Source organism: Bradyrhizobium sp. 172 (genome assembly GCF_023101065.1).
Classification (GTDB): Bacteria; Pseudomonadota; Alphaproteobacteria; order Rhizobiales; family Xanthobacteraceae; genus Bradyrhizobium; species Bradyrhizobium canariense_D.
Genome location: NZ_CP064701.1, coordinates 1,870,589 through 2,097,625 on the forward strand (window position 1 = coordinate 1,870,589; position 227,037 = coordinate 2,097,625).

The 227,037-nt window shown below is 64.4% G+C and carries 203 protein-coding genes, 1 other RNA gene, 2 pseudogenes and 1 riboswitch (1 of these 207 running past the window's edge); of the genes and pseudogenes, 108 read left to right on the forward strand and 98 right to left on the reverse strand.

Features of this window, described 5'->3' with window-relative positions; translation table 11 throughout:
* On the reverse strand, positions 1-146 hold the 5' portion of the coding sequence (locus IVB07_RS08905) for a DUF3309 family protein (RefSeq protein ID WP_018454050.1). 19 nt of this gene lie to the left of the window's left edge; only the first 146 of its 165 coding nucleotides appear in the window; it begins with the start codon at positions 144-146; the stop codon falls past the left edge of the window.
* Between the two features lie 186 nt (positions 147-332).
* Here IVB07_RS08905 and IVB07_RS08910 point away from each other — a divergent pair, with 186 nt between their 5' ends.
* A complete protein-coding gene (locus IVB07_RS08910; protein ID WP_026232659.1) occupies positions 333-650 on the forward strand; it encodes a polyhydroxyalkanoic acid system family protein in 318 nt (105 codons plus the stop codon).
* A gap of 3 nt (positions 651-653) precedes the next feature.
* Here the strand turns inward: IVB07_RS08910 and treY are convergent, their stop codons facing one another.
* Genes treY through IVB07_RS08940 form a run of 6 tightly spaced genes read right to left on the reverse strand, consistent with a single transcriptional unit; the run spans position 654 to position 14,657 of the window.
* Positions 654-3,440, reverse strand: a complete 2,787-nt coding sequence (gene treY, locus IVB07_RS08915; protein ID WP_018454052.1) for a malto-oligosyltrehalose synthase — start codon at positions 3,438-3,440, stop codon at positions 654-656.
* Between the two features lies 1 nt (position 3,441).
* Positions 3,442-5,196, reverse strand: a complete 1,755-nt coding sequence (gene treZ, locus IVB07_RS08920) for a malto-oligosyltrehalose trehalohydrolase (RefSeq protein WP_247767616.1) — start codon at positions 5,194-5,196, stop codon at positions 3,442-3,444.
* Positions 5,193-7,271, reverse strand: a complete 2,079-nt coding sequence (gene glgX / locus IVB07_RS08925) for a glycogen debranching protein GlgX (RefSeq protein ID WP_247767617.1) — start codon at positions 7,269-7,271, stop codon at positions 5,193-5,195. The genes treZ and glgX overlap by 4 nt, the downstream gene beginning before the upstream one ends.
* A 3-nt stretch (positions 7,272-7,274) precedes the next feature.
* A complete protein-coding gene (gene glgB / locus IVB07_RS08930; protein WP_247767618.1) occupies positions 7,275-9,413 on the reverse strand; it encodes a 1,4-alpha-glucan branching protein GlgB in 2,139 nt (712 codons plus the stop codon).
* Entirely contained in the window at positions 9,406-12,699 is a 3,294-nt protein-coding gene (gene treS / locus IVB07_RS08935) for a maltose alpha-D-glucosyltransferase (RefSeq protein ID WP_018454056.1), read from the reverse strand. Before treS ends, glgB begins: the two co-directional genes overlap by 8 nt.
* 11 nt (positions 12,700-12,710) lie before the next feature.
* A complete protein-coding gene (locus IVB07_RS08940) occupies positions 12,711-14,657 on the reverse strand; it encodes a maltotransferase domain-containing protein (RefSeq protein WP_018454057.1) in 1,947 nt (648 codons plus the stop codon).
* Positions 14,658-14,861: 204 nt separating this feature from the next.
* Between IVB07_RS08940 and malQ the strand changes: the two genes are divergently transcribed.
* Both malQ and IVB07_RS08950 read left to right on the forward strand, forming a co-directional pair.
* Positions 14,862-16,823 (forward strand): 4-alpha-glucanotransferase, encoded by a 1,962-nt coding sequence (malQ, locus tag IVB07_RS08945; protein WP_018454058.1) that lies wholly within the window; start codon positions 14,862-14,864, stop codon positions 16,821-16,823.
* Positions 16,824-16,865: 42 nt separating this feature from the next.
* Positions 16,866-18,668 (forward strand): glycoside hydrolase family 15 protein, encoded by a 1,803-nt coding sequence (locus tag IVB07_RS08950; RefSeq protein ID WP_018454059.1) that lies wholly within the window; start codon positions 16,866-16,868, stop codon positions 18,666-18,668.
* Between the two features lies 1 nt (position 18,669).
* On the opposite strand, the gene IVB07_RS08955 is transcribed toward IVB07_RS08950, so the two are convergent.
* The 6 genes from IVB07_RS08955 to IVB07_RS08980 are packed head-to-tail and all read right to left on the reverse strand — an operon-like array spanning position 18,670 to position 26,184.
* Positions 18,670-19,482 (reverse strand): Cof-type HAD-IIB family hydrolase, encoded by an 813-nt coding sequence (locus tag IVB07_RS08955; RefSeq protein ID WP_018454060.1) that lies wholly within the window; start codon positions 19,480-19,482, stop codon positions 18,670-18,672.
* A 34-nt stretch (positions 19,483-19,516) separates the two neighbouring features.
* A complete protein-coding gene (locus IVB07_RS08960) occupies positions 19,517-20,047 on the reverse strand; it encodes a gluconokinase (protein ID WP_026232661.1) in 531 nt (176 codons plus the stop codon).
* Positions 20,034-20,786 (reverse strand): 6-phosphogluconolactonase, encoded by a 753-nt coding sequence (pgl, locus tag IVB07_RS08965; RefSeq protein WP_026232662.1) that lies wholly within the window; start codon positions 20,784-20,786, stop codon positions 20,034-20,036. The genes IVB07_RS08960 and pgl overlap by 14 nt, the downstream gene beginning before the upstream one ends.
* Positions 20,783-22,294 (reverse strand): glucose-6-phosphate dehydrogenase, encoded by a 1,512-nt coding sequence (zwf, locus tag IVB07_RS08970; RefSeq protein WP_018454061.1) that lies wholly within the window; start codon positions 22,292-22,294, stop codon positions 20,783-20,785. The genes pgl and zwf overlap by 4 nt, the downstream gene beginning before the upstream one ends.
* Positions 22,295-22,322: 28 nt before the next feature.
* Positions 22,323-23,321: a phosphogluconate dehydrogenase (NAD(+)-dependent, decarboxylating) gene (gene gnd, locus IVB07_RS08975; protein ID WP_018454062.1), complete on the reverse strand. Its 999-nt coding sequence runs from the start codon at positions 23,319-23,321 to the stop codon at positions 22,323-22,325.
* Positions 23,322-23,334: 13 nt separating this feature from the next.
* Complete coding sequence (locus IVB07_RS08980; RefSeq protein WP_018454063.1) at positions 23,335-26,184, reverse strand: bifunctional transaldolase/phosoglucose isomerase; 2,850 nt, start codon at positions 26,182-26,184, stop codon at positions 23,335-23,337.
* A gap of 308 nt (positions 26,185-26,492) precedes the next feature.
* On the opposite strand from IVB07_RS08980, the gene IVB07_RS08985 reads away from it, so the two are divergent.
* From IVB07_RS08985 to IVB07_RS09000, 4 genes are all read left to right on the forward strand, one after another.
* On the forward strand, positions 26,493-27,143 hold the full coding sequence (locus IVB07_RS08985; protein ID WP_018454064.1) for a hypothetical protein: 651 nt from the start codon (positions 26,493-26,495) through the stop codon (positions 27,141-27,143).
* 299 nt (positions 27,144-27,442) lie between these two features.
* Positions 27,443-29,386, forward strand: a complete 1,944-nt coding sequence (locus tag IVB07_RS08990; RefSeq protein WP_018454065.1) for a PrkA family serine protein kinase — start codon at positions 27,443-27,445, stop codon at positions 29,384-29,386.
* 19 nt (positions 29,387-29,405) lie between these two features.
* The gene (locus IVB07_RS08995) at positions 29,406-30,683 is read left to right on the forward strand and encodes a YeaH/YhbH family protein (RefSeq protein ID WP_026232663.1); all 1,278 of its coding nucleotides are present in this window, start codon (positions 29,406-29,408) and stop codon (positions 30,681-30,683) included.
* Positions 30,680-32,215, forward strand: coding sequence for a SpoVR family protein (locus IVB07_RS09000; RefSeq protein WP_007613791.1), 1,536 nt, complete (start codon positions 30,680-30,682; stop codon positions 32,213-32,215). Before IVB07_RS08995 ends, IVB07_RS09000 begins: the two co-directional genes overlap by 4 nt.
* A gap of 215 nt (positions 32,216-32,430) precedes the next feature.
* Here the strand turns inward: IVB07_RS09000 and IVB07_RS09005 are convergent, their stop codons facing one another.
* The 6 genes from IVB07_RS09005 to IVB07_RS09030 all read right to left on the reverse strand — a co-directional run bounded on the left by IVB07_RS09005 (position 32,431) and on the right by IVB07_RS09030 (position 35,073).
* The gene (locus tag IVB07_RS09005; protein WP_085352024.1) at positions 32,431-32,868 is read right to left on the reverse strand and encodes a DUF1801 domain-containing protein; all 438 of its coding nucleotides are present in this window, start codon (positions 32,866-32,868) and stop codon (positions 32,431-32,433) included.
* Between the two features lie 2 nt (positions 32,869-32,870).
* Positions 32,871-33,089 carry a hypothetical protein gene (locus IVB07_RS09010; protein ID WP_085385331.1) on the reverse strand — a complete coding sequence of 73 codons (219 nt, stop codon included), beginning with the start codon at positions 33,087-33,089 and terminating at the stop codon, positions 32,871-32,873.
* 44 nt (positions 33,090-33,133) lie between these two features.
* Entirely contained in the window at positions 33,134-33,565 is a 432-nt protein-coding gene (locus IVB07_RS09015) for an SRPBCC domain-containing protein (protein ID WP_018454070.1), read from the reverse strand.
* The gene (locus tag IVB07_RS09020; protein ID WP_018454071.1) at positions 33,562-33,888 is read right to left on the reverse strand and encodes a metalloregulator ArsR/SmtB family transcription factor; all 327 of its coding nucleotides are present in this window, start codon (positions 33,886-33,888) and stop codon (positions 33,562-33,564) included. The genes IVB07_RS09015 and IVB07_RS09020 overlap by 4 nt, the downstream gene beginning before the upstream one ends.
* An 82-nt stretch (positions 33,889-33,970) precedes the next feature.
* On the reverse strand, positions 33,971-34,420 hold the full coding sequence (locus IVB07_RS09025; RefSeq protein ID WP_018454072.1) for a DsrE family protein: 450 nt from the start codon (positions 34,418-34,420) through the stop codon (positions 33,971-33,973).
* Positions 34,421-34,452: 32 nt separating this feature from the next.
* Positions 34,453-35,073: a hypothetical protein gene (locus IVB07_RS09030; RefSeq protein ID WP_018454073.1), complete on the reverse strand. Its 621-nt coding sequence runs from the start codon at positions 35,071-35,073 to the stop codon at positions 34,453-34,455.
* Positions 35,074-35,376: 303 nt separating this feature from the next.
* On the opposite strand from IVB07_RS09030, the gene IVB07_RS09035 reads away from it, so the two are divergent.
* Together IVB07_RS09035 and IVB07_RS09040 are read left to right on the forward strand one after the other, a co-directional pair.
* The gene (locus IVB07_RS09035; protein WP_026232666.1) at positions 35,377-36,927 is read left to right on the forward strand and encodes an SUMF1/EgtB/PvdO family nonheme iron enzyme; all 1,551 of its coding nucleotides are present in this window, start codon (positions 35,377-35,379) and stop codon (positions 36,925-36,927) included.
* A gap of 17 nt (positions 36,928-36,944) precedes the next feature.
* The gene (locus IVB07_RS09040) at positions 36,945-37,388 is read left to right on the forward strand and encodes a DUF4399 domain-containing protein (RefSeq protein WP_018454075.1); all 444 of its coding nucleotides are present in this window, start codon (positions 36,945-36,947) and stop codon (positions 37,386-37,388) included.
* 4 nt (positions 37,389-37,392) lie between these two features.
* Here IVB07_RS09040 and IVB07_RS09045 read toward each other — a convergent pair whose 3' ends face one another.
* The 10 genes from IVB07_RS09045 to pqqA all read right to left on the reverse strand — a co-directional run bounded on the left by IVB07_RS09045 (position 37,393) and on the right by pqqA (position 47,394).
* Positions 37,393-38,448 (reverse strand): 2-oxoacid:ferredoxin oxidoreductase subunit beta, encoded by a 1,056-nt coding sequence (locus IVB07_RS09045; RefSeq protein ID WP_018454076.1) that lies wholly within the window; start codon positions 38,446-38,448, stop codon positions 37,393-37,395.
* Positions 38,445-40,292: a 2-oxoacid:acceptor oxidoreductase subunit alpha gene (locus IVB07_RS09050; protein WP_247767619.1), complete on the reverse strand. Its 1,848-nt coding sequence runs from the start codon at positions 40,290-40,292 to the stop codon at positions 38,445-38,447. Before IVB07_RS09050 ends, IVB07_RS09045 begins: the two co-directional genes overlap by 4 nt.
* On the reverse strand, positions 40,262-42,061 hold the full coding sequence (locus tag IVB07_RS09055; protein WP_018454078.1) for an FAD-dependent oxidoreductase: 1,800 nt from the start codon (positions 42,059-42,061) through the stop codon (positions 40,262-40,264). The genes IVB07_RS09050 and IVB07_RS09055 overlap by 31 nt, the downstream gene beginning before the upstream one ends.
* 232 nt (positions 42,062-42,293) lie before the next feature.
* Positions 42,294-42,971, reverse strand: coding sequence for a DUF4286 family protein (locus IVB07_RS09060; protein ID WP_247767620.1), 678 nt, complete (start codon positions 42,969-42,971; stop codon positions 42,294-42,296).
* Between the two features lie 12 nt (positions 42,972-42,983).
* Positions 42,984-43,970 carry a prolyl aminopeptidase gene (gene pip, locus IVB07_RS09065; RefSeq protein WP_018454080.1) on the reverse strand — a complete coding sequence of 329 codons (987 nt, stop codon included), beginning with the start codon at positions 43,968-43,970 and terminating at the stop codon, positions 42,984-42,986.
* Positions 43,960-45,159: a pyrroloquinoline quinone biosynthesis protein PqqE gene (gene pqqE / locus IVB07_RS09070; protein WP_018454081.1), complete on the reverse strand. Its 1,200-nt coding sequence runs from the start codon at positions 45,157-45,159 to the stop codon at positions 43,960-43,962. The genes pip and pqqE overlap by 11 nt, the downstream gene beginning before the upstream one ends.
* Entirely contained in the window at positions 45,156-45,467 is a 312-nt protein-coding gene (gene pqqD, locus IVB07_RS09075) for a pyrroloquinoline quinone biosynthesis peptide chaperone PqqD (protein ID WP_007613770.1), read from the reverse strand. Before pqqD ends, pqqE begins: the two co-directional genes overlap by 4 nt.
* Before the next feature lie 10 nt (positions 45,468-45,477).
* On the reverse strand, positions 45,478-46,269 hold the full coding sequence (gene pqqC / locus IVB07_RS09080; protein WP_026232667.1) for a pyrroloquinoline-quinone synthase PqqC: 792 nt from the start codon (positions 46,267-46,269) through the stop codon (positions 45,478-45,480).
* Positions 46,266-47,195 carry a pyrroloquinoline quinone biosynthesis protein PqqB gene (pqqB, locus tag IVB07_RS09085; protein ID WP_085361488.1) on the reverse strand — a complete coding sequence of 310 codons (930 nt, stop codon included), beginning with the start codon at positions 47,193-47,195 and terminating at the stop codon, positions 46,266-46,268. The genes pqqC and pqqB overlap by 4 nt, the downstream gene beginning before the upstream one ends.
* Before the next feature lie 118 nt (positions 47,196-47,313).
* Complete coding sequence (pqqA, locus tag IVB07_RS09090; protein WP_007595659.1) at positions 47,314-47,394, reverse strand: pyrroloquinoline quinone precursor peptide PqqA; 81 nt, start codon at positions 47,392-47,394, stop codon at positions 47,314-47,316.
* A gap of 250 nt (positions 47,395-47,644) precedes the next feature.
* Here pqqA and IVB07_RS09095 point away from each other — a divergent pair, with 250 nt between their 5' ends.
* From IVB07_RS09095 to tarD, 5 genes are all read left to right on the forward strand, one after another.
* Complete coding sequence (locus IVB07_RS09095) at positions 47,645-47,902, forward strand: hypothetical protein (protein WP_007613759.1); 258 nt, start codon at positions 47,645-47,647, stop codon at positions 47,900-47,902.
* A 104-nt stretch (positions 47,903-48,006) separates the two neighbouring features.
* Positions 48,007-49,407 (forward strand): amidase family protein, encoded by a 1,401-nt coding sequence (locus IVB07_RS09100; RefSeq protein WP_026232668.1) that lies wholly within the window; start codon positions 48,007-48,009, stop codon positions 49,405-49,407.
* A 2-nt stretch (positions 49,408-49,409) separates the two neighbouring features.
* Positions 49,410-49,886: a glutathione peroxidase gene (locus tag IVB07_RS09105; RefSeq protein ID WP_018454085.1), complete on the forward strand. Its 477-nt coding sequence runs from the start codon at positions 49,410-49,412 to the stop codon at positions 49,884-49,886.
* Complete coding sequence (locus tag IVB07_RS09110; protein WP_007613756.1) at positions 49,883-50,140, forward strand: DUF3297 family protein; 258 nt, start codon at positions 49,883-49,885, stop codon at positions 50,138-50,140. Before IVB07_RS09105 ends, IVB07_RS09110 begins: the two co-directional genes overlap by 4 nt.
* Before the next feature lie 144 nt (positions 50,141-50,284).
* Positions 50,285-51,454: a D(-)-tartrate dehydratase gene (gene tarD, locus IVB07_RS09115; RefSeq protein WP_018454086.1), complete on the forward strand. Its 1,170-nt coding sequence runs from the start codon at positions 50,285-50,287 to the stop codon at positions 51,452-51,454.
* A 189-nt stretch (positions 51,455-51,643) separates the two neighbouring features.
* Here tarD and IVB07_RS09120 read toward each other — a convergent pair whose 3' ends face one another.
* Positions 51,644-52,996 (reverse strand): malonyl-CoA decarboxylase, encoded by a 1,353-nt coding sequence (locus tag IVB07_RS09120; protein ID WP_085351884.1) that lies wholly within the window; start codon positions 52,994-52,996, stop codon positions 51,644-51,646.
* Positions 52,997-53,167: 171 nt separating this feature from the next.
* Positions 53,168-54,019 carry a helix-turn-helix transcriptional regulator gene (locus IVB07_RS09125; RefSeq protein WP_026232669.1) on the reverse strand — a complete coding sequence of 284 codons (852 nt, stop codon included), beginning with the start codon at positions 54,017-54,019 and terminating at the stop codon, positions 53,168-53,170.
* A gap of 59 nt (positions 54,020-54,078) precedes the next feature.
* On the opposite strand from IVB07_RS09125, the gene IVB07_RS09130 reads away from it, so the two are divergent.
* Positions 54,079-55,251, forward strand: coding sequence for an MFS transporter (locus IVB07_RS09130; RefSeq protein ID WP_018454089.1), 1,173 nt, complete (start codon positions 54,079-54,081; stop codon positions 55,249-55,251).
* A gap of 432 nt (positions 55,252-55,683) precedes the next feature.
* Positions 55,684-57,951, forward strand: a complete 2,268-nt coding sequence (locus IVB07_RS09135; protein ID WP_247295001.1) for a cation:proton antiporter — start codon at positions 55,684-55,686, stop codon at positions 57,949-57,951.
* Here IVB07_RS09135 and IVB07_RS09140 read toward each other — a convergent pair.
* The gene (locus IVB07_RS09140; protein ID WP_247294998.1) at positions 57,948-61,106 is read right to left on the reverse strand and encodes a multidrug efflux RND transporter permease subunit; all 3,159 of its coding nucleotides are present in this window, start codon (positions 61,104-61,106) and stop codon (positions 57,948-57,950) included. The genes IVB07_RS09135 and IVB07_RS09140 overlap by 4 nt on opposite strands.
* A 15-nt stretch (positions 61,107-61,121) precedes the next feature.
* Positions 61,122-62,315 carry an efflux RND transporter periplasmic adaptor subunit gene (locus IVB07_RS09145; RefSeq protein WP_247294996.1) on the reverse strand — a complete coding sequence of 398 codons (1,194 nt, stop codon included), beginning with the start codon at positions 62,313-62,315 and terminating at the stop codon, positions 61,122-61,124.
* A 255-nt stretch (positions 62,316-62,570) separates the two neighbouring features.
* Between IVB07_RS09145 and IVB07_RS09150 the strand changes: the two genes are divergently transcribed.
* Entirely contained in the window at positions 62,571-63,365 is a 795-nt protein-coding gene (locus IVB07_RS09150; protein ID WP_247294993.1) for an ABC transporter substrate-binding protein, read from the forward strand.
* Positions 63,366-63,401: 36 nt separating this feature from the next.
* Here IVB07_RS09150 and IVB07_RS09155 read toward each other — a convergent pair.
* The 5 genes and pseudogenes from IVB07_RS09155 to IVB07_RS09175 all read right to left on the reverse strand — a co-directional run.
* Positions 63,402-64,010, reverse strand: a pseudogene (locus tag IVB07_RS09155) (YncE family protein); the annotation flags it as partial.
* Between the two features lie 24 nt (positions 64,011-64,034).
* Entirely contained in the window at positions 64,035-64,532 is a 498-nt protein-coding gene (locus tag IVB07_RS09160) for a hypothetical protein (protein ID WP_231190411.1), read from the reverse strand.
* A 199-nt stretch (positions 64,533-64,731) separates the two neighbouring features.
* Positions 64,732-65,805: a hypothetical protein gene (locus tag IVB07_RS09165; RefSeq protein ID WP_018454095.1), complete on the reverse strand. Its 1,074-nt coding sequence runs from the start codon at positions 65,803-65,805 to the stop codon at positions 64,732-64,734.
* A gap of 102 nt (positions 65,806-65,907) precedes the next feature.
* Positions 65,908-67,398, reverse strand: coding sequence for an NAD(P)/FAD-dependent oxidoreductase (locus IVB07_RS09170; protein WP_085351881.1), 1,491 nt, complete (start codon positions 67,396-67,398; stop codon positions 65,908-65,910).
* Between the two features lie 106 nt (positions 67,399-67,504).
* Positions 67,505-67,954, reverse strand: coding sequence for a cupin domain-containing protein (locus tag IVB07_RS09175; RefSeq protein WP_018454097.1), 450 nt, complete (start codon positions 67,952-67,954; stop codon positions 67,505-67,507).
* A 187-nt stretch (positions 67,955-68,141) separates the two neighbouring features.
* Between IVB07_RS09175 and IVB07_RS09180 the strand changes: the two genes are divergently transcribed.
* Complete coding sequence (locus IVB07_RS09180) at positions 68,142-69,161, forward strand: AraC family transcriptional regulator (protein ID WP_247767621.1); 1,020 nt, start codon at positions 68,142-68,144, stop codon at positions 69,159-69,161.
* 176 nt (positions 69,162-69,337) lie between these two features.
* Here the strand turns inward: IVB07_RS09180 and IVB07_RS09185 are convergent, their stop codons facing one another.
* Both IVB07_RS09185 and IVB07_RS09190 read right to left on the reverse strand, forming a co-directional pair.
* Complete coding sequence (locus tag IVB07_RS09185; protein ID WP_247294990.1) at positions 69,338-71,197, reverse strand: ATP-binding protein; 1,860 nt, start codon at positions 71,195-71,197, stop codon at positions 69,338-69,340.
* A 142-nt stretch (positions 71,198-71,339) separates the two neighbouring features.
* Entirely contained in the window at positions 71,340-71,972 is a 633-nt protein-coding gene (locus tag IVB07_RS09190; RefSeq protein ID WP_018454100.1) for a cupin domain-containing protein, read from the reverse strand.
* A 215-nt stretch (positions 71,973-72,187) separates the two neighbouring features.
* Here IVB07_RS09190 and IVB07_RS09195 point away from each other — a divergent pair, with 215 nt between their 5' ends.
* From IVB07_RS09195 to IVB07_RS09225, 7 genes are all read left to right on the forward strand, one after another.
* Positions 72,188-73,879 carry a peptide ABC transporter substrate-binding protein gene (locus tag IVB07_RS09195; protein ID WP_085351879.1) on the forward strand — a complete coding sequence of 564 codons (1,692 nt, stop codon included), beginning with the start codon at positions 72,188-72,190 and terminating at the stop codon, positions 73,877-73,879.
* A 27-nt stretch (positions 73,880-73,906) separates the two neighbouring features.
* Positions 73,907-74,857 (forward strand): ABC transporter permease, encoded by a 951-nt coding sequence (locus tag IVB07_RS09200; RefSeq protein WP_204512119.1) that lies wholly within the window; start codon positions 73,907-73,909, stop codon positions 74,855-74,857.
* A gap of 2 nt (positions 74,858-74,859) precedes the next feature.
* On the forward strand, positions 74,860-75,735 hold the full coding sequence (locus IVB07_RS09205) for an ABC transporter permease (protein ID WP_085361475.1): 876 nt from the start codon (positions 74,860-74,862) through the stop codon (positions 75,733-75,735).
* Positions 75,736-75,793: 58 nt separating this feature from the next.
* The gene (locus IVB07_RS09210; protein ID WP_247294987.1) at positions 75,794-77,122 is read left to right on the forward strand and encodes an FAD-binding oxidoreductase; all 1,329 of its coding nucleotides are present in this window, start codon (positions 75,794-75,796) and stop codon (positions 77,120-77,122) included.
* A 13-nt stretch (positions 77,123-77,135) separates the two neighbouring features.
* On the forward strand, positions 77,136-78,062 hold the full coding sequence (locus IVB07_RS09215) for a glyoxylate/hydroxypyruvate reductase A (RefSeq protein ID WP_204512117.1): 927 nt from the start codon (positions 77,136-77,138) through the stop codon (positions 78,060-78,062).
* Between the two features lie 9 nt (positions 78,063-78,071).
* Positions 78,072-79,940, forward strand: coding sequence for an ABC transporter ATP-binding protein (locus tag IVB07_RS09220; RefSeq protein WP_204512116.1), 1,869 nt, complete (start codon positions 78,072-78,074; stop codon positions 79,938-79,940).
* Positions 79,941-80,210: 270 nt separating this feature from the next.
* Entirely contained in the window at positions 80,211-81,137 is a 927-nt protein-coding gene (locus tag IVB07_RS09225; RefSeq protein ID WP_085385352.1) for an AraC family transcriptional regulator, read from the forward strand.
* A gap of 2 nt (positions 81,138-81,139) precedes the next feature.
* Here IVB07_RS09225 and IVB07_RS09230 read toward each other — a convergent pair whose 3' ends face one another.
* Positions 81,140-82,066, reverse strand: coding sequence for a catalase family peroxidase (locus IVB07_RS09230; protein WP_085361470.1), 927 nt, complete (start codon positions 82,064-82,066; stop codon positions 81,140-81,142).
* Positions 82,067-82,636: 570 nt separating this feature from the next.
* On the opposite strand from IVB07_RS09230, the gene IVB07_RS09235 reads away from it, so the two are divergent.
* Together IVB07_RS09235 and IVB07_RS09240 are read left to right on the forward strand one after the other, a co-directional pair.
* Entirely contained in the window at positions 82,637-83,152 is a 516-nt protein-coding gene (locus IVB07_RS09235) for a hypothetical protein (protein ID WP_204512115.1), read from the forward strand.
* Between the two features lie 317 nt (positions 83,153-83,469).
* Positions 83,470-86,799 carry an adenylate/guanylate cyclase domain-containing protein gene (locus IVB07_RS09240; protein ID WP_247294985.1) on the forward strand — a complete coding sequence of 1,110 codons (3,330 nt, stop codon included), beginning with the start codon at positions 83,470-83,472 and terminating at the stop codon, positions 86,797-86,799.
* Between the two features lie 127 nt (positions 86,800-86,926).
* Here IVB07_RS09240 and phaZ read toward each other — a convergent pair whose 3' ends face one another.
* On the reverse strand, positions 86,927-88,150 hold the full coding sequence (gene phaZ, locus IVB07_RS09245; RefSeq protein ID WP_018454111.1) for a polyhydroxyalkanoate depolymerase: 1,224 nt from the start codon (positions 88,148-88,150) through the stop codon (positions 86,927-86,929).
* A gap of 169 nt (positions 88,151-88,319) precedes the next feature.
* Here phaZ and IVB07_RS09250 point away from each other — a divergent pair, with 169 nt between their 5' ends.
* Positions 88,320-88,976: a glutathione S-transferase family protein gene (locus IVB07_RS09250; RefSeq protein ID WP_085395676.1), complete on the forward strand. Its 657-nt coding sequence runs from the start codon at positions 88,320-88,322 to the stop codon at positions 88,974-88,976.
* Between the two features lie 279 nt (positions 88,977-89,255).
* Here IVB07_RS09250 and IVB07_RS09255 read toward each other — a convergent pair whose 3' ends face one another.
* Complete coding sequence (locus IVB07_RS09255) at positions 89,256-89,480, reverse strand: hypothetical protein (RefSeq protein ID WP_018454113.1); 225 nt, start codon at positions 89,478-89,480, stop codon at positions 89,256-89,258.
* A gap of 182 nt (positions 89,481-89,662) precedes the next feature.
* Here IVB07_RS09255 and IVB07_RS09260 point away from each other — a divergent pair, with 182 nt between their 5' ends.
* Positions 89,663-90,019, forward strand: coding sequence for a hypothetical protein (locus IVB07_RS09260; protein WP_085395675.1), 357 nt, complete (start codon positions 89,663-89,665; stop codon positions 90,017-90,019).
* Between the two features lie 9 nt (positions 90,020-90,028).
* On the opposite strand, the gene IVB07_RS09265 is transcribed toward IVB07_RS09260, so the two are convergent.
* Positions 90,029-91,132 carry a mandelate racemase/muconate lactonizing enzyme family protein gene (locus tag IVB07_RS09265; RefSeq protein WP_247767622.1) on the reverse strand — a complete coding sequence of 368 codons (1,104 nt, stop codon included), beginning with the start codon at positions 91,130-91,132 and terminating at the stop codon, positions 90,029-90,031.
* Positions 91,133-91,309: 177 nt separating this feature from the next.
* Between IVB07_RS09265 and IVB07_RS09270 the strand changes: the two genes are divergently transcribed.
* The 4 genes from IVB07_RS09270 (at position 91,310) to IVB07_RS09285 (ending at position 95,579) form a co-directional block, all read left to right on the forward strand.
* A complete protein-coding gene (locus IVB07_RS09270) occupies positions 91,310-92,143 on the forward strand; it encodes an AraC family transcriptional regulator (RefSeq protein WP_162496389.1) in 834 nt (277 codons plus the stop codon).
* Between the two features lie 135 nt (positions 92,144-92,278).
* Positions 92,279-93,205 carry an SMP-30/gluconolactonase/LRE family protein gene (locus tag IVB07_RS09275; protein ID WP_085395672.1) on the forward strand — a complete coding sequence of 309 codons (927 nt, stop codon included), beginning with the start codon at positions 92,279-92,281 and terminating at the stop codon, positions 93,203-93,205.
* Positions 93,206-93,322: 117 nt separating this feature from the next.
* Positions 93,323-93,916, forward strand: coding sequence for a GNAT family protein (locus tag IVB07_RS09280; protein ID WP_247361139.1), 594 nt, complete (start codon positions 93,323-93,325; stop codon positions 93,914-93,916).
* Between the two features lie 16 nt (positions 93,917-93,932).
* Positions 93,933-95,579: a GMC family oxidoreductase N-terminal domain-containing protein gene (locus IVB07_RS09285; RefSeq protein WP_018454119.1), complete on the forward strand. Its 1,647-nt coding sequence runs from the start codon at positions 93,933-93,935 to the stop codon at positions 95,577-95,579.
* Between the two features lie 408 nt (positions 95,580-95,987).
* On the opposite strand, the gene IVB07_RS09290 is transcribed toward IVB07_RS09285, so the two are convergent.
* Positions 95,988-96,830, reverse strand: a complete 843-nt coding sequence (locus tag IVB07_RS09290) for a MoxR family ATPase (protein ID WP_007600695.1) — start codon at positions 96,828-96,830, stop codon at positions 95,988-95,990.
* Between the two features lie 248 nt (positions 96,831-97,078).
* Here IVB07_RS09290 and IVB07_RS09295 point away from each other — a divergent pair, with 248 nt between their 5' ends.
* The 3 genes from IVB07_RS09295 to sseA all read left to right on the forward strand — a co-directional run bounded on the left by IVB07_RS09295 (position 97,079) and on the right by sseA (position 99,784).
* Entirely contained in the window at positions 97,079-98,254 is a 1,176-nt protein-coding gene (locus IVB07_RS09295) for a VWA domain-containing protein (protein ID WP_018454121.1), read from the forward strand.
* A gap of 42 nt (positions 98,255-98,296) precedes the next feature.
* Positions 98,297-98,710: a rhodanese-like domain-containing protein gene (locus tag IVB07_RS09300; RefSeq protein ID WP_018454122.1), complete on the forward strand. Its 414-nt coding sequence runs from the start codon at positions 98,297-98,299 to the stop codon at positions 98,708-98,710.
* A gap of 222 nt (positions 98,711-98,932) precedes the next feature.
* Positions 98,933-99,784 (forward strand): 3-mercaptopyruvate sulfurtransferase, encoded by an 852-nt coding sequence (gene sseA, locus IVB07_RS09305; RefSeq protein WP_018454123.1) that lies wholly within the window; start codon positions 98,933-98,935, stop codon positions 99,782-99,784.
* A 2-nt stretch (positions 99,785-99,786) separates the two neighbouring features.
* Here sseA and IVB07_RS09310 read toward each other — a convergent pair whose 3' ends face one another.
* Complete coding sequence (locus IVB07_RS09310) at positions 99,787-100,629, reverse strand: hypothetical protein (protein WP_018454124.1); 843 nt, start codon at positions 100,627-100,629, stop codon at positions 99,787-99,789.
* A gap of 321 nt (positions 100,630-100,950) precedes the next feature.
* On the opposite strand from IVB07_RS09310, the gene IVB07_RS09315 reads away from it, so the two are divergent.
* A complete protein-coding gene (locus IVB07_RS09315) occupies positions 100,951-102,141 on the forward strand; it encodes a L,D-transpeptidase family protein (protein WP_247294976.1) in 1,191 nt (396 codons plus the stop codon).
* Positions 102,142-102,297: 156 nt separating this feature from the next.
* Positions 102,298-103,266 carry an NAD-dependent epimerase/dehydratase family protein gene (locus IVB07_RS09320; protein WP_247361146.1) on the forward strand — a complete coding sequence of 323 codons (969 nt, stop codon included), beginning with the start codon at positions 102,298-102,300 and terminating at the stop codon, positions 103,264-103,266.
* Positions 103,267-103,270: 4 nt separating this feature from the next.
* Here the strand turns inward: IVB07_RS09320 and IVB07_RS09325 are convergent, their stop codons facing one another.
* Together IVB07_RS09325 and IVB07_RS09330 are read right to left on the reverse strand one after the other, a co-directional pair.
* On the reverse strand, positions 103,271-104,233 hold the full coding sequence (locus IVB07_RS09325; RefSeq protein WP_247294971.1) for a D-2-hydroxyacid dehydrogenase family protein: 963 nt from the start codon (positions 104,231-104,233) through the stop codon (positions 103,271-103,273).
* A 104-nt stretch (positions 104,234-104,337) separates the two neighbouring features.
* Complete coding sequence (locus IVB07_RS09330; RefSeq protein WP_018454129.1) at positions 104,338-104,553, reverse strand: hypothetical protein; 216 nt, start codon at positions 104,551-104,553, stop codon at positions 104,338-104,340.
* A gap of 232 nt (positions 104,554-104,785) precedes the next feature.
* On the opposite strand from IVB07_RS09330, the gene ettA reads away from it, so the two are divergent.
* Together ettA and IVB07_RS09340 are read left to right on the forward strand one after the other, a co-directional pair.
* Complete coding sequence (gene ettA / locus IVB07_RS09335; protein ID WP_018454130.1) at positions 104,786-106,435, forward strand: energy-dependent translational throttle protein EttA; 1,650 nt, start codon at positions 104,786-104,788, stop codon at positions 106,433-106,435.
* Positions 106,436-106,442: 7 nt separating this feature from the next.
* Positions 106,443-107,669: a lytic murein transglycosylase gene (locus IVB07_RS09340; RefSeq protein ID WP_085351863.1), complete on the forward strand. Its 1,227-nt coding sequence runs from the start codon at positions 106,443-106,445 to the stop codon at positions 107,667-107,669.
* 87 nt (positions 107,670-107,756) lie between these two features.
* On the opposite strand, the gene IVB07_RS09345 is transcribed toward IVB07_RS09340, so the two are convergent.
* Complete coding sequence (locus IVB07_RS09345) at positions 107,757-108,041, reverse strand: hypothetical protein (protein WP_007613695.1); 285 nt, start codon at positions 108,039-108,041, stop codon at positions 107,757-107,759.
* Between the two features lie 212 nt (positions 108,042-108,253).
* A complete protein-coding gene (locus IVB07_RS09350; protein WP_018454132.1) occupies positions 108,254-108,598 on the reverse strand; it encodes a hypothetical protein in 345 nt (114 codons plus the stop codon).
* A gap of 135 nt (positions 108,599-108,733) precedes the next feature.
* Here IVB07_RS09350 and IVB07_RS09355 point away from each other — a divergent pair, with 135 nt between their 5' ends.
* The 3 genes from IVB07_RS09355 to bfr all read left to right on the forward strand — a co-directional run bounded on the left by IVB07_RS09355 (position 108,734) and on the right by bfr (position 110,086).
* Entirely contained in the window at positions 108,734-109,030 is a 297-nt protein-coding gene (locus IVB07_RS09355) for a hypothetical protein (protein WP_143274228.1), read from the forward strand.
* A gap of 161 nt (positions 109,031-109,191) precedes the next feature.
* Entirely contained in the window at positions 109,192-109,464 is a 273-nt protein-coding gene (locus IVB07_RS09360; protein WP_026232673.1) for a (2Fe-2S)-binding protein, read from the forward strand.
* Between the two features lie 133 nt (positions 109,465-109,597).
* A complete protein-coding gene (gene bfr, locus IVB07_RS09365; RefSeq protein ID WP_018454135.1) occupies positions 109,598-110,086 on the forward strand; it encodes a bacterioferritin in 489 nt (162 codons plus the stop codon).
* 83 nt (positions 110,087-110,169) lie between these two features.
* Here bfr and IVB07_RS09370 read toward each other — a convergent pair whose 3' ends face one another.
* From IVB07_RS09370 to IVB07_RS09385, 4 genes and pseudogenes are all read right to left on the reverse strand, one after another.
* The gene (locus tag IVB07_RS09370) at positions 110,170-110,772 is read right to left on the reverse strand and encodes an MSMEG_1061 family FMN-dependent PPOX-type flavoprotein (RefSeq protein ID WP_026232674.1); all 603 of its coding nucleotides are present in this window, start codon (positions 110,770-110,772) and stop codon (positions 110,170-110,172) included.
* Positions 110,773-110,823: 51 nt separating this feature from the next.
* A pseudogene (locus IVB07_RS09375) lies at positions 110,824-111,016 on the reverse strand (hypothetical protein); the annotation flags it as partial.
* 67 nt (positions 111,017-111,083) lie between these two features.
* A complete protein-coding gene (locus IVB07_RS09380) occupies positions 111,084-111,428 on the reverse strand; it encodes a hypothetical protein (RefSeq protein ID WP_085351861.1) in 345 nt (114 codons plus the stop codon).
* A 145-nt stretch (positions 111,429-111,573) separates the two neighbouring features.
* Positions 111,574-112,665: an alpha/beta fold hydrolase gene (locus IVB07_RS09385; RefSeq protein WP_247361149.1), complete on the reverse strand. Its 1,092-nt coding sequence runs from the start codon at positions 112,663-112,665 to the stop codon at positions 111,574-111,576.
* Positions 112,666-112,790: 125 nt separating this feature from the next.
* Between IVB07_RS09385 and IVB07_RS09390 the strand changes: the two genes are divergently transcribed.
* Both IVB07_RS09390 and IVB07_RS09395 read left to right on the forward strand, forming a co-directional pair.
* Complete coding sequence (locus tag IVB07_RS09390) at positions 112,791-113,057, forward strand: DUF2277 domain-containing protein (RefSeq protein WP_018454139.1); 267 nt, start codon at positions 112,791-112,793, stop codon at positions 113,055-113,057.
* A 96-nt stretch (positions 113,058-113,153) separates the two neighbouring features.
* Positions 113,154-113,369: a hypothetical protein gene (locus IVB07_RS09395; protein WP_018454140.1), complete on the forward strand. Its 216-nt coding sequence runs from the start codon at positions 113,154-113,156 to the stop codon at positions 113,367-113,369.
* A gap of 9 nt (positions 113,370-113,378) precedes the next feature.
* Here the strand turns inward: IVB07_RS09395 and IVB07_RS09400 are convergent, their stop codons facing one another.
* The 3 genes from IVB07_RS09400 to IVB07_RS09410 all read right to left on the reverse strand — a co-directional run bounded on the left by IVB07_RS09400 (position 113,379) and on the right by IVB07_RS09410 (position 115,241).
* Positions 113,379-113,894: a collagen-like protein gene (locus IVB07_RS09400; protein WP_247294967.1), complete on the reverse strand. Its 516-nt coding sequence runs from the start codon at positions 113,892-113,894 to the stop codon at positions 113,379-113,381.
* Positions 113,895-114,007: 113 nt separating this feature from the next.
* Positions 114,008-114,256 (reverse strand): helix-turn-helix domain-containing protein, encoded by a 249-nt coding sequence (locus IVB07_RS09405; protein WP_018454141.1) that lies wholly within the window; start codon positions 114,254-114,256, stop codon positions 114,008-114,010.
* Between the two features lie 217 nt (positions 114,257-114,473).
* Positions 114,474-115,241 (reverse strand): SDR family oxidoreductase, encoded by a 768-nt coding sequence (locus IVB07_RS09410; RefSeq protein WP_247294965.1) that lies wholly within the window; start codon positions 115,239-115,241, stop codon positions 114,474-114,476.
* Between the two features lie 111 nt (positions 115,242-115,352).
* On the opposite strand from IVB07_RS09410, the gene IVB07_RS09415 reads away from it, so the two are divergent.
* Together IVB07_RS09415 and IVB07_RS09420 are read left to right on the forward strand one after the other, a co-directional pair.
* Entirely contained in the window at positions 115,353-115,838 is a 486-nt protein-coding gene (locus tag IVB07_RS09415) for a molecular chaperone DnaJ (protein ID WP_018454143.1), read from the forward strand.
* A gap of 61 nt (positions 115,839-115,899) precedes the next feature.
* Complete coding sequence (locus tag IVB07_RS09420; RefSeq protein ID WP_085351857.1) at positions 115,900-116,442, forward strand: transposase; 543 nt, start codon at positions 115,900-115,902, stop codon at positions 116,440-116,442.
* Positions 116,443-116,671: 229 nt separating this feature from the next.
* Here IVB07_RS09420 and IVB07_RS09425 read toward each other — a convergent pair whose 3' ends face one another.
* On the reverse strand, positions 116,672-116,932 hold the full coding sequence (locus IVB07_RS09425) for a hypothetical protein (protein ID WP_007613673.1): 261 nt from the start codon (positions 116,930-116,932) through the stop codon (positions 116,672-116,674).
* A gap of 151 nt (positions 116,933-117,083) precedes the next feature.
* Positions 117,084-117,470: a RidA family protein gene (locus IVB07_RS09430; protein ID WP_247294963.1), complete on the reverse strand. Its 387-nt coding sequence runs from the start codon at positions 117,468-117,470 to the stop codon at positions 117,084-117,086.
* A gap of 448 nt (positions 117,471-117,918) precedes the next feature.
* Between IVB07_RS09430 and IVB07_RS09435 the strand changes: the two genes are divergently transcribed.
* A complete protein-coding gene (locus IVB07_RS09435; protein ID WP_018454147.1) occupies positions 117,919-118,353 on the forward strand; it encodes a hypothetical protein in 435 nt (144 codons plus the stop codon).
* Positions 118,354-118,470: 117 nt separating this feature from the next.
* Entirely contained in the window at positions 118,471-119,199 is a 729-nt protein-coding gene (locus IVB07_RS09440) for an SDR family oxidoreductase (protein WP_085351856.1), read from the forward strand.
* On the opposite strand, the gene IVB07_RS09445 is transcribed toward IVB07_RS09440, so the two are convergent.
* The gene (locus IVB07_RS09445) at positions 119,196-119,849 is read right to left on the reverse strand and encodes a glutathione S-transferase family protein (RefSeq protein ID WP_247767623.1); all 654 of its coding nucleotides are present in this window, start codon (positions 119,847-119,849) and stop codon (positions 119,196-119,198) included. The two genes, IVB07_RS09440 and IVB07_RS09445, sit on opposite strands and share 4 nt — an antisense overlap.
* Before the next feature lie 266 nt (positions 119,850-120,115).
* Here IVB07_RS09445 and IVB07_RS09450 point away from each other — a divergent pair, with 266 nt between their 5' ends.
* The gene (locus tag IVB07_RS09450; protein ID WP_085349134.1) at positions 120,116-120,553 is read left to right on the forward strand and encodes a VOC family protein; all 438 of its coding nucleotides are present in this window, start codon (positions 120,116-120,118) and stop codon (positions 120,551-120,553) included.
* Between the two features lie 164 nt (positions 120,554-120,717).
* Here the strand turns inward: IVB07_RS09450 and IVB07_RS09455 are convergent, their stop codons facing one another.
* The 8 genes from IVB07_RS09455 to IVB07_RS09490 form a co-directional block, all read right to left on the reverse strand.
* Entirely contained in the window at positions 120,718-121,236 is a 519-nt protein-coding gene (locus IVB07_RS09455) for a mismatch-specific DNA-glycosylase (protein WP_247294960.1), read from the reverse strand.
* 296 nt (positions 121,237-121,532) lie between these two features.
* Positions 121,533-121,841 carry a hypothetical protein gene (locus tag IVB07_RS09460; RefSeq protein WP_247294958.1) on the reverse strand — a complete coding sequence of 103 codons (309 nt, stop codon included), beginning with the start codon at positions 121,839-121,841 and terminating at the stop codon, positions 121,533-121,535.
* A 123-nt stretch (positions 121,842-121,964) separates the two neighbouring features.
* The gene (gene thiC, locus IVB07_RS09465) at positions 121,965-123,863 is read right to left on the reverse strand and encodes a phosphomethylpyrimidine synthase ThiC (protein ID WP_247767624.1); all 1,899 of its coding nucleotides are present in this window, start codon (positions 123,861-123,863) and stop codon (positions 121,965-121,967) included.
* A gap of 202 nt (positions 123,864-124,065) precedes the next feature.
* Complete coding sequence (locus IVB07_RS09470) at positions 124,066-124,674, reverse strand: thiamine phosphate synthase (protein ID WP_085349131.1); 609 nt, start codon at positions 124,672-124,674, stop codon at positions 124,066-124,068.
* Positions 124,661-125,443: a thiazole synthase gene (locus tag IVB07_RS09475; protein WP_247361152.1), complete on the reverse strand. Its 783-nt coding sequence runs from the start codon at positions 125,441-125,443 to the stop codon at positions 124,661-124,663. Before IVB07_RS09475 ends, IVB07_RS09470 begins: the two co-directional genes overlap by 14 nt.
* Before the next feature lie 175 nt (positions 125,444-125,618).
* Positions 125,619-125,816 carry a sulfur carrier protein ThiS gene (gene thiS / locus IVB07_RS09480; RefSeq protein ID WP_085349129.1) on the reverse strand — a complete coding sequence of 66 codons (198 nt, stop codon included), beginning with the start codon at positions 125,814-125,816 and terminating at the stop codon, positions 125,619-125,621.
* On the reverse strand, positions 125,807-126,832 hold the full coding sequence (locus IVB07_RS09485; RefSeq protein WP_247294948.1) for an FAD-dependent oxidoreductase: 1,026 nt from the start codon (positions 126,830-126,832) through the stop codon (positions 125,807-125,809). Before IVB07_RS09485 ends, thiS begins: the two co-directional genes overlap by 10 nt.
* A riboswitch (TPP riboswitch) is annotated at positions 126,820-126,948 on the reverse strand. Its footprint overlaps the gene before it by 13 nt.
* A 53-nt stretch (positions 126,949-127,001) precedes the next feature.
* Positions 127,002-127,550, reverse strand: coding sequence for a lytic transglycosylase domain-containing protein (locus IVB07_RS09490; RefSeq protein WP_247294945.1), 549 nt, complete (start codon positions 127,548-127,550; stop codon positions 127,002-127,004).
* A gap of 235 nt (positions 127,551-127,785) precedes the next feature.
* On the opposite strand from IVB07_RS09490, the gene IVB07_RS09495 reads away from it, so the two are divergent.
* The gene (locus IVB07_RS09495) at positions 127,786-128,001 is read left to right on the forward strand and encodes a hypothetical protein (RefSeq protein ID WP_018454159.1); all 216 of its coding nucleotides are present in this window, start codon (positions 127,786-127,788) and stop codon (positions 127,999-128,001) included.
* 372 nt (positions 128,002-128,373) lie between these two features.
* Entirely contained in the window at positions 128,374-128,919 is a 546-nt protein-coding gene (locus IVB07_RS09500) for a PRC-barrel domain-containing protein (RefSeq protein ID WP_018454160.1), read from the forward strand.
* 101 nt (positions 128,920-129,020) lie between these two features.
* Here the strand turns inward: IVB07_RS09500 and IVB07_RS09505 are convergent, their stop codons facing one another.
* The 8 genes from IVB07_RS09505 to IVB07_RS09540 all read right to left on the reverse strand — a co-directional run bounded on the left by IVB07_RS09505 (position 129,021) and on the right by IVB07_RS09540 (position 138,520).
* Complete coding sequence (locus IVB07_RS09505) at positions 129,021-130,232, reverse strand: ABC transporter substrate-binding protein (protein ID WP_018454161.1); 1,212 nt, start codon at positions 130,230-130,232, stop codon at positions 129,021-129,023.
* A gap of 157 nt (positions 130,233-130,389) precedes the next feature.
* Entirely contained in the window at positions 130,390-131,220 is an 831-nt protein-coding gene (locus IVB07_RS09510; RefSeq protein ID WP_018454162.1) for an ABC transporter permease, read from the reverse strand.
* The gene (locus IVB07_RS09515; protein ID WP_247294943.1) at positions 131,217-132,479 is read right to left on the reverse strand and encodes an ABC transporter permease; all 1,263 of its coding nucleotides are present in this window, start codon (positions 132,477-132,479) and stop codon (positions 131,217-131,219) included. The genes IVB07_RS09510 and IVB07_RS09515 overlap by 4 nt, the downstream gene beginning before the upstream one ends.
* A 33-nt stretch (positions 132,480-132,512) precedes the next feature.
* A complete protein-coding gene (locus tag IVB07_RS09520; protein WP_085385377.1) occupies positions 132,513-133,562 on the reverse strand; it encodes an ABC transporter substrate-binding protein in 1,050 nt (349 codons plus the stop codon).
* Positions 133,563-133,649: 87 nt separating this feature from the next.
* The gene (locus tag IVB07_RS09525) at positions 133,650-134,789 is read right to left on the reverse strand and encodes an ABC transporter ATP-binding protein (protein WP_085385378.1); all 1,140 of its coding nucleotides are present in this window, start codon (positions 134,787-134,789) and stop codon (positions 133,650-133,652) included.
* Between the two features lie 135 nt (positions 134,790-134,924).
* Positions 134,925-136,493 (reverse strand): DUF4403 family protein, encoded by a 1,569-nt coding sequence (locus IVB07_RS09530; RefSeq protein WP_085349121.1) that lies wholly within the window; start codon positions 136,491-136,493, stop codon positions 134,925-134,927.
* A 137-nt stretch (positions 136,494-136,630) separates the two neighbouring features.
* Entirely contained in the window at positions 136,631-137,269 is a 639-nt protein-coding gene (locus IVB07_RS09535; RefSeq protein WP_085385379.1) for a PQQ-binding-like beta-propeller repeat protein, read from the reverse strand.
* 30 nt (positions 137,270-137,299) lie between these two features.
* Complete coding sequence (locus tag IVB07_RS09540; RefSeq protein WP_085385380.1) at positions 137,300-138,520, reverse strand: helix-turn-helix domain-containing protein; 1,221 nt, start codon at positions 138,518-138,520, stop codon at positions 137,300-137,302.
* Between the two features lie 147 nt (positions 138,521-138,667).
* Between IVB07_RS09540 and IVB07_RS09545 the strand changes: the two genes are divergently transcribed.
* On the forward strand, positions 138,668-139,462 hold the full coding sequence (locus IVB07_RS09545) for a DUF899 domain-containing protein (RefSeq protein ID WP_085385381.1): 795 nt from the start codon (positions 138,668-138,670) through the stop codon (positions 139,460-139,462).
* Complete coding sequence (locus IVB07_RS09550; RefSeq protein ID WP_039798961.1) at positions 139,455-139,748, forward strand: hypothetical protein; 294 nt, start codon at positions 139,455-139,457, stop codon at positions 139,746-139,748. The genes IVB07_RS09545 and IVB07_RS09550 overlap by 8 nt, the downstream gene beginning before the upstream one ends.
* Here the strand turns inward: IVB07_RS09550 and IVB07_RS09555 are convergent.
* Positions 139,724-140,134: a c-type cytochrome gene (locus IVB07_RS09555; RefSeq protein WP_039799008.1), complete on the reverse strand. Its 411-nt coding sequence runs from the start codon at positions 140,132-140,134 to the stop codon at positions 139,724-139,726. The genes IVB07_RS09550 and IVB07_RS09555 overlap by 25 nt on opposite strands.
* A 113-nt stretch (positions 140,135-140,247) precedes the next feature.
* A complete protein-coding gene (locus IVB07_RS09560) occupies positions 140,248-140,955 on the reverse strand; it encodes a L,D-transpeptidase (protein WP_085385382.1) in 708 nt (235 codons plus the stop codon).
* A 273-nt stretch (positions 140,956-141,228) separates the two neighbouring features.
* Here IVB07_RS09560 and IVB07_RS09565 point away from each other — a divergent pair, with 273 nt between their 5' ends.
* The 3 genes from IVB07_RS09565 (at position 141,229) to IVB07_RS09575 (ending at position 143,785) form a co-directional block, all read left to right on the forward strand.
* Complete coding sequence (locus IVB07_RS09565) at positions 141,229-142,281, forward strand: glycosyltransferase family 1 protein (protein WP_247294938.1); 1,053 nt, start codon at positions 141,229-141,231, stop codon at positions 142,279-142,281.
* 30 nt (positions 142,282-142,311) lie between these two features.
* Complete coding sequence (locus IVB07_RS09570) at positions 142,312-143,001, forward strand: methyltransferase domain-containing protein (RefSeq protein WP_085349115.1); 690 nt, start codon at positions 142,312-142,314, stop codon at positions 142,999-143,001.
* A 124-nt stretch (positions 143,002-143,125) separates the two neighbouring features.
* The gene (locus IVB07_RS09575; RefSeq protein WP_085349114.1) at positions 143,126-143,785 is read left to right on the forward strand and encodes a hypothetical protein; all 660 of its coding nucleotides are present in this window, start codon (positions 143,126-143,128) and stop codon (positions 143,783-143,785) included.
* 221 nt (positions 143,786-144,006) lie between these two features.
* On the opposite strand, the gene IVB07_RS09580 is transcribed toward IVB07_RS09575, so the two are convergent.
* The gene (locus IVB07_RS09580; RefSeq protein WP_026232679.1) at positions 144,007-145,671 is read right to left on the reverse strand and encodes an aminotransferase class III-fold pyridoxal phosphate-dependent enzyme; all 1,665 of its coding nucleotides are present in this window, start codon (positions 145,669-145,671) and stop codon (positions 144,007-144,009) included.
* A gap of 35 nt (positions 145,672-145,706) precedes the next feature.
* Here IVB07_RS09580 and asd point away from each other — a divergent pair, with 35 nt between their 5' ends.
* Both asd and IVB07_RS09590 read left to right on the forward strand, forming a co-directional pair.
* A complete protein-coding gene (gene asd / locus IVB07_RS09585) occupies positions 145,707-146,570 on the forward strand; it encodes an archaetidylserine decarboxylase (protein ID WP_247294936.1) in 864 nt (287 codons plus the stop codon).
* Positions 146,571-146,637: 67 nt separating this feature from the next.
* The gene (locus tag IVB07_RS09590) at positions 146,638-147,204 is read left to right on the forward strand and encodes an NUDIX hydrolase (protein ID WP_247294934.1); all 567 of its coding nucleotides are present in this window, start codon (positions 146,638-146,640) and stop codon (positions 147,202-147,204) included.
* A gap of 189 nt (positions 147,205-147,393) precedes the next feature.
* Here IVB07_RS09590 and IVB07_RS09595 read toward each other — a convergent pair whose 3' ends face one another.
* On the reverse strand, positions 147,394-148,779 hold the full coding sequence (locus tag IVB07_RS09595; RefSeq protein WP_094183504.1) for a FecR domain-containing protein: 1,386 nt from the start codon (positions 148,777-148,779) through the stop codon (positions 147,394-147,396).
* 285 nt (positions 148,780-149,064) lie between these two features.
* The gene (locus IVB07_RS09600; RefSeq protein WP_247294890.1) at positions 149,065-149,835 is read right to left on the reverse strand and encodes a DUF2147 domain-containing protein; all 771 of its coding nucleotides are present in this window, start codon (positions 149,833-149,835) and stop codon (positions 149,065-149,067) included.
* A 193-nt stretch (positions 149,836-150,028) separates the two neighbouring features.
* Here IVB07_RS09600 and IVB07_RS09605 point away from each other — a divergent pair, with 193 nt between their 5' ends.
* From IVB07_RS09605 to IVB07_RS09645, 9 genes are all read left to right on the forward strand, one after another.
* The gene (locus IVB07_RS09605) at positions 150,029-150,811 is read left to right on the forward strand and encodes a DUF2147 domain-containing protein (RefSeq protein ID WP_247361157.1); all 783 of its coding nucleotides are present in this window, start codon (positions 150,029-150,031) and stop codon (positions 150,809-150,811) included.
* Between the two features lie 371 nt (positions 150,812-151,182).
* On the forward strand, positions 151,183-152,388 hold the full coding sequence (locus tag IVB07_RS09610; RefSeq protein ID WP_247294886.1) for an extensin family protein: 1,206 nt from the start codon (positions 151,183-151,185) through the stop codon (positions 152,386-152,388).
* A gap of 320 nt (positions 152,389-152,708) precedes the next feature.
* Positions 152,709-154,007, forward strand: a complete 1,299-nt coding sequence (locus tag IVB07_RS09615) for a M20 family metallopeptidase (protein WP_085361423.1) — start codon at positions 152,709-152,711, stop codon at positions 154,005-154,007.
* Positions 154,004-154,843, forward strand: coding sequence for an ABC transporter permease subunit (locus IVB07_RS09620; RefSeq protein WP_085361422.1), 840 nt, complete (start codon positions 154,004-154,006; stop codon positions 154,841-154,843). Before IVB07_RS09615 ends, IVB07_RS09620 begins: the two co-directional genes overlap by 4 nt.
* A gap of 29 nt (positions 154,844-154,872) precedes the next feature.
* Positions 154,873-155,883 (forward strand): ABC transporter substrate-binding protein, encoded by a 1,011-nt coding sequence (locus IVB07_RS09625; RefSeq protein WP_247361159.1) that lies wholly within the window; start codon positions 154,873-154,875, stop codon positions 155,881-155,883.
* A gap of 62 nt (positions 155,884-155,945) precedes the next feature.
* Positions 155,946-157,340, forward strand: coding sequence for an amidase family protein (locus tag IVB07_RS09630; protein WP_247361161.1), 1,395 nt, complete (start codon positions 155,946-155,948; stop codon positions 157,338-157,340).
* 32 nt (positions 157,341-157,372) lie between these two features.
* Entirely contained in the window at positions 157,373-158,101 is a 729-nt protein-coding gene (locus IVB07_RS09635; protein WP_018454215.1) for a Crp/Fnr family transcriptional regulator, read from the forward strand.
* 285 nt (positions 158,102-158,386) lie between these two features.
* Positions 158,387-158,575 (forward strand): hypothetical protein, encoded by a 189-nt coding sequence (locus IVB07_RS09640; protein ID WP_085385390.1) that lies wholly within the window; start codon positions 158,387-158,389, stop codon positions 158,573-158,575.
* A gap of 227 nt (positions 158,576-158,802) precedes the next feature.
* Positions 158,803-159,588 carry a potassium channel family protein gene (locus tag IVB07_RS09645; RefSeq protein ID WP_085361420.1) on the forward strand — a complete coding sequence of 262 codons (786 nt, stop codon included), beginning with the start codon at positions 158,803-158,805 and terminating at the stop codon, positions 159,586-159,588.
* Positions 159,589-159,740: 152 nt separating this feature from the next.
* On the opposite strand, the gene IVB07_RS09650 is transcribed toward IVB07_RS09645, so the two are convergent.
* Together IVB07_RS09650 and IVB07_RS09655 are read right to left on the reverse strand one after the other, a co-directional pair.
* Positions 159,741-160,076: a DUF6665 family protein gene (locus IVB07_RS09650; protein WP_085361419.1), complete on the reverse strand. Its 336-nt coding sequence runs from the start codon at positions 160,074-160,076 to the stop codon at positions 159,741-159,743.
* Positions 160,077-160,129: 53 nt separating this feature from the next.
* The gene (locus IVB07_RS09655; RefSeq protein WP_085361418.1) at positions 160,130-160,765 is read right to left on the reverse strand and encodes a TetR/AcrR family transcriptional regulator; all 636 of its coding nucleotides are present in this window, start codon (positions 160,763-160,765) and stop codon (positions 160,130-160,132) included.
* Positions 160,766-160,958: 193 nt separating this feature from the next.
* Between IVB07_RS09655 and IVB07_RS09660 the strand changes: the two genes are divergently transcribed.
* The 5 genes from IVB07_RS09660 (at position 160,959) to IVB07_RS09680 (ending at position 168,915) form a co-directional block, all read left to right on the forward strand.
* A complete protein-coding gene (locus IVB07_RS09660; protein WP_085361417.1) occupies positions 160,959-162,275 on the forward strand; it encodes an HlyD family secretion protein in 1,317 nt (438 codons plus the stop codon).
* 25 nt (positions 162,276-162,300) lie between these two features.
* On the forward strand, positions 162,301-163,887 hold the full coding sequence (locus tag IVB07_RS09665) for a DHA2 family efflux MFS transporter permease subunit (RefSeq protein ID WP_085349098.1): 1,587 nt from the start codon (positions 162,301-162,303) through the stop codon (positions 163,885-163,887).
* A gap of 326 nt (positions 163,888-164,213) precedes the next feature.
* Positions 164,214-166,013: an ABC transporter ATP-binding protein gene (locus IVB07_RS09670; protein WP_247294880.1), complete on the forward strand. Its 1,800-nt coding sequence runs from the start codon at positions 164,214-164,216 to the stop codon at positions 166,011-166,013.
* Between the two features lie 64 nt (positions 166,014-166,077).
* Positions 166,078-167,484 (forward strand): MATE family efflux transporter, encoded by a 1,407-nt coding sequence (locus tag IVB07_RS09675; RefSeq protein ID WP_247294878.1) that lies wholly within the window; start codon positions 166,078-166,080, stop codon positions 167,482-167,484.
* Between the two features lie 69 nt (positions 167,485-167,553).
* Entirely contained in the window at positions 167,554-168,915 is a 1,362-nt protein-coding gene (locus tag IVB07_RS09680; RefSeq protein WP_247294877.1) for an O-antigen ligase family protein, read from the forward strand.
* Here the strand turns inward: IVB07_RS09680 and IVB07_RS09685 are convergent.
* Positions 168,819-169,562 (reverse strand): sulfite exporter TauE/SafE family protein, encoded by a 744-nt coding sequence (locus IVB07_RS09685; RefSeq protein ID WP_085349094.1) that lies wholly within the window; start codon positions 169,560-169,562, stop codon positions 168,819-168,821. The two genes, IVB07_RS09680 and IVB07_RS09685, sit on opposite strands and share 97 nt — an antisense overlap.
* Positions 169,563-169,792: 230 nt before the next feature.
* Here IVB07_RS09685 and IVB07_RS09690 point away from each other — a divergent pair, with 230 nt between their 5' ends.
* Positions 169,793-170,050, forward strand: coding sequence for a hypothetical protein (locus IVB07_RS09690; protein WP_018454225.1), 258 nt, complete (start codon positions 169,793-169,795; stop codon positions 170,048-170,050).
* A 7-nt stretch (positions 170,051-170,057) separates the two neighbouring features.
* Here IVB07_RS09690 and IVB07_RS09695 read toward each other — a convergent pair whose 3' ends face one another.
* Positions 170,058-171,428 carry a PLP-dependent aminotransferase family protein gene (locus IVB07_RS09695; protein ID WP_247294875.1) on the reverse strand — a complete coding sequence of 457 codons (1,371 nt, stop codon included), beginning with the start codon at positions 171,426-171,428 and terminating at the stop codon, positions 170,058-170,060.
* 79 nt (positions 171,429-171,507) lie between these two features.
* Here IVB07_RS09695 and IVB07_RS09700 point away from each other — a divergent pair, with 79 nt between their 5' ends.
* Both IVB07_RS09700 and IVB07_RS09705 read left to right on the forward strand, forming a co-directional pair.
* The gene (locus tag IVB07_RS09700; protein WP_231190417.1) at positions 171,508-171,942 is read left to right on the forward strand and encodes a DUF983 domain-containing protein; all 435 of its coding nucleotides are present in this window, start codon (positions 171,508-171,510) and stop codon (positions 171,940-171,942) included.
* Positions 171,943-172,014: 72 nt separating this feature from the next.
* Entirely contained in the window at positions 172,015-172,728 is a 714-nt protein-coding gene (locus IVB07_RS09705) for an alpha/beta hydrolase (RefSeq protein ID WP_247767625.1), read from the forward strand.
* A gap of 55 nt (positions 172,729-172,783) precedes the next feature.
* Here IVB07_RS09705 and rnpB read toward each other — a convergent pair.
* Positions 172,784-173,263, reverse strand: an RNA gene (gene rnpB / locus IVB07_RS09710) — RNase P RNA component class A.
* A gap of 149 nt (positions 173,264-173,412) precedes the next feature.
* Here rnpB and IVB07_RS09715 point away from each other — a divergent pair.
* Together IVB07_RS09715 and IVB07_RS09720 are read left to right on the forward strand one after the other, a co-directional pair.
* Positions 173,413-173,766 (forward strand): YciI family protein, encoded by a 354-nt coding sequence (locus IVB07_RS09715; protein ID WP_018454229.1) that lies wholly within the window; start codon positions 173,413-173,415, stop codon positions 173,764-173,766.
* 22 nt (positions 173,767-173,788) lie between these two features.
* Positions 173,789-175,021, forward strand: coding sequence for an RNA polymerase sigma factor (locus IVB07_RS09720; protein ID WP_247294871.1), 1,233 nt, complete (start codon positions 173,789-173,791; stop codon positions 175,019-175,021).
* A gap of 120 nt (positions 175,022-175,141) precedes the next feature.
* Here IVB07_RS09720 and IVB07_RS09725 read toward each other — a convergent pair whose 3' ends face one another.
* On the reverse strand, positions 175,142-175,921 hold the full coding sequence (locus IVB07_RS09725) for an N-acetylmuramoyl-L-alanine amidase (protein WP_247767626.1): 780 nt from the start codon (positions 175,919-175,921) through the stop codon (positions 175,142-175,144).
* 523 nt (positions 175,922-176,444) lie between these two features.
* Between IVB07_RS09725 and rsmH the strand changes: the two genes are divergently transcribed.
* The 19 genes from rsmH (at position 176,445) to ligA (ending at position 202,326) form a co-directional block, all read left to right on the forward strand.
* A complete protein-coding gene (gene rsmH, locus IVB07_RS09730; RefSeq protein WP_162496556.1) occupies positions 176,445-177,434 on the forward strand; it encodes a 16S rRNA (cytosine(1402)-N(4))-methyltransferase RsmH in 990 nt (329 codons plus the stop codon).
* A gap of 3 nt (positions 177,435-177,437) precedes the next feature.
* The gene (locus IVB07_RS09735; RefSeq protein ID WP_247294869.1) at positions 177,438-177,830 is read left to right on the forward strand and encodes a hypothetical protein; all 393 of its coding nucleotides are present in this window, start codon (positions 177,438-177,440) and stop codon (positions 177,828-177,830) included.
* Positions 177,827-179,581, forward strand: a complete 1,755-nt coding sequence (locus tag IVB07_RS09740; RefSeq protein WP_166517606.1) for a penicillin-binding protein 2 — start codon at positions 177,827-177,829, stop codon at positions 179,579-179,581. The genes IVB07_RS09735 and IVB07_RS09740 overlap by 4 nt, the downstream gene beginning before the upstream one ends.
* A gap of 84 nt (positions 179,582-179,665) precedes the next feature.
* Positions 179,666-181,138 (forward strand): UDP-N-acetylmuramoyl-L-alanyl-D-glutamate--2,6-diaminopimelate ligase, encoded by a 1,473-nt coding sequence (locus IVB07_RS09745; protein WP_247767627.1) that lies wholly within the window; start codon positions 179,666-179,668, stop codon positions 181,136-181,138.
* Positions 181,135-182,514, forward strand: coding sequence for a UDP-N-acetylmuramoyl-tripeptide--D-alanyl-D-alanine ligase (murF, locus tag IVB07_RS09750; RefSeq protein ID WP_204512073.1), 1,380 nt, complete (start codon positions 181,135-181,137; stop codon positions 182,512-182,514). The genes IVB07_RS09745 and murF overlap by 4 nt, the downstream gene beginning before the upstream one ends.
* Positions 182,515-182,677: 163 nt before the next feature.
* The gene (gene mraY, locus IVB07_RS09755) at positions 182,678-183,781 is read left to right on the forward strand and encodes a phospho-N-acetylmuramoyl-pentapeptide-transferase (RefSeq protein ID WP_007600847.1); all 1,104 of its coding nucleotides are present in this window, start codon (positions 182,678-182,680) and stop codon (positions 183,779-183,781) included.
* A gap of 7 nt (positions 183,782-183,788) precedes the next feature.
* On the forward strand, positions 183,789-185,189 hold the full coding sequence (gene murD, locus IVB07_RS09760; protein WP_018454237.1) for a UDP-N-acetylmuramoyl-L-alanine--D-glutamate ligase: 1,401 nt from the start codon (positions 183,789-183,791) through the stop codon (positions 185,187-185,189).
* A 238-nt stretch (positions 185,190-185,427) separates the two neighbouring features.
* Entirely contained in the window at positions 185,428-186,579 is a 1,152-nt protein-coding gene (gene ftsW, locus IVB07_RS09765) for a putative lipid II flippase FtsW (protein WP_247361173.1), read from the forward strand.
* A gap of 111 nt (positions 186,580-186,690) precedes the next feature.
* Positions 186,691-187,791: an undecaprenyldiphospho-muramoylpentapeptide beta-N-acetylglucosaminyltransferase gene (gene murG, locus IVB07_RS09770; RefSeq protein ID WP_085349085.1), complete on the forward strand. Its 1,101-nt coding sequence runs from the start codon at positions 186,691-186,693 to the stop codon at positions 187,789-187,791.
* Positions 187,792-187,929: 138 nt separating this feature from the next.
* Positions 187,930-189,333 carry a UDP-N-acetylmuramate--L-alanine ligase gene (murC, locus tag IVB07_RS09775; RefSeq protein WP_247767797.1) on the forward strand — a complete coding sequence of 468 codons (1,404 nt, stop codon included), beginning with the start codon at positions 187,930-187,932 and terminating at the stop codon, positions 189,331-189,333.
* A gap of 4 nt (positions 189,334-189,337) precedes the next feature.
* Entirely contained in the window at positions 189,338-190,258 is a 921-nt protein-coding gene (gene murB / locus IVB07_RS09780) for a UDP-N-acetylmuramate dehydrogenase (RefSeq protein WP_247294863.1), read from the forward strand.
* A 22-nt stretch (positions 190,259-190,280) separates the two neighbouring features.
* On the forward strand, positions 190,281-191,267 hold the full coding sequence (locus IVB07_RS09785) for a D-alanine--D-alanine ligase (RefSeq protein WP_085349138.1): 987 nt from the start codon (positions 190,281-190,283) through the stop codon (positions 191,265-191,267).
* Between the two features lie 350 nt (positions 191,268-191,617).
* The gene (locus IVB07_RS09790; RefSeq protein WP_026232695.1) at positions 191,618-192,646 is read left to right on the forward strand and encodes a cell division protein FtsQ/DivIB; all 1,029 of its coding nucleotides are present in this window, start codon (positions 191,618-191,620) and stop codon (positions 192,644-192,646) included.
* Entirely contained in the window at positions 192,643-193,965 is a 1,323-nt protein-coding gene (ftsA, locus tag IVB07_RS09795) for a cell division protein FtsA (protein ID WP_018454244.1), read from the forward strand. Before IVB07_RS09790 ends, ftsA begins: the two co-directional genes overlap by 4 nt.
* A gap of 87 nt (positions 193,966-194,052) precedes the next feature.
* Complete coding sequence (gene ftsZ / locus IVB07_RS09800; RefSeq protein WP_018454245.1) at positions 194,053-195,858, forward strand: cell division protein FtsZ; 1,806 nt, start codon at positions 194,053-194,055, stop codon at positions 195,856-195,858.
* A gap of 357 nt (positions 195,859-196,215) precedes the next feature.
* A complete protein-coding gene (gene lpxC, locus IVB07_RS09805; protein WP_247294861.1) occupies positions 196,216-197,178 on the forward strand; it encodes a UDP-3-O-acyl-N-acetylglucosamine deacetylase in 963 nt (320 codons plus the stop codon).
* A gap of 295 nt (positions 197,179-197,473) precedes the next feature.
* The gene (locus IVB07_RS09810) at positions 197,474-198,379 is read left to right on the forward strand and encodes an outer membrane protein assembly factor BamD (protein ID WP_026232697.1); all 906 of its coding nucleotides are present in this window, start codon (positions 197,474-197,476) and stop codon (positions 198,377-198,379) included.
* A gap of 13 nt (positions 198,380-198,392) precedes the next feature.
* A complete protein-coding gene (gene recN / locus IVB07_RS09815) occupies positions 198,393-200,066 on the forward strand; it encodes a DNA repair protein RecN (RefSeq protein WP_247294859.1) in 1,674 nt (557 codons plus the stop codon).
* Positions 200,067-200,172: 106 nt separating this feature from the next.
* Positions 200,173-202,326 (forward strand): NAD-dependent DNA ligase LigA, encoded by a 2,154-nt coding sequence (gene ligA, locus IVB07_RS09820; protein ID WP_247361177.1) that lies wholly within the window; start codon positions 200,173-200,175, stop codon positions 202,324-202,326.
* Positions 202,327-202,500: 174 nt separating this feature from the next.
* On the opposite strand, the gene IVB07_RS09825 is transcribed toward ligA, so the two are convergent.
* On the reverse strand, positions 202,501-203,775 hold the full coding sequence (locus IVB07_RS09825) for a multidrug effflux MFS transporter (RefSeq protein ID WP_247361203.1): 1,275 nt from the start codon (positions 203,773-203,775) through the stop codon (positions 202,501-202,503).
* Between the two features lie 382 nt (positions 203,776-204,157).
* Positions 204,158-205,987, reverse strand: a complete 1,830-nt coding sequence (locus IVB07_RS09830; RefSeq protein WP_247361205.1) for an aminopeptidase P family protein — start codon at positions 205,985-205,987, stop codon at positions 204,158-204,160.
* 188 nt (positions 205,988-206,175) lie between these two features.
* On the opposite strand from IVB07_RS09830, the gene IVB07_RS09835 reads away from it, so the two are divergent.
* Positions 206,176-206,355 carry a hypothetical protein gene (locus IVB07_RS09835; protein WP_018454252.1) on the forward strand — a complete coding sequence of 60 codons (180 nt, stop codon included), beginning with the start codon at positions 206,176-206,178 and terminating at the stop codon, positions 206,353-206,355.
* A gap of 24 nt (positions 206,356-206,379) precedes the next feature.
* Here IVB07_RS09835 and IVB07_RS09840 read toward each other — a convergent pair whose 3' ends face one another.
* Entirely contained in the window at positions 206,380-207,267 is an 888-nt protein-coding gene (locus IVB07_RS09840) for a 50S ribosomal protein L11 methyltransferase (RefSeq protein ID WP_018454253.1), read from the reverse strand.
* Between the two features lie 153 nt (positions 207,268-207,420).
* On the opposite strand from IVB07_RS09840, the gene IVB07_RS09845 reads away from it, so the two are divergent.
* A complete protein-coding gene (locus IVB07_RS09845) occupies positions 207,421-207,585 on the forward strand; it encodes a Flp family type IVb pilin (protein WP_018454254.1) in 165 nt (54 codons plus the stop codon).
* A gap of 275 nt (positions 207,586-207,860) precedes the next feature.
* Here the strand turns inward: IVB07_RS09845 and IVB07_RS09850 are convergent, their stop codons facing one another.
* Entirely contained in the window at positions 207,861-209,471 is a 1,611-nt protein-coding gene (locus IVB07_RS09850; protein ID WP_085385411.1) for an NAD(P)/FAD-dependent oxidoreductase, read from the reverse strand.
* Positions 209,472-209,639: 168 nt separating this feature from the next.
* Between IVB07_RS09850 and IVB07_RS09855 the strand changes: the two genes are divergently transcribed.
* Positions 209,640-211,919, forward strand: coding sequence for a fused MFS/spermidine synthase (locus IVB07_RS09855; RefSeq protein ID WP_018454256.1), 2,280 nt, complete (start codon positions 209,640-209,642; stop codon positions 211,917-211,919).
* Between the two features lie 9 nt (positions 211,920-211,928).
* On the opposite strand, the gene IVB07_RS09860 is transcribed toward IVB07_RS09855, so the two are convergent.
* Positions 211,929-212,876, reverse strand: coding sequence for a glycerophosphodiester phosphodiesterase (locus IVB07_RS09860; protein ID WP_247294849.1), 948 nt, complete (start codon positions 212,874-212,876; stop codon positions 211,929-211,931).
* A gap of 220 nt (positions 212,877-213,096) precedes the next feature.
* Here IVB07_RS09860 and IVB07_RS09865 point away from each other — a divergent pair, with 220 nt between their 5' ends.
* From IVB07_RS09865 to IVB07_RS09875, 3 genes are read left to right on the forward strand one after another with little or no spacing between them, the layout of a single operon-like run.
* Positions 213,097-214,056: a fatty acid desaturase gene (locus tag IVB07_RS09865; RefSeq protein WP_244561297.1), complete on the forward strand. Its 960-nt coding sequence runs from the start codon at positions 213,097-213,099 to the stop codon at positions 214,054-214,056.
* A 45-nt stretch (positions 214,057-214,101) separates the two neighbouring features.
* On the forward strand, positions 214,102-215,484 hold the full coding sequence (locus tag IVB07_RS09870) for an MBOAT family O-acyltransferase (RefSeq protein WP_247294845.1): 1,383 nt from the start codon (positions 214,102-214,104) through the stop codon (positions 215,482-215,484).
* A gap of 25 nt (positions 215,485-215,509) precedes the next feature.
* Entirely contained in the window at positions 215,510-216,472 is a 963-nt protein-coding gene (locus IVB07_RS09875) for a hypothetical protein (protein WP_018454260.1), read from the forward strand.
* A gap of 6 nt (positions 216,473-216,478) precedes the next feature.
* Here IVB07_RS09875 and IVB07_RS09880 read toward each other — a convergent pair whose 3' ends face one another.
* From IVB07_RS09880 to IVB07_RS09890, 3 genes are all read right to left on the reverse strand, one after another.
* On the reverse strand, positions 216,479-218,179 hold the full coding sequence (locus IVB07_RS09880; RefSeq protein ID WP_247337760.1) for a fatty acyl-AMP ligase: 1,701 nt from the start codon (positions 218,177-218,179) through the stop codon (positions 216,479-216,481).
* A 24-nt stretch (positions 218,180-218,203) separates the two neighbouring features.
* A complete protein-coding gene (locus IVB07_RS09885) occupies positions 218,204-218,431 on the reverse strand; it encodes an acyl carrier protein (protein ID WP_346659458.1) in 228 nt (75 codons plus the stop codon).
* Positions 218,432-218,682: 251 nt separating this feature from the next.
* Positions 218,683-219,489 (reverse strand): L,D-transpeptidase, encoded by an 807-nt coding sequence (locus IVB07_RS09890; RefSeq protein ID WP_085349071.1) that lies wholly within the window; start codon positions 219,487-219,489, stop codon positions 218,683-218,685.
* 305 nt (positions 219,490-219,794) lie between these two features.
* On the opposite strand from IVB07_RS09890, the gene IVB07_RS09895 reads away from it, so the two are divergent.
* Positions 219,795-220,118, forward strand: a complete 324-nt coding sequence (locus IVB07_RS09895) for a hypothetical protein (RefSeq protein WP_085349135.1) — start codon at positions 219,795-219,797, stop codon at positions 220,116-220,118.
* A 48-nt stretch (positions 220,119-220,166) separates the two neighbouring features.
* Here the strand turns inward: IVB07_RS09895 and IVB07_RS09900 are convergent, their stop codons facing one another.
* Positions 220,167-220,928, reverse strand: coding sequence for an ABC transporter permease (locus tag IVB07_RS09900; RefSeq protein ID WP_247767628.1), 762 nt, complete (start codon positions 220,926-220,928; stop codon positions 220,167-220,169).
* Complete coding sequence (locus IVB07_RS09905; RefSeq protein ID WP_018454267.1) at positions 220,925-221,848, reverse strand: ABC transporter ATP-binding protein; 924 nt, start codon at positions 221,846-221,848, stop codon at positions 220,925-220,927. Before IVB07_RS09905 ends, IVB07_RS09900 begins: the two co-directional genes overlap by 4 nt.
* 280 nt (positions 221,849-222,128) lie before the next feature.
* Between IVB07_RS09905 and IVB07_RS09910 the strand changes: the two genes are divergently transcribed.
* Positions 222,129-222,842 carry a hypothetical protein gene (locus IVB07_RS09910; RefSeq protein ID WP_247361207.1) on the forward strand — a complete coding sequence of 238 codons (714 nt, stop codon included), beginning with the start codon at positions 222,129-222,131 and terminating at the stop codon, positions 222,840-222,842.
* Positions 222,843-223,255: 413 nt separating this feature from the next.
* The gene (locus IVB07_RS09915) at positions 223,256-224,245 is read left to right on the forward strand and encodes a putative zinc-binding metallopeptidase (protein ID WP_204512061.1); all 990 of its coding nucleotides are present in this window, start codon (positions 223,256-223,258) and stop codon (positions 224,243-224,245) included.
* A gap of 22 nt (positions 224,246-224,267) precedes the next feature.
* On the opposite strand, the gene IVB07_RS09920 is transcribed toward IVB07_RS09915, so the two are convergent.
* On the reverse strand, positions 224,268-225,119 hold the full coding sequence (locus IVB07_RS09920) for an alpha/beta hydrolase (RefSeq protein WP_247294835.1): 852 nt from the start codon (positions 225,117-225,119) through the stop codon (positions 224,268-224,270).
* A gap of 124 nt (positions 225,120-225,243) precedes the next feature.
* Here IVB07_RS09920 and IVB07_RS09925 point away from each other — a divergent pair, with 124 nt between their 5' ends.
* Both IVB07_RS09925 and IVB07_RS09930 read left to right on the forward strand, forming a co-directional pair.
* Positions 225,244-225,861 (forward strand): ABATE domain-containing protein, encoded by a 618-nt coding sequence (locus tag IVB07_RS09925; protein ID WP_247295147.1) that lies wholly within the window; start codon positions 225,244-225,246, stop codon positions 225,859-225,861.
* A gap of 128 nt (positions 225,862-225,989) precedes the next feature.
* Positions 225,990-226,922 (forward strand): LysM peptidoglycan-binding domain-containing protein, encoded by a 933-nt coding sequence (locus IVB07_RS09930; RefSeq protein ID WP_247294832.1) that lies wholly within the window; start codon positions 225,990-225,992, stop codon positions 226,920-226,922.
* Positions 226,923-227,037 lie beyond the last annotated feature (115 nt).

The following is a 227,037-nucleotide window of genomic DNA, read 5'->3' on the forward strand; positions in this document are numbered from 1 at the left end:
AGCAGGATCAGCAGGATCACGATGAGGAGCCCGAGACCGCCGCCGCCGTAATAGCCGGTGCCGTAGAACGGGCCGCCGCCGATGCCGCTGAAGCCGCCGAGCAGCGCGATGACCAAAATGATCAGAATGATCGTACCGATAGACATGCGGAAATCTCCTCCAGCCCTTCGTTAGAAGGGTCGTTTGCAACCTGTCCCGTGGTGCGAGGGCAACTTGCCGCAGGTTCTAAAGTTCCGCCAATGAAACACCGGGTGCACGCGCAACTTGCATGGAACCTTTGTGGTACCGCCGGGCATGACTATGTGAGGTTCAATCACTAACCGGGCAGAGCCATGTCAGCACCGCTTGTCGTCTCCATTCCCCACCGCTTGGGCCGCGAGGAGGCGGTGCGCCGGCTCAAGACTGGGCTAGGCCGCGCTGCGGCGAGCATTCCCGTGATGCAGGTCGAGGAGGAGAGCTGGAGCGGCGACAGCATGAATTTCCGCATCCGCGCGCTCGGGCAGATCGCGACGGGGCAGGTCGACGTCGCCGACGACAATGTCAAGGTGCAGGTGGTGCTGCCTTGGCTGTTGCAGCGTTTTGCGGAGATGGCGCAGGCCACGATCCGCAAGCGCGGCCAGCTGCTGTTGGGCAAAGACACGAAAAGTTAGCGCTCAAGCGCGGGCGCGCTGCCGCACCGGCTTCGCCGCACCCGCGGGGCGCGCCGGGATCACCGAAGCTGGAAAACCGCGAAGCGCCTGCGCGAGCGGCAGATCGTTGCCGGCGAAGCCCGGCACGTTATAGCCCGTAACGTCGATGGTGGCGTCGGCCCCATCGAGCGCCGGCCATTCGCGTCCTGCTTGCGTGAAGGGTGCGAACTGGCGCCCGACCGCGACGATCGCCGCAGCCCGGCCGTGGCGGCGGGCAAACGCTACGACATGGTCGGCATGTGCGCCCCGCACCTGAAGCGGCTGGTAGTCACCTCGCGCGAAGACGTCGGGCAGCTCGTTGCGCAGCTTGAGTAGGTGCCGCGTCCAGGCCAGCTTGAGCTGACCGTCCGGCCAGCTCTTGATTAGGTGATTCCAATCCGGATTCTCCAGCCTGCCCAGCGCCGCATGTCGCGCGGAAAAATCCACCGGGCGGCGGTTGTCGGGATCGACCAGCGACAGGTCCCAGAATTCGGTGCCTTGGTAGAAGTCGGGTACGCCCGGCAATGTCGCCTTGAGCGTGAGCTGGCTCAGCGCGTTCAGCGCGCCGAGCAGCGCGACGCGGCGAGCCAGCGTGTTCAGCGCCTCCAGGAATTCGCCTGATTGCGCGGGATCGAGGATCTTCGCAATGAAGCTCTTGACGCCGTTCTCATAGGCCTCGTGCGGGTTGAGCCAGCTGGTCTCCTCCTTGCCCTCGCGCGCGGCCTTGAGCGCGTAGGCCTGGATACGCGCGACGAAACCGGCATCGGCCGGCTCCTGGAGGGAGCAGGCGCCGAGCAGCGTCTGGTAGAGCATGTATTCGAACGTTGCCGACGGAGCGCGCAGATTGCCGTCGAGCGCGAGGTGCGGCGCGTTCAGGACTTTCCAGCGTGCCACGGCGCTGGTCCATTCGCCGGGAATTTCACTTAAGGCAGCAATCCGCGCGCGGGCGTCCTCGCCACGTTTGGTGTCGTGCGTGGCGGTCGCCGTCATCCCTTGCGGCCATTCCCTGGCGCGGGCCTGCATGGTCTCGTGGAAAGCGGGAATGGTGAGGCCCTTGCTCGCGGGATCGCCGCCGACTTCGTTCAGGGCGAGCAGCCGGTGAAATTGATAGAAAGCAGTGTCCTCCAACGACTTCGCCATCATCGGCCCGGTGAATTGCTGCACCTTCAGCGCAAAGCGGCGCACCCGCGGGGCGCTGTGCGGGGGACGACCGGGCTTGAGCAGGTCCATGGTGAGGGCGTCGCGCAGGAAGTCGAAAATGCCTTCGTCCGCGGCGAACCATTCCCGGCGAGCGTGCTCGATGGTGTTGTCGATCAGCTTACGATCGTTCGCCGTTGGCGCGCTTGTCGTCAAATAGGTGCGGTACACCGGGAAATGCAGCACATAGAGCTCGAGCGCCTGCCGCAGGCTGTCAGCGGAAAAGTCGCGGGTCGAGTAGTGCCCGTTGGCGATGCGCGCAAGCAGGCGCGTCAGAACCGTGAATTCGCTGGTCAGCAGCGTCTCCAGCACGCGCCGTTTGGCGTCCTTGACGTAAGGCGCGAGCCGCGGCGGCCGGTTGCTGATCTGCCGCCAAGTCTCGTCCATGGCCTCCAGCCCCTTGGCGTCGACCAGAACGTGAGTGATGGCGTTCATCCACTCATAGCCGGTGGTGCCCTGGACGCCGGCGAAATGCGGCAGGCGCTCGTGCTCGCACAGGATTTTCTCGATCACCGTATAGAACGGCTTTGTGGTGCCCTGAGCGTCGCGCACCAGCCGGCGCAGCCGCTGGCAATATTGCGCGGGATCGCGCAGGCCGTCGATATGATCGAGCCGGATGCCTTGCAGTTTGCCGTCGGCAATGAGTTGCTTCACCAGCCGGTGCGTGGCGGCGAACGTGCCGGGATCCTCGACGCGCATGCCGGCGAGCCCGTTGACGTCGAAGAAACGTCGATAGTTGATGTCGCTGGAGGCAAGCCGCCAGTGCCCCAGCTTGTAGTGCTGGCGCTCCAGCAAATGATGCAGCGCCAGCGTCTGCGCGGGACGGTCCTTGGCCGCGCGATAGGCGCCGAGGCCGCGCCCGATGATATCGGCGCTGCCTGCGATCTCCCTGAGCTCCGCCTTGAAGCCGGGTGCTTCCTTGCGGTTGGGGCGGCGCAGTCCCGTGTAGCGCGCCGCGAGCGACAGCAGGCGCTTGCCCGTCTCGGTCTCGGCGGCGTCGGCGTCCTTCACGATCATCCGCAGCACCTCGCCATAGCGCTCCGGCGCGATCGGCAATCGATGTTCGAAATACCAGGCGGAAAAACTACCTTCGTTGGGATCGTAGCGCAGCTCGATATCGCCGCTCTCGAGCGCTTCGCCATAGGACGCTCCGAGGATCGGCAGCAGCACGCCGCCGCGGGCGCGGAAGGCCAGTTGATCCCAGTCGATATCGAAGGAGACGGCGTGCGGCGAGGCCTGGCCCCATTCCAGCACGTCTAGCCACCAAGGATTGTCGGCGAAGTGCACGCCGACATGGTTCGGTACGAAGTCGATGATGAGGCCGAGGTCGTGTCGCGTCAGCGCCTCGCTCAGCCGCGCGAAGCCGGCCTCGCCGCCGAGCTCCGGATTGAACTGGCTGTGGTCGACGGTGTCATAGCCGTGCGTCGAGCCCTTGCGGGCCTTCATCACCGGCGAGGTGTAGAGATGCGTGATTCCCAGCGCCTTCAGGTAGGGCACCACCGCGGCGGCCTTGTCGAAGTCGAAATCCGCGGTGAGCTGAAGCCGGTAGGTTGCGAGAGGAATGGCTGGAGCCATCTCAACCTCCGAGGCGCCAGACCACCGACCAGCGCGCAAGCCGGTCGCCGGCCGCGCCGCCCCAGATCAGGGTCCCCACACCGCCGTCGGAACACGCGATGTCCTTGTCGGAGAGATTGGCCACGAGGCGCAACGTCGCGCCATCTCCCATGTGCCAATGTGCGGTGAGCAGGCCGCTATCGGCCACGGCGGCATCACCGAAGCGCGCACCTTTCAGTCGTGGCGCGATCTCCTTGTGGCGGAGTGCGAGCAGCTCCCGCACCAGCGCGAGACGCGCATCCTGCTCCGGCGTGTGGTCGGTCCAGTCGAGCACGGCCGATTGCAGTGTTGCCGGATCGAGCGGGTCGGGGACCTCGTCGCCGTACTTTTCATAGGCCCAGGCGTATTCCTGCCTGCGCCCCTTGCGGACGGCATCAGCCAGTCCGCCCTGGAAGTCGCAGAAGAACGGGAAGGGCGCGATGGAGCCCCACTCCTCGCCCTGGAACAGCATCGGCACCATCGGTGCGAGCAGGGTCACCGCGAGTGCGGCTTCGATCTGCTCGGGCGATGCCAGGCTTTCGAGCCGGTCGCCAAGCGGCCGGTTGCCGATCTGGTCGTGGTTCTGCAGGAAGTTGACGAAGGTTGCCGGCGGCAGCTCGCCGCTGTTCTCGCCCCGCGGCTTCTTGCCCCAGAATTCCGAGATCTCGCCCTGATAGACGAAGCCGGAGGCGAGCGCGCGTGCGAGATCGAGCCGCGGCGTTTGATAGTCCGCATAATAGCCGGCGAGTTCGCCCGTCAGCATCACGTGCCAGACGTGGTGGTAGTCGTCGTTCCACTGGCCGCGATATTTGCCGTTCGGAGGCTCCTGCGCCGCGTCGAGCAGGCTCGCGCGGTTGTCGCCGTTCTCCAGCACGAGATGGATATGGCGCTCCGTCGCCTTGGCAAGCTCGCCCGCGGCGACGCTAAGGTCTTGCAGCATCGATTGCTCGCCGGGGATCGCCATGATGTGATTGGCGGCATCGAGCCTCAGGCCGTCGAAGCGATAGTCGCTGAGCCACGACAGCGCGTTCTCGACGGCAAAAGCGCGAACCTGCGGCACGCGATAATCGATCGCACTGCCCCATGGCGTGTGCGCGTCGGTGAAGAAGGCCGGCGCGTAGCGGCCGAGGTAATTTCCCTCGGGGCCGAAATGATTGTAGACGACGTCGAGGAACACCATCAGCCCGCGCAGATGGGCTTCGTCGATCAGCGTCTTCAATTCATCGGGATGACCATAGGCGCTGTCGGGCGCGTACCACAGCACGCCATCATAACCCCAGCCGCGGCGACCGGCGAAGTCAGCCAGCGGCATCAGTTCGATCGCGGTGATGCCGGTCGCGACGAGATGATCGAGCTTGTCGATCATCGCACGATAGGTGCCTTCCGCAGTGAAGGTGCCGACATGCGTCTCGATCAGCACCGTCTCTTCCCAGGGGCGGCCGCGCCAATCGGATGCGCGCCAGTCGAAGGCGTCATGATCGATCACCTCGCTCGGGCCGAACACGTCGTCGGGTTGGAATGCAGACGCCGGATCGGGCACGTCGATCTCGTCATCGATCCTGAATTTGTAGTTGCTGCCGACGGGCAGATTGGCAATCTCGGCGACATACCAGCCATCCTGCCGGCGCTGCATCGCGTGTCGTCTGTCGAGCAGGAGATCGACACGGCGCGCGGCAGGCGCCCACAGCCGGAACGATACGCCGTCCCTCGTCGGCCTCGCCCCGAAGGATGGCCTCATAGCGCCCCCGCGAAAGCGAGCACGGAGCGCGGCGGCGCCTTGCTGTCGCTCCCGGGCTGGAAGTCGATCGTATTCAGCTTGGCGTCGGTCGTGTTCAGGATCTGCTGCCAGCTCTTGTATTCAGTCATTTTTGGCAATTTGAATGCGATCTCTTCGGGGGCTGCGTTGAGTACGATAAAGATCGCGGCGCTGCCCGGTTCCATCGGCCCCATCACATAGGAGAGGAACCGCCCTTCCGGGAATTTCCAGTCGCTTTCCGTCATTTCGTCGCCGGCCGGCGTCAGCCACAGCGCGCCATAGGAGATGCCGTCCTTGGGGCGGCCGTCGAGCCAGCGATGGCTGCGAAGCTGCGAGAACCGGCGGCGGATATCGGCGAGTTCGGCGACAAAACCGACCATGTCGTCGCCGTCCTTGCCGAGATTGTCCCAGCCGACCCAGCCCACCTCGTTGTCCTGGCAATAGGCGTTGTTGTTGCCTGATTGCGAATTCCCGACCTCGTCGCCTGCGAGGATCAGCGGAATGCCCTGCGCCAGCATGAGGCAGGCCAGTACGTTCTTGCGAAGCTGCCGGCGCAAGCTGACGATTTGGGGATCGTCGGTCGGACCCTCGACACCGCAATTGTTGCTGTGGTTGTCGTTGGAGCCGTCGCGATTGTCCTCGCCATTGGCCTCGTTATGCTTCTCGTTGTAGCTGAAGAGATCGGCCAGGGTGAAGCCGTCATGCACGGTGATGTGGTTGATGCTGGCGCGCGGCCGCCGTCCGTCGTGGTTGAACAGGTCGGAGGACGCCGTCATGCGGCTGGAGATATCGCCGATCAGGCTGCCTTCGCCGCTCCAGTAGCGGCGCATGGCGCTGCGGTAACGGTCGTTCCACTCCGACCATTGCGAGGGAAATGCGCCCACCTGATAGCCGCCAAGGCCGAGATCCCAGGGTTCGGCGACGAGCTTGACGCTCGCCAGCACCGGGTCCTGGCGGATCGCGGTCAGGAACGAGCTGCCTCGATCATAACCGTTCGGTCCGCGGGCCAGCGTGGTGGCGAGGTCGAAACGGAAGCCGTCGACGTGGCAGACCTCGACCCAGTAGCGCAGTGAATCCATCACCATCTGCAGCACGCGCGGGTGGGTGAGGTTCACCGACGAGCCGCAGCCGGTAAAATCGTCGTAGTAGCGCGGGTTTTCGCGGTTCAGCCAGTAATAGGAGGCGTTGTCGATGCCGCGATAGCACAGCGTAGGACCGAGATGATTGCCCTCGGCGGTGTGATTGTAGACGACGTCGAGCATCACCTCGATGCCGGCATCGTGCAGACGTGCGATCGTGGTGCGGAAGGAATCGAGAGCGTTGTCCTGGGCGTAGCGCTGCTCGGGCGCGAAGAAGGACAGGGTGTTATAGCCCCAGTAGTTGACGAGCTTCTTCTCCACCAAGATGCGGTCGTCGACGAAGCTGTGCACCGGCAGAAGCTGTACCGTGGTGACGCCGAGCTTCTTCAGGTGCTCGATCATCGCGGGCGAGGACAGGCCGCCATAGGTGCCGCGCAAATTCGGCGGCACGTCGTCGCGCTTCTGTGTCAGTCCCTTGACGTGGGCCTCGTAGATGATGGTATCTTCCCAGGGAATGTTGGGCCGGATCTCGCGGCGGCCCCAGTTGAAGGTCTCGTCGACGACGACGGCCTTCGGCATGCCGCGCGCGTTGTCGCGCCGGTCGAACGACAGGTCTTCGCGCGGGCTTCCGGTGCGATAGGCGAAATGCGCGTCACTCCAGACCAGCCGCCCGGAAAGCCGCTTGGCATAGGGGTCTAGCACGAGCTTGTTGGCATTGAAGCGGTGGCCGTGCTCCGGCTCGTAGGGGCCATGCACGCGGTAGCCGTAGAGCTGGCCGGGCGAGACGTCGTTGAGATAGGCGTGCCAGACATCCTCGGTGCGCTCCGGCAGCTCGACGCGCTCGAGTTCGCGGCGGCCCTGCATGTCGAACAGGCACAGCTCGACCTTCTGCGCGTTGGCGGAGAACAGCGCGAAATTGGTGCCGCGTCCGTCCCAGCTTGCGCCGAGGCGTGCGGGCGATCCAGCAGTCAGGCGCATCGTTCAGCTTTCCGGAACGAGGAAGATCGCGGCGAGCGGCGGAATGGTGAGGCGGAGCTCGCCATTGACGGCGTGGACTTCGCCGATGTTGCCGACATTGCTGCCGCCGTAATGGGCGGAGTCCGAGTTGAACACTTCCTTCCACTTGCCACCGAACGGCGCGCGAACGCGGTAATTGCGATAGACATTGGGTGAGAAGTTGACGATCACCATGCACCGGGCGTGCTCGTCAAATCCCTTGCGCAGCCAGGCGAACACGTTGCGGTTGGCGTCGTCGGTGATCAGCCATTCGAAGCCGGCCTGCTCGCAGTCCATCTGGTGCAGGGCGGGCACCGCGCGATAGAGCCGGTTGAGATCGCGGATCAACGCCTGGATGCCTGAATGGGGCTTGTACTCGAGCAAGTGCCAGTCGAGCGATTGGTCGTGATTCCATTCTCGGCTTTGCGCGATCTCGGCGCCCATGAACAGCAGCTTCTTGCCGGGATGGCCGAACATGAAGCTGTAATAGGCGCGCAAATTCGCGAAGCGCTGCCATTCGTCGCCGGGCATGCGCCCGAGGATAGAGCGCTTGCCGTGCACGACTTCGTCGTGCGACAGCGGCAGGACGAAGTTCTCCGAGAAGGCGTAGTGCAGGCCGAACAGGATGTCGCCGTGATGATGCTTGCGGTGGATCGGGTCCTTGCTGATGTAGTTCAGCGTGTCGTGCATCCAGCCCATATTCCACTTGTAGCCGAAGCCGAGCCCTCCGAATTCGACCGGGCGCGAGACCTGCGGCCAGGCGGTGGACTCTTCGGCGGCCGTGGTCGCCTGCGGGAAACGCGCGAACAGCTCGGTGTTGAAGCGGCGCAGGAACGCGATCGCCTCGATGTTCTCCCGGCCGCCATGCTGGTTCGGAATCCACGCGCCGGGCGGACGGCTGTAGTCGAGGTAGAGCATGGACGCGACGGCATCGACGCGCAGTCCGTCGATCGCGTAGCGCTCGAGCCAGAACAGCGCGTTCGAGACCAGGAAGTTCGTCACTTCGGTGCGGCCGTAATTGTAGATCAGCGTGCCCCAATCGAGATGCCGGCCCTGGAGCGGATTGGCGTGCTCGTACAGCGCTGTGCCGTCGAAGCTGCCGAGCCCGTGCGGATCGTCCGGGAAGTGGCCGGGCACCCAGTCGAGCAGCACGCCGACGCCCTCGCGGTGGCAGGCATCGACCAGCGCGGCAAAATCCTCCGGCGTGCCGAAGCGGCTGGTCGGCGCATACAGCCCCGTCGGCTGATAGCCCCACGAGCCGTCGAAAGGATGCTCGCTGACGGGGAGGAATTCGAGATGGGTGAAGCCCATGTCGCGGGCGTAGGCCGGCAGCTGCTCGGCCAGCTCGCGATAGGTCAGCCATTCATTGCCGTTCTTGCGCCGCCATGAGCCGAGATGGACCTCGTAGATCGACATCGGCGCGGACAACGCGTTGATGCCGTCGGGCGCCGGTCGCGGCCGGGGCAGATGTGCTTCGTCGAACACGATAGAAGCGGTCTTCGGGCGCACCTCGCTTGCAAAAGCCATCGGATCGGACTTCAGCGGAAGCAGATGGCCATGCGGTCCGATAATTTCGAACTTGTAGTGGTCGCCGGCCTTGGCGTGCGGGATGAACAATTCCCAATAACCCGCGCCGCGCACCCGCATCGGATGGCGCCGTCCGTCCCAAAAATTGAAATCGCCGACCACGGAGACGCGCCGGGCGTTGGGCGCCAGCACCACGAAGCCGATGCCATCGATGCCTTCGAGCCGCATCGGATGCGCGCCGAGCTTGTCGTAAAGGCGCTGGTGGGTGCCTTCGCCAAGCAGATAGATGTCGAAATCGGTCAGGATCGGCGGAAAGCGATAGGTGTCCTCGAATTCGATGACGTTGTCGCCGAACTTCGCGCGGAGCTGGTAGTGCTTCGCGCCGTTCGGCAGAGCTCCGATGAACAGGCCGGCATCATGGACGCGATCGAGCTTCGCCACCTCGCCGTGCTCGCCCACCGCCTCGACGTTGGAAGCATCGGGAAGAAACGCGCGCACCACGCTCTTGTCGCCCTCGGGATGCAGCCCGAGATAGTGGAACGGATCGGAGTGACGACCCTCGATGATCGCATAGGCCTCGGCAGGGAGTTTAGGCATGGGCTTCGCTCTCGATACTGGACAGAATGCGAAGCAGTCCGGACAGCGGCGCATGGAGCCCCTCAGGCCGGTGGGACAGCTCGTACTCTACTTCCTCGAACGCTTGATCAAGCAGGAAAAACCTTAACAGGCCAGCCGCAGATTGCGGATCTTCCGGCCACAGCCGCCGATCGGTCATGGCTTCGCGGTAGGCGGTGAGGAACGTCGCGGTGGTGCGCTCGCGCCATTCGTCGAGCGCAGCCGTGAGACGGCCCTGTTCGTCGGAGGCGCCCGTGAGCGCGCGGTGAAGCGCCGCGTTAACCGAAAGATCAATCGAGCGGATCAGGCCGGCAACGTCACGCGCCGCAGGCAGCTTGCGCCGCTTGTCGGCCAGCGGCAAACGCGGATCTCCGTCGAAGTCGATGATGAAGATATCGTCCTTCACGATCAGAGTTTGCCCGAGGCGGAAATCGCCATGATGACGGATGTTCAACCCGCCGAGCTCGGAAGGTAAGAGCGCGTTGAGCCGGCCGGACAGGGTCGCGCGCTCCGCGGCGAGCTGATTGATCAGCGGTCGGTCCACCTCCCGCAGGCGGTCGGTGCTGGCGGCCAGCCGCTCGAAAACCCGCTCGGCCCGTGTCTCGAGCTCGGATGACCAGCGCTTGACGTGTGCGGAGCCAATGGGCTCCGGCGCGAGATCTCCGGGCTTTGCAGCGGCCAGAGCCACATGCAGCTCGGCGAGCCGTCGGCCGATCTGCGCAATGAAGTGCAGATAGGGCGCTTGCTCCTGGGTCTCGCGGGGCATCTCGCCCGGTGGCAGCACCCGTTGCTCGTCGATATAGCGGTCGAGATAGCCCGCGGTGACGCCCCAGCCGTCGCCCTGATTCTCGACATAGGCGTGCAGCACGCCGACTGCGCTGCGACGGTCGTCTTCGACCAGCTCGACGCTGCCGAGCAGTGCCGGCGTATTGGCAAAGCGGGCGATCTCGGTGAGGTAGGAGCCGATCTCGATCTCGGGATTGATGCCGGCTTCGAGCTGGCGATAGATCTTGGCGACATACTGGTTGTCGACCAGCGCGGTGCTGTTCGACTGCTCGATCGTGCGGATGCGTTCGGGCTCCTTGATGGTGTACTCGGCAAACCGGCTGGTCGCCTTGAACTCCAGCCGCAGATTGTTTTCTTCCACCACCAGATTCTGCGACAGATTGCGCAGGAACAGGCCGATGAAGATCTGCTCGGTTGCCACGTCCAGCAGCGTGCCTTCGCGGGCCCCCTGACGCACGGCGGCGAGCGCCCTGGGATTGAAACGTTCGCGGTCGAAGCGCACCCATTCGATCTGCATCGGCAGCACGTAGCGCGTGGTGACGTCGCCCTGCGCGGCCTCGAAGAATGCGATCCAGGGCCTGTTGTCGCCGATGTCGCAGAACGGTACTGCCGAGGTCAGCGTCGGCTTGATGTGCTTGGGATTGTGCTCCGGATACCAGCGCGTGCGCGACAGGAATCCCGGCAGCACCTCGTGCTCGAACACGCCGCGCTCGCGCGCCAGCGACACCCAGGTCGAGTTCACCGGCACCACCAGCGTCTCGAATTCGGGCACTGCGCGCGGCGTCACCGGCTCGGACTTGTCGCGCTCGGTGAGCTGGAACCAGTAGAAGCCATAGGGCCCCAGCGTGACCATGTAGGGCAGTTCGCCGATCGCCGGAAAACGCGTGCGGCCGAGCATCTCCTGCGGGATGCGGTCCTTCCAGGGCGACAGATCGAGCTCGGTCGCCTGGGCCGCGCGCGACAGATTGGCGACGCAGAGGATCACCTCGTCGCGGTACTGCCGGACATAGGCCAGCACGGCGCGGTTGGCCGGGCGGATGAAGGTCATGGTGCCGCGGCCGAAGGCGAGCGTCGATTTGCGCACCGAGATCAGACGCTTGGTCGCGCTGAGCAGCGAGGACAGGCTGCGCGACTGCGCCTCCACGTTCACCGATTCATAGCCGTAGACCGGATCCATGATCAGCGGCGCGTAGAGGCGGGCCGGGTCGCAGCGCGAGAAGCCGCCGTTGCGGTCCGGGCTCCACTGCATCGGCGTGCGCACGCCGTTGCGGTCGCCGAGATAGATGTTGTCGCCCATCCCGATCTCGTCGCCGTAGTAGATGATCGGCGTGCCGGGGAAGGACAGCAGCAGCGAGTTCATCAGCTCGATCTTGCGCCGGTCGTTGTCCATCAGCGGCGCGAGGCGCCGGCGGATGCCGACATTGATGCGGGCGCGCGGATCGTTGGCGTAGGTGGTCCACAGATAGTCGCGCTCGACGTCGGTCACCATCTCCAGCGTCAGCTCGTCATGGTTGCGCAGGAACAGCGCCCATTGGCAGCTCGCCGGAATATCCGGCGTCTGGCGCAGGATGTCGGTGATCGGGAAACGGTCCTCCTGGGCGATCGCCATGTAGATGCGCGGCATCAGCGGGAAGTGGTAGGCCATGTGGCACTCGTCGCCGCGGCCGAAATATTCCTGCACGTCCTCCGGCCATTGATTGGCCTCGGCCAGCAGCAGCTTGCCCTTGGAGTAGGAATCCAGCTCGTGGCGGAGCCGCTTGATGATGGCATGCGTCTCGGGGAGGTTCTCGTTCGAGGTGCCTTCGCGCTCGCAGAGATAGGGAATGGCGTCCAGACGGAAGCCGTCGACGCCGGCATCCAGCCAGCGCTTCATCACCTGGATCAGCGCGCTGACGACGCGCGGATTGTCGAAATTGAGGTCCGGCTGGTGCGAGAAGAAGCGGTGCCAATAAAACGCCCCGGCCTCGTGATCCCAGGTCCAGTTCGACTTCTCCGTGTCGGTGAAGATGATGCGGGTGCCCTGGTATTTCTGGTCGGTGTCGCTCCAGACATACCAGTTGCGGGCGCTCGAGCCTGCCGGGCTGCGGCGAGCACGCTTGAACCAATTGTGCTGGTCCGAGGTGTGGTTGACGACGAGCTCGGTGATGACGCGCAAGCCTCGCTTCTGCGCCTCCTGGATGAAGCGCTTGAAATCCTTCATCGTCCCGAAATCGGGATTGACGGAACCGTAGTCGGCGATGTCGTAGCCGTCGTCGCGGCCGGGCGAGGGATAGAACGGCAGCAGCCAGAGCGCGGTGACGCCGAGCTCCTGGAGATAGGGCAGCTTCTCGGTCAGCCCGGCGAAGTCGCCGATGCCGTCATTGTTGCTATCGGCAAACGCCTTGACGTGAAGCTGATAGATAATGGCGTCCTTGTACCAGAGCTCGTCCACGATCTCGGCAGCCTCGGCTTTCTTGGTGTCGACGGAAGACAATACGTTCATGGCGTGCGCCCTTACGCCAGGCAGCGGAACAGCAGCGCCGGATCGCGCTCGGGATCGATACGCAATTTGATCCCGCCCCATTCGATGCGGGCCTGTTCGCCGGTGAGGAGGTTTTCGAGTGCCGACACATGGTGTCGCTGCCCGCCGGCGTCAACCGTGACGTCGCCGAGCGGCAACCAGAATTCGCGCACGTGGCACGAGAGCGCAACCACGGCCACGACGATGTTGGCCGGGTCGGTCGCTTCCTTGACGAAGGCGATCGTCTCGCCCTCTTCGATGCCGAGGAAGCGCAGGTTCGCCGTCCGCTGAAGCGCAGCATTCTCGCTGCGGATGCGATTGAGCTCCGTGATGTAGGCCTTGATGTTGCCGGGCTTGTTCCAGTCGCGCTGCTTGATCTGGTATTTCTCGGAGTTGAGATATTCCTCGCGGCCGGGGATCGCGTCGTGCTCCAGCAGCTCGAACCCGCTGTAGACGCCGTAATTGCCGGACAGCGTCGCCGCCAGCGCGACGCGCGATTTGAACGCCCATGTCTCGCCGCCCTGGAGATGATAGGGCAAAAGATCGGGCGTATTCACGAACAGGTTCGGCCGATAGAAGTCACGTTCGGGATAGCGCGTCAGCTCGCCGAGATATTGCTCCAGCTCCCACTTCGCCGTGCGCCAGGGGAAATAGCTGAACGATTGCGCAAAGCCGAGCTTGGCGAGGCCCTTCATCAGCTTCGGGCGCGCGAACGTCTTGGAAAACAGGATCACCTCGGGATGCCGGCGGCGGATGTCACGGATCAGCCACTCCCAGAAGGCGAGCGGCGCGGTGTCGTGATTGTCGATCGCGAAGATGGTGACGCCGTGGTCGATCCAGAACAGCATGGCGTCGCGAAACGCGTTCCACAGTCCAGCCCGGTCGACGGACGCGAAATCGGGGATGACGATATCGGAATAGGGCCCGTCAGCCGTCCGCACCGACCGATCCGGGCGCCATTTGAACCATTCCGGATGCTGCGTCAGCCACGGGTGGTCCGGCGAGCATTGCACGGCGAAGTCGAGCGCGAGTTCGAGGCCGTATTCCAGGCAGGTCGCGACCAGCGCGCGAAAATCCTCGATCGTGCCGAGTTCGGGGTGCAGCGCGTCGTGCCCGCCCTCGATGGCGCCGATCGCATAAGGCGAGCCGGGATCGCCGTCGCCCGCCACCGGCATGTTGTTGCGGCCCTTGCGCCGGGTGCGGCCAATAGGATGGATCGGCGTGAAGTACAGCACGTCAAAGCCCATCGCGGCGATGTCGGGCACGCGCGCGATGCAGTCGCGGAGCGTGCCATGCTGTCCTGGCACCACGCTCTGGCTGCGCGGCATCATCTGATACCAGGCGCCGAAGCGTGCCTTGTCGCGGTCGACGAACAGTGGGAATAGCGCCGAGCGCGTGAGATCAGGCCGCAACTGGCTCTCGGCCATGGCTGCGCCGAGCTCGGTTGCCAGCAGCGGGGCAACGTCGCCGGTCTGAAGATAGTCCTCGCATCGCCTGACGATGACGGCGGCGGCGTCCTGCTGCGCGCCATGCGCCTTGGTCAAAAGGCCGGCGCCCTCGATCGCATCGAGCGTGACGTCGGCACCGGAGCGCTGCTTGCGCGCGACCGCGTGCGACCAGGTGGCGAATTCGTCGGTCCAGGCTTCGATCGCATAGACATATTTGCCGGGCTCGACGGGTGTGAACGCGCCGGACCAGCGGTCATTGCCGTGAGGGATCATCGGCTCGCTCTGCCATTCGCGGTCCTGCTCCTGTCGCCAGATCAGCGCTGCGCCGATCACGGCGTCGCCGTCCCGGTAGATGTCGGCCCAGACCTCGACCGGTTCGCGCGCGATCCGCTTCACGGGGAAGCGCCCGCCGTCGATCAGGGGATAGACGTCCTCGATGAGGAAAGTGCTGCCGGCTGCGGCACTCTCGACAGTTTGAATTGTCTTGTTCACGGTGATGCCATTGACAAGAAAGCAGGAGCCCGTTTCCCTTGCCGGGAACCTACGCTTGATACCACTATAGAAAGCCGCTTGTGTGTCATTGGTTCCCTGGGGAACGGCAGGCGCGGCTCGCGAGTTAACCCTGACTAACCTCTTCCGCGACCTCGTTAAAATCGATGCCCCCGGCCACAAAATGGCCTGCAAGCTGCGTGCCGAATGGATCTTTTAGCTCAAGCCCGGATCAAGGGCGTTCAATCCGAATTCGTCGATGCCCTCGGAAAGCTGCGGGTCACCGATCCCGTGGCCCTCAAATCCATCCTCGACGCCTTGCCGGAAAAGCGGGTTTACCGCTTCGTCAGCGGGCCTGTGGTGGTACGCGCCTTGGGCCATCCGCGCACCGAATTGGTGACGATCGGTGCGCCGCCGCTCAAATGGAAGATGACCGGCAACGGCAATTTGATCGCGCAAGGTGAGACGCGCGAGCCCGTGATTGCCTGGCCGGCCGGCCTGCCGCTCGGCTATCACCGGCTGACGCTGACGGATGCCGGAGGCGTGACGGAAGAGGTGCCGATGATCGTGGCGCCGGAGCGGGCCTTCGGCGGCGATTTCGACCGGGGCTGGCTGCTTGCCGTGCAGCTCTACAGCGTCCGCTCGGACCGCAATTGGGGCATCGGCGATTTCACCGACCTCGCCGGTCTGGTCCGGCTCGCGAAGCAGTTGGGCGCCGACGGCGTCGGGCTCAATCCCCTGCATGTGTTGTTCGATGACCATCCGGCCGATTGCAGCCCCTATTCGCCGAACAGCCGGCTGTTTCTCAATCCGCTCTATATCGACGTCGAGGCGATCCCGGAATTTTCCCCCGACCTCGTCCCCGATGCGGCCGCGACCGCCGCGCGGCTCCGCGACGGTGATCGTGTGCCCTATCCGGACATGGCGGCCTTGAAATGGTTGGCCTTGCGTGCCGCCTTCGACAGCTTCGTGAAAACCGCGAGCGGCGTCCGCCGCAACCAGTTCGACGCCTTCCGGGCGGCTCGCGCGCCGCTGTTGTCCCGTTTTGCCTGCTTCGAGGTGCTACGCCATCGCTTTGCGGCGCCGTGGTGGGAATGGCCGCAGGAATGGCAAAAGCCGGATGAGACGAAATGCGCCGAGCTGCGCAACGGCCCGGACAAGCACGAGGTCGAGTTCGTCGAATTCGTGCAATGGACCGCCGATAGCCAGTTGCATGCGGCCAAGGAGCTGGCCGGCCAGCTCGGCATGCGGGTCGGGCTCTATCTTGACGTTGCCGTCGGCGTGCAGTCGAACGGCTTCGATGCTTGGAACGAGCAGGAGGCGATTTCTCGTCATCTCGCCGTCGGCGCGCCGCCGGACGTGCTCAATACCATTGGCCAGGATTGGGGCTTGGCCGGCTTCAATGCCGGCGGCCTGGAGGCGCAATCCTTCGTGCCATTCGCCGATATGCTCGCGGCTTCGATGCGCCATTCCGGAGCCATCCGTCTCGATCACGTGCTCGGCTTGAAGCGGCTTTATCTGGTGCCGCGCGGCTTCAAGCCCGACAACGGCGCCTATGTGCAGATGCCGTTCGAGGCGCTGCTGGCGACCGTGGCGCGGGAGAGCGCGGCCCATAAGTGCATCGTCATCGGCGAGGACCTCGGCACGGTGCCGGAAGGTTTTCGCGAGACCATGCAGGATTTCGGCATCTGGTCCTACCTCGTCATGATGTTCGAGCGCGACGATGCCGGTCACTTCCGGCCCGTCGATCACTACCGGCCCAACGCGCTGGTGACGTTGAACACGCATGATCTGTCGACCTATGCCGGCTGGCGCTCTTTCAGCGATCTCAAGATGAAGCGCTCGCTCGGGCTCGATCCCGGCGAGAACGATCAGGCCCGCTGGGATGCGCTCGGCCTGCTCGACGAGATCCTGCGTGCCAACGGCATCCGTGCCAATGATGTCTATTCGGTGCTCGCCTTCCTGTCGCGCACGCCGTCGCGGCTGCTTGCGGTGTCGCTGGAGGATCTGCTCGGCGTGATCGACCAGCCCAACATTCCCGGTACGATTGACGAGCATCCGAACTGGCGCCAGCGCCTGCCTGTGACGCTCGACAAGATCGTTTCGAAGGTCGATGTCGCAGCCTTGAAGGCCGCGACACGGGAACGCTCGTTACCCGGCGGGCGTTGATCGCCGGGGTCTCCGGACGTCGTTTTCGAGGCTCGCACGACATTGTCTCAGAGGATTGAAGATTATGCGCTGATCGGCGACTGCGAGACCGCGGCGCTGGTCGGCCGCAACGGCTCGATCGACTGGCTGTGCTGGCCGGCCTTCGATTCCGATGCCTGCTTTGCCGCGCTCCTCGGCACGCACAAGAACGGCCGCTGGCTGATCGCGCCGAGCGAGGACGTCACCGCGACGTCGCGCCGCTATCTCGGCGACACCCTCATCCTCGAAACGCGCTTTGAGACTGACGGCGGCACCGTTGCGCTGATCGACTTCATGCCGCCGCGCGGCAAGGCCTCCGACATCGTGCGGCTGGTCCGCGGTGTCAGCGGCACGGTGAAGATGCGGATGGAGCTCGTCATCCGCTTCGGCTTCGGCGTCGACATCCCGTGGGTGCGGCGGATCGACCATTCCCTGCTGGCGGTCGCCGGGCAGGACATGACCGTGCTGCGGACACCGGCCAAGACCCGAGGCGAGGATCTGACCACGGTTTCCGATTTCGAGGTGAAGGCCGGCGAGACCGTGCCGTTCGTGCTGACCTACGGCCCCTCGCATCTCGAGCCGCCCGCGCCAATCGATCCGGAGGTCGCACTCAAGGAGACCGAGAAATTCTGGCAGGACTGGTGCAGCCACTGCAATCGCGATGGCGACTATCGCGACCTGATCGTGCGCTCGCTGATCACACTCAAGGCGCTGACCTTCGCTCCGACCGGCGGCATCGTCGCGGCGCCGACCACCTCGTTGCCGGAGAAGCTCGGCGGCGCCAGGAATTGGGACTACCGCTTCTGCTGGCTGCGCGATGCCACCTTCACGCTGCTGGCGCTGATGAACTCGGGTTACACCGAGGAAGCCTCGGCCTGGCACAATTGGCTGTTGCGTGCGGCGGCAGGCTCACCGGCGAACATGCAGATCATGTACGGCATCTGGGGCCAGCGGCGGCTGCTGGAATGGGAGGCCGGTTGGCTCGATGGCTACGAGGGCGCACAGCCGGTGCGCGTCGGCAATGCCGCGCATGCGCAGCTCCAGCTCGACGTCTACGGCGAACTGATCGACGCCTTCCACCAATCGCGGATGGCCAAGCTCAAGCTCGACGACGAGAGCTGGGCGCTGGAATGCGCCGTGCTCAAGCATCTCGCCGAAGTCTGGGACCAGCCCGATCACGGCATCTGGGAGCGGCGCGGACAGCCGAAGCACTATGTCTTCTCCAAGGTGATGACCTGGGTCGCCTTCGACCGCGGCATCAAGAGCGCCGAGACCTTCGGCTTCAAGGCGCCGCTGCTGCACTGGCGCACCTTGCGCGACGCCATTCATCGCGACGTCTGCAACCGGGGCTTCGACGCGGAGGAGAATGCCTTCGTGGAGTCCTACGGCTCGAAGCTGCTCGATGCCAGCGTGCTGCTGCTGCCGTCCGTTGGCTTCCTGGAAGCGTCGGATCCGCGCATTCGCGGCACCATCGCGGCGATGGAAAAGCACATGATGCCTGACGGCTTTGTGCTGCGGCACGATCCGCGCGAAGTGTCCGAGGAGAAGCAGCCGATCGAGGGCGCCTTCCTCGCCTGCAGCCTGTGGCTGGCAGATGCCCATGTACTGGCGGGCGATCTCGACAAGGCGCAAGCGTTGTTCGATCGCGTGGTCGGTGTCGCGAATGATGTGGGACTGCTGGCCGAGGAATATGATTCAGGCGCCAGGCGTCAGACCGGCAATTTCCCGCAGGCGCTGACTCATATCGCGCTGGTCAACACCGCGCATAACCTGTCGGCCGCAAGGCAGGGCAGCAAGAAGCCCGCGATGCAGCGGTCGAAGCAGTGACCTAGGTGACCTCGTTCCGCTTCAAAATCATCTCCATCGCTTCCGCAAAACCGTCCTGCTCGTTGGTCGCGGTGACGTGGGTCGCCTGGTCCTTGACGTTGTCGGCCGCATTGCCCATTGCGATCGAAACGCCGCTGACGCGAAACATCGCGAGGTCGTTCTGCATGTCGCCGATGGTGGCGACCGCGTCCGTTGAAATGCCGAGGCGCTTGGCCATGGCTTGCACGAATGTGCCCTTGTCGAAGCCGGGCGGGGTGATGTCGAGGTAATAGGTCTGCGAGCGCACCGCCATCGCCTCGCTGCCGAGCGCCTTCTGCATCGCCTTCTCGCAAGCTTCGAGGCCGGCTGCATCGGCGCTGGCCCCGACGATCTTGCAGGCGCTCGCGAGATACGGCGAGAAATCCGTCACGATGGTCGGGTCGGAGCGGATGGTGTGCTGCTCATGTGCCACGTATTGGCCATCAGGCTTGTCGATCAGCCATTTGTCGGTGGTGAACAGCCAGATGTCGGCGCCGAAGTCCCGCAGAATTTGCAAGCTTCGCTCGGCCGCCGCGGCGGGGATGAGATGCTGTTCGACCGGAGTCATCTCGGGGTCGACGATCGAGGAGCCGTTGAACGGGCCGACCGGCAGCCAGAGCGCCAGCGGTTCGATCAGGAAACGCATGCCGATCGCGGGGCGGCTCGACGTAATCGTGAAGCCGATACGGGCCTGGTGCAGACGCTGAACCGCGGACCTCGCGCGGTCGGTCAGCGTCTTGTCCTTGGTCAGCAGCGTACCGTCGACGTCGGAGACGACGAGCGAGATTTTTGTCATGACGGTCCCTTGGGTGTTTCTTGGGTGTTTGGCCTCAGCGTTTCGCGCCGCCCAGTTTCAACTGCCGCACCGCGCCATCTACGATCGCTTCCACGGATTCGTCGATCGAGACTGTGATCACGTGCTCGCCAGCCTCCGGCGGCTCCAGCGTGTTGAACTGGCTCGTCAGCAGGCCGGGCGGCATGAAGTGCCCCTTACGTTGCGCGAGGCGAGCGGCGATCAGCTCCTTCGTCCCCCTCAGGAAGATGAAGCGGACGTCGTCGCGTCCGCGCAGGAGCACGTCCCGATAAGTATGCTTCAGCGCCGAGCAGGCGATGATGACGTGCTCGCCCTTGTCACAGACCCTCGCGATCTCGTCGGCAATGGCGTTGAGCCAGGGCCAGCGGTCCTCGTCGGTGAGGGGATGGCCGGCCCGCATCTTCTCGACATTGCTGGCGGGATGAAAGCTGTCGCCGTCCTCGAAACGCCAGCCGAGGCGCTCGCCGAGCGCTTTTGCAACCGTGCTCTTGCCCGAGCCCGACACGCCCATCACGATCAATGCACAAGGTGCTTCAACGCCCGCCACGAATTCCCTCCGGAAGCGCGGCCTGGTCGACCAGCCAGACGGTCTCGCCATTCGAGCGCGCGCGTACAACCGGCAGAGTCTCGCCATTGAGCAGGCGCGTCAAGATCGGCTGCTTGTCGTGCCCCGCTATCTCGAACAGCATTTCGCGGCAGGACGCCAGCGCGGGCAGGGTGAGCGAGACCCGCGGCACGAAGGGGGCAACATTGGCCTTGGGGACGCCGACCACCCAGCCTCCCATCTCCTCGATCGCGGGGTAGCCCGGGAAGAGCGAAGCCGTGTGGCCGTCCGGCCCCGCGCCCATCAAGACCATGTCGAACAGCGGCCGTGCCGGATCCAGGCTTTCCGCGCCGTAGAAAGCCTGCAACTCGCGCGCATAGGCCTCGGCGCTCTGATCAGGGTCGTCAGCCGTCGTCGGGATCGGGTGAACATGGCCGGAGGGCGCGTTGCGATCGAGAAAGGTCGCGCGCGCGACCGCCATGTTGTTGAGGGGATCGCTTTCGGGCACGAAGCGCTCGTCACCGATGAACCAGTGCACGCGCTCCCACGGGATTTTTTCGCGCCAAGCCTCGCTGCCCAGCAGCTGGTAGAGCCTCTTTGGGCTGGAGCCGCCGGTCAGGCAGATCGCAATGCGCCCGGGATTGGCCGCGATTCGCGCCATCACCCGTCCGGCCGCGGTCCGCGCGAGAGCCTCGGCGTCGGCCTCGACGATCAGCTTCGGCTGTCCGGCCGTCGCCGTCACGAAAATTTACGCCAGCTTCGGCCGTCGCGGCGGAGCAATTCATCGGCGCAGGCGGGGCCGTCGCTGCCGGCTTGATAGGTCTCGATGCCGTTGCTGCCCGCGTTCTTCCAGGCGTCAAGGAACGGCTGCACCGCCTCCCATCCGGCTTCGATGCCGTCGGCACGCTGGAACAGGATGTTGTCGCCGATCATACAGTCGTAGATCAGCGTCTCGTAGCCGGTCGAGGGATCGGCCCGGAAATAGTCGCCATAGCGGAACTTCATCTCGACGCCGTCGATGGTGACGCTCGGCCCCGGGATCTTGGCGTTGAACTGGAGCTCGATGGTCTCGGTCGGTGCGATGCCGATCGTGAGGAAGTTCTGAGAGAGACGATCGACAGCCGTGCCTGAGAACATCGACAGCGGCGCCTGCTTGAACTTGATCGCGACTTCGGTGCGCTTGTGGCCGAGCGCCTTGCCGGTGCGCAAATAGAACGGCACGCCGGCCCAGCGCCAATTGTCGATCATCAGCTTCAGCGCGACATAGGTCTCGGTAGTGCTGCCGGGTTTGACGTCCTCGGTCTTGCGATAGTCCGGGATCTCATCGTCGCCGATGCGCCCTGCGAGATATTGGGCGCGCACCGAGCTCTTCAGCGCTTCCTCTTCGCTCGGGCGCTGAATCGAGGTCAGAATCTCGGCCTTCTCGGAGCGCACGGAATGGGCGTCGAAACGCGCCGGCGGCTCCATCGCGACCAGCGACATCAGCTGGAACAGGTGGTTCGGCACCATGTCGCGTAGCGCGCCGGTGGCGTCGTAGAAGCCGCCGCGATGGCCGACGCCGAGCTTTTCCTCCACCGTGATCTGGATGTGATCGATATGGTTGCGATTCCAGATCGGCTCGAACATGCCGTTGGCAAAGCGCAGCACCAGGATGTTCTGCACCGTCTCCTTGCCGAGATAGTGATCGATCCGGTAGATCTGGTGCTCGTCCATGATCTTCAGCAGCTCGCCATTCAGCGCGCGCGCCGAGGCGAGGTCGGTGCCGAACGGCTTTTCGATCACCAGGCGCCGCCACGCCCCGTTCTCCTTCATCATGCCGGTGCGGCCGAGCTCGCGCGCGGTCGGCGCGAACGCAGCCGGCGGGGTCGCGAGATAGAACAGCCGGTTGCCGCCGGTATCCTGCGCGCATTCCAGGGAATCCAGATGCTCACGCAGGCGATCAAAGGATGGCGGATCCTTTGCGTCGGCTTCGACGAAGGTCACGCATTCCAGCAGCTTCTTGGCAATGTCGTCGTCCACCGGCCGGGTCGCGAACTGGCGCAAGCCCTTCAACAGGCTGTCGCGCAGCTCGTTGTCCGACTGGCCCCGGCGGGCGACGCCGACCACGCAGAACTTTTCGGGTAACAGATGCTCGGCCGCCAGATTGTAGAGCGATGGCATCACCAGCCGATGGGTGAGGTCGCCGGTGACACCAAAGATGACGAAGGCGCAATTTTCCGGCTTGCGCTTGGCTTGCGGGTCTTTTGTCACGAACTACTGGCCTTCGCTCTGCTAATTGCTATTTCGGCTTCGAAGCGGCCGGCTGCTTCGGCTCCTTGTGGCCGCCGAAGCCGGCTCGCATCGCTGAGAGAATTTTCTCGGCGAAAGTGTGTTCCTTGCGGGAACGGAAACGTGCGAACAGCGCCGCGGTCAGGACTTCGGCCGGCACGGCCTCGTCGATCGCCGCGTTCACGGTCCAGCGTCCTTCGCCGGAATCCTCCACGAAACCCGAATACTCCGCCAGTGCAGGGCTATCCGCGAGCGCGGTCGAGGTAAGGTCGAGCAGCCACGACGGGATCACGCTGCCACGCCGCCACACCTCGGCGATATCGGCGAGATCGAAATCGTAACGATGATCCGCCGGCAAGGCCTCGATGTTGGCGTTCTTGAGGATGTCAAAACCTTCGGCGTAGGCCTGCATCAGGCCGTATTCGATACCGTTGTGGATCATCTTGACGAAATGACCGGCGCCGACGGGGCCGGCATGGATGTAGCCCTGCTCGATGCGGGGATCGCGCCCCTCACGTCCCTCCGTGCGCGGAATGTCGCCGGCGCCGGGCGCGAGCGCGGCGAAGATCGGATCGAGCCGATCGACCACCTGTTTCTCGCCGCCGATCATCATGCAATAGCCGCGGTCGAGGCCCCAGACGCCGCCGGAGGTGCCGACGTCGACATAGTGGATGCCGCGCTCCTTCAGCGCCTTGCCGCGGCGGACGTCGTCCTGCCAGAACGTGTTGCCGCCGTCGATGATGACGTCGCCTTCCTGCATCGCGCCCGCGATCGTGTCGATCGTGGTCTCGGTGATGTGGCCGGCCGGCAGCATCACCCAGGCCGTGCGCGGCCGCTCCAGTTTCGCAATGAACTCTTCGAGCGTCGCCGAGCCGACCGCGCCGTCTGCCGCAAGGCCGGCGACGGCCTTGGCGTCCTTGTCGTAGACCACGGTCGAATGTCCCTGGCGCATCAGTCGGCGAACGATATTGCCGCCCATCCGGCCGAGGCCGATCATGCCGAGTTGCATTTGAAGAATTCCCTTAGTTCAGTGCCTCGTTGAGCGCCGCATTGAGCGCCGCGAGGCCCTTCTTGAGCCCGCCCTTCAAGTGGACCCGCAGCGCGCGCCGGCCGCGCTCGGTAAGCACGTCGAAGTCGCCGCGCGCCTGCGCGGCCTTGATGACGCCGAAGCTGGCCTTCTGGCCCGGCACCGGCAGGTCCCTGGCATCGTCGGCGGTGATCTGGAGGAACACACCGCTGTCCGGCCCGCCTTTGTAGGCTTGCCCCGTCGAGTGCAGGAAGCGGGGGCCGAACTCGGCGCAGGTCGCAACGTGTCGTTTCTCGCGCACCTCGAGCCGCATGGCCTGGAGCGCGTCGATCGTCGCCTTGTCGCGGGCGATGTAGCCGAGCAGGGCGACATAGTCGCCATGATTGGAGCGCGACAGATGCGCCTTCAGCCAGGAGGTGAGGTCGCCGTTGGCGCCGGCAGCGCGCAGGGCTGCGGCATTGGTCTCGTCGGTGTAGAGATCGGCCTCGGTGGTGCTGACCACCGGCTGCTCGGCCGGCAGCGCGCCGGTCTTTTCGAACGAGGCGGTGAGCTCTCGGGTCTTGATCTTGGCCGCTTCCACGTCCGGCTGGTCGAACGGGTTGATGCCGAGGATGCTGCCCGCGACCGCCGTTGCCATCTCGAAGCGGAAAAACTCCTGGCCGAGATGGTCGATCGACTTCATCACGATGCGCACGACGGGATGGCCGGCCGCTTCGATCGCAGCAAGCTGCGAGTCATGGGCGGCGTCCGCTTCGCCCTCGATACGGATGTCGATGAAGAGCCGGTCATTGCCGTAGACCGCCGGCTCGCCCAGCGGCTCGCCGTCGATCGGGATCAGGCCCTTGCCGTCCTTGCCGGTCGATTCCGCGATGAGCTGCTCGGCCCAGGCGCCGAAATCGGCAATCTTCTTCGACGACAGGATCGTCACCTTGTCGCGGCCTTCGAGCGCTGCATGGCCCATGGCAAGGCCGAGCTGCACGCCGGGGTTCTCGGCCGGCGGCACGTCCGGTCCGCAGGAGCGGGCCATCGCAAGCGCGTGCTTGATGAAGGTCTTGATATCGACGCCCGCGGTTGCCGCCGGCACCAGGCCGAATGGCGAGAGCACCGAGTAGCGTCCGCCGATGGAGGGCTCGCCGTGGAAGATGCGCGCATAGCTTAGCGTCTTCGCCGCCGTCTCCAGCGACGATCCGGGATCAGTGACCGCAATGAAGCGATGGCCGGTCTTGACCTTCGGTCCGACCGCCTGCGCGACGCGCTGGTGGAAATAATCCTTCATCGCATTCGGTTCGGTGGTGCCGCCGGACTTGCTGGAGACGATGAACACGGTGTTGGCGATGTCGATCCTGGCCTCCATTGCCCGCACCTGCGCCGGATCGGTGGAATCCAGCACGTGCAGCTTCGGGAACCCGGGCTTCTTGCCGAAGGTCTCGGCCAGCACCTCCGGCCCGAGGCTTGACCCGCCCATGCCGAGCACGACGGCGTCGGAGAATTTCTGGCCTTTCACGCGGCTGGCATAATCCTCATAATCGGCGACGTCGGCCTTGGCGGCGCTGTCGAGCCAGCCGAGCCATTTGTCCTCGTCGGTGCCGGTCCAGACCGATTTGTCCCGTTGCCACAGCCTGCGGATCTTTGCCGACGCGCGCCATTCCTCGGTGCTCTTGGCCACGGCCTTGCCGAGGCCGTCGCCGAGCGAGAGAAGCTGGCGGTCGATCGCAGGCCCGAGCACGGTGGCGCGCTTGTGGGCGACAGCGCCATAGAGCTTGTCGGCGGCGTCGGCGAACTGCTTGACGCCGTCCTTGACGAGTTCCTCGGTGATAGCATCGAGCGAGACGCCGGAGCGCTCCAGTTCTTCCAGCACGCGCCTGGCGTCGTCGACATTCTCTTCCAGGCTGTCCCGCGGCGTGCCGTGGTCGCGGAACGCATCCAATGTCGCCGGCGGCACGGTGTTGATGGTGTCGGGACCGATCAATTCCTCGACATAGAGGACGTCGCTGTAGTCCTTGTTCTTGGTGCCGGTCGAGGCCCACAGCATGCGCTGCGGCTTGGCGCCCTTGGCCGCGAGCTTGTCCCAGCGCGGACCTGAGAACAGGCGCTTGTAATCCTGGTAGGCGACCTTCGCATTGGCGATCGCGACCTTGCCCTTCAGCGCGGCGAGCCGTTCCTTCTCGCTCGGGTCGTTGGCGCGGGCAATCTTCTCGTCGAGCTGCTTGTCGACCACCGAGTCGATGCGGCTGACGAAAAAGCTCGCCACGCTCGCCACGTGCGAGGGATCGCCGCCACCTGCGACGTATGTCTCCAGACCGGCGAGATAGGCCTCGGCAACCTGCAGATAGACGTCCCTGGAGAACAGCAGCGTGATGTTGATGCTGATGCCGTCGCCGATGAGGGTCTCGATCGCCGGCAGGCCCTCCGGCGTTGCCGGCACCTTCACCATCAGGTTCTTGCGGTTGACGTCCTTCCAGAGCCGCCGCGCCTCTGTGACCGTTTCACCCGTGTCCATCGCCAGATAGGGCGAGACTTCCAGGCTGACATAGCCGTCGCCGCCCTTGAGGCGGTCGTAGACCGGGCGCAGCACGTCGGCGGCGTTCTGGATGTCCTCGACCGCGACGGCCTCGAACAGATCGGCGACCGACCGATCGCCGCGCTTCAATGCCTTGCCGATCGGCGCGTCGTACTCGTCCGAGCTGCCGATCGCTTTCTCGAAGATCGAGGGGTTGGAGGTGACGCCTTTGACGCCGTCGGTGTCGATCAGCCGCTTCAGGTCGCCCTTGGCGATGAAGCCGCGGGCCAGGAAGTCCAGCCAGACGGCTTGTCCGTGCTTTTCCAGTTCTTTGACGGGATTCATGATGCTAATTTATCTCCAAGCCTGCGGGCGAGGGGTTTCCGCGCCGGTCCTGACGCGCTATCCTCTAGCTTACATGCTTCCTTGAGGGAACCAATCAAGGGTATGGGCGTCATATCCTCCAGTGTAACTCCGTCGCGATCATGGCGATCCGCGTAGAGGGAGCCGAGTTGCGTAAAAGGTCGTTGGCCGTGAGGAATCGGCTAGGCCCTTGTTGTGTAACGCCAGCTGCCTCGCCTCGCCGCCAGTGGCTGCGCGGAGTACTCATCAGCGGATTCCGGTCCGCCTGATGCATCGTGGCTCGGTCGCGAATGGCCATGCTGGGGGAAAGCATGCAAGCACATCATGACCGTCTGGCGCTCGCTGTCACAGACAGCCCCCAGTCGGTCACGTCGACCGGATGCGTCGATGCGTCCCACGATCTCGAAATCGGTCCATGTACGACCCAACTGCGGTTGCTGATCGTTGCGGGTTTCGCCATGACGCTGCTCAGCGCAACGCTCGCCTTGGGCTGGTGGAATGCTTTTGGCGATTACGACACGACGGTCGGCTATGCCGGCGTGGTGGCGTTCGCCGCGATGACCGGCCGGCTGATCTGGATGCTCCCCGCCGAGCGGGCATCGGTGGTGATCGTCACCCCCTATGGCATTCGCGACCTTCGCATCGGCAATGAATTTCTGCTGTGGGACTCGATCGCGGAGATTTCGGCTGAAGAACGCCGCGGGCGCAAGGTGATCGTGCTGACGCCGACGCCGGCCTTGCAGAGGCAGCTCTGCAGCATCCGCGGCTTGGCCCGCGGTGCGACGGACGATCGCATCGTCATCCGGTCGGAGGGCCTGGCGACCGATTTTGATACACTGCTGCGCGTTTGCCGCGACTGTCACGCCGCCGGCGGTCCACGCACCGCATTGCAGCAGGAAGATGAACGCGCCATGCAAGGCTTCGCCGCACAAGCGTCATAAGATCGCCGTTCGCAGACGGCTATGATGCGGCGCCGGATGAACGCATCCCCGGTAATGCCCGGATGTTGCGAGCGAGTGACATTTTCTGGAAATGAGCCAATATAGACAAAGATTCGCTCAAATATCAGGCAGGTGCCTGTTCGTAACTCACCCTGTGCCTACGTTGTGCGTTGCGCCGAGAAGGCGCCCGGGTGTCGAATGATCGTCATGTGCTCACGCTGATTCGAGAGTGGCGCTAAGGAACGGTCCGGTCGCTGCTTTCGTTCAATTGTGTAGCGGAACTCACGCGGAGAGGGATCATGTACAACGATTCTCTATTCAACGCTTTCGCTAAGTCGTTCGAGGCGAGAAGCCAACACGACATGTCGATGGCGGAATATCTGGAATCGTGTCGAAGCGATCCCATGAAATACGCAAACGCGGCCGAACGACTGCTAGCAGCGATCGGTGAGCCCCAGACGATTGACACGGCCAAGGACCCACGCCTTGGCCGTATTTTTTTGAACCGCACGATCCGTACCTATCCGGCCTTCGCCGGTTTCTACGGCATGGAAGAAACCATCGAGCGCATCGTCGGTTTCTTCCGTCACGCGGCGCAGGGCCTCGAAGAGCGCAAGCAGATCCTGTATCTGCTCGGTCCGGTCGGCGGCGGCAAATCCTCGCTCGCTGAGCGGCTCAAGTCGCTGATGGAAGTGCATCCGATCTACGTGCTCAAGGCCGGCGACGAGCTCTCGCCCGTGTTCGAAAGCCCGCTCAGCCTGTTCGATCCGGATCAGCTCGGCCCGATGCTGGAAGAGAAATACGGCATTCCGCGCCGCCGTCTCACCGGCCTGATGAGCCCGTGGTGCTACAAGCGGCTGGAAGCCTTCGGCGGCGACATTTCCCAGTTTCGGGTTGCAAAGATCCAGCCGTCGCGGCTGCGCCAGATCGGGATCGCCAAGACCGAGCCGGGTGACGAGAACAACCAGGACATCTCCTCGCTGGTCGGCAAGGTCGACATCCGCAAGCTCGAAACCTACGCGCAGAACGATCCCGACGCCTACAGCTATTCCGGCGGCCTCAACCGCGCCAACCAGGGCGTGCTCGAATTCGTCGAGATGTTCAAGGCGCCGATCAAGATGCTGCACCCGCTGCTCACCGCGACGCAGGAAGGCAACTATATCGGCACCGAGAACATCGGCGCGATCCCCTTCACCGGCGTCATCCTTGCGCACTCCAATGAAGCCGAGTGGTCGAGCTTCAAGGCCAACAAGAACAACGAGGCCTTCATCGACCGCATCTGCGTGATCAAGGTGCCGTACTGCCTGCGGATCACGGAGGAGCAGAAGATCTACGAGAAGCTGATCCAGGGCTCCGAGCTCGCGGCCGCGCCTTGCGCGCCCGCGACGCTGGAAACGCTGGCGCGGTTCTCGGTGATGTCGCGCCTGCGCAAGCACGAAAATTCCACGATCTACGCCAAGATGAGGGTTTACGACGGTGAGAGCCTGAAGGAGACCGATCCGAAGGCGCGCAGCGTCCAGGAATATCGCGATGCCGCCGGCGTCGACGAGGGCATGGACGGTGTTTCCACCCGCTTTGCCTTCAAGATCCTGGCTGCGACCTTCAACCACGATCCGCAGGAAGTCGCCGCCGACGCGGTGCATCTGATGTACGCGCTGGAGCAATCGATCAAGCGCGAGCAACTGCCCGAGGAAGTCGAGAAGCGCTACCTCGAATTCATCAAGGCCGACCTTGCGCCGCGTTATGCCGAGTTCATCGGCAACGAGATCCAGAAGGCTTATCTCGAATCCTACTCGGATTACGGCCAGAACCTGTTCGACCGCTACGTCGACTACGCCGATGCCTGGATCGAGGACCAGGATTTCAAGGACGCCGACACCGGCCAGCTGCTGGATCGTGAGCTTTTGAACCAGGAGCTGACCAAAATCGAGAAGCCGGCGGGCATCGCCAACCCGAAGGATTTCCGCAACGAGGTGGTCAAATTCTCGTTACGGTCGCGCGCCCAGAACGGCGGCAAGAATCCGACCTGGATCTCCTACGAGAAGATTCGCGATGTGATCGAAAAGCGGATATTCTCCCAGGTTGAGGACCTGCTTCCGGTCATCTCCTTCGGGTCGAAGAAGGACGGCGAGACGGAGAAGAAGCACGGCGAGTTCGTCGCACGCATGGTGGAGCGCGGCTACACCGAGCGTCAGGTTCGCCGGCTCGTCGAATGGTACATGCGCGTGAAGCAGGCCGGTTGAGGCGGATGGAAAAGTGCCGATTCACATTATTGACAGGCGCCTGAATCCAGGCGGCAAGAGTCTCGAGAACCGGCAGCGGTTCTTGCGTCGGGCCAAATCCCTGGTGCAGGGCGCCGTCAAGAAGACCTCGCAGGAACGCGACATCAAGGACGTCCTGGAGGGTGGCGAGGTCACCATTCCGCTCGACGGCATGCACGAGCCGCGTTTCCGCCGCGACGGCGGAACGCGCGACATGGTGTTGCCCGGAAACAAGAAGTTCATCGAGGGCGACTATCTCCAGCGCTCCGGCCAGGGCAGTGCCAAGGATTCCGGTCCGGGCGAAGGCGACAGCGAGGACGCCTTCCGCTTCGTGCTCAGCCGCGACGAATTCGTCGATCTCTTCCTCGATGACCTCGAACTTCCTGATCTCGCCAAGCGCAAGATCGCGCAGACCGAGAGCGAGGGCATCCAGCGCGCCGGCTACACCACGTCGGGCTCGCCATCCAACATCTCGGTGAGCCGGACGGTTCGGCGCGCAATGGCGCGCCGTATCGCGCTCAAGCGTCCCAGCAAGGAGGAGATCGAAGAGCTTGAATCCGCCATCGCTGCCTGCGCAGATGAGGACGAGCGTCTGCTGCTGCTAGCCCAGCTCGAAAAACTGAAGGCGAAATCCAAGCGCATTCCCTTCATCGATCCGCTCGACATCCGCTACCGCCGCTTCGAGACGGTTCCAAAGCCCGTTGCCCAGGCTGTGATGTTCTGCCTGATGGACGTGTCGGGCTCGATGTCCGAGCACATGAAGGATCTCGCCAAGCGCTTCTACATGCTGCTCTACGTATTTCTGAAGCGCCGCTACAAGCATGTCGACATCGTCTTCATCCGCCACACCGATCGCGCCGAGGAGGTGGATGAGCAGACCTTCTTCTATGGCCCGGCTTCCGGCGGCACGCTGGTCTCCAGCGCGCTGCAGGCCATGCACGAGATCGTGCGCGAACGCTTCAGCCCGTCGGACTGGAATATCTACGCTGCGCAAGCTTCCGACGGCGACAATTCCTATTCCGACGGCGAGCTCGCGGGCATGCTGCTGACCGACAAAATCCTGCCGGTCTGCCAGTTCTTCGCCTATCTCGAGGTCGGCGAGTCCGGCGGCAGCGCCTTCGATCTGTCCGACTCCTCGCTCTGGACCCTCTACGAGCGCTTGCGCAACAGCGGCGCACCGCTCTCGATGCGCAAGGTCAGCGAGCGCAGCGAAATTTTTCCGGTGTTCCACGATCTGTTTCAGCGCCGCGACACTGCCCAGGAGAAAGCCGCTCCATGACGGAACGCTTGTTCGAAGGCGCCGATTGGGATTTTCACACCTTGCAGCGCATCACGGATGCCTGCGAGGAGGTGGCGACGAAAGATCTCGGGCTCGACGTCTATCCGAACCAGATCGAAGTCATCACCGCCGAGCAGATGCTGGACGCCTATTCGTCGGTCGGCATGCCGCTGTTCTACAAGCACTGGTCGTTCGGAAAGCACTTTGCGTATCACGAGGCCTCATACCGCAAGGGCCTCATGGGCCTCGCCTATGAGATCGTGATCAACTCCTCGCCCTGCATCTCCTACCTGATGGAAGAGAACACGGCGACGATGCAGACCCTGGTGATCGCGCACGCCGCCTTCGGCCACAATCACTTCTTCAAGAACAACTATCTGTTCAAGCAGTGGACCGACGCCGACGGCATCCTGGACTATCTGGATTTCGCCAAGAACTACGTCATGCAATGCGAGGATCGCTACGGCCGGGTGGAGGTCGAGCGCACCCTCGATGCCGCGCATGCGTTGATGTCGCATGGGATCGACCGCTATCCCGGCAAGAAGAAGCTCGACCTCCGCGCCGAAGAGAAGCGGGCAGGGCGCCGCCGCCAGCACGAGGAGGAGGTCTTCAACGACCTCTGGCGCACCGTGCCGGCGGGAAAGAGCAAGACCCGGTCCGCGCTCAGCATCGAACGCCGCCGCAAGCTGCTCGGCCTGCCGCAGGAGAACCTGCTGTATTTCCTCGAGAAGAGCGCGCCGCGGCTGGCGCCCTGGCAGCGCGAGCTGTTGCGCATCGTCCGCCACATCGCGCAATATTTCTATCCGCAGAGCCAGACCAAGGTGATGAACGAGGGGACGGCGACCTACGTCCACTATCGCATCATGACCAAGCTGCATCAGCAGGGCCGCATCAGCGACGGCAATTTCCTCGAATTCCTGCAGTCGCACACCAATGTCGTGTTCCAGCCCGAATTCGATGACCAGCGCTTTTCCGGCTTTAATCCCTATGCGCTCGGCTTCGCCATGATGCAGGACATCGAGCGCATCGTCACCAGGCCGGAAGACGAGGACCGCGAATGGTTCCCGGACATCGCCGGCAAGAACGACGTGATGGGCGTGCTGCGCGACGTCTGGGCCAACTACCGCGACGAGAGTTTCATCGCCCAGTTCCTGAGTCCGAAGCTGATGCGGCACCTCCGCATGTTCCACCTGCATGATGACCCCGAGGAACGCGCCGGCATCCGGGTCGACGCCATTCACGACGAGCGGGGCTTCCGCCGCGTTCGGCGCGAGCTGGCACGGCAGCACGATGTCGGCTACATCGACGCGAATATTGAGGTGGTCGACGTCGATCTCTCCGGCGACCGGCGGCTGATCCTGCATCACCATGTCATCAAGGGCGCGCAGCTCAACGAGACCGACGCCAAGCGCGTGCTCCAGCATCTGGCCGATCTCTGGACCTACGACGTCGCACTGATCGAGGTCGACGCCAATGACAAGGTGCTGCGCGAATATGTCGTGAGCCCGCGCCCGATCTCGGCGGTGGCCTGACGCTGCTGACTATGCGGAGCAATACGGCGAGATGCGCGTTGATGCGCCCTCGCCCCTTGTGGGAGAGGGCGGCGACGCTCGGAGACACAAGCTCACTGCGGTGAGGGGTATCTCTCAACGTTTCCCGTGTCGATAGAGACCCCTCATCCGGCGCTTCGCGCCACCTTCTCCCACAAGGGGAGAAGGAAAGCGTTCGTGGCTCCACAACGGCTGTTCTATCCGGAACGTTTCGCCGGCTTCTTCTTGGACGCATTCAGCGCCACGGCTGCGCGGATCAGCGCCTTCAACGCCTTCTCGTTGATCTTCTCGCCTTCGCGAATATCGATCGCGCGCCGCACGTTGCCGTCGAGGCTCGAGTTGAACAGGCCGGCTGGATCGTCCAGCGCTGCGCCCTTGGCAAACGTCATCTTCACCACGGCCTTGTAGGTCTCGCCGGTGCAGATGATGCCGTCGTGCTCCCACACCGGAACGCCGCGCCATTTCCATTCCTCGACGACGTCAGGATCGGCCTCCTTGATCAGGCCGCGGATTCGTCCGAGCATGTCGCCGCGCCAGTCGCCGAGCTCCTTGATCCTGCCGTCGATCATCCTGGATGGCGAAGCGCCATCCGCCTTCGTCGCGCTGCTGTTTTTCACGGTGACGGCCTTCTTCATGTTCACGCCTCTTGTCGGGCGCCGCGGCGGCGGCCGAGATATGGCAGCGCGAACATGTAGAGTCCGGTCGCAAGCAATGGGATCAATGGGACGAAGGCGAGCAAGCCGATCCACGTCGCCTGGACTTGCAGCGTCAGGGCGACGATGTTGGCGATGACGGCAAGCGTGAAAGCGATCGACAGCCAACGATGGATCTGTCGAACCCACATGTTTCCGGTCAATGAAACCTCCTCTTGAGATGATTGAATGAAGGCCGGCGGCCAAGCTAGTCTGCCCTTGCCAGCAGCTCGTCCAGCTTGGCGAGAAACTGCTTCCAGCCGGCATGCGCGCCGCCAAAAGCCTGCTTCTGCGTCGGGCTGAAGCCCGCTTGCTCGACGCGCAGATGCGTGCCTGCGCCCGCCGGCGTCAGCGTGAAGGTCACGACGCTCTTGAGATCGAACGCCGCGTCGTCATGCGAGAAATTCCAGGTGTAGGCGAGTGTCTTCTGCGGCTCGATGGTGAGGACCTCGCAGTCCAGCACGCCGCCCCACTCGCCGCGAAGGTTGAAGCGGTGGCCCACGTTCGGCTTGAAGTCGTTCTTCATCAGCCATTCCTCGATCAGATGTGGCTGCGTCAGCGCGCGCCAGATCCGCTCTGCCGGAAAGGCAAATTCGCGCTCGACGACGACAGATCGGGTTTCGGTGGGGGATTCGTTCATTGGTCCATCCTCTTCAGGAGATCGTCGAGCGCATCGAGCCGGTTCTGCCAGAATCCGGTCATCTGGCTGGTCCAGTCGATCAGCGGATTGAGCGCGCCGGGCTGGGCGCTGTAATGCGTCTGCCGCCCTTGATGCCGGTCGCGCACCAGGCCAGCCTGCTTCAGCGCGCCGAGATGTTTTGAGACTGCGGGCTGGGAAACGCCCGACAGTGCTGTCAGGGCTCCGACCGTCTGTTCGCCCTCGCGGCACAATCGCTCGAAGATCGCCCGACGAGTGGGGTCGGCGAGCGTCCTGAACAGAAGGTCGTGAGCGGTGGCGGGCATAAAATCCATAACCTGCAAGTTATGGATATATTCATAACCCTGGGGTTATGGGTACGTCAAGGGGGATGTCGAGCGCGCGCTCCTACGGCCGCAGATAGAGATAACCCTGCGACTGGAGCTCGGCCAAACGGACGACGCCACCCTTCTCCGCGCTGACGAAGCCCGGCAGGAGATCCGTGAGCGTGACGTTCTGCGCCTTCATCGTGTTGCCGCAGGCGGCAAGCTCGACGCCATCCTTGGAAAAATCACCGACGCGCTTGCTAATGTCAGGGTTGGCCTGCGCCGAGTGAAACGCCTTCAGTGCCGGGCCGTGGATCACCAGCGCGATCGTCACATGGTCGGGGCCGCCGACGCCATCGATGTGGTTCTGGATGTTGCCGAGGACGAAGTTGACCTTCTCGGCATCGCTCAGGTGATAGACCACCTTCAGCTTGTTGCCCGTGCCGGCCTCGGTCGAGGCCTTCGCGCTGGAGGCGCCAAGTGCCGCGCCCAGGCCTGAGACGGCGCTCCACAAGATGTTCCGGCGGTTCATGACGATCTCCCCTCGATTGTGCCGGACACATATCATTTGTGGCGGAGCGCGGCGAGTTCCTTGCGGTCGGTCACGAGCGAGGCGCATTCCTTATTGTCCGTTCGATCTAGGCGGAAAATCCCGTCGTCGGCCCCGGCGACCAGTGACAGTTCGGCATCGTCGTCCGGCTTGTTGTTCTGCCAGACCCTGACCCGCGCCAGCCGCACGATCGCCGATTTGTCGTCCTTCGAGAGCGCGACGCCGATGCCGCCGCCCTCGCAGTCGACGCCGCAACCGAGGCGGATTTCGGTGCCGTCCTTGGTGAACACAGCGTGATGACAGGAGCCGCTGGAATCGAAATCGCCGGAGCGGTGACGATATCTGAAGCCGAGGCGGAAGGAGTTGTGGAACTGCTTGTCTTCGGTGTCCATCTCCGCCGAGATCAGCAGCTTCATCGAGGCGACCTTCTGCTTCGGATGGTGCGCCAGATGCTCGGCATCGTAGCGGCGCACGAAGCAGGCATAGGCCTTGTTGCCGGGTTCGCCGGCATACATGCGCGCGTTGAAGGTTTCGGCTTCGGCCTTGATGGCCTCACGGATATCGTCGGCCTCCTCGGCGTGAGCGGCGCCGCCGAGCGCGGCAAGGAAGACGGCCGCAACGAGAAAAGACTTCATGATGGCCTCGCGTGCAGCAGCTGAGCTGTACGCTGTAGACGCAGCCCCGGTGCGACGCGTTCAACGTCCGCACAGCTGACAGCATCATCGCAGGGCGGAGCGAGGTGATTAGTTCCACGCCGGGCATTAGTCGTCGGTGGGGTCCTGAAGGTTCATTCGACGTGACGCCTTCGCCTTTCGGAACTCGGCGCCTGCGATTCCACGGACATTGCCCGATTCCATCGATGTGATAGCCTTCACAGACGATCGCCTTTGGCAGTCGTAGGCTGGGGTCTGCCTTTGCAAGTTTGTGGAGTCCCCGCAATGGGCGAAATTCGCAACTTCAGATCCGGGAATGACGAGCCGCCTTCGCACGGCCCTATGCCTCGTCGCCTCGCGGCCATCATTGTCGGTGACATCGCTTCCTACAGCCGCCTGATGCAGGCCGACGAAGAGGGCACGCACGTCCGCGTCAAGCGGATCGAGCGGGATCTCATCCAGCCCAGCATCGTCGAGCACAACGGAAGTCTGGTGAAGACGACGGGCGATGGCTTCATCGCGATTTTCGACAGTCCGGTCGAGGCCGTCCGATGCAGCATCGTCATCCAGCAGAATCTCATCGGCCGCAACGCCTCGCTTCCGAAGAACACCCGGATCGAGTACCGGATTGGCGTCAATCTCGGTGACGTCATCGTGGAGCCTGACGACGTCTACGGCGACGGCGTCAATATCGCCACGCGTATCGAGGGCATCGCCGAGCCAGGCCAGGTCTTTATCTCCGGCGCGATCTACGAGCAGATCAAGCACAAGGTCGTGTGCGGTTACGAGTCGCTCGGGGACCGCAAGGTCAAGAACATCACCGATCCCGTGCGCGTTTATAAAGTGCTGCCGGATGCAGACGCGGTCGGCAGGACGCGGGGGCGGCGCGAGAATGCCCTGATCTTTCTCCTGGGTATCACGCTGTCGGTGATGGCCGCCGGCGTGCTGTGGTATCTTCTGGCTCAGGCGCCGGGCAGGGTGGGCGAGCAGGCCGCCGTCACTCCCGCCTCTCCTGCCGCATCGCCGAGCCCGCAGCCTCCGCCGCGCGAAGCGGCGCCGCAGACGCCGCAGCCTTCTCCCTCGTCGGCTTCATCATCTCCATCGCCCGCTCCGGCGCCAAGTCAATCGACGAGTCAATCGGTAAGTCAATCGCCGATTCCCGTCCGCGAACCCGAGATGGTCGCCATTCGCGGCGGCAGCTTTGCGATGGGAAGCAACGACGACCCGACCGAGCGTCCCGTCCATCAGGTGACGGTGAAGCCGTTCTCGATCAGCAAATATCCCGTGACCGTGCAGGAATGGAACGAGTGCGCCGCTGCAAAGGCGTGCAGCTTCACCGCCATCGGCAAGGACGATGCGCCGGTCAGCAATGTGAGCTGGACCGACGCGCAGCAATATGCGGCCTATCTCGCCAAGGCGACGAAGAAGACGTATCGGCTTCCGAGCGAAGCCGAATGGGAATATGCCGCGCGGGGCGGAACGCAGACCAGATATTGGTGGGGCGACAAGCTGCAGCCGGGCATGGCCGGTTGCAAGGATTGCGGTGATCTCGCGGCCGAGCAGCCAGCGAAAGTCGGCAGCTTCAAGCCGAACCCGTTCGGGCTCCACGACATGGGCGGCAGCGTCGATCAGTGGGTCGAGGACTGCTGGCACAAGACCTATCAGGGCGCGCCCACCGACGGCTCGGCATGGAGCAGCGGGGACTGCAGCGCTCATGTCCTGCGCTCGGGCTCCTGGAAGAACGATTCGAGATATGTGCGGCCGTCCAACCGCGATGGCTACGACACCAATGTTCGTTACCCCACGCACGGATTCCGCGTGGCGCTCAGTCCTTAAGTGGTGGAGTTGGTTTGATGCAGATCCTTCGTTGCGTCGCGCTGGCGGCGGCGCTCGCATTGCTTCCGGGGGCAGCCTTTTCGCAGGGCAAGGCAGCGCCCAAGGACGCAAAGCTCTATTTCATCACCCCGCGTGACGGGCAGAAGGTGCGCGGCGGATTCTGGGTCCGGTTCGGCTTGCGCAACATGGGAGTGACCCATGCCGGCGACGAGTACCAGAACGCCGGTCACCATCATCTGCTGATCGACGTCAACGACCCCATCGATCCCAAGGAGCCGATCCTGCAGGACAAGTCGCATCTGCATTTCGGGGCAGGGCAGACCGAAACGCTGCTCGAGCTTCCGCCCGGGACGCACACGCTTCAACTCGTGCTGGGCGATGCCAAGCACTATCCGTTCGAGCCGCCCATCGTGTCGGAGAAGATCACCATACGCGTCCGGCAGCCGGCCGCGGCGCGATAGGCAATCACCGCAGGCTGGCGTTGAACTTGTCCAGCGCCGCCGAGCCCGGGCAGAGCGTGTCGGCTTCCAGCGTGTTGAGCGGCGTTTCGACCGTGTTGAGATGCTCGTGCAGGTCTTCCGCGTCGGGATCGACATAGAGCAGGCCGGTGACGATCTGTCCCTTGGCGGCGTGCTTTTGCAGGAAGGTCTGGGCGCCGAGCCGGTCGTGCGGATCGTAGTCGGCGTCGATCTTGCGCAGCGCGATCCTGCTGCCGTCATGCTGCTCGACCATTTGCACGGTGCCCGGTGCGTAATCCACCGCAATCGGATCGCGGCCGACCAGCACATCGAGCCGGTTCACCGCGTCATTGTGCTCGCGGACATAGTCGAAGCTCTTGGTCGAGCCGGCATGGTTGTTGAAGGCGATGCAGGGGCTGATGACGTCGATGAACGACGCGCCCTTGTGGCGGATCGCGGCCGCGATCAGCGGCACGAGCTGGGTCTTGTCGCCGGAGAACGAGCGCGCGACGAAAGTCGCTCCCAACTGCAGCGCGATCGCGACGAGGTCGATGGCGTTGTCGGTGTTGGTGACGCCCTTCTTGGACTTCGAGCCGCGGTCGGCGGTCGCCGAGAACTGGCCCTTGGTCAAACCGTAGACGCCGTTGTTCTCGACGATATAGGTCATGTTGACGCCGCGCCGGATCGAATGCGCGAACTGGCCGAAGCCGATCGAGGCGGAATCGCCGTCGCCGGAGACGCCGAGATAGATCAGGTCGCGATTGGCGAGATTGGCGCCGGTCAGGACGCTGGGCATGCGGCCGTGCACGGAGTTGAAGCCGTGCGAATTGCCGAGAAAATAGTCCGGCGTCTTCGACGAGCAGCCGATACCCGAAATCTTGGCGACCCGGTGCGGCTCGATCGAAAGCTCATAGCAGGCCTCGATGATGGAGGCCGTGATAGAGTCATGGCCACAGCCGGCGCACAGCGTCGAGATCTTGCCCTCGTAATCGCGATGGGTGTAGCCGAGCTCGTTCTTCTTCAGCCCGGGATGGTGGAATTTCGGCTTTGCAATGTAGGTCATGACACGGTCTTGCGGAGCGGGGTCACCTTGATGTGATCCTGGTGGTCGCCAATGGCTTTTGCGATGAAGCGGGCGGTGATCGGCGAGCCGTCGTAATGCACGATCGGCACCAGCCGCACCGGGTCGATGCCGTTTTCGTTGACGATGAGCTGGCGCAGCTGGCTGTCGCGATTCTGCTCGACCACATAGACGAAATCGTGCTCGGCGAGGAAGCTCGCCACGCTGGAGTGGAACGGGAAGGCGCGGATGCGCAGGCGGTCGAGCTGATGCCCGCGCGCTTCCAGCAATCCGATCGCCTCGTCCATCGCCGGCGTGGTCGAGCCGAAATAGATCACGCCGTATTTGGTTGGCCGTTCCGCATTGGCCTGGAGCGGCCGCGGCACCAGATCCTGCGCGGTCTCGAACTTGCGCATCAGGCGCTGCATGTTGTCGGCGTAGACCGAGCCCTCTTCGGAGTAACGCGCATAGCGGTCGCGCGACGTGCCGCGGGTAAAATAGGAGCCCTTGGTCGGATGCGTGCCGGGATAGGTTCGGTAGGGGATGCCGTCGCCGTCGACGTCGAGATAGCGGCCGAAATCGCGGCCTTCGTCCAGCATCTCCGCGGTCATCACCTTGCCGCGGTCATATTGCTTGGCGTCGTCCCATTTCAGCGGACGGCAGAGCCGGTGGTTCATGCCGATGTCGAGGTCGAGCATCAGGAAGATGGTGGTCTGAAGCCGCTCGGCGAGATCGAAAGCCGCGGCCGCGAACTCGAACGCTTCGGCGGGATCTTCGGGGAACAGCAGCACATGCTTGGTGTCGCCATGCGAAGCATAGGCGCAGGCGATGATGTCGCATTGCTGGGTGCGGGTCGGCATGCCGGTCGAGGGACCGGCGCGCTGGATGTTCATGATCACGGCCGGGATTTCGGCGAAATACGACAGCCCGATGAACTCGGTCATCAGCGAGATGCCGGGGCCGGAGGTCGCGGTGAAGGCGCGCGCGCCGTTCCAGGAGGCGCCGATCACGATGCCGATCGAGGCGAGCTCGTCCTCGCCCTGCACGATGGCGTATTTCGCCTTTCCGGTCTCCGGGTCGTGCCGGTACTTCTTGCAGTGGGCGGTGAAAGCTTCTGCCACCGACGAGGACGGCGTGATCGGATACCAGGCGCACACCGTGGCGCCGCCATAGACGGCGCCGAGCGCGGCGGCGCTGTTGCCTTCGATGAAGATGCGGTCGCCGACCTTGTCGGACTTCTTCACCCGCAGCCCGGTCGGGCATTTCAGGTTTTGCAGCGCCCAGTCGCGGCCGAGATGCAGCGCGTGGACGTTGGACGAGAGCAGCTTCTCCTTGCCCTTGTACTGCTCGCCGATCAGCTGCTCGATCAGCTTCGGATCCATGTCGAGCAGCGCCGAGAGCGCCCCGAGATAGATGATGTTCTTGAACAGCTGGCGCTGGCGCGGATCGGTATAGGTCGAGTTGGTGATCGCGGTCAGGGGGACGCCGATCACGGTGATGTCGTCGCGGAATTTGGTCGACGGCATCGGCTTGGTGGAATCATAGAACAGGTAGCCGCCGGGCTCGATGCCGGCGACGTCCTTGTCCCAGGTCTGCGGGTTCATGGCGACCATCATGTCGACGCCGCCGCGGGCGCCGAGATGGCCGTCTTCGGTCACCCGCACCTCGTACCAGGTCGGCAGGCCCTGGATGTTGGAGGGGAAGATGTTACGGGGGCTCACCGGAACGCCGTGGCGCAGGATCGCGCGCGCAAACATCTCGTTGGCGCTGGCCGAGCCGGATCCGTTGACGTTGGCGAAGCGGACGACGAAGTCGTTTACGCTGCTGATCGGCTTTTTGTCGGACATGCTGAACCTGCGTGAGTCATCTCGATCAAATATTTCTGCATGTCCCAGGCGCCGGTGGGGCAGCGCTCGGCGCACAGCCCGCAATGCAGGCAGACATCCTCGTCCTTCACCATCACGCGCCCGGTCTTGAGGTCGCTGGACACATAGAGATCCTGGTCCGGATGCAGCGAGGGTGCTTTCAGGCGCTGACGGAGATCGCCTTCCTCGCCGTTGTCCGTGAAGGTGATGCAATCCATCGGACAGATGTCGACGCAGGCATCGCACTCGATGCAGAGCGAGGTCGAGAACACGGTCTGGACGTCGCAGTTCAGGCAGCGATGAGCTTCGCCCAGCGCCAGCTTGACGTCATAGCCGAGCTCGACCTCGGTGCGGATGTCCTTCAGCGCGATCACCTTGTCGCGATGCGGCACCTTGTAGCGCTTGTCGTTGGAGATGTCGTTGTCATAGCTCCATTCGTGGATGCCCATCTTCTGCGAGGAGATGTACACGTCGGGCAATGGCCGCTCGGTGATGTCCTCGCCCGAGAGCATTTTGTGGATCGACAGCGCGGCGTCATGGCCCTGCGCCACCGCCCAGATGATGTTTTTCGGCCCGAACGCGGCGTCGCCGCCGAAGAACACCTTCGGGTTGGTCGAGACGAAGGTTTGCGGATCGACCTTGGGCATGTGCCATTTATCGAACTCGATGCCGCAGTCCTGCTCGATCCAGGGGAAGGCGTTCTCCTGGCCGACCGCGACCAGCACGTCGTCGCATTCGATGGTCTGGTCCGGCTCGCCCGAGGGGACGAGGTTGCGGCGGCCCTTGGCGTCGTATTCGGCCTTCACCTTCTGGAAGGTGATGCCGGTGAGCTTGCCGTTTTCGTGGACGAAGGCTGTGGGAACGAGGAAATTGAGGATCGGAATGTCTTCGTGGAGCGCGTCTTCCTTCTCCCAGGGCGAGGCCTTCATTTCCTCGAAGCCGGAGCGCACGACGACCTTCACCTCTTCGCCGCCGAGGCGACGCGCAGTGCGGCAGCAATCCATCGCGGTGTTGCCGCCGCCGAGCACGATGACGCGCTTGCCGATCTTGTCGGTATGACCGAACGAGACCGAGGACAGCCAGTCGATGCCGATATGGACGTTGGCGGCTGCTTCCTTGCGTCCGGGGATGTCGAGTTCGCGGCCGCGCGGTGCGCCGGAGCCGACGAAGATTGCGTCGTACTTCTCCGCGAGCAGCGCCTTCATGCTCTCGATGCGATGGCCGCCCTTGAAGTCGACGCCGAGACCCAGGATGTAGCCGGTCTCCTCGTCGATGACCGAATCCGGCAGGCGGAATTTCGGGATCTGCGAGCGCATCATGCCGCCGGCTTGGGCATCGGCGTCGAACACGGTGCAGTGATAGCCGAGCGGCGCGAGATCGCGGGCGACCGTCAGCGAAGCGGGACCACCGCCCACGAATGCAACGCGCTTGCCGTTCTTGGCCGAGGGGCGCGGCAAGCGCTGCGTGATGTCGTCCTTGAAGTCGGCGGCGACGCGCTTCAGGCGGCAGATCGCGACCGGCGTCTCCTCGACGCGTCCGCGGCGGCACGCCGGCTCGCATGGACGATCGCAGGTCCGTCCCAGAATTCCTGGAAACACGTTCGATTTCCAATTGATCATATAGGCGTCGCTGTAGCGGCCTTGGGCGATCAGTCGGATGTATTCGGGAACGGGAGTGTGCGCAGGACAGGCCCATTGGCAATCGACCACTTTGTGAAAGTAGTCGGGGGCCGCAATATCGGTCGGTTTCATTCCTACCCTGTCCGCGCAGGCTCAAAGACCCCGCGGCCTTTTCTTGAGCTTGCGAACGCTAACGCGCGGCGATCTGGTTTCTGAATGACGTCATTGGGTTAGCTTATTAGAACCGCTCCGAAGTACAACGGCAAATTTCGCGCTTCCCCTCTTTCATGGGAGCTACGCGCGCACAGATTAACGGCCGTGCGCAGTATGTGGCGGTGCAGCATGTTGCGATGCGTCCAATGGCTTAGTTGCGCGCGATGTCGCTCTTCGCGAGGTCCCACATCAGGCAGTAGGAGCCGACCGACACGGGAAGCGGGAATGGCGAGGCGGCAGGGCCGGTGAAGCGCTCGGCGATCACGGACGAGACCGCGCCGACATGCGTGCCGTCGATCAGCACGAACCAGTCGCGCGCGCCTTCGTTGCGCACCGCCGGAATATCCGCGGTCGCGCCTGATAGTTCCGGCTCGCTTTCGAGCAGATGCATGGAGATGATGCCGTCGTGTTTTTCCGGCGCCAGCCGTTCTTGCAGTGCGTCACGCCACGCGACTGCATTGTCCGCCGTCGGCCGCAGCCGCACGAGGCCGAGCGCCGCGCCGCGTCCGGTACCGTTGCTGATCGTGATGCGGGCGACCACGCGGAGCATGTCCTTGAAATGCGCCATGCTCCGCCGCGACCATTCGGTCTGACTGGCGAGCCTCGCCCGGTAGGCGGGACTGTCGAGCACGTCGAGCGTCGCGGTTGAATACAGCGAGAGATATTTGGGATTGGCGGCGTGCGCGACATAGCGCCGCGCTTCGAGAAAGCCCTCGATCGCAACGCGCTCTTCCAGATGCTCGCGATCGTACCAGCGGTCGAAATCGGGTTCATTTGGAACGTCGATATTCATCGACGTGAGCAACATGCCCTTCCCGGCGAGTGGCATTTTCTTGTCCCGCTATCGCGAAATCTTCGAAGCGATATCTGCGATCGACTTCATGACCGCGTCCCGCACGCCGGTATCATAGAGCGAATGGCCGGCTTCTTCCACGATGCGAATCTCGGAACCCGGCCACACTTTCGCGAGCGCCTGCGATGTCTCGGGAGGGCACAACAGATCGTAGCGGCCCTGGACGATGATGCCGGGAATGCCGTTGAGCTTGCCGGCGTTCCGCAACAACTCGTTCTCCGTCATGAAGCTGTCTTGGACGAAATAATGCGCCTCCATGAACGGCGTCGCCGGCAATGTGCGCCACACGTTCAGCGACGCCAGATCCAGCCGTGTCTTTGCCGCCTTGTGCTCCGACAAGGCGCGTTCGGTATCGTGCCAGGCGCGCGAGGCCGGGCCATGCACCGCCGGATCGGGATCGAGGATGCGGCGATAGTAGGCTTCCACCGGTTGCGCGCGCTCCTCTACCGGCAGCACGCTCAGAAAATCGTCGTAGAGCGCGGGGTAGAATTGCGACAGGCGCGAGGTGAAGGCGATCTCGACTTCAGCACGCGTGCCGAGAAAGGTCGCGCGCAGCGCAATTCCGGAGACGCGCTCGGGATGCGCCTGCGCATAAGCCAGCGCCAGCGTCGCGCCCCAGGAGCCGCCGACCACCATCCAGCGCGCGACGCCGAATTTCTCGCGGATCTTTTCCATGTCCGCGATCAGATGCTGCGTGGTGTTGTGTGCGCGCGATCCCTTCGGCCGGCTGCGACCGCAGCCGCGCTGGTCGAACAGCACGGCATGAAAACGGTCGGGATCAAACAGCCGGCGGTGGTCGGGCTGGCAGCCGCTGCCGGGGCCGCCATGCAGATAGACCGCCGGGATTCCGTCGGTGCGGCCGACGCTCTCGACATAGAGCTCGTGGCCGCCGCCGACGTCGAGCATTTCGGAGGTCAGCGGTGCAAAGGGATCGGCGCGCTTGACTGAGCTGGCCGCGTCGGCGTCAGGCACCATTCTCGGATTCCAGGGTGCCGCCGGCGAAATTGCGATAGAGGAAGCGGTTGGTTTCGCCCTCAGCCTCGCGCTCGGCCTGCTTGAAGATGGTCTCGTGCAGCGGCGACAGCGCGCAGGCGGGATCGGTGTTGGCGGCGTCGCCGGTCAGCGCAAAGGCCTGGCAGCGGCAGCCGCCGAAATCGATCTCCCGGAATTCGCAACTCTTGCACGGCTCCTTCATCCAGCCGGTGCCGCGGTAGCGGTTGAAGGCGTCCGAGTTCTGCCAGATCCAGGCGATCGAATGGTTGGAGCGCACGGATTCGAAGTCGAGCCCGGTGATGCTCTCGGCGGCGTGGCAGGGCAGCACCTTGCCGGCCGGCGAAATGTTGAAGAACTGCCGACCCCAGCCGCCCATGCACTTCTTCGGCCGCAGCGCGTAATAATCGGGCACGACATAGTCGATCGTGAGCCGGCCCTTCAGCCGCTCGCGCGCCTCCTCGACGATGCGGGTGCACTCGTCGAGCTGCGCCACCGTCGGCATCAGCGCGGCGCGGTTCTTTAGCGCCCAGCCGTAATATTGGACATTGGCGACCTCGAGCCGGTCGGCGTCGAGGTCCACCGACATCTGGATGATATCAGACAGCTGGTGCAGGTTTTGCCGATGCATCACCGCATTCACGGTGAGCGGCAAATCGAGCTCGCGCGTCCATTTTGCGACTTCGAGCTTCTTGCGGTGCCCGTTTTTGTAGCCGCCGACGCGGTCGGCGAGGGCTTCTTCAACGCCCTGAAAACTGATCTGGACGTGGCAGAGCCCGGCATCGGCAAGTTCGCTCAACCGCTCACGCGTCAGCAGCACCGCCGAAGTGATGAGGTTGGTGTAGAGCCCGACGTCGCTCGCATGCTTGACCAGCTCGACGAGGTCCTTGCGCGCCGTCGGCTCGCCGCCGGAGAAATGCACCTGCAGCACGCCGATCTCGGCGAGTTCGCTCAATACCTTCTTCCATTCCTCGGTCGTCAGCTCCTTGCCCGAGCGGTCGAGCTCGACCGGGTTGGAGCAATAGGGACATTGCAGCGGGCAGCGATGGGTGATCTCGAGCAGCACGGCGAGCGGAATGCCGAACGTCTCTGCCGTCGAGCGGCTCTTCTCCAGCACCGCGAGGCTGTCGCTGGCGTCGGGCGGGATGGTGGGATTGCCGAGCACATCGCTCATGACGTCTTCTCCCGGGCCTCCGTGAGAAAGCCCTTGTCGGCGAGATCCTGCAGCATGACGATGACGTCGGCCAGGATCGCCTCGCGCGGCGCGGCGTATTTTGCCGCGAGTTGGTCGGACATTTCGCCGACATTGCGCTCGCCGTCGCAGAGCTGCAAGACCTCGACCGCGATCTCGTCCGGCGCCAGCACGCGTTCGGGCGCCAGGATCACCCAGACTTTTCGCGTCTCGTCATATTTCAGCTTGGCGTGCCGCGGCAGAACCGGCCTGCTCGTCTCGCTGACGCTGATGTGACGCGGCCCGGCCATCGCTCGTTCCTCAGCTCGCCTTTTGGTGTTCTTGGGGCACGAACGCGCCCGGCGGAATATGGCCCTCGACATAGGCGTGTTGCAACGCGTCGAGCTGCACCCATAGCACGTTGGTCTTGAAGATCAGCGCATTGCAGACGGACGCGCGTTGCTCGGGCGTGACGGCATGCGCCTTGACATAGTCGAGCGCAAACCCGGCGTCGCGCGGCGCCTGCGCCAGCCGGCGCTTGAAGTAGCTCATGATATCAGGATTGACGAAGTCGTAGTGCTCCAGCATCCCGGAGATGCGCTCTTCGTGCAGGTTCGGCGCGAACAATTCGGTGAGCGAGGACGCGATCGCCTCCAGCGGCGACTTCTCGCGGCAATAATGCACATAGGCTTCCACCGCAAAGCGCGTCGCCGGCAGGATGCCTTCGGTCGATTCCACGTAAGCTGTGTCCAACCCGAGGCCTTCGGTCAGCTTCAGCCAGCGCTCGATACCGCCTTCGGAGCCGATGTCGCCGTCATGATCCTCGATGCGGTGGCGCCATTCCAGCCGCGTGGCGCGGTCGCGGAAGCGCGAGATCACCACCGCGTCCTTGATCGGGATGGTGCTCTGGTAATAGTAGCGGTTCAGCGCCCAGGCCTGCACCTGGCCCTTGTTGAGCTTGCCGCCATGCAGCAGTCTATGGAACGGATGCAGGCTGTGATAGCGCGTCGCACCGATGTGACGCAGCGTCGCCTCCAGCTCCTCGGCGCAAGTGAGCCTGATGTCCTTGCCGATCGAGAGCGCGGTCATTCCAGTCAGTGACGCGGCATTCACAGCACGATCTCCGTTCCGTCCGCGGGTATCTGCCAGCCCGCCGCTTCAGCGGCCTTGCGCTCCGGGGAAGCGGGCAGCAGCGCCGGATTCGAATTATTGATATGCAGAAATATCTTCCTGTCGAGTGTGAGGTCGGCGAGCCGCGCGATGGCGCCGTGGTCGCCGGACATCGCGACGTGGCCCATGCTTTTGCCGGTCTTGTGGCTAAGCCCGGCCTTGATCATCTCGTCGTCCTGCCACACCGTGCCGTCGAAGAACACCAGCGCAGCGCCGTCGATCTCGGCCTTGAGCGCGTCGGTGACCTCGGCGCAGGCGGCGATGAAGTAGAAGCATTTGCCGGTTGCTTTGTCGGTGATCTTCAGCCCCAGCGTATCGCCTTCGCCGCTGTCGCCGCCCGGATGCGTCTTGCCTTCCAGGTACCAGGCCGATTTGCCCGAGACCGCGAAGGGCAGCACCTCAAGTCCTGAGCGCGCCCCGTCCGGCAGCCGCGGCTCGAACGGCTCATTGATGTCGACCGGCAGGCGCTGCACGTTTTTCTCGTTCAGCACATTGAAGATGCTGTTCGCCTTCAGGATCGCCAGCACCTTCTCGTGCGCATAGACCGTGAAGGGCGAACCCTCGCGCATCGACAGCAGGCCGGCCACTGCGTCCACCTCGCTGTTGGTCAGGATCACGCCTGCGATCGGCGTATGGCGCAGCGCGCCTGCCTTCGGATGCAGCTGTGGCGTCGCATTCAATTGCTGGCGGAGGTCGGGGGAGGCGTTGATCAAGAACCAGTGCTCGCCGTCGCCGCTGAAGGCGACCGAGGCTTGGGTCCGTTGCAGCTCTTGGCCGTTATCACGGGCCGTCCGGCAGCCCTCGCAGCCGCAATTCCATTGCGGCACTCCGCCGCCGGCTGCGGCGCCCAGGACGACGACGCGAAGCATGATCCGTCTCCTGGAGGCAATGTCGCGAGGTGGACCTCACGCAAACACAAATCCTGTCTTCCGGACATGCATCGTGACCGAAAGATCCACCTGCGCAGAACGCGAACTCACCAACCGCTTACTTGCGGGTGGCGCTCACATACATGTTGATTTCCATGCCACAGGGCACTTCGACGATCTTCGGGGCTTTCCAGGCCATTTTCGGCTCTCCATTTTCGAGAATTCGGACGTATCCGCCCAACCCTTAAGTTAGTGCGGGTGGAAAAGTTCGCCAGTGAAATTTTCCCGAGAAAGCCATGTTGCGGCGCGAAAAATGCTGCCGGAACGATACTTGCTGGTGATGCTGCCTTGCGCCCGGCGCATTCGGTCGCGAACCCTGTCCTGATAAAGCGGTTGTGAGTGCAGTGCAGCTTTCAATCCGGTACAGGCGACCCAACTGGAACTTCGTGATGCCCAGATATTTCTTCAACACCCGTATCGGCGACGAACTGATCGTGGATCCTGAGGGAGAGGATTTGCGCAATCCCGATCGCGCCTGGGAGGTTGCCCGCCAGATGATTCTGGAGGTGCTGAGATCGGAAGGCACCCAGCCGGCCCTGCTTGAGGCCGTCATCGAGGTCACCGACCGCGAAGGCGAGATCGTGCTCGAATTCCCCTTCACCGAGGCACTCCTGGACATTCCGGACCAGTCCGCCACCCGGCATTAAGGCTTGCTCTCGCCACCGTCGCAATGGCGGAGGAATCCCTGCGAAATCCGCATGGCTTTGCCGCGTTCCCGGGGCTAAAAGACGCCGGTTACACGGAGCAAGTCATGCAAGATCTCTGGCGCCTGTCGGCGGCCGACCTCGCCAATCTCGTCAAAACCAAAAAGGTCTCCGCCAGGGAGGCCGCGCAGGCCGGCCTCGCCCGGCTCGACGCCGTCAATCCGAGCCTCAACGCCGTGATCGACCACCGGCCCGAGGACGTGCTCAAGCAGGCCGACGCCGTCGATGCCGCCATCGCCAGGGGCGAGGACCCCGGCATGCTGGCCGGAGTGCCCGTGACCATCAAGGCCAATGTCGACCAGGAGGGCTTTGCCACCACCAACGGCCTCAAGCTCCAGCGCGACCTGATCGCGCGCGAGGACAATCCGGTGGTCGCCAATTTCCGCAAAGCCGGCGCCGTTCTGCTTGGGCGCACCAATTGCCCGGCCTTCTCCTATCGCTGGTTCACCACCAACCTGGTCCACGGCGACACCAAGAACCCCCGCGACGCCTCGCTGACGCCGGGCGGCTCGTCCGGCGGCGCGGGCTCGGCGGTCGCGGCCGGCATCGGCCATATCGCCCATGGCACCGACATTGCCGGCTCGATCCGCTATCCCGCCTATGCCTGCGGCGTGCATGGCTTGCGCCCGACCTTGGGCCGCATCCCGGCCTTCAATCCGGCCCTGCCGGAGCGCCCGATCGGGCCGCAGATCATGGCGGTGTCGGGGCCGCTGGCGCGCACCGTCAACGACATCAGGATTTCGCTCGCGGCCATGTCGGCCCGCGACATCCGCGATCCCTGGTTTGTGCCGGTGCCGCTGGAAGGCCCCGCGCGGCCGAAGCGCGCCGCGCTCTGTCTCGACCCGGACGGCCTGGCCACCGCGCCCGAGGTGAAGGCCGCCGTCATCGACGCCGGCAAGCGGCTCGAACGGGCCGGCTGGACCGTCGAGACAATCGAGAACACCCCGCCGATGCGCGAAGCGGTCGAGTGGCAGATCAAGCTCTGGCTCGGCGACGGCTATGAGGCGCAGCTCGAGATGGCCGAGCGTGAAGGCGATCCCGGCGCGCTGGCGTGCCTGCGTGGCAACCGTGCCAGGGTCACGCCGATGGACCAGGCCAATTACGCCAAGGCATTGACCCGCCGCGCCAGGCTGACCCGCGACTGGATGCTGTTCTTCGAGACCTATGCCGTGCTGCTGACGCCGGTCTCCGGCGAACTGCCGTTCCCCGATCATCTCGACCGCAAGGACGACTCTTCCTTCAAACGCGTCTGGGAAGCGCAGTTGCCGCAGATCGCCATTCCCTTCATGGGCCTGCCGGGCCTCGTGGTCTCCACGGGCCTCGTCGGCAAGGCGCCGGTCGGCGTGCACATCGTGTCGGGCCGCTATCGCGAGGATCTCTGCCTGCTCGCAGGCGAGGCGATCGAGGCGGGCGGCGTGCCGCCGTCGCCGATCGATCCCGTAGGTTAGCGATGTCCGCGATCTACGACTTCAAGGCCAACTCGCTTCTCGGCGAAGAAGTGCCGATGCGCAGCTTCGAGGGGCAGGTGCTGCTGATCGTCAACACCGCGAGCAAATGCGGCTTCACGCCGCAATATCGCGGGCTGGAGGATCTGCATCGCGACCTGTCCCCGCGCGGCTTCTCGGTGCTCGGCTTTCCCTGCAACCAGTTCGGTGCGCAGGAGCCAGGGCAGGCGAGCGAGATCCAGGCGTTCTGCTCGACCAATTACGACGTCACCTTTCCCCTGTTCGAGAAGATCGACGTCAACGGCAGCAATGCCCATCCGTTGTATGAGTACCTGAAACGCCAGCAATCCGGCCTGCTGGGCGCCTCCATCAAATGGAATTTCACGAAATTCCTGGTGGACCGCGCCGGCAAGGTGGTTTCGCGCTATGCGCCGACCGCGCGGCCCGAAGGATTGCGGCAGCAAATCGAGACCCTGTTATGAGCGAGACAATCATGAGCGACGAATTTCCGGACCGCCTCTCGGTCGATCCGAACAGCCCCTTTTACAATGCGGACATTCTGGCGCGCGACGTCGGCATCCGCTTCAAGGGTGTCGAGAAGACCAATGTCGAGGAATACTGCATCAGCGAAGGCTGGGTCCGCGTCACCGCAGGCAACGCCAAGGACCGCCACGGCAACCCGCTGACCATCAAGGTGCACGGCCCGGTCGAGCCGTATTTCAGGGATAAGAAGTAGTTTTGGAATGCGAAGCGTGCTTGGGGCACGCCGTCATGCCCGGGCTTGTCCCGGGCATCCACGTTCTTCGAGCGGCTAAGACGTGGATGGCCGGGACAAGCCCGGCCATGACGAGAGGAGGGAGCCCGCAGAAAGCCAAACCCCATGTCCGTCCGCATCGTCGACGTCCGCGAGATCACGAAGCCGATCTCTTCGCCGATCCGCAACGCCTATATCGATTTCACCAAGATGACGACGAGCCTGGTGGCCGTCGTCACCGACGTCGTTCGCGACGGCAAGCGCGTCGTCGGCTACGGCTTCAACTCCAACGGCCGCTACGGGCAGGGCGGCCTGATCCGCGAGCGTTTTGCCTCGCGCATCCTGGAGGCCGATCCGAAATCGCTGCTGAACGCGGCCGGCGACAATCTCGACCCCGACAAGGTCTGGGCCGCGATGATGACCAACGAGAAGCCGGGCGGTCACGGCGAGCGCTCGGTCGCGGTCGGCACCATCGACATGGCGGTGTGGGATGCGGTCGCGAAGATTGCGGGCCAGCCGCTGTTTCGCCTGCTGGCTGAGCGTCACGGCGTCAAAGCCAATCCGCGCGTGTTCGTCTACGCTGCCGGCGGCTACTACTATCCCGGCAAGGACCTCTCGATGCTGCGCGGCGAGATGCGAGGCTATCTCGATCGCGGCTACAACGTCGTGAAGATGAAGATCGGCGGCGCTGATATCGAGGACGACCGCACCCGCATCGAAGCGGTGCTGAAGGAAATCGGCAAGGACGCGCAGCTCGCCGTCGACGCCAACGGCCGCTTCGATCTCGAGACCGGCATCGCCTATGCCAAGATGCTGCGGGATTATCCCTTGTTCTGGTACGAGGAAGTTGGCGACCCCCTCGACTACGCGCTGCAGGCAGCCCTCGCCGAATTCTATCCGGGCCCGATGGCAACAGGCGAAAACCTGTTCAGCCACCAGGATGCCCGCAATTTGATTCGCTACGGCGGCATGCGCCCCGACCGCGACTGGCTGCAATTCGATTGCGCGCTGTCCTACGGCCTGTGCGAATACCAGCGCACGATGGAGGTGCTGAAAACTCATGGCTGGTCGCCGAGCCGCTGCATCCCCCACGGCGGCCACCAGATGTCGCTCAACATCGCAGCCGGCTTAGGCCTTGGCGGCAACGAGAGCTACCCCGACCTGTTCCAGCCCTATGGTGGCTTCCCCGACGGCGTCCGCGTCGAGAACGGCCACATCACCATGCCGGAGCTGTCAGGCATCGGCTTCGAAGGCAAGTCGGATCTCTACAAGGAGATGAAGGCGCTGGCGGAGTAGGGGGCGCGACGGCCACGCCATGCTTTCCGCTGTCATGCCCCGGCTTGACCGGGGCATCCAGTACGCCGTGGCGAATGTGGCGAGAGCGAGCGCTTCAACGGAGGCCTCTGGAATACTGGATCGCCCGGTCAAGCCGGGCGATGACACCGAGATTGTGGACGAACCAACGCAATCAGCCGAGGTCGTCCCTTACGACAGTCGCATATCCAACAGCCGCCGCCCTTCGCCCTTCAAGAGCTTCTTCACCGCGCTCGAGGCCACGACTTCGCCGTCATTGGCGTAGGCTTCGTGGTTCTTCTCGATGTCGTCGAGGCGGTAGAGGTAGTTGACCATCACGCCGGCGGACTCGCGCACGCCCTTCGGCGAGAGATCGCCTAACCAATTGATGCGCTCGAGGCGGGCGCCATTGCCGAGATGGAAGCGCGCGACGGAGTCGATCAGCTTGCCTTTGGGTGTGCGCGCCTTCAGGAAATAGTGCGCCGCGAGCGGTTCGATCACGCCACGTAGCAGTGTCGTTGTCTCGGGGTTCTCGAACCATTTGGGATCGTCGAGGCGCTTCAGGATCTCGCGGTCCTCGTCCGACAGCGGCAAATCCTTGTCCTGCTTCACCCATGGCATGAAGCCCGGCACCGGCGACAGCGTCACGAAATTGTCGAGCTTGGGCAATTCGCGGCGCAGCTCCTCCACCACCTGCTTGATCAGGAAGCTGCCGAAGGAGATGCCGCCCAGACCGCGCTGGGTGTTGGAGATCGAGTAGAACACGGCGGTACGGGCGCGCTCGATCGGGACGGATGGGCGATCGACCGCGAGCAGCGGCGCGATCGCGCCGGGGATCGTCTCGGTCAACGCGACCTCGACGAAGATCAGGGGCTCGTCCACCATCGCGGGATGGAAGAAGGCGTAGCAGCGGCGGTCGACCGGATCGATGCGGCGGCGCAGATCGTCCCAGTCGCTGATCTCGTGCACGGCCTCATAACGGATGATCTTTTCGAGGATGTTGGCCGGGGTCGACCAGTCGATCCTGCGCAGCACGAGAAACCCCCTGTTGAACCATGACGAGAGAAGATGCGAAACGTCGCGATCGAGTGCGGCGAGATCGGCGTGCCTGTTCATCATGTCGAGCAGGTCGGCGCGCATCTTGACGAGATCGCCGGTGCCGCCGGGTGCGCGGTTGAGGCGGCGGATCAGCTCCTGCCGGCGCGGCTCGGAGGCGAAGTGCAGGGCGCTGGCATCCTCGTCGGCCGGCTTGGCGCGCCATGTCTCGATCGCCTTGGACAGGCGTTCCCGATCCGGGCCGAAATCGCGCACCAGGGCTTCGAAAAAGGCGCGACGTCCCGCCGCATCCAGGTCCTGGTAGATGTCGAGCACCTCACGCGCCATGGCGGTGCCGGAAGCTTCACCCCGGCCCGACAGCAGCGCGCCACAGAGCTCGATCAGCCCATCGGCGTCCGGCTTGGTGTCGGCAGAATCCCCGCGGCGAAGCAGCGTGCGGCCGCGCTCGGAGATGGTAGTAAGTAAGTCGGAGAAGAAGGCGTTGGCCATCGGGGCTTTCGTGTCGGGTTTGTGCGGTGCGGGAATCTTACACGGGATTTGGGCGGAATCCGATCACAATCAAGCGGGGGATTTTGGCAAGTTTAGCGGGGCTATGCGCCCCAAGTGAGTTGTCATGCCCCGGCTTGACCGGGGCATCCAGTACGCCGCAGCTTTTCGCTTCTAGCCGCGCCGTCTCGGAGTACTGGATCGCCCGGTCAAGCCGGGCGATGACACCGAGTGTGTGGCAAACTCCGTCGGCGTCCGTCCCGTCACCTGACGGAACGCGGCCGAAAACGCCGGTACGCTGGCATAGCCGAGCTGGGTCGCGAGCTGCTTCACGGACACATTGGCATCGGTGGACAGCCGCTGGATCGCCGCCGCAATCCTCGCACGCTGGCACCAGCTCTTGAAGCTCAGCTGCGTCTCTGTCGAAAACAGCCGCGACAGTGTGCGCGCGGAGGTTCCGACCTCGCGCGCCAGCGCGTCGATGTCGTGCAGGCCGGTGGGATCGTCGAGCACGATCATGGCCGCGCGCCGGCAGCGCGGCTCGTGTGGCAGCGGCACGAAGGTCGCGGAATCCTCGGCCCGGACCAGTTCCAGCATCACTAGCCGAACCAGCAGATCGGTCCGCTCCTCGGTATTTTGCGCGTCGAACAGCGCGAGGATCGCCTGGTTCAGCAGCGGCGACACCCGCACCACGAATTCCTTGGTCAGTCCCTCATGGCGCTGCGCGCGCTTCAGCCAGGCCAAGTCGAAATACAGCGTCCGCATCTCGATGTCGGCGAGCAGATCGATGGCGTGCTGGAGCCCGGCGGGGACCCAGACCGCGCGGTCCGGCGGCACCAGCCAGCGCCCTCCGGGCGTCGTCACCTGCATGGTGCCCCTGGCGGCATAGATCAGCTGTGCCTCGCGGTGCATATGCGGATCGATCCGCATGCCCTTGGGATAGTCGCGTGCGACCAGATGCACGCCCGCGGGCGAGCGATGATTGCTCCGGACCGCCCGGAGGATTGGCGTCTCGACGACAGTCATTGGCAGCATCCCGTCATGCCCAAGACATATAACTCATTTCGGAGCAGGAGAGGATTCCCATGAACAGCCCCAGCCGGGTGATCAGTTTCGTCAACGCGGGCCATTTCATCGACCATTACGCGATGCTGATTTTCGCCGCCGCGGTGATCATCATGGGACCGGCGCTCGGCATGGCCTATTCGGAACTCCTGCCTTACGCGACGCCGGGCTTTGTCGCCTTCGGCGCGGGCTCGCTGCTCACCGGCTGGCTCGGCGACCGCTGGAGCCGTCGCCACATGATGCTGATCTTCTTCGTCGGCATCGGCGCCTCCATGATCTCGGTTGGCTTCGTGCAGACCCCGGCCCAACTCGGCGCGGCGCTGTTCGCGATCGGCATTTTTGCCTCGATCTATCATCCCGTCGGCACTGCCATGATCGTCTCCTACGCTGACAGGCTCGGCCGCGAGATGGGCATCAACGGCGTCTGGGGCAATCTCGGCGTCGCTTCGTCGGCGCTGGTCACCGGCGTGATCGGCCAGTATCTCGGCTGGCGCTTCGCCTTCATCGTCCCCGGCATCGTCACCATCCTGATCGGCATCGCGTTCGCGACGATGGTCGTTCACGAGGACCGCAAGGGCTCGAAGCAGGCGGCAGCGCAGGCGCGGGTCGCCAAGCAGGACATGTGGCGCGTGATCCTGTCGCTGCTGATCGTGGTGATCGCGATCTCCACGACGTTCAACGCCGTCACCGTGGCGCTGCCAAAGCTGTTCGCGGAGCGGCTTGCCGATCTCACCAAAAGCCCGGCGCTGCTCGGCGTCATCGCGGCCTGCGTCTACGTGTTCGGCGCGATGACGCAGTATACGATCGGCCGGCTGCTCGACCGCTATTCGCTGAAGACAGTGGCGCTGCCGCTGTCCTTCATGCTGGCGCCGTTCCTGTATCTCGCCGCGAGCCTGTCCAATCTGCCGCTGATCCTGGTCTCGATCGGCATCGTCATGGGCGCGTTCGGACAGGTCACGGTCAACGACGCCATGGTCGGCAAATACACCAGCGAGGAATGGCGCTCGCGCGCCTATGCCGTGCGCTATTTCATCGGCTTCACCGCGGCCGGCGCCTCGGTCGGCCTGGTCGCCTGGCTCTACGAGCAGGGCGGCTTCGTCACCATGCTGCATGCCTTCGCCGCACTCTGCCTGCTCGCGATCGCAGCCGCGATCATTCTCCCGCGCGAGATCAGGACACCGCAGGCGGTGTGAGGGATCGGCGTGAGGCGCGCGCCCGTTTCAATCCCGTCATTGCGAGGAGCGTAGCGACGAAGCAATCCAGAATCTTTCGGCGGACGGATTCTGGATTGCTTCCGCCTTCGCTAAAGGTTCGGCTGTCAAGTCGCCGCGCCCGCAATGACGTGGGAGTGGCGGCGGCTCGCGTAGTCTGCCGATGATGCCATCATGCCAGTGTTTTGCCCGACGGGGCAAGCATTTTCGGCAAAGCGAAATTAGATTTCGGCAAAGACGAAATTTTCTCCAGTCTTTTCAACCTCATCTCTACTGTGCATGGGGTTGTTTTCGCGTTTTTTTGTTGAGGCCCCTTACCCGCCGCGAAGTCAAGGAACTCCTGTTGCCTGCCGCGGGTTCTATCCCCGTCATCCCGGCACCTCGCCGGGGCAGATGAAGGGGTAAAATTCCTGCATGCAGTGGAGCCTGCTCCGACCGGTCGGCCTTGTCCCCGCGGCGCTTGTCCTCACCACCGTTGCGGCCAGCGCCGAGGGCGGCAAATCGGCCGGTCCCTCGGAATTCCTGCTGGTGGCCCAGATCGTGCTGTTGATCGCGGTCGGCCGCGGTCTCGGCGAGATCATGCAGCGCCTCGGCCAGCCCTCGGTGATCGGCGAATTGCTCGCCGGCATCCTGCTCGGTCCCTCGCTGTTCGGTTGGGTCTGGCCTGACGCACAGCAGGCAATCTTCCCCAAAACGCCCGAGCAGAAAGCGATGATCGACGGCATCGCGCAGTTCGGCATCCTGCTGCTGTTGCTGCTGACCGGCATGGAGACCGACCTCAAGCTGGTCAGGAAGGTCGGCAAGGCCGCGATCGCGATCTCGATTGCCGGCATCCTCGTGCCCTTTGCCTGCGGTTTTGCGCTCGGCGAATTCCTGCCAGATGCGCTGTTGCCGAATCCGCAAGCCCGCCTGGTTGCGTCGCTGTTCATGGGCACGGCGCTGTCAATCTCCTCGGTGAAGATCGTCGCGGTGGTTGTGCGCGAGATGAACTTCATGCGCCGCAATGTCGGCCAGATCATCGTCGCCACCGCCGTCATCGACGACACCATCGGCTGGATCATCATCGCCGTCATCTTCAGCCTCGCTTCGCACGGCGCGCTGGATATCGCCTCGGTGGCGAAAGCTGTGCTGGGCACGCTGGCCTTCCTCGCGATTAGCTTCACCATCGGCCGCCGCATCGTGTTCCAGCTCATTCGATGGGCCAACGACAATCTCGTCAGCACCGCCCCGGTCATCACGGTGATCCTGCTGCTGATGTGCGCGATGGCGCTGGTCACGCATCTGATCGGCGTCCACACCGTGCTCGGTGCCTTCGTCGCCGGCATTCTGGTCGGGGAGTCCCCGATCCTGACGCGGCAGATCGACGAGCGGCTGCGCGGGCTGATCTCGAGCTTCTTCATGCCGGTGTTCTTCGGTTTGGCCGGCCTGAGCGCCGACCTCACGGTGCTGCGCGATCCCCATCTGCTGATGCTCACCGGCCTGCTGGTCGTGATCGCCAGCGTCGGCAAGTTCGGCGGCGCCTTCGTCGGCGGAACCGTGGGCGGGCTGAACACAAGGGAGTCGCTGGCCCTCGCAAGCGGGATGAACGCGCGCGGCTCGACCGAGGTGATCATCGCCACCATCGGTCTTTCGATCGGCGTGCTCAGCCAGAACCTGTTCACGATGATTGTGACCATGGCGATCGTGACCACGATGGCGATGCCGCCGATGCTGCGCGCCGCGCTGGCAAAGCTGCCGATGAACAAGGACGAGCAAGAGCGCCTGGAGCGGGAAGAATTCGAGAAGCGCGGCTTCGTCGGCAATCTCGAACGCCCCTTGCTCGCCGTGGACGAGAGCGTGAACGCCACCTTCGCTGCCCACATCGCCGGCCTGATCGCCGGCATGCGCGGCTTGCCAATCACCGTGCTGCACATCGGCAAGCGCGCCAAGGATCAGGAGAAGGGCCGCGATGAAGAGGAAAGCGCGGAAACCGTGGTGAAGAAGGCCGCCGAGATCGTATCGGCCCATGGCGATGGCGATGTCGGCAGCGTCGACGTCGTCACCCGGGCAAGGCGTGCGGAGCTCGGCGAGTCCATCGCCGACGAAGCGCGCAAGGGCTTCGATCTTCTGGTCATCGGCGTCGACAAGGTTGCTGCCGCCAAGGATCGCTTCGATCGGAGGATCGAGGACATCGCAGCGAAGTTCGAGGGACCGCTCGCGGTCGTGGCGGCCAAGGGCAAGCACCTGAAGCAGCCGACGCCCGAGGCGCTCAACATCCTCGTTCCGGTCTCCGGCAGCGGCGTCTCCAAGCGCGGCGCCGAGGTCGCGGTCGCGCTGGCGCAGGCGGGATCAGGCTCGCTCCGGGTGATCTATGTCGCGACGACGCGCGACAAGGGCGCGCAGCGCGGCGCCTCGCGTGGTCTGAACCAGGAGGCCGGCATCCTGAAGGACGCCAGCGATCTCGCCGCCCGTTACGAGGTCGACATCACCACGACCTTGCGCGCGAACCGGGCGCCTGAAGCGGCGATCCTGCGCGAGATCGAGACCACCGCCGTCGATCTCGTGGTGATGGGGGTCGATCGCATCCAGGCCGATCATCTCTCCTTCGGCGGCGTCGCCGACGCCGTGCTCAGGCAAGCGAAGGTGTCGGTGCTCCTGGTCTCGAGCGGGGAGGCGCGGCCGACGTCCACGGAGAAAGCCTAGGATTTCACTTCGGCCACTGCCACCGCCTTCGGCGTTTTCTTCGACGCACGCCAGTTCTCGAAGCGCTGCACCACCACGAAGAACGCCGGCACGAACAGCACCGCGAGGCAGGTCGAGGCCAGCATGCCCGAGAACACCGTGATGCCGATCGACTTGCGCGCGCTGGCACCGGCGCCGGTCGCGATCACCAGCGGCACCACGCCGAGGATGAAGGCGAACGACGTCATCAGGATCGGGCGGAAGCGGGCGCGCGCAGCTTCGACCGCGGATTCCAGCACCGGCTTGCCATCGCGGCCGTGCAGCTCGAGCCCGACCTCGACGATCAGGATGGCGTTCTTGGCCGACAGCGCGATCAGCAGGATCAGGCCGATCTGGCAATAGAGGTTGTTGTCGATCTTCAGTGCGTTGAGGATCAGCATGGGGCCGAGCAACGACAGCGGCACCGCCAGGATTACCGAGATCGGCGCGTACCAGCTCTCGTACTGGCCGGCGAGCACGAGATAGACCAGCAGCATGGCGAGCCCGAACACCCAGTAGATCTGGTTGGAGACGGCCTTCTCCTGATAGGACATCGCGGTCCATTCGAAGCCGGTGCCCGGCGGCAGCGTCTTGTCCGCGATCTCCTCCATCAGCTTCAGCGACTGGCCAGAGGAGTAGCCCTGCGCCGGCAGGCCGATCACGGTCGACGATGGATAGAGATTGTAGAGGCTGATCAGCGACGGGCCGGTGGCGGGCGTGATCGTGGCAACCGTGCCGATCGGGATCATGTCGCCGTTCGAGTTGCGCACCATCATGTTGGCGATGTCGCGCTCGGTGACGCGGAAGGCGGGATCGGCCTGGGTGTAGACCTGGAACACGCGGCCGAACTTGTTGAACTGGTTGACATAGGACGAGCCGAGATAGGTCGAGAGCGCCGCGAACACCTGGTCCGTCGTCACGTGCAGCGTCTGGGTCTTGATGCGGTCGATCTCGACGTTGAATTGCGGCACCGAGGAGCGGAACGAGGATTGGACGCGCTGCAGCGCGCTCTGGCTCTGGCCATTGCTGACCATCGCGCCCGTGATGGCCTGGAGCTTGGCGAAATCGCTGTTGCCGTCGCGCAGCTCGACCTGCATCGAGAAGCCGGCCGCGTTGCCGATGCCCTGGATCGGCGGCGGCGGCAGCACCAGCGTGCGCGCTTCCATGATGGCCGCGAGCTTGTCGTTCAGCCCGTAGACCAGTGAGCGCAGATCCTCGCCCGGTCCTTTGCGCGCGTCCCAATCTTTCAGGATAATGTAGGCGACGCCGGCATTGGCAAGGCTGGCGCTGTTGTCCAGCGCGGAGATGCCGGCGATGGTGATGACTTGCTGGACTCCGGGCGTGTCCTTGATCAGCTCGCTCGCTCTGTCGAGCACCTTCTGGGTCCGTTCCAGCGCGGCACCGTCAGGCAGTTGCACGGCGGCGATCAGGTAGCCCTGGTCCTCGATCGGCAGGAAGCCGGTCGGTACCCGGGACAGCCCGTAGCCGCCGATCCCGATCAGCACCAGCGCGATCGCGACCGAGATCGTGCTGTTCCTGCACAGCACGCCGATCAGTCGGATGTAGCCGCGCTCGACGCGGTTGTAGACCGCGTTGAAGCCGCGATAGAAGAAGTTGCGCTGCTCCGGCGGCACCGTCGGCCGCAGCCAGAGAGCGCATTGCGTCGGCTTCAGCGTCGCCGCGTTGATGGCGGACAGAAGCGCGGTCGCCGCGATCACCAGCGCAAATTGCGAATAGATGCGGCCGGTGAGCCCGGCGAGGAACGACGCTGGCAAAAACACCGAGATCAACACCAGCGTGATGCCGACGATCGGCGCGAACAGCTGGTCCATCGCCTTGATCGCGGCGTCATGGCCGTTCATGCCCTGCTCGATGTTGTGGGCCGCGCCTTCCACCACGACGATGGCATCGTCGACGACGATGCCGATCGCTAGCACGATCGCGAACAGCGTCGACATGTTGATGGTGAAGCCGAGCGCGGCCATGGCGGCGAAGGCGCCGATGATGGTCACCGGCACAGTGGTCGCCGGCACCAGCATCGCGCGCCAGTCCTGCAGGAACACCAGGATCACGACCAGCACCAGCAGGCCGGCCTCGATCAGCGTCATGTAGACCTCGTGCACCGAGGCCTGCACGAATTTGGTGGTGTCGAACGGCGTGTCGTACTTCATGCCCTGCGGGAAGGCCTTGGCGAGCTGCGCCATCTTCTTCTCGACAGCCTGCTCGACCTGGAGTGCGTTGGCGCCGGGTGACTGGAACACGCCGATGCCGGTGGCAGGCTGCTTGTTGAGCGAGAAGATCTGGCTGTAGGTCTGCGCGCCCAATTCGACCCAGCCGACGTCGCGCACCCGCGTGACGTCGCCGCTGGTGCCTGATTTGACAATGATGTTCTCGAACTCGGTGGTATCGTCGAGCCTGCCGTTGACGTTGAGGGTGTACTGGAACGCCTGACCCGGCGGCGTCGGCGGTGCGCCGACCTGGCCGGCGGAGACCTGCTGGCTCTGCTGCTGGATCGCCTGGATGACGTCCTGCGGCACCAGGCCCCGGACCTGCAGCTTGTTCGGATCGAGCCACACCCGCATCGAATACTGGCCGGCGCCGAACACGGTGACGTTGCCGACGCCGGGCAGGCGCGAGAGTTCGTCGCGGAGGTTGATGGTGGCGTAGTTGCTCAAATAAAGGCTGTCGAACGTCTTGTCGGGCGAGGTCAGCGTCACGAACAGCAGGATCGACGTCGACCGCTTCTGTACGGTGACGCCCTGGTTCTGCACCGACTGGGGCAATTGCGACAGCGCGCTGGAGACGCGGTTCTGCACCAGCACTTGCGCGAAGTTCAGGTCGGTGCCGATCTTGAAGGTCACGGTCAGCGTATAGGTGCCGTCGGAGCCGCTGTAGGACTGCATGTAGAGCATGTCCTCGACGCCGTTGACCTGTTGTTCGATCGGCAAGGCAACTGTGTCGATCACGGTCTTGGCGCTGGCGCCGGGATAGCGTGTGGTGACCTGCACTGTCGGCGGCACCACGTCGGGATATTGCGCGATCGCGAGGTTGAACAGCGCGACGCCGCCGATCAGGATCATCAGCAGCGCGATGACGTTCGAGAGGACCGGCCGCTCGATGAAGAACTTTGAGATCATGGCAGGCGCTCCTACTTACTTGGCAGACGCCTGCGGCTGCTCGATCTTCGTCACCTGCGGCTCGATCTTCTGGCCCGGAATCACCCGCAGCAGCCCTGCGATCACCACGCGATCATCCGGCTTCAAGCCGCTTTCGATCACGCGCAAACCGTTGTCCACGGGACCGATCTGCACCTTGCGCTGCTCGACAACGTTGTCGCCATTGACGACGAGGAGATAGCGGCCGCCCTGATCGCTGCCGAGCGCGGTGTCGGGCACGAGCAGGGCGTCCTTCTCCTGAGTGAAGGGCACGCGAACGCGGACGAAATAGCCGGGCAGCAGCACCCGCTTGTCGTTGGGGACAAGGCCCCGCACTGCGAGCGTGCCCGTCGACTGGGTGAGGGTCGGGGCGACATAGTCAAGCTTGCCCTCATGCGGATAACCGGCCTCGGTCTGCAAACCGACTTGAATCGGAAATTGCTTCATGTCTGCGGCGGTGAGCCCGCGGCGGGCGGCCTCGGCACGGATGCGCAGCACGTCCTGCTCGTTGACGGTGAAATTCACATAGATCGGGTCCATCGCGACGATGGACGCGAGTTGAGTTGGAGAGGAGACGCCGACGAGTTCGCCGACCGAGACCATGTGAGCGCTGACGATGCCGTCGAAAGGCGCGGTCACGTTGGTGTAGCCGTAGTTGACCTGGGCGAGCTTGGTGTTGGCCTCGGCCTGCTGGAGATTGGCCTGCGCGTTATCGCGCGTCGATGTCGAGGTGTCGAGCGTGGCCTGCGAGACGGCCTGGCGCTGCACCAGCTCAGCCTGCCGTTTGTAGTCGGCTTCCGCCTGCCGGACTGAGGCCTGCGCGCCGGCCTCGGCCGCCCGCGCCTGGTCGAGCTTGAGCTTGTAGGTCTCGGGCTCGATCGTGAACAGCTGGGTGCCCTGCTTGACGAAGGCGCCGTCCTGGTAGTCGATCGATTGCAGGAATCCCTGCACGCGCGCGACGAGATCGACATTCTTGAACGGCGCGGTGTTGCCGGTGGCCTCGACATACCGCGTCACCGGGCGCTGCACCGGCGCGGCGACGTCCACCTTGGGCGGCGGCGGAGCGACGAAACTGTTCTTGTCCTCGCAGCCGGCGAGCGCGGCCACGGCCATCGCGGCGGCCAGTGCCTGCCCGACATGTCTCCACGCTTCGTTGCGCCGTGCGGGAGATGCGGGATTCGCGCAGGTCATTCGGTGGCCCCCGGTTGCTGTCTATCGAGGCGGGAGGCTACCAACAAATGCCCGGACGTGGAACACCATAGCCATGGCAGTCGTCGGCCTTGCGCTGCGGACCGCGCTGTGGCCTTTGGCAGTTTTGCCATCACAAACCGCTTTTTATCGCGCACCCGATCGACCAGAACTATGTCACAGGCCGAGCGACGGCGCGCGAAGCGGTCGGGACGAACAAGAGAAGAATACAAGAAGAAAAGGTCGGGAGATCATGACATGCCCACGTCGGTCCTTAAGTCGGTCCTTGCCGGCCTCATTCTCGCAGCGGCGGTCGTCATGCCCGCGCTAGGCGATGGACTTAAGGACGAGATCGCACCGACCGGCAAGCTGCGGGTCGCGATTGCGATCAGCCTGGCTGGCGGCGCGTTCTGGTCCACCAAGACCGGAGACGGCTATGCCGGCGTGCCGGTCGATCTCGGCAGGGAGATGGCCGGGCAACTCGGCGTGCCCGTTGAATATGTCGTGTACCAGAATTCAGGGCAGATCACTGACGCGGCATCGAACGGCAACTGGGACGTCACCTGGTTGCCCAAAGATCCTGAGCGCGAGAGCAGGATGATGTTCGGCCCGATCTACGAGGTCGCGGACGCCACCTACATCGTCAAATCAGGCTCGAACGTCACCAATTTCGCCACGCTCGATCAGGGGGGCATCAAGGTCGCGGCCGTGAACGCCACGACCACGATGCGCGGCGCGGCCGCGCATCTGAAGAATGCGAAGGTCACGGGCTATCAGACCTATGACGAGATCTTCGGCCTCCTCAGCAGCGGCCAGATCGATGCGTTTGCGCTGTCGCGCGACCAGCTCAACAAGATGGCGCAGAAGATCCCGGGCACGCGCGTGCTCGACGAGACCTTCAAGAAGACCGTCACGGCGGTCGCTGTACCGCTCGGCCACCCCCAAGCGCTGACCTTCGTCACCAAATTCATGAACGAGGCGGTGACGAATGGCACCTTGCGCAAGGCCTACGACAGCAATGGCCTGAAGGACGCGCCGATCCGCACCGAATAGGACGGCGGCGCAGGATGACTGCGCCGCGCTCCGGCCCTACGGCTCCGCGGTGCGGATGCCCGCGGGGCTCACTTGCATCTTGAGCGTGGATGTCTTGTTCAGCGCCTTGCCATCGAACGAGAAGGCGATCAGCTCGTTTTCGACCATGCACTGGGCCACGACATATTTGGACTCCTTGGACCACACCATGCCCTGGCACCAATGGCCGATCTTCGCTTCCGTCACCGGCGTAAGGTCAGTGCCCGAAATCTTGTAGACCTTGAGCAGGCCGAAATCGTTGAAGAACGGCGACGCCGACGGCTTGTTCGAACCGTTCATGACGGTCACGGCCACGTAGTTGCCGTCCGGGGACATCTTCACGGCTTCCGGCGTCTGCCCGACGGTGACTGTCGTGACGACGCGGATCGGTTTCGCCGTCATGTCGATCAGGCTGATCGAGTCGTTGTCGCCGCTGCTGGCGCCGACATTGCCGACGATGGCGGCGGCGCTGCCGGTGACATCGATGTCGTAGGGGCGGATGCCCGCGGAGAGATCGCGCTTGGCGTACTCGACCTTGCTCCCGTCCACAGTCAGAAGCGAGATCTTGCTGTCTCCGTCGCGCGTGACCAGCGCGGTCGCGCCGTCATGGGAAAAGACCGCGTGGCTGGGGCCTGATTTGGCGTCGCCGAGCTAGATCTTGCCGACGGGCGCAAGCGTGCCCCCGCTGATGGTGAAGACCGAGACCGTTCCTTCGCTGCGGTTCGCAACCAGCGCCAGCGTGCCCGCGCGGTTGATCGAAACGCCGGCAGCGCCCGCGCCGGCTTGCAAGGTCGCCAGTACTTTGGGCGGCGTGGATTTCAGGTCGATGACCGAAAGCTTGTCGTCGGGCACCGTCTTGGTCGGATCCGCGGGATCGAGCTTCATCGCGCCGGTAACGAGGGCGAACGCGCCATCCGGCGCAATTGCCACGCTCGGCGGCGGTCCGACGACGCTGGCCGGGGCGGGCACCTCGCCTAGAAGTTTCAAGGCACCGTCGGTGAAGTCGATGACGCTCACCGTGTCCGGCAGTGGTTGCTTGCGCACCAGGGCGCTGCCGTTCTCGAGCACCATCTTGCCGTCATTGGCCGTGACGACGATCTCGGCGTGCGCGGCGAAATTGGCGAGGCCCGCCAGGGATGTTGAGATCAAAGCACATGCGGCACGGCGCGTGCGCTTGCGAAGAGCGGCTGTCATATGTCCCCCCGAGATTTGTTCTTGTCCGGAGAAGCTAAATGCACCGGGCGCAGGACGCAATGACCAGGTGGCGAGCGTTTGCCTTTGAAGACGCCGACGGACGGCTACAAGGCGGGAGCTAGCCTCTCAGTCGCGTGCCACGCGGCGAGGCCCCTCAGCGTGGCTTGATCTCCGCGTATTTCGCCATCGCCTTCTCGAACTTCCGCTTGAACAGCCACATCGCGCCAAGGATTTCCCGGAAGCTTGCCGAGGTGCGCGCCCGGTCGGCCTGTCCGAATGCGAAGATGCTGTTGTTGCGCAGGTGCTTCATGATCGTCGGACTGGACACCCTGTAGTTCAGGAGATCGCCGGACCTGAGCGCCGCCCGCGTCGGCGTGGGAACGATCTGGATCAGCTCGAACAGCTTCATTTGGTCGATCGGGTCGGGCAGCGTCTTCACGATTCCTGGGATCTCCCGGAAAATATCCGCATGCGCGTTCATCAGGCCGTCGCGCACGTTGGTCCAGTGATTGAAGCGATGATCGGTGCCGCGGGCCCGCGCCTCCTCCTTGTCGTCGCGCGCGCTCAACCCGGGATCGGCGGCCGCGATCTCGCCCTTGATGGCGTCCCATTTCCTATGGCCGTTGCGGTCCTCGGACGGGCCGGTCTGGAAGCTGCCCATATAGGTGTTCGAGCGCCCGTTGCGGACGTTCTGCTTGCCGTTGGTCTCGGCGAAGAACAGCCCCAGACTGATCCGGCCCGCGGCTTCGGCGTGGTCAGGCGCCAACCCCTTGGCGCGTGCGATCGCGACCGCGAGATCCACCACGTCCTTGAACGGTGTCGCCGAGTTCTGCGCGCCGGCCGGCGGCGCTTCCATGATCTCGAACAGCTTTGAGTATTCGTCCACCAGCGGTTCGATGTCGGCATCGAAATAGGCCGGCGGGATCTCGAACTTGTTGGGCCTGCCGGTCCGCGACGGCATGACGTCGGTGAGATCCTTGTAAGCACTGATCACGGCGACGCGTGCCAGATAGAGCGCCTGGCCCGGCAGGTTCGGCAGCGGCTGTTTGGCGTCGATCTGGCGGCGCCGCTCGGAGAGAATCGCTTTGAAATCGCCGAGCGCACGCTCGTAGGTCGCAACCGCCTCCGATTGCCTGGCCGTGAGCGTTTGCGCCAGGCTCGGGACGAAGGTCGCAAGGATCAGCCCAAGCGCCGTTATGACTGCGGCGGCGCGATGTCGTGCTCTCATGGCCGGTTCCCTGGGCCTGTCGATTCGATGGCCAAGGGGATCGTAAGCATCGGAGGCGAGGGCTGGCGAGCGGCAAATCCCACTCGGCCCGAATTCGCGGCCTCACGCCGCTTGGTAATCCGGCGCGGAGGCGAGAAACCGCGCATAGGCGTCCGCGTCCGGCGGCCGGAAGTGGCCCGCGAGCCCGCCGCGCTTCTGCTCCTTGGCGCCGATGTCGGCCATCAGCTCGTCGAAGTGACGGTAGTGATAGGGCGCGACGCAGAGGCCGCCATAGACGCCCGCAGCCGGCCGTTCGACCCGCTTGAAGTGCAGCATCATCTCGATGTTGTCGCGCATCTGTTGCGCGGTCGGCTGGCGTGCGAGCTGTCCGTCGGCGTAACGGACCAGCCAGTTGGCGGCGAGGTCGGCGCAGAGCACGGTGCAGAACGAGGAGTTGAAACCGACGAAACCGAGCTCCGGCAGGTCGGGATTGGCGATCAGGCGATAGAGCCGGTACTGCCCATCCGCATCGACCAGTTTTGCCTGGTACGCGGCGGGCAGGAATGGCACGCCGAGCTTGTAGCCGATCGCGAGCACCGCGACATCGGCCGCCACGCGCTCGCCGCCGCTCATCACGATGGTGTCACCGTCGTAATGATCGAAGCTGCCGAACACGGCCTTGATGCGGCCGTCGGCTACCATCGGATGGAAGCCGGGTGTTGCGATCGGCACCGAGCAGTTGACTCCGTCCTCGATCCGCTCCTTCGGCACCATGTTGCATTGCTTCAGCTTGAGCTGCGCCTTCAACAGGCTTTCCAGCCCGCGCCAGTTTGCCCAGACGAACGGTGCTGCGATGCGATGCGCAAGGCGCGACATCGCGCCGATGCCCCAGCCCGGAAACATCTCCTCCTGCGCACGGATGTAGAGGATGCGCTTGAAGTTCACGAGACCGCCGATGAAATAAGGAATGCGCCAGACCGGCTCGCGCATCACGATCGTCACCTCACGCGCGCCCGCTTTCACGGCGTTCACCGCGATGTCGGTTGCCGATTTCGATCCGCCGAGCACGACGACGCGCCGTCCTTTCACCACTTGAGGATCGTTGTATTTCGATGAATGCAGGATCTGCCCGCCCTGTGCTAGAAAGCCGTCTTCGCCTGGGCAGTGCAGCTCCCGCGGCTCGTTGAACTGTCCGGTGCAGACCGCGACGAAGTCGAAATCCTCAGCTGTGCTGGCGCCGCTCTTGTCCGAGAGCGCGAGCGTCCAGCCTGGTCTGCCGTCGGCGCGTCGCGCCATGCCCGACACGCTGGTGTTGAAACGCAGCATACGGTCGAGGCCAAAAATTCGTGCGTAGTCGGCGAGGTAGGCGTGGACTTGCGATCCGGTCGGCCATTCCGGATAGGCTTCGGGCATGGCGCGGTCGGTGTAGCGGTAGAGCTCCTTCGGGCTCTGGGTCTGCACCTCCGGATAGGAGCGCGCCGGCTCCCAGACGCCGCCGAGATCGGCGCTGCGTTCAATGATGGTGACCCGGTGACCGCGGGTCGAGAACGCCTTTGCGGCGGCAAGGCCGGAGACGCCGGCGCCGATCACGCAGACATGCTTTGGGTTGACCATGGGATTGCTCGCGAGCTCGAATGTTCTGGGCACAGCAGGCCGCGTTCGGCCGCGCTGCGCCGCCGCTGGACCTGCGACGAAACAGAAATGGGAGTGGGGCGGCCGCCTAGTCGTTGGCTTCAGGCGGCAGGAAGTCGACCTCGTGCAGGGCCGAGATGCGCACGACCTCGGCGGGGTCGGCCAGATTGTGGAGCTGGTTGAACAGCGCCTCCAGCTTCTGCATCGGCGAGACCCAGAACAGCGCGCGGGCCGGCTTGTCGGACTTGTTGAAATAGCCGTGCGGGATGCCGCGCGGCAGGCGCACGAGATCGCCGGCGTTGGCCTTGACCCATTTGCCGTCGAGCTTGAGGTCGAGCGTGCCCTCCTGCACCAGGATGAATTCGTCCTGGGTCGGATGGATGTGCACTGGCACGAACTGGCCCGGCTCGCTGTTGGTCTCGAAGGCAAAGGTGGAATCGGTGACGGCCTTGGGAAAATAGACCTGGCCCAGAATATTCCAGGTCTTGCCGCCATAGCCCGTGCCGTTCGCGGTAATGCCCTTCTCGAGTGCAGTCATGGCTCGCCTCCATCGTGGATCCCGACGAGGGTGGAGCTTCGGTCAGGCGCGGGCTGCTGTCTATCCGCTAAACGAATCCGGACACGTCCTGTGCCGTGCGGCACGACGTTTTTGCGACAGGGCTCTTTCCGGGGACGGGGAACTATTATAGGTTTAAAATATTCCGTGATGCCAAGCGTGGTCGGCGATGTCCGCAGCCGAGCTGGAAATGAGCACGCCTCGATCCGCGGCCGAAAGGCTCGCGGCTTTCGCCCGCGTCACCACCGACGACGCCGACGAGGCGGCCGAGCAGGTCGGGCGCATCTTCTGCCCGCATGATCTGACGCCGATGCGGAGGTCGGGCTTCTCGGCCAGGCACAATTGTGCCGCCTTCGACGGCTTTTCCATCAACTATGTCGCCTATGGCGGATCCGTCACCATCGATCCCGGCTGCCTCGACCGCTTCTTCCTGGTGCAGATCCCGCTCGCCGGCACGGCCCGTATCCGCGCAGGTACCCGCGAACTCGAGACAGCGCCGGAACGGACGGCGTCGCTGTTGTCGCCGACCATCCCGACCCGGATGATCTGGACCGAGTCGGCGCAAGCGATCCTGCTGCTCGACCGCCGCATGGTCGAGCAGCGCGCAGCGGCATTGTCGGGCAGGGCGACCGGCGCGGTCGAGTTCGACCCTACGCTCGACCTGAACGTGCCGGCCGCGCGCGGCCTCGCGGCGAAGCTCGTCGAGCTGATGATGCTCGCCGAAGGTCTCGGACCGTCCGGCAGGCTTTCACCGGTCGCGACCGCGGGCTGGCGCGAGGCGCTGCTTCATTACCTCCTCGACGGCCAGCGGCACGGCCTGTCCGACGCGATCAGAACGTTCTCGGGCCAGGGCGAGCGTCTGCCGCGCGCGCTGCACACTGCGCGGGACTGCCTCGCGGCGAATGCCTGCGAGCCGCTCGACGTTGCGCACCTCGCCTGTGAGTCCGGGATCGGCATCCGCGCGCTACAGCTCGGTTTCCGCCGTCATTTCGGCGTGTCGATCTCGCAGATGCTGCTCGACATGCGCCTCGCCAATCTCCACACCCGGCTCACGCAAGCCGAGCTGGACACTTCGATCACCGAGATCGCCTTCGATCTCGGCTTCACCCATCTCGGCCGCATGGCCGGCGCCTATCGCGAAAAATTCGGCGAGACGCCGTCAGCGACGCTGCGGCGGAAGATGAGCTGATGCGCCGGCGGCTTCCCGATGTCGGTTGGGGAGCGCGCGGCGCGAAGACGCGGCATCATTTGAACGTCGTCGCCTGAGTAACATCGCCCCAGCAATACTGATCGTCGCAGTCTTTTAGCTTGTCGTTGATTGACCATTCAACCATGCCACCCGCGTTGGAATTCGCAGCGGATGGCCTAGGTCTTCCGCGACCTTGTCGCGCCATCGCGTTCAGCCGCCTGCCTGCGCAGAAAGCCTTCGAGATCGGCCTGCACGGAATAGGGCGTCGGGATCGGATCGCCCGCGTCGTCGACAGCGGTGTCGAGAGAGCGGCGCAGCATGCGCGCGAGCTCGGCCTTGCGGTAGGGCTTTGTCAGAAGCGGTGCGCCCTTGGTGGCGCGCCCCTGCGCATGCGGGGCGTCGTAGGCATAGCCCGACGTGAAGAGCACCCGCAGCGAGGGGCGCGATGCCACCATCTCGTCGGCGAGCTCTCGTCCGTTCAAGCTGCCGGCCATCACGATGTCGGTGAAAAGCAGGTCGAAGGGCGTGCCTTCGGCCGCGATGGCCAGTGCCTCGGCTGCATTGGCGGCCGAGATGACCTTGTAGCCGAGGCTTTCGAGCTGAACCGTGACGTACTGGCGGACGTCGCGGTCGTCCTCGACACAAAGAATGGTTTCCGTCCCGCCCACGACCTTGCGCTCGTCATAGCCGGTGGGGCGAAGCGTGCTCGCCTCCGCCTTCGGCAGATAGATCGTGAAAGTCGTGCCGCGTCCTTCTTCGGAAGCGACCTTGATTCCGCCACCGGACTGCTTGATGAATCCGAACACCATGCTGAGCCCGAGCCCGGTGCCCTTCCCGATGTCCTTGGTCGAGAAGAAGGGATCGAAGATCCGCTCCAGAATGGCCGGCGGAATGCCAGTGCCGGTATCGCCTATCTCGATCTCGACATAGTCGCCGGCATAGCCGGCCCCGACCGCCACGGCCTCGCGGACGCCGAACACGACGTTGCGCGTCGTCAACGTCAGTCTGCCGCCGTCCAGCATCGCGTCGCGGGCGTTGATCGCGAGGTTGAGAAGCGCCGAGCTCAATTGGCCGCGATCGACGAGGGCGAGCCAAATGTTGCCGTCGAGCCGGGTCACGATCTCGATCTTCTTGTCGAAGGTTGCCAGCAGCAGCTTTGCGAGCTCTTCGAGCAGCTCGTTGATGTCGCTCTCGGCCGGCTTGAGCGCCTGCTTGCGGGCAAAGGACAACAGGCTCGACGTCAGCGCGGCGCCGCGATCGGCGGCGTCGCTGATCAGCTTGGTGATGGTCGCGAGCGGCGGATTATCCTTCACGGCGTCGGCGAGGATCTCGATCGTGCCCGTGATCACGGTGAGCATGTTGTTGAATTCGTGCGCAATGCCGCCGGTGAGCTGACCGATCGCCTCCATCTTCTGGGCCTGGATCAGCTGCTCCTCGGCGGCGCGCTTCTGGGTGACATCCTTGACGAAATTGTTGATGAGGGTGCGCCCCCCGATGTGGAGCGCCGTGCTGGAGGCCTCGATCAGGATCTCGTCGCCGTCCCGGTGCAGCAGGGTCGCTTCGAACCGGATGCCGATCGGCGTATCCGACAATTCCGGCAGCAGCCGCATCATGCGTTGCCTGAAGCCGTCGCGCAGCGGCTCGGCGATGAGGAGATTGACGACGTCCGTGCCGAGCGCCTCCTTGTGCGTCCATCCCGTCAGGGCCTCGGCCTGAAGGCTCCATTCCAGCACGATGCCGTTCTGGTCGGTCTGAACGAAGGCATCGAGCGCGGTCTTGATGACCGCTTGCGTCATCTGTGCGCTGGCCCGCGCCTGCTCGGTCAGTAGCGCGGCGGCCCGTTTTTCCTGCGCCGTTTCGATCGCGCGCGTGCACAGACGAGCGAGCAGGACCGCAATGGCGCCGCTTGCGAGCATGGCGACGATCTGGGCAATGCCGAACCCGGTTCCGGTCGCGGCATAGGAGACGAGGAGAGCCGCCGCGGTCACGATGACCTGCGCGGCCATCGCGAGTGTCAGAAGCCGCCTGAGTTTCATGGTCTCACACCAACGCGTCAGTGGCAGACCCTCGTGTCCGCCCTGTCAATGACCGGCTCCACGTGAGCTACAGATGTGAGCTACAGATTCCGCGCGGCAGCGTCGAGGGGCAATTTGCGGTGGTGCCGGGCTGGCGGCGCTTTCAACCTGCCGGCGAATCGGTCTGGCGCAGCGTCGTCACCCAGATCACGCGGGCCGTCTGCTGGGTCGGGTTGTCGAACATGTGCGGCACGATGCTCGGAAAGCGAAAGCTGTCGCCGGCGTCGAGCAGATGGGCCTGGTTGTCGAGCCACAGCCGCAGGCTGCCTGAGAGGATGTAGCCCGCCTTCTCGCCGGTGTGCTGCAGGAAGTCGGTGCCGGACGAGGCGCCGGGATTGAGCGTGAGCTCGTAGAATTCGAGCTGGCCTTTGTCTGCCGGCGTCAGCGCTTCCTTGACGACGCCGCTGGCGGTGAGCCGCAGCAGGCGCCGGCCGTTCTTGCGCACGATATAGCGCTGCACGTCGGCGGGATCGGTGGTCTCGAAGAAATAGGAGATGGGAACGTCGAGCGCGATGCTGAGCAGGCGCAGCGTGCGTATCGACGGCATGGCGCGCGCGCGTTCGAGCTGGCTGATCATGCCGTTGGAGAGGCCGGTCTTCTTGGCGACGTCCTGGATCGACAGGCCCGCGCGCTGCCGCAGCAGCCGCACGGTCTCGCCGAGGCGCTGGTCGACGGCATCGTCGGCTTCGGTCGGCGGGGCATCCTTCGGATCGTTGATCTCGCCGCGACCATCCATGTCGCTCTCCCATGCATCATCTCAGCCCGGACAATGACGTTCCGGAGCTTCAGTCGGAGTGAAAAGGTCGCGCATCCTAGCAATATGATTGACAGCTGTATTTAGTCGTGATGAACTTTTGATAGAAAATTTAGAAGCACTAAAGCCCATTCCTGTCCCTTTGCCGGGGTCTCGGGCCCGGGAGACGGTGCCGCGTGCGACAACGGAGAGTGGTCATGGCGGACGACACCGGGAAGTTCGGCGTTGGGGCACTGCATCTCGGCAATCCGAATCGCCGTCAGATCTTTCAGCTCGGGGCCGGCGCCGCGGCGGGATGGACGCTATCGGGCAACGCATTTGCGCAGACAGAACGCCCGACCAATCCGCCGGACAAGCCGCGCGGACAGGTGATCGCGGCGCTGTCGCAGGAGCCGACGGTCTTTCATCCCCTGATGCCGGGCATCGAAGTCGATCAGGGCATCTGGTGGCAGGTGTTCTCGCCGCTCTGGTTCATCGATCCCGACGGCAAGTTCGTTCCCGACCTCGCCCGCGAAGTCCCGACGGTCGAGAATGGCGGCCTCTCGGCCGACGGCCTGACCTGGAAGATCAAGCTCCGCAGCGACGTGAAATGGCACGACGGCACGCCGTTCACGGCCGAGGACGTGAAGTTCTCGCTTGAGCTGATCAACAACCCCGATTTTCGCGCGCGCAGCCGCGTCGGCCATAGTCTCGTCAAGGACATCAAGATCGTCGCGCCCGACGAGATTCACTGGCGCATGGAAGCTCCCTATTCGCCCTATATGTCGATCCTGGGATCGCTGACCTTCATCGTGCCCAAGCACATCCTGGAGAAGGTGACCGATCCGAACGCCTCGCCGTTCCACAATGCGCCTGTCGGCACCGGACCGTTCCGCTGGGGCGAGCGCGTGCCGGGCGACCACATTCAGTTGAATGCCCATACCGGCTATCACGCCAAGGGACCCTACGTTGAGCGCGTGGTGTTCAAATACATTCCAGACCTGACCGTGCTCTACACCCAGTTCCGCACCGGCCAGGTCGATTACACCGGCCTGCAAGGCATTCTGCCGAACTTCGTGCAGGAAGCGAAGACGCTGAAGGGCCGCAAGATCTTCGTCTCATCCACGTCGTCGGTGGAGCACATCGCGCCCAATCTGGAGTTCGGCGCGTTGGCGGACCGCACGGTGCGCGAGGCGCTGTATCTCGCGATCAACAAGCAGGCGATCATCGACGCGCTGAACTACGGCTTGCCGACGCAGACCGAAAGCTTCGTGCCGCAACAGGCCTGGTCGTTCCAGCAGGGACTGCCGCAGCACAAATACGATCCGGCCAAGGCCAACACGCTGCTCGATGCGGCCGGTTGGGTCCGCGGCGCCGGCGGCGTGCGCGAGAAAGGCGGCGTCAAGCTCGAATTCACCAATTCAACGACGTCGGGCAATGCGGTGCGTGAGCAGACCCAGCAGCTGCTGATCCAGGACTGGCGCGCGATCGGTGCCGCGATGCGCGTCAACAACATGCCGGCCGCCGTGATCTGGGGCGACTTCTGGCAGCAATCGAAATTCAATTCGGTGATCGTGGGAGTGAATTTCATGCTCGGCAGCGACCCCGACGTGACGCCCCGCTTCGGCTCCGGCGCCATTCCTGCCAAAGGTGGCCGCGGCTACAACACCTATCAGTATCGCAACCCGGAGGCGGATCGGCTTCTCGCCGAAGGTGCCAAGCAGTTCGATCTGGCGCAGCGCAAGACGACCTATGGCGCTCTGCAAAAGCTCATCCGCGACGACCTCGCGATCCTGCCGCTGTTCCAGGGCTTCATCGCCGAAGGTGTGAAGGAAGGGCTGCAAGGCTTCCGTCCCAACATCAACATGTCGATCAACTGCTGGAACATTCGCGAATGGTATTGGGCCTGATGGTTCAGGCGCGCGAGATCGCCTGAGATGGCCCGTTACGTCGCCAATCGCCTGGCGCAGGCGATCATGCTGCTGGTGATCGTGTCCGCGATCGGCTTCGCCATCCTGCATCTGGCGCCCGGCGGTCCGCTCTCGCAATTCGCGGCGTCCGCGCAGATGACGCAGGAGGATCTCGACCGCGTCACGCGGCAACTCGGCCTCGATCGTTCGCTGCCGATCCAGTATCTCGATTGGTTCGGCCGGATGCTGAGGGGCGATTGGGGCCGCTCGTATCGTGACGGCGAGGCGGTGCTGGCGGTGATCTCGTCGCATCTCGGCGCCACGCTGGAACTGATGGCGACTGCGACCATCATCGCGGTGCTGCTCGGCTGCTGGATTGGCGTGCTCGGTGCGCTGCGCCGCTATTCGCTGTTCGATTCGCTCGCAACCGTCGGCGCCATGATCGCATTGTCGATCCCGACCTTCTGGTTCGGCCTCGTCACCATCTATGTGTTCTCGGTGAAGCTCGGCTGGCTGCCGGCCGGCAACCGGCAGACCGTCGGCGATGGCTCCCTGCTCGATCTGCTCCATCATCTCATTGCGCCGGCGCTGGTGCTGGCGCTGGTGGAGACCGCGATGTGGGGCCGCTTCATGCGCTCCTCGATGCTCGAAGTCATCAACCAGGACTACATTCGCACCGCGCGCGCCAAGGGCATGCCGGAATGGCGAATCCTTACGGTTCACGCCTTGCGTAACGCGCTGCTGCCGATGATCACGATGGGCGGCCTTCAGTTTCCGACGCTGCTCGGTGGTGCGCTGGTCGCTGAAACCGTGTTCACCTGGCCCGGCATGGGCCGGCTGTTCCTCGATTCCATCGGATATCGCGACTATCCCGTGGTGATGGGCATTCTGATGTTCTCGGCGATCATGGTGCTGATCGGGTCGCTGCTGGCCGACATCCTCTATGCGGTCGTCGATCCGCGCATCCGGGTGGGCTAGGGATGACGACCGTAGACTTGTCCAGCGCTCAACCCGCACCCGGCCAGGCCGCGTGGCGGCGATTTCGTCGGCACCGGCTTGCACTTGCAGGCGCGGTGATCATTCTCGTCCTTGTTCTCGGTTCGGCATTCGGCCCGTACCTCCTGCCGTTCGACGACACCTACATCGATATCATGAAGCGGTTCGCACCGCCGCTGTCGGGCGCGCACATCCTCGGCACCGACGAACTCGGCCGCGACGTGCTGGCGCGGCTGATGATGGGCGCGCGCGTCTCGCTGTCGATCGGCTTCGTCGCGATGGTGATGGCGATGGCGGTGGGCATCGTCGTCGGGGCCTTCGCCGGCTTCTATGGCGGCGTGGTCGGCGCGGTGCTGATGCGGCTCGTCGATGCCATGCTCTGCTTTCCGACCATCTTCCTGCTGCTTGCGCTCGCGGCGCTCATCGAGCCCGGCTTCATCACCACCACCGTGCTGATCGCGGCAACCGCCTGGATGTGGGTGGCCCGCGTCGTCGAGGCCCAGGTGCGCTCGCTGCGGGAGCGCGAGTTTGCGGTTGCTGCACTCGCGTTCGGCTCGTCGAATCTGCGGATCATGTTCCGCGAGCTCGTACCCAATGCGATCGCGCCGATCGTGGTGGCGGCGACGCTGAACGTGGCCAAGGCCATTCTGCTCGAATCCTATCTCAGCTATCTCGGTTACGGCATCCAACCGCCGGCCGCGAGCCTCGGCAACATGCTCAATAACGCGCAGATCTATCTCACCAGCGCGCCCTGGCTCGCGATTGCACCGGGCCTCGCCATCACGCTTGCGGTGACGAGCTTCAACTTCCTCGGCGACGGCCTGCGCGACGCGCTCGATCCGCGGATGAACATCCCATGATCTGCAAACTAGCGACGAGCCGAGCTGTCTCGATCGAACTGAATATCTGGAGTTTCCCATGTCCCCGCCGCTCACCCGCATAAACAGTGACGAGCGCCTGCCAGCGCAGGTGGATGTCGTCGTCATCGGCGGCGGCGTCATTGGCGTCTCCGCGGCCTATCATCTCGCAAAGAAGGGCCTCTCCGTCGCCTTGGTCGAGAAGGGCCATGTCGGCGGCGAGCAGTCGAGCCGCAATTGGGGCTGGTGCCGCCAGCAGGGCCGCGCGCGTGAGGAGATCCCGCTGGCCCGCGAGGCGCTGCGGCTGTGGGAAGACATGCAAAACGATGCCGGCGTCGATGCCGGCTTCCGCCGTACCGGCGTGCTGTTCCTGACCAAGAGCAAGGACGAGCTCGCCAGCTGGGAGCGATGGGCCGCAACGGCGCGCGAGATGCAGGTTCACTCGACCGTGCTGACGCCGGCGGAGGTCGCCGAGCGCCTGCCCGGCAATGCCGAGACATGGGTTGGCGGATTGCACACGCCGAGCGACGGGCGCGCCGAGCCCTCAATGGCCGTGCCGGCGCTTGCGACCGCCGCGCGAAAGCACGGCGTCACGATTCATCAGGGCTGCGCCGCGCGTGGGTTGGAGACGCAAGGTGGACGGGTGAGCGCCGTCGTCACCGAGAAGGGCACCGTTCGCACGCAATCGGTGCTGCTGTCCGGCGGCGCCTGGTCGTCGCTATTCTGCCGTCGCCACGGCATCGAGCTGCCGATCGGCCTCGTCAATGCGACCGCGTGCCGGACCACGCCGGGGCCGGAGATCACCTCCGGTGCGCTCGGCACCGATTTCTATTGCATCCGCCGCCGCCTCGACGGCGGCTTTACCCTGGCGCTACGCAACCGCGGCACGGTCGAACTGTCGCCTGATCTGTTCCGGTACGCGCGAACTTTCTGGCCGACCTATCTGCATCGCAAGAATGGGTTGAAACTGTCGTTCGGCAAATCCTTCTTCGACCAGCTCATGCGCGGCACGAACTGGAGCTTGGACAAGCCGTCGCCATTCGAGACCGAGCGGGTGCGCGATCCCGCGCCTGACATGTCGCTGGTCAATGCCGCGCTGGCTTCGCTGATCAAGTCGAACCCTGAATTGAAGGACATCGAGATCGCGGAAGCCTGGGGCGGGACGATCGACTGCACGCCGGATACCATTCCGGTCATCTCGCCGGTCGATGCCATGCCTGGCTTCTTCCTTGCCACCGGCTTCTCCGGCCACGGCTTTGGCATCGGTCCTGCGGCCGGCAAGCTCGCGGCGGACATCGTGACGGGCGCGACGCCGCTGGTCGATCCCGCGGCCTACAGCCACAAGCGCCTGATCGACGGCCGCCGGCTCGCGCCGGTCAGCCCGTTCTGAGAGTTTTGGCGGCATGACGGTTCTCTACAAGGCCAACATGGTTCGGGGCGCTGAATGGGCGGGCTTCTTCGCCGAGCGCGCGCCCGATGTGCCATTCCGGCTCTGGCCCGACATCGGCGATCCCGCCGACATCCGCTATCTCGTGGCGTGGGTGCCGCCCGACGACATCGCGACGACTTTCCCAAATCTCGAGCTGGTCTTCTCGGTCGGTGCGGGTGTCGATCAGTTCGACGCGAAAAAACTTCCAGCGCACATTCCGCTCGTTCGCATGCTGGAGCCTGGCATCGCCGAGACCATGGTCGAATACGTCACCATGGCGGTGCTCGCCCTGCATCGCGATCTCCTGCACTTCATCGCCCAGCAGAAGGCGCAGGTCTGGCGCGAGATCCGGATCACGCCGGCGAAGCGGCGGCGCGTCGGCGTGATGGGTCTCGGCCAACTCGGCCAGGCCGTGCTCGAACGCCTCACGGCTTTCGACTTTCCACTACTCGGCTGGAACCGATCGATGCGCGAGATCGACGGCGTCACCTGTTATACGGGCATGGGGACGTTGCCGGATTTCCTTGCGCAGACCGACATTCTCGTCTGCCTGTTGCCTCTGACGGATGAGACCCGCGGCATCCTCAATGCGGACTTGTTCGCGCGCCTGCCGCGCGGCGCGTCGCTCGTCAACGTCGGGCGTGGCCCGCATCTGGTCGAAGCCGACTTTCTCGCGGCGCTCGACAGCGGCGCGTTGTCGGGTGCTGTCCTCGATGTCGCCGAGCCGGAGCCGCTGTCTGCGGGTCACCCTTTCTGGAGCCATCCGCGCATCCTGGTCACGCCGCACAATGCCAGCATGACGACGCCGGATACGGCGGTCGATTTCGTGCTGGATGTGATTGCGCGCCACCGCCGCGGTGAAGAATTGCCGGGGCGTGTCGATCGTAGTCGCGGCTATTAGGACACTGGCATGAGCATGGGCGCAAGCGGAGCTGATCAAATCGCTGCCAACGCGCAGTCGCCGGTGCTGTCGGTTTCCGGCCTGACGACGTCCTTCCTGCGTGAGCGGCGATGGATTCCCGTCGTCTGCGACGTGTCGTTCGATATTGCCTCGCGGGAAACCGTGGCGATCGTCGGCGAGTCCGGTTCGGGCAAGAGCGTCACTGCGCTCTCGATCATGCGGCTCATTCCGAAGGAGAACGGCCGCGTCGAAGGCAGCGTCCGGCTTGCCGGTCGCGACCTGCTGACGCTGCCCGAAGCGAGCATGAAGGATGTTCGTGGCAACGAAATCGCCATGATCTTCCAGGAGCCAATGACGAGCCTCAATCCGGTGCTGACCATCGGCTTCCAGATTGCGGAAGCACTGATCCAGCACCGCGGCCTGTCGCGCGCGGCGGCGGAGGTCGAGACCATATGCCTGCTCGACCGCGTGCGGATACCTGCGGCGAAATCGCGCTTCCACGAGCATCCGCATCGCTTCTCCGGCGGCATGCGCCAGCGCGTAATGATCGCGATGGCGCTGGCCTGCAAGCCGAGGCTGCTGATCGCAGACGAGCCGACCACCGCGCTCGACGTCACGATCCAGGCCCAGATCCTGGAGCTTCTGAAGGAGCTTCAGCAGGAAGAGGAGATGTCGATCCTCTTCATCACCCACGACATGGGGGTGGTGGCCGAGATCGCGGACCGCACCGTGGTGATGTATGGCGGCCAGGCAGTGGAAACCGATGCGACCGCGCGCATCTTTGCTTCACCCTCGCATCCTTATACCCGCTCGCTGCTCGCGGCCGTGCCACGCCTCGGCTCGATGGACGGGCGGACGCGGCCGATGCGTTTTCCGACCGTCGACAAGGTGACGGGGACCTCTGACGAGCCGGCGGAGACGCCCGATACGGTCTCGATTGCCGAGCGACCGCTGCTCGAGGTCTCCAACCTCACGACGCGCTTTCCAATCCGCTCGGGCCTGTTCGGCAAGGTCTCGGGCCGCGTCCATGCGGTCGAGAACATCTCCTTCACCTTGCGCGCCGGGGAGACGCTGGCGCTGGTCGGCGAATCCGGCTGCGGCAAGTCGACGACGGGCCGCTCCATTCTCAAGCTGACGGAGCCGGACAGCGGCACCGTTCTGGTGGACGGGCAGGATGTGCTGGCGATGAATGCCCGCACCCTGCGTGACTTTCGCAAGCAGATGCAGATCGTGTTCCAGGATCCGTTCGCGAGCCTCAACCCGCGCATGTCGGTGGGAACGGCGATTGCGGCCCCATTGCTCGCCAACGGGCTCGTCACGGCGTCGCAGGCACGGGAGAAGGTCGCCGACCTGCTTGTCCGCGTTGGTCTCACCGCCGACATGGCCGCGCGCTTTCCGCACGAATTCTCCGGTGGCCAGCGCCAGCGCATCTGCATTGCCCGCGCGCTCGCGCTCGGACCGAAGCTGATCGTCGCGGACGAAGCGGTCTCGGCGCTCGACGTTTCGGTCAAGGCGCAGGTCGTCAATCTGATGCTGGACCTTCAGGCCAGCATGGGACTTGCCTATCTCTTCATTTCCCACGATATCGCGGTGGTCGAGCGCATGAGCCATCGCGTCGCGGTGATGTATCTCGGCGAGATCGTCGAAACCGGTCCACGCGCGGCCCTGTTCGGAAATCCGCAGCATCCCTATACGAAGAAGCTGATGGCGGCCGTGCCAGTGCCCGATCCAGCGCGCCGCGGCACCAGGCGCGAGGCCACGAATGACGAGATCAGAAGCCCGGTGCGCGCGCCCGATTACCAGCCGCCCGTGCGTCAATTTCGTGAGGTGTCGCCGGGCCATGTCGTCCAGCTCTGGGGCGAGGAATGGTCCAACTGACGTGCGCAGGCCGCAAATTATTTCCAAAATGCACGATGAAGTCGCCCCGCGATCTGCCGGGCAGGTCAACGGTGGTGTCCTTCGCGACGCCAGGCCGGTGACATCACGCTGAAATCACAATGAAATCATCGCGGCACGGCCCGGTGCGACGGCTGGCCGCGCCAGCTTCGTGTTATGCGCTGCAGCTGGACCGTCGGCCGGCGATCTCCGATAATGCGCGGATCTCGGGAAGGCCGGCGAAGACGTGCCTTTACGGATGGATTTACTAGAATGACACAAGCAGGCGTCTACGGGCAGAGGCTCGGGCAGGGCCTTCGCTCCAAGCAAGCACCGGTCCTGATCACGCGTTCGCTGCACAGCGCCGAGCTCGCGGTCACCGAAGTCCGCAACGACGATCCGACACCGGATATTTCCGGATCGCTGGCTGCGGAAGATGCCTATCTCCTCAGCCTGAAACTCCGCGACTATCCGGATTGCGAATGCTGGGAGGAGGGCCGCTGCGTCACCAAGGCGGATGTTCGCGCAGGTGCGACTTATCTGTACGACCTCAAGCGTGACCCGCGCTATGTGATCGACAAGCCGTTTCACTCGCTCTTCTTCTATTTGCCGCGCTCGGCGCTCAACAGCGTTGCCAGGCAACCGGGCGGGCCGCGCGTAGGCGAGCTCAGCTACGAGCCCGGTGTCGGTCATGACGACGAGGTCGTTCGACATGTCGGTGCCTCGTTGCGGCAAGGACTGTGTCGGCCCGACGAGACCAACCAGCTTTTCGTCGATCACATGATGCTCGCGCTCACCGCCCATGTCGCCCAGACCTATGGTGGGCTGAAGCCGGCCGCGGAACCGAGCCGCGGCGGTCTCGCGCCATGGCAGGTGAAGCGTGCGTGTGACCGGCTCGATTCCGATCTCTCGGGCAAGATCGCGCTGCAGCTGATCGCGACCGAGCTTGGCCTGTCAGTCAGCCACTTCTCACGCGCATTCCGGATCTCCACCGGCCTGCCGCCGCATCAATGGCTGCTCCAACAGCGCGTCAAGGCGGCCAAGCAACTGATGACAGTCCGCGACCTGCCGTTATCCGAGATTGCCATCTCGGCCGGATTTGCCAATCAGAGCCATTTCACGCGGGTGTTCTCGTCCATCGTCGGCGTCAGTCCGGGCGCATGGCGCCGAGAAACGGATGGTGGACGGGACAAGACTTGAAGTTACCGACGCTTCGCCAGCGAGATCGTGTAGGCCGTGCGGCGCGCCGCAAAAATCTCGTCCGGCGGATGGCCGATGCCGTCGGCAAGATTGGCTGGATTGAAGATGGAGCCGTCGCAGGCCGCGTTGGCTTCGAGGCTGGTGATGACGATCGTCCCCAGCCGCACCTGCTCACGGTTGTCCTCGTCCGGCCATCGCAGGGTCACGTCCATAGTGGGATCGCCGGGACGGTCGAGCAAGGCCATCACGTTGAATCGGACGTCGCCGGCTACGATCCTCCGCGCGAGATCGTCATGCAGGAAATCGGCCGACTTCGCCCTCGCTTCGTCCTCGCTCAAGGTGACGTCGCCGCCGACCGGCGAGACCTTGAACTTGATGAAGCGGGTCTCATCCTTCGCGTTCGTCGCGGGAAAGGAGTGCACGCCCCAATAGGTCGTGCCGGCAAAGCTGCCGGGCAGCCGGCGTGCCGCGACGTAATTCGCCTGGTTCAGTGTTTCAGGATTGGCTGCCGAAAAGGCCCGGACCTTCTCGATGTCAGGCTTGCCGTCCGCACCCGGAATGCGCGCCTCGAGGAAGGCGAGCATCTGGTCGAGCGTCCGTGCAAAATGCACCGGAGCGGTTTCCGTCAGGATGTCCGAGCGATGGGCGTCGTCGCCCAGCCTGAAGCTGAAGCCGCGCAGCACGAGGTTGTTGGTGTCGGTCACCCCGGGATTGCCGCCGCCGACGGAGAAGCGCGCCAGCACGCGCGACGGTTTTGTGAAGCTCAGCGATCGCGTAATCTCTGCCGCGCGGTCGGACGGGGCATAGGTCCCGCGCACACATCGACCCTTGGCGAAGCTCGCGCGCACCTTCGGCGGATTGCCTGCGACCGCCTTCAATGCATCGACGACCGCGGCGGGTGTTGCAGCGGGGGTGGGAAGTTCGGACATGGCTTGGCCTCCGGCAAAAGCGGCATGTCCGTGTGTTAGGGCTGGCGGAGCGCCGGCGTCTTTCCTAAAGCCGCGCTGCCTTGTCCGATCCTGCTGATTGCTTGCTCGCGCTTCAGGAATTCACGTGCACGAAACACGGTATGAGGGGATAGATCTGATGTCGGCGAGACGCGGGACAACTTGTTTACTGATTCAGCTCCCGTGCTCCCGTGCTCCCGGGTCTCGCGACGATGCAGACTTGTCCTCCGGAAATTGTGATCGGATAGAGCGACGGGGAACCGCGTTATGTGAACCGTCTCATATTTCATCACTCTCTTTCGAGCTATCACTCCCGCAAGAAATTGCCGCACCCGGACCTAACTGACCGACACGGGTGAGATGCAATGCCTGCGTAGCCGCGTGCTCGCAGCTTTGGATTGGCTCTCGTCTTGCTCACGAGCAAGCCAGCCCCATCACTCAGCACAGATTTTTCAGAAATTGGAATCAAGGCAATCGCAAAACGCGTCCACGAGGCTGCCTCTATTCGGGGTCGGCCGGTAGGCCGCTACTTACCTAAGAAGGAGACCCCCAATGAAAATTAGTGATGCAGTTTCCAGCGCATTTTCCCTAACGAGGGGCTCCGGCAATCTTCGGATCGCTCGTTCCGGTCTGATCAGGTCGGCCCATCTTCTTGAAAGAATTGGGCTCGCAGCCGTTGGGGCCTCCTGTGGCCTCTATGTGGGTGCGACCCTGTTGCGTGAGAAAGGCGGACTGTTTGAAAGCGGCTGGATCGTGCTGATAACGATGCTCTATGGAGCTCTCAGCTATTATGTCGGAATTGATTTGTCTCGCAGTGTCGCGCGGAAGTCGATCTCGAGCAACTCGGAAGAGTGGAATGGTTCCGAGCCGGCTGAGATCATGAGTGCGGCTGGAACGTTCGGCGCCGCGATTGCCGCAACTCTGTCCGTCAGCATCCTTGTCCTTGATCAAAACCCAGCCAATGGCCTGATAACCTTTGTTGCCGGCTGTTGGGTGGTTGGTTCCTCGCTCCAAGTTGCGGCGGGCATGATGGCTCGCAACTACGAAGCGCGCATGGACAAGCAATGAAGGAATTGTCCTCACGCAAGAACGTCTGCTTGGCGTCATGACGAGTGCACAAGCCGCAGTGTTGGATTCGATTTCAGGTCCGGAGTGAGTAGTGACCACTCATCGCAACCTCTGTCGTCCAACGCTGCGGGAAGACGATTTTTGGTAGCGCAGTCGTTCGCATCGGGCGGCGACCCGGCTTGGAAGCCGTGTCGGTACTGAGTAACCTAAATTATCGCACAACAAACAAGACGTGCCATCATGGCGGTGTTGGGATATCGTCCCCGCGCCGTGGTCCAAAATCCTGCTAACCGCCAACCACACGATCGGTGGAGCCAATGCAGATTGCGGAGTGGCTCGAGAAACTGGGGCTTGGGCAATACGCAGAGCGTTTTGCCCAGAATGGAATCGACGTGGGCGTCCTCCCCGAACTGATGGACGAGGACTTTGAAAAGCTCGGAGTCCTGCTAGGCCATCGCCGCAAAATGCTGCGTGCTATTGCCGACCTCGATCCAGCCGCGTTGATCGCATCGCCGACCCCTCCTCAGGACGCCGAGCGGCGCCACCTCACCGTTATGTTTTGCGATCTGGTCGGCTCGACCGCGCTCTCGGCGCGTCTCGATCCCGAGGATATGTGGGAAGTGATCCGGGCCTACCGCGCCGCCTGCGCGAGCGTCATTGCCGCTTATGACGGCAGGATAGCCAGGTTCGTTGGCGACGGAATACTCGTCTATTTCGGCTATCCTCGCGCGCATGAGGATGATGCGGAGCGCGCAGTACGAGCTGCCCTCGACACTATCTCCGCAATTGGGCAGCTCAAAACGGGCGCCGACGAACGGGTTGAACTGCGCATCGCAATTGCGACAGGGCTTGTGGTGGTCGGTGACCTCATCAGTGGAGATGCATCAGAGGAGCAGGCAACCGTCGGCGACACACCAAACCTCGCCGCTCGGCTCCAGAGCCTGGCGGAACCGGGCGCGGTCGTCGTTGCTTCGTCGACGCGCCGGCTGCTTGGTGATCTCTTCACGTTTCGCAATCTCGGCCGCCGTGAGGTCAAGGGGATAGCCGAACCAATCGCAGTCTGGGCGGTGGAGGGGGCGATCGCATCCGAGAGTCGCTTCGAGGCGGTCCGCGCGGTACGCTCGATCGGTTTTGTCGGCCGCAGGGACGAGATCGAGTTCACTCTCTCGCGCCAGCGGCTGGCATGGCAGGGGCAGGGCCAGATGGTATTGATTTCTGGCGAAGCGGGCATCGGCAAGTCGCGCATTGTCGCAACCCTGTCCGAAAGCCCCTCGTTGGGGGCGCACCGCCGGGTGCGATATCAGTGTTCGCCCTACCATACCAACAGTGTGCTCCATCCCTTTGTCGCGCAGCTCGAGCGCGCCGCCGGCATCCGGTCGCACGACACGCCTGGGCAAAAGCTCGACAAGCTCGAGGCAATGCTGTCGCTTGGAACACAGCAGGTCGCCCAAGCGACACCGCTCATTGCGGCTCTCCTTTCGATTCCCACCGGCGACCATTGTCCGCCGCTGGCTTTGAGCCCGGCGCAGCAGCGGCGACAGACATTTGCCGCCCTTCTGGATCAGCTTGAGGGGTTGGCGCGAGAGCAACCCCTGCTGATTATCTGCGAGGATATGCATTGGGCCGATGCCACGACACTTGAACTGTTCGATCTCGCGGTCGATCGTATCAGAGGACTGCCGATACTCGTGCTCATGACATCCCGGCCAGAGTTCGAGCCCTCCTGGTCGGGCCTTGCCAACGTCAGTCTGTTGCGGCTCGACCGACTCGATCGGCGGGACTCGCGCGCGCTGGTCGAACAGGTGGCCGTTGGTCGCCAGCTGCCACGCGAGATGATGAAGCAGATCATCGATAGGACGGATGGCATCCCACTATTCGTCGAGGAATTGACCAAGATGGTGCTGGAGTCCGGGCTACTCCTCGAAGATGCCGGGCGCTATCGTCTCGATAATCCGCTCCCGCCGCTCGCTATTCCCGCGACGCTGCAGGATTCGCTGATGGCGCGGCTTGACCGGCTGGCCCCCGTCAAGGAGTTAGCGCAGATAGGCGCCGCCATCGGTCGCGACTTTTCATACGCGCTGCTGAGATATGTGGCGGGACGCGATGATCTGACGCTGAGCGCTGCGCTAGCGCAACTCGAAGAGGCCGAACTGCTGGTGCGTCGCGGGGCTCCGCCCGAAGCAAACTATAGTTTCAAGCACGCCCTCGTTCAGGAAGCGGCCTACGAGAGCCTGCTCAAGAGCAAACGGCAGGTGCTTCACAAGCGCATCGGCGATGTCCTGCGCGAGAAGTTTCCAGTCGTCGCCGAGACTGAGCCGGAAGTTCTGGCACACCACTTCACTGAGGCGGGGCTGAACGAGGTCGCCCTCGAATGGTGGCGCAAGGCGGGCCTGCAGGCGCTGAAACGCTCCGCTTATTCCGAGGCGATTGCACATCTCGGCAAGGCGATTGCCATCGCCGATGACCTGCCCGATGAGCACGACCGGATGATGGGTAGGCTACATCTTCAAATCGCATATGGCCGTGCATTACGGGGCAGCCTCGGGCACAGCGCTCCCGAAACGGTCGCCGCATGGACGCGCGCCCGACAGTTCGCAGCCGACATCAATGATCCGGTTGAACTTGCGCCGGTCCATTCGGGTCTCTTCAATGCCTGCCTGACACACGGCGAACTCGCGCCGATGCAGGCGCTGGTGGATGCCATCGTGAACGCCGCTGACCGGCGACCGGCCTCACCGGTGGCCGCCGTCGTTGCACATTGGACGGGCGGGGTTACCTGCTGGTTCGGGGGCGACTACTTGAACGCGAGATTACATCTTGAGAAGGCACTAGAGATCTATGGTGACGAGCCGGATCCCGCGACGTTCAGGGGCTCGGCGCTGGATCTCCCATTCGTGATCATGAGGTTTCTTGCCCTGGTGCTTTGGCCCCTTGGCAGGATCGCCCGCGCACGCCGCCTCGCCGCGGAAGCGATAAGGGCTTCCGGAGAAAAACGGGCGCTTTCTCAGGCCAATGCGCTTGTTCATCGAGCTGTGTTCGACGGACTATGCGGGGGCATGTTGCAGCAAACAGAGACGATCCTGGCGCTTGGTCTCGCTCGCGACCACACGATGCCGCTGTATGTGGCCGCCGGCACTTACCTGAATGGCCTGGCCAAGTGGCGCGCTGGCGACGGAATGGCCGGGCTAACGGAAATGCGTCGCGGCTGGACCTTGCTGCACGAGAATGACTGCTACCTCTGTGAGCCGTTTTGGGGGATGCATGTCGCCATGGCGGATGCAGAGTCGGGCCAACTCGAAAACGGGCTGGAAATCTTGAGCGGATTGATCGCATGGGCGGGGCAATCCGGTCAGCATTGGCTTGATGCCGAGCTGCATCGCGTCTACGGGGAGCTTTTGTTGCGTCATGATCCTTCGGACCTAGCCAGGGCCGAAACTGCGCTAAGCCGAGCGCTTGAAATCGCACGGCACCAACGGGTGAAGACTTTCGAGCTGCGCAGCGCCATTGGACTTGCACGCCTGCATAAGACAAATGGCGGAGCGGGCGCGGTATCCGAGGTGCTCGCTCCCGTGCTCGCTGAATTCGATGCGGAGCGCAATCTTCCCGAAGTCGTTGAAGCCAGAGAGCTGCTCAAGCAAGTGCATTAGGCACGTGCGGTTTGTTTAGCTAGCCGTTTGGTCAGGAGAGACGTCTCGATCCTGACCCATCTCCGGTCGCCTCACTGCAATTGCGCGTTGAGGTTCGCACGTGACGTACGGGCCAGGGGCTGACGGGTTACGAATTCACGTGCACGAAATCCCGCAAGAGCGGGTAGATCTCGTTGTTCCAGCGTTTGCCCGAGAACACGCCGTAATGGCCGACGCCGGCCTGCATGTGGTGGACGCGGCGGTAGGCGCGTACGCCGGTGCAGAGGTCTTGCGCGGCCAGCGTCTGGCCGATCGAGCAGATGTCGTCCTTCTCGCCCTCGACCGTCATCAGCCCCATGCGGCTGACGGCCTTGGTGTTCACCGGACGTCCCCGATGCATCAGCTTGCCCTGGGGCAGAAGATGCTCCTGGAACACGTCTCGCACGGTCTCGATGTAGAATTCCGCGGGCAGGTCCATCACGGCGAAATATTCGTCGTAGAAGGTCTTGATGCTGGCCGCCTTCTCCTTCTCGCCCTTGGCGATGTGATCGGCGAGATCGATGTGCTGCTTGATATGGCGCTCGAGATTCATCGAGACGAAGGCGGTGAGCTGCACGAAGCCGGGATAGACTTTCCGCAGGGCACCGCGGCACTGCATCGGCACGTAGTTGATCAGGTTCTGCTCGAACCAGTCGATTGGCCTGCTCTTGGCGAATTCGTTGACCCTCGTCGGCTGGATGCGCGTGTCGATCGGGCCGGCCATCAGCGTCAGCGTCGCCGGCCGCGAAGGATGGTTGCCCTCGCACATGATCGCGGCGGCCGCGAGTGCGGAGACCGAGGGCTGGCAGATCGCGACCATATGCGGGCGGGGGCCTAATTGGCCGAGGAAGTCGATGAGATGCTCGGTGTAGTCGTCGAGCCCGAAACGGCCCTCGCTGCGGGGAATGTCGCGTGGATTGTGCCAGTCGGTGATGTAGACGTCGTGATCCTGCAGCAGCGTCTTCACGGTGCCGCGCAGCAGCGTCGAAAAATGGCCGGACATCGGCGCCACCAGGAGCATGCGCGGCTGCTCGCCCACGCCTTCCTTCTTGAAACGCAGCAGCGAGCCGAACGGGGTCGCGTAAGCGATCTCCTCGGTTACGGCGACCTCGCGATTGCCGACCATGACGCTGTCGATGCCGTAGGCGGGGCGGTGATAGGTGAGGGTGGAGCGGGAGATCAACTCCAGCGCGGCCGACAGCCGGCCGACGACCTGATCCGATAAGCCCTGCGGCACCAGATTGAGGAATTTGAGTGCGGACGAAGCCCCCGACCGCCACGGCGCCGTCAGGTCCATATGGTTCTGAAAGGCCTGATAATACATCGACATCATACTGAAACGCCCACCTGTCCCCGTGCTGCTATGCAATATCGGAGCCAAACCGGAGATGGGCCGTCCTCAAGATTGGCACGTCGCTTGCTGCTCTTTTGGCGGGAAGCACAGGCGGTGCGCACTCCCGCAGTCCAGGCGGGTGCAAGTCTTAGGCGTGAGGGAAGGCCATATGGCGAAGGCGACACTGACCATCAGCAGCAAGAACTATTCGTCCTGGTCGCTGCGTGGCTGGCTGCTGACGAAATTTTCCGGGCTCGATTTCGATGAGATCGTCACCGCGCCGGACGACGCGTCGGCGCGTGCCGAAATCCTGCTATTGTCGTCGTCGATCCTGGTGCCGTGCCTGCGGCACGACGGCGCGATCGTCTGGGATACGCTGGCGATCGCCGAATATCTCAACGAGGCGATGCCGGATGCCGGGCTGCTGCCCGCGGATCGCGTTCAGCGCGCGCATTGCCGCTCGATCTGCGGCGAAATCCATTCCGGCTTCACCACCTTGCGCGCCTCGCTGCCGGTCAATCTGAAGGGGCACTTCCCCGGCTTCAAGATCTGGTCGCGCGCGCAGGCCGACATCGATCGCGTCTGGGCGATCTGGCGCGACTGCCTGGACAAATCGGGCGGCCCCTTCCTGTTCGGCGAGACCCGCACCATGGCTGACGCGATGTACGCCCCGGTGGTGACGCGCTTCGTGACCTATAACGTCAAGCTCGAGCCACAGCTGCAAGCCTATGCCGATACCATCATCGCCATGCCGGAGATGAAGGAATGGATCGCGGCGGCACGGGATGAGCCGGCCGAGATCGAGGAGCTCGAGGTCGAATATTAGGCAGGCCGGGTGCCATCTGCCTGTTTTGGGAGCGAGCATCCAACCGCCGCACCCCGCGGTCATGTCATTGAAGGCGTTAACGTTTGACGCCCGTGGTGGGCTGAGCCCGCTCACGCGCTGTGCAGATATTGTATGCGCGCGCTGGCCGGTTGCGACATCTAGCCGTGAACAGGCGCGTACGGGGCGCTACGGCTGATTCGGACGTGATTCGTTCGGGCCGCGTTCCGAAGGTTAAAGCCGGGACGCGGCCCCGTTGCATTTTGAGACAGAAATCAGTGCTCAGGCCACGCCCGAATGCTTCATGCGCGGGACGCGCCAGCCGATGACGGTTGCTTCAACTGCGACGCCGGCCGCGTGGTTCTGCCAGCGTCCCTCGATATAGCGGCAGGCGAACGGCAGCTGATACGTTCCGCTGTGGTCCTCGCACAGCACTTCGACTGCAAGGCCGGGCGGCGGTTCTCCGGCGCCGTCGAATTCCGCCAGTCGTCTGTCGCGCGTTGCCATCAAAAAACTCCCTTAAACAAAGCCGCGGAAAGAGTGCCCATTTCCTCCGCGTGCAGATCATCGCTCCCCGTGCGAGGGAACAGCCGCAAGCTCAACGCGAGAATGCGGTGCGAGTGTGGTAGCCTCGACAGGCTGCGTGCAAAAAGCGCACATTGCCGTGATTGATTTGACAAGGAACCTGTATGCTGCTTCGAAGCGCCGTCGTTTGTTTCGCGATGTTGCTGCTCGCTACGCTGGCGATTGTGCCGGTCCGCGCGCAGGACGTGCCCGGTATCGAGATCTGCACCGTCGAGAAGACCATGGAGCGCCGCACCAGCTGCCTCCAGAGCAACGTCGACTTCCTCCAGAAGACGATCACCAAGTTCAACCTCGATCACCAGCAGAAGCTGGACGCCGCGGCTCGCCAGATCGATGCGTTGAAGACGACCGTGGCCGGCTTGCAGAAGATGCTCGGCGATCTCCAGGCCGCGCAGGCGAAGACCGCGGAGGATGTGAAGAAGAAACAGGATGCGCCGCCGCCGAAGGATGCGGCGAAATAGGCGCCGCGCTCAGGCGACGCGATATCGCTCCATGACGCTGCGGGCGGGCTCATAGCCGAGCCCAGGTCCGGTCGGCACCGCGACATGGCCGGTGGCATCGACATCGGCGCGGCCGCCCCAGAGGCAGGCCTCGCGCTTCAGGTAAAACATCTCGACCAACCCGTCGTCGCGCCCCGCCAGGAGATGCAAGGTCGCCAGCAGGCCGGGGCCGAAATACGGGGAGTGCGGAACGATCTTGACGTCTTGCCGATCCGCGAGCGCCGCAACCTTCAGAAATTCCGTGATGCCGCCGACCTTGATCACCGACGGCTGGGCGTGGCTGACCGCGCCCGCCTCCATCATCTGGCGGAATTGATATTCCGTGCAGGCGTTCTCGCCGGCGGCGACGCCGAGCCCGCCCTTGCTGCGGACCTCGGCGAGCGCCGCAAAATCCTCCGGCGGCCAGACCGGCTCTTCCAGGAACATCGGCTGCGCGTCCCCGCATGTCCTGGCGAACGCGACCGCCTGCTCGCCTGACAGCGGGCAGTTCATGTCCACCATCAGCGGAATGCCGGGCCCGATCGCCGCGCGCGCGGCAAACACCGCCGGCGCCGTGGTCTCGTGCAGCTTGATGGCGCCATAGCCGAGTGCGAGCGCCTTCTTGCATTCGGCGGCGATGTTGTCGGGCGAACCGATCCGCAACAGGCTCGCATAGGCCGGAATGGCCGAGCGCCTGGTGTCGCCGAGCAGGCGGTTCAGCGGCACGCCCTCGATCTTGGCGGCGAGGTCCCACAGCGCGATGTCGAGCCCGGAGATCGCGAACATGGTGATGCCGTAACGGCCGAACAGATGCAGATTGCGCTGGATCTGGTCCATCACCGGGGGGATGCCGGCGGCATCGGGAACCTGCAGCCCATGGGCTTGTGGTGCGATCATTTCCTCGACGGCACTGCGCGTGGTGCGGGGGCAGACATAGGCGAAGGCATCGCCCCAGCCGGTGAGCCCGGCGTCGGTGGTGACCTCGAGGATCACCATGTCGAGGGCGGTGATGGCGGAGGCGCCCTGACGGAAGCTCGCGACACCAGCGTCATAGGGGATGCGGATATGGTGCGCCCGCACATCGGTGATTTTCATGACGCGGTTCCTCCTGCTTTCTTGTGAGCGGTTTCAAGGACGTCCCGAGTGTAGCCATGAACGCCCGGACGTTGCCAGTGGCTGTTCCGGCGTTATCCTCCTGCGGGACCGCAACGCCGATCAAGCGAAACCCGCGGACTTCCGTGCATCATGGTCGCGCTTCGAACGAGAAACGCCATGAACCCAGCCCAGCGCGCGCTCTGGTATGTCGAGAGCCATCTGGCCGAGCCGATGACGCTCGACGAGATCGCTGCGATATCGGGCGTGTCGCGGTTCCACATCGTGCGCGCGTTTGCCGTAGCCACCGGCCTGCCGGTGATGCGGTACGTGCGCGCGCGGCGGCTGAGCGAAGCGGCGCGCAGTCTTGCGAATGGCGCGCCGGACATCCTGTCGCTGGCGCTGGAGGCCGATTACGGCTCGCACGAAGCATTCACCCGCGCGTTCCGCGACCAGTTCGGCACCACGCCCGAAGCGGTGCGCGCCGCGCAATGCACCGGCCATCTCAAGCTTCAGGAGCCGATCCTCATGGATTCAACCATCTCGGACAAACTCGCCAACCCGCGCTTCGAAACCACAAAGGCCTTCCTCGTCGCAGGCATCAGCGAGCGCATCTCCTGCGACAACGGCGCGGCCATTCCTGGACTGTGGCAGCGCTTCCACCAGGAGGTCGCCGACATTCCCGCGCGCGTTGGACCGGTCGCCTATGGCGTCTGCTGCAACGGCGACGATGCCGGCAATTTCGACTACATTGCCGGCGTCGAGGTCGCCGATTTCTCCGAACTGCCGCGCCCCTTCGGCCGTATCCGCATCCCCGAGCAGCGCTATGCGGTGTTCACCCACACCGACCACGTCGCCTCGATCAGGCGCACCGTCAACGCGATCTGGAATCAGTGGCTGCCGGCCTCCGGCCTGAAGGCTGCCGATGCGCCGAACTTCGAGCGCTACGACGAGAAATTCGATCCCGCCACCGGCAATGGCGGCCTGGAGATTTGGATACCCGTGCGAGATTAGCGCGCAACGCTGGCATACCATCCGGCTTGCTTGGCAAGCCCCGGTGACTTTGTCATAACCGCAGGCAATCTTGCGTGTGGGGCCCGTGCCGGACATCCCGCGCAAGTCATAACAAGCAGCCGGGAGGGTCCCCACATGTCCAACGTCCGCGTTCTCGCCACCGACCTCGAATTTCCCGAAGGGCCGGTCGTGATGCCGGACGGCTCGGTCGTGCTGGTGGAAATCCGCGGCCAGCGCCTGACCCGAATCCATCCCGACGGGCGCAAGGAGGTCGTCGCGAAGATTCCGGGCGGCCCGAACGGCGCAGCCCTCGGCCCCGACGGCAAGATCTACATCTGCAACAATGGCGGCTTCTCCTGGATCCCGACCCGCAACATGATCATGCCGGGTCCGCAGCCCGACGGCTATCTCGGCGGCTCGATCCAGCGCGTCGATCTGCAATCCGGCCAGATCGAAACCGTCGTGACCAGATGCGCCGAGCACGATCTGCGCGGGCCGAACGATCTGGTGTTCGACAAGCAGGGCGGCCTCTGGTTCTCCGATCTCGGCAAGCGCCGCGCGCGCGAGATGGACGTCGGCGGCATGTACTATCTCAAGCCCGGCATGAAGGAGATCGTCGAGGTCGTCCACGGCGTGTTGCCGGCGAACGGCATCGGCCTCTCGCCGGACGAGACCACCGTCTACATCGCGGAGACGCCGACGGGCCGGCTCTGGGCCTACGAGCTCTCCGCGCCCGGCACGCTCAAGCCGCGCGACGCGATCTATCGCGGCGAGCGGGGCAAACCGATCTGCGGCCTCGGCGGCTACCAGATGTTCGATTCGCTGGCGGTCGAAGCCAACGGCAATGTCTGCGTCGCCACCCTCGTCTCCGGCTGCATCTCGGTGATCGCGCCCGATGGCACGCTGGTCGAGCAGATCCCGACCGGCGACCGCGTCACCACCAACATCGCCTTCGGCGGCCCCGAGCTGAAGACCGCCTACATCACCCTCTCCGGCAAGGGCGAGCTGATCGCCATGGACTGGCCGCGCAGCGGTTTGCCGTTGAATTTCCTTAACAAGTAAACGGTGCTAGTGACCATCATTGCAACCGAAGCGAAGCAATCCAGGAATGCGTCCGCGGTGACAGTCTGGATTGCTTCGTCGCTTCGCTCCTCGCAATGACAAAGGAGAGAGTTTCAAATGCCCTGGCCTGATCCCATCACCCTGCGCGGACAGCATGCCGCTCTGGAGCCGCTGTCGCATCAGCACCGCGAGGGGCTGAGCGAGGCCGTGAAGGATGGTGAGCTCTCCACCATCTGGTACACCGCAATCCCGACGCCGGACAACATGGGCAAGGAAATCGACCGCCGGCTCGGTCTTCAGGCCGCCGGCTCGATGCTCCCCTTCACCGTATTCGATGGCAGCGCCAAGATCGTGGGCATGACGACCTACATGAACATCGATGCGGCCAACCGCCGCGTCGAGATCGGCTCGACCTGGTATGGTAAGAGCGCGCAACGCGGCCCGCTCAACACGCAGTGCAAATTGCTGCTGCTCACCCACGCCTTCGAAACCCTGGACTGCATCGCGGTGGAATTCCGCACCCACTTCTTCAATCACCAGAGCCGCCGCGCCATCGAGCGCCTGGGCGCCAAGCAGGACGGCATCCTGCGCAGCCACCAGGTCGCGCCGAACGGCACGCTACGCGACACCGTGGTCTACAGCATCACCGCGGCCGAATGGCCTACGGTGCGAACGCATTTGAATTATCAACTCAACGACAAGCCGCGCTAGAGGCGGCCGAGGCACCATGGACAGATTTGATTATGTGATCGTCGGCGCGGGCTCCGCCGGTTGCGTGCTCACCAGCCGGCTGAGCGAAAACCCTGCGACCAGCGTTTGCGTGCTCGAGGCCGGCCCGAGCGACTGGCATCCCTACATCCATCTGCCGGCCGGCTTCATCAAGACCTTCCACATGAAGAGCATCAACTGGGCCTACCAGCAGGAGGTCGGACCCTGGACCGGCGGCCGCAGCATCTACGCGCCGCGCGGCAAGACGCTCGGCGGTTCGTCCTCGATCAACGGCCACATCTACAACCGCGGCCAGCGCATGGATTTCGACACCTGGGCGCAGATGGGCAATCGCGGCTGGGGCTATGCCGACGTGCTGCCCTACTTCCGGCGGCTGGAGAAGCGGGTCGGCGAGGGCGAGGACATTTATCGCGGCCGCGAAGGCAATCTCACCGTCACCACCATGAACTGGCGCGATCCGCTTTGCGAAGCCTTCATGGAAGGCGCGGTGAGCCTCGGCATTCCGCGCAACCCCGACTACAACGGCAAGACCCAGGAAGGCGTCTCCTATTGCCAGCGCACCATCGACAAGGGCTTGCGCGTCTCCGGCGCCACCGCTTTCCTCAAGCCCGCGATGAAGCGGCCGAACGTGCATGTCCGCACCCACGCGCATGCGACCGAGATCATCTTCGAGGGCAAGCGCGCCGTCGGCGTGCGCTACATGAAGGGCGGTCATGGCGGCACGCCGGTCGAGGTCCGCGCCAACAAGGAAGTGATCCTCTCCGGCGGCACCTATAATTCGCCGCAGCTGCTCCAGTTGTCCGGCATCGGCTCACCGGATCTGTTGCAGGCCCACGGCATCGCCGTGCGTCACGCGCTTCCGGTCGGCGAAGGCCTGCAAGATCACTACGCCCCGCGCACGGTCGCGCGCGTCAAGGACATCAGGACCATCAACGAGCTCCGCCGCGGCTGGCGTCTCTGGGTCGAGGCGATGAAATGGGCGACCGCGCGCAAAGGCCTGCTGTCGCTGTCGCCGACCATGGTCTACTGCTTCTGGCACTCCGGCGAGAGTGCGGAGAGCTCCGACCTCCAGCTCACCTTCACACCGGCGAGCTACAAGGAAGGCGTGCAGGGCCAGCTCGAGGACGAGCCCGGCATGACGGTGGCGTCCTGGCAGCAGCGCCCCGAGAGCCGCGGCTATGTCCGCATCCGCTCGGCAGATCCGTTTGCGCCGCCGATCATCCAGACCAACTATCTTGACGCCGAGCTCGACCGCCGGGTCATCGTCGGCGGCATGAAGCTCGCGCGCAGGCTTTTGAAGAGCGCGCCGCTGTCGCCCTATTACGCCTACGAGGATTTCCCCGGACCCAACGTCAATACCGACGACGAGTTTTTGGCGGCCGCCACCGAGCGCGGCACCACCACCTTCCACCCCGGCTGCACCTGCCGCATGGGCCCGGCGGATTCCACCTGGGCGGTGGTCGACGATCAGCTCCGCGTTCACGGGTTGCAAGGTCTCCGCGTCATCGATGCCTCCGTGATGCCGCGCATGATCTCGGCGAACCTCAATGCCTCAACCATGATGATCGCCGACCGCGCCTCGGACTTGATCCGCGGCAAGAAGCCGATGGAAGCCGCGCGCGTGCCGGATGCGGCGGTGGCGTAGCAAGGTCTCGTGCTCCGGACGCAGCGCTGCGCTTCCCCGGCGATGCGAAGCATCGTCCGGTGCAGCTGTGCGCTGCAGAGCCGGAGGCCCATCTCACGCGACCTTGGTCGCCCCTCGCGATTTGAAGCGCGAGTTGGAGAGGGCGATGCTCACCCTTGCTCCGTCATCGCGAGCGCAGCGATGCAATCCAGGATCTTTCCGCGGAGGCAGCCTGGATTGCTTCGCTGCGCTCGCAATGACGAGGTGGAGAGAGTGCGCCACACTCTCGGTGTCATCGCCCGGTTTGACCTGGCGATCCAGTATTCCAGAGGCGGTTATGATTGATTCGAGAAGCCGCGGCGTACTGGATTCCCCGCCTTCGCGGGGAATGACACCGGAAGGTGGGGCGGCAGCGGAGTGCGCTCGAACCTACACTTCCCTCCGGCTCAGGAACGCCAATCGCTCGAACAGATGCACGTCCTGCTCGTTCTTGAGCAGCGCACCGTGCAGTGGTGGGATCAGCTTGCGCGGGTCGCGCTCGCGCAACTGCTCGACGCTCATGTCTTCGTTGAGCAGCAGTTTGAGCCAGTCCAGAAGCTCTGAGGTGGAGGGCTTCTTCTTCAACCCGGGCACTTCGCGGACCTCGAAGAAGATGCGCAGGGCTTCCTCGACCAGCCGCTTCTTGATGCCGGGGAAGTGGACGTCGACGATCCGGGTCATGGTGTCGGCATCGGGGAACTTGATGTAGTGGAAGAAGCAGCGGCGCAGGAACGCGTCCGGCAGCTCCTTCTCGTTGTTGGAGGTGATCATCATGATCGGGCGCTGCTTGGCCTTGATCGTCTCGCCGGTCTCGTAGACGTGGAATTCCATGCGGTCGAGCTCAAGCAGGAGATCATTTGGGAATTCGATGTCGGCCTTGTCGATCTCGTCGATCAGCAGCACCGGGCGCTGCTCGGCGGTGAAGGCATCCCACAGCTTGCCGCGCTTGATGTAGTTCTTGATGTCGGACACGCGGGCATCGCCAAGCTGGCTGTCGCGAAGGCGCGATACCGCGTCGTATTCATAGAGGCCTTGCTGTGCCTTGGTGGTGGACTTGATGTGCCAGGTCAGAAGCGGGGCGTTCAGCGCCTTCGCCACTTCCTCCGCCAGCACCGTCTTGCCGGTGCCGGGCTCGCCCTTGATGAGCAGCGGGCGCTCCAGCACGATCGAGGCATTGACCGCGACCTTGAGATCGTCGGTCGCAACATAGTCCTTGGTGCCGGTAAATTTCATCGCGCGTCCTTGTTGGTCGTCGTCCCAGGAATTGCCAGTTTCATGGCCCTGGTCCAACAAACGGAACGGCCGCGCGTGGCGGCCGTTCCTGGTTCGGTCAGGCTTTCAGACCCGTTTTATCAGCGAAAGGATGACGAGCACAATCGCTCCGCCAATCCCGCCTGGCGGACAATCCTGCCCAGAGCTCGTCGGGTGGGGTCTCCGAGGCGCCCCTTGACGCCGACAATCCAAAGGGCAATCTGTCACCCATGTTCCTGCAATTCTTCACTTCTCTGCGCGATGCGCAGGTCCCCGTGACGCTGCGCGAATACCTCACGCTGATGGAGGCGCTCGACGCCGACCTCGCGGACTACTCGGTCGAGAATTTCTACTATCTCTCGCGCACCTCCCTGGTGAAGGACGAGCGCAACCTCGACAAGTTCGACCGCGTCTTCGGCACCGTCTTCAAGGGGCTGGAAAGCCTGCTCGACGCCATGGAGGGGGCCGAGATCCCCGAGGAGTGGCTGAAGAAGCTCGCCGAGAAATACCTGACCGACGAAGAGAAGAAGCAGATCGAGGCCATGGGCTGGGACAAGCTCATGGAGACCCTGAAGAAGCGTCTCGAGGAGCAGAAGGGCCGTCATCAGGGCGGCTCGAAGTGGATCGGCACCGCCGGCACCTCGCCGTTCGGCGCTCATGGTTACAATCCCGAAGGCATTCGCATCGGCCAGGACAAGAACCGCAACAACCGCGCCGTCAAGGTGTGGGACAAGCGCGAGTTCAAGGATCTGGACGGCAATGTCGAGCTCGGCATCCGCAACATCAAGGTGGCATTGCGCCGCCTGCGCAAATTCGCGCGCACCGGCGCGCCGGATGAACTCGATCTCGACACCACCATCCGCGAGACCGCCAATCACGGCTATCTCGACGTGCACATGCGGCCCGAGCGCCGCAACGCGGTGAAGCTGCTAGTGTTCTTCGACATCGGCGGCTCGATGGACGCGCATATCGAGCAGGTCGAGGAGTTGTTCTCGGCGGCGAAGAGCGAGTTCAAGCACATGGAGTATTTCTACTTCCACAATTGCCTCTATGAAGGCGTGTGGAAGCAGAACAAGCGGCGCTTTACCGACCGCACCCCGACCTGGGACGTGCTGCACAAATACCCGCACGATTACAAGATCGTGTTCGTCGGCGACGCCTCGATGTCGCCCTACGAGATCATGGTGCCCGGCGGCTCGGTCGAGCACGTCAACGAGGAGCCCGGCTCGGTCTGGCTCGACCGCATCATCCGTACCTATCCGCATTCGGTGTGGCTGAACCCCGTGCAACAGAAGCACTGGGACTATTCGGAATCCACCACCATCATCAAACGCATTTTCGCCAACCGCATGTATCCGATCACGATCGAGGGACTTGAAGGTGCGATGAAGGAATTAACGCACTAGCTCGCGCTCCGCGCCGGGAATGACTACAAGAGGGAGAACCACGTGCCCCAGACCATCACCCGTGGCATCAAGGCGCTGATCGACGAGGCCAATGCCGAGATCGAGACGCTCACCGCCAAAGACGCCATCGAGATCTCCAAGAACGGCGACGTCGTCATCGTCGACATCCGCGATCCCCGCGAGATCGAGCGCGACGGCCGCATCCCCGGCGCGTTCGCCTGCACCCGCGGCATGCTCGAATTCTGGATCGATCCGCAGAGCCCTTATGCCAAGCCGGTGTTCCAGGAGGACAAGAAGTTCGTCTTCCATTGCGCCGGCGGCTTGCGCTCTGCGCTCGCCGCCAAGACTGCGCAGGACATGGGCCTCAAGCCCGTCGCCCACATCGCGGGCGGCTACGCCGCCTGGCGCGACGCCGGCGGGCCGACCCAACAGTGGGAGCCGAAGAAGAAGGGGTGAGGGTGCTGCGCTGCCGCTCCAATCTCCGGCGTCATTCCCCGCGAAAGCGGGGAATCCAGTACGCCGCGGCCTCTCGGCTCAATTACAATCGCCTCTGGAATACTGGATCGCCCGGTCCTAGTGCGCAATTGCGCACTGGCCGGGCGATGACAGCGGAGTTGGATGCGCACTGCTTCAACCTCGCTCACGTTGCGCTCGCCCGGAATAATAGAAAGATCTCGCATGCCCACCGATCCCCTCATCTCTACCGAATGGCTCGCCGCCCACATCAATGACGCCAACGTCAAGGTGCTCGACGCCAGCTTCAAGCTGCCGGGTGTGCTGCCATTGCCGAAGGACGATTATCTCGCCGCGCATCTGCCGGGCGCGGTGTTCTTCGACGTCGATGCGATCTCGGACCATTCCAACCCGCTGCCGCACATGTATCCGAGTGCCGAGCAGTTCGGCCGCGACGTCGGTCATCTCGGCATCTCCAATGCCGACACCGTCGTGATCTATGATGCCGGCGGCTGGGTCGCTGCTCCCCGCGCGTGGTGGATGTTCCTGGCTTTCGGGCACGGCAATGTGCGCATCCTCAATGGCGGCCTGAAGAAGTGGCGCGCCGAGGGGCGTCCGGTCGAGAGTGGCGAGGCGAAGCCGAAGCCTGCGACGTTCACGGCCAGCTACGATTCAAAACGCGTGCGCAGCATGCAGCAATTGATCGCCAACGTCGAAAGCCGTGCCGAGCAGGTGATCGACGCGCGCGCCGCCGACCGGTTCGAGGGCCGGGCGCCGGAGCCGCGCGCAGGCATCCGCTCCGGCCATATCCCGGGCGCGCGCAACGTGCCCTACAATCTCCTGTTCGACGCCGCGACCGGCACGATGAAGCCGCTTGATGATCTCCGCGCTGCCTTTACCAACGCCGGCGTCAGGCTCGATGCGCCGATCGTGACGAGCTGCGGCTCCGGGGTCTCCGCCGGCGTGCTGACATTGGCGCTCTATCGCCTCGGCATCACCGACACCGCGCTCTACGATGGCTCATGGTCGGAATGGGGCCAGGAAAAGGGACCGCCGATCGCAACCGGGCCGGCGTAACCCTACTGACGTGCGCGCGCGGTCGTCGTTGCGGCGAGCGTGGGTTGCGGTTGTCCGAACGGATCGAGTTGCTGAACCGGCGGCGGCGCGCGCCAGACAATGCGGCGGCGCTTCTTGACGCGATGCGCCCGCGGCTTGGTCGCCTTGCTCTCCGGCGACCTGCTGTCGGCCTTAGAGCCGGCCTTGGCCTTCGCCGGCGGACCCTCCCAGGCCGTGGTCGCCGGGTCGTTCAATGCGGCGAACTTCGCGCTCGCCATGTCGAACCTGGACGAAGCCGAGGCTCCGCTGGGGGCGGCAGGTGTTGGTTTGCTCGCGAGAGCGATCGAAACGGGCTTGGCCTCGGCGATGGATGCGCTGGCGTCGGCCGGAGTAAGCGTGTTGCTTGAGGCCTGCACCGCGGCGTCCGTCGTCGTCTCGGCCTTGGTCTTCGCATTGGCCGGTTCGGCCGGGACGTCAGCCGGAGGGGCAACGACCTGCGGCTGACCGTCGGTCTCAGTCGTCAGCGCGACCACTTGTTCGGGCTCGCTCATCGGCAGTGCGATGGTCGGGACTTGATCGCGCAGCGACGGCGTCGGATCGGTGGCCGCTTCCGGCTCGGCGCGGAGGACCGCGAGCACCGGCTGGGCCGGCTCGGGAGCTTGTGCAAACACCTGCTCCTGCGGGCCGTTCCGCCAGGAGGGGTTGCTGACATACTGCTCGTGGCTCGCCCGCAGCAGCGCGGCGGCGCCCAGGCCGAATACCAGGATGGAGGCTGACAGCAGGATCGCGGCAAACAGGAAGCGAAAGCCGGGAAGCATCGAGGGATTGCGAATTTCCGCCCCGGCGGTGAAGTGGCCAGGGCCCATGAGCCATCTGAACGCGGTGACGGTACTGCTTGCCGCGTTCGCCACGCGGGGATCGAAGCTCAAAGCGGAGGCGAATCAGGCTGATTCGAACATACCGCAACGATTCCGCGCCGTTCCGTAAAAAACGGAGCCGGCGACTCCGGCGATCTCGGGCGTGGGCTGATTTTCGCCCCATGATGCAAGGAGGCAACGGTAGTCTTGCGGATCACAAATCGGCAAATCAGGCACAAATCCGCCTGTAATGTCTTGAATGTGCCGCTATCTTCCGTCATCTGGCCGTTAACGGTCCGGACGGGGCCCGGGGACTATACAAGAGCGATGATGATCAAACATTTTCTGACGATATGCGCTGCCGCAACAGTCGCTGCGGCGGGAACCTCGCTCGCACAGGCCCAGAGCTATCCGGTCCAGCAGGCGCCGAGCTATGGCGGGCCGCCGGCCGAATATCGGCCCGGCGACCGCGCGCCGAGTTTCGACGCGCTCGACGATGAAGATGACGCGATGCCGCAGGCAGCGCTGCCGCCGCCCGGTCCGGATCCGCGTTACGGCCGTCCGCCCGGCGCTCCCCCGGTGTATTCCGCCGCGCCGCCGCAGGGTCCGGTGATGTCGCCCGATGATCCCCGTTATGGCCGTCCCGCAGGTGCCCCCGTCTACTCGGCCGCGCCACCGCAGGGTCCCGTGACGTCGCCCGACGACCCGCGCTACGGCCGCCCTGCCGGCCCGCCCGCGGTGATCTACGCCGATCGTCCGACTCAGGCGCCCGGCAGTGACGGCCTGCGTCCGCCCGAGGCGGTCGGTGGTCCCGCCGCGACCGGAACGGTCCAGGCCGGGCAGCCGCCCGTTGGTGCCGACGGCCGGCCGATGGTGATCGCGTCGCTGCCGCCCGAGGAGCAGCCTGACGCTGCTCCGGCGCAGCTGCCGCAGAACCTGCGCCGCCAGGAGGTCTCGCTGGCGACCAAGGAGCCGGCCGGAACACTCATCGTCGATACCCCGAACACCTATCTCTATTACGTGCTGGGCAATGGCCGTGCGATCCGCTACGGCGTCCGCGTCGGCCGCGACGGCTTCACCTGGACCGGCGTGCAGAAGATCACTCGCAAGGCCGAGTGGCCGGATTGGCATCCGCCGACCGAGATGATCGAGCGCCAGCCCTATCTGCCGCGTTTCATGGCCGGCGGTCCCGGCAATCCGCTCGGCGCCCGTGCGATGTATCTCGGCTCGACCGTCTACCGCATCCACGGCACCAACCAGCCCTCGACCATCGGCAAGTTCGTGTCGTCCGGCTGCATCGGCATGCTGAACGAGGACGTCTCCGACTTGTTCGATCGCGTCAAGGTCGGCACCCGCGTGGTCGTGATGCCGGGTGGTCCGCCGCCGGGAACGGCGACCGCATCCGCCGCGCCCATGCCCGGCACTGCCGGCCCCGCACCAATGGCCGCGCAGGCCGGCCCGGTCGGAGGCACCCAGCTGACAGTGGTGCCGCCGCTGCCCGCGCCCGTCACCGTGCGCTGAATCGGCTTCGCAAGAATTGATCTGATGACGGCGCGTGGCCTTCGGTCACGCGCCGTCATCATTTGACGCATGCGTGCAAGTCTCACTTGCGCATACTTGAACGGCTCCGCACCTCGATTACGTGCGGGAGGATTGCAACGAATTGAGGAGCACAGGATGCGCATCTTTGTTGCGGGCGCGACCGGCGCGGTCGGTCAGTATCTTGTTCAGGCGCTGGTCGCCGCGGGTCATTCGGTGATCGGCACGACACGGAGTGCGGCAAAAACAGACCTTGTGCGGCGATTGGGTGCGGAGACGGTCGTTGCCGACGGCCTCGATGCCGACAGCATGCGCGCTGCGGTGATTGCGGCAAAGCCCAACGCCGTCATCCACCAGATGACAGATCTCGCGGCCGCCACGGACCTCCGGCATTTCGATCGGGCTTTCAAGCGAACCAACGAGCTCCGCACCCGCGGAACCGACATTCTGCTCAACGCCGCGCGCGAGGCCGGCGCCAAGCGCTTCATCGCGCAAAGCTTCTGCGGCTGGACCTTCAGTCGCGCCGGGGGAACGGTCAAGACCGAGACCGATGAACTCGACTCGAATCCACCGCGAGAGCTGCGACGCACGCTTGAGGCAATCCGCTATCTGGAGCGAATCGTCACCGCTTCGACGAAGCCGGAGGGCATCGTGCTACGCTATGGATTCTTCTATGGACCCGGCACCGGCACGCTCTCGCCGGCGATGATCGACCAGCTGCGCCACCGGCGTGTGCCGGTAATCGGTGACGGCGGCGGCACGTGGTCGTTCATTCACACCGAAGATGCAGCCTCTGCCACGCTCGCCGCGCTTGAACGCGGACGCACCGGCAGCATCTACAATATCGTCGACGATCATCCGGCGCCGGTGAAGGATTGGTTGCCCGCGCTGGCCGAACTCCTCGGTGCCAAGCCGCCGCGTCACATCCCCGCCTGGCTCGGGCGCCTGCTTGCGGGCGAGCATATGGTTGCGATGATGACGGAGGTGCGTGGAGCCTCCAACGGCAAGGCCAAGCGCGAGCTCGGTTGGCTGCCGGCGCATGCCTCCTGGCGCGACGGCTTTGCCGATGCGGCACGGCAGCCCACCAGCCAGCGCTCGGCGGCCTGAGGCATCACGCCAGCTTGCGCGGCAGCTCACTGCCCTTGGTGAAGGCGTCGATCGCCTCGACCATCTGGCCGTAATGGATGCGCAAGCCGTCCTCGGTGGCGTAGCCGAGGTGCGGCGTCAGCACGAGGTTGTCGAGCTTGCGGAAGGAATGGTCCGTCGGCAGCGGCTCGACCGAGAATACGTCGATGCCGGCGCCTGCAATCCTCTTCTGCTGCAACGCCTCGAGCAGCGCCTGCTCGTCCACGATCGGCCCGCGCGCGGTGTTGACGAGGAAGGCCGTCGGTTTCATCCGCGCGAGATCGGAAGCCCCGACCAGCCCGCGCGAGCGCTCGCTCAGCACCACATGGATGCTGACGATGTCGGCCTTGGCGAACAGCTCCTCCTTGGTGGCGTAGCCGACGCCGGCATCCTTGCACTTCTCCGGGGTCAGGTTCGGGCTCCAGGCGATCACGTTCATGCCGAACGCCTTCGCGATATCAGCCATCTTGCTGCCGAGCTTGCCGAGCCCGACGACGCCGAGCGTCAATCCCTCGATCTCGACGCCGGCAAAGGCCTGCCAGGGCTCGCCCGCATGCATGCGCGCGTTCTCGCGGCCGATGCCGCGGGTCAGTTCCAGGATCAGGCCCATGGTGAGGGGCGCGGTCGGATCGCGCGAATATTGCGTGCCGCCGATCGTGACGCCCCGCGCCTTGGCGGCCTCCATGTCGATCGAGGCGTTGCGCATGCCTGACGTCAGCAGGAGCTTCAGCTTCGGCAGGCTTTCGAACAGGCTCTTGGGGAACGCGGTGCGCTCGCGCATCGCGCAGACGATCTCGAAATCAGCCAGCGCGCTCGCCGCGGCCTGCTCGGAGGCGAAGGGATGGCTGAACACGGTGACGTCGATGCGGTCGGACAGGCTTTGCCAATCGGCGACGTCGAGGGCGAGGTTGAAATAGTCGTCGAGAATTGCACAGCGCAGCCGCGTCATCAGCGTTCTTCCATGGCGAGAGGTGGAACCAGGCCATGGTTGCGCGCAATCAGGACCGTGCGCAAGCCGTTCGCGTCTTCAAAAATCCGACAGGTGATAAAGGCTCAGAGGTCGCGGGGCTTGAGCCGGAACGGCGCATTCATGCCGTGCTTGGCGCGCCAGGCCGGGCCGGGGCCGCGCATGTAATGCAGTTCGGGCCGGTAGGGGTTGAAAGCGGTGGCAAAGAAGCGCTTCCAGAAGCCCTTGATCTCCGAGGCAAATGCGGAGGCGCTGCCGGCTTCCGCCGGAACGGGAAGGGAGTTGGTCTCGATCATGGCCATGACGCTGTCTCGCTGTGCTCCCCTTCATTCTGAGCGGGTGGCGCTGTTTCCGCGCGAAACCGAGCTTTGGCCTGATTTATTAAAAGATGGTTTCAATTGTCCGGATCGGCGGCGGGATGGTGTCCGTCCCGTATTCATCCGTGGTGAACGGAGGGAAAACATTGCCCTTTCGGGGCGGGATCGCTACATCGGCGGCAAGCAAATTTCCTCAAATCGAAGGTTTTCGGGACCGATGGCGCGCCAGTTCATCTATTTCATGCAGGGCCTGACCAAGAGCTACCCGACCCGGAAGGTGCTCGATAACATCCATCTGAGCTTCTACCCGGACGCCAAGATCGGCGTGCTCGGTGTCAATGGCTCGGGCAAGTCGACGCTGCTCAAAATCATGGCCGGCCTCGACAAGGAGTACAACGGCGAGGCCTGGGTCGCCCAGGGCGCCCGCGTCGGCTATCTCGAGCAGGAGCCGCATCTCGATCCGGCATTGAGCGTGCGCGAGAACGTCATGCTGGGCGTCGCCAAGCAGAAGGCCATCCTCGATCGCTACAACGAGCTGGCGATGAACTACTCCGAGGAGACCGCCGACGAGATGACCAAGCTGCAGGACGAGATCGAGGCCCAGGGCCTCTGGGATCTCGACAGCAAGGTCGACCAGGCCATGGACGCGCTGCGCTGTCCGCCCGACGATGCCGACGTGTCGAAACTCTCCGGCGGTGAGCGCCGCCGCGTCGCGCTCTGCAAGCTGCTGCTCGACCAGCCCGAGCTTCTGCTGCTGGACGAACCGACCAACCATCTCGACGCGGAGTCGGTGTCGTGGCTGGAAGGCCATCTGCGCAACTATCCCGGCGCGATCCTGATCGTCACCCATGACCGCTACTTCCTCGACAACGTCACGAGCTGGATTCTCGAGCTCGATCGCGGCAAGGGCATTCCCTACGAGGGCAATTACTCGTCCTGGCTGCAGCAGAAGCAGAAGCGGCTCGAGCAGGAGGGCCGCGAGGACGCTGCGCATCAGAAGACGCTGGCCCGAGAGCAGGAATGGATCGCGTCCTCGCCGAAAGCCCGCCAGGCCAAGTCCAAGGCGCGCTATCAGCGCTATGACGAACTGCTGAAACAGGCGAGCGAAAAGCAGACACAGACCGCGCAAATCACGATTCCGGTGGCCGAGCGACTCGGTCAGAACGTGGTCGACTTCGAAGGGCTCAGCAAAGGTTTCGGCGATCGCATGCTGATCGACGATCTCACTTTCAAGCTGCCGCCCGGCGGTATCGTCGGCGTGATCGGCGCCAACGGCGCCGGCAAGACCACGCTGTTCAGGATGATCACCAAGCAGGAGGAGCCGGACAAGGGCACCATCACGATCGGCGAGAGCGTTCATCTTGGTTACGTCGACCAGTCGCGCGACGCGCTCGATGGCAGCAAGAACGTGTGGGAGGAGATCTCCGGCGGCAACGAGCTGATCCTGCTCGGCAAGAGGGAAGTCAATTCACGCGGCTATTGTTCGTCGTTCAACTTCAAGGGCGCCGACCAGCAGAAGAAAGTCGGCGCGCTCTCCGGCGGTGAACGCAACCGCGTGCACCTTGCGAAAATGCTGAAATCCGGCGCCAACGTTCTGCTGCTCGACGAGCCGACCAACGACCTCGACGTCGACACCCTGCGTGCGCTCGAAGAGGCGCTGGAGGATTTCGCCGGCTGCGCCGTCATCATCAGCCATGATCGCTGGTTCCTCGACCGCATCGCGACCCACATCCTGGCCTTCGAAGGCGACAGCCATGTCGAATGGTTCGAGGGCAACTTCCAGGACTACGAGAAGGACAAGATGCGCCGGCTCGGCCAGGACAGCATCATCCCGCACCGCGTGAAGTACAAGAAGCTGACGCGGTGATCTCAAAATGATGCGGCGGGTGCTGATAGCTGCGGTGATCGCTATCACCTGCGGCCTGTCGCCCGCGGGCGCTGCCGACGCCGCCTTCGCGCAGTTCATCGCCTCGCTGTGGCCGGAGGCGGAGGCCGCCGGCGTGTCGCGCGCGACGTTCGAGCGAGAGACGCGCGGGCTCGAGCCGGACTACAAGCTGCCGGATCTGATCCTGCCGGGGCGTCCCGCAACGGGGGCGCCGTCACAGGCCGAGTTCGTGCAGGTGCCGGCCGACTATGTCAGGGAAGCCTCGATCGCGCGGCTTGCGGGCGAGGGGCAGCGGTTGCTGCAAAAATATCGCCCCGCGCTGACCGAGATCGAGAAAAACTCCGGCGTGCCTGCTACCGTGATGCTGGCGATCTGGGGCCGCGAGACCGACTATGGCCGCTATACGCTGCCTTACGATCTCGTCCGCGTGCTGGCGACGCAGGCCTATGTCGGCCGCCGCAAGGACAGCTATCGCAACGAGTTCATCCTCTCGCTGAAAATTCTCGGTGACGGCGTAGTGACACGCAAGGACATGCGCTCGTCCTGGGCCGGTGCGACCGGGCTCACGCAATTCCTGCCGTCCGAATATTACAAGCATGGCGTCGATTTCGACCGCGACGGCCGCATCGACATCTGGCACTCGGTGCCGGATGCGCTGGCCTCCGCCGCGCAGCAGCTCGTCAACAAGGGCTGGCAGAGCGGTGTACGCTGGGCCTACGAGGTGCAGGCACCGGCCAAAGTCGATTGCACCGCCGGCGTGCCCGAGGTGACGAAGCCGATCGGCCAATGGCTGCGCGAAGGCTTTGTACCGGTGCGTGGACAAAAGCTCACTGCCGCCGAGCAGGCACAGCCGGCCTCCCTGCTGCAGCCTGAAGGCATCTACGGCCCGTCCTTCCTGACCACGAAGAACTACTTCGTGATCAAGGAATACAATTTTTCCGACCTCTACGTGCTGTTCGTCGGACATCTCGCCGACCGCATGACGAGCCCGCAACCGTTCGCGACCCCATGGTCTGCCTCGAAGCAATTGCGGACCAAGGACGTCGAGGCGATGCAGCGGGGGCTCACGCGCGTCGGGCTCTACAAGGACAAGATCGACGGCAAGGCGGGCATGCAGACGCGCGCTGCGCTCGGCGCCTACCAGAAGTCGGCAGGCCTCAAGGTCGATTGCTGGCCGAGCGAAGAGGTGCTGCGCTCGATCCAGGCGGCGCGATAGGCGCAGGGCTGGCTAAAAGAAAAAAAGCCCGGCCGAGGTGCTCGGCCGGGCTTCGATCGCGGCGCTCATGAACGCCATGCGGTCAGATCAGTAGCAAACGCGAACCGGGCGGACGGTCCAGCCGTAGCCATCCCAGTAGCGCTGGCGCTGCCAGTAGCAGGGCGGGGGCGGCGGGCCGGGCTCGGCCACATAAACCGGTCCACCATAGGCGGGACGGCTCGATGCGATGGCGCCGCCGACGATCGCGCCGCCGATCAGGCCGGCTGCGATGCCGACGCCGACCCCGTCATGGGCCTGGGCGGACGGCGTGGCGGTCACCAGCGAACCGGCGATCGTCGCAACCGTGAGGGCGGCAACTAAAGTCTTCTTCATACTCTTGGCTCTCCTGAGAGATGGATGCTCCTTGTTAGGAGCGCCCGGGGTTCAAAGGTTCACGCAGACTCTGATGGAATTGGCCTTGCAGCTAGGAAGCGCGCAAATGGTCAATCCGCGGTAAACGCACACGGAGCTGTGACGAGAAAAAGCGGTCTTTTTCAGGCCCCTAAATGGACGGCGCATCTGGAATGAGCCGGCTTGGGGCGACTTCAGCCACAGACTCTGGCGCGGCGGACGCGCCAGGCATAACCGTCCCAGAAGCGCTGCTTCTGCCAGACGCAGCCGTTGCCGTAATAGTCGTCCGCGACGTAGCCCGGGCCCGGCGCATAGTAGCGCGGCGGATAGTAGCCGGCGCCATATCCGGGACCATATGCGTAGCCCGGGCCAGGGCCTGGCCCGTAATAATACGGAGAGGCCAGCGCCCCACCGACAATGGCGCCGCCGATGATTCCGGCTGCCACACCCGCGGCGACGCCGCGTTGCGCCTGGGCTGGTGTAATGGCGCTAAGGGCCACAGCGGCGACGGCAGCAATTGCCAGGAGCGACTTCTTCATTGGCTGACCTTTCGAGCAAACACGCGGGAACTCTTTGAGGGTAAAGTTCCATACTTCGTTTGAATGATCAATGAACGGCACCTTTGCCGGGGCGACCAATCGGTAGGACCGCAGCCCAGCCAGGGGAGGGCGACGATGGGTAACGCGATGATAAATGCATTGATCGCTGCCGGGATCGTCTTCGCGATCGGCTACGGCTGGATTACCCATCTCCAGAACCGCGGCCAGCGCGGCTCCCGCGCCGGGGCCAGCGTCAATGGCGGCGGCGACACCGCCACCGGCACGAGCGACGGCTTCTCGTTTGGGAGTTGGTTTTCCAGCGATAGTTCCGGCTGCGCGACCGACGGCGGCAGCTGTTCCAGCAGCGATAGCGGCAGTAGTGGCGGAGATTGCGGGGGCGGCGGCGATGGTGGAGGCGGTGGGGGCGACTAGGTCCGCCGCAATCTTGATCCAGTGCAAGGCCCTATTTTAGAGCCGTTCTAGGCTGTTTCCGGGCTAGTTTGGAATAGCTTCAAATTCCGCTTTTTCCTTTTGCATCCGGCCGGCCCCTTAAATATCGATGATGGCGCATCACCAAAGGGCCTGCCGCTTCCATGATCGTTTGTTCCTGTAACGTGCTGAGCGATGACGACATCCGCGCCGCCGTCGCCGAGTCCGACGACGCTGTGCGCCATGCCAAGCAGGTCTATGGGTGTCTCGGCTGTAGCGCCGAATGCGGCCGCTGCGCTCGGACGATCAAGACCATTATCGACGAAGCGCTTGGCACCTGTGCCACGTCCTGCTGCTCCGGCTGCCCGCACAACCACACTGTGGCGGCGAACGACGAGACGGCCCAGCCGGCCGAGTTCGCCCTCGCGGCCTGCTGAAATGCTCCGCAACCCTGGCTGAGCTTTTCCCCGGCTGCGTCCCCGTAGCCGGTTGCTCCAGTCTTCAAACTCATTTAGAAGCGTTCTAAATTCGGTTTACGGCCGATTTGGACTGCAAGAGCTGGAGTGAACCATGCAGGGCGACGCAAAAGTTATCGACTATCTCAACAAGGCACTGCGTCACGAGCTGACTGCGATCAACCAGTATTGGCTGCACTACCGCTTCCTCGACAATTGGGGCCTGCGGGACATGTCCAAGGTCTGGCGCAAGGAGTCCATCGAGGAGATGGAGCACGCCGATAAGCTCACCGAGCGAATCCTGTTCTTCGACGGCTTCCCGAACATGCAGGTGCTCGATCCCTTGCGCATCGGCCAGAACGTCAAGGAGATCATCGAGTGCGATCTCGCCGCCGAGATGAGCGCGCGGGCGCTCTATCAGGAAGCGGCGACCTACTGCCACAGCGTCAAGGACTACGTGACGCGTGATCTGTTCGAGAAGCTGATGAGCGACGAGGAGCACCACATCGACTTCCTCGAGACCCAGCTCGACCTGATCGGCCGCATCGGCCTCGAACTCTACACCCAGAAGCACGTTGGCGGGCTCGAGGGGGACGGGCATTAGTTCGGCGCGTTAGCGATGGCACAACTCCGTATCGGCCTGATGCGCGATTGCGCACCAGGCCGGGACGACAGCCTGGACGCCAGCTACAACTGCGTCTTGTAGAGCTCTTCCACGATCTCCTGACTCTGCGGCTCACCAAGGCCGGTCTGCTCGTGGACCACCTCGACGATGCTCGGCATCACCGAGCGCGGCACCTTCTCGGACGACCAAAGCTTCGAGCGCATCAGTGCCTTGCCGCAGTGGAAATAGACTTCGCTGACGGCGACGTTCAGCACCGCGCGCGGCGACTTGCCAAACTCCACCATCGAGGCGAGCAGGTCCGGATCGGCGGACAGCGAGCCGCGGCCGCCGACGCGCAGCGTCTCGTCGATGCCGGGGACGAAGAACAACAGATGCACGAAGCCCGAGCCCTCGACGACATTTCGAAAACTGTCGATCCGGTTGTTGCCGGAGCGATCAGGCATCAGCAGCTGGTTGGGGCCGGCGACGTGGACGAAGCCAACGCCGCCGCCGCGTGGTGAGGCATCGACGCTGCCGTCCGCTCCCGATGTCGCGAGCACGCAGAACGGCGACATCTCGATGAATTTCTTCGCATGCGTGTCGATTGCGGGGCGCGCTTTCGCGATCACGCGCGGGCTCGGCTGGGCATAGATGGTGGCGAGGTCTTCGGCGCAAAGATCAGTCACGAAGGTCTCCCTGGTGGAATGCCCCGAGAATATCATCTCTCGGCCCGATCGCTATCCCCCTTTGTCACGCCGCCGCGTCCAGTCGATCACGCCAGCGCAGTTCAGAGCCCACCAGATCAGGACTGGCTGCAGCGCCAGCCGCGGCCCGTGATAGAGCCAGCTGTTGGGGATGGGTGGAAGGTCGATGGCCCTCCAGGACCTGCTTGATGCTTGCCGCCCACACGCAAGGCGGATAGAGCGCGAGCTCGCGTTCAGTCGTTCACAGGAGCTATCGGCCGAGCTAGCACGCGCCGCGTCGAGGCGCTATCGCGCTACACCGCATCCGCCGGCACGAAGCAACTGATGATGATGGCGCCGCGGTGACGGACGTACCACACCACGGCCTGGCCGACCGGATTGCCGCGGTCGCGGATGATGGCGCGCTCGGGCACCTCCATCCATTGTCCCTCGATCGGCACCCAATAGGCACCGCTGCGCACGTCGTACTCCGTGCGATGGCCGTCGGAGACGTCACAGCAGGGCACGCCGTTCGGTGCGATCACGCTCTTGAACCAGGCGCGGATGTCGGGCGGGACGTGATCATATTGCCCGTTGTCGAACGCGAACGCGGCGCCCGTCAGTGCGGCCAGCCAAACGCACAGTGCGAGCCTGTGCATGCGATCCTCCTCATCGCGTGTCGTGCCGTTGGCGCGCGATTATCCCGCGCGTCGATTCGGACATCGACGCAATTAAGCCCGAGCCGTCAGCGTAATGCATGCTCAAATAATATGCGGGCTAGACGGCCGTTGATGCGATGCAAAATCAGCGGCGCGCAGATTCGATCGTTTGCTGCGGCGCGGCTTGCAGAAATTGCTGGACCTGCTCGCTGTAGAATTTGGCGTTTCCGGTGGTGCCGTGGCCGCGCGTCTCGGTGCTTGCCGGGATGAGATACAGTTTGCTGTTCTTCACCCGCGTCATCGCAGCGTCCGTGATGCCGGTCTCAGGCGGGTTGCGTTCGTCGTCGGCTGAATTGATCAGCAGCAGCGGCGCTTCGATGGCCTCCAGCTTCTCGCCGGCATTGTAGTCATGCGAAGACTCCCACTGGTAGACGAAGTCGTTGGCATCTGCCGTGATCGGCATGGCCAGCCGCTCGTCGACGATCTTGTCGGCCTTCGCCGCCGTCGGCGCCTGCGATTGATAGGCCAGCGTTCCACCGATGCTCGCGATGCCGTAGGCGGTGATGGCGTATTTCATCATGCGCGGCTGGCTGGTGTAATTCCCGCCGTTGCAGTCGGGGTCGCTGCGGATGGTGTCGAGCATGATCCGCCGCAGCATCCAGTTTCGGGATGCCATCTCGGTCGGCTGCGAGGCCATCGGGATCAGCGCGTCCATCGCCTTCGGATATTTCTCGCCCCACAACCAGGTGTGCATGCCGCCCATCGAATTGCCGATGACGAGCCGCAGATGCTTGACCCCGAGCCCTTCCGTCACCAGGCGATACTGGGCCTCGACCATGTCGTTGTAGTCGTATTTCGGGAAGCTCGTCTTCATCCCGTCGGACGGTTTTGACGATTTGCCATGACCGATATTATCGGGGATGATGATGTAATATTTGGAGGCATCGAGTGGCTGCCCCGCGCCGAACAGCTCGCCGGCAAAGGCTGATGACAGCATGCTCGCGCCCGAGCCGCCGGTGCCATGCAGCACCAGGACCGGCTGGCCGCTCGGCTCACCCACGGTTGTGTAGTGCAGCTTCAGCTCCGGCATGGTCTCGCCGGTGTGGAACTTGAAATCCCTGGCGATCCAGGCGCCCTGCTTCGGCGTCGGATAATCGGCCGCCCATGCGGATGTCGAGATGGCCGCCAACGAGACGGACAACAGGATGGCTGACAGCGCCGCGCAAGAAGCTTTCATGTCGATTTCCCCCGTGCGGCTCTGGTCGGCGGCCGCGTTGCGGCGGAACTTAGCAGAACTGTCCGGAAGGATGTAGGATTTCGTTTTCGCCGGTCGTCCTTGAGGGAAAGGTCAGGAGAGACTGCATGTGCCGCAACATCAAGACGCTGTTCAACTTCGAGCCGGAGGCGACCGAGGATGAGATCCACGCCAGCGCGCTCCAGTTCGTTCGAAAACTGTCTGGCTTCAACAAGCCGTCGCAGGCCAACGAGGCGGCCTTCGATCGTGCGGTGGCGGAGGTCTCGGAGGCTGCGCGAAAACTCCTGACGTCGCTGCACACCCATGCGCCGGCGCGTGATCGTGAGGTCGAAGCGGAAAAGGCCAAGGAACGTTCGCGGCTGCGGTTCGGTTAGGCGGCTCGAAGGTCCGTTCCGTGACCTGCCTCACGGTGACAACGGTCTCAGCGCGCGATGATGTTCGCCGGGCTTTTGACACCCCGGAGCACGACCATGAGCCGCCCCCTTCTTCCGCTGAAAGCAGGTGCCATCGTTTTCACGTTGCTGTGGACCGCGTGGATGACGTGGTGGAGCGGCTCGTTCTCGAGCGCGAACGTCGTGATCCTGGCCTTGTGCGGCGCAGCGGTCGGCTATCTCTGGTACCGCGCCATGCGCTGGCAGTTCGAGCGCATGGGCATGCTGCCGCGACGCGAGAATGGGACGAAATAGATTCGTCCGTCAGTCCTTGTGGCCGTGCTTCTTCTTTTTCTTCTTCTTCCTGTGATCGCCTTCGCTGTCCTCGTCTTCGTCATCGAGGGGCGCGTCGTCGGTCTCCTGCACCGCGGCTTCCAGCGCCTCGCGCTCGGCAGCCTCATGCTCGCGCTGGCGGCGGCGTTCGTCCCAGGCGTCGAGCAGCTGATCGAGCCACGGCAGCACCTGTTCGATCGACGGAAGTTGGCCCGGAGGTCCGGCTTCACCACGCGGGCCTTGCGGCCCCGCCGGCCCTTGCGGCCCGACAGGTCCCTGTGTCCCCGGCGCCCCGCGCGGTCCCGCTTCGCCCTGCTTGCCTTGCGGGCCGGGCTTGCCCAGCGGTCCGGGCTTCCCGATCGGCCCCGGCTTGCCCTGAGGTCCTGGCTTGCCACGCGCGCCATCCGGCCCGCGCTTGCCCGGATGACCCTGCGGTCCCGGCCGCCCCGGTTCGCCCTGCCGTCCGCGCGGTCCCTGAGGTCCCTGCCGTTTTTGTTCGTCTGCCACGCCGCTGCTCCCTCGACCGGAAGCAAGCTAATTAGCGGCGTTTGACGACAGCGGCAATTCCGCCCGGGCTCGCGCCTGGGCATGATCAACACCAATCGGCGGCACATCGCGCGCTAGTCGTGATAGGCCGGCACCTCTATGCCGGAGGCGGCATAGAGCCTGATCTTGTTGCGCAACGTGCGCACCGAGAGGCCGAGCACGCGTGAGGCGCGCGTGCGATTGCCGTCGCAGCGGGCGAGCGTCTGCAGCACGAGCTCACGCTCGACCTCGTCGACGGTCGCGCCGATCAGCAGCGGAACGATCTGGTTCGGTGAAAGGACATACGCGCCCGGTTCGGACGCAGCGACATGAACAGTGGTCATCGACACACTCCCCGATCAACGCCCGCTTCCGTCTTTGGAAGCGGATCGAGAACAAACGACCCCCAAGCCGTAGATCTACGGTGGGCGGGTTTGGTTAACGAAAGGTTAACAGCGGGCGATCGCACGAATTGACCTTGGGAATGCCGCCGCGCCGCCGCGATTGGCACGGATTGCATATTCCTGCGAGCATACCCCGCAAAGCAGGCATCCCTCCCGCTCACACCGTCCGGTATCCGCCATCCACCATCACGATCGTTCCCGTGACGTAGGCCGACATGTCCGACGCAAGGAAGATCGCGGGACCCACGATGTCCTCGGGCTTGCCGGTGCGCGCCAGCGGGGTGTGATCGACGAAAGCCTGCACCAGCGCCGGATTGGTCGCACGCACATTGGCGTTGATGTTAGTCTCGATGAAGCCCGGCCCGATTGCATTGACGCGCACGCCCTCCTTGCCGAGCTCGACCGCGAGCGCCTTGGTGAAGCCGAGCACGCCGTGTTTCGAGGTGGTGTAGGCCGCCGAGCTCGGCGTGCGCAGATGCACGAAGGACTGGATCGATCCGATATTGACGATGCGGCCCTTGGCTGCTCGCAAGGGCGCGAGGAACGCCTGCGTCATGTTGAAGACGCCGTTGAGGTTGAGCGAGATGATGTCATTCCAATCCTTCGCCACCGTCTCGGTATCGGCGGTGAAGGCGTTGCGGCGGGTGATGCCGGCATTGTTGACGAGGATCGAGACCTGCCCGACCTTGTCGGCGACTTGCCTGGCGAGCGCGAAGCAGTCGTCGCGTCTGGTGACGTCGAGTGCAAAGCTCTCGGCCTTGCCGCCGGACTTGCGGATCCCCTCGGCGGCTTCCGCGACCGTGTCGGCGTTGACGTCGAGCAGCACCACCTGCGCGCCCTCGCGGGCGTAGCCGGCCGCGATGGCCCGGCCGATGCCCGAACCGGCGCCCGTGATGACGGCGATATGGTTTGCGAGCAATGCCATGACAATTTCCTCCCGATTTCTTTTCGAAGTTTCATGAAAGGCTAACTCGAAATTAAGGGGTCGGAAACGGCGCCCTTGGCATACTGATCTTGATTGCTAAACGTTGCGCGCATGATGGAACGGCTCGAATCCTGGAAACTCGCACTCGAACGCCTGCGGTCGGTGGACGGCGCCGATTGGGCCGAGGCCGGACGGCTGGTGGCCGAGATCGCGCGGATGAGCACCGATACCATGCTGCGTCAGGCCGCCGAGCAGGCGCTTCCTGTGCTGCGCCAGGCCGTGGACAATGACGATCACAGCGTCACGCTGGCGGCACGGCGCCGTCTCGGCGTGGTGCTCGATGTCGTTCACGACCTGACCGCGCCGCGCTTCGGGCGCCGCAATGCTGCGCCGAAAAAATTGTCCAGCGAGGATCGTGCCCGCAAGGTGCTCGGCCTGCCGCTCGCGGTGCAGCTCACCTGCGAGGACATCAATCAGGCGTATCGCCGCGCCGCCAAGGGCATGCACCCCGACCAGGGCGGCAGCGCGGAAGCGTTCATCGACCTCGCCGCCGCGCGCGACCTCCTGATCCATCCCGGCGCGTACAAGGACGCGTGAGGGCTCATGTGCTATCCTGTAGCCCGGATGAGCGAAGCGACATCCGGGACGGGTCTAGCCCATGGTTTTGTATCGCAGAAATTTTCTTCCCGGCGGCACCTACTTTTTCACTGTAGCGCTCTTCGACCGCAGATCGACCATTTTGATTGAAAACGTTGGCGCCCTGCGTGATGCCTTCCGGGCCGCTCGCAGGGAGCGCCCGTTCGAGGTCGATGCGATCGTGATCCTTCCGGACCATTTGCATGTCGTCATGAGCCTCCCGCCGCATGACGCCGATTTCGCGGGACGTTGGCGAAGGATCGAGGGGCATTTCAGCAGCGCACTACTGCATGCGGGTATCGACGTAGCCCGCCACTCCAATGGAGAATTGGCTCTGTGGCAACGACGCTACTGGGAGCACACGGTTCGCGACGAAGATGATTTCGCCCGCCACGTGGATTACATTCACTTCAACCCCGTCAAGCATCGCTACGTCCAGCGCGTTTGTGATTGGCCGCATTCGTCCTTTCACCGATATGCGCGGGCGGGATTGCTCTCGGAAGACTGGGCGGGCGATGCCGGCGAAAGTGGGATTGCTTTCGGTGAGCGAGCCCAGGGAGGCTGACCGGGAATTCCCGAATATCGCTTCGCTCATCCGGGCTACGGACGTCAGACTTGGAGTCGGACGCTGGTGCGCCCCGGACAAGATGTGAGTGGGTCCGCCAACCGGCCAGGTTCAAAGCGTGTGCGCGGAAAATGCGTGACGTCGGCCGAAAAACCGGTGGTCCGTCCAAAAGAAAAGGGCGGTCCGCTTGCGCGATCCGCCCTTTGAAATCCGGTCTGTCGCCTCACGCCTAGAGCGTGCAGCGGCGCTCCGCGCGCAGCTTGATCTGGAGCTCCGAGGCGGCCGTGAAGGTCGGGAGCGGCTTGCTGACGACCTTGTAGGTCGACACGCCCCACTGGAACGGCTTGTACTTGAGGTCCTCGTTCCAGACCTGGCAAATGCCGGTGTTGTCCCAGCGGATCACGTAATAGCCGACTGCCGCAGAGGCCGGCACGGCGAACACGGAGGTGGCGATGCCGGCAACGGCACAAAGGGCGAGAACGCGACGCATGAAATATCTCCTGATGGGAACGTGAGAGAAAACTGGTGCGGCAAATCTGCGTGGCTGGCAAGCGGGGCGGCGACCGTTCACGGATATGTCAGCCGTTGGTCGGCTGTTCGGACGACCCTTATCCCTTGACTATCGCCTGACGATCACACGTCTAACTCTTGGCCAGCGACGCCACCGCCTCGATCTCGATCAGCATCTTCGGATCGGGCAGTGCGTGGATCACGCAGGTGGTGCGGGCAGGGTAGGGCGGCGGGCCGAAGGCGCCGGCATAGAGCGCGTTCATGGCGGCGACGTCGGAGGCGCGGGTCAGCAGCACGTTGACCTTGACGAGATCGCGGATCTCGGCGCCGGCCTCCGCCAGCACGCGCTTGATGTTGATGGCGACATTGGCGAACTGCGCCTCGAAGCCGTCGGGCAGCGCGCCGTTCGCGTCGAAGCCGGGAATGCCGGAGACGAACAGGAGATCGCCTGCGCGCGTGGCAAAGGACAGCGGCGGCGCCTTGACGTGCGGCGGGGGCGCGAAATGCTGGATCGGCATGGGATCACCTCGGATGGAGGGCTGGAAGCGCAAGCGTAGCGGCAGCTCGGGGCGCCTCCAACAAAAAACGCGAAAACAACCCCATGCACAGTAGGCATCTAGCAGGAATCATTGAGCTTTCTTTTTCACTTCGGGAAAAACAAAATAATCGTTGCTCCGTCGGGCAAAACAGGGGCAGAATGGCATGATGGCGGGTGAGCGTCTTGTCGCGCCAAACTCCGCCGTCATGCCCCGGCTCGACCGGGGCATCCAGTACGCCGCGGTTTCGGTTCACTATCGCTCTCTCTGGAATACTGGATCGCCCGGTTGAACCGGGCGATGACAGTTGGGTGTGTTGCTACAGACCGCGACTCGCGCCCATCCCATCATGTTGCCGCCCCGATCCATCGGATAGATTCCGCTCGTTCGATTCGTTTCCCTCCTTGAAGAATAGCCCCCGGAGACTCCCATGAAGTTCGCATCCACCCTCCGCGCCGCGCTGGTCGGCATTGCCGCGCTTGCCGGCCTCTCGACCTCGGCTCTGGCCGACGGCGGCACCGTGGTGCTGACGATCTACAAGGCGGGCTGGATCATCGGCGGCTCCGGCGGCTCGGGCGTGCTGAACTTCCGCGGCCGCGCCTATTCGCTCTCGACCGGCGGGCTCGACTACGGCCTCGTCTTCGGCGGCTCCAAGACCGTGCTGCGCGGCCGCGTCTCCAACATCAACCGGCCCTCCGACATCGCCGGCGTCTATGGCGCCGCCGGTGCGGGCATCGCAGTGGGCCGCGGCGCGCGTGCGATCGTGCTGACCAACCAGAAGGGCGCCGTGCTCGAGCTGTCCGGCACGCAGGTCGGCCTGATGGCGAATGCGGATCTGAGCGGGCTTGCGATCACGCTGCGGTAAGGCCGATGTCGTAGGGGGAAATGGGGCGCAAGCGCCGCGCCCACCATCTCTTCCCGACAATTCCGGCCGGGGTCGCTATACTCACGATCCCAGTGACCTCGGCAAGATGGGGATCCCATGGCGAGAGAGTTGGACGGCAAGGTGGCGGCCGTGACCGGGGCTGCGTCGGGCATCGGATTGGCCAGCACCGAGGCGATGCTGGCCGCCGGCGCGCGCGTGGTGATGGTCGACCGCGATGAGGCCGCGCTGAAGGCGCTCCGCGACAAGCACGGCGACGCGGTGATCCCGCTGCTCATCGATCTGCTGGACCCAAAAGACTGTGCAACGGTGCTGCCGCGCGTTCTGGAGCAGGCCGGCCAGCTCGATATCCTGCATGCGAATGCCGGGACGTATGTCGGTGGCGATCTGGTCGATGCCGACACCATGGCGATCGACCGGATGCTGAACCTGAATGTCAACGTCGTGATGAAGAACGTACACGACGTGCTGCCGCACATGATCGCGCGCGGGACCGGCGACATCATCGTCACGAGCTCGCTGGCGGCGCATTTTCCCACGCCATGGGAGCCGGTCTATGCGTCGTCCAAATGGGCGGTGAACTGCTTCGTCCAGACGGTGCGGCGCCAGGTCTTCAAGCACGGCATCCGCGTCGGCTCGATTTCGCCCGGTCCGGTCGTCAGCGCCTTGCTCGCGGACTGGCCGCCGGAGAAGCTGAAGGAAGCCAGGGACTCGGGAAGCCTGCTGGAGGCCGGCGACGTGGCTGAGGTCGTGATGTTCATGCTGACGCGGCCGCGCGGCATGACCATCCGCGACGTGGTGATGCTGCCGACCAATTTCGATCTTTAGGGCGCCAAGCGTGCCCCGGTGAACACCGCCAATTGCGCATCGAACGCCCGCCTGAACGCGGGCCGCGCTTCGCCGCGAGCCACATAGACGGCGATATCTGGATATTCGTCCAGCATGCCTGATGCGTTCAACCTGCGCAGCACTGTCACCATCATGAGGTCGCCGGCGCTGAACGCGCCGTCGAGCCAGTCGGCATCGCCGAGGCGACGGGCCAATTCGCCGAGCCTGACATGGACGCGATCCTGCAGCATGGGCAGCCGCTCCGCGTACCAGCTCTTGTCGCGCTCGAACAGCATGGCCATCCCGAGCTCGATGATCGGCGGCTCCAGCGTGCTCAGCGCAGCAAACATCCAGGCGATCGCGCGGGCCCGGGCGTGCGGCTCCGTCGGCAGCAGCCCGGCGTGACGCTCGGCGATATGGAGCACGATCGCGCCGGACTCGAACAGGGCGAGATCGCCGTGCTCGTAGGTCGGAATCTGCCCGAATGGATGCAGGGCGAGATGCGCGGGTTCTTTCATCGCTTGGAACGAAACCAGACGCACGTCGTAAGGCTGGCCGACCTCTTCGAGCGCCCAGCGCACCCGCATGTCGCGGGCTTGCCCCTTGCCGCGGTCGGGCGAGCTTTCGAAGGCGGTGATGGTGGGGGGCATCGGGAGGGGCTCCGGGGTTGATCGCGTTTTGCGTTCGGAGGACGAATGGAATGAGTGGATTCCGACAGGTTAATGCGTTTTCGTGGACCCCGTAGGCCGCATGAGCGATAGCGATATGCGGGGCAGCTGCCGGCCCCGGATGTCGCTGTCGCTCATCCGGGCTACAAGAAAATCCCGCCGCCGCTGTCGGAACGTCCCTACCTGCCACGTCCTTGGAACATCGGCGCGCCGCCGCGCGCCCGCCCGAGGCGAAAGGATATCCGTTCATGACCTCCATCACGCCGTTTCTCTGGTTCGACAACAACGTGCCGGCGGCCGTCGCCTTCTACAAATCGGTGTTTCCCAACGCCAAGGTTGAGACCGTCAGCGACTTCATGGCGGTGTTCGAGCTCGAAGGCCAGCGCTTCAACGCGCTCAACGGGGGCCCGCAATACAAGTTCAACGAAGCGGTGTCGTTCTTCATCAGCGTGGAGACGCAAGCGGAAGTCGATTATTTCTGGGACAGGCTCACCGCCGACGGCGGCGAAGAATCCCGCTGCGGCTGGCTCAAGGACAGGTTCGGGCTGTCCTGGCAGGTGATCCCATCAGCGCTCGGCCGCTACCTCGGCGACCCCGACCGCAGCAAGGCGAACCGCGTCATGCAGGCGATGATGCAGATGAGAAAGATCGTGATTGCGGATTTGGATAGGGCGTATGCTGGGTGAGGCAGGTGCCCGTGCCCCGGACGCAGCGCATCGCGCCGCTCTTCGCGGCGTGGTGCGCTGCAGAGCCGGGGCCCATGCCGCATCCGTGCCGGAGCTTCTGGGTCCCGGGTCTGCGCTTCGCTTGCCCGGGACACGCGAGCAGGCCAAAGCGGGGACACTCTCGACTATTCCGTTGCAGCGATCCACGCCGCAAGCTCGCGCCACGGCTCCAGCGTCCAATGCCCGGACGCCGCGCCGGACGGCGAGGGCAGCACGAACATCTCGGGCAGACTCTCATCCCGCAGCTGCCGCCCCAGCGCAATCCCGCTTGACGGCCTGCCATAAAACAAGCTCGCCGCCTTCTTGCTCGTGAACGCAATTGTCCTTGGCTGATACTTTTCGATCTTGGCCCTGAACCCCGGCACGTCGATCGTCTCCGCCGCGATCTGGTGATCCATCCCGGCGCCCGATTTGGAAAGATCGGTGAAGCCGATCCCGAGATCGAGCAAGCTTGCGAACTGGCCCGGCTGATAGCGCCGCGGCGTGATCCCGGCCTCATGAATCGCGCGCCAGAAGCGGTTTCCGGGATGGGCGTAATAGTGCCCGAGCTCGGCCGACCGCGTCGAGGCGGCGGTGCCGACGAAGACGAGACGGAGGTTGGGAAGGAGCTGGTCGGGGAGGCGGTGAGGGGATGTATCCGGCACGTCAATTATCCGCGGCTGTAGCCCGCATGAACGGAGTGATATGCGGGGCGGCAAAGACCCGGATGTCGCTGCGCTCATCCGGGCTACGCTTGCCCGCGCTAGTCCGATTTGCGCGTCACACGCACCGCCCGAGCCGCATCTAACTCATAAACTCCGTCGGTGCAGTGGTCTGTCAAAAGATCGAGGCTGAATGATACCCAAGAGTCTCCAATTGCAGACCATGCTTCGCCGGTAAGTTTGGTTTCGTGGACATTGATACTGCGGAAGCTATCCCACGAAATCCGCGGACTAATCCATCACAGGTCATCTGACCGAACCGCGCTAAAATCGACCAACCCTTGGAAAACCACCAGTCCAAGAGCCGGTACCGCAATCACTTGTCCGGTGTCACTTGCAATGCGATCTCGAATGGCGTGGTGTTCCGGATCGATAATGCAAGTATCGCCACACGCGACAACGATCACGTCCCTTCCGTTGGGATGATCGAGCACAGTGGTGCAATCGAAGATGCCTCCCACGAAATTGCCGATCCATGGATCGGAACCCTTGGGATAGAAGCGGACAACCAAACCTTCCCGAAATTCGCGCTCACCGTGTCCGGTCAAAGAGATGGCCGGAGGTCCGTACGGTGGTAGTCCTGGTAGTATTTCAGACCGCATGGGCCGTTCGCATTGCGTTTCCAACTTTGGGGGCGACGATCGTCGCCCCCAAAGTTCGCACGGGCCCGCTCACAACACCCGATTGCTCTCCTTCACCTTCTCCGCATCCAGATACAAGTTCTCGCCCATCTCCTTGAACTTCGCGCTCATCTTAGCCATGCCGTCCTCGGCGGTGCCGCTCATCGACATGCCCACGCCGTTCGGGTCGTTCAGCGTCGCGGCGTAGTCGCGGACGTCCTGCGTGATCTTCATCGAGCAGAATTTTGGGCCGCACATCGAGCAGAAATGCGCGACCTTGTGGGCTTCCTTCGGCAGGGTCTCGTCGTGGAAGTTCTTGGCGGTCTCGGGGTCGAGGCCGAGGTTGAACTGGTCGCTCCAGCGGAAGTCGAAACGGGCGCGGGAGAGCGCGTCGTCGCGCAGCTGGGCTGCCGGGTGACCCTTGGCGAGATCGGAGGCGTGGGCGGCGATCTTGTAGGTGATGACGCCGACCTTGACGTCGTTGCGATCGGGCAGGCCGAGATGCTCCTTCGGCGTGACGTAGCAGAGCATGGCGCAGCCGAACCAGCCGATCATGGCGGCGCCGATGCCCGAGGTGATGTGGTCGTAGCCCGGCGCGATGTCGGTGGTCAGGGGCCCGAGGGTGTAGAACGGCGCTTCGCCGCATTCCTTGAGCTGCTTGTCCATGTTGATCTTGATCTTGTGCATCGGCACGTGGCCGGGGCCTTCGATCATGACCTGGCAGCCCTTGTCCCACGCGATCTTGGTGAGTTCTCCGAGCGTCTCCAATTCGGCGAATTGCGCGCGATCGTTGGCATCGGCGATCGAGCCCGGACGCAGGCCGTCGCCGAGCGAGAACGAGACGTCATACTTGCGCATGAGATCGCAGATCTCGTCGAAATGGGTGTAGAGGAAGCTTTCCTTGTGATGCGCCAGGCACCACTTGGCCATGATCGAGCCGCCGCGCGACACGATGCCGGTGACGCGGTTGGCGGTGAGGTGGATGTATTGCAGGCGCACGCCGGCGTGGATGGTGAAATAGTCGACGCCCTGCTCGCACTGCTCGATCAGCGTGTCCTTGTAGAGCTCCCAGGTCAGCTTGACCGGATCGCCGTCGCACTTCTCCAGCGCCTGATAGATCGGAACGGTGCCGATCGGCACCGGCGCGTTGCGCAAAATCCATTCGCGGGTGGTGTGGATGTTGCGCCCGGTCGAGAGGTCCATCACGGTATCGGCGCCCCAGCGGATCGCCCACACCATCTTCTCAACCTCTTCCTCGACCGATGACGTCACCGCCGAGTTGCCGATATTGGCGTTGATCTTGGTCAGGAAGTTGCGGCCGATGATCATTGGCTCGAGTTCGGCGTGGTTGATGTTGCAGGGGATGATGGCACGTCCCCGCGCGATCTCGCTGCGGACGAACTCCGGGGTGATGAAGGCGGGCACTTCCGCGCCAAAGCTTTCGCCGTCGGCAAGGGCTGCTTCCGCACGCTCGAGCTGCTCCTTGCGGCCGAGATTTTCGCGTGCCGCGACGTAGATCATCTCCTTGCTGATGATGCCGGCACGGGCGAATTCGAGCTGCGTAATCTTGTGGCCGTCGCGGCCGCGCAGCGGCTGGTGATAGGCCGAGAAGGCGCGCGCGGCCTTGTCGGTGGAGACGCTGCCATTGTCCTCCGGCTTGATCTGCCGGCCCTGATATTCCTCGACGCCGCCGCGCTCCAGCACCCAGGCCTTGCGGCCGCGCGCCAGACCGGCGTTGACGTCGATGGTCACGCTAGGGTCGGTGTAGGGGCCGGAGGTGTCGTACACCGGCAGGTTCGGTTCGCCGGCGCCTTCGGACAGGATGATCTCGCGCAGCGGCACGCGCAGGTCGGGCGCGGCATCGGGCGAGGCGAAGATTTTTCGCGACGAGGGCAGCGGGCCGGTGGTGACGGCGGGGACGGTCTTGTCGGGATTGGAGCGGATGTTCATGGGATCCTCCGGTTTAATTCGTTGATGTCGCTATGCGAGAGGCAAATTCGGCTGTCATCCCCGCCTAGTGCGCAATTGCGCACGGGAGCGGGGATCCAGTACTCCGAGACGGTGCGGCTCAAGCCGAGAAGCCGCGGCGTACGGGATCGCCCGGTCGAGCCGGGCGATGACAGTGGCGTGCGGGGTGAGAGAGTGAGGCGCATCACGCCGCCTCCGCGGACAGGCCGAGCCATTGCCGCACCCGCGCATCCGGGTCGGCATTCTGGGTGACGTCGCTGACGACGGCGATGGAATCCGCGCCCGCGGCAAAGATCTCCGCGGCGTGCTCGAACTTGATGCCGCCGATCGCGACCAGCGGGATGTGGCCTACGCGCTTCTTCCATTCCGTGATCTTCGGAATGCCCTGCGGTTCGAAACGCATCGATTTGAGCGTGGTGAAGAAGATCGGGCCCAGCGCGACATAGTCGGGCTCGGCGGCAAGCGCGGTGTCCAGCTCCGCATCGTCGTGGGTGGAGACGCCGAGCGACAAGCCGGCCTCGCGGATGGCAGCGAGGTCGGCGTCGGCAAGGTCCTCCTGGCCGAGATGCAGATATTTTGCGCCGGCGACGATCGCCGCGCGCCAATAGTCGTTGACGACGAGCTTGGCTTGCGTGCCCGCGGTGATCGCCAGCGCGTCGGTGACCATCTGCAGCGATTGCGAGTCGTCGAGGTCCTTTGCGCGCAGCTGGATGGTGCCGACGCCGAGCTTGGTCAGGCGCTCGACCCAGGCGAGGCTGTCGACGACGGGATAAAAGCGATCAGGATACGGCATGCCAGAACGGTGTCCCAACGACAGGGGTGGAAGGGGAGGCGAAATCGCGGGCGTTCATCAGCCCGGCCTCAAAAGCGGTGCGGCCGGCCTCGACGCCGAGGCGGAAGGCGTTGGCCATCGCGACGGGATCGGCGGCCTTGGCGATGGCGGTGTTGAGCAGCACGGCGTCGTAGCCGAGTTCGAGCGCCGCGGCCGCATGCGACGGCGCGCCGATGCCGGCGTCGACCACCAGCGTGATATCGGGCAGCCGCTCGCGCATCAGCTTGAGCGCGTCACGGTTGGTGATGCCTTTTGCGCTGCCGATCGGCGCCGCCCACGGCATCACCACCTTGCAGCCGGCATCGACCAGGCGGTTCGCGATCGAGAGATCCTCGGTGCAATAGGGGAACACCTCAAAACCGTCCTTGATCAGGATGGTCGCGGCTTCGACCAGGCCGACCACGTCGGGCTGCAGCGTGTCGTTGTCGGCGATGACTTCGAGCTTGATCCAGGATGTGCCGAACAATTCGCGCGCGAGCTTGGCCGTCGTCACCGCCTCGCGCACGCTGCGGCAGCCGGCGGTGTTCGGCAGCACCGTGACGTCGAGCTCGCGGATCAGATTCCAGAACGCATCGCCGGTCTTGCCGCCGGCGGATTCGCGCCGCAGCGACACCGTGACGATGTTCGAGCCCGAGGCGCGGATCGCCGACTGCATGATCGCAGGCGAGGGATAGAGCGCGCTGCCGATCAGGAGGCGGGAGGGGAAGGTTTTGCCGTAGAAGGTCACCATGGGGTGTCTCTCCAAATGACACTGTCATCCCCGCCTAGTGCGCAAATTGCGCACGGGGGGCGGGGATCCAGTATTCCAGAGGCGGTGCGGTTAGAACCGAGACGCCGCGGCGTACTGGATCGCCCGGTCAAGCCGGGCGATGACAGCTGAGTGTTCGGCGAGCGCGCCATCATCATCACCCTCCCTGCCGCGGCGTGATGATCTCGATCTCGTCGCCGGGCTTCAGCGCCGTCTCGGCCCAGCGGCTCTTCGGCACGACGTCGTAGTTGAGCGCGATCGCGAAATGGGTGCCCTCGTAGTCGAGCTCGCTGAGCAGCGCGTCGACGCTGGCCGAATTCACCTCGCGCTGCTCGCCGTTCACGATCACGCGCATTGCATCACCTCATTGTCGATCTGGCCGCGCTCGACAAAGCCAAGCGTCAGCTCGGCCAGCGCCGGGGCGATCAGGAAGCCGTGACGGTAGAGGCCGTTCACGCTGATCGTGTTGCCGCGAATGCCGATGCGCGGCAGATTGTCGGGAAAAGCGGGGCGCAGGCCGGAGCCGAATTCGACGATGCGGGCCTCGCCGAAGGCGGGATGCACGGCATAGGCCGCGCCCAACAGCTCCAGCGCCGAGCGGACGCTGACGCCGGTGTCCTCGGCCTCGATCGAGGTCGCGCCGAGCATGAACAGATTGTCCTCGCGCGGGATCACATAGAGCGGCCAGCGCGGATGGATCAGCCGCACCGGCCGCGCAAGCTGCACCTCGCTGGTCTCGATCAGGATCATCTCGCCCTTGACGCCGCGCAAGCCGGGCTGCTCGTCGCGCGCAGCAAGGCCGCGGCAGTCGATCACGATGCCTTCAGGATCAAGTTTTGCGAGTTCGGCCGCGGCGACGTCGCTTTCGAACTTGATGGTGCCGCCGGCGGCGCGGATGCGCTCGTGCAGTTTCGGGAGCACGCGGCGCGGCTCGACATGGCCCTCGGTCGGAAAGAACAGCGCGTCGCGGAAGCGGCCTTCGAGCGAGGGCTCGAGCTCGGCAAGGCCGGCGGCATCGAGCCGGCGATGGCCCTCGGTCATCCGGGCAAAACGCTCGAAGTCGCTGCGCTCGCGCGGGTGGGCGACGACCAGCGAGCCGTTGAAGGGCGTGTCGGGCAGCTCGCGCCGCCAGATGTCGAGCGAGCGCAGGCCGAGCCTGGAGATGATCGGTTCGGAAACTTCCGCCTCGCAATAGGGCGCGAGCATGCCGCCGGCCCAATGGCTGGTGGCATCGGTCATGTCGGCGTCACCGCGCTCGTGCAAGGTGACGGCGTGGCCGGCCTGCGCGAACAGCAAGGCCTGCCAGGCGCCTGCGATGCCTGCGCCGATGATGGATACCGGGGAATCCGGTCGCTTGGTCGTCTGCAACATCCCTGTCCCTTCGCCGGCATGACCCGGATCAGGTTCAAAGGGTCACCGCGGTCCTGGGCGGATTTGCCCATTTAGCGGTATCTCAGCTCCTCCTCGGAGCACCCCTCGGAACGGCTCTAATGTATGCCAGCAGGGCAGGGTGGTCAACGCGCTTGGGCGGGAACCGCGCTTACCTGGGCGCCTGCGCCCGGGCGTTGCGGACGCGCTGGGCGAGCTTCCTGTGCGGCGCGGCGCCGAATATCGGCTGCGGATTGCCGTTCGGCTCGAGCCAAGGGGCGCCCATATTGGCCTCGCTCGTATTGGCGACCTGCACGGCCTCCTGCCGCTGCCGCTTTGCGGCGTAGTAATAGCCGCCGGCGAAATAACGCACGGCGCGGGCGTGATCGCCATTGGCGGCGTGATAGGCGCCGGCGAGATATTTCACGGCATAGGTGAGGTTGGTATTGGGATCGCGCAGGCCGGCGGCGTCGCCGGTGTAGCCGACCCCGCGCGCGGTCGCGAGCTTGATCTGCATCAGCCCGATGGTGCCGCCATGGCCGACCAGGCCGGGCTGATAGCGGCTTTCGCGCATGATGACGCGATGCACCAGCGCCTCCGGCACGCCGTTGGCGCGGGCATGGGCCGCGACCATCTCGGCGTACTCCGCTTGGCCCGCGAATGCGGCCTGTGGCAACGTCAGTCCGGCCGCGAGCAGCGCGGCGACATGTAAAATTTTCATCAAATGTTCCTCGGCACCGCTCACCTGCGCCCGCTCGCGTTAGGCCCCGCGAACGCGGCGATGATGTGGCGAAACGCCTCCGATTACGTTTTTGCAGCGCAGAGCCGTCATTCGGACGCAAGGCCGGCGTAGGGCTTGTCATGCAGACGAAGCCGTCATTCGCGACAGCGGGCCTGTCTATTCGCGTGCGGGCCCGAAAGCGAGTAAGAGAGCGGCGCAAATCGGGAGAGGTGCCATGACAAAAGCAAACGTGGTGAAGGCACACATCGGCGACATTCCCAGGCAAAATCCCTGTGCGCAATGCGGCGCGCCGATCCCCCAACCTGATTGGATCGAGGCGGGCGACGGACGCATCTCCTATCTTTGGACATGCCGTGCTTGCAATTATCGCTTCGAGGCGGTTGCGATTTTTGATGAGGGAGCCGTCGCGCACCCGCCGCTTGCGGCCTGAGGTTTAGTCTTCGGGCCTGATCTTTTCGGAAAACCGCTGCACACTTTGCGCTGGCGCGACCCTTCGGGTCCGGATCATGGCTTAAGCCGCAAGCTGCGGCTGCTGCCGTACCGGCAATTGCATCCGCACGATCGGCCCATGCGGCTCCGGGTCGTGCAGCGACAGCTCGCCGCCGTGGGCGATCGCGATCGCGCGCGCCGCATGAATTTATCCACGAAATCGTGCGCTGCGAAATGTTCCTGAGTGACTTAGGAACAATTGAACGCAGCCCAGATGCTCGCGCAGCACGCGACGAAATTGCAGCACGCGCGGAACTGGGACTGATCCGAGCTGTTTTCTCCGCACAAGTTTTCTGCTGAAGGAGAGGACAATATGTTGATGAAATCGATCGCGGCCGGTCTTGCCGGTACCGCACTGCTCGCAACCGTTGCGTTCGCGCAAAATCCGACCGCCACCACCGACAAGGCGCCGGCTGCCGCGGCGACGACGACCACCACGACCGCGTCGGGACAGTGGCGTACGTCCAAGATGGACGGCATCAAGGTCTATAACGACGCCAATGAGAACATCGGCTCGATCAACGATCTGCTGATGGACAAGAGCGGTAACATCAAGATCGCTGTGATCGGCGTCGGCGGCTTCCTCGGCCTGGGCGAGCATCTGGTTGCGGTGCCCTTTGAGAAGCTGAAATTCGTCAACGAGGCGGTTGCCTACACCGGCGCTGCCGGGAACAACCCGAACAGCGCAGCCAACCGGCCCGCGGCGACTACCACGACGGGTGCCGCGACCGGCACCGACAACAAGCCCGCGACGACAACGACGGCCACGTCCGCGTCGAAATGGTATCCGGACCACGCCGTGTTCAATGCGAGCAAGGACGAGCTGAAGAACATGCCCGAGTTCAAATACTCGGAGTAACGCGGCTCTGAACGGCTAAACGAAGCGCGCCCGGTTTTTGCCGGGCGCGCTGTCGTGCTCTTCCCAACCTCTCCCCGCAAGCGGGAAGAGGGAGAAGAACTTCAGTGCGTCACCAGCGGGCAGCCGCCCTTGTCGAGCGGACGGAAGGCCTCGTCGCCGGGCACGGTGGCGATCAGCTTGTAGAGGTCCCACTCGCCCTTGGAGTCCTCGGGCTTCTTGACCTCGAACAGATACATGTCGTGGACCATGCGGCCGTCGATGCGGATCTTGCCGTTCTTGGCGAAGAAGTCGTTGACCGGTGTCTTGCGCATCTGCTCCATCACCTTCGGTGCCTCGTCGGTCTTGATGGCGTCGATCGCCTTCAGGTAATGCATGGTCGCGGAATAGAGCCCCGCCTGGATCATGGTCGGCATGTGACCGACCTTCTCGTTGAAGCGCTTGGAGAAGGCGCGCGTCTCCTCGTTGGTGTCCCAGTAGAACGCGTCGGTGATGATCAGGCCTTGCGTCGACTTGATGCCGAGCGAATGAACGTCGGTGATCTCCATGAGCAAGGCGATCATCTTCTGGCCGCCCTCCGTCAGGCCGAACTCGGCCGCCTGTTTCAGCGCATTGGTGGTGTCGCCGCCGGCATTGGCCAGTGCGACCACCTTGGCCTTGGAGGCCTGGGCCTGGAGCAGGAAGGAGGAGAAGTCCGACGAGTTGAGCGGATGGCGGACCTCGCCGAGCACCTTGCCGCCGCTCTCCTTGACGACGTTGGCGGCGTCGCGCTGCAGCGCCATGCCGAAGGCGTAGTCGGCGGTGACGAAGAACCAGGTGTCCTCGCCGCGCTTGACCATCGCCTTGCCGGCGACGTTCGACAGCGCATAGGTGTCGTAGGTCCAGTGCACCGTGTTGGGCGAGCAGGCGACGCCCGTGATATCGGATGAGCCGCCGCCGGAATTGATGTGGATCTTGTTCTTCTCGCGCGTCAACGCCGAGATCGGCAGCGCCACCGACGAGGTCGGCACGTCGAAGATCGCGTCGACCTTGTCGTTGTCGTACCAGTTGCGGGCGATGTTGACGCCGACGTCGGGCTTGTTCTGGTGATCGGCGGAGACCACCTGCACGGGCTTGCCCGCGACTTTGGCACCGTAATCGGCGACCGCCATCTCCACGGCGGCGAGCGAGCCCTTGCCGGTCGCGTCCGCATAGAGGCTCGACATGTCCGTGAGCACGCCGATCTTGACGACGTCGTCGGAAATCTGCGCCTGGGCGGCGCCTGACGTGGCGGCGAGCGCGAGACCGGCCGCGATCGCGGCGATGAGCTTTTGCATTTTGTTTCTCCCTCAGCGTTGTTGTTTGGGTTTTGTTGCGGGGACCGTTCTAACGACAATCTGTCCCCGGAGCAAAGCCCGAGAATGCGCGAGGAGGGTTGAGAAATAAGCAGGGCGCGGCAGTGTTTTCACCCTCTCCCCGGGAGAAGGAAGAAGCTCACGCGCTGCTGCCCTTGAGCCGTTCGTTGCGCCGGCGCAGGCCTTCCAGGGTGGCGAGCAGGATGACCGAGACCGTCGTCAGGATCACCGCTGCCGCCGTGATGGTCGGGCTGATGTTCTCGCGGATGCCGCTGAACATCTCGCGCGGCAGGGTGCGCTGCTCGGGACCTGCCATGAACAGCACGATCACCACCTCATCGAAGCTGGTCGCGAAGGCGAACAGGGCCCCCGATGCCACGCCGGGCAGGATCAGCGGCAGGATCACGCGGCGGAAGGCGTCAAGCGGCGAGGCACCGAGCGAGGCGGCAGCGCGGGCCAGATTGGTGTCGAAGCTCTGCAGCGTCGCGCCGACCGTGATGACGACGAAGGGCGTCGCCAGCGCGGTGTGGGCCAGGATCAAGCCGAGATAGCTGCCAGTCAATCCGATCGGCGCGAAGAAGAAATAGAGACCGACCGCGGTGATGACCCCGGGCACGACGACCGGCGACAGCACGAAGGCCAGCACGAGCGGCTTGAACCGGCTCTTCCACTGCGCCAGCCCTAACGCCGCCAGCGTGCCGAGCACCATCGACAGCAGGGTCGAGGCGACACCGATGATCATGCTGTTCTTCAGCGAATTCATCCAGCGCGGCGAATTGATGAAGTCGTCGTACCAGCGCAGCGAGAGGCCCGGCAGCGGATAGGTGAGGTACGAGCCCGAGCTGAACGACAGCGGCATGATCGCAAGGATCGGCGCAATCAGGAAGATGAACACCAGCGTGGAGATCACGATGGTCGCGGTCCACGCAATGCGCTGGCTCGGCGTGCGGATGGAGGAATTGTCGCTCAATTCTTCATCCCTCCCGTGACCTGCTGTCCCTGCACCAGCTTTCCGTAGACGAGCGCGAGCAGAATAGTGGCGAGCAGCAGCACCGCACCCAGTGCCGAAGCAAGGCCCCAATTGGCCGTCTCGGTCGTGTAGAGCGCGATGAAGTAGCTGATCATCTGATCGGCGGCGCCCCCGACGAGTGCTGGCGTGATGTAATAGCCGAGCGCCAGGATGAAGACGAGCAGGCTTCCCGCGCCGATGCCGGGCAGCGTCTGAGGCAGGTAGATCCGCAGGAAGGCGGTGAGCGGCGGCGCGCCGAGCGAGGCGGCGGCACGCATGTAAGCAGGCGAGATCGCCTTCATGCTGCTGTACAGCGGCAGGATCATGAACGGCAGGAGAACGTGGGTCATGGCCACGCAGACACCAAAGCGGTTGTAGATCAGGCGCAATGGCTCGTCGATGATGCCAAGCCAGAGCAGGCTGTCGTTCACGACGCCTTTGCCCTGCAACAGAACGATCCAGGCGCAGGTGCGGACCAGAAGCGACGTCCAGAACGGCAGCAGGACGAAGATCATCAGCAAATTCGACCGGCCGGGCGGCAGCGCCGCCAGCAGGTAGGCGACCGGGAAGCCAAGGATCAGGCACAGCACCGTGACACTGAGGCTGATGAGGAAGGTGCGGACGAAAACGTCGCGGTAGATGGCCTGATCGGGCGGAGCTGCGACAATCGCGCCGTCCACGTTCCGCGTCAGATCGAGCGCCGACAAAAGATAGAAGCCGGTCACGGGGCCACTGGCGTCCTTGATCGTGGTCCAGGTGGCGCGTTCGCGCCAGGCCGGGTTGATCTTGCCCAGCGTCTCCCTCGCCGTGCCGGGCTCGGGCGCAGTCTTCAGATTGCGTGCGGTGCTGGTCAGGATCGTGCGGAAGCCGTTCAGTGCGTAGTTGAGCCGCTTGGCCGCAATCGCAATGGTGCCGGAATCGCGCGCCGCCATGATGTCGCCCGCCAGCGCCGCGTAGGCCTTTTCGTCCGGCAGATCCCTGCCGTCCCAACTGGCGAGAGCCGCGATGGTCTGAGGCAGAACCAGACGCACCTCGCGGTCATCGACGGCACGCCACAGCATGCCGGCGATGGGCCCAGCGAAGGTGAAGAGCAGGAAGACGAGAAGCGGCAGAACCAGCGCCAATGCTTTGACCTGGCGTGCTCGCTCCGCCCGCCGCAATCGGCGCTTGAGCGGCACCTCGGTCGGGCCATGGGCGCCGGTCAAGAGCGCATCCGTCATTGGTCTAACCTTGGGTCGAGCTTTGTGGGGACGCTATTTCGCGGCCCATTTGTTGAAGCGCTCGGTCAGGCGGTCGATGTTCTCGAGCCAAAAGGCAACATTGATCTCCACCGCATTCTTGATGTTGTCAGGCGCTGTCGGCAGGTCCTTCAGAACAGCAGGCGCGAGCAGGGCGGCTGCGTCCTTGTTCGAGGTGCCATAAGCAATGTTCTCCGACAGTTTCGACTGGTTCTCAGCCTTGCCGACGAAGTCCAGGAACTTGTAGGCCGCGTCCTTGTTCGGGCTGCCTTTCAGGATCACCCAAGTGTCGAGGGTGAAGAGCGCTCCGTCCCAGACCATGCCAAAATTCTTCTTCTCGTTCTTGTTCGCGGTGTCGATGCGGCCATTGTAGACCGAGGTCATTGCCACCTCGCCGGAGGCGAGCAATTGCGGCGGCTGAGCGCCGGCCTTCCACCAGACGATGTCGCCCTTGATGGTGTCCAGCTTCTTGAACGCGCGCTCGACGCCCTCGTCGGTCGCCAGCACCTTGTAGACGTCCTTTGGCGCGACGCCGTCGGCCATGAGGGCGATCTCCAGCGTGGTCTTCGGCCCCTGACGCAGGGCACGCTTGCCCGGGATCTTCTTGGTGTCGAAGAAGTCGGCCCAGCCCTTCGGGGCCTCCTTGAGCTTGTCCTTGTCGTAGCCGAGAACGAAATCGTAGAGGATGGCGCCGACGCCGCAAGGATTGACCGACGGTGGGATATAGGCGGCCTCGCCGCCGATCTTCGAATAGTCGAGCTTTTCGAACAGGCCTTCCTCGCAGCCAACCGCCAGCTCGTCGCTCTCGACCTGGACGACGTCCCAGGTGGCGGCACCACCCTGCACCTTGGCGCGCAACACGCCGACGCCGCCGTCCCAGGACTCGTCATTCAAGGGAACACCGGTCGCTTTCTTGAACGGCTCGAAATAGACCTTCTTCTGGGCATCCTGATAGGCGCCGCCCCACGACACAACGGTGAGGTCACGCGCCTGCGCGACCGTGGCCAGCGTCGCGCTGGCGGTGAATGCCGCGGCCAAACCCAGAATAATCTTGCGCTTCAGCATGGTCTTTGTTCCTTCTTCTTCACGTGACTTGCGTTGAGCTTGGTTGGTCCAGGTCCGCCCACCTTGGAGCGATGCTGCATGGTCGGATCAGACGGGATCGAGGGCCAGGCAGTCCTCCGGGCGGAAGGTGATGAACACGTCATCGCCAGGTCTCAGGCTGCCAGCTGTAAGGCTGCCAGCTCTCAGGCTGTCGTGTGTCCCCGGCTGAAGCTTGACCATGAACTCCTTGTTGTCGGCGACGTCGAGCACGGCCAGCGCGTGGTCGCCGAGGTAGATGGTGTTCTGCACCTTGGCCGGCAGTCGGTTCGGTTCGTCGCTGGAGATGCCATCCGGGATGATGGCGATCCGCTCCGGCCGCACCGACAGCGAGGTCGATGCGCCCGCGCCTGATACGTTGACCGCTCGTGCGGTCACGGCGCCGCCGCCCGCCAGCACAACGCGGCAATATTGTTTCTCGACCGTCTCGACGGTGCCGGACAGCACGTTGTTCTCGCCGATGAAATGGGCGACGAAGCTGTTCACCGGATGCTCATACAGCGCGTCGGGCCTGTCGATCTGCTGCACGATGCCATCGTTGAACACGGCGATGCGGTCCGACATGGTGAGCGCTTCACTTTGATCGTGGGTGACATAGACGACGGTGATGCCCATGGTCTCGTGCAGCTGCTTGATCTCCAGTTGCATCTGCTCCCGCAGGCGCTTGTCTAGGGCGCCCAGCGGCTCGTCCATCAGCACGAGTTGCGGATTGAAAACCAGCGCGCGGGCCAGCGCCACGCGCTGCTGTTGACCGCCGGACAGCTGCCCGGGCCGCCGCTGCGCCAGAGTTTCCATCTTGATCATGCGCAATGCCGCTTTGACACGATCCTGCGCTTCGGCCTTGTTCGTGTTGCGAACGGAGAGCGGGAAGGCGATATTCTCCGCAATCGTCAGGTGCGGAAACAGGGCATAATTCTGGAACACCATGCCGATGTCGCGCTTGTGTGCCGGCACGTTCTTGATCGGTCGGTCCGCGAGGAAGATCTCGCCATGGGTCGGAACCTCGAAACCCGCCAGCATCATCAGGGTGGTCGTCTTGCCCGAGCCCGACGGACCAAGCAGGGTGACGAACTCGCCCTTCCTGATGTCGAGATCGAGGTTTTTCACCACGAGGTGCTCGCCATCATAGGTCTTCTGAATGCCGGAAAAGCGCACCAGCGCCGGCGCAGGCGTAACCATGCCGGCTTCCATGTCGTCCTCGCGTTGTCAGCCACAGTGCTGTCAGCACCCCGTCCCCGGGGTGCGAGGAACAGCTTAGCATCGTCCGACCAGATTGCCAGCGGCGCAAGCGACTGCGCGCACGGACCCGTCGGGAAAAGGGGCGCGCTACATCCCCGACAGCTTCGTCACGGATACATTCAGCGAGCCCCCGGCTTCCGCGATCACGCGCAGCGTCTTGGAGTCGAAGGCGATGTCGGCGAGGCTCAGGCTGTCGATCTTCGCTTCGACCTTGATGCCATCCTCGTTCTTCTGATAGTCGGCGATCGCGGCGGCGATCTTCTCGCGTGCGTTGGCGGCAATCGGCTTCAGATCGACCGTCGCTTTCTGCACCAGCGCCTGCTGCATCTGCGGCACCACCGCGCGCGCCGCGGCACCCAGCAGGCCGAAGGCCGCCTCGGATTCCACGGCGAGCTGGATGTCGGCGAGCCGCAGCGTCTGCTGCGCCTGGTCGAGCATCGGCCGGCCCCAGATGTGCACGGTCGCTTCGGCGCCGAGACCAAGCCAGCTCTTCTTCTCCTTGGCGCGCACCAGCAGCGAGATCAGGAGGCGCTCGCCCGACGGGATCACGTTGACGCTCTTGACGGTGACATCGACCGGGCCGGAGCCGTCCTCGGGATAGGTGTGGCCGACCATCTGCGCCGCGATGAGCTTGTTGATCTCGGTGAAGGGCACGTCGATCGGCACGCCAATGTTCACACCGGTGCCGGTCGGCGGCACGATCGAGATCTTGTCGGGGAACGGGCAGTCGGGCTTGGTCGGCGTCGAGATCACGCGCGTCTCGAGCTCGAGGCCAAGCAGCAGCGTCACGTTCTGTGCGTCGACGCGCGGCTGTGCCGCGATGGCGCGGGTCGGCTTCATCTCGAGCCAAAGCGGCGGCAGCGCGGCGGAAGACCCCGAGCCTTGCAGCGGGATCGAGCGGCAGGCCTTGGCCCATTGCAGCTTCGCGTTGTCCCGCAAGGTCGGATCGTTGCGCATGCGTTCGGAGACGGCGTTGATCTGTTCGCCGACGGTCTTGTCGATCAGCGGCTTCACCTGGGCAGGCACGTTGACCTTGGCGCCCGAAATGTTGAGGTTGGTATCGCCAAGATTGACCTGGGCGCCGAGATTGGGCTCGAGATGCCAGTTGGCGGCGAGCTTCGGCCGCGAGGTAACGACGACGTTGCCCTTGATCTCGGCGCTGGCGTTCAAATTCTTGATGTTGACCGCGCCGATCTGTTTCGCGGCATTGCCGCCGAGCACGCTGCCGAGCGCCTCGCCGAGCGCGCCGGTGGCTTTCGACGACAGCGAGCCCGTCACGTTCAGCTTGCCCGTGAGCGGCGTCGAGATCGTCAGCACGTCCTTGTCGCCGGCAGTCGCCATCGGTCCGCGTACCGCCGACCAGCCGATGTCGGCGTTCTCCAGGATTTGCGAGATCGGGTTCTCGGCCTTGCCGGCGAAATTGCGCGGAGCGGCCTTCTCGGCCTGCTCGCGGATCGCCGACAGCGCGATGGCGACCGGCGCCACCACGATCGAGCTCTTCGAGACCGGCGGCAGCGGCGGCAATTGCGCGACCGGCGGCGCGGAATTCGTCGCCCGCGGCGACAGCCAGTCCATCGCCTTCAGGCTGATGAAAAACGACGCCGCGAGCACCGCGACGGCGATCAGGACAGTTTTCAAGTTCAGCGTCAGTCGCATCAATCCCCCAGGCCGCCCCGGGGCAGAAGTCTACAGGGCAGGCAAGGAGGGCGCTAGAGCCCACCGATGGGGTGGAATTGGGGCAAACATATTAACGGCCGCGAACGCACCGTTGCCGCGCATTCGTCCTCGCGTACCTAGCCGCGCTTCGGACGGCGCACCGCCCTCACATTGCCGCGATCTCCGCCACCGCAGAAGAAACGGTCGCCGCCATCGGACTCCAATCCTGACACCATCGTCCCGGCGGGCAGGTCGAGCTGCTCCAGCACCTTGCCCGTCTCGGGGTCGATCCGCCTGATGTCGCTGTCCTCGCCTTCCCAGGTGCCGTGCCAGAGCTCGCCGTCGACCCAGGTCACGCCGGTGACGAAGCGCTTGCTTTCGATGGTGCGGAGAATTTTTCCCGTCTGGGGATCGACCTGATGGATCTTGCGCTCCCGATACTGTCCGACCCAGAGCGAGCCCTCGGCCCAGGCCAGTCCGGAATCGCCGCCGCCGCCGGGTGCCGGGATGGTGGCGAGCACCTTGCCGGTCACAGCGTCGATCTTCTGGATGCGGTCCTCGGCGATCTGGAACAGGTGGCGGCCGTCGAACGCCGTTCCCGCATGCGCGGCGACATCGATGGAGCGGGTGATCTTGCCATCGGCCGGGTCGACCGCGTTCAATCTGTCGCCGGATGCGAACCACATAAGGCTGCCGTCATAGGTGACGCCGTGCACGGCTTCGACGCCTGCATAGGGCCCGTATTCCCTGACGATCTCGGCGGCTGAACGTTTCATCTGCTCGGTCCCTGCGGTGTGAATCCCACTTTACGTCTTCATGAGCGGTCCGGGGAGTAACAAGCCTGTCGGGAAACCCGGCACGGGCGGCGTCATCCAGCGCCGCGCCCGTCCGTGTCCGAAGGACTGCACCTTGTTCGATCGCGCCAGCTCTTCGAGGGCCCGTTGCACGGTGCGCGCGCTCGTTCCCAGCGCCAGCGCGAGCGCCGAACTCGACCAGGGCTCGCCATCAGAGAGGAAGGCGAGCACATTGGCGTGCTTCTCCTCGACGGGCCGTGCGAGGACGAGAACCTGCCGCGTGTTGCGCGGCGTCAGCGCAAAACCTTGCCTGGTCGCGCTGACGTCGGCCAGAGGCTTGAGCTTGGTGCGGAGCCGCCCGATTTCGACGCGCAGCCGGGCGCGATGCGATTCATCGACGTGCCTTGCCTGAAACGCTCCCGTGATCAACCCTTCCCGCGAGACATCGGCCGGCCAGGCCTGCGCCAGGATGCGCGCGAGTGCGAACAGCACCGGCCGCGTTCCGAGCGGCACGAGGATGCCTCGCCTGCGAACCGCGTGATGGAACGTGTCCACCACGAGCGCCTCCGATGTCACGAGGTCCTCGACCTCCTCGAGCAGTAGCGGCCGTTCGTGCCCGCGCGTGATCAAGCGCGCTGCGGGCGTGTCGAGCACGCGGCTCGTGCCTTCGACCTCGGCCGCAAGCGCGGGAATGCCGGCCTGTCGTGCTGCGCTCGCCGCGCGCCCGAGCGCCGCGCGCGCGTCTTTCGTTCTGAGCCGCCGGATCGCGATGCCGGCAATCACGAGTTCGCGGCCGACCTGCGCAGCCGGGGGCAGCGGCGTGGACTTGATGTCGGCCAGCGTGCGTTCGGCCTCGTCAAGGCGCCCGAGAAGGAGAAGTCGGCGCGCCTCGATGTGACCCGCATGGGCCGCGTTGGCGAGGTCACCGTGGCTTGCGAGCGTCGCCCGCGCGGCCACGAGCGTGTTGGCCGGCCAATTCAGGTCGCGCGAGACGAGTGCGATCTCGGCCTCCGCGACGACGCATCTTGCCCGCGCGACCGCCTCTCTCGGGCCGAAGGCACGTGCGGCGCTGCGCAGCAGCGTCTTCGCCTTGGCGAGATCGCCGAGTTGCGCCATCGCGATGCCGCGCAGCGCCAGCGAAGGTGCATCGTTGCGCAGCGCAACGCGGTTCAGCGCGCCGAGCGGATCGCCGGCTTGGAGCGCGCGCGCCGCGGCCGTGATCAGCGACTCCATTCAAATCCCGCCACACTTGTTACTCCCACCACGCAACCGTCCGGTGCGAGAGATCGTTGACGGCCGACAATGTGCGGCGAGGGGCGAGCGGTTCCGCATCTTGCATAGCGAGATACGGAACGGCCGCCCGGGAAAAGTTGGAGAGCCATGATGACATCAGCTGACAACGCAGGAAATAACGGACAAGCCGCCATGCAAACACCGCCGGTGGTGTCGCCGCAGGACTGGGAGGCCGCCCGTCAGCAACTGCTCGTGAAGGAAAAGGCGCATACCCGTGCCCGCGATGCCCTGGCGGCCGAGCGCCGGCGCATGCCGTGGATGGAAGTGACCAAAACCTATGCGTTCGAGGGGCCGGGCGGCAAGGTCAGTCTGCACGACCTGTTCCAGGGCCGGCGGCAGCTGATCGTCTACCGTGCGTTCTTCGAGCCGGGCGTGTTCGGCTGGCCGGATCATGCCTGCCGCGGCTGCTCCATGGTGGCCGACCAGGTCGCGCATGTCGCGCACCTCAATGCCCGCGACACCACGCTGGTGTTCGCCTCGCGCGCACCGCAGGCCGATATCAGCAGGCTGAAGCAGCGGATGGGCTGGACCATGCCATGGGTCACCGTCACCGACAGTTTCGATGCGGATTTCGGCGTCGACGAGTGGCACGGGACCAACGTGTTCTTCCGCGACGGCGACCGGATCTTCCGCACCTATTTCGTCAAGAGCCGGGGCGACGAGCAGATGGGCGGCACCTGGAATTACCTCGACATCACGCCGCTGGGACGGCAGGAGGTCTGGGAGGATTCGCCGAAAGGCTATCCGCAGACGCCGACCTACAAATGGTGGAACTGGCACGACAGCTACACCGAAGGTGCGGCGCCCGACAAGAGATGGGTCGAGATCTCGACCGCGGGCGAGAAGGCTTTTCGCGAGGAGGCGGCTGAAGGACGTGACTAGTCCCGTCAGCGCAATGGCCGGCGCGAGCCGCAACGGTGTGGTGGCTGCGCGCCACCTCGCCAGATGGTTGGGGCTGGCGGCGACGCCGACCTTCGCGATCATGGCCGTACTGACGGCCATGCTTGATGGCCCGGCGGACATGCTGTGTGGCTCCGGACATGGGGCGATGCTCGGCGGGATGGTGCCGATGTATCTGCTGATGAGCGCGTTTCATTCGGCGGCGTGGCTGAGGCTGATCGCAGATCGGCGGGGCCGGTGGCCCTACTGCGAAGCCGCCTGCAAATAGGCAACGATCTTGCCCGCTTCCTCCGCCGAGACGCCGCCATAGGGCTGCATCTTGTTGCCGGAGACGACCTCGTCCGGCTTGAGCATGAAGCGGGTGAGTTTGTCCTGGTCCCAGACGAAGCCGGCTTCCTTCATCGACGAAGAATAGTTGTAGTTCGGCAGCGCGCCGGCCTTGCGTCCGACGATTTTGTTGAGGTTGGGGCCCAGACGATTGTCGCCCTCTTTCACCGAGTGGCAGGTGCGGCAGGAATTGTTGAAGGCTTGCTGGGCTGCATCGTCGCTCCCCGGCTGCTGTGCGCGCGAGGTGGGCACGGTCAGCAGCAGTGCCACGGCGGCAGCGATCGCGCGCAGGCATTTGCCTTGCGGCGTTTGCGGACGTGATTGCATTCGCGCCGCCATCGGGGATCGCGCCGCAGCACGCGCGCGCATCGGTATGCAGAGGGCCAACGAAAACGGCCCCGGTGGGTTCCGGGGCCGCTTGCGTCACAATGTCCTGTCGCTTACCGCGTTGCGGCTCCGAGTTCTGCGCGGCGCTCCGTCATCGGCAGCACGATCACCTTGGTGCCGACGTTGACGCGGGAGTACAGGTCCGCGACATCGTCATTGGTCAGGCGGATGCAGCCGGAGGAGACGTGCTTGCCGATGGTGTCGGGTGCGTTGGTGCCGTGGATGCGGTAGATGGTGCCGCCGAGATACATGGCGCGGGCGCCGAGCGGATTGCCGGGACCGCCGGCCATGTGGCGCGGCAGATAGGGTTGGCGGGCGATCATCTCCGGCGGCGGGGTCCAATCCGGCCACTCCGCCTTCTTGGTCACCGACTGGGTGCCGGACCAGGTGAAACCGTCGCGGCCGACGCCGATGCCGTAGCGCATCGCCTGGCCATTGCCGAGCACGAGATAGAGATAGGTGTTGGGCGTATCGATGATGATGGTGCCCGGCGCCTCACGCGTCGCATAGGAGACGGTCTGGCGGCGGAAGCGGGCCGGCGTTTCGACCGCGTCCTGCTCCTCGGACGGCGCGGCCCGATAGGGCGTCGCTTGATAAGGCTGGTACGGCTGCGGCGCTGCGATCGGCGGCAGCGGCTGGAAGAAGGGGAAGAGCTGCACAGGCGCGGCCTTGGCCGGGCCGGCGAACGCGATCGCGGTGACAGCCACTGCGCCAAACGCAACGGCGCGCGAATAAGTCTTCAACGTCTCCAGATTGATCATCGGTCGCCCCTGTTTGCGCGGTGTTTCTTGGTCACCCGGCACCGTTGCGGTGCTCTGTTGCCTAGATCACTAACGGCAAGAAGTTTCGGGACGTTTGCGCGGAAAACCGAAAACGGTTTCATGGCGGAAAGGATTGTTTCATGACGGTTTCGTGGCTGCGCGGACCCGTTAACGAACAAAACAGCGGGCCGACACTTCCATGACGTCACACGCCTGAAATATCCGTGGTTGATGGTCCTAAGCCGAGAATCATAAAAATCTCGGGATTTCCCCATGCGGGTATTAATCGCGACTGACGCCTGGCATCCGCAGGTCAACGGTGTGGTGCGGACGCTGACCTCGCTGGCTGGCGCGGCCAAGGCATTGGATGTCGAGATCGACTTCCTGACGCCGGACGGCTTTCGGTCATGGCCGTTGCCGACCTATCCGGGGCTGCGCATTGCGCTGCCGAGCGGCAGGGAGATTGGGCGGCGGATCGAGAGGGCGGCGCCGGAGGCGCTGCACATCGCGACCGAAGGGCCGATCGGCTGGGCGGCGCGGGCTTATTGCCGTCGCAACCGGCTCGCCTTCACCACCTCCTACACCACGCGCTTTCCCGAATACGTCTCGGTGCGAACCGGCATCCCCGCGAGCGTCGGCTACGCCGTGCTGCGCCACTTCCACGATGCCGCCGCCATGACGATGGTCGCGACGCCCTCGCTGCGGCAGGAGCTGTCCGAGCGCGGTTTCAAGCGGCTCGGCTTCTGGACCCGCGGCGTGAACACCGAGCTGTTTCATCCGGACTCTCCAGCCAAGCTCGATCTGCCCGGGCCGATCTTCATGACGATGGGCCGCGTGGCGGTGGAGAAGAACCTCGAGGCTTTCCTCTCGCTCGACCTGCCCGGCACCAAGGTCGTCATCGGCGACGGTCCGCAGAAGGCCGGCCTTGAAAAGAAATTTCCCGACGTGGTCTTCCTCGGCGAGAAGAAGGGCGCTGACCTCACCGCGCACCTCGCCGCCGCTGACGTGTTCGTGTTTCCGAGCCTGACCGACACGTTCGGCGTGGTGCAGCTCGAAGCGCTCGCCTGCGGCACGCCGGTTGCGGCGTTTCCGGTGACGGGACCGAAGGACGTCATCGCAGATCATCCGATCGGCGCGATCGACCACGATTTGCGCGAAGCGTGCCTGCGCGCACTGACCATGTCGCGCGAGACCTGCCGCAACTTCGCGCTGGAGCGCTCCTGGGAAAACAGCGCGCGCCAATTCGTCGGCAACCTCACTTCACTTCAGCCCAGCCGCGTCTTGCGCGCCTCGCCTCGCATGGCGCGGCGGCCGGTGCGCGGCTGATCCCGTTCGACCACAGCGAGAACCTCATCGATGGCTAAGATCATGAACCTTGACGGCACCCAGCAGCTCGACCTCACCCGTGGCACGGTCGAGCAGGCCTATGATCGTTGGGCACCGGTCTACGACCTCGTGTTCGGAGGCGTGTTCGCAAAAGGCCGGCAGGCCGCGATCGCGGCCACCAACAAGATCGGCGGCCGGGTGCTCGAGGTCGGCGTCGGCACCGGCATCTCGCTGCCGCTCTACGCGCCGCATCTGCGCATCTTCGGCACCGACATCTCGGAGGCGATGCTCGACAAGGCGCGCCAGCGCGTCGTCGAGGGCGGCCTAGAGAACGTCGAAGGCCTCGCGGTGATGGATGCCGAGAAGCTCGAATTCCCCGACAACTCCTTCGACGTCGTGATGGCGCAATACGTCGTCACCGCCGTGCCGAATCCGGAAGTTGCGCTTGACGAATTCGCCCGCGTGCTGCGCCCGGGCGGGGAGCTGATCATCCTCACCCGCGTCAGCGCCGATACCGGCATGCGCCGCTTCATCGAGCAGAAGCTGCAGCCGGTGGTACGTCCGCTCGGTTTCCGCACCGCCGAGTTCGCCTGGTCGCGTTATGCCAAATGGCTGGCCGGTGCCGACGGCATCGAGCTCGCCGAGCGCCGCCTGATCCCGCCGCTCGGTCATTTCTCGCTGGTGCGATTCCGCAAGATCGACGTCGCCAAGGCGGCTTGATCCAAGCTCACGTAACCCGTGCGTCATCGCGCCGCTGCGCATCGTCACATGACAAAATGATGATGTCACACGGCCTACATCGAATCCCTGTAAATCCTGAACCCGAAAGCATTTGGGGGAGAGCATGATCAAGAACTATCTCGAGCAGCTGCGGATCCAGCGCTGGGACGACCATCGCTACTATCACCACAGCCGCATCAATCAGAGCCTGCACTTTGTCAGCGCGCTGAGCTTCCTGTTCGCCTATGTCTGGCTGTTCGTCGACCCCATGGTCTCCGCGCTGGTGGGCTGGCTGGTCTCGATGACCTCGCGCCAGGCCGGCCACTTCTTCTTCGAGCCGCATGGCTACGACCAGATCAACCAGGCGACGCACGAGCACAAGGAAGAGATCAAGGTCGGCTACAACCTTCGGCGCAAGGTGGTGCTGATGTCGATCTGGGCGCTGTCGCCGGTGGTGCTGTTGGTCGATCCGACTCTGTTCGGACTGTTCACGCCTTGGGCGGGCGCGACCGACTTCATGCGGCAAGTGGCCAAGATCTGGCTCGTCGTCGGCGGCGGCGGTCTCATGTTCCGCACGGTGCACCTGTTCTTCATCCGCGACGTCGAGACCGGTCTCGTCTGGATGACGAAGATCCTGACCGACCCCTTCCACGATTTGATGCTCTACCGCAACGCGCCGCTGGCGCTGATGCGTGGCGAGCTGATGGATCCCGGCCTGCATCTCAAGCCCGAGCACACGCTGGGCCTCATCGGTGAGCCCACGCTCGAAGAGCAGCACGCCTGAGCGCGCCGTTCTCACCAAGGCCTCCGATGTCTGATGGTTGCGTCATGCCCGGGCTCGTCCCGCCTGCGCGGCCGAAGCCGCTTCGGCGAGGCGAAGGCCCGGGCATCCACGTCTTGGAGGTCTCGCGCGGAGACGCGTGGCTGGCCGGGCATAGGCGAGCGGAAGCGACGCCGTCCTTCGGACGGCTGTGCCCGGCCATGACGCCGTTGGAGGAACCAGCCTCAGCGCCCGAAGCGCTTGGCCAGCATCTCTTTCAGGATCTGCCGCTTGATGGTCTTGTTGGTGAGGACGCCATCGTGCCACCAGAAGCCGTCGGCCTTCATCTTCTCGGCCGCGCGGACGAAACGCTCGGCGACCTCGGTGAAATCGGCGTCGGTGTAGTTCAGGCTGAAGATCAGCCTGCCGGTGCCGACCCAGCTCAAGGACAGGCCTTCAGCGCGCAGGTAATATTGCAGCATCCAGTTGTAGCGGGACGGCGTGGTGTATTTCACCGTCCAGATCGACGAGAAGTTTGCGAACCGCACCGGCAGGTCGGCATCGCTCATCATTTGGTTGAGCTTTTGCGCGCGGCCGTTCCAGGTCTCGTCCAGTCCGTCATAGACGGCGCGGAAATTCGGGCTGGCGAGCCGGCTCAGAAACTCGTCCATCGCCGTCATGACGTAGGGGTGCGAGTTGAAGGTGCCGCGGGCGAAGCAGACGTCGGCGGGGCGGTCGTCGCGGAAGCGGCGCATCAGCTCGCGTTTGCCGCAGACCACGCCGACCGGCAGGCCGCCGGCGAGGCTCTTGCCGTAGGTCACCATGTCGGCCTTGACGCCAAAGTATTCCTGGGCGCCGCCGGCAGCGAGACGGAAGCCGACGAAGACCTCGTCGAAGATCAGCACGATGTCGCGCTCAGTGCAGACCTCGCGCAGCTGCTTGAGCCATTCGGTGTAGGCCGCGCGGTCGAAATTACCGCCCCGGGAGGAATCGACCAGCGAGGAATCGCCGGGCGCGTTGCCGTTCGGATGCAGGCCCTGCAGTGGATTGACCAGCACGCAGGCGATGTCCTTGCGCGTGCGCAGCACGTGCAGCGTCTTCTCCGACATCTCGGCGAGGGTGTAAGTCTCGTGCGCGGGAATCGGATTGCCGACGCCGGGCTGCACGTCGCCCCACCAGCCGTGATAGGCGCCGGCGAAACGGACCAGATGCGTGCGCCTGGTGTGGTAGCGCGCGAGCCGCACTGCCTGCATCACGGCCTCGGTGCCGGACATATGGAAGGACACTTCGTCGAGGCCCGAGATCTGGCACAGCCGCGCCACGTTCTCGAGGATGACGGGATGGTAGGGTCCGAGTACCGGTCCGAGCGCGTGCGCCCGCTTCTCGGAGCCTTCGATGCACTCCTTGTAGAAGTCGTTGCCGAAGATGTTGACACCGTAGGACCCCGTGAGGTCGTAGGAGGTGTTGCCGTCGACATCCGTGACGGTGACGCCGCGCGAGGACTCCACGAAGGTCGAGGTGCCCAAATGCTCGCGAACGAGACGCGAGAACTGGAAAGGCACGCGGTAGGTCTCGGTGAAGTGCAGGTCGGAGATCTTTTCCGCCGCTTCCTTCGTCATCGCGCGGCCCTTGGGGTAGCGCTCGGCGTAAAGGCTTGCGAGGCGGAAGAAGCCGTCCCTGCGCAGGCCTGCGATGTTCGCCGGCGCGCCGTCGCAGGCAAAGTAGGCATCGCCTTCGAATTCGTAGAACGGAAGCAGCTTTGCCACCCGGCGCGACATCTTGGAGTGTCCGGCGAGCGAGCGGTGCTTGGCGCGGGACAATTCGATCCGCGCCTTGATCTTCGGGAAGGCGGCGGCAGCAGACGCTGCGGCGGCCACGGACAAAGAAAGAATCGGGAGTGTCGTTTCCATGACAACAAGCGCTAATACTGCGAGCTGACAGATTCATGACAGTCAAAGCCCTCATCGCCTCTTTCACCCAGCAGGAAGACCTCAACTTCCTGTTGACCAACCGCATCCCGCGCGCCGCGTTGACCCGGTTCATGGGCTGGTTCTCCAAGATCGAGAACCCGCTGGTGCGGGACGGCTCCATCGCGCTGTGGAAGCTGTTCTCCGACCTCGATCTGTCGGAGGCACGCAAAACCCATTTCCGGAGCCTGCACGACTGCTTCACCCGGGAGCTCAAGCCGGGCCTGCGGCCCTTTGATCCGGACCCGTCCATTGTCGCGAGTCCGTCCGACGGCATCGTCGGCGCCCATGGCCGGATCGCCGATACCGAGCTGTTCCAGGTCAAGGGCGCGCCGTACTCGCTGCTCGATTTGCTCGGCGATTCCGTGCTGGTCGACCAGCACCGCAACGGGTCCTTCGTCACGCTGCGGCTGACCTCAAGCATGTATCACCGCTTCCACGCGCCTTATGACGCACATATCGAGCGCGTCACGCTGATCCATGGCGATGTCTGGAACGTCAACCCGATCGCGCTGAAGCGCGTCGAGCGCCTGTTCTGCAAGAACGAGCGCGCGGTGATCCGCACGCATCTATCAACTGGCGAGGCCGTGACGCTGGTGCCGGTCGCCGCGATCCTGGTGGCAAGCATCCGCCTGCACTTCCTCGACATGGTGCTGAATGCGCAGGCCAGGGGGCCGGTCAATTTTCCCTGCGACGTCAACGTGAGCAAGGGCGAGGAGCTCGGCTGGTTCGAGCACGGCTCGACCATCATCATTCTCGCGCCCGGCGATTTCACCTTCTGCGACGGCATCGCCGAAGGCACGCGCATTCGCGCAGGTCAAGCGTTGCTGAGAAAAAACTAGCCTTCAATCCGCCGCGGCGGCCGCTTATATCGTCGGTGGGGACGTTTCTACGACGACGGATTGGGTGATGGCACGGGCGCCGGTCATGGCGGCGGGTGGTATTGTGCTGCAGCGAGGTGCGTCGCCGCTGATTGCCGTCGTGCGCCAGCGCAAGCGCAACGAATGGGTTTTGCCCAAGGGCAAGCTCGACGACGGCGAGACGCCGAAGCAAGCTGCGCATCGCGAAGTGCGGGAAGAGACCGGCCACGACGTCGCCATCCACGAATTTTTGGGTACGCTCGTCTATCAGTCAGGTGGCCGCTCCAAGGTCGTGCATTTCTGGCGCATGGAGGCCGGGGGCGGTCCCGTCCGCAAGCTGATGAACGACATCAAGGCGGTCGACTGGCTGCCCCTGGAAGACGCGCTCGCGCGCCTGTCGCGCGAGTATGAGCGCGTGTTCCTGACCCAGGTTGGCCCGATCGCGCTCGCGGCGGCGGGGCTTGCATCTTCGCCTGCGCCCGAGCCGCCACCGCTGGCGACCGACGATGTCGATGCGGCTTTGCAGACACTGACACCGGCTGAAGCAGCCTCGGTGGGCGAGTTGCGGCACGGCCTGTTGCAGAAGATGAAAGCCTGGCTACGCGGAGAGGCGTGAGTTTTCTTCACCTCGCCCCGCGTTGACGGTGCACCCTCGCCCCTTGTGGGAGAGGGTGGCTCGCCGCGAAGCGGCGAGGCGGGTGAGGGGTCTCTCTCCACGCGTGAAGCTGTCGATGAGTTTTCGCCGATAGAACCCCTCATCCGGCGCTTCGCGCCACCTTCTCCCACAAGGGGAGAAGGAAGAAAGTCACCGCCGCTCCTTCTCCTTCGGAACTGGCGCTGGCCGTCGCGGCGCTGCGGGGCGTTGTGCGGCGGGGAGGCGCTGCTGGAATCCGCCCGGGCGTTGCAGGCCCGGCTGTTGAGCAGCGGGCGGCTGGCCGGGTTGCATGCCGGTGCGCGGCAGTTGCGGCTGCGGACCGGGCTGCTGTTGCGTTCCGCCCGGCTGCGGCGGCGCGACTCCGCCGGGCTGCGTCGGACTCTGTCCACCGCGTCGCGGCCGGGTTTGCGGGGTGCCGTCAGGCTGCGTGCCTTGACCGGCGCGCGGTGGGCCTGCCGGACGTCCCGCGCCTTGTTTCTGGCCTTGTTGCTGCTGACCCTGACCTACGCGCGGCGTACCGGGCTGCACGGCGCCACCTTGGCCCGGCGCTTGGCCCTGCCGCTGCGGCTGTTGCGGCTGTTGTCCTGGCGCCGTGTTCGGCCGCAATTGTTGCTGTTGCGGCGGCTGGAACGGCCGCGGAATGCGCGGGCTCGCGGTCGGATTGGCGCGGCGGAAGTCGCGCTGCTCGGTGACGATCTGCCGGCCCGTGGTTTGCGCCAGATGCACCTGGCTGACGAAGCCGCGGTCGCGCGCGATCTGCTGTGCGGGAATCGTGATCGGCACCGCGGCAAAGCGCATGACGCCGGCCGCGGCTGCGCCCGGCCGGATCGCAAAACCGCTCGCGCCTTGCGTCAGCGCGCCGAGCCGGGTCCCACTTGTGCGGTCGTCGACGTCGATGTGTCCGACCCGGCCATCGGCGTCGGGATAGAGCTTGATGTTGACGTTGTTGGTCTTGTTCGCGGCCGCGCCTTCCGGCACCTCGACCACGCCCGTGGTGCCGCGGATGCCGAGCGTGGCCGTCGGCGTCGTGATCTTCATGTCGCCGGTCTTTGCCACCGCCGCCGCGACGAAGGCGACCGTGCCCTTGCCGATGTCGAAGATGCCTGCGTTGTGCTTGCCGCCGTCCTCATAGACGTAAGTGTCGATGGTGATCTTCGTGCTGGCGGAGAGGTTGAACGTGGTCGCGTCGTCGAAGGTGATGCCGAGCGATGAGTTCGACGAAGTCTGCACGACGTCGTTGAGATAGATGTCGTCGCGCACGCGCAGCGGATAGGAATTTTTGTCGCGGATCACGGTCGCGATGCCCGTCACCGTCGCAACGTTGCCGATCGGCTCGACGGCAGCGGGCTGCGCCTCGGTCGCGGGAGCGGGTGAAGCCGATGGCGTCGGCGAAGGGGCGGGCGACGGCTGCGCTTCTGGCTGCGCCTGCGCAAGCTCGATCGCATCGAATCCGAACGCAACGCTCGCGCCGGCCGGCGGCGACGCCAGCAGCACAAGCGCGAACATGAAGCGGCGCCAGGCCACGGTAAGAGTCACGAAGAATCCCGGTGAGAGATCGACCGATATCAGCCGCGTACAGCTGAACGGCGGATGAATGTCTATCGCACGGAGGCGGTGAACGTTCAAACGGTACGCGATGCTTGCGGCCAAGCCTCTCCACCGTCATGGCCGGGCTTGCCCCGGCCATCCACGCCTTGAAGCGCGGGACTAAGAACGTGGATGCCCGGGCCTTCGCCTCGCCGAAGCGGCTTCGGCCGCGCAGGCGGGACAAGCCCGGGCATGACGAAGAATGTGCATGTGTTGGAGACGACGCCTGCGGCGTCAGCTCACGCGCTTCCAGGTCTGGCCGCCGCAGAACATGCCGCCGAAGGCGCAGCCCTGCACGCGCATTGCATTCGGGCCCTTCATCGCGATCGTCGAGTCGTAATTGCGGCCGGAGTCGGGATCGTGGATACGGCCGCTCCACTTCGCGCCGTCGGGCTTCATGTTGATCAGGATGCGCTCGTTGGTCTTTGCGGCGTAGCCGCAGAGATTGACGCCGCACTGTTCGACGCGGACATTGCCCTTGTTCTCTTCGGTGGCCCAGACGCCGATCGGTGTGTTGGCAACCGCGACAGGCGCGGCGGGCACCGGGGCCGGAGCAACCGCGACCGGCGCGGGCGCAGGAGTGGGAGCCGCAACGGGCGCGGTCTGCGTCGTGGCGTCGTAACCGACGGACGGAACAGCGGCAACCGTCGTGCTCGGTGCTGCGATAGCGGGCGCTGCCGGCGCAGTCGCCTGCACCGGGGGCTGCTGCACGGGATGCTGCTGCACCGGAGCCGGCGCGGGCTGCGCGGTCGTGGCAGGAGCCGGCGTGGTGTCGACGTCATCGTCTTTGGAGCCAAGGCCCTTGAGGTTGATGTTGTTCAGCTTGATCGGCTTGTCCGAGAGGCCCGGCGCGATGATGGTCACGCAATTGAGCGAGGCGCAGTTGCGTGGCGTCTCGATGCGGATGTTCTGGCCTTCGATCTGGAACGAGATCGCATTGCCGGCATGCGCGGCGGCGGTGGACGCGAGGAAGAGGGCGGTGGCGGCGATGGTGAGCTTGTTCATGACAACCTCCGAAGATGTGTGGTCCCGATGGGACTGAAGTCGCGGGTGGATGAAGCGTGGTTCGACCCTACGCCGGGCTGGCCGGACGTTCTGTGATAGACGTCACAACGGCTCGCCGCGGCTGGGTGACGCAGCGCACATTCGGTCGCGATTCCATTTGCGTAACGTCGTCGCCACACAGTGGGAGGCGCCGATGACGCGGCTTGTGACTTCGCTTGGCACATTGATCGCGCTGCTGGCGATTGCGCCCGCAGCCGAGGCCGGGTCTTACGCGTTCTCGATTGCCGGTCATCGATTTCAGGTCGAGGCGCCCAGGAATTGCCGATCGGCTTCCTGTGTCTCGGTTTCCTCCCATCGCAGCTTTCGGCCTGACGTCGACACGACGCCAGCCCCTGCGCCGGTGCTTCCGCCGCCGCAGCCGCTCTATCCCGTGGCTCCGGTCAGGCCAGCGCAAGCGATTGCGGTCGCGCCTGCGACGGCGCAGACGGCTCCTGTCCTTGCCTCAACGACCTCGCAGCCAATTGTCCTGCCGCAGGCGCCAAGCTCCAATCCGCCACGGGTGGAGCTACCGCAGACGGATCCGCCGAAGACCGTCGCGCTCGATCCGCCGCGCATGGAGGCACTCGTCGTCGCGCCAAGGCCGCAGCTCGAGCAGGCCGTGACGAGCCCTGAGCGCGGCGACGACGAACTCTCCTATTTGCCGCTCGGCGAATGGGAGAGCGCAGGCGCCAAGGGCACGGTCCGCATCGAACGCTGCGGTCCTGCACTGTGCGGCTTCGCGCTGACTGAAGCATCGACCAGGGGCGAGAGCGTGCTCGTCAACATGAAGCCGAAAACGCACGACGTCTGGACCGGCAACATCTACAGCCGCTCCAGCGGCAGTACCTATTATGCGAGGATGACGCTGAAGAGCTCCGGCAAGCTTCACGTCGAAGCCTGCGCACTGGGCCATTTCTGGTGTTCCGGCAACGACTGAACGCGAGCCGAAGAGCGGCCGGAGAAGCTGATCACGACGTCGCGGCAGTGGAGCGCGCGGTCGTAAGGGAAGCGTTCGATACCTCCGGCTGAAGCCGCTAGATCATGCCTAGCACGATGGCACCGACAAAGGCCATGGCGAGGTACGCGGTGATAACGCTCAGTCTCCCGGCGAACGTCATGAGGTCGCTCCCGCTGTCGCGCCGCCTTGCGCGAGAGGATCACGGTTAACAGAGAGTCTCTTTTCGAAAAAGTCAGCCTTGCTGTCGCTCGTCACCGGCAGCGCTCCTGCTGGCGCCGGCCGACATGGTTAAAGAACACTGAAATCAACACGTTGAAGAGTCTTTAAGTAAATTCACCGAACGTGCGTGCATGACGCGCGGAGTTCGTTTGTATCTCGTCGGCTCCATCGTCCTTGTTTCGTTAGCGGGTTGCGGACGCGGCGTCTTCCAGGCCGAACGTGAACCGTGGCGGGCCGAGGCCGAAGCCGCATGCCTGAAATCAGGCGCGGTGAAAGAAGGGCCGGATCTCGTCCGTATCGAGCCGATTTCCGGGCCGGGCATGTGCGGCGCGGAGTTTCCGCTCAAAGTCGCCGCCCTCGGCGAAGGCTCGAGCAGCTACGGCTTTGCCGACGAGGAATTGCGACCGCCCGGTAGCGTCGGCAACCAGCCGCGCTGGCCGGTGACGCAGCCCCGATCGAATTACCCGCAGAGCCAGAACTATCCGGCATCGTCCTATCCACAACGCTCAAACTATCCCGAGACCGCGGTGCGCCAGCCCTCCGGCTATGGCGCTTCCCCTGGTCCAATGCCTCTGAATGCGCCCGGTGTGGCGCAGCAGGAAGACGAGATCGATCTGCCGCCTGAGGGCACCGATGCCGCGGGCGCGTCGCGCTACATGAATGCACCGAGCTATCCGGCGCGGCCGGCGCCGTACTCGCAGGCGCCTGCGCAGCAACCGCTGCCGCGTCTTGGTCCGGCACAGGGCAATCCCGTCACCGCCGTCGGCCCTGTTGCGATCAAGCCGGTTGCGACGCTGGCCTGTCCGATCGTATCCGAGCTCGACCGCTGGCTTGCCGATACCGTGCAGCCCTCGGCGATGCGCTGGTTCGGCACCCGCGTCGCGGAGATCAAGCAGATCTCCGCCTATTCCTGCCGCGGCATGAACGGCAATTCGCATGCCCATATTTCAGAGCACGCCTTCGGCAACGCGCTCGACATCGCCGCCTTCGTGCTCGCCGACGGCCGCCGCGTCACCGTGAAGGATGGCTGGCGCGGCATGCCGGAAGAGCAGGGCTTCCTGCGCGACGTGCAGTCGGGCGCGTGCGTGCATTTCACCACGGTGCTGGCGCCGGGCTCGAACGTCTATCATTACGATCACATCCACGTCGATCTGATGCGCCGCGCCAACCGCCGGCTGATCTGCCAGCCCGCCGCCGTCTCCGGCGAAGAGGTCGCCGGGCGGGCGCAGCAGCGCAACCCTTACGCCAGCAGGCGCGATCCCACCATCACCGGCTCGCTGGGTACGCGCAAGAGCACGCTGCGCAAGCACGAAGAGGACGAGTACGCCGACGATTGAGGCGCGCGTGCGACCCGTAGCCTGGATGGAGCTAAGCGCATTCCGGGGACGGCGTTCCCGCATCCCGCTGCGCTCCATGCGGGCTACGACCCCAGGCCGGCCCGCCTCGCGCTGAGCCCTGCCTGTTCAGTCGACGCCGCGTCTTTGGCAGAGCGCATCTCGGGCGCAAAAATTTGCGCACGCGCAAACCTCGCCTAAGCCATTGAAATCATCGATACAATCCTGCCGCGACGGGCTTTTCCCGCAGTTGGCACGGTCGCTGCAATGAGGAGGCCGCCACGAAGCGGCGCTGCCGGCGCCGTGAGCCAGCGGATCCCGTCATGCAGATGCCTGTCAGCCCTCCTTATTCGGATCTCGAACAGCGCGTGCTGTCGCGCATCACGGAGGAGCGCTGGCTTGAACTGGCATCCGAGCTGATCCGCACCGGCCAGCCCCGTTCCGGCAATCCGCTGGATCCCGATTTGCCGCCCGCCGAGGAAGAGGCGATCTCGATGCTGGTCGCGGGCAAGCTCGAAGCGCTCGGCATGGAGGTCACCAAGCACAGCGCGCAGCCGCACCGGCCGAACGTGCTGGGCGTGCTCAAGGGACGGGACGGCGCCCCCTCGCTCATTCTCAACGACCATCTCGACACCTATCCGGCCGTCGAGCCCGAGAAATGGCACATGACGGATTTCGATCCGTTCAAGGCGACGCGCCACGGCGATCTGCTCTATGCGCGCGGCACGTCCGACACGCGCGGAAACCTCGCGGCATCGTTGCTGGCAGTGCAGGCCCTGACCGAAGCGGGCGTGAAGTTCGATGGCACCCTGATGTGCTGCTACACCGTCGATGAGGAGCGGAACGGCACCGAAGGCTCCATCTACATGCTCAACAAGGTTGGCCTGACCGCCGACTACGAGATCACCGCCGAGCCGACCGCCTGGGGCGACGTCAACAAGGATTGGGGCATGAACCTATCGGTGGCCAATTCCGGCCACTGCCTGATCGAGCTCACCGTTCACGGCATCAAGTCGCACATCTGGCGACCGGACATCAGCGTCAACGCCATCATGGAAGCGGCAAAGCTGTTGCCGAGGTTGAAGGACATGGCGTTCACCCATGTCCACAGCAAGTTCATGGGGCATACGCCGCCCTGCTGCGCCGTGGTGCGGATTCGGTCCGGCCTGCCCGGCGAGATGCAGTTCTCCCCGGATGCCTGCACCATCACGCTCGCCGTGGTCGGCATCGTGCCGGGCATGACGCTATCGAGCGTGATTGCGGACATCGAGCGTCTCGGACGGGACACTTTTGCGGGCGTGAACGACGTCAAGGTCGAGGTGCGCCAGGTGCCGGGCTCGCTGTTCGTCAACGCGACCGAACCGGTGCCGGTCGAGGAGGAGCCCTGCCGCTCCTTGCGCGCGGTTTACCGGCGTCTGATGGGCCGCGAGCCCGGGGTCAACCGCAAGAATGCCTTCAACGACACGATCCGCTTCCGCGAAGCCGGAATCAATGCGGTGACGTTCGGTCCCGGAGAAGACGGTTGGGCCGTCGACAACGAGAACATCTCGATCACCAAGTCGGTGATGGCGACGCGGATCTACGCGCTGACCATCATGCAGATCCTGGGAGTGCGGACATGAGCGTCGAGGCGACCCACATGACGATTCCAATCTCGCCGGATCGCACCCGACGCGGCAGCTTCCGGCTGCGGCTTCCGAAGGTCTCGCGATCGGTGCTGCTCTCGACGCTGACCGTGGCCGTGCTGCTGGCCGGCTGGGCCATCGTCACGGAGATGGGCTGGGCCAACGAGCTGTTCCTGCCGAAGCCGCAGGCGGTCTGGGCCGCGTTCGTCAAGACGATGACGAAGGGATATCAGGGCGCGACCCTGCTTCAGCATCTCGGCGCAAGCCTCTATCGCATCCTCACGGCCTTCACGCTGGCCTGCCTGATCGGCATCCCGCTCGGCGTCCTCATGGGCGTGTCGCGCAACGCGCGCGCGCTGCTCAATCCGCTGATCGAGTTCTACCGGCCACTGCCGCCGCTCGGACTTTATACGCTGCTGGTGATGTGGCTCGGCATCGGTGAGAGCTCGAAGCTGTCGCTGCTGTTTCTTGCCGGCTTGCCGGGCATCGTCATCTCGACGATCCAGGCCGTCACCAGCGTGGACCCGGTCTATGTGCGCGCCGCCCAGTCGCTCGGCGCGACCCGGCGCCATTTGCTGTTTCACGTCTATTTGCCGGCGGCGGGACCGCTGATTCTGGCCGGCATGCGCATCTCGCTTGGATTCACCTACACCGTTCTCGTCGCCGCCGAAATCGTCGCGGCCTCCGCCGGCATCGGCTGGATGATCTGGGACGCGGCAAAATTCCTGCTCTCCGACGTCGTGATCATGGGGCTGATCGTCCTCGGTCTCACCGGCGTCGTGCTCGACCTCTTTATGCGCGGCATCGCGAAACTGTTGATGCCGTGGGCCTGAATCCAATTCTGATCGTAGGGGAGACCTCCATGATGAAGAGACTGATTGCGACGCTCGCGGTTACCACGTTGGCGCTCACGGCCGCAGTCCGCGCCGAGGACAAGCCGGCGAAGGTGACCGTCGGCTATCTGAACCTGGTCAATGCGCAGCTGGTCACCAAGCATCTTGGCCTGCTCGCCAAGGAGATGCCGGGCGTCGACATCAAATACGTCAAGATCGGTGGCGGCGGTGACATGCTGCGCGCGATCGCCGGCAGCGACGTCGATTTCGGCGGTCTTGGCAACCCGCCGACCGCGATCGGCGCGACCCGCGCCCTGCCGATCAAGGGCATCCTGGTGATCAACATGCTTGACTACGTCGAGTCGATGGTGGTTCGCGCCGACAAGAACATCACCTCGCTCAAGGACCTCAAGGGCAAGACGGTGGCGGCGCCGTTCGGCTCCACGACGCACTACCTCCTGCTCCAGGCGCTCAAGGAGGAGGGTGTCGATCCCGCCTCGATGAAGATTCTGGACCTCGCGCCGGCGGACATCGCGGCGGCCTGGCTTCGCGGCGACATCGACGCGGCCTGGTTCTGGGAGCCGAATCTCGGCAAGGCCGTGAAGAACGGCGGCAAGATCCTCGTCACCTCGGGCGAGATGGCCAAGCGCGGCTACCCGACCTGGGACATCGGCGTCGTCATGAACGCGTTCGCGGAGAAGTATCCGTCCTACGTCGGCAAATTCATCAAGGCCGAATGCGAAGGCATCGATTTCTGGCTGAAGAACCCGGAGAAGACTGCCGAAATGATCGCGGAAGAGCTTTCGCTGCCTCTCGAGGACGCGCAGCGAATGATGAAGGGCACCGGGATGATCCCCTGCAGCACGCAGCTCACGGAGGAGTATCTCGGCACATCCGCGAAAAAGGGCAAGTTCGTCGACACGCTGATCTCGACCGCCGATTTCCTGGTGAAGCAGGAGCGCCTGCCGAAGCTGCTGCCGCGCGCCGACTTCGAAGCCTTCATCCAGCCCGCCTATCTGGAGAAGGTGATCGGCCGCTAGGGTCGGTGCCGGCGGGCTTGCCTCGCCGGCACATTGTCAATTCCTGCAAGCACGTGACCGACATGAATCTCGCACCTCGCCACCTCCGCGCCGCCTATCGCAGCGGCGAGCTCAAGCCGTCCGATGTCGCCGCGCACGTGTTGTCGCGCCTCGATGACGCCGACCAGAGCGGCGTCTGGATCTCGACGGCAAATCCGCAAGGCGTCATGGCGAAGGCCCGCGCGCTCGATGCCCGCATTGGCGAGATCGGCGAGCTGCCGCTCTACGGCCTTGTGTTCTCGGTCAAGGATTGTATCGATGTGGCCGACGAGCAAACCACCTCGGCCTGCCCGGAATTCGCCTACACCGCGAAAGACACGAGCCCGGTTGTCGCCGACGCCATCGCCGCCGGCGCGATCTATCTCGCCAAAACCAATATGGATCAGTTCGCGACCGGCCTCGTCGGCGTGCGCTCGCCCTATGGCATCGCCCGCAACCCGCACAACCCCGACTACATCCCCGGCGGCTCCAGCTCGGGCGCAGCGGTATCGGTCGCGACGGGCACCTCGTCCTTTGCGTTCGGCACCGATACCGGCGGATCGGGCAGGGTGCCGGCGTCCTATTGTGGCGTGACCGGCTTCAAGCCGGCGCCCGGCGCCTTCAGTCAGCGCGGCATGGTCTACGCGTGCCGTAGTTTCGATACCATCTCGCTCTACACGTGCGATCCCCGCGATGGCCACGAGATCTATCGCGTGTTGGCGCGGCGCGATGTCGAGGACTGTTTTTCACCGGTGGATTCCGCCGGATGGACGGAGCAGGCATCTCCGGCGCGGCCGCTCAACATCGCAACGCCGCGTCCGGATCAGCTCAGGTTCTTCGGCAATGCGGAAACGGAGGCGCTGTTCGGCGATGGACTCCGCAAGCTGCGGCAGCTCGATCTGTCGGTCGCATTGGTCGATTTCGCGCCGTTCATCTCGGTCAACGATTTGATGTTTTTCGGACCTTTCCTCGCCGAGCGGGACGTGTCGGTCGGCGCATTCCTCGACGCCAACCCGGAGGCGGGCGTGAAGATCGTGCGCGACCTCGTCATCGGCAGCCGCAAGTTCACGGCGGCCGACGCCTATCGTGCGCTCTACAAGGTCAAGGAGGTCCAGCGGTCGCTGCGCGATTTCTGGCAAGTTCATGATGCGCTGGTCGTGCCGACGGTCGGCACCGTGCTGAGCATCGACGACGTCGCGCGCGATCCGCTGACGGCCAACTTCAACAACGGCTATTACACCAACTACGCCAACCCGCTTGGGCTGGCCGCCATCGCCGTTCCGAACGCCGTCACCGCAGCCGGCGTGCCCTATGGCATCACGTTCCTGGCGCCGGCCGGCCGGGAGCGCCTGCTCACCGATCTGGCTTGCGCTTTCATGGGGGCTTCGGCCGAGCCAGAACATCTGCGCCGCGTTGCAATCCGAGCGGAGACCTCCTAGCCTTCGAGCCGTCACTCGAAGGGAGACCGATCGTGGGGCGCAGCGATGCGCATGAGGTGGCCGATCCAGTTGAGCCGCGCGCCGACCTGCCACGGCCCGGGACCGGACGTTATGTGCTGAAGGCGTTGGACAAGCCCGATCTGGAGCTGGTGATGCGAACCGGCAGGCTCGCGACCTACCAGAACCGCGAATATCTGCTGCGGGAGGGCGAGCCCGCAAACGGCATCCACATCATCCTGAACGGGATCGTCGAAAGCACCCATGCCGGCACGCAGGGGCGCGAACTGATGCTGTCGACCTGGGAGGCCGACGACTTCGTCGGCGCGCCCTATATCCTCGGCGATCACCGCCACAGCTGGTCGGCCCGCGCGCTCGGGCGCGTCGAAGCACTGCATCTCGACCAGGATGCGGTCCGCCGGTTGATCGCGCAGTCGCCGCCGTTCGCAGTCGCGCTGATCGAGTGCCTCGGCTTCAAGGGCGAGACCTATTCGATGCTGGCGCAGACGCTGGCCGGGCAGAAGGCGGCGGAACGGTTGGTGCTGCTGCTGGTCAAGCTGTGCGAGAACGCAGCCCAGGACGAGAGCGGCCCGATCTCGCTCGGTCGCATCACGCAGGCCAATCTCGCGCGCATGATCGGCGCGACGCGCCAATCGATCAGCCTGATCCTCAGCCGCCTCCAGAACGACGGCATCATCTGGACCGGCCCGACCAAGATGGTCGTCAACGATCTCGCTGCGTTGAGGAAGCAGGTGGCGGACTAGGCGTGAACCAATAAGGTCAGCTTACCGACGCAACGGAAGTCTCCGCCTTGAGCATGATGGGCGCTTGTGACCGGAGCGCACATGCTGTTTGTAATCTTCGATAGTCCTTTAGCGCACAGGGACTGCGCGGCTCGTCTGACATCAGCTTTGGGCCAGCAAACGCACTAGCTTCAACCGAACTGGAACAATCTCCAAGCGATCCGGTTGAAGTTTGTTATGGCCAATCTGGGACAGGCACGGATTAGTCCTGGAGAAGCGTGTTGTTTATCAGGAAAGGTGCTTCACATGGATGACGAACGAAAATCATCAAAAGCTGGGGAACGCGCCGCTGAAGGCCTGCGCGAGGCGGCTGCTAAGGACGAAGCGAAAAACGAGAGCAAGACGGGACACGATTTAGCGAAGGGCGCTGACCGCTTCGAAGAACGCTCCAAAAGCTCGGATGGAAGAAGCGCGGAAGAGAAACAAAAAGGGTGAATGTCTACAGCAGATCCGGCGCTGCGTTTCAGTGGAAGAAAGCAGGCGAACTTGGAGCCGATAGCATCGAGGTTGTGCCGACGACAATCCATCCCGGTAACAGCCACCTGACGCTGGTGCTGCGGACTGTCACGGAAGCGTCAACTAGCTCGAACTCGTCGCACTGACTTAGATCTCCCAGGGTGCGAGGGTTGTCCCAGCTGCAATCATCTGTGCAAACTGCGAGCATGGCAGCTGTGAACCACACCTCCCTGAGAAGCCGCGTCCGTCGCCTCTACGAGGGTACAACGCCCAGCGCCGTTGGTTTCCGCTATGCTTTGCTCGCGTTTGATGTTGTGACCATACTGTTCATCATCGGAACGTCGTTCCTGCACCCCAGTGAGATCATCGAAACCTTCGACCTGCTATTCGGCGCAATGATATTGGCCGATTTTTCAGCACGGCTACTCGCCCACCGGCATCCGCTTCGAAAGTTCGGCCGCCTCTCGACATGGGCTGACATGGTCGCCATCGTTTCATTCCTGGCGCCCCTCGCTGGCGAGGCTGGCGGCTTTCTGCGGATTTTGCGGACGCTGGGAATGCTCCGTGACTACCAGATGCTCGCCAGGTTGCGCATGGATTCGTCGTTCTTCCGTCGCAACGAGGAGGTCATCTTTGCCGTCACCAATCTTGCGGTTTTCATATTTGTCATGACGGGGATAGTTTACGAGACCCAGAAGTTTCGCAACGATCAGATTCGGAATTATGCTGACGCCCTGTATTTCACTGTGACCGCGCTGACGACGACTGGCTTTGGCGATATCACCCTGCCAGGCACAATAGGTCGTTTGATAACCGTCGTGATCATGATTTTCGGCGTAACCCTGTTCTTCAATCTTGCGCGCGCATTGTTGAGTCCGAACAAGGTCAGATTTCCTTGCCCAACTTGCGGACTGCAGCGGCATGAGAGCGATGCCGTGCATTGCAAAGCATGCGGCGCAGTTCTCAATATTCCCGATGAAGGTTTGGCGTAGCTGTTGCTACCTCGGCGATCGAAACGTATTGCCATCATCAGAATCTGTGCCCAAGCGGCCATTCGACCATGGCCTCTTTCTAGGCGCTCGCAGCCATCGCAATCGTTGCCGTGGTAACGGCCGGCCTTGTCTAGCGCCCCGTAGAAATCATTTCAGGCCGGCTTCGACGCTGCCGGCACCAGCCCCATGCAGCACTGCACCTCGGCCGGGACATTGTAGGTCCGCATGATGTGGCGGCTGTCGCGCAAGCCGGATGCCTCACGCTGCACCACCAACATCCAGAGCGCGTGGCCGGCTTCCATCACCAGCTTGCGTCGGGCCGGCTGCATCGCGGCCGGCACCTCGGGGAGGGCATGGGCGGCGTCGAACTCGCGCAGGCGCGCCAGCGCCTGTTCGAGCGTGCGGCCCATCCGTCCGAGCGCGGAGGCCTGTTCCTGGACAATCTCGTAATGGAGGATATCGACGGGCGGGCGGAGATCACGGGACATGAGCCCGAATATAATGCCGCCGGAGCGGCCTGCAACGCAGGCCCGCCTTGCCGCTACTTCGCCCGATACGCTGCCAGGAACATCCGCGTCGCGCTGTCGACGACTTCGCTCATGCGCTCTTCCGACGGTGCGGGCGCGGCCTGGAAGACGAAGGGCAGGAACAGCGAGGCCTTGCACAGTTCCATGAACTGCGACGCCGCCAGATCGCAATCGTCGATATCGAGATCGCCGGCGGCGGCGTGGGCTTTGAGATAGTCGGAGAGGCGGTTGATCGACTTGTCCAGCACCCGCGCATAGTAGCGGCGGCCGAGATCGGGCATGCGCTCGGCGATCGCCATCACGGTGCGGATCGCCGATCCGCCGCCGGGCCGGCACAGCAGACGGTTGTAGGCCCGGCCGAAATCCTTCAGCGTGGTTTCAACATCGCGTGCCGGATCGAAATTGAACGCGACCTGCCCGTGCTGGAGCGCCTCCTGCTCGAGGATGGCTTCGAACAGCGCGCATTTGTCGGCGAAGTAGACGTAAAGCGTGCCCTTGGAGACCTGCGCAGCGCGGGCGATCTCGCCCATGCTGGCACCGTCAAACCCGAGATCCATGAACACCTTGCGGGCCCCGTCCAGGATCTGGCGGCGTTTGGAGCTGTCCTCCTCCTGGACGACGTGGAGATGTTCGCGGCCGGGTACAATCATTGGTTCAGGGTCTCGGAAAGTTTTTGCATCGGTCCAGGGTGATGAAACCGAAATAAAGGATTCGGGCCGGTAGGGTCCGTTCGGGTATTATCTATATTGACCGAACCGTTCGGTCAATGATATTTGGGATGGGTGAGAGGGAACCGGCCGTAGGGCGGGTTGTCCCTCATCGCGCTTTTTTGGGGAGGCCTCCATGGCCGTAGTGAGAGACCAGGCTGCGCGCGTCCTTCGCCCGGACGCCGTGGAGACGCCGGCGCCCGCGGGTGGTGACGCTGCCACCGAGACGTCTGTGGCTCTCGCCGAGCAGTTGCGCTCTCATGTGGCCGAGGAAACCAAGCGCCGTCCCAGCGAGGCGCCGGAGAAGCCCGTGACCGACAAGCCGGCCGCAGCCCCAGACGCGCCCGCCGCCGGCGCGCCGAAGTCCGGCAAGCGCAAATTCGTGATGATGGGAGTAGGGCTCGTGCTGGCGCTCGCGGCCGCGAGCTATGCCGGCTATTACACGCTGGTCGGCCGCTTCTACGTCGCGACCGACGACGCCTATGTCCGCGCCAACAACACCATGCTGGGCGCGCGCGTTGCTGGCCACGTCTCCTCGATCCTCGCCGGCGACAACACGACGGTGCGCGCCGGCGACATCGTCTTCCGCGTCGACGACGGCGACTACAAGATCGCCGTCGACGCCGCCGCGACCAGGATCGCGACCCAGCAGGCCACCATCGATCGCATCGGCCGCCAGGTCGCGGCGCTCGACAGCCAGGTCGCGCAGGCCAGGGCGCAACTCGTCTCCGCCGAAGCCGGCCTCAAGCGCGCCGACCTCGATTATGAGCGCCAGCAGGCGCTGAGCAACAAGGGTTTTGCCTCGCGCGCCACCTTCGAGAGCTCCGAAGCCGGACGCGACCAGGGCGCCGCCGCGGTCAAGGCTGCGCAGGCCGCCTACGACGTCGCGCTCAGCAATGTCGACGTCGCCAAGGCGCAGCAGGCCGAAGCGCAGGCGCAACTCGCCGAGCTCAAGACCACGCTGGCCAAGGCCGAGCGCGATCTCGCCTTCACCGCGGTGCGCGCGCCGGTCGACGGCACGTTCTCGAACCGCCTCGTCAGTGCCGGCGATTTCGTCGCGGTTGGCCAGCGGCTCGGCAACGTCGTGCCGCTCGATAACGTCTATATCGACGCCAATTTCAAGGAGACCCAGCTCAAGCGCATCCGCCCCGGCCAGCCTGTGACGATCAAGGTCGATGCCTACGGCATGCGCAAGTTCTCCGGTGTCGTCGACAGCATCGCAGCGGGCGCGGGCTCGGTGTTCACGCTGCTGCCGCCTGACAATGCCACCGGCAACTTCACCAAGATCGTGCAGCGCGTGCCGGTCCGCATCCGCGTGCCGAAGTCGGTCGCGAAGCAAAACCTGCTCCGCGCCGGCATGTCGGTCACTGCAACGGTCGACACCAACAAGGGCGCGGCCGACGCCGACAGCGAGGTCGATCTCGACGACGCCACCATGATCCATCCGCAGTAGCGCGCCTGCGCCGCGAGGTCAGACCATGGCGAACGCCACGACCGCTTCACCTGCCATGATGGCGGACCCCGCTTCGGAGCGCATCGCGCCGAAGCGGCTGTTCGCTTTCATCATCATGGTGTTCGGGATGTTCATGTCGATCCTGGACATCCAGATCGTCTCGGCGTCCCTGAGTGAAATCCAGGCCGGCCTGTCGGCAAGCTCTAGCGAGGTCTCCTGGGTCCAGACCGCCTATCTGATCGCCGAAGTGATCGCGATCCCGCTGTCGGGATTCTTGTCGCGCGCCTTCGGCACGCGGCTGTTGTTCGCAATCTCGGCGGCAGGCTTTACCGCATCGAGCCTGCTCTGCGGCTTCGCCACCACCATCGAGGAGATGATCCTCTGGCGCGCGCTGCAAGGTTTTCTCGGCGCCGGCATGATCCCGACGGTGTTCGCCTCGGCCTACACCGTTTTCCCACGCACCAAATTCCACATCGTCGGTCCCATCATCGGGCTCGTCGCAACGCTGGCTCCGACCATCGGGCCAACTGTCGGCGGCTACATCACCGACCTGATGTCCTGGAACTGGCTGTTCTTCATCAACATCGTGCCTGGCATCGGCATCACCATCGGCGTGCTGGCGCTGGTCGATTTCGACGAGCCGCATTTCGAGTTGCTCGACCGTTTCGACTGGTGGGGGCTGCTGTTCATGGCCGGCTTCCTCGGCACGCTGGAATACGTGCTGGAGGAAGGCCCGCAATATGAATGGATGCAGGACCCCTCGGTCGCGATCTGCGCCTGGATCTGCGGCATCTCGGCGATCGCCTTCTTCTGGCGCGTCTTCACGGCGGCCGAGCCGATCGTCAATCTACGCACCTTTTCCAACCGCAATTTCGCGATCGGCTGCGTCCTTCAGTTCTGCATCGGCATCGGCCTCTACGGCCTGACCTACATCTATCCGCGCTACCTCGCCGAAGTGCGTGGCTACAGCGCACTGATGATCGGCGAGACCATGTTCGTCTCGGGCATCACCATGTTCCTGATCGCGCCGGTGGTCGGGCGTCTCATGGCGAAGTACGACATGCGCTACATGATCGCGTTCGGGCTCGTCGTGTTCGCGCTCGGCTCCTACCAGATGACCTGGATCACGCGCGACTACGATTTCTATGAGTTGCTGATTCCGCAGATCCTGCGCGGCATCGGCATGATGTTCGCGATGGTGCCGACCAACAACATCGCGCTCGGCACGCTGGCGCCCGACCGGGTGAAGAACGCCTCGGGCCTCTTCAACCTGATGCGCAATCTCGGCGGTGCCGTAGGTCTCGCCGTCATCAACACCGTGCTCAATGACCGCACCGATCTGCACATTACGCGCCTGCAGGAGCGTGTGACCTGGGGCAACGCGACCGCGACCGAAACCCTGACCATGTTCATGCAGAAGTTTCAGGGGCTTGGCGATTCCACGCTGATGGCGATGAAGCAGCTCAGCCAGCTCGTGCATCGCCAGGCCGTGGTGATGGGCTTCGGCGATGCTTTCTTCATCCTGACGCTGTTCTATCTCGGCCTCACCCTGCTCGTCACACTGTTGAAGAGGCCGGCCTCGCCGTTCGGCGCCAGCGGCGACGCGCACTAATTTGCAACACTCGTGCGTGATCTCGCGCGAGCCCCGTTGCAAATCACCACTGACACATCTATAAAGCGCACCTCATTCCATCGAACCGGGAGGATTTGCATGATTTCGTCGCATTCGCAGATCGCACGCCCGCGCTCGATGATGTTCTGGCTCGGTATGTGCTCGGCCTCCTAGAGGCCTCTTCCGCCAGCTTCGATTGGGCTCCTGGTCCCGATCGCCCCGCTTCCCAAGTCAAAACCAACTTTAAGTGACGCCGTCTCGGCCCTCGCGGCCGGCCTGCGTCCATCAATGGAGCCGGCCCGCGCCATAAGCGGCCGGATGATGCCATGACCGCTCTGTCAAAAAGGCCCGCGGCGATACGCGTGGTGCTGCCCTTCGTGTTCCGGCACTGGCTGAAGCAGCCGGGGCGTACCCTCATCGTCGCCGGCGGCTTGTTGGGTGCGACCATCGCCGACCTGTTCATGCCGGTCTTCTCCGGACATCTGGTCGACGCCCTGACGCGCGGCCCATCCGATTCCGCCGCGCGGCACGCGGCGCTGATGGCATTGGGCGGTATCGTGGCGCTGGGCGCAGCCTCCATGGTGCTGCGGCTGACCGGCCTCCAGGCCATCGTGCCGTTCTCGCTGAAGATCATGTCCGAGGTCGCGCAGGAAGCCTTCATGCGCGTGCAACGGTTCTCGACCGACTGGCACGCCAACTCCTTTGCGGGATCCACGGTGCGCAAGGTCACCCGCGGCATGTGGGCGCTCGACCTGTTGAACGACACCATCTTGATGGCGCTGGCGCCGTCGCTGCTGGTGCTGATCGGGTCGATGATCCTGCTCGGCCTGCACTGGGCCTCGCTTGGCGCGGTGATCGCGCTGGGCGCGCTGGCCTATGTCACGATGACGGTGCTGTTCTCGACGCGCTACATCGCGCCGGCCGCGCGCATCTCCAATGCCTGGGACACCAAGGTCGGCGGCACGCTGGCGGATGCGTTGACCTGCAACGCGGTGGTGAAATCGTTCGGCGCGGAAGCGCGCGAGGATGCGCGGCTTGCCCGTGTCGTCAACCGCTGGCGCGTGCGCGTGCGGCGGACCTGGCTGCGCTACAACTACACCAATCTGGCGCAGCTCTCGGTGCTGCTGGCCCTGCGTGCCTCCGTGATCGGCGGCGCCGTGCTGCTGTGGATGTCGGGGCGAGCCTCGCCCGGCGACGTCACCTATGTGCTGACGAGCTACTACGTCATCCATGCCTATTTGCGCGACGTCGGAATGCACATCAACAACCTGCAGCGCTCGGTCAATGACATGGAGGAGCTGGTGGCGATCCACGACGAGCCGATCGGGATTACGGATGCGACGGACGCGCGGCCGATTGCGATCGAGCGCGGCGAGCTCGTGTTCGACGACGTCACGTTCCATTATGGCGGCCATCATGCGCCGCTCTATGATGGACTGTCGGTCACGATCCGCGCCGGCGAACGCGTCGGTCTCGTCGGCCGCTCCGGCTCCGGCAAGACCACCTTCGTCAAGCTGGTGCAGCGGCTCTACGACGTCACCGGCGGCCGCGTTCTGATCGATGGGCAAGACATCGCCAAGGCCACGCAGCATTCGCTGCGCAGCCAGATCGCGGTCGTGCAGCAGGACCCGATCCTGTTCCACCGCTCGCTCGCCGAGAACATCGCCTATGGCCGGCCCGGCGCCAGCCTGGAGGCGATCGAGCAGGCGGCACGGCTGGCCAACGCGCATGACTTCATCCTGCGCCTGCCCAAGGGCTACGGCACGCTGGTCGGTGAACGCGGCGTCAAGCTCTCCGGCGGCGAGCGGCAGCGCGTGGCGCTGGCGCGCGCCTTCCTGGCGGACGCGCCGGTGCTGATCCTGGACGAAGCGACCTCGAGCCTCGATTCGGAATCCGAGGCGCTGATCCAGCAGGCGATGGAGCGGCTGATGCGAGGCCGCACCTCGATCGTGATCGCGCACCGGCTCTCGACGGTGAAGAGCCTCGATCGCATCCTGGTGTTCGACCGCGGCGAGATCGTCGAGCAAGGCACGCATGCCAAGCTCGCGGCCAGGCCCGGCGGCATCTATCGCGGCCTGTTCGAGCGCCAGGTGGTGGAGCTCGGACAGATCGCAGCAGCGGAATGAGTGGCGCGCGGCCGGCGGACCAATGTCGGCCGCGTCGCCAAGGAATCGGTCAAGGATGGGTGAAATGAAAGACCTGACCAACGGCTCCGTCGCGAAGCACATTCTGGGCATGGCACCGCCGATCATGGTCGGTATGGTCACGATCATGCTTTGCCAGCTGGTCGATCTGTACTTCGTCTCGGGCTTGGGCGATGCCGCGGTCGCGGGCGTGGCGGCGGCCGGCAATGCCGGCTTTCTCATCAACGCGCTGATGCAGGTGCTCGGCGTCGGCGCGGTGTCGTTGATCGCGCATGCCGTGGGACGCAAGGATCGGCCGGATGCCAATTTGATCTTCAATCAGGCGATCGTGCTGTCGGTGCTGTTCGGACTGTTGACCCTGGTCGCAGGCGCGGCGCTGTCGCGCGCCTACATGCATGCGATCGCCGCGGACGAAGCCACGATCGAGGCGGGGGCCACGTATCTGCTGTGGTTCATGCCGGCGCTCGCGTTGCAATTCGCGAGCCAGGTGATGGGATCCGCGCTGCGCGCTACCGGCATCGTGCGTCCCACGATGCTGGTGCAGGCGCTTGCGGTGGCCATCAACATCGCGCTGGCGCCGGTTCTGATCGCGGGCTTGGGCACGGGCCATGCGCTCGGCGTTGCCGGTGCGGGGCTGGCGAGCTCGATCGCGGTGTTGATCGGCGTCGTGACGCTGCTTGCGCATTTTCGTAAGGTCGAACGCTATGTCGCCTTCAATCCGGCGCAGTGGCGTCCGCAGGCGCAGCATCTGAGGCGCATCCTCAATGTCGGCCTGCCTGCCGGCGGCGAGTTCGCGATGATGTTCATCCTCATGGCGGTGGTCTATTTCGTGCTGCGCGATTTCGGTGCGGCGGCGCAGGCCGGTTTCGGGATCGGACAACGGGTCCTGGGCCTGATCCAGATGCCGGCGCTTGCAGTTGCGCTCGCCGCTGGGCCAATCGCCGGCCAGAACATGGGCGCCGGAAAAGGCGAGCGCGTGCGCGAAACCTTCGTCAAGGCGGCGCTGATCACCAGTGTCGTGATGATAGGCTTCATGTGCCTCGCGCAGTTGAAGCCGCAGCTCCTGCTCTCGGGGTTCTCGAACGACCGGGAAACCATGGAGATCGCGTTCCTGTTCCTGCGGATCATCTCGCTCAACATGGTGGCGCAGGGCGTGATCTTCACCTGCTCGAGCATGTTCCAGGGCCTCGGCAATACCAAGCCGGTGCTGTGGAGTTCGGCAACGCGCGTGCTCACCTATTCGCTGCCGGCGATCTGGCTGTCGACGCGGCCGGGCTTCCGGATCGAGCACGTCTGGTACCTGTCGATCGCGACAACCACGCTGCAGGCGGCCCTGAGCTTGTGGCTGCTACGGCGTGAATTCAGGAAGCGCCTTGCCACGCTCCGGCATGAGAAGTCCCCGGAGCCGGCTGCGCCCAAGCGCGTGGCGTCTCCTGTACGCGCGCCAGCGTAGCGATCGCTTGTCCCCGCCCCACGGCTCCGGCAAACTTGCCGCGCCGTGGGGATCGGCTGCAGGGGCCAAATGACCGAGGTGTTGAACGAGCAGCGGCCCAATTCCTGGCTCGCCGCGATCTGGGCGGCACGCTATCGCACGCCAGCCCGCTCCGTCGCGCTGATCGCGTTGCTGTTGCCGTGGACCACGACCGGGCTCATTTTCGCGCTCATTCCCTGGCTGATCGCGTTCGCGTTCCTCGACCTTCGCGAATTTCCGCGTTCGCTGCTTCGGGCAATCTGCCTGCTGCCGATTGCGCTGGTCCTACTCGCCGCCATCGGCACGCTCTGGTCGGATGCGCCGTGGCCGGACCGAATCCATGCGATCGGCCCGGCGGCGAAGCTGCTGGTAATTCCGCTTCTGATCTACCAGTTCGAGCGTTGGCCGTTTGGCGGCTGGGTGTTTTCCGCGTTCCTGGTATCCTGCACGGCACTGATGCTCTATTCCTTCGCCGTCGCCGTCGATCCCGCATTGTCGCTGAAACTCTATCTGTCGCGCGGGCCCTACAAGGTCGAAAGCGGGATCGCGGTGCGCAATTATATCGACCAGAGCCAGGAGTTCGCGCTCTGTGCGATCGCGCTGGTCTACCCGATCGTGTCGCTGCTGCGACGAGGCCGCTACCGCGTCGCGGCGCTGTTCGTGGCGCTCGCGATCGGATTCCTCGCCAACATGATGTTCGTCGTGGTCTCGCGGACAGCGCTGGTGACGCTGCCGATCCTGATCGTGGTCTTCGCGCTTTTGCATTTGCGCCGCCGCACCGCACTCTTCGCCGTCGGCGCGATGGGGCTGTTGGCCGTGCTGCTGTGGACCGCCTCGCCGCGTCTGCGCGCAACAGTCGCCAAATTCAACGGAGACTATGAGGTCAGCATCGCCGGCAATGATGTCAGCGGCATGGGGTCACGACTGGAGTTTTGGCGCAAATCGCTGGCGTTCACCGCGGACGCGCCGCTGCTCGGTCACGGCACCGGGGCGATCCGCGGCCTGTTCGCGCGCGCGGCTGTCGGCGAGAGCGGGGTTCGAGCGGAAATCGTCGGTGATCCGCACAACCAGACGCTCAATGTCGCCGTGCAGTGGGGCGCGTCGGGCGTCGTGATCCTCTATGCGCTCTGGTTCGCGCACCTCTCGCTGTTTCGCGGAGAGGGGCTGGCCTGCTGGGTCGGCCTTCTGGTCGTGGTGCAGAACATGCTGTCCTCGCTGCTCAACTCGCATCTGTTCGATTTCGCCGAGGGCTGGATCTACGTGCTTGGCGTCGGCATTGCCGGCGGCATGGCGCTCGCCGCGAAGACAATACGGAGTCAGTGCGTGCCCAAACTGTTCCAGACCAGGCCGAGGCCCGACAGGAACAACAGACCGAGCACGACATCGCCGAAATGCTTGTCGCTCAGCGCATGATAGACGCGCGCGCCGGCCCATGCGCCGATCAGCGTGCCCGGAAATGCGATCACTGCGAGCCAGACCACCTTGAACGCGACGAGGCCCGAGGCGGTCTGCAACACCAAGGCGGCGCCGAGCACGGTGAAATTGAAGAGCTGGAAGATGCCGCGCCGCTCGTGCTTGTTCCAGCCTCGGATGTTTGCCCACAGGATCGGAAGTGGCCCCGACAGTCCGGCAAGGCCACCCAAGATGCCGCCGGCAAAACCGATCGCGCCGTCGGCAATGCGGCCGCCGAACGTGACGGCGAGCGGCCGCTTGTTCAGATAGAGAGCCGTCGAAAAAACAAGGATCAGCACGCCGACGCTCAGCTTGAACACTTTTGGATCGGCGGAGGCGACCAGCATGGTGCCCAGCGGCACGCCGATCAGTCCTCCAATCAGGAACGGCCAGACCAGCGAGAGATCAAAACTCTTCCACATCGACGGCAGCGTCGAGCTCTGCGCGATCACCGAGCAGATCAGCACCAGGGGCACCGCGAGAGAGGGCGGCAGCACGTAGAGCCAGATGCCGAGCGCCATCAGCGCCGTGCCGAAACCGGCAAGGCCCGAGACGAAGCCCCCGGCCAGTGCGCCGAGCAGCAGCAGCCCGTAGGTGAGTATTTCCAACAGATTGTCCCTGTTATCTTGACGATCCCGAACTGTTGATCGCCATCGCTCGCATAGCACAGCTGCGGCCATGCAGGTCAATTTCAAAACCGCACGCAAGCGTGATCCCCAGCAGCGGGCGTTCGCGAAAGACAGGCCTACATGACGCTCGTACTTCAAACTGGGGGCCCGCTCGACGCCATCATGCGGTTCGATCGGCCAGTCTCCCGAATGAGATATGGAGAAGGACGATGACCCGCACGAAGATTGCCGTCGCGGCCGCACTAGTGTCGGCGGCGGCCTTGATGCCGACCATGGCGCAGGCCCAGTTTTCCGAGCCTGCGGCCTATCAGGCTGCCCATCCCGACCGCGACGTTCTGAATGGCGGCCAGCTCACGCCCGCCGCGCGCGGGGCTCTCGGCCAGCCGAGCGATGCCTACGCATCGCAAGCTTATCCATCGGCTGTTGCGCCGGTCGTGCGCTCCCACCATCGCCGGCAGCATCGATAGGTATTTGCTAGACGATCTGCCGGGTGTCGGCGGGCCTGTGCAGCGCGCTCATGAGGATGCGCAGCGCCTCCGTCAATTCCGCCCGGTTGCGCGCCGCGCCTAGCGAGACGCGTGCCGCGTGTGGTGCGGTCCCGTCGACGGTGAAGGCCTCGCCGGCGACGACTGCCAGTCCATTCCGCAGCAGATGCGCCGCGACATCGGGACGGTCCTCCGGCAGCCGCAGCCACAGATGATGCGCGGCGGGCTTGGCCTGGAACTCAAATCCCTTGAGCGCCCGTTGCGCGAGCTGCTGGCGGCCGATCGCCTCGCTTCTGATGGCGGTGATGATGCGGTCGGCGATCCCGGTCTCGATCCAATGCGTCACCAGCGCGACCATCAGCGGCGCCGGCATCTGCACCGTCGCCTGCAAAGAGCTACGCATCTCCCGCTGCGAGCTGCCGTCGGGCGTCACCAGATAGGCGACCCGTAGTGCGGGCGCCATACATTTTGACAGCGTGGTCGCGAGATATGTCTGATCCGGAATGAGATTGGCGATCGGCGATGCCGAGCGATCGAGCAGCCCGTAGGCATCGTCCTCGATCAGAATCGTATCGGCATCGTTGATGATTTTGGCGATGGCGCTGCGGCGCTCGGGGAGAAGCGTCGCGGTGGTCGGATTGTGCAGCGTCGGAATGAGATAGACCGCTTTCGGTCTATGCGTGCGGCAAGCCTTTGCCAGCGCCTCTGGCAGGATGCCGCCGTCATCCATCGCGACGCCGACGAGTCTGACGCCGAGGCGCGCGGCGGCGGCCCTGATGCCGGGGAAGGTGAGGGCTTCCGTCAGCACGATGTCGCCGGGCCGGGCGACGTGGGCGAGCAGGTTGAACAGGATCGTCTGTGCGCCGGGAAAGATCACGAGCCTGTCGGCATGCGCATGCGGCACGCGGGGGCGCATCCATCGCGCCGCGACCTCGCGCTCGTGTGCGCTGCCGCCGGGCGGCTGGTAGTTGAGATGCGCGGTCAGGCCCGATTGCGCGCGGATGGCTTCCATCCCGGCGATGATGCGCTCGTCGAGCTGCGCTTCGAGAGGTTGCGGCGGCACGTTCATCGAGAGGTCGATCGCGACGGGATGCGGCAGATCGACCACGCGGCGCGCGCTGGTCTCCGACACGAACGAGCCCTGGCCGACCCGGGCCTCCATGATGCCGCGGCGCCGCGCCTCGGTGTAGGCGCGTGTCACCGTGGTGAGGTCGATGCCGAGCGCCTTTGCCAGCGCCCGCTGCGTCGGCAATTGCTGGCCGCGCACCAGCCGGCCGGCGGCGATGTCGGCCTCCATGGCTTCGACGATGCGCTGATAGCGCGGCCCGCTCAGCTCCGAAATTGTAGGGGTCCAATCCATGCAATGAAGGCCCATATCCTTTGAATGTATGGATACAAGATATTATTGTATGGATCCTAGAAAAGGAAGAGGTGGGGTCATGGCAACCGGTTCAGTCTCTCTGGCAAAGGCGATGTGGCGCGGATTTCGCGGCAAGTGCCCGAACTGCGGCGAAGGCCATGCGTTCGGCCGTTTCCTGAAGGTGGCAGATACCTGCGACCATTGCGGCGAGGAGCTGTTCCACCAGCGCGCCGACGATTTCCCGGCCTATCTCGTGATGGTCGTCGTCGGCCATCTCGTGGTGCCGGCAATCCTCGCGGTCGAAACCGCCTATGCGCCGGCCGTCTGGCTGCAACTGGTGGTGTGGCTGCCGGTGACGTTGTTCGCTTCGCTCGCGCTGTTGCAGCCGACCAAGGGTGCCATCGTCGGGCTGCAATGGCAGATCGGCATGCATGGTTTTGAGGCGGGCAAGCTGCGGCGCGAAGCTGGTCGGCCTGCAGCCGTCCTCGTGAAGGTGAACGCGCGCGCGGCTTAAGGGGCCGTAGCGTTTACATCGCGGGACCGGCCGCTACACTCCATCGTACAAACAAGAACGATGGAAACGCCGATGGCCGCACGCTCAAAAACCTTCCTGCTTTGTCACGGCGCGTGGTCCGGCGGGTGGGCCTGGAAGAAGATGCATCCGTTGACGGCAAAGGCCGGCCATCGCCTCATTGCGCCGACCTATACCGGGCTCGGCGAGCGCGCGCATCTGGCCAGTCCCGCGATCGATCTCGACACGCACATCCAGGACATTCTCAACGTCATCAGGTTCGAGGATCTCGAGGACATCGTGCTCCTCGGCCACAGCTATGGCGGCATGGTCGCCACCGGTGTCGCCGATCGCGCGCGCGAGCGGGTGACGCAATTGATCTATCTCGACGCCTTCGTGCCGCGTGACGGCCAATCGCTGTTCGATCTCCACGAGGGCGGGCGCGAGCCGATGCGCAAGGCTGCAAGCTCAGGCGACGGCTACCGCATCCCGCCGAACCCGCCGCCGCCGGACACGCCGCCGGCCGATCTCGACTGGCTCAACGCCCGCCGGATCAACATGCCGATCAAATGTTTCGAGACGAAGCTGAAACTCGAACATGGCGAGCCGGCGATGCCGCGCAGCTACATCTATTGCACGCGCATTCCGCCGGGCGACGCGTTCGGGCAGTTCGCGAAGCGCACCAAGACCGAGGATGGCTGGCGCACTTTCGAACTCGATGCGAGCCATGCGCCGAATGTGACAGCGCCGGAGGCGCTGATGGGTGTGTTGCAAGAGATCGTCGGATAGCAAGCCCCCAAATGGTGAGGGGCCCGATGCAGTCAGCATCGAACCCCTCGTTGAAGATATCAGCCGGCCTCTAAGCCGGGTTCTGTAGGGCACCGTCCGCTTGCGCGAACGATACGTGACGGCCATTCCTCTGGGACCATGTTTGCACATGGCCTCGAGCAACCTACCCGGACGGCGGGCCTGACATCGCCCCGCGGCGTTATCGCTTTCGCGAACACTCCGCTATGCCGTCCCTATTCGGTTTTGCTCCCGGTGGGGTTTACCATGCCGGCTCCGTTGCCGCAGCCGCGGTGCGCTCTTACCGCACCTTTTCACCCTTACCTGCCTACGCAGCTTGCGCTGCTACGGCACGGCAGGCCCGAGGGCTTGCCGCGCCAAAGCCCCGAAGGGGCGACGGCGGGCGGTTCGTTCTCTGTGGCACTTTCCCTGGGGTCGCCCCCGCCGGACGTTATCCGGCACCGTATGTCAAGGGAGCCCGGACTTTCCTCCCCGGCGGCCTTTCGGCACTTGCCGGAGCGGCCGTCCGGCCGACTGACGGCTTACGCATGAAGCATTTGTGTCGGTTCCGCAAGCCGATATCGCCATGCACGGTTCGCCCGAAATAATTTATCCTGAAGATGTCGTTGGGCGCGTGTCCCGTTCGACTGGATGTCGGCGATCCAGCCGTGCAGCAGGAGTTAAGCGATGCAGTATTTGCTGATGATCTACCAGAACGAAGCCGAGTACGCGAATATGCGTCCGGCGGCCGGCCAGCAGATGACGGCGGAATATCAGACCTTCACGCAAGGCATCATCCAGAGCGGCAATTTCAAGGCCGGCGACCGTTTGCAGCCGACCACGACTGCAACGACCGTCCGCGTGCGCGACGGCAAGACGCTGACGACCGACGGCCCGTTTGCCGAAACACGCGAGCAGCTCGGCGGCTATTACCTGGTGGAGGCCAAGGATCTCGATGCTGCGATCGAGATCGCGTCGCGGATTCCGTCGGCGCGTATCGGCTCGATCGAGGTGCGGCCGATCTGGGTCTACGACAAGTGACGGCGCCGTCGCGCATCGGCGCATGACGCTGTCCGAGATCGACAAGATCTTCCGCGACGAGGCGGGGCGGGCGCTGGCCACGCTGATCCGCCTCGTCGGCGATTTCGATCTCGCCGAGGACGCGCTCCAGGACGCCTTTGCGGTGGCACTGGCGCGCTGGCCGGCGTGCGAGGTCCCCGACAATCCGCGTGCCTGGCTGGTCAATGTCGCCAGGCACAAGGCGATCGACCGTATCAGGCGCCAGGCCGTTTTCCGCGGCAAGGAGCAGGCGCTCGTGCACGAGCTCGAGCTGAACGCGCAGGCGCCCGCCGAGCCGCCGGCAATGCTCGACGACGACATGCTGCGGCTGATCTTCACCTGCTGCCATCCTGCGTTCGCGCCCGAAGTCCAGGTCGCGCTGACACTGCGCACCGTCTGCGGGCTCTCCACGGCGCAGGTCGCGCGCGCCTTCCTCGTCAGCGAGGAGGCGATGGCGCAGCGTCTCGTCCGCGCCAAGCAGAAGATCAGGCTCGCCGGCATTCCCTATGAGGTCCCCGAGCGCGACACGCTGGTGCCGCGGCTCGATGGTGTGCTTGCCGTGATCTATCTCGTCTTCACCGAAGGCTACGTGGCGACGTCCGGTGCGGATTTGATGCGACCCGATCTTGCCGCCGAGGCGATCCGGCTTGGCCGCTTGCTCGACCGGCTGCTACCCGATCGAGCCGGGATCAAGGGCCTGCTGGCGCTGATGCTGCTGCACGATGCGCGCCGCGCAGGGCGCCAGACCGCCGCCGGCGACATCGTGCTGCTGGAAGAGCAGGATCGTTCGCAGTGGGACCATGCACAGATCGAGGAGGGTCTGCGCCTGGTGGACGACGCACTGCGCGTGCCCGGCCGGCCGCAGCCGTATGCAGTACAAGCCGCGATCGCTGCGCTGCATGCGCGTGCGCCGAGCTACGAGCAGACAGACTGGCCGCAGATTGCCGGGCTCTATGAAGTGCTGCTGCGGATCAATCCGTCGCCGGTGATCGAACTCAACCACGCGGCGGCGGTGTCGATGGTCGATGGGCCCGCGCGCGCGCTCGATCTCGTGGATGCGACCGCCGCACGCGGCGCGCTTCATGGCTATGAGCTGCTGCCAGCGGTGCGGGCGGATTTGTTGCGGCGGCTTGGCCGGAAGGAGGAGGCGCGCGAGGCCTATCGCGCTGCGACGGAGGCGACGCAGTTAGAGCCGCTGCGACGGCTTTATGCGCGAAGGATGAGGGAGATGAACTGAGTTTCCGTCATGGCGGGGCTTGTCCCGGCCATCCACGTTCTTCCGGCGCGACAAAGACGTGGATGCCCGGGACAAGCCCGGGCATGACGGAGCAAGAGGTCACGTTCTCGAAGACGTCAGCTACTTCGTCACGATGGTCGTTGTCTCCTGAGGGAGACTCCCCAACAGCGCCTGCAAGGTCGAGAGCGTCGAGTGATCCGCGACCCCATCCAGTCGCGCCGGGCGGAAATGGCGCTGGAACGCGGTGACGACTTCCATGGTCGCGGCGTCGTATTTGCCGGTGAGGGGAACGCCGTAGCCGTATCTGGCGAGCGCTTGCTGCAGGCTCAGCACCTCATCGCTGATGGTGCCGAGCATCAGGCTTTCGCCGCGCACCACCGGCGCGGGCGTGACCCAGTGTCCGACGCCGGAATTGGCCAGCGAATGCCACGGAAATTTTTCGCCGGGATCTTTCTTGCGCGCCGGCGCCACGTCGGAATGGCCGAGCACCCGGTGCGCGGGCACCTTGCGGCGGAGCATGATGCCGCGGCACAGCGCGATCACGGCGGCGATCTGGCGCAGCGGAAACTCCGGATAGCCCCAATCGTGGCCGCGATTGACGATCTCGATCCCGATCGAGCAGGAATTGATGTCGTCCTCGCCGGACCAGGACGAGACGCCGGCATGCCAGGCGCGCCTGGCCTCCGGCACGCATTGCACGATGCGGCCGTCTTCCAGCACGACATAATGTGCCGATACCTCTGTGCCCGCGGAGCAGAGCCGCGCCAGCGCACCTTCGACGTCGGGCATGCCGGTGTAGTGCAGCACAATCATATCGGGTCGGCCCTTGTTGCGGTCGCCATGGTTCGGTGAGGGGATGATGTCGGAGACGATCGAGGAATCCGGCTCGAACGTCCGCATGTTCGCGGCCGCTTTGGGAACCGGCAGAACGCGTTGACGCTTCGAATCAGATCCAGACGGCGTGGACGAACCGGACGACATAAATAGCTCGAGACAGACAGAGAGTGGGCCAAGCCCTTTTCTTTACTATTCCTTTACCCTCCACCGTGCGCAACCGCGCGACGAGGTTAACGGATGCATTTTGGCGCATGTGTGTGGATGAAGCATCACCGCCGCGTCAGCTTTTCGACTTGTCGCGAGCCGATCAACGCTTTCTTAACGCTAAGGGCCGTTACTGAGAGATGAAGAGCCGACCCGCGTCCGGAGGCGGCCAAAGCGTATTTTGGCTCGAAATCCCATGGCTGCCCGACAAATTCCAAGGGGAATACTGGGTTGGTGGCCCGGGACGACCGGGCACGGTAACCATATCGGACGGGGGTTGGGTCGTGGAACCGCCGCGACGCGGAATCATTCGAGGCGTTATGAGCTTGTTCGTCCCCGATCTCACTTGGGAGTCCGGCGGGGCGATCGGCAGGCCTGGCGCATGAGCTCGGCTCCGCACATCCCCGTTCTTGGCCGCGAGGCCATCGACCACCTCGCCCCGCGCGAAGGCGGCCTTTATATCGACGCGACCTTTGGTGCCGGCGGCTACAGCCGCGCGATCCTCGACGTGCCGGGAACTCAGGTGATTGCCATTGATCGCGACCGTACTGCGATCGAGGGCGGCGCCGAGCTCGTCGCATGCTCGGCGGGCAGGCTGACCCTCGTTGAAGATCGTTTCTCCAACCTCGCCGAGGTCTGCGCGGCTCAAGGCATCGATGGCGTCGACGGCGTCGTGATGGACGTCGGGGTATCCTCGATGCAGCTCGACCAGGCCGGCCGCGGCTTCTCGTTCCGCCTCGATGGTCCGCTCGACATGCGGATGGGGCAGGCAGGCCCGACTGCGGCCGATGTCGTGGCGCGCGCCTCGGAAGGCGATCTCGCCGACATCATTTATCTTCTCGGCGAAGAGCGGCAGTCGCGCCGGATCGCCCGCGCTATCGTCGCGGACCGTCAGGAGACGCCGTTCACGACCACGCGCGCGCTCGCCGAGCTCGTCGGCAGGGTGGTTCGGTCCAAGCCCGGCGATATTCACCCGGCGACGCGGACGTTCCAGGCCCTGCGCATCTTCGTCAACGAAGAGCTCGAGGAACTCCAGAGCGCGCTCATCGCTGCCGAGCGCGTGCTCAAGCCCGGTGGTCGCCTCGTTGTCGTCTCGTTCCATTCGCTGGAAGACCGCATCGTCAAGAATTTCCTTAGCCTGCGCAGCAAGACGGGTGGCGGCTCACGCCATTTGCCGGAAGTGTCGCAGGCGGTGCCGAGCTTCCAGCTGCTGACGCGGCGGCCGGTGATCGCGGGCGAAGACGAGGTCGCGCATAACCCGCGCGCGCGGTCGGCAAAACTGCGCGCCGGCGAGCGCACCTCGGCGCCTGCGCATGATGATCGCGAGCAATCGTCATGGCCAAAACTCTCCGACGTCATGAGGGGTGGCTAGCGCATGCGCTTCATCCACCTCCTCGTCATCGGCGCGCTGATCTTCGCGGCAGCCTATGTCTATAGGATCAAGATGGACTCCACGGCGCGCACCGAAAAGGTGCTGCGGCTGCATGCGGAGATCCGCGAGCAGCGCGATGCGATCGCGGCGCTGCGCTCCGAATGGGCCAAGCTCGATGCGCCCCTGCGCCTGCAAGGCCTGTCCGACCGGCATCTGCAGCTCAAGCCGGTCAACGGCACGCAATATGATTCACTGAAGAATTTGCCCGAGCGTCCGCTGCGGATGTTCAGGCCGGGCGAGCCGGATCCGATCGGCGCCATGCTCAACACCATCGAAGCCGCCAGCGATCCCGATAATGTGACGGGCTCCGTGCCTCAGCCCGAGGACAAGCCATGAGTGCTGTGACCCCGGCCAAACCTGCAGAAAAGCCCGCTGAGCCCTGGCGGCAGCGGCTGATCCGCAGCCTGCTGTACGGGCGCAACGTCGATCGCGCGGCCAAGGCGCGGGCGCGCGTCGGCCTGGCGATGCTCGCCTTCGGCGCGGTCTACGCCCTGATCGGCGGCCGGCTCGTGATGTTCGCGATCGGCGCCGACGCCCATGGCGCACGCCGCGCCGCGGCGCAGGAGGTGGTCGCGACCGCGCGGCCCGACATCGTCGACCGCAACGGCGCGATTCTCGCGACCGACGTCAAGGCCTCGAGCCTGTTCGGCGAGCCGCGCCGCATCATCGACAAGGACGAGGCAATCGAACTTCTGACCGCCACGGTGCCCGACCTCGACGAGGCCGAGGTGCGCGAGCGCCTGAAGACGCGCAAGGGCTTCGTCTGGCTCAAGCGCGAGATTACGGCGAAGCAGCAGCAGGACATCCACAAGCTCGGCATTCCCGGCATCGGTTTCCTGCGCGAGAACAAGCGCGTCTATCCGACCGGCAACGAGGTCGCCCACCTCATTGGTCTCGTCAACATCGACAACCAGGGCATCGCCGGCATGGAGAAGTGGCTCGACAATCAGGGGCTCGCCGATCTCCACCGCGCGGGCTTTGCCACCGACCGGCTGCAAAAGCCGATCGAGCTATCGGTGGATCTGCGGGTCGAGCACGCACTGCGTGACGAGCTGCTGAAGGCCAAGGAGAAATACCACACCAAGGCTGCCTCCGGCATCGTCTCCAACGTCAAGACCGGCGAGATCGTGGCGATGGTCTCCCTTCCGGACTTCGATCCCAACAATCCGAAGGAAGCGCACGATCCCGACCGCATCAATCGCCTGACCACCGGCGTTTACGAGATGGGCTCGACCTTCAAGGCGTTCACGCTGGCGATGGCGCTCGATTCCGGCAAGATCAATCTGAACACATCGTGGGATGCACGCGGAAACCTGCACTACGGCAAGTTCACCATCCACGACAGCCATCCGCTCGGACGCTTCATCAACACCAAGGAAGTGTTCACCTTCTCGTCCAACATCGGCGCGGCGCGGATCGCGCTCGGCCAGGGCGTCGAGGCCCACAAGGCATTCCTCGGCAAGATGGGCCAGTTGACGCGGCTGCGCACCGAACTGCCGGAAAGCGCGGCTCCGCTGATTCCGCGCCGCTGGGGCGAGCTGAACACGGTCACCATCGCTTTCGGCCAGGGCATGTCGGTGGCGCCGCTGCAGGCGGTGATGGGCATCAACGCGCTGGTGAACGGCGGCTATTTGATTCCGCCGACCTTCATGAAGCGCAGCGAGTCCGAAGCGGCGGCGATGGCCAAGCGCGTCATCAGGACGGAGACCAGCGACAAGATGCGGTTCCTGATGCGGCTCAATGCCGAAATCGGCACCGCCAAGACCGCCGACGTCAAGGGTTACTATGTTGGCGGCAAGACCGGCACGTCGGAGAAGGTCATCAACGGCCGCTATGCCAAGAAGCGCGTGCTCAACTCCTTCACCGCGATCATGCCCTGCGACGATCCGAAATATCAGATCCTGATCATGCTGGACGAGCCCCAGGCGATTCCCGAAACGAAAGGTTTCATCACCTCGGGCTGGAACGCGGTGCCGACCGGCGGCAAGGTGATCGAGCGGATCGCGCCGCTATTGGGCGTCGAACCGCGGTTCGACCTGCCGCCGTCCGAGCGCCTTATTCTTGCAGCATCCAGGACAACCCAGTAATCAACCGGGTGGGCCGTTGCCGCTGCTGAGTCGGGATTTCCCTGCAGATTCGGCAATCCGGTCCGGCATGTCGACTGGAAGACCATGAAGCTGCGCGACCTCCTCGATCAGGACGTTCAGGGCAATGATGCCGCAATCGAGCCCGCGGTCGCGGCGCTCGACGTGACCGGCGGCGCCCTCGACAGCCGCGCGGTCAAGCCCGGCGATCTCTTCTTCGCACTTGCGGGCAGCAAGACCGACGGTGCGCGCTTCATCGATGCCGCGATTGCCGCCGGCGCGGTGGCGGTCGTCGGCGACCATGCCCCTGATGGCTGCAAGGTGCCGTTCATCACAGTCGCGAATCCGCGCCGCGCGCTGGCGCTGGCCGCGGCAAAATTTTTTCCCGCGCAGCCCGCGACAATTGCGGCGGTGACCGGCACCAGCGGCAAGACCTCGGTCGCCGCATTCACCCGGCAGATCTGGGAGCGGCTCGGGCACGCCTCCGCCAGCATCGGAACCATCGGGCTCGTTTCCCCGAAGCGTACCGTCTACGGCTCGCTGACGACGCCCGATCCGATCGCACTGCACCGGCAGCTCGACGAGATCGCACGCGAGGGCGTCACGCATCTCGCCTTCGAGGCCTCTTCTCACGGGCTCGACCAATATCGCCTCGACGGCGTGCGCGTGTCCGCCGGCGGCTTCACCAATCTCTCGCGCGACCATATGGATTACCATCCGACCGTCGCGCATTACCTCGCGGCCAAGCTCAGGCTGTTCCGCGAACTTGTCCCGCCGGGGGGCGCGGCCGTGATCTCCGCCGATCATGATTGCTCGGCGGAGGCGATCAGTGCTGCGAATTCGCGCGGCTTGCGCGTGATGGCAGTCGGTCGCAACCGCGACGGGGCGGGCGAGGGCATTCGTCTCGCCGGTGCGGAGGTCGAAGGATTTTCGCAAGTGCTCGCGCTCGAACATCGCGGCAAGCGGTATACGATCCGGCTGCCGCTGGTCGGCGAGTTCCAGATCGAGAATGCGCTGGTGTCAGCTGGCCTCGCCATCGGCACCGGCGGCGACGCCGCGGACGTGTTCGCGAGCCTCGAACATCTCGAAGGCGCCAAAGGTCGGTTGGAGCGCGTCGGCGAGCGCAACGGTGCGCCGATCTTCGTCGACTATGCGCACAAGCCCGATGCGCTGGCGAAGGCGCTGCAGGCGCTGCGTCCCTACGCCAGGCGCAGGCTGGTCGTCGTGTTCGGCGCCGGCGGCGACCGCGATGCCGGCAAGCGTCCGATCATGGGCGAGATCGCCGCCGGCAACGCCGACGGTGTCATCATCACCGACGACAATCCGCGCAGCGAGAAGCCGGAATCGATCCGCGCCGAAATTCTCGCCGCCGCCAAGGGCGCCCGCGAAATCGGCGACCGGGCCGCGGCGATCCGCACCGCGATCGCCGAATTGGAAGATGGCGATGCGCTGCTCATCGCCGGCAAGGGCCACGAGACCGGGCAGATCGTCGGCGGAGAGGTTTTGCCCTTCAGTGATCACGAGGCGGTCGCCGCCGCATTAGCGTCGAGGATTGCATGAGCGCGCCCATATGGACGGTGGCCGAAGTGGCGCGCGCGCTGGGCGCCGCCGGATCGTTCCCGGACACGCCGATCGACTTCGTCACCCAGGACAGCCGGCTGGCGAAGCCGGGCAGCCTGTTCGTCGCGCTGAGCGGCACGCCAAGCGGCGGCTTCATTTCGGCCTTCGCCAGCGCGCGTGACGGCTGGGAGTTCGCGGACAAGGCGGAAGCCTCGGGCGCGGTCGCGATGATCGTGCCGCACGAGATCGCGGGCATCCGCATTCCCCAGATCGTCGTCAAGGACACGCTGATCGACGGCCTCTGGGGCCTTGCGCGCGCGGCACGCGCGCGCTTCAACGGGCCGGTGATCGGGCTCACCGGCAGCGCGGGCAAAACCAGCACCAAGGAATTCCTCGCGGCCTATCCCAATGCCTATGCCAGCCCGTCGAGCTTCAATAATTTCTGGGGCGTGCCGCTGACGCTGTGCAATGCGCGCCCCGATGCCAGTCTCTGGGTCGTCGAGATGGGCATGAACCAGGCGGGCGAAATCGCGCGGCTTAGCGAACTGACGCGGCCGACGGTGGCGCTCGTCGTCAACGTCCAGCCGGTGCATCTGGAGAAGCTCGGCTCGCTCGAAGCCATCCGTCGCGAGAAGGTGTCGATTGCACTCGGCCTGCCCGCGGAAGGCGTGCTGGTGCTGCCCGCCGGGATCAAGGCGCCGGACTGGAAGGGCAAGGTCATACGCTTCGGCGAGAAAGCCGAGGTGCATGAAGTCGCGCACGCGCCGCACGGCGACAGCTGGCAGGTCGTGGCCGCGCTCGGCAAGAAGGAGATCGCGTTCAGCCTGACGCCGGGCGCGCCGCATCGCGTTCAGAATGCGCTGGCCGCGCTCGCATCGATCCGTGCGACCAACCTCGATGCGGCGACGCTTGCGATCAAGCTCGACCGGGTCGGTATCATGAGCGGCCGTGGCGTCGAGCAGGCGGCCGGTGGCGTCACCGTGATCGACGACAGCTTCAACGGTAATCCGGCCAGCGTGGCTGCCGCGCTGCAAAGCTTGCAGGCGCGCAACACGACCGGTGGCCGCCGCATTGCCGTGCTCGGCGACATGCTGGAGCTGGGCGACGGCGCACCAACCTATCACATCGACCTCGCCAGGCATCTCGACGGCATCGACGGCGTCTATTGCGTCGGACCCCTGATGCGTCACCTGTTCGAGGTGCTTCCAGCCGGCAAGGGTCTCGGTTGGCACGACGACCCCGTCACGCTGAAGCCGGGGGAGGTCGCAAATCTGCTGAGGGCAGGCGATGTCGTGGTTGTCAAGGGCAGCAAGAAGATGTTCTGGGTCAACAAGTTTGTGCCGGGCCTAGTGGCCGCCTTGCAGGCAAGGGCGTAAACTGCTTGGAAGGCGCTGTTCCCGAATCCCCCCTTTCCGGCGCGAAGCCGTTCGTTTTCTTTAGAGGTCGCCCGACCCGATGATGAAGACCAGCGAATGCGCGTGAGGCAGGTTGACAAGGCCAAGATCAAGGCGCGTGCAAAGGCGCCATAGGACCGTCTGAATGTTTTACTGGCTGATCGAGCTCTCCAACACATTTCCGGGCTTCGGTGCCGTTCGCACCTTCCTGAACGTCTTCCGCTACATCACCTTCCGCACCGGCGGCGCCGTCGTCACCGGCGCGCTGTTCGTATTCCTGTTCGGACCCTGGATCATCGACCATCTGCGCATCCGGCAAGGCAAGGGCCAGCCGATCCGGGCCGATGGTCCGCAATCGCATCTCGCCAAGAAAGGCACGCCCACCATGGGCGGGCTGATGATCTTGTCCGGTCTCACGGTCGGCACGGTGCTGTGGGCCAATCCGCTCAACCCTTACGTCTGGATCGTGCTGGCGGTGACGCTTGGCTTCGGCTTCGTCGGCTTCTATGACGATTATCTCAAGGTGACGAAGCAGACCACGACCGGGTTCGGCAGCAAGCTTCGCCTGCTGATCGAGGCGGCGATCGCGCTGGTGGCCTGCTACGCGCTGGTGCGGCTGAACCGCGATCCCGCGTCGACCGCGCTGACGATTCCTTTCCTGAAGGACACCGTGCTGCATTTCGGCTGGTTCTTCGTCGTGTTCGGCGCCTTCGTCATCGTTGGCGCCGGCAACGCGGTGAACCTGACCGACGGTCTCGACGGCCTTGCCATCGTGCCGGTGATGATCGCGACTGCGAGCTTTGCCATGATCGCCTATCTCGCCGGCAACGCGGTGTTCGCCGATTATCTCCAGATCAAATATGTCGCCGGCACCGGCGAGCTCGCCGTGCTCTGCGGCGCGCTGCTGGGTGCGGGCCTGGGCTTCCTCTGGTTCAACGCGCCGCCGGCCTCGATCTTCATGGGCGACACCGGCTCGCTCGCGCTCGGCGGCATGCTGGGCGCGATCGCAGTGGCGGTGAAGCACGAGATCGTGCTCGCGGTGATCGGCGGCCTGTTCGTGCTGGAGGCAGTCTCCGTCATCGTGCAGGTGGTGTCGTTCAAGATGACGGGAAAACGCATCTTCCGGATGGCGCCGATCCATCACCATTTCGAGCAACTCGGCTGGACCGAGCCCCAGATCGTGATCCGGTTCTGGATCATCTCGGTGATGCTGGCGCTCGCTGGCCTATCCACGCTGAAGCTGCGGTGAACGATCGATGATCCCCGTCACGTCCTTTGCCGGCAAGACGGTCGCGGTGTTCGGCCTCGGCGGCTCGGGACTCGCCTCCTGTCACGCGTTGAAAGCGGGCGGCGCCGAGGTGATCGCCGCCGACGACAGCGCCGAGAATGTCGCCAAGGCCGCGCAAGCGGGCTTCATCACGGCTGATTTGCGCAACGTCTCATGGGCGAATTTCGCCGCGCTGGTGCTCGCGCCCGGTGTGCCGATGACCCACCCAGTCCCGCATTGGAGCGTGCTGAAGGCGCGCGAGGCCGCTATCGAGGTGATCGGCGACATCGAGCTGTTCTGCCGCGAAAGGCGCCGGCACGCGCCGGATGCGCCGTTCGTCGCCATCACCGGCACCAATGGCAAATCGACGACGACGGCTTTGATCGCGCATCTCACCAAGGTCGCCGGCTATGACACCCAGATGGGCGGAAATATCGGCACCGCAATCCTGTCGCTGGAGCCGCCGGGCATGGGCCGCGTCCACGTCATCGAGATGTCGTCCTATCAGATCGACCTCACGCCTTCACTCGATCCCTCCGTCGGCATTCTGCTCAATGTCAGCGAAGACCACATCGATCGCCACGGCACCATCGCGCATTACGCCGCGGTGAAGGAGCGACTCGTTGCCGGTGTGCAGGCCGGCGGCACCGCGATCGTCGGCGTCGACGACGGCTTTTGCCGCGATATCGCCGACCGGCTCGATCGCGCCGGCAAGAACGTGGTGCGGATCTCCGTCAAGAATCCGCTGGCCAGCGGCATCCATGTCGAGCACGGCCATATCGTGCGCAATTCGGGCGGCGCGCGCAGTGAAATCGCGGCGCTCGGCGGCATCGGTTCTCTGCGCGGCTTGCACAATGCGCAGAACGCGGCGTGCGCGGCAGCCGCCGCGCTCGCGATGGGCATCGGCCTCGACGTCTTGCAGAACGGCCTGCGCAGCTTCCCCGGCCTTGCGCATCGCATGGAGCAGGTCGGCCGCCGCGGCAACGTGCTGTTCGTCAACGATTCCAAGGGCACCAATGCCGACGCCACCGCGCATGCGCTGTCGTCCTTTTCGGACATCTTCTGGATCGCGGGCGGCAAGCCGAAGGCCGGCGGAATCACCGGCCTCACCGGCTACTTCCCGCGCATCCGAAAAGCCTATCTGATCGGCGAGGCCGCGCAGGAATTTTCGGGCACGCTCGGCACGAAGGTGCCGCACGAGATCAGCCAGACCCTCGACGTCGCCGTCGAGCAAGCCGCATGCGATGCGGAGGCGTCAGGCATCGCTGACGCGGTCGTCCTGCTGTCGCCCGCCTGCGCCTCCTTCGACCAGTATCGCAACTTCGAAATTCGCGGCACCAGGTTCCGCGAGCTGGTGCAGGCGCTGCCGGGCATGAAGCCGGTGGTGTAGGGACGCTGCTGGTTGTTGCTCCGCTGTCGTCGCCCGGCTTGACCGGGTGATCCAGTACGCCGCGGCTGTGGTTATGAACCCTCGACGTCTCTGGAATACTGGATGCCCCGCTTTCGCGGGGCATGACGGGCATTTGAGGTAAGCGCTCGCCTTCATCTCCAATCATCCCCGTTTCCTTAACCCCCCGGTAACCAACCTCGGCGACCAATGGACCGACCTCTGTCCGAAAGCGGCCGCCATGCTCTCCCGTGAAGAACGCACCCCCTTTTCCGAGTGGTGGTGGACCGTCGACAAGCCGCTGATGGGTGCCATCCTGGCGCTGATGCTGACCGGCGTGATCCTGTCGCTGGCGGCGAGCCCGCCGGTTGCGACCCGCATCGGGCTCGATCCCTTCCACTTCTTCAGCCGGCACGTGCTATTCCTGGTGCCGTCCTGCATCGTGCTGCTCGGGGTGTCCTTCCTGTCGCCGCGGGCGATCCGTCGCTCGGCGCTGATCATCTTTGCGGTCAGCATCGTCCTGATCGTGCTGACGCTCGCGATCGGCCCCGAAGTAAAGGGCTCGCGGCGCTGGATCACGCTACTCGGCCTCAATATCCAGGCCTCCGAGATCGCAAAACCGTCGTTCGTCGTCATGGCCGCCTGGCTGTTCGCGGAATCCACTAGGCGGCCAGAAATGCCGGCGACCTCGATGGCGCTGGTGCTGCTCTTGATCCTGGTCTCGCTGCTGGTGATGGAGCCCGACTTCGGCCAGACCATGCTGATCCTGATGGTGTGGGGCTCGCTGTTCTTCATCGCGGGCATGCGGATGATCTGGGTGTTCGGGCTCGCCGGCCTCGGCGCCGCCGGACTGTTCAGCGCCTATCTTTTTGTTCCCCACGTCGCCGGCCGCATCAAGCGCTTCATGAATCCGGCCTCGGGCGACACCTTCCAGGTCGATACCGCCATGGAGGCCTTCTACAATGGCGGCTGGTTCGGCCTCGGACCGGGCGAGGGCATCGCCAAGCGCAGCCTGCCCGACAGCCACACCGATTTCGTGTTCGCGGTTGCCGCCGAAGAGTTCGGCATCATCCTGTGCCTCGCGATGCTGGCACTGTTTGCTTTCGTCGTCATCCGGACGCTGTCGCGCGCCTATGCCAACGAGGACATGTTCTCGCGCTTCGCGGCCTCGGGCTTGGCGATCCTGTTCGGCGTGCAGGCCGCCATCAACATGTCGGTCAATCTCCAGCTCATCCCCGCCAAGGGCATGACGCTGCCCTTCATCTCCTATGGTGGCTCCTCGATCGTGTCGCTGGCCTATGGTGTCGGCATGATGCTCGCGCTGACGCGGCTGCGCCCGCGCACCGAAGTCGAGGCGAGCGGCCACGCCGAGGCGATGCGCAGCTACGCATAGTTTTTCGTCATTGCGAGCGAAGCGAAGCAATCCAGAATCTCTCCGCGGTGGCAGTCTGGATTGCTTCGCTGCGCTCGCAATGACGAAAGAGTCCTTGTAAAACTCGCCACCATGGACACCTCCCCCCTGATTCTTCTCGCCGCGGGCGGCACCGGCGGCCATCTGTTTCCGGCCGAGGCGCTCGGCGTCGAGCTGATCCGGCGCGGCTTCCGCGTCCGCCTCGTCACGGACGAGCGCGCGCTGCGCTACAGCGGACTGTTCACCAAGGACATGATCGACGTCGTCTCGAGCGAGACTGCGCGCGGACGCAATCCGCTGCAGCTCGCCTATGCCGGCCTGACGCTCGCGGCCGGCACGCTGTCCGCCTACAGCCTGATCAAGCGACTGAAGCCGGTCGCCGTCGTCGGCTTCGGCGGCTATCCGACGCTGCCGCCGCTGGTCGCCGCAAAATTCGCCGGCGTGCCCGGCATCATCCATGACGCCAATGCGGTGCTCGGCCGCGCCAACCGGTTCCTGTCGAGCCGCGTCCAAGCCATCGCGACGTCGTTGCCCGGCGTGCTCGATCGCGATCCGGCGCTATCAGGCAAGACCACGACGGTCGGCACGCCGATGCGTCCGGCGATCCTCGCCGCAGCTGGCGTGCCATATGCTGCGCCTGAAGTGAACGGTCCGCTGCGCCTGCTCGTCGTCGGCGGCAGCCAGGGCGCGCGCATCATGGCCGACATCGTGCCGGGCGCGATCGAGCGCCTCGAGCCTGCGCTGTGGAGCCGGCTCGTCCTCACCCAGCAGGTGCGCGACGAGGATATGGCGCGCGTGCGTGCGGTCTACGACAGACTGAAGATCAAGGCCGAGCTCGCGCCGTTTTTCACCGATCTTCCGGCACGGCTGGCCTCCAACCATCTGGTGGTGTCGCGCTCAGGCGCCGGCACCGTGGCGGAACTTGCCGCGATCGGGCGGCCCTCGATCCTGGTGCCGCTGCCGGGCGCGATCGACCAGGACCAGTTCGCCAATGCCGGCGTGCTGGCCAAGGTCGACGGTGCGATCCGCATTCCGCAGACCGAGTTTTCCTCCGATCGCCTCGCCGCCGAGATCTCCGCCTTCGCCGCCGAGCCCGCGCGTCTTGCCGCCATGGCGCAGGCCGCCCGCGGCGCCGGCCGGCTCGACGCAGCGGAGCGGCTGGCCGATCTGGTGGCCAAAATCGCGGGAATCTGACGCGAAATCGGCCGGAATTCCTACTTTTGCCGTCATGGCCGGGCTTGTCCCGGCCATCCACGTCTTGCAAGAAGTGGTAAGGATTCGTGGATGCCCGGGACGAGCCCGGGCATGACGAAGGGAACTGCGGGATACACCATGAGACTGCCGCGCGAGATCGGACCTATCCACTTCGTCGGGATCGGCGGGATAGGCATGAGCGGAATCGCCGAGGTGCTGCTCAATCTCGGCTATTCCGTGCAGGGTTCGGACGCCTCCGACAATTACAATCTCGACCGCCTGCGCAAGAACGGTGCGAGGGTCTCGGTCGGCCACAAGGCGGAGAACGTCGACGGGGCCGAGGTCGTCGTGGTTTCTACCGCGATCAAGCGCGACAATCCGGAACTGACGGCGGCGCGCGAACGGCGCATCCCCGTGGTGCGCCGCGCCGAGATGCTGGCCGAGCTCATGCGGCTGAAGAGCTGCGTCGCCATCGCCGGCACCCACGGCAAGACCACCACGACCACGATGGTCGCGACGCTGCTCGACGCCGGCGGCCTCGATCCCACCGTGATCAACGGCGGCATCATCAATGCCTACGGCTCCAATGCGCGTCTCGGTGCGGGTGACTGGATGGTGGTCGAAGCGGACGAGAGCGACGGCACGTTCCTGAAGCTGCCGACCGAGGTCGCGATCGTCACCAATGTCGATCCCGAGCATCTCGATCACTTCAAGACCTTCGAGGCGGTGCAGGACGCCTTCCGCCATTTCGTCGAGAACCTGCCGTTCTATGGCTTCGCCGTGATGTGCATCGATCATCCCGTGGTGCAAACCCTTGTCGGCAAGATCGAGGATCGACGCATCATCACCTATGGTGAGAATCCGCAGGCCGATGTGCGCTTCGTCGACCTGACCCCGGCGGGCGGCGGATCGAAGTTCAAGGTTGCCTTCCGCGATCGCAAGACGGGCGCCGTGCACGAGATCTCCGATCTCATGCTGCCGATGCCGGGGCGCCACAATGCCTCCAACGCGACCGCCGCGATTGCGGTCGCGCGCGAGCTCGGCGTGTCGGACGAGGCGATCCGCAAGGCGATCGCCGGCTTCGGCGGCGTCAAGCGCCGCTTCACCAAGACCGGCGAGTGGAACGGCGTCACCGTCATCGACGACTACGGCCATCATCCGGTCGAGATCGCGGCGGTGCTGAAGGCGGCGCGGGAATCCACCAACGGTAAGATCGTCGCGGTGGTGCAGCCGCATCGCTACACCCGCCTGCAGTCGCTGTTCGAGGAATTCTGCACCTGCTTCAACGATGCGGATGCGGTGATCGTCGCCGAGGTCTATGCTGCGGGCGAGACGCCGATCGAAGGCATCGATCGCGACCATTTCGCCGCGGGCCTGCGCGCCCACGGCCACCGCGAGGTGATCCCGCTGCCCGCGGCGTCCGATCTCGCTGGCATCGTCAAGGGCGTGGCGAAGTCCGGCGATCTCGTCGTGTGTCTGGGCGCCGGCAACATCACGCAATGGGCGTATGCCTTGCCCGGCGAATTGAAGGCGCTGCGGTAGCGCAGTGAGCTTCCCCGACATCACACCCGACCTCAAAGCCGTGATGCCCGATCTTCGCGGCCGGCTGCTGGCGAACCAGTCGCTCGCCGAGCTCACCTGGTTTCGCGTCGGAGGTCCCGCGCAGGTGCTGTTCACGCCGACGGATGAGGACGATCTCTCTTATTTCCTCGCGCATCTCGCAAGCGACATTCCCGTCTATGTCGTCGGCGTCGGCTCCAACCTGATCGTGCGCGACGGCGGCATGGCGGGCGTGGTGATCCGGCTTGCGCCGCGCGCCTTTGGCGAGGCGAGCGCGAGCGGCGATGTCGTCACCGCGGGCGCAGCCGCGCTCGACAAGCGCGTGGCGGAAGTCGCCGCGTCGGCCAATATCGGCGGGCTCGAATTTTACTTCGGCATTCCCGGCACGATCGGCGGCGCGCTGCGCATGAATGCGGGCGCCAATGGCGGCGAGACCAAGGACGTGTTGATCGAGGCGCGTGGCGTCGGGCGCGACGGCACGAAGCACATCTTCTCCAATGCCGACATGAAGTTTGTCTACCGCAACAGCGGCGTCGATGCCTCCATCATCTTCACCTCCGCGCGGTTCTGCGGCGAGCTCAGGGATGCCGAGGCGATCCGCGCGCGCATGGCGGAAGTGCAAACCCATCGCGAGACCGCGCAGCCGATCCGCGAAAAGACCGGCGGCTCGACCTTCAAGAATCCGCCCGGCCATTCCGCCTGGAAGCTGGTCGATGCCGCCGGCTGCCGCGGTTTGCGCGTCGGCGGTGCAGAAGTCTCCGAGATGCACTGCAATTTCCTGATCAACACGGGCAATGCCACCGCGCACGATATCGAGACGCTGGGCGAGACCGTACGTGAACGGGTGAAGGCAAATTCCGGAATTGAGCTACACTGGGAAATCAAGCGGATCGGAATTCCCGGCTAATTTGGACAAGCGACGAGAGAACATGCGCATCACCATCCTCTTCGGCGGCTCCAACCGCGAACGTCTGGTTTCCGTCGCCTCAGCCCAGGCGCTGCATCAGGCGCTGCCCGAGGCCGATCTCTGGTGGTGGGACGTCGAGGACAAGGTGCATGTCGTGCAGTCCAAACAGCTGCTCGAACATGCCCGCCCGTTCGAGGACGAGTTCAAGCCGGGCACGTCGGGCATTCCGTTGGAGCAGGCGCTCGACCAGGCCAGGGCGGAGGACCGCGTGCTGGTGCTCGGCCTGCATGGCGGGCGTGCCGAGAACGGCGAATTGCAGGTGATGTGCGAAGCGCGCGGCGTGCCGTTCACCGGATCGGGCTCGGCCTCCTCGCATCTCGCGTTCGACAAGATCGCGGCCAAGCATTTCGCCGCGCTCGGCGGCGTGACGCCGCCGGCCAACATTGCGCTGGACCAGATCGACGAGGCCTTCGCCGAATACGGCCGGCTGATCGCAAAGCCCGCCAGGGATGGCTCGAGCTACGGCCTGATCTTCGTCAACGCCAAGCAGGATCTCGTCGCCGTTCGCAATGCGGCCAAGCACGAAGAGTACGTGATCGAGCCCTACATCTCCGGCGTCGAGGCGACCTGCGGCGTGCTGGAGCGGCCGGACGGCTCGATCATCTCGCTGCCGCCGATCGAGATCATTCCGGGCGAGGGCAGTTTCGACTACGCGGCGAAATATCTTTTGAAGTCGACCCAAGAGATCTGTCCCGGCCGTTTCGCACCCGAAATCACCGCCGCGCTGAAGCACCAGGCGATGCTGGCGCACCGGGCGATGTCGTGTACCGGCTATTCCCGTTCGGACTTCATCGTCTCGGACAAGGGGCTGGTCTATCTCGAAACCAACACGCTGCCCGGCCTGACCAAGTCCTCGCTCTACCCCAAGGCGCTGAAGGCCGAGAGCATCGAGTTCGTCGACTTCCTGCGCGGCCTGATCGAGCTCGCTGTGGCCGGTGTGCGAAAATAATTAGGACTGGTTAACGGCCGAACTGGCGAAACGGCCGGTTTTGGAACCCAAAACCGGTAAAATGCCGGATATTGCGGCATAAATGCCTCACAGGCCTGGGCAAAAAGCTCACGTCGTTAACGAACTTTACCTTTTGTTTACCAGGACGTCCGAAGGTTAACGCTGGCGGCGCATATGACGCTTTGGCTGCCGGCGCGTGGACCGTTGCGGGTGTTGTCACCCCCAGCGAACGCTCTGAAGGGGAGAGGTTTTCTTCTGCTGAAGACCAGCACCCGGCCCGGCAAGTCCGAGACGTCATGTTCGCCAGGACCCGCGCGATGTCGCGGGCAAACTGTTGACGAGCTCGTGCAATGGATGGAGCAGGAAGCCTCACTCGGTCGCTTTTCAGATCGCTGAGGCCCCAAGCTGACCTGAAGGCGGCCGCTATCGGAGCGGTCGTGCTTCTGCGCGAGTGGGTGCAGGACAAGCGTCAGGAAAGAGTTCTCGGCGCCCGTGCTGCCGCCAAGGAAAAGACCAGGGCCAAAGCCATCGTCGAGCGCGAGCCGCCGCCGCGGTTGGTCGCGCTGGTCGAGCGCTATCTGCCGCGCCGGGTCGGGATCAGCATGACGGTGCTGCTCCTGATCGGAAGCTGCGGCTTCGGTATCGTCAAGGGCGGCCATCTCCAGGATTTCATCACGGCGGTCAACGACACCCGCAACGCGCTGGCCAATTCCGCCGGCTTCCGCATCACCTCCGTCGTGATCAACGGTCGCAAGCAGCTCAGCCAGGACGAGATCCTCGCGATCGGCGGCGTCAGCGGCCGATCCTCGCTGCTGTTTCTCGACGCCGACGCCGTGCGCGACAAGCTCAAGGCCAATCCCTGGATCGCGGATGCGACCGTGCTGAAGCTCTATCCGGGCCAGCTCATGATCGAGCTCACCGAGCGCAAGGCGTTCGCGCTGTGGCAGGAGGCCGGCCGGCTCTCCGTCATCGCCGATGACGGCGCCGTGCTCGAACCCTACGTCTCGCGCCGCTTCCTGTCGCTGCCGCTCGTGGTCGGCAAGGGCGCCGAGACGCAGGCCCGCGATTTCCTCGCTTTGCTGGCGCGCTATCCGCAGGTCAATTCCATTACCAAGGCCGCGATCTTCGTCGGTGAGCGGCGCTGGAACCTGAGGCTCAAGGACGGCCTCGACATCCGCCTGCCCGAACAGGACGTCGGCAACGCGCTTGCGATGCTGTCCAGGCTCGACAAGGAGGATAGGCTGTTCTCCCGCGACATCGTCGCCGTCGACCTGCGCCTGCCCGATCGGCTCGTCGTGCAGCTGTCCGAGGACGCCGCCAAGGCGCGCGACGATTTGTTCAAGGACAAGAAGAAGAAAAAGGCCGGGGACGCTGCATGACCGGTCTTGATCGCACCCAGACACCGAAGACACGCCCGATGCCGCACAAGCGCGGCGGCCTCGTCGCCTGCCTCGACATCGGCACCAGCAAGATCGCCTGCATGATCGCGCGGCTGAAGCCGTCGGCGCCGAGCGAAGCCCTGCGCGACCGGACCCATGCGGTGGAGCTGATCGGCTACAGCCAGATTCAGTCGCGCGGCATGAAGGCCGGCGCCGTGATCGATCTCGGCGAATGCGAGCAGGCGGTGCGACAGGCCGTCGGGCTTGCAGAGAAAATGGCCAAGGTGCGGGTCGAGTCCGTGCTGCTGTCGGTCTCCGGCGGCCGGCTCTCCGGTCAGCTGGTCGAAGCTGCGGCCGACATCCGCGGCGGCGCCGTGACACCGGCCGATGTCAGCCGCGTCACCTCCACCGGCATGCGCCACGCCACCGGCGAAGGCCGCACCGTGCTGCACGCGCTGCCGGTCGGCTACACGCTTGACGGCGTCAAAGGTATCCGCGACCCCCGCGGCATGGTTGCGCATCAGTTCGGCATCGACATGAATGTCGTCACCTGCGACGCCACGGTGGCGCGGAACCTGATGCTGGCGGTCGAACGCTGCCACATCAACGTCGAAGCAATGGCGGCAAGCCCCTATGTGGCAGGCCTGTCGGTGCTGACCGACGACGAGGCCGATCTCGGCGCCGCCGTGGTCGAAATGGGCGCGGGCACCACCACGATCGCGGTCTTTTCCGGCGGCCACTTCGTGCATGCCGCGGGTTTTGCGGTCGGCGGGCAACACATCACGATGGATCTGGCGCGCGGACTCTCCGCGACCATTGCCGATGCCGAGCGAATCAAGACGTTATACGGGACCGTCATCACCGGCGGATCGGACTCGCGTGAGCTGATGTCTGTACCGACAGCCGGTGACGAGCAGGATCTGCCGCAGATCGTCTCCCGCGCTACCATCGCCAACATCGTCAAGCATCGTGCCGAGGAAGTCTTCGAAATGGTTCGGGACAAGCTGAAGGACTCGCCCTTCGCCTCGGAGCCGAACGGCCGCGTCGTGCTCTCGGGCGGGGCCTCGCAGCTCACGGGTCTCGTTGAGCTCGGAACGCAGATTCTCGGCCGGCCCGTGCGGGTCGGACGTCCGCTCGGTTTCGGCCGGCTGCCCAACGAGGCGAAGAACGCCGCCTTCGCGGTGCCGGCCGGACTGCTCGTCTACCCGCAATATGTTCACCACGAACATGTCGAACCGCGGCATACGCGGCAGCAGGTCAGGACGGGGACCGGCGGGTATTTCGGAAAGGTCGGACGATGGCTACGCGAGGGCTTCTGATGACTCCTTCCCGCAATATTCGATTTTCACCAACTCCCGCGGCCGCCGGCCGGGGCGAACCCACGCGCGCGTGATCGAGAGGCAAACATGACCATCAGCATCAATGTTCCTGATATTCACGAACTGAAGCCCCGCATCACCGTGTTCGGCGTCGGCGGCGCCGGTGGTAACGCCGTCAACAACATGATCACGGCGGGCCTCCAGGGCGTCGACTTCGTGGTCGCCAACACCGACGCGCAGGCGCTGACGATGTCGAAGGCGCAGCGCATCGTGCAGATGGGCACGGCGGCCACGCAAGGGTTGGGCGCAGGTTCGCAGCCGGTGGTCGGCGCGGCCGCGGCCGAAGAAGTCATGGACGAACTCCGTGACCATCTCTCGGGCGCCAACATGGTGTTCGTCACCGCCGGCATGGGCGGCGGCACCGGCACCGGCGCAGCTCCCGTGATCGCCAAGATCGCGCGCGAGATGGGCATCCTCACCGTCGGCGTCGTGACCAAGCCCTTCCACTTCGAGGGCGGCCGCCGCATGCGCACCGCGGAAGCGGGCATCAATGAGCTGCACAAGGTCGTTGATACGCTGCTGATCATCCCGAACCAGAACCTGTTCCGGGTCGCGAACGAGAAGACCACCTTCGCCGACGCCTTCGCGATGGCCGACCAGGTGCTCTATTCGGGCGTTGCCTGCATCACCGACCTGATGGTCAAGGAAGGCCTGATCAATCTCGACTTCGCCGACGTCCGCGCCGTCATGCGCGAGATGGGCAAGGCGATGATGGGCACGGGCGAAGCCTCCGGCGACAAGCGCGCGCTGACCGCCGCCGAAGCCGCGATCGCCAACCCGCTGATCGACGATAGCTCGATGAAGGGCGCCAAGGGCCTCCTGATCTCCATCACCGGCGGCAAGGATCTCACCCTGTTCGAGGTCGACGAAGCTGCGACCCGCATCCGCGAGGAAGTCGACCAGGACGCCAACATCATCGTCGGCGCCACCTTCGACGAGGCCCTCGATGGCCTGATCCGCGTCTCGGTCGTCGCCACCGGCATCGAACAGGCCGCGATCGCGCGCAACAGCCAGGCCACCAGCGCTCCCGTGGCGAATCCTGCTCCGCAGGCGCAGCAGGCTCCCGCCGCTCCCGCCGCGGCTGCCGAGAGCCGTCTTGCCGATCTGACCGCGCGGCTGCGCGCTGACAATCAGCGCATGGCCGAGCGCGCCCAGAAGTTCGAAGGACAGACCCCGGCCACAGGAACGGGCCAATTTGCCGCCGCTCCCACGGCTCCGCGTCCGAACGTCGAGCGCGCTGCGCTTGCCGCCATCGCCGCCGCCGTTGCGGACGTTCCGCAGGCTCCCGCGCCGATGCAGACCTATGGCGACGTTACCGTGCGCCCGATCGCGCAGAAGCCCACGCTGTTCCCCGAGCCCGAGCAGGCGCCGATGGCCATGCAAGAGCCGATGACGCCGGAAACCTTCATCCCTCCGCAGGCCGAGCGTGCACCGGTCCGCACACCGCGGATGCCGCGGATCGAGGAACTTCCGATGCCCGCCCAGGCCGAGCTTCGCCAGGCCCGCGGCGAGGTCGAGGAGGAGACCCCGCAAAAGACCCGGCTGTCGCTGCTGCAGCGCCTCGCCAATGTCGGCCTCGGCCGTCGTGACGAGGAGACCGAGGCGCCGATCGCGGCCCGCACCGCCGGTCCCGCGATGCCGCCACTGCCCGATCGCCGCCCCCAGAAGACCGTGGCGCAGCAAATCGCTTCTACCGAGCCGGTGTCTGAGTATGCCCGTCGTCCCGCGCCGCAGGGCCTGGACATGCACGGCCGTCCCGCGCCTGTTGCCCCAGCGCCACAGGGAGATGACCATCTTGATATCCCGGCCTTCCTGCGGCGGCAGGCGACCTGAGGATTGTTACAATAAGGCAGACGAAAAAAGGTCCCGGGGGGAAGCTTGCCGGGACCTTTTCTTTTGCCCCGTGCATATCCGGATTGCGTGGCCAAGCAACTGATTTTAAATCATTAATTACGTATTCGATGGTTCAGTAAAACTACCGAAAACGGTCCCGAACTCCGGTCCAATTTGGTTAAGCCTTGGCGCGAATACGGCGGGTTTGGGGTAACAATCAGTAAAAAAGCGTGAGTTGGCGCTGTTTGGGGCAGTGACTATGGTTTGCCGTGACTTGGGGATACGGATTCGGAACAGCGGTCTAGGCCGCAGTCGGGTTCAGTATAAGTCGCGATGGTCGTAGTGGGGCGGTTCCTGATGAAATTTAGCCGGCAAACAACGCTTCGTGCGCAAGCCAGTGTGGCAGGCGTCGGCGTTCATTCCGGTCTTCCTGTCACGCTCGCGCTTGGACCCGCGCCTGTCGACGCGGGATTTGTTTTTATCCGCACCGGGCTCGAGGGAAGCGACCGCGAAGTTCAGGCCACCGCCGAGCAGGTGATCGCGACGGATTTCGCCACCGTCCTCGGTGATCGCAACGGTCCGCTGGTTTCCACCGCCGAGCATGTCCTTGCTGCGCTGCGGGGAATGGGCGTCGACAACGCCATCATCGAGATCGATGGGCCGGAAGTGCCGATCATGGACGGCAGCGCGGCAGCCTTCGTTGCGGCGATCGACCAGGCCGGCATCGTGACCCAGCCGGCGCAGCGCCGCTTCATCCAGGTTTTGAAGCCGATCTCGGTCAAGATCGGCGACTCCTTCGGTGAGATCAGGCCCTATGCCGACGGGTTCCGCGCCGAGGTCGAGATCGACTTCACCAATCCTGTCATCGGCCAGCAGAGCTATGCCTTCGACCTCAACCCGGAGCGTTTCCGCCGCGAAGTCGGCCGGGCCCGGACTTTCGGTCTGATGTGCGACGTCGCGCGGCTCTGGAGCGCCGGCTACGCGCTCGGTGCCTCATTCGACAACACCGTCGTGTTCGACGAGGAGCGGCTGCTCAACACCGAGGGCCTGCGCTACGCCGACGAATGCGCCCGCCACAAGGTGCTGGACGTGATCGGCGACCTCGCGCTGGCGGGTCTGCCGCTGCTCGGCGCCTACCGCTCGGTACGTGGCGGCCACAAGCTCAACCACGCCGTTCTGACCGCGCTGCTCGCCGACCGCACCGCTTGGCGGGTGGTCGAGGGCGAGGCAGCCCGCCGCACCACGCGTCCGGTGGCCGAAACCGGTCGCGGCATCGTCGGTGGCCGGATCGCCGCGGTCTACGGGCCGGACGTTTCCTGAAGAGAGACGTTTCCTGCAGCGGACGTTTCCTAGACGAGAGACGCGTCCTGAAGAGACCCGTCGCCGCGGGCGTTTGGCGGCGGCTTTCCCCGGGAAACTCCTGGTAACGATGATCGGCTAGGATTGCGGCGCCTCGCCTTAATCCGGGCGGAATGCCTGCCTATCCGGTTGGTTGAAGATCGTTTTTCGGTTACACCGGCGTGGTCGCACGGCAGGCACCACGGCTATATTTCGCGCCCAGGACGGGGTTCATGGGCTGGCGGACACCGCACCACAGGGCGTCAGGGCAATACTCATGTCGGCACAGCGTATGACGCGCGGATATCTTCAAGTCCCGTCTCGAGAAGTCTCGTCTCGAGCCCGTGGGCTGCTTCAGGTTGTCGCCCTCTTCGTGCTCGCGCTGCCGCTGGCCGGCTGCGGCACCGGCGCGCTTTGGGACAAGTTCACCGCCAAGGACGACACCTTCGTCGAGGAGCCCGCCGACAAGATCTACAATGAGGGCCTGTACCTCATGAACGAGAAGAAGGACATGAAGGCGGCGAACAAGAAGTTCGAAGAGGTCGACCGCCAGCATCCTTATTCCGACTGGGCCCGCAAATCATTGCTGATGTCGGCCTACGCGTCCTACCAGGGCGGGGATTATGACAATTGTATCGGCGCGGCCACCCGCTACGTCACGCTGCATCCCGGCAGCCCGGATGCGGCCTACGCGCAATATCTGATCGCCGCCTCGCATTACGACCAGATTCCGGACATCAGCCGCGACCAGACCCGCACCGAGAAGGCGATCGCCTCGCTGGAAGAGGTGGTGCGCAAATATCCGACCTCCGAATATGCGACCTCGGCCAAGGCCAAGATCGAAGGTGCGCGCGACCAGCTCGCCGGCAAGGAAATGAACGTCGGCCGCTATTACGCGCAGAAGCGCGACTACACGGCGGCGATCAACCGGTACAAGGCCGTGGTGACGCAGTACCAGACCACCCGCCATGTCGAGGAGGCGCTGTACCGCCTGACCGAGGCCTATATGGCGATCGGCATCGTTGGCGAGGCCCAGACGGCCGCCGCCGTGCTCGGGCACAATTTTCCTGATAGTCGCTGGTACAAGGACGCCTATAATCTTGTAAAATCAGGCGGTCTCGAACCGAGCGAGAATCAGGGGTCCTGGATTAGCAAGACCTTCAAGAAAATGGGTCTCGGCTAGGAAATAGAATTCCATGCTGGCGCGTCTGTCGATCCGTGACATCGTCCTGATCGAACGGCTCGATATCGAATTCGCACCGGGCCTCGCGGTTTTGACCGGCGAGACCGGTGCGGGCAAATCCATCCTGCTCGATGCCTTTGCGTTGGCGCTCGGCGGCCGCGGCGATGCCGGCCTCGTGCGGCATGGGGCGGAGCAGGGGCAGGTCACTGCCGTATTCGATATCCCAAAAAACCATCCCGCGGCCAAAATCCTCGCGGAGAACGGGCTGGACGATACCGGCGAGATGATTCTCCGCCGGGTCCAGCTCGCCGACGGCCGCACCCGCGCCTTCATCAACGACCAGGCGATCAGCGTGCAGACGCTGAAGGCGGTCGGGGCTGCCCTGGTCGAGATCCACGGCCAGCACGACGAGCGCGCGCTGGTCGATGCCGCCACCCACCGCCGCCTGCTCGACGCCTTCGCCGGTCTCGAAAAGGACGTCTCGGCGGTCGAGGCGCTCTGGGACGCACGCCGCACCGCCAACACCGCGCTGGAGGAGCATCGCGCCGGCATGGAGCGCGCCGCGCGCGAAGCCGATTACCTCCGCCACGCCTCCGACGAATTGAAGCAGCTCGCGCCCAAGGACGGCGAGGAGACCTCGCTGGCCTCCCGTCGGACCACGATGATGCAGGGCGAGAAGATCGCCTCCGACCTGCGCGAGGCGCAGGAGGCGGTCGGCGGCCACCATTCGCCGGTCGCCTCGCTGTCGGCCGCCGTGCGGCGGCTGGAGCGTCGCGGCGTCAACTCGCCGGCGCTGGTCGAACCCGCGGTGAGGGCGATCGACATCGCCATCAACGCGCTGGAGGAAGCCGACCAGCATCTTCAGGCGGCGCTTGCCGCAACCGATTTTGATCCCTCGGAGCTCGAACGCATCGAGGAGCGCCTGTTCGCGTTGCGCGCCGCCTCGCGCAAATATTCGACGCCGGTCGACGGGCTCGCCGCGCTGGCCGCAAGATACGCCGCCGATGTCGTTCTGATCGATGCCGGCGCCTCACGGCTGAAGAAGCTGGAGCAGGCCGCGATCGAGGCCGATGCGCGCTATGCGGCGGCTGCGAAGAAGCTGTCGATGGCGCGGCAGAAATCGGCGGAGAAGCTCAACAAGGCCGTCAATGCCGAGCTCGCGCCGCTCAAGCTCGAGCGCGCAAAGTTCATGACCCAGGTCGAGACCGACGAGGCAGCTCCGGGCCCGCAAGGGTTCGACCGCGTCGAGTTCTGGGTGCAGACCAACCCGGGCACCAAGCCGGGGCCGCTGATGAAGGTCGCCTCCGGCGGCGAGCTGTCGCGTTTCCTGCTGGCGCTGAAGGTCGTGCTGTCCGACCGCGGTTCGGCGCCGACCTTGGTCTTCGACGAGATCGACACCGGTGTCGGCGGCGCGGTCGCGGACGCCATCGGCGGACGGCTGGCGCGGCTCGCCGGCAAGGTCCAGGTGATGGCCGTCACCCACGCCCCGCAGGTCGCCGCCCGTGCCGACCAGCATTTGCTGATCTCAAAGGACGCACTGGACAAGGGCAAGCGCGTTGCGACCCGCGTCAATGCGCTTGCCGCCGACCACCGCCGCGAGGAGATCGCGCGGATGCTCGCCGGTGCCGAGATCACCGCCGAGGCGAGGGCTGCCGCGGACCGTCTGCTCAAGGCGGCGACGGCTTGATTTCGTGTCCCGGACGCGCGCAACCGCAGGGCCCTAAACGTTGAGTCCGGGGTACGAAACTGTAACCGCCTTTACCCTCCTGCCCGCTCCATCGTATCCAAGCACCATGGCCAGAGCAGCAAAATCGAAACCAACACCGCTTCGCGAAGTCGCCGACCTCACCAAGGCGCAGGCCAAGGTCGAGCACATGCGGCTCGCGCTCGAGATCGAGGGGCATAACGAACGCTACTACCAGGACGACGCGCCCACCGTCACCGACGCCGAGTATGACGCGCTACGCCAGCGCTTCAACGCGATCGAGAAGCGCTTTCCGGAATTCGTCAGCGCGGACTCTCCGTCGCAGAAAGTCGGTGCTGCACCATCAGGCCGCTTCAAGAAGGTGCGGCATGCCGTCCCCATGTTGTCGCTCGACAACGCCTTTGCGGAAGAGGATCTGCGCGACTTCGTCGGCCGCATCGTGCGCTTCCTGAAGCTCGACGACGACAAGATCGATTTTTCCGCCGAGCCGAAGATCGACGGCCTCTCGATGTCGCTGCGCTACGAGGGCGGTGAACTCGTCACCGCGGCGACTCGCGGCGACGGCGCGGTCGGCGAGGACGTCACCGCCAACATCCGCACGCTCGAAGACGTGCCGAAGAGGCTGAAGGGCCGCAACGTCCCCGACATCTGCGAGGTGCGCGGCGAGGTCTACATGACCAAGAAGGCGTTTCTGGCGCTCAACGAGCGGCAGAAGGCGGAAGGCAGCACCATCTTCGCCAATCCACGCAACTCGGCCGCGGGCTCGCTCCGGCAGAAGGATCCGACCATCACCGCCTCGCGCCCCCTCGGCTTCTTCGCCTATGCCTGGGGCGAGATGAGCGCGATGCCAGAGGGCACGCAGAGCGGCATGATCGGCTGGTTCGAGCGCTGCGGCTTCAGGACTAACCCGCTGACCAAGCTCTGTCACTCCGTCGAGGAACTGCTGGCGTTTCATCGTGCGATCGAGGAACAGCGCGCAAAACTCGACTACGACATCGACGGCGTCGTCTACAAGGTTGACCGCATCGATTGGCAGGAACGGCTCGGCTTCGTCTCGCGCACGCCGCGCTGGGGCATCGCGCACAAATTCCCGGCCGAGCGCGCCACGACGGTGCTGCGCGACATCGAGATCCAGGTCGGCCGCACCGGCTCGTTCACGCCGGTGGGCAAGCTCGAACCGGTCGGCGTCGGCGGCGTGATCGTGCAGAACGTCACGCTGCACAACGAGGACTACATCAAGGGCATCGGCAACAAGGGCGAAGTGCTGCGCGAGGGCCGCGACATCAGGATCGGCGACACCGTCGTGATCCAGCGCGCCGGCGACGTCATCCCGCAGGTGGTCGACGTCGTCCTCGACAAGCGGCCGAAGGCTGCCAGGGAATTCCAGTTTCCGAAGAAGTGCCCGTGCCCGTTGCACACCGATGTCACGCGCGAGGAGACGGCGGCGGGCGAAGAGGGCTCACGCGCTCGCTGCACCGGCGAGTTCGCCTGCCCCTATCAGAAGATCGAGCATCTGAAGCTATTCGTGTCGCGGCGCGCCTTCGACATCGACGGTCTTGGCGAGAAGCAGCTCCAGTACTTCTTCGACGAAGGTTTTGTGAAGGAGCCAGCCGACATCTTCACGCTGGAAAAGCGCAACGCAAAGCTCAAGCTGGAGGACATCGAGGGTTACGGCGCAACCTCGGTGCGCAATCTGTTCGGCGCGATCGAGAGCCGTCGCAAGATCGCGCTGGAGCGTTTTATCTACGCGCTCGGCATGCGCCATATCGGCGAGACCACGGCGCTGGCGCTGGCCCGCGGCTACGGCTCCTGGGACGCCTTCCACGATGCCAGCCTGAAGGTCGCCAAGGGCGACGAGGAGGCGATGGCCGAGATGGACGCGCTCGACCAGATCGGCGAGACCGTGATCAAGAGCATCGCCGATTATTTCGGCGAGAGCCACAATCGCGGCATCGTCGAGCGGCTCACCAGGGAGGTCGAGATCATCGACGCGGAGAAGCCGAAGAGCAACTCCGCCGTCGCCGGCAAGACCGTGGTGTTCACGGGCTCGCTGGAGAAGATGACGCGCGACGAGGCCAAGGCCACCGCTGAGCGGTTAGGCGCAAAAGTGTCCGGCTCGGTGTCCAAGAAAACCGATCTCGTCGTCGCAGGCCCCGGCGCAGGTTCGAAGCTCGCGGAGGCCAACAAGCATGGCGTCAAGGTGCTGACCGAGGACGAGTGGCTGCAGCTGATCGGGGAGTGACTCTTCCCTTCTCCCCTTGTGGGAGAAGGTGGCGCGTAGCGCCGGATGAGGGGTTCTATTCTCGAGTTCAAGCTTTGAGAGGGGACCCGCGCGGAGAGAGACCCCTCATCCGGCGCGCTACGCGCGCCACCTTCTCCCACAAGGGGAGAAGGAAGAAGGCCTCACCGCGCCCGATCACATCATCCCGCTCTCTTCCTCTTCCGCCTGCTCGATCAGCGTCTCGCTCATCATGACCTCGCGGCGGGGGACGACGAAGATCATCGTGCAGGCGCAGAGCAGGGAGATCGCCAGTACCGCGGCGGTGAGCGGCAGCGTGGTCGCGGAATGGCCGCCGAGATAGGCGGCGAATTGCGACATCAGCGCGCCGATGCCTTGCTGGAGAAAGCCCATCGCACCTGATGCGGTGCCGGCGGCCTCGGGACGGATGCTGATCGCGCCGGCGGCCGAGTTCGCCATCACGAAGGCATTGCCGACCATCACGATCATCTGCGTGCCGAACAGCCAGGCGGGCGCCTCGTTCCAGCCGGTGAAGCTCCAGAGCAGGTTCAACAGGCTGCCGCAAAGCTGAAGCGCGAGGCCGAACCAGATCAACTTCTCCAGCGAGTGCCTGGGCGCGAAGCGCACGCAGAGCAGATTGCCGACGAGATAGGCAAAACCCGTCGTCGCGAACCACGCGCCGTATTCGGCGCTCGTCCTGCCCATCTGCGTCACCACGATATAGGGGCCGCCGCCGGCGAAGGTGAAGATGATCTGCGAGGCCAGCACCTGGCACATCACGTAGCCGACGAAGGCGCGGTTGCGGATCAGGATGCCGACATCGCCGCGAAAGCCGCTGCCGGCGGCGCGATCTCGGCGCGTCTCGGGCAGCGCGAATGCGATGCCGACGGCGACAATGATCGCGGCGACGGTGATGGCGTAGAAGATCGCGCGCCAGCCGAACGCTGTCTCGATCAGGCCGCCGCTGAGCGGAGAGACCATCTGCCCGATCATCAGCGCCGCGACCACGAGGCTGATCATCGAGGCGACGCGGTCGCGCTCGTAGATGTCGCGGATGATGGCGCGGCTCACCACCATGCCCGCGGCGCCGCCCAACGCCTGGAAAAAGCGCGCGGCGATCAGCTGCGGCAGGGTTTCCGCGAAGATGCAGGCGGCGCTGGCGACCACCATCAGCGCCAGTCCTCCGAGCAGCACCGGTCGCCGCCCGAAACGGTCCGACAGCGGGCCCATGATGAGTTGCGACAGCGCGATGCCGACCATGTACAGCGACACCGTCATCTGCGCGACCGAGATGTCGCTGCCAAAGGTCGTCGCCAGCACCGGCAGCGCCGGAACCAGCATGTAAAGCGAGATCGGCGCGATGCCGGTCATGACGACGAGCAGCAGCAACACCACGCGCGAGGTCGCGAGGTTCTTCGCCGTGTCCGGCGGCTTGCTGATCATGCCGTGCATGCGTGTCCGTCTCGTAGAAATTCGAATCGGACTGTAGCGCGCTCGCGCAAGACGCATATCGGCGTTTCGGAATGCGGCTATACGGATTCCGGGACGGTTATGATGAGGGCGCCATAGCGCCGCTTGGGCGCGTTGCTCGCGTCAAAAAGTCGGTGTCATCGCCGGCTTGACCGGGCGATCCAGTACGCCGCGGCTTCTTCGCATGCGTTTCCTGTCTCTGGAATGCTGGATTCCCCGCCTGCCGCCTTCGCTAAAGCTTCGGCGCCCCTAGACCTCACCCCGGCGAAGCCTTGGCGTAGCCGGGTCGCGGGGCATGACAGCTGTGGTGGAGAAGCAGCCTTGCGCAAAGCGCGTGGAGCCATGCGGCTTTGCGACGACGCGCTTACGCCTTCAACTCCGCCGTGGCCTGGTCCAGCCAGGCCTTGGTCGTCTCGTCCAGCGCCGGCCGCACCTCGGCCCTGACGCGCGCGTGGTAGGCGTTGAGCCAGTCGAGCTCGTCCTTGCTGAGCATGCCGACATCGATCAGCCGGCGGTCGATCGGCGCCAGGGTCAGCGTCTCGAACGCGTTCATCGATTTTTCCGCGCCCTTGATATCGGCTTCGACCACCAGTTCGAGGTTCTCGATGCGGATGCCGAAACCGTCTGTCTTGTAGTAGCCGGGCTCGTTGGACAGGATCATGCCGCGCTTCAGCGGCGTAGTGCCGAGCTTCGAGATTCGCGCCGGCCCCTCATGCACGCTCAGATAGCTGCCGACGCCGTGGCCGGTGCCATGCTCGAAATCGACGCCGGCGGCCCAGAGATATTGCCGTGCGAGTGTGTCGAGCTGCGCGCCGGTGGCGCCGTCGGGAAAGATCGCCCGCGCAATCGCGATGTGGCCGCGCAGCACACGCGTGAAGCGGTCGCGCATCTCGTCGGTCGGCTCGCCCACGGCCATGGTGCGGGTGACGTCGGTGGTGCCGTCTTCGTATTGTGCACCTGAATCGATCAGCAGCAGATCGCCGTGGACGATCCGCCGGTTGCTCTTGCGGGTGACGCGGTAGTGCACGATCGCGCCATTCGGGCCGGTGCCCGATATGGTCGGGAACGACACATCTTTGAGCGCGCCGGTGTCGCGGCGGAATGTCTCCAGCGCCTCGACCGCGTCGATCTCGGTGAGCTTGCCGCTTGCCGCCTCGCGGTCGATAAAGGCGAGGAAGCGTGCCAGCGCCACGGCGTCGCGCCGGTGCGCCGATTGCGTGCCCTTGATCTCGGTCGTGTTCTTGACCGCCTTGAGCAGCGCGATCGGATCGCTGCCGCGCACCGGCTTGCCGCCGGCGCCCGTGATCAGCCGGCTGAGGGCGTCGGCCGCGGTCGCATTGTCGAGCGCGATCGATCCGCCGCTCTTGGCGAGCGCCATCAGCGTCGGCGCCATCGCATCGGGCTCGCGCACGTCGGCGGACTGCTCGAGATGGTCGCGGGTCAGATTTGAGAGCTTGCGGTGATCGATGAAGATGGTGGGACGGCCGTCCTTCGGCACCAGCGCATAGGACAGCGGCAGCGGCGTATGCGCGACGTCGGCGCCGCGGATGTTGAAGGTCCAGGCCACGGCATGGCTGTCGGACAGCACCAACGCATCGACGCCGAGCTTGCCGATCTCGCTCCTGATCTGCGTCAGCTTCTCGGCTTCAGTCACGCCGGCATGTTGCATTCCGTGCACCGTGACCGGCGCAATCGGCGGCTGTGGCCGGTCTTGCCAGATCGCATCGACCGGATTGCTGTCGACGGCGACCAGTTCGGCACCGGCCTTGGTGCAGGCGGCGGCCAAACGCTCGGCTGCTGCAAAAGTGTGCAGCCACGGATCAAATCCTAGGCGGTCGCCGGCCTTCAGGTGTGCCGACATCCAGCTTTCCGGCGGGGGATCGATCAGAGATTCCACGGCCCAGGCCCTTGAATCGACCTGCTTGGCCGCCTGGATCGTGTAGCGGCCGTCGACGAAGACCGCGGCCTCGTGCGTCAGCACCACCGCCAGTCCCGCCGAGCCCGTAAAACCGGTCAGCCAGGCGAGACGTTCTTCGGACGGCGGCACGTACTCATTCTGCTGCTGATCGGCGCGTGGAATCACGAAACCGGTCAGCTTGCGGCGGGCGAGTTCTTCACGGAGCGCGGCCAGCCGGGCTGTCAATGCGACGCCGGCCTCGGGCTCCTCGAATGTCTGGAAATGCGCTTCGAACATGGTGGATCACTTTAGGATCATGCGGATCAGTCCGCAATGTAGACGCATTTGAGGTCGCATCTGGCATGGACTGTGCTTGAACAAGTTCCATTCGAATTGAGTGGAGTACAGGATGCGGCAGTTGCGCTTCGTCCAGATGACAGGGAAATTCGAGCAAGTTGTTCATCTCAACGACGAGGGGACACTCGATGCCAGCGTTCACGTTTGAAAAGATTACGCCGCCGGTGCGCCGCGCCCCGGCTGCGGCAACACCGAAGAAACCGCGCGGCCTGATCAGCCAGATGATCGACCGTTTCGCCGAACGCCGCGCGAGGCGCGCCTCGCAGGCCGAGCGCGCGATGCGCCGGGACGAAGAGACGGCAAAGTAGCGGCATCTACGGCAGCAGCCGTACTCACCCCATCTTCCGCAGCAACAGGCTGCTCCATCCCTGGATTCGCATGTGCTTCAGAGGCACGAGGCCGCGCGCGCGGTAGGCGGCGATCACGGCGGGGACCTGGGGCGTCAACAGGCCGGAGAGGATGACGCGCCCGCCAGGGGCGAGGTGGCGCGTCATCGGGCCCGCCAATTGCCGTAACGGATTGGCAAGGATGTTGGCCAGCACCAGGTCGAACGGGCCGCGTCTGCCGAAATCAGCCGCCGCGAAGCCGATGGCGCGGATCACTCGCACATGGTGACCGACCTCGTTCAACACGGCGTTCTCGGCTGCCACCTTGACCGAGGCCGGGTCGATGTCGGAGGCCAGCACCGCGCGATGCAGCGCTTTCGCCGCCGCTATCCCGAGCACGCCGGTCCCGGTACCGAGGTCGAGCACGCGGTCCGGCCGGGTGCGTTTCAGGACATGGTCAAGCAGGAGTAAACAGCCGCGTGTGGTGCCGTGATGGCCAGTGCCGAAGGCGAGAGCCGCCTCGATCTCGATGGCGAGCTTGTTCGGGGCCACGCGGTCGCGGTCATGGCTGCCGTGGACGACGAAGCGCCCGGCCGGCACCGGGACGAGATCTTCCAGGCTCGACTTGACCCAGTCCCTGGCTTCGACGGTGTCGAAGGCCAGCGTGTCCGCGATCTCATTTCCTGCTGATGTTGCAACGAGTTCGCGCAGCCACGCCCGGTCCGGCGCGTGGGCGAAATGCAGCGCGACGTCCCACTGTCCGTTCGGCTGCTCGAAGGCGGCGACCGCCGCATCATCCTCGAAGAACATTTCGGTGAGGACGTCGACAATGCGCCTTGCGGCGATCTCGCTGCCGATCGAAAAATTGGCGCGATGGGTGGGGGCAGGCTGCATCTCAGGGTTCCGTCCGGTTCAATTTTTGGAACTTTTGTTCCCGATTTTTCTAATAACTTGCATTTATGAGGTTAACCCGACCGCAGGTTGTGCCACGTAGATTTGCGGGTGTTGGGCAACCCACACAGCTTGAAATGGAAAAGGAGGCGAGACTTGAAGCGCATGATTTTGAAATTCTGGACCGACGATTCAGGTGCAACCGCAATCGAGTACGGCCTGATCGCAGCCGGCATCGCGCTGGCGATCATCACCGTCGTGAACGGACTGGGCACCACCATGAACGACAAGTTCACTTCGATTAGCAGCTCCTTAAAGTAATTTCCGCCTCCCATTCCCGGCGGGGCAATTCTCCATACGACTGCTTTCGAGCCGCGCCCGCCGGGGGAATTGCCCCCTGGCGGGCGAAGTCGTTTTGGGGAGAGGTTTTCACAGAATGCCCACAGGCTACCCGCTGGTTTGTCCGGACTTTGTCCACGGATTATCCCGCCGCTCATTCCCGGATTTTCCACCGATTTGTAGCAGGCTTTGAAGGGGCATAACCCACCGCCCTTTCACAGCTTTGCCAACAGTCTGTCCACAGCCCATCCACAGGCTTATCCACGGCTTCCGAACAACGACCGGTGATCCCTCAGGATTGCCTGGGCGGCGTTGTGGCCAGGCGCGCCGGTGACGCCGCCGCCGGGGTGGGCGCCGGAGCCGCAATGATAGAGGCCCTTCACGGGCCCGCGATAATCGGCGTGGCCCAGCATCGGCCGCGCCGAAAACAGCTGGTTCAGCGTCAGCGCGCCGTGGAAGATGTCGCCGCCGAGCAGGCCGAACTGCCGTTCGAGGTCGAGCGGTGACAGGATCTGGCGGCCGAGCACGCTTGTCGCAAAACCCGGCGCGTATTTGTCCACCGTCGCGATCATGAGGTCGGCAACCTCGTCGCGATGGTCGTCCCACGACTTCCCATCGGGAAGCTCCGGCGCGACGTGCTGGCAGAACAGGCTTGCGACGTGGTGTCCTGCGGGCGCGAGCGTGTCGTCGAGCGTCGAGGGGATCAGCATTTCCACGACCGGCTCCCGGCTCCAGCCGTGCGCGCGGGCATCGAAAAAGGCGCGGTCCATGTAGCCGAGATCAGGGGCCAGGATAATGCCGGAGGTGAGATGATCGCCGTCGCCCGGCAGCGCCGTGAAGGAGGGCAGGCGGTCCAGCGCCACGTTCATGCGGAAGGTGCCGGAGCCGTTCTTCCAGTGCCGGATGCGGGCGAGGAAGTCTTGGGGAAGCGCATCGGCGGCGACCAGCCGCGTGTAGAGCAGTTTCGGATTGACGTTGGCTGCGACATATTTCGCGCGGATGGTCGTACCGTTCTCCAGCGCCACGCCGACCGCGCGATCGCGCTCGACGATGACCTCGCGCACGCCTGCATCGGTGTCGATCACAACGCCGCGGTCGCGTGCGGCGCGCGCCATGGCCTGCGTGATCGCACCCATGCCGCCGATGGCGTGACCCCAGACGCCCTTCTTGCCGTTCACCTCGCCGAAGGCGTGATGCAGCATCACATAGGCCGAGCCCGCGGCGTAGGGGCTGGCATAATTGCCGACGATGGCATCGAAGCCGAACAGCGCCTTGACCAGATCATGCTCGAAACGTTCGTCCAGCATCTCGCCGGCCGAGCGGGTGAAGAGATCGAGCAGGCTGCGGCTCTGCTCCAGCGACAGCCCGCGCAGGATGTTGGCGCTCTGGAATGCGTTCACGGCTTCGCGGATCGAGGCCGTGCCGAAACCATCGAGCAGGTTTGGCGGCGCGCGCAGCACGAATTGCCGAAGCACGTCGGCGATATCTTCCAGTTCGCGCGAAAACCCGTCGAGTGCATTTGCGTCATGCGGGCTCAGCCGGGCGACGGACGCCTGCGTCCGCCCCTCGCCGGTGAGAAGATAGCTGCCGTCGGGGGCGGGCAGAAAATTCTGCGCGCGCCGTTCGACGATGCGCAGGCCCTGTTCGGCCAGCTTCAAGTCACGGATCACCAGCGGATTGAGCAGGCTCACGGTGTAGGCCGCGACCGAATTGCGGAAGCCGGGATGAAATTCCTCCGTGACCGCGGCCCCGCCGACCACCTTGCGGCGCTCGACCACGCGCACGCGCAAGCCGGCCATCGCGAGATAGGCCGCGCAGGTGAGGCCGTTATGGCCAGCGCCGATGATGATGACGTCGGTTTCGATCATGAAGGGGTCAGCTGTTCCACGCCCATTCCGGGATGGTCTGAACGACCGGGCTCGGGACATCTGTATATCAAGCATTCCCCGCTGCAACATCACGAGACCCTTTATTGCCCGTTCAGGCGCCTTGTGCTCCATTGCGCGCGCCCGGCGCCCGCCGGGGCTGGAGCTTCCATGGATTCGATCGTGCAACCCGCCGCCACGGAGCAGCCGTCCTCGTCACGCAACCGGCTGCTGCTGACGGTCTACACCGCCGCGATCTTCGTCAGCGCGCTGTTGCTGTTCTCGGTGCAGCCGCTGTTCACGAAAATGGTCCTGCCGCGGCTCGGCGGCTCGCCGGCGGTGTGGTCGGTGGCGATGGTGTTCTTCCAGTCGCTGCTGCTGGCGGGCTACGCCTATGCGCATTTGTTGATGCAGGTGAGGAACCGCATCGTTCCGGTGGTGGTGCATCTCCTGCTGCTGATCACGGCGTTCGTCACGTTGCCGCTCGGCATCGCCTCGGCCTATGGCGATCCGCCCGCTTCGGGCTACGCGATCTGGCTGCTCGGTCTGTTCGTGATCTCGATCGGGCTGCCGTTCTTCGCGCTTGCCGCCAACAATCCGTTGCTGCAGGCCTGGTTCGTCCGCACCGGGCATCCTGCCGGACACGATCCCTATTTCCTCTATGCGTCCTCCAACATCGGCAGCTTCCTCGCCCTGCTGTCCTATCCGTTCCTGCTGGAGCCGATGTTCACGCTGCACACGCAGAACCGGCTCTGGACCGGCGGTTACGGCATTCTGATCGTCCTGATCGCCGCCTGCGGCGTGCTGCTGTTGCGCTCGCCGAAACTGGCCATGGTCGATGCGCGAACCGAGGATTTGAATGCGCCGGCGCCCGGTCTCATGACGCGGCTGCGCTGGATATTCCTCGCCGGAGTGCCGTCCGGCCTGCTCATCGCCGTCACCGCGCACATCTCGACCGATGTTGCGGCAGCGCCGCTGCTGTGGGTGCTGCCGCTGTCGCTGTATCTCCTGACCTGGGTGGTGGTGTTCCAGTCGCGGCCGTTACTGCCGCACAAATGGATGCTGATGCTCCAGCCGGTCGCGATCGCGGGCGTCGTCTTCCTGCTGGCGTTCGGCGGCGAACAGAACCTGCTGCTGACGCTCGGCGGTCATCAATTGTGCTTCTTCGTCATCGCGATGGCCTGCCACGGCGAATTGGCGCGAACCCGGCCGGCCGCCAAATATCTCACCGGATTCTATGTCGCGCTATCGTTCGGCGGCATGGTCGGCGGCCTGTTCGCAGGGCTCCTTGCGCCGTTCACATTCTCCTGGATCGCCGAATATCCGATCCTGGTTGCGCTTGCCGCGCTGTGCCGGCCGCCCGCGAACGAGCGGCTGGCGGGCATCGTCAAATGGTACTGGCTGGCGCTTGCCGCGCTCGCCGTCGTGCTCGTTGTGCCGTCCACCACGACGGGCGGGCTATCGACCTGGTTCGAGGATCACCGGGTCTGGATGGCCGGCGGCGTCGGCGTGCTCGCCGCGCTGCTGGCGCTGGCGGTCAACGCCGGCCGCTGGAAGATATTCGCCACCGTCGCGCTCGCGCTGGCGTTGATCCGGGTTTATCCGGCGGACGAAGGCCGCGTCACCACGGTGCGCAGCTTCTTCGGCGTGCACAAGATCGTGGTGACGCCCGGCGGCTATTTCCACGTGCTGATGCACGGCACCACGATTCACGGCGCCGAGCGCTTCCTCAACAATGACGGCACGCCGGTCACCGGCCGGCCGGAGCCGATCACCTACTATCACAAGGACGGCGGCATCGGTCAGGCCGTGACCGCGATGCGCGAGCGCAAGGGCGCGCCGCTGAAGGTCGCGGCGATCGGCGTCGGATCGGGCACGCTCGCCTGCGCCGCCGAGCCCGGCGAGAGCTGGACATTCTTCGAGATCGATCAGTCCATGGTCGACGCGGCAAGCGATCCGAAGAATTTCCGCTACATCTCGAGCTGCATGCCGGGCCTGAAGCCGGTGATCGGCGATGCCCGCCTCACCTTCGCGAAGGAGCCGGACGGTGCCTATGATCTCATCATCGTCGATGCCTATTCGTCGGATGCGATCCCGATCCATCTTGCGACCGAAGAGGCGATGAAGATCTACAAGGACAAGCTCGCTCCGCACGGCGCCGTGGTGATGCACGTCTCCAACCGCCACCTCGATCTCGAGACGGTCGTGGTCGGTATCGCCGATGCCAACGATCTCAAGAGCTGGGTCTACAACGAGGATTCCGGGCGCGATGGTGACTACATCTTCTCGACCGACGTCGTCATCTCCGCCCGCGAGGATGCCGACGTCGGCAGGCTCGCATCGTCGAAAACATGGGAGCAGACCGAAGCCGACGACCGGGTGCGGGTCTGGACCGACGATTACTCCAACATTTTGGGCGCGCTGTACCGGCGCTTGCGGGACGGGGAGTAGGGCCCGCTTCTACGGCTCCACCGGCGTCCCCGCGGGCAACGCGATTGCCTTCTCGCCAGCGACCTGCCGCAACAAATCGGGCCTGTCGGAGATGATCCCGTCGACGCCGATCTCGATCATGCGCGCCATGTCTTCGGGTTTGTTGACCGTCCAGACCACGACATGCAGCCCGAGCGCATGGGCCTCGGCGATCAGTGCCGCGGTCACATCGCCGAAATAGGGTGACCAGACCGCGCCGCCCGCCGCCTTGATGGTCCGCGGCAGCGACCCGCCGTGATCGGCCGGGCTGAAGCCCGCCGTCCAATTGGTCGCCTTGTCCAGCGCCACCGTCTGGCCCGAGCCGCGCTGGAGCGTCAGGTACACCGTCGGCATCTTTGGTGCCCGCTGCTGGACGAGCAGCAGGGTCCGCCAGTCGAACGACTGGATCATGACGCGGTCGGAGAATTTCTCGGCTTCGATCACGCCGAGCAGTTTGGTGACGAAAGATTGCGGATCGAGCGTCTCGTCCGGATGGTTCGGATCGATCTTGGTCTCGATGTTGAAGCGCACGCGCGTATTGCCGGATTTGCGCACCAGCGCGAACAGCTCGCTCAAGGTCGGAATACGGGTCCCGGGCATGGCGCGCTGGTCGGGGAATTGCTTCGCGTAAGGGCTGTCTGGCCGGATCTGGCCGACGTCATAGGTCCTGACGTCGGCGAGCCGCAGTTTCACGAAGGGCGTGCCGGGAGGCGTGACGTAGGCGCCGCTCGCATCCCGCGTGATATCAGGATTGAGCCCGCGCTCATGCGAGACGACGACTTCGCCGTCGGCGGTGATGCCGACATCGAGCTCCAGCGTGTCCACGCCGATCGACAGCGCGTTGGCGAAGGCCGGAAGCGTGTTTTCCGGCAGCAGTGCCCGCCCGCCGCGATGGGCCTCGAGGTCGAAAGCCGAATCAAATGCCGAATCGAATCCCATGGCCGGTCCCGCAATGAGAAGTGACAGTACGGTCAAGATCGTCGCAGCACGTGACGGCATGGTGGCTCATGGGGCAAGGGGAAAGGGGCGATATTTCAACGCGTTTGGCGCGTGCGTCCTATTGTATAGGCTTTCCTGGCTGTTGAAACCTTGGGCGGTGGCTTGGGTTGCGCCCGCCGCGGGGGTATGTACTCATAGTCGGTGCCCTGGAATCCCGCCCGTGCAGCAGCAACGCGATCATCGAATTATCCGCAGCCGGCATTTTCGCCGGATGCAGCGCCGGCATTTCATGATCTTCGACGTTTTGCCCTTCGTCGGCACGCTGCTGGCGCTGGTCCTTCTGTTCTACCGCCCGATCGGCGCGATGGAGCTTGGCCTGTTCGTCGGCTTCTGGCTGGTCACCGGCCTCGGCCTTACCGTCGGCTATCACCGGCTCTTCACCCACCGCGCCTTCGCGACCTCCACGGCGATGAGTGCGATCCTGGTCGTGATGGGATCGATGGCCGGCCGCGGCCCCATGCTGTCCTGGGCGGCAATGCACCGCCGGCACCACGAATTGTCCGATCACGACGGCGATCTGCATTCGCCGCGGCTGCACGGCGAGGGCGCATTCGGCCGCCTGCGCGGCTTCCTGCACGCGCATTTGACCTGGATGATCGCGCACGATTATCCCAATGTTGCGCACTATGTCCCGGACCTGATGGCGGATCGCAGGCTGGTTGCCGTCAACAGCTACTATTACAGTTGGGTCGGTCTCGGCCTGGTGCTGCCGGCCGCGATCGGCGGCCTCGCCACCATGAGCCCGTGGGGCGCACTGACCGGCTTGCTCTGGGGCGGCGTGGTGCGCATGTTCGTGGTCGAGCAGACCATGTCGGCCATCAACTCCGTCATGCACAGCTTTGGCGCGCAGCCGTTCGTCACCCGCGACGACAACAGCCGCAATCTCGGCGTGGTGGCCTGGCTTGCCTGGGGCGAGGGCTGGCACAACAACCACCACGCCTTTCCCTATTCCGCGGCCTTCGGCTTGCGCTGGTTCGAGTTCGATCCGGGCTTTGTCTTCATCCGGGCGCTGGAAGCGCTGGGACTGGCCTGGGACGTCAAGGTGCCGAGCGAGGAGAAGATTGCGCGACGCATGCTGCGGCAGCCGGGTGACGCTGCGCCCGACCTCGAAACGGGCTGAGCATCATCCGCCGGCTCACGCCGGCGATGGCGCGGCTGTGAACCGATGCTGTTCAACGACTATCCCTTTCTCCTGGTCTTCCTGCCCGCGGCGCTGCTGATCTATCGCTTGGCCGATCCCTATCCGGGCTTGCGTATCGGCGTGCAGGTCGCGCTGTCGCTCGCCTTCTATGCCTGGGGCAGCCCGTCCTTCATCCTGCTCCTGATCGGCTCGATCGCGATCAACTGGCTCGCCTCGGTTGCCTATGGGCGCGTGAAATGGCCGGCGCTGCTGACGCTGGTGATCGGGCTCGATCTCGCGGTGCTGGCCCTGTTCAAATACGCCAACTTCGTTCTCGCTAATCTGGGTCTCGTGCTCGGTACGACGCTGCCGGTGCTCGACGTCGGGCTGCCGCTCGGCATCTCCTTCTTCACCTTCCATCACATCATGTATCTGGTCGACCTGAAGCGCGGCAGGGCGCCGCTCTATGCGTTCGACCGCTATGCGCTCTACATCGCCTTCTTCCCGCAGGCGATCGCCGGGCCCCTGGCGCGCTGGTCGGAGGTGATGCATCAGTTCGGCAGGCAGGTCTACGTTCCGGGCTGGCAGCGTCAGTTCTGCATCGCCACCTGCTTCATCGCGATCGGCCTGTTCGAGAAAATCGTGATCGCCGACGGCCTCGCGCATCTGCTCGATCCCATCTACGCGCAGGCCGCGAACGGGCCGCTCGCGGGCGGTGACGCCTGGCTCGCCTTCTGCTTCTCCTTCCAGATCCTGTTCGATTTCTCCGGCTATTCCGACGTCGCGATCGGCCTCGGCCTGCTGTTCGGCGTGCAGCTGCCGTACAATTTCGATGCGCCGCTGCGCTCGACCAACATCCAGGATTTCTGGCAGCGCTGGCACATCACCCTGATGCTGTTCCTGCGCGATTACGTGTTTTATCCGCTGGTCAATCTGCGCCTGCTGCCGCGGCGCTGGCTGCCGGTGCAGTTTTTCGGCGCGATGATGATCACGATGGCGCTGTGTGGCCTCTGGCACGGCGCGAGCTGGACCTTCGTGCTGTGGGGCGTGCTGCACGGGCTTGCGCTGGTCGCCTGCACGCTGTGGCGTCGCTATGGCCCGGAGTTCCCGTCATGGCTCGGCTGGGCGCTTACCGTGCTGTTCGTGCTCGCGACCGGCGTGATCTTTCGTGCAGGATCGGTGGAGGCGGCCTGGCATGTCTTCGCCGGACTGGCTTCGCGGCTCCCGCTCGAGCGCGGAAAGCATTTGTGGCCGCTAATCGCAGCGCCGCTGTTCGCCTTCCTGCTGCCGGCGAGCCAGGACATCGTGGCGGTGCTCACGCGCCGTCCCAATCCGTGGCTCGCGGGTCTGCTCGGTCTTGGGCTATTCGCATTGCTGCTTCACATGGGTGGTCGGGATCTCCATGAGTTCGTCTACTTCAAGTTCTGAGACCGATCCCGGCTGGGGCCGGAGCTTGCTGGCGTGTCTGGGCACGCTGATCGGGGCTGCGCTGCTGGTGCTCGCACTGATGGTGGCGGTCGATCCCTATGACAGCGGCAAGCTCGGCCTGCTTGGCATCGACGGCGTCGATAATCGTCTGACCAAAATCACGGCCGCGAGCCGCGCGCGGGATCCGGATTTCAATGCCGCGATCCTGGGTAATTCGACGGCGCAGATGATCGAGCCGGCGGAATTGTCGCGCGCAACCGGCCTGCGATTCGTGCAGCTCTACATGACCGGTGCGTTCCCCCGCCAGGAACTCGCGGTGCTGGACTTCTTCCTGCGGAATCACCGGGAGGTCGGCGCACTGGTGATCGTGACTGACCCTGGCTGGTGCACGCATGCACGGGCGAAGGAGGAGGGCGGCGTCCCATTCCCCGACTGGCTCTATGACAGAACCGTCGTCACTTACGCTGCACGCCTGATCTCCTGGCAGGCCATCGAGCACGCCTTTCAACGCATCAGCATCGGCCTTGGCCGGCGACCAAGGATGAACCCCGACGGCTTTGTCAGCTACGAGGACATCTGGCCGCCGGGCCAATTCAAAGAAGTCGGCTGGCCCAGGGATCCGGCGCCGGCCTCGTCTGCCGAGATGCGGGCGACATTTCCCGAGATCGCTGCGCTGGCAGATATCGTCAGGGCATTGCCGGCCGATGTGCCCGTCGTCATCATCGTGCCGCCGACCTTGGCGACCACCGTGCCGAAGCCCGGTACGGAAGCCGCCTTGGAGCGCAGCGCCTGCGATGCCGCGCTGAAGAAAGTGGTCGCGGGCCGACCGCGCAGCAATTTCATCAGCTATCGCGTCGACAACGATCTCACGCGCGACCGCGCCAATTTTGCCGACTTCATCCATTATCGCCCAATTCTCGCGCGCAAGATCGAGCAGGGGATCGATGCGAGCCTGCGCGATGGGGAGAGCGCGAAGATCGATTTCTGAATCGTCTCAGCCGAGCTGTTCGAACCCGCCATCGAGCCAGAGCTTGCGTGCCAGCTTGCGCTGGATCTTGCCGCTGGTGGTCTTCGGCAGCGTGCCGGGCCGGATCAGCGCGATGTGACGCGCGGAGAGTTCGTGGTTGTCGGCGACGGCCTCGCGAATTCGGCCCTTGATCGCTTCGGTGTCGATCGAGTGGCGCGCGGTGCGCTCGATTTCCTGGACGATGACGAGCATTTCTTCGCCGGTCTCGTCCGGCACCGAGAACGCCGCGCCGCAGTTTTCGCGCAAAGCTCCATTGAGCGATTGCACCGTGCGCTCCACGTCCTGCGGATAATGGTTGATGCCACGGATGATGATGAGGTCCTTGATCCGTCCCGTGACGAACAATTCGCCTGTGACGTCGATGAAGCCGAGGTCGCCGGTGCGCAGCCACGCTCCGTCTTCGCCGGCAATCTGCGCATTGAGCCCCTCGCGCGTCGCCTCGTCGTTGCGCCAATAGGCGCGGGCAATATTGGCCCCACTCACCCATATCTCACCGACGCGGTCCGCGGGCAGCCGCGTGCGGTTGTCCGCGTCCACGATGGCGATCCGTTCGCCGGTGAGCGGGCGCCCGCAGCCGACGGCGACCTGTGTATCTTCGGCGTCGGAAGGCGCCTGCGCCGCATGCGCCTGCAGCGCCGTGCGGCTCACGCTGCGTGTGACATGACCGCCGCCACGGCGTCCGCCGGAAATCAGGAGCGTCGCTTCCGCCATTCCGTAGGCGGGATACATTGCGCGCGGATCGAAGCCGTGGGGCGCAAATGTCTGGATGAACCGCTCGATGGTTTCCGCATGCACCGGTTCTGCGCCGTTCAGTGCGATCCTGAGCGAGGACAGCTCGATGCCTTCCATCTGGTCGGCGCGATAGCGGCTGACGCAGAAATCGAAGCCGAAGTTCGGGCTGCATGCCACTTCCGCGCGATAACGCGCGATCGCGCGCAGCCAGCCGAGCGGCCGCTGCATGAACGCGTTCGGCGCCATCAGTACGCAGGTCGCGCCGACATAGAGCGCTTGCAGCGCGTTCAGGATCAGCCCCATGTCGTGATAGAGCGGCACCCAATTGACGTAAGTCGATTGCCGGCTGTTGCCGAGCGCGAGCCGGATCATCTCGAGATTGGCGAGCAGATTGGCGTGGCTCACCATTACGCCTTTGGGCGCGGACGTCGAGCCGGAGGTGTATTGCAGGAAGGCGATGTCGTCCGGCGCCGGCTCGGGTAGTTCGATTGTCTCACCTTCGGCCGCGGCGAGATCGACCTCGATCCAGCGAATGTGCTCATGCGCGAAGCGTGCCCGCAAATCACCGCGGAGCGCGACGGCCGAATTGGTCAGCGCCACCGCCGGCGTGCAATTGGCGAGGATCGCGGCGCTGGCATCGCGCGCTCCGTTTCGCCGCGGCATCATCATCGGCACGGCGATGATGCCGGCCATCAGACAGCCGAAGAACGCCACCATGAATTCGATGCCGGGCGGAAACACCAGGATGGCGCGATCGCCGGGACGCGCGGCCACGGTCAGTCGCGACGCGAGCGCGCCCGCGGCATCGTGCAGCTGTCGAAAGCTGAGGACAGCGTCCTCCGTCCCGCGATCGGAGACGAAGACATAGGCGCGGTCGTCGGCCTGCTCCGCCGCACGCCGGGCCAGCAATGCCACGAGCGAGCGGAAGGTTTCCATGGGTTGCGCCGACTTCAACCGCCCTCAGGCGGCGGGGCGGATTGCGCGCTTGTCGGCGAGAAACCGCGACAACGCCTCAACGGTCGGATGGTCGTAGAAGTCGTCCGTCGACAGCTCGAGGTCGAGCTTCTCCTCGAGTTCCATCATCAGGTAGACCAGCATCGCCGAATCGAGGCCGAGGCGGCTGAATTTCGTGCCGATATCGACGCGGTCGCTCGAAATTCGCAGGATATTTGCAGGGCGGTAACGCAGAAATCCGAAATCTGCTCGCGTGTCATGTCATGTCCCAGAAACAATGGGAACGACAATAGGGGCGACCCCCTGGTTGTCAATTTGGTCGGAACGCCGCTGCGTTGAAGGTTGTGGACTGTTGCTTCCTTGCGTCGGCCGGTGCCCAATCCGTGCACAAGGCTGGCGTTATTTCCTGCGGTCGATTGCGGCAAGCGCCCGTCGCGGCAGCGGCTTTCTGATTCGCTGGCGCGGCAACGCCGCGTCCAGATAGGTCAGTTCTGGTAGTAATAGCCACGCGGTTGGTAAACCTGCCGGGGCTGCGGCTGATAGTAGGTGCCCTGCTGGCCGTAGCCCTGATTGTAGTATTGCTGCGGCTGCGGCTGATAGACCTGTGCGTCATAGAGCGGGCGGCTGCCGCGCGGCGCGGGGTAGCGCGCGCCGGTGTCGCTGCCGTCGGCCGGATAGATGTAGTTGTCGTCTTGCGGCATGTAGCGGCGGGCAGGTGCGGCCTGAGGCGTCAGGTTCACGGGATCGCCTGATGTGGCGTACTGCTCTTCGGCGGGCTGCGGCGCGCGGGCCACTGCCGTGGGATTGCGGCCACGCGGATTGCGGGCGAGCGCCACCTGCGCCGAGCCGGTCAGCGTTACCGTGGTGTTGAGCACGCCCTGCTGCTGCACCAGCGCGTAGAGCGTGGTGGCATTCTGGCGCGACAGCCGCACGCAGCCATGCGAGGCGGGCGTGCCGAGCCGGCCGACCGAGTCGGTGCCGTGGATGGCGTGCCCGACCTTGGTGAAGAAGATCGCGTGCGGCATCGGCGCGTCGTCGAATTCCTTGGAATAGTGATCCTCTTCCATGCGGAAGGCGCGGAACGCGCCGTTCGGCGTCTCCCGCGAGGGGATGCCTGTCGACACCGGCCAGTGGTAGCGCGCGACGCCGTCGACGGCGACGGTCATCTGCTGATTGTCCTTGTCGACGGTGATGTCGACCTTGGCCTGCGCGGCGCCCGCGCTCAAAAGCATCAGGGAGGTGAAAGCAATAAAAAACGAACGCATCTGACTCGTGGCCTCCGGCCTGTTCATACTAGGCGCCGCGGCTCTCCGTCCCCCGGCGTGCATTATGCCTGCAATCGCGCTTTCGTTCCAGCGGCCTGCAAAGCAAACCTTATTGCCATCGTTAACGGGACGCCCGGCGTAAGCAAGGCCGCTTTGTGCCGCAAAGCGAGCGGCAGCGCTGACATTTTCGCGAGCGGGAGATGCGTTCACAACGCCGACAATTCATCACAATGGTGCAACCATCCGGGGCGCAACCATTTGGCCGCATCGGCGTTGACGATCGCTGCCTCGACCGGCCGCTTCCGCGGCCGGTTTTACCTTTGGGAATGAAGATGAACAAAGTCTGCGTCGCCGCCGCTTCTCGGCCGGCTGGTCTGCCTTTCCGTGTGCTCTTCGCTGGCGCCGCCGTTCTGGCCGCGCTGTCCTGCGTCCCCCAGCCTGGCCATGCCCAAGGCATCGTTCGGGGCGCCCAGGAAGGTTCTTACGAAGGCAACCGGATCGCCGGCCCCGTCGGCGGCGTGGTTGGGGGCGCGGTCGGCGCCGGTGTCGGCGGTGCCGTCGGCGCGGTCGAGGGGGTGTTCGGCATTCCCCATCGCGGCCACCGTCGGTGTCGCGGCTATTACGACGGATACAACCGCTTCCACTGCTATCGGTAGAGCTTGCGATTCCGGGGCGCGCGCGTGCCCCCCGGAATGACGGCCGGATCAGTTCTTCAACCGATATCCCGTGCGGAAAATCCACCAGATCACGACCAGGCAGATCACCAGGAACGCCGTTGTCATGCCGATGCTGACGGCCATGCTGACGTCCGCGATCTCGTAGAAGCTCCAGCGCAAGCCGGAGATCAGATAGACGACCGGATTGAGCAGCGCCACCGTGCGCCAGGCGGGCGGCAGCATGTCGATGGAATAGAAGCTGCCGCCGAGGAAGGTCAACGGCGTCACCACCAGCATCGGGATCATCTGCAGCTTTTCGAATCCGTCGGCCCAGATGCCGATGATGAAGCCGAACAGGCTGAACGTCACCGCCGTCAGCACAAGGAAGGCCAGCATCCAGACCGGATGATGGATGTGCAGCGGCACGAACAGGCCAGCCGTGGCGAGGATGATCAGGCCGAGGATGATCGATTTGGTCGCGGCCGCGCCGACATAGCCGAGCACGATCTCGAAATAGGAGATCGGCGCCGACAGGATCTCGTAGATCGTGCCGGTGAATTTCGGGAAGTAGATGCCGAACGAGGCGTTGGCGATGCTCTGCGTCAGCACCGAGAGCATGATCAGGCCCGGCACGATGAAGGTGCCGTAGCTGACGCCCTCGACCTGGCTGATGCGCGAGCCGATCGCGGCGCCGAACACCACGAAATACAGCGAGGTCGAGACCACCGGCGAGACGATGCTTTGCAGCAGCGTGCGCCAGGTGCGCGCCATTTCGAACAGGTAGATGGCGCGGACAGCGCGGTAGTTCATGACGCCCTCACGAGATCGACGAAGATGTCCTCGAGCGACGATTGCGTCGTGTCGAGATCGTTGAAGCGGATGCCGGCTGTACGGAGATCGCCGAGCAGGCTGGTGATGCCGGTGCGCTCGCCCTTGGTGTCGTAGTCGTAGACCAGCGTCGCGCCGCCGTCGCAGAGGTCGAGCTCGTAATGCCTGAGGCTCTCCGGCAGCGCATCGAGCTTGCCTTGCAGATGCAGCGTCAGCCGCTTCTTGCCGAGCTTCTGCATCAAGGTGGCCTTGTCCTCGATCAGCACGATCTCGCCCTTGTTGATGACGCCGATGCGGTCGGCCATCTCCTCGGCTTCCTCGATGTAATGCGTGGTCAGGATGATGGTGACGCCGGATTGCTGGAGCGTGCGCACCACCTCCCACATGCCCTTGCGCAGTTCGACGTCGACCCCGGCGGTCGGCTCGTCCAGGAACAGGATCTGCGGCTCGTGCGACAGCGCTTTGGCGATCATCACGCGACGCTTCATGCCGCCGGAGAGCGTGATGATCTTGCTGTCCTTCTTGTCCCACAGCGAGAGGTCTTTCAGCACCTTCTCGATATGATCGGGGTTCTTCGGCTTGCCGAACAGCCCGCGGGAGAAGCTCACGGTCGCCCACACGCTCTCGAAGGCATCGGTGTGCAATTCCTGCGGCACCAGCCCGATCAGCGAGCGCGCCTTGCGATAGGAGGTCTGGATGTTCTCGCCGCCGACGAGGACCTTGCCTTCGCTCGGATTGGCAATGCCGCAGATGATCGAGATCAGCGTGGTCTTGCCGGCGCCGTTGGGGCCGAGCAAGGCGAAGATTTCGCCGCGCGTGATGTCAAGATTGACGTTCTTGAGCGCCTTGAAGCCGGACCCATAGGTCTTCGACAAATTGGCGACGGAAATGATGGAGGACATGATGGCCGCAAGTCTGAGGGGCTAAGGCTGGGGAGGGGAGGCTGGAACCTACCGGGAGGGGCGGGTCAGCGGAGCCCTGACATAGGAAGGCCCTTGCGCGGCTGCAATTAGCGGGAGAAAAATGGCCTCGAAACAGCTCCTTCCGTGGCAGGTTTCGGGCAAGTGTTGCGCGATGGTCACGGCTTGATGCTAAGATCGTCGTTCACGCGGCTCTTTGTTGCGTCTGCGAGCAGGCCATGGCTACGATTCCGGCCGAAGCATATTCCCAGGGAAAAGATCGATGAGACCGAACGGCCGTCACACCGCTGGCGTCAGCCAGTTGTCCGCCCTCCGTGCCTGGGCGATGGGCCTGCTCCTGCTGTCAGCTGTTGCCATCAGCCCGACCACCGCCACGGCGGCGCCAAGCCAGGCTGCCGTCGCGACCACGCATGTCTACCTGCTCCGCGGCGTGCTCAACATCTTCTCGCTCGGGCTCGACACGATCGGCGCCCGGCTCCAGGCGCAGGGCATCCCGGTGACCGTGGCGAATTTCGTGTCCTGGTCCTCGCTCGCGGATGAGGCCGCGACCGCCTACAAGGCCGGCCGGCTCAAGACCATCGTACTGGTCGGGCACTCCTCCGGCGCGACTGCGCTGCCAGACATGATCGCCAAGCTCAACCGTCTCGGCGTGCCCGTGAAACTCGCGATCGGGCTCGACTCCGTGTTCAAGACCAAGCTGTCGACCGGCGCGGAGCGCTACATCAACATCTATATCGGCGACGGCCCCGGCGAGCCGGTGAAGCGCGCGGACGGTTTTCGCGGCAAGCTCGACAATGTCGACGTCCGCGGCTCCGGCGTCGGCCACATCTCGATCGACAAGAACGAAGCGATCCAGCGCCGCGTGATTGCCGAGATCGACGCCGCAATCATGCGATCGCGCGCACCGGCTCCGGTTGCCGAACCCGGCGCGCCCAGGTCGGCGCGCTCGGCGGCGGCAACGGCTCCCCGGAATTAAGCCGTTCGCCGCAAGCAGGTGAATTGACAATGCCGCCGTCACGCCGACGGCGGCATTGTCGTATCTGCACAAGCCAAGCTCGATCACCCGCCGGTCGAGGAAGGGAACTCGGCGTACGATCTGGTGTTGTTACAGCATGACAAGCGGACGAAACGTCGGCCCCATGGCGGTTCAGCCCGAGCGGACGTGGGCCGGTCGGCCTGTTTCCGAAAATGTCCTTGAGAAAAAGCCGCAGCCTCAATCGAGCCAGTTGAGCGCGACGCGAGCCGGCTTGTTAAGACAGCACGCGCTGCGGACGCAGCGTGCGTTGCTCGCCGGCAACAGCGACGGTCGCAAGAGTTCCTCGAAGTGCAAGAGTTCCTCGAATTGACAGGCCGGCCTTCCGGTGTGCCGTCTGTCTGGGGCCAGTCCACGTGAAGATCTTTCAGTGCCCGTCATGCCGCCATCCTGTCTCGTTCGAGCACATCGCGTGCGCGAATTGCAGCACTGAGCTGGCGTTCGACTCCTCGCGCATCGAGATGACTAGGCTTGCATCCCATCAATCTTGCCGTAACCGCGAGATCATCGGCTGCAACTGGTGTGTCGAGGGCGCGGACTGGTATTGCGGCTCGTGCCGCCTCACGCGCACAATTCCAAACCTCGGCAGCACCAGAAACATCATGCTCTGGCGCCTTATGGAGGAAGCCAAGCGCCGTCTTCTCTATGATCTCAGTCGCCTCAAGCTTCCGCTCGCATCGCGCAACGGCGCAGAATTGGCTTTCGACATTCTTTCGGACGAGGTCGGTCCGATCGTGACGGGGCATCTCTCGGGCCTGATCACGCTCAACCTTGCGGAGGCCGACGATGTCGAACGAGAATCTCGCCGCGTGGCGTTCCGGGAGCCGTACCGCACGCTGCTCGGGCATTTCCGGCACGAGATCGGTCACTTCTATTGGGACCTGCTCGTCGACGGCACGACATTCCAGGCCCCGTTCAAGCTGATCTTCGGTGACCAGGCGCAGGACTATCAGGCCGCGATCAACTCCTATTACAGCCGCGCCGATCGTTCATACGACCGAAGCGGCTTCATCAGCGAGTACGCCACGTCCCACCCCTGGGAGGATTGGGCGGAAACGTTCGCGCATTTCCTGCATATCGTGTCGACGCTCGACTCGCTCGCAGGTTTGCCGTTGGCGCTGGACGAGCGCGCCCGGCAGACCCTGACGGATCCCTATCTCGAGAGCGACTTCGAGGCACTCCTGGCACTGTGGATGCCGCTTGCTCGCAGCATCAACGAACTCAACCGCTCGCTCGGGATGAGCGATGCATATCCCTTCGACATATCGCCGGCGGTCAAAGGCAAGCTGCATCTCGTCCATATGGCGATCAGCGCATTCCGCGCTCAGCAGAGCCTGGCGGCGTAACTTTCGCGGAGGACAGCCCCCGTTACGTCAGGAAGGTACGAATGCTGTCCGCGATTTCCTTCGCGTGCGTCTCCAGCGCGAAATGACCGGTGTCAAAGAACTGCACCACGGCGTTCGGATTATCGCGCTTGAACGCTTCGGCGCCGGGCGGAATAAAGAATGGGTCGTTCTTGCCCCAGACCGCGAGGAACGGCGGCGTGTGCTTGCAGAAATAGTCCTGGAAGGCCGGATAGAGCGCGACGTTGCTCTTGTAGTCGCCGAACAGGTCGAGCTGCACGTCGTCCGAGCCCGGGCGCGCAAGGTAGAAATTGTCGAGGTTCTGGCCGTCCGGTGACACGGTCATCGGATCGGGGACGCCATGCGTGTACTGCCAGCGCGTCGCTTCCGGCGTGAGGAGCGCGCGTAGCGCGTCGCGATTGGCCGGCGACGGATCCTGCCAATAGGTCTTGAGCGGAGTCCAGTCGTCGCTGAGCCCTTCCTCGTAGGCGTTGCCGTTCTGTGAGATGATTGCCGTGATCCGCTCGGGGTGACTGAGCGCAAGCCGGAAACCAGTCGGCGCGCCGTAATCGAAAACGTAGACCGCGAAACGGTCGAAGCCGATCATTTCGGTGAAGCGTTCGATCACGCGCGCGAAATTGTCGAACGTGTAACGGAAGCTTTCGCGCGAAGGCATGTCGGATTGGCCGAAGCCGGGAAGGTCGGGCGCCACGATATGAAACCTGTCCGCCAGCAGCGGAATGAGGTCACGAAACATGTGGCCTGCGCTGGGGAAGCCGTGCAGCAGCAGGAGTTTTGGCGCTCCGACACGACCGGCCTCGCGATAGAACACCTTGAAGCCCTCGACATCCGCGGTGCGGTACGCGATTGCGGCCATGACATTCTCCATCTTAGTAACCACTAAATTGCCTACTAAGAGGTTACGTCTCCTTACCGTAACTTGTCAACGCCGTTCTATCAGGTTATCTGAGTCCATGCTCCCGACCGGCCAAGGACCGCTCATGGACCGCCCGCCCGCCATGTTCATCGCCGACTCTCTCGGCCTCGACTTCCTCAACTCGGTGGCGACGCCGCTCGATACGCCGGTCGACTGGATCGATGATGGTCATGGCCTGATCGACTGGCTGGCGCAGGCGAAGCTGGTGCCCGCGGATGATCTGCACGCGCTGACGGCGCGCGCCACGCCGGACGAGCTGGACAAGGTTGCGGATCAGGCGCGCGCCTTGCGCGAATGGTTCAGGGGCTTCGTGCGCAAGCATGCAGGCCGACCGCTCACGACGGATGCATTGCGCGAACTCGATCCGTTGAACAGCCTGCTGGAGCGCGACGAAGCGTTCAGCCGGATCGAGCCGGGCCATGCCGATGGCGGCGCTCTGGCATTGCGAATGAGGCGGCGCTGGCGATCGCCGGAGGCGCTATTGCTGCCGGTTGGCGAGGCCATGGCGAAGTTCGTTTGCGACGAGGATTTTTCGAACGTCAAGGCGTGCGAGGGGCACAACTGCACCATGCTGTTCGCTGACCACACGCGCAGACGCGCGCGACGATGGTGCATCATGGCGGTCTGCGGCAACCGCGCGAAACAGGCCGCACACCGCAGCAGGCTCAAGAGCATGCAGTGATTGGGGGGCGAGATGCTGGAATGAGCGCGGATCGAGCCCCGGTTCCGTGCCCCAAATTCCGCCCAATCGACCGTCACTAAGCGCCTTTGGGGGAGGCTGCAGCCTCCCGGAGTGGGACTGCTGGACTGATGATCGATTTGAGGCGACTTCTCGCGCTGGCAGCCGTTGCGCTGCTCGCCTTGAGCACCGGGACGACCGCTGCCTCACCTGCCAAGACGAAGCCCGCCGCGGCCGCACCCGCCGCGCCGCCGCCCCCACCGTTCGAGCCATTGCCGCCGCCGAAGATCTACCTGTTCCGTGGCGCCATGGGGCCGTTCTTCTCCACCGGCATGGACCGGCTCGAAGAGAAGCTGACGCAGGCCGGCTTTTCGGCCAACGTCTATGAATTCACCATCTGCCGATGGATCGGCGATCGTGCGATCTCCAGCTACAAGGAAGCGCCGGCGCCGATCGTGCTGATGGGGCATTCGATGGGCGGGCTTTGCTCGATCGTCATCTCCGAGATGGCGGCCAAGGAGAACATCCCGATCAGCCTCGTCATCACCATCGATCCCGCGCATGCGACCGGCGACGTGCCGCTCAATGTCGAGCGCTTCATCAACATCTATCTCTCCGACAGCGTGCTTGGCGGCGGCAACGTGGTCGCGGTGCCGGGCTATCGCGGTCACTATGCGAGCTATGACCTGAAGGAGAACGCGCGGGTCAGCCACATCAACATCGAGAAGTCCGACGACATCCACCGTCAGATCGTCGACATGGTCACGCAGTTGCCGCGCATTCCGCCCCAGACGCAGGTGGATGCCGTGCCGCTGCGTTATCTCGTGCCGGCGAATACGCTCGTCGAATTGTGGGACAGTGGCGTGCGGCTACCGGTGCGCCGCGGCGACACCATGGAGAGCATCGCGGCAGCCAATCGCGTGCCGCTGTGGTCGCTGGCGCAGAGCAACTCGCTGCCGGAGAACGCGACGCTCACCCCCGGCCAGTCCATCATCGTTCCACGCCACCTGACGCCGCCGGAGCCGACAGCCGCTATGGCGAACCCGCCGCCGGGACGGCGGTAAGCAGTCAGCAACGGAGATGGTCGGGATGGGCTGATGCAGGCACCATCCCTCGCGGCACCTGTCATTCACGCATCTTGTGCCGCGGCAGCCATCTTGATGCGGGTGTCGCCAAGGA

Coding starts and splice junctions, on each gene's coding strand:
- IVB07_RS09020 (WP_018454071.1), bottom strand. CDS start 33,888: ATGCCCGCCACCGCTCACGACCTTCTGTTCAGGACGCTCGCCGACCCC.
- IVB07_RS09000 (WP_007613791.1), top strand. CDS start 30,680: ATGACGGAACGCTTGTTCGAAGGCGCCGATTGGGATTTTCACACCTTG.
- IVB07_RS09325 (WP_247294971.1), bottom strand. CDS start 104,233: ATGACGCGGCTGCGCTGTGCAATTCTCGACGACTATTTCAACCTCGCC.
- IVB07_RS09255 (WP_018454113.1), bottom strand. CDS start 89,480: ATGGCAACGCGCGACAGACGACTGGCGGAATTCGACGGCGCCGGAGAA.
- IVB07_RS09450 (WP_085349134.1), top strand. CDS start 120,116: ATGACCTCCATCACGCCGTTTCTCTGGTTCGACAACAACGTGCCGGCG.
- IVB07_RS09880 (WP_247337760.1), bottom strand. CDS start 218,179: ATGGAAACCTTCCGCTCGCTCGTGGCATTGCTGGCCCGGCGTGCGGCG.
- ftsA (WP_018454244.1), top strand. CDS start 192,643: ATGACCGGTCTTGATCGCACCCAGACACCGAAGACACGCCCGATGCCG.
- IVB07_RS09290 (WP_007600695.1), bottom strand. CDS start 96,830: ATGAAATTTACCGGCACCAAGGACTATGTTGCGACCGACGATCTCAAG.
- sseA (WP_018454123.1), top strand. CDS start 98,933: ATGCCCACCGATCCCCTCATCTCTACCGAATGGCTCGCCGCCCACATC.
- gnd (WP_018454062.1), bottom strand. CDS start 23,321: ATGCAACTCGGCATGATCGGCCTCGGCCGGATGGGCGGCAATATCGTT.
- IVB07_RS09530 (WP_085349121.1), bottom strand. CDS start 136,493: ATGCGACTGACGCTGAACTTGAAAACTGTCCTGATCGCCGTCGCGGTG.
- IVB07_RS09130 (WP_018454089.1), top strand. CDS start 54,079: ATGAACAGCCCCAGCCGGGTGATCAGTTTCGTCAACGCGGGCCATTTC.
- IVB07_RS09355 (WP_143274228.1), top strand. CDS start 108,734: ATGGGTAACGCGATGATAAATGCATTGATCGCTGCCGGGATCGTCTTC.
- IVB07_RS09125 (WP_026232669.1), bottom strand. CDS start 54,019: ATGACTGTCGTCGAGACGCCAATCCTCCGGGCGGTCCGGAGCAATCAT.
- IVB07_RS09395 (WP_018454140.1), top strand. CDS start 113,154: ATGAGCCGCCCCCTTCTTCCGCTGAAAGCAGGTGCCATCGTTTTCACG.
- IVB07_RS08955 (WP_018454060.1), bottom strand. CDS start 19,482: ATGACAAAAATCTCGCTCGTCGTCTCCGACGTCGACGGTACGCTGCTG.
- IVB07_RS09225 (WP_085385352.1), top strand. CDS start 80,211: ATGACACAAGCAGGCGTCTACGGGCAGAGGCTCGGGCAGGGCCTTCGC.
- IVB07_RS09340 (WP_085351863.1), top strand. CDS start 106,443: ATGATGCGGCGGGTGCTGATAGCTGCGGTGATCGCTATCACCTGCGGC.
- IVB07_RS09495 (WP_018454159.1), top strand. CDS start 127,786: ATGACAAAAGCAAACGTGGTGAAGGCACACATCGGCGACATTCCCAGG.
- IVB07_RS09440 (WP_085351856.1), top strand. CDS start 118,471: ATGGCGAGAGAGTTGGACGGCAAGGTGGCGGCCGTGACCGGGGCTGCG.
- IVB07_RS09840 (WP_018454253.1), bottom strand. CDS start 207,267: ATGCAGCCTGCCCCCACCCATCGCGCCAATTTTTCGATCGGCAGCGAG.
- IVB07_RS09695 (WP_247294875.1), bottom strand. CDS start 171,428: ATGGATTGGACCCCTACAATTTCGGAGCTGAGCGGGCCGCGCTATCAG.
- IVB07_RS09185 (WP_247294990.1), bottom strand. CDS start 71,197: ATGAAACTCAGGCGGCTTCTGACACTCGCGATGGCCGCGCAGGTCATC.
- IVB07_RS09785 (WP_085349138.1), top strand. CDS start 190,281: ATGCGCATCACCATCCTCTTCGGCGGCTCCAACCGCGAACGTCTGGTT.
- IVB07_RS09180 (WP_247767621.1), top strand. CDS start 68,142: ATGTCCGCAGCCGAGCTGGAAATGAGCACGCCTCGATCCGCGGCCGAA.
- IVB07_RS09690 (WP_018454225.1), top strand. CDS start 169,793: ATGACCCGCACGAAGATTGCCGTCGCGGCCGCACTAGTGTCGGCGGCG.
- IVB07_RS09490 (WP_247294945.1), bottom strand. CDS start 127,550: ATGAAAATTTTACATGTCGCCGCGCTGCTCGCGGCCGGACTGACGTTG.
- IVB07_RS09175 (WP_018454097.1), bottom strand. CDS start 67,954: ATGACTGCACTCGAGAAGGGCATTACCGCGAACGGCACGGGCTATGGC.
- ftsZ (WP_018454245.1), top strand. CDS start 194,053: ATGACCATCAGCATCAATGTTCCTGATATTCACGAACTGAAGCCCCGC.
- IVB07_RS09930 (WP_247294832.1), top strand. CDS start 225,990: ATGATCGATTTGAGGCGACTTCTCGCGCTGGCAGCCGTTGCGCTGCTC.
- ftsW (WP_247361173.1), top strand. CDS start 185,428: ATGCTCTCCCGTGAAGAACGCACCCCCTTTTCCGAGTGGTGGTGGACC.
- IVB07_RS09470 (WP_085349131.1), bottom strand. CDS start 124,674: ATGCCGTATCCTGATCGCTTTTATCCCGTCGTCGACAGCCTCGCCTGG.
- IVB07_RS09705 (WP_247767625.1), top strand. CDS start 172,015: ATGGCCGCACGCTCAAAAACCTTCCTGCTTTGTCACGGCGCGTGGTCC.
- IVB07_RS09895 (WP_085349135.1), top strand. CDS start 219,795: ATGAACAAAGTCTGCGTCGCCGCCGCTTCTCGGCCGGCTGGTCTGCCT.
- IVB07_RS09170 (WP_085351881.1), bottom strand. CDS start 67,398: ATGGTCAACCCAAAGCATGTCTGCGTGATCGGCGCCGGCGTCTCCGGC.
- IVB07_RS09620 (WP_085361422.1), top strand. CDS start 154,004: ATGAGCGTCGAGGCGACCCACATGACGATTCCAATCTCGCCGGATCGC.
- pip (WP_018454080.1), bottom strand. CDS start 43,970: ATGGTGCCTGACGCCGACGCGGCCAGCTCAGTCAAGCGCGCCGATCCC.
- IVB07_RS09025 (WP_018454072.1), bottom strand. CDS start 34,420: ATGAACCGCCGGAACATCTTGTGGAGCGCCGTCTCAGGCCTGGGCGCG.
- pqqD (WP_007613770.1), bottom strand. CDS start 45,467: ATGGCCGGGCCGCGTCACATCAGCGTCAGCGAGACGAGCAGGCCGGTT.
- IVB07_RS08980 (WP_018454063.1), bottom strand. CDS start 26,184: ATGAATCCCGTCAAAGAACTGGAAAAGCACGGACAAGCCGTCTGGCTG.
- phaZ (WP_018454111.1), bottom strand. CDS start 88,150: ATGATGTCGATGTATTATCAGGCCTTTCAGAACCATATGGACCTGACG.
- IVB07_RS09285 (WP_018454119.1), top strand. CDS start 93,933: ATGGACAGATTTGATTATGTGATCGTCGGCGCGGGCTCCGCCGGTTGC.
- IVB07_RS09260 (WP_085395675.1), top strand. CDS start 89,663: ATGCTGCTTCGAAGCGCCGTCGTTTGTTTCGCGATGTTGCTGCTCGCT.
- IVB07_RS09410 (WP_247294965.1), bottom strand. CDS start 115,241: ATGGCATTGCTCGCAAACCATATCGCCGTCATCACGGGCGCCGGTTCG.
- IVB07_RS09110 (WP_007613756.1), top strand. CDS start 49,883: ATGAGCGAGACAATCATGAGCGACGAATTTCCGGACCGCCTCTCGGTC.
- IVB07_RS09045 (WP_018454076.1), bottom strand. CDS start 38,448: ATGACCTACATTGCAAAGCCGAAATTCCACCATCCCGGGCTGAAGAAG.
- IVB07_RS09835 (WP_018454252.1), top strand. CDS start 206,176: ATGCCAGCGTTCACGTTTGAAAAGATTACGCCGCCGGTGCGCCGCGCC.
- IVB07_RS09050 (WP_247767619.1), bottom strand. CDS start 40,292: ATGTCCGACAAAAAGCCGATCAGCAGCGTAAACGACTTCGTCGTCCGC.
- IVB07_RS09485 (WP_247294948.1), bottom strand. CDS start 126,832: ATGTTGCAGACGACCAAGCGACCGGATTCCCCGGTATCCATCATCGGC.
- IVB07_RS09425 (WP_007613673.1), bottom strand. CDS start 116,932: ATGCGTCGCGTTCTCGCCCTTTGTGCCGTTGCCGGCATCGCCACCTCC.
- thiC (WP_247767624.1), bottom strand. CDS start 123,863: ATGAACATCCGCTCCAATCCCGACAAGACCGTCCCCGCCGTCACCACC.
- asd (WP_247294936.1), top strand. CDS start 145,707: ATGACAGTCAAAGCCCTCATCGCCTCTTTCACCCAGCAGGAAGACCTC.
- IVB07_RS09250 (WP_085395676.1), top strand. CDS start 88,320: ATGGCGAAGGCGACACTGACCATCAGCAGCAAGAACTATTCGTCCTGG.
- IVB07_RS09360 (WP_026232673.1), top strand. CDS start 109,192: ATGATCGTTTGTTCCTGTAACGTGCTGAGCGATGACGACATCCGCGCC.
- treZ (WP_247767616.1), bottom strand. CDS start 5,196: ATGAGGCCATCCTTCGGGGCGAGGCCGACGAGGGACGGCGTATCGTTC.
- IVB07_RS09295 (WP_018454121.1), top strand. CDS start 97,079: ATGTTCCTGCAATTCTTCACTTCTCTGCGCGATGCGCAGGTCCCCGTG.
- IVB07_RS09725 (WP_247767626.1), bottom strand. CDS start 175,921: ATGCGGACGTTCGAGCCGGATTCCTCGATCGTCTCCGACATCATCCCC.
- IVB07_RS09060 (WP_247767620.1), bottom strand. CDS start 42,971: ATGCCACTCGCCGGGAAGGGCATGTTGCTCACGTCGATGAATATCGAC.
- IVB07_RS09165 (WP_018454095.1), bottom strand. CDS start 65,805: ATGAGAGCACGACATCGCGCCGCCGCAGTCATAACGGCGCTTGGGCTG.
- IVB07_RS09200 (WP_204512119.1), top strand. CDS start 73,907: ATGGCCCGTTACGTCGCCAATCGCCTGGCGCAGGCGATCATGCTGCTG.
- IVB07_RS09140 (WP_247294998.1), bottom strand. CDS start 61,106: ATGATCTCAAAGTTCTTCATCGAGCGGCCGGTCCTCTCGAACGTCATC.
- IVB07_RS09640 (WP_085385390.1), top strand. CDS start 158,387: ATGGATGACGAACGAAAATCATCAAAAGCTGGGGAACGCGCCGCTGAA.
- IVB07_RS09420 (WP_085351857.1), top strand. CDS start 115,900: ATGGTTTTGTATCGCAGAAATTTTCTTCCCGGCGGCACCTACTTTTTC.
- IVB07_RS09120 (WP_085351884.1), bottom strand. CDS start 52,996: ATGGCCAACGCCTTCTTCTCCGACTTACTTACTACCATCTCCGAGCGC.
- IVB07_RS09555 (WP_039799008.1), bottom strand. CDS start 140,134: ATGCAATCACGTCCGCAAACGCCGCAAGGCAAATGCCTGCGCGCGATC.
- IVB07_RS09210 (WP_247294987.1), top strand. CDS start 75,794: ATGTCCCCGCCGCTCACCCGCATAAACAGTGACGAGCGCCTGCCAGCG.
- IVB07_RS09610 (WP_247294886.1), top strand. CDS start 151,183: ATGACGCGCGGAGTTCGTTTGTATCTCGTCGGCTCCATCGTCCTTGTT.
- murF (WP_204512073.1), top strand. CDS start 181,135: ATGAGCGCGCCCATATGGACGGTGGCCGAAGTGGCGCGCGCGCTGGGC.
- IVB07_RS09100 (WP_026232668.1), top strand. CDS start 48,007: ATGCAAGATCTCTGGCGCCTGTCGGCGGCCGACCTCGCCAATCTCGTC.
- IVB07_RS09745 (WP_247767627.1), top strand. CDS start 179,666: ATGAAGCTGCGCGACCTCCTCGATCAGGACGTTCAGGGCAATGATGCC.
- IVB07_RS09055 (WP_018454078.1), bottom strand. CDS start 42,061: ATGAAACCGACCGATATTGCGGCCCCCGACTACTTTCACAAAGTGGTC.
- IVB07_RS09600 (WP_247294890.1), bottom strand. CDS start 149,835: ATGAACAAGCTCACCATCGCCGCCACCGCCCTCTTCCTCGCGTCCACC.
- IVB07_RS09310 (WP_018454124.1), bottom strand. CDS start 100,629: ATGGGCCCTGGCCACTTCACCGCCGGGGCGGAAATTCGCAATCCCTCG.
- recN (WP_247294859.1), top strand. CDS start 198,393: ATGCTGGCGCGTCTGTCGATCCGTGACATCGTCCTGATCGAACGGCTC.
- IVB07_RS09890 (WP_085349071.1), bottom strand. CDS start 219,489: ATGAACAGGCCGGAGGCCACGAGTCAGATGCGTTCGTTTTTTATTGCT.
- IVB07_RS09190 (WP_018454100.1), bottom strand. CDS start 71,972: ATGGATGGTCGCGGCGAGATCAACGATCCGAAGGATGCCCCGCCGACC.
- IVB07_RS09525 (WP_085385378.1), bottom strand. CDS start 134,789: ATGGAAGCCGGCATGGTTACGCCTGCGCCGGCGCTGGTGCGCTTTTCC.
- IVB07_RS09650 (WP_085361419.1), bottom strand. CDS start 160,076: ATGTCCCGTGATCTCCGCCCGCCCGTCGATATCCTCCATTACGAGATT.
- IVB07_RS09920 (WP_247294835.1), bottom strand. CDS start 225,119: ATGGCCGCAATCGCGTACCGCACCGCGGATGTCGAGGGCTTCAAGGTG.
- IVB07_RS09575 (WP_085349114.1), top strand. CDS start 143,126: ATGATCAAGAACTATCTCGAGCAGCTGCGGATCCAGCGCTGGGACGAC.
- IVB07_RS09540 (WP_085385380.1), bottom strand. CDS start 138,520: ATGGAGTCGCTGATCACGGCCGCGGCGCGCGCGCTCCAAGCCGGCGAT.
- thiS (WP_085349129.1), bottom strand. CDS start 125,816: ATGCGCGTGATCGTGAACGGCGAGCAGCGCGAGGTGAATTCGGCCAGC.
- IVB07_RS09415 (WP_018454143.1), top strand. CDS start 115,353: ATGATGGAACGGCTCGAATCCTGGAAACTCGCACTCGAACGCCTGCGG.
- IVB07_RS09235 (WP_204512115.1), top strand. CDS start 82,637: ATGAAAATTAGTGATGCAGTTTCCAGCGCATTTTCCCTAACGAGGGGC.
- IVB07_RS09205 (WP_085361475.1), top strand. CDS start 74,860: ATGACGACCGTAGACTTGTCCAGCGCTCAACCCGCACCCGGCCAGGCC.
- IVB07_RS09565 (WP_247294938.1), top strand. CDS start 141,229: ATGCGGGTATTAATCGCGACTGACGCCTGGCATCCGCAGGTCAACGGT.
- IVB07_RS09735 (WP_247294869.1), top strand. CDS start 177,438: ATGCGCTTCATCCACCTCCTCGTCATCGGCGCGCTGATCTTCGCGGCA.
- IVB07_RS09500 (WP_018454160.1), top strand. CDS start 128,374: ATGTTGATGAAATCGATCGCGGCCGGTCTTGCCGGTACCGCACTGCTC.
- IVB07_RS09655 (WP_085361418.1), bottom strand. CDS start 160,765: ATGATTGTACCCGGCCGCGAACATCTCCACGTCGTCCAGGAGGAGGAC.
- IVB07_RS09615 (WP_085361423.1), top strand. CDS start 152,709: ATGCAGATGCCTGTCAGCCCTCCTTATTCGGATCTCGAACAGCGCGTG.
- IVB07_RS09220 (WP_204512116.1), top strand. CDS start 78,072: ATGAGCATGGGCGCAAGCGGAGCTGATCAAATCGCTGCCAACGCGCAG.
- IVB07_RS09580 (WP_026232679.1), bottom strand. CDS start 145,671: ATGGAAACGACACTCCCGATTCTTTCTTTGTCCGTGGCCGCCGCAGCG.
- IVB07_RS09135 (WP_247295001.1), top strand. CDS start 55,684: ATGCAGTGGAGCCTGCTCCGACCGGTCGGCCTTGTCCCCGCGGCGCTT.
- pqqB (WP_085361488.1), bottom strand. CDS start 47,195: ATGCTTCGCGTCGTCGTCCTGGGCGCCGCAGCCGGCGGCGGAGTGCCG.
- IVB07_RS09430 (WP_247294963.1), bottom strand. CDS start 117,470: ATGCCGATCCAGCATTTCGCGCCCCCGCCGCACGTCAAGGCGCCGCCG.
- IVB07_RS09345 (WP_007613695.1), bottom strand. CDS start 108,041: ATGAAGAAGACTTTAGTTGCCGCCCTCACGGTTGCGACGATCGCCGGT.
- IVB07_RS09005 (WP_085352024.1), bottom strand. CDS start 32,868: ATGAAGAAGGCCGTCACCGTGAAAAACAGCAGCGCGACGAAGGCGGAT.
- IVB07_RS09905 (WP_018454267.1), bottom strand. CDS start 221,848: ATGTCCTCCATCATTTCCGTCGCCAATTTGTCGAAGACCTATGGGTCC.
- IVB07_RS09680 (WP_247294877.1), top strand. CDS start 167,554: ATGACCGAGGTGTTGAACGAGCAGCGGCCCAATTCCTGGCTCGCCGCG.
- IVB07_RS09150 (WP_247294993.1), top strand. CDS start 62,571: ATGCCCACGTCGGTCCTTAAGTCGGTCCTTGCCGGCCTCATTCTCGCA.
- IVB07_RS09810 (WP_026232697.1), top strand. CDS start 197,474: ATGTCGGCACAGCGTATGACGCGCGGATATCTTCAAGTCCCGTCTCGA.
- IVB07_RS09215 (WP_204512117.1), top strand. CDS start 77,136: ATGACGGTTCTCTACAAGGCCAACATGGTTCGGGGCGCTGAATGGGCG.
- IVB07_RS09475 (WP_247361152.1), bottom strand. CDS start 125,443: ATGGTGACCTTCTACGGCAAAACCTTCCCCTCCCGCCTCCTGATCGGC.
- tarD (WP_018454086.1), top strand. CDS start 50,285: ATGTCCGTCCGCATCGTCGACGTCCGCGAGATCACGAAGCCGATCTCT.
- IVB07_RS09095 (WP_007613759.1), top strand. CDS start 47,645: ATGCCCAGATATTTCTTCAACACCCGTATCGGCGACGAACTGATCGTG.
- IVB07_RS09545 (WP_085385381.1), top strand. CDS start 138,668: ATGATGACATCAGCTGACAACGCAGGAAATAACGGACAAGCCGCCATG.
- IVB07_RS09830 (WP_247361205.1), bottom strand. CDS start 205,987: ATGTTCGAAGCGCATTTCCAGACATTCGAGGAGCCCGAGGCCGGCGTC.
- IVB07_RS09825 (WP_247361203.1), bottom strand. CDS start 203,775: ATGCACGGCATGATCAGCAAGCCGCCGGACACGGCGAAGAACCTCGCG.
- IVB07_RS09195 (WP_085351879.1), top strand. CDS start 72,188: ATGGCGGACGACACCGGGAAGTTCGGCGTTGGGGCACTGCATCTCGGC.
- IVB07_RS09855 (WP_018454256.1), top strand. CDS start 209,640: ATGGATTCGATCGTGCAACCCGCCGCCACGGAGCAGCCGTCCTCGTCA.
- IVB07_RS09715 (WP_018454229.1), top strand. CDS start 173,413: ATGCAGTATTTGCTGATGATCTACCAGAACGAAGCCGAGTACGCGAAT.
- IVB07_RS09910 (WP_247361207.1), top strand. CDS start 222,129: ATGAGACCGAACGGCCGTCACACCGCTGGCGTCAGCCAGTTGTCCGCC.
- mraY (WP_007600847.1), top strand. CDS start 182,678: ATGTTTTACTGGCTGATCGAGCTCTCCAACACATTTCCGGGCTTCGGT.
- IVB07_RS09630 (WP_247361161.1), top strand. CDS start 155,946: ATGAATCTCGCACCTCGCCACCTCCGCGCCGCCTATCGCAGCGGCGAG.
- IVB07_RS09350 (WP_018454132.1), bottom strand. CDS start 108,598: ATGAAGAAGTCGCTCCTGGCAATTGCTGCCGTCGCCGCTGTGGCCCTT.
- IVB07_RS09605 (WP_247361157.1), top strand. CDS start 150,029: ATGACGCGGCTTGTGACTTCGCTTGGCACATTGATCGCGCTGCTGGCG.
- glgX (WP_247767617.1), bottom strand. CDS start 7,271: ATGCGCCTGACTGCTGGATCGCCCGCACGCCTCGGCGCAAGCTGGGAC.
- IVB07_RS09900 (WP_247767628.1), bottom strand. CDS start 220,928: ATGAACTACCGCGCTGTCCGCGCCATCTACCTGTTCGAAATGGCGCGC.
- IVB07_RS09105 (WP_018454085.1), top strand. CDS start 49,410: ATGTCCGCGATCTACGACTTCAAGGCCAACTCGCTTCTCGGCGAAGAA.
- IVB07_RS09030 (WP_018454073.1), bottom strand. CDS start 35,073: ATGAAGTCTTTTCTCGTTGCGGCCGTCTTCCTTGCCGCGCTCGGCGGC.
- IVB07_RS09790 (WP_026232695.1), top strand. CDS start 191,618: ATGGATGGAGCAGGAAGCCTCACTCGGTCGCTTTTCAGATCGCTGAGG.
- IVB07_RS09320 (WP_247361146.1), top strand. CDS start 102,298: ATGCGCATCTTTGTTGCGGGCGCGACCGGCGCGGTCGGTCAGTATCTT.
- IVB07_RS09380 (WP_085351861.1), bottom strand. CDS start 111,428: ATGCACAGGCTCGCACTGTGCGTTTGGCTGGCCGCACTGACGGGCGCC.
- murD (WP_018454237.1), top strand. CDS start 183,789: ATGATCCCCGTCACGTCCTTTGCCGGCAAGACGGTCGCGGTGTTCGGC.
- pqqA (WP_007595659.1), bottom strand. CDS start 47,394: ATGGCCTGGAAAGCCCCGAAGATCGTCGAAGTGCCCTGTGGCATGGAA.
- IVB07_RS09720 (WP_247294871.1), top strand. CDS start 173,789: ATGACGCTGTCCGAGATCGACAAGATCTTCCGCGACGAGGCGGGGCGG.
- IVB07_RS09270 (WP_162496389.1), top strand. CDS start 91,310: ATGAACCCAGCCCAGCGCGCGCTCTGGTATGTCGAGAGCCATCTGGCC.
- IVB07_RS09535 (WP_085385379.1), bottom strand. CDS start 137,269: ATGAAACGTTCAGCCGCCGAGATCGTCAGGGAATACGGGCCCTATGCA.
- IVB07_RS09315 (WP_247294976.1), top strand. CDS start 100,951: ATGATCAAACATTTTCTGACGATATGCGCTGCCGCAACAGTCGCTGCG.
- IVB07_RS09145 (WP_247294996.1), bottom strand. CDS start 62,315: ATGACCTGCGCGAATCCCGCATCTCCCGCACGGCGCAACGAAGCGTGG.
- IVB07_RS09265 (WP_247767622.1), bottom strand. CDS start 91,132: ATGAAAATCACCGATGTGCGGGCGCACCATATCCGCATCCCCTATGAC.
- treS (WP_018454056.1), bottom strand. CDS start 12,699: ATGAACGTATTGTCTTCCGTCGACACCAAGAAAGCCGAGGCTGCCGAG.
- IVB07_RS09850 (WP_085385411.1), bottom strand. CDS start 209,471: ATGATCGAAACCGACGTCATCATCATCGGCGCTGGCCATAACGGCCTC.
- IVB07_RS09660 (WP_085361417.1), top strand. CDS start 160,959: ATGGCCGTAGTGAGAGACCAGGCTGCGCGCGTCCTTCGCCCGGACGCC.
- IVB07_RS09925 (WP_247295147.1), top strand. CDS start 225,244: ATGGACCGCCCGCCCGCCATGTTCATCGCCGACTCTCTCGGCCTCGAC.
- IVB07_RS09740 (WP_166517606.1), top strand. CDS start 177,827: ATGAGTGCTGTGACCCCGGCCAAACCTGCAGAAAAGCCCGCTGAGCCC.
- IVB07_RS09505 (WP_018454161.1), bottom strand. CDS start 130,232: ATGCAAAAGCTCATCGCCGCGATCGCGGCCGGTCTCGCGCTCGCCGCC.
- IVB07_RS09445 (WP_247767623.1), bottom strand. CDS start 119,849: ATGCCCCCCACCATCACCGCCTTCGAAAGCTCGCCCGACCGCGGCAAG.
- IVB07_RS09040 (WP_018454075.1), top strand. CDS start 36,945: ATGCAGATCCTTCGTTGCGTCGCGCTGGCGGCGGCGCTCGCATTGCTT.
- bfr (WP_018454135.1), top strand. CDS start 109,598: ATGCAGGGCGACGCAAAAGTTATCGACTATCTCAACAAGGCACTGCGT.
- IVB07_RS09275 (WP_085395672.1), top strand. CDS start 92,279: ATGTCCAACGTCCGCGTTCTCGCCACCGACCTCGAATTTCCCGAAGGG.
- IVB07_RS09280 (WP_247361139.1), top strand. CDS start 93,323: ATGCCCTGGCCTGATCCCATCACCCTGCGCGGACAGCATGCCGCTCTG.
- malQ (WP_018454058.1), top strand. CDS start 14,862: ATGGATCTTTTAGCTCAAGCCCGGATCAAGGGCGTTCAATCCGAATTC.
- lpxC (WP_247294861.1), top strand. CDS start 196,216: ATGAAATTTAGCCGGCAAACAACGCTTCGTGCGCAAGCCAGTGTGGCA.
- IVB07_RS09700 (WP_231190417.1), top strand. CDS start 171,508: ATGGCAACCGGTTCAGTCTCTCTGGCAAAGGCGATGTGGCGCGGATTT.
- ettA (WP_018454130.1), top strand. CDS start 104,786: ATGGCGCGCCAGTTCATCTATTTCATGCAGGGCCTGACCAAGAGCTAC.
- IVB07_RS09560 (WP_085385382.1), bottom strand. CDS start 140,955: ATGATCAATCTGGAGACGTTGAAGACTTATTCGCGCGCCGTTGCGTTT.
- IVB07_RS09015 (WP_018454070.1), bottom strand. CDS start 33,565: ATGAACGAATCCCCCACCGAAACCCGATCTGTCGTCGTCGAGCGCGAA.
- IVB07_RS09590 (WP_247294934.1), top strand. CDS start 146,638: ATGGCACGGGCGCCGGTCATGGCGGCGGGTGGTATTGTGCTGCAGCGA.
- IVB07_RS08985 (WP_018454064.1), top strand. CDS start 26,493: ATGGCCATGCTGGGGGAAAGCATGCAAGCACATCATGACCGTCTGGCG.
- IVB07_RS09645 (WP_085361420.1), top strand. CDS start 158,803: ATGGCAGCTGTGAACCACACCTCCCTGAGAAGCCGCGTCCGTCGCCTC.
- IVB07_RS09405 (WP_018454141.1), bottom strand. CDS start 114,256: ATGACCACTGTTCATGTCGCTGCGTCCGAACCGGGCGCGTATGTCCTT.
- IVB07_RS09675 (WP_247294878.1), top strand. CDS start 166,078: ATGAAAGACCTGACCAACGGCTCCGTCGCGAAGCACATTCTGGGCATG.
- IVB07_RS08910 (WP_026232659.1), top strand. CDS start 333: ATGTCAGCACCGCTTGTCGTCTCCATTCCCCACCGCTTGGGCCGCGAG.
- pqqE (WP_018454081.1), bottom strand. CDS start 45,159: ATGAGCGATGTGCTCGGCAATCCCACCATCCCGCCCGACGCCAGCGAC.
- IVB07_RS08990 (WP_018454065.1), top strand. CDS start 27,443: ATGTACAACGATTCTCTATTCAACGCTTTCGCTAAGTCGTTCGAGGCG.
- IVB07_RS09385 (WP_247361149.1), bottom strand. CDS start 112,665: ATGAAAGCTTCTTGCGCGGCGCTGTCAGCCATCCTGTTGTCCGTCTCG.
- treY (WP_018454052.1), bottom strand. CDS start 3,440: ATGGCTCCAGCCATTCCTCTCGCAACCTACCGGCTTCAGCTCACCGCG.
- IVB07_RS09435 (WP_018454147.1), top strand. CDS start 117,919: ATGAAGTTCGCATCCACCCTCCGCGCCGCGCTGGTCGGCATTGCCGCG.
- IVB07_RS09520 (WP_085385377.1), bottom strand. CDS start 133,562: ATGCTGAAGCGCAAGATTATTCTGGGTTTGGCCGCGGCATTCACCGCC.
- IVB07_RS09035 (WP_026232666.1), top strand. CDS start 35,377: ATGGGCGAAATTCGCAACTTCAGATCCGGGAATGACGAGCCGCCTTCG.
- IVB07_RS09625 (WP_247361159.1), top strand. CDS start 154,873: ATGATGAAGAGACTGATTGCGACGCTCGCGGTTACCACGTTGGCGCTC.
- IVB07_RS09870 (WP_247294845.1), top strand. CDS start 214,102: ATGCTGTTCAACGACTATCCCTTTCTCCTGGTCTTCCTGCCCGCGGCG.
- glgB (WP_247767618.1), bottom strand. CDS start 9,413: ATGCCTAAACTCCCTGCCGAGGCCTATGCGATCATCGAGGGTCGTCAC.
- rsmH (WP_162496556.1), top strand. CDS start 176,445: ATGAGCTCGGCTCCGCACATCCCCGTTCTTGGCCGCGAGGCCATCGAC.
- IVB07_RS09240 (WP_247294985.1), top strand. CDS start 83,470: ATGCAGATTGCGGAGTGGCTCGAGAAACTGGGGCTTGGGCAATACGCA.
- IVB07_RS09330 (WP_018454129.1), bottom strand. CDS start 104,553: ATGGCCATGATCGAGACCAACTCCCTTCCCGTTCCGGCGGAAGCCGGC.
- IVB07_RS09860 (WP_247294849.1), bottom strand. CDS start 212,876: ATGGGATTCGATTCGGCATTTGATTCGGCTTTCGACCTCGAGGCCCAT.
- murG (WP_085349085.1), top strand. CDS start 186,691: ATGGACACCTCCCCCCTGATTCTTCTCGCCGCGGGCGGCACCGGCGGC.
- IVB07_RS09230 (WP_085361470.1), bottom strand. CDS start 82,066: ATGTCCGAACTTCCCACCCCCGCTGCAACACCCGCCGCGGTCGTCGAT.
- IVB07_RS09515 (WP_247294943.1), bottom strand. CDS start 132,479: ATGACGGATGCGCTCTTGACCGGCGCCCATGGCCCGACCGAGGTGCCG.
- murC (WP_247767797.1), top strand. CDS start 187,930: ATGAGACTGCCGCGCGAGATCGGACCTATCCACTTCGTCGGGATCGGC.
- IVB07_RS09670 (WP_247294880.1), top strand. CDS start 164,214: ATGACCGCTCTGTCAAAAAGGCCCGCGGCGATACGCGTGGTGCTGCCC.
- ligA (WP_247361177.1), top strand. CDS start 200,173: ATGGCCAGAGCAGCAAAATCGAAACCAACACCGCTTCGCGAAGTCGCC.
- IVB07_RS09390 (WP_018454139.1), top strand. CDS start 112,791: ATGTGCCGCAACATCAAGACGCTGTTCAACTTCGAGCCGGAGGCGACC.
- IVB07_RS09570 (WP_085349115.1), top strand. CDS start 142,312: ATGGCTAAGATCATGAACCTTGACGGCACCCAGCAGCTCGACCTCACC.
- IVB07_RS09665 (WP_085349098.1), top strand. CDS start 162,301: ATGGCGAACGCCACGACCGCTTCACCTGCCATGATGGCGGACCCCGCT.